Annotated in this window: 228 protein-coding genes, 5 tRNA genes, 3 pseudogenes, 1 riboswitch and 1 other annotated feature (2 of these 238 only partly in view); of the genes and pseudogenes, 141 read left to right on the top strand and 95 right to left on the bottom strand. The window is 51.5% G+C overall.

The genetic code is table 11. The annotated features are described in order from the left end of the window. The 3 genes in view from N0B36_RS08105 to poxB are tightly spaced (at most 36 nt apart) and all read right to left on the bottom strand, a layout consistent with a single transcriptional unit that may run on beyond the window. Positions 1-1,371 carry the 5' portion of an SDR family oxidoreductase gene (locus tag N0B36_RS08105; protein WP_016156947.1) on the bottom strand. It extends 63 nt beyond the left edge of the window, so 1,371 of the gene's 1,434 nt are visible here — the first part of the coding sequence; it begins with the start codon at positions 1,369-1,371; the stop codon falls past the left edge of the window. A 10-nt stretch (positions 1,372-1,381) separates the two neighbouring features. Continuing rightward, a complete protein-coding gene (ltaE, locus tag N0B36_RS08100) occupies positions 1,382-2,383 on the bottom strand; it encodes a low-specificity L-threonine aldolase (protein ID WP_137352637.1) in 1,002 nt (333 codons plus the stop codon). 36 nt (positions 2,384-2,419) lie between these two features. Beyond that, positions 2,420-4,138, bottom strand: coding sequence for a ubiquinone-dependent pyruvate dehydrogenase (poxB, locus tag N0B36_RS08095; RefSeq protein ID WP_016156946.1), 1,719 nt, complete (start codon positions 4,136-4,138; stop codon positions 2,420-2,422). Between the two features lie 152 nt (positions 4,139-4,290). Here poxB and N0B36_RS08090 point away from each other — a divergent pair, with 152 nt between their 5' ends. Next, complete coding sequence (locus N0B36_RS08090; protein ID WP_047501022.1) at positions 4,291-4,725, top strand: DoxX family protein; 435 nt, start codon at positions 4,291-4,293, stop codon at positions 4,723-4,725. A 72-nt stretch (positions 4,726-4,797) separates the two neighbouring features. Here the strand turns inward: N0B36_RS08090 and N0B36_RS08085 are convergent, their stop codons facing one another. The 5 genes from N0B36_RS08085 to aqpZ all read right to left on the bottom strand — a co-directional run bounded on the left by N0B36_RS08085 (position 4,798) and on the right by aqpZ (position 11,140). Continuing rightward, positions 4,798-6,414, bottom strand: a complete 1,617-nt coding sequence (locus tag N0B36_RS08085) for an FAD-NAD(P)-binding protein (protein WP_259687047.1) — start codon at positions 6,412-6,414, stop codon at positions 4,798-4,800. A 201-nt stretch (positions 6,415-6,615) separates the two neighbouring features. Continuing rightward, on the bottom strand, positions 6,616-7,584 hold the full coding sequence (hcr, locus tag N0B36_RS08080) for an NADH oxidoreductase (RefSeq protein WP_259687046.1): 969 nt from the start codon (positions 7,582-7,584) through the stop codon (positions 6,616-6,618). Between the two features lie 10 nt (positions 7,585-7,594). Beyond that, a complete protein-coding gene (gene hcp / locus N0B36_RS08075; RefSeq protein ID WP_016153657.1) occupies positions 7,595-9,247 on the bottom strand; it encodes a hydroxylamine reductase in 1,653 nt (550 codons plus the stop codon). A 155-nt stretch (positions 9,248-9,402) separates the two neighbouring features. After that, positions 9,403-10,302, bottom strand: coding sequence for a lysine exporter LysO family protein (locus N0B36_RS08070; RefSeq protein ID WP_016153656.1), 900 nt, complete (start codon positions 10,300-10,302; stop codon positions 9,403-9,405). 142 nt (positions 10,303-10,444) lie between these two features. Then, the gene (gene aqpZ / locus N0B36_RS08065) at positions 10,445-11,140 is read right to left on the bottom strand and encodes an aquaporin Z (protein WP_003840208.1); all 696 of its coding nucleotides are present in this window, start codon (positions 11,138-11,140) and stop codon (positions 10,445-10,447) included. Between the two features lie 372 nt (positions 11,141-11,512). On the opposite strand from aqpZ, the gene N0B36_RS08060 reads away from it, so the two are divergent. Beyond that, a complete protein-coding gene (locus N0B36_RS08060) occupies positions 11,513-13,171 on the top strand; it encodes an ATP-dependent endonuclease (RefSeq protein WP_016153655.1) in 1,659 nt (552 codons plus the stop codon). Here the strand turns inward: N0B36_RS08060 and N0B36_RS08055 are convergent. After that, on the bottom strand, positions 13,168-14,118 hold the full coding sequence (locus tag N0B36_RS08055) for a VirK/YbjX family protein (protein ID WP_016156939.1): 951 nt from the start codon (positions 14,116-14,118) through the stop codon (positions 13,168-13,170). The genes N0B36_RS08060 and N0B36_RS08055 overlap by 4 nt on opposite strands. Before the next feature lie 160 nt (positions 14,119-14,278). On the opposite strand from N0B36_RS08055, the gene macA reads away from it, so the two are divergent. Together macA and macB are read left to right on the top strand one after the other, a co-directional pair. Then, on the top strand, positions 14,279-15,394 hold the full coding sequence (gene macA, locus N0B36_RS08050; RefSeq protein ID WP_016156938.1) for a macrolide transporter subunit MacA: 1,116 nt from the start codon (positions 14,279-14,281) through the stop codon (positions 15,392-15,394). Beyond that, positions 15,391-17,337 carry a macrolide ABC transporter ATP-binding protein/permease MacB gene (gene macB / locus N0B36_RS08045; RefSeq protein ID WP_181221536.1) on the top strand — a complete coding sequence of 649 codons (1,947 nt, stop codon included), beginning with the start codon at positions 15,391-15,393 and terminating at the stop codon, positions 17,335-17,337. The genes macA and macB overlap by 4 nt, the downstream gene beginning before the upstream one ends. A 74-nt stretch (positions 17,338-17,411) precedes the next feature. Here macB and cspD read toward each other — a convergent pair whose 3' ends face one another. Next, positions 17,412-17,636 (bottom strand): cold shock-like protein CspD, encoded by a 225-nt coding sequence (gene cspD, locus N0B36_RS08040; protein WP_003036813.1) that lies wholly within the window; start codon positions 17,634-17,636, stop codon positions 17,412-17,414. A 323-nt stretch (positions 17,637-17,959) separates the two neighbouring features. On the opposite strand from cspD, the gene clpS reads away from it, so the two are divergent. Together clpS and clpA are read left to right on the top strand one after the other, a co-directional pair. After that, positions 17,960-18,280, top strand: coding sequence for an ATP-dependent Clp protease adapter ClpS (gene clpS / locus N0B36_RS08035; RefSeq protein ID WP_003036810.1), 321 nt, complete (start codon positions 17,960-17,962; stop codon positions 18,278-18,280). Between the two features lie 30 nt (positions 18,281-18,310). Beyond that, positions 18,311-20,587 (top strand): ATP-dependent Clp protease ATP-binding subunit ClpA, encoded by a 2,277-nt coding sequence (gene clpA / locus N0B36_RS08030; protein WP_016153651.1) that lies wholly within the window; start codon positions 18,311-18,313, stop codon positions 20,585-20,587. A gap of 259 nt (positions 20,588-20,846) precedes the next feature. On the opposite strand, the gene yegQ is transcribed toward clpA, so the two are convergent. From yegQ to N0B36_RS07990, 8 genes are all read right to left on the bottom strand, one after another. Next, positions 20,847-22,208, bottom strand: a complete 1,362-nt coding sequence (gene yegQ, locus N0B36_RS08025; protein ID WP_006683890.1) for a tRNA 5-hydroxyuridine modification protein YegQ — start codon at positions 22,206-22,208, stop codon at positions 20,847-20,849. Between the two features lie 159 nt (positions 22,209-22,367). After that, a complete protein-coding gene (locus N0B36_RS08020; RefSeq protein ID WP_016153608.1) occupies positions 22,368-22,700 on the bottom strand; it encodes a YegP family protein in 333 nt (110 codons plus the stop codon). 131 nt (positions 22,701-22,831) lie between these two features. Next, entirely contained in the window at positions 22,832-23,554 is a 723-nt protein-coding gene (baeR, locus tag N0B36_RS08015; RefSeq protein WP_019077149.1) for a two-component system response regulator BaeR, read from the bottom strand. Next, positions 23,551-24,954, bottom strand: coding sequence for a two-component system sensor histidine kinase BaeS (gene baeS / locus N0B36_RS08010; RefSeq protein WP_016153606.1), 1,404 nt, complete (start codon positions 24,952-24,954; stop codon positions 23,551-23,553). Before baeS ends, baeR begins: the two co-directional genes overlap by 4 nt. Beyond that, the gene (locus tag N0B36_RS08005) at positions 24,954-26,366 is read right to left on the bottom strand and encodes an MFS transporter (RefSeq protein WP_259687045.1); all 1,413 of its coding nucleotides are present in this window, start codon (positions 26,364-26,366) and stop codon (positions 24,954-24,956) included. The genes baeS and N0B36_RS08005 overlap by 1 nt, the downstream gene beginning before the upstream one ends. After that, positions 26,363-29,443 carry a multidrug efflux RND transporter permease subunit MdtC gene (gene mdtC, locus N0B36_RS08000; RefSeq protein ID WP_016153604.1) on the bottom strand — a complete coding sequence of 1,027 codons (3,081 nt, stop codon included), beginning with the start codon at positions 29,441-29,443 and terminating at the stop codon, positions 26,363-26,365. The genes N0B36_RS08005 and mdtC overlap by 4 nt, the downstream gene beginning before the upstream one ends. Continuing rightward, positions 29,444-32,566: an MdtB/MuxB family multidrug efflux RND transporter permease subunit gene (locus tag N0B36_RS07995; protein ID WP_259687044.1), complete on the bottom strand. Its 3,123-nt coding sequence runs from the start codon at positions 32,564-32,566 to the stop codon at positions 29,444-29,446. Continuing rightward, a complete protein-coding gene (locus N0B36_RS07990; RefSeq protein WP_259687043.1) occupies positions 32,566-33,813 on the bottom strand; it encodes an MdtA/MuxA family multidrug efflux RND transporter periplasmic adaptor subunit in 1,248 nt (415 codons plus the stop codon). Before N0B36_RS07990 ends, N0B36_RS07995 begins: the two co-directional genes overlap by 1 nt. 279 nt (positions 33,814-34,092) lie before the next feature. Here N0B36_RS07990 and N0B36_RS07985 point away from each other — a divergent pair, with 279 nt between their 5' ends. Next, positions 34,093-34,152, top strand: a complete 60-nt coding sequence (locus tag N0B36_RS07985) for a type I toxin-antitoxin system Ibs family toxin (protein ID WP_109017525.1) — start codon at positions 34,093-34,095, stop codon at positions 34,150-34,152. 99 nt (positions 34,153-34,251) lie between these two features. Here the strand turns inward: N0B36_RS07985 and yegD are convergent, their stop codons facing one another. Then, positions 34,252-35,604, bottom strand: a complete 1,353-nt coding sequence (gene yegD, locus N0B36_RS07980) for a molecular chaperone (RefSeq protein ID WP_259687042.1) — start codon at positions 35,602-35,604, stop codon at positions 34,252-34,254. A gap of 136 nt (positions 35,605-35,740) precedes the next feature. Between yegD and alkA the strand changes: the two genes are divergently transcribed. Then, the gene (alkA, locus tag N0B36_RS07975; protein WP_259687041.1) at positions 35,741-36,610 is read left to right on the top strand and encodes a DNA-3-methyladenine glycosylase 2; all 870 of its coding nucleotides are present in this window, start codon (positions 35,741-35,743) and stop codon (positions 36,608-36,610) included. On the opposite strand, the gene N0B36_RS07970 is transcribed toward alkA, so the two are convergent. Beyond that, positions 36,578-39,907, bottom strand: a complete 3,330-nt coding sequence (locus N0B36_RS07970) for a diguanylate cyclase (protein WP_200051508.1) — start codon at positions 39,905-39,907, stop codon at positions 36,578-36,580. The two genes, alkA and N0B36_RS07970, sit on opposite strands and share 33 nt — an antisense overlap. Before the next feature lie 315 nt (positions 39,908-40,222). On the opposite strand from N0B36_RS07970, the gene udk reads away from it, so the two are divergent. The 3 genes from udk (at position 40,223) to asmA (ending at position 43,413) form a co-directional block, all read left to right on the top strand. Further along, entirely contained in the window at positions 40,223-40,864 is a 642-nt protein-coding gene (udk, locus tag N0B36_RS07965; protein ID WP_003036776.1) for a uridine kinase, read from the top strand. Positions 40,865-40,955: 91 nt separating this feature from the next. After that, positions 40,956-41,537 (top strand): dCTP deaminase, encoded by a 582-nt coding sequence (gene dcd, locus N0B36_RS07960; protein WP_016153598.1) that lies wholly within the window; start codon positions 40,956-40,958, stop codon positions 41,535-41,537. Between the two features lie 25 nt (positions 41,538-41,562). Beyond that, entirely contained in the window at positions 41,563-43,413 is a 1,851-nt protein-coding gene (asmA, locus tag N0B36_RS07955; RefSeq protein ID WP_259687040.1) for an outer membrane assembly protein AsmA, read from the top strand. Between the two features lie 44 nt (positions 43,414-43,457). Here the strand turns inward: asmA and N0B36_RS07950 are convergent, their stop codons facing one another. Then, positions 43,458-45,041 carry a TerC family protein gene (locus N0B36_RS07950; RefSeq protein WP_259687039.1) on the bottom strand — a complete coding sequence of 528 codons (1,584 nt, stop codon included), beginning with the start codon at positions 45,039-45,041 and terminating at the stop codon, positions 43,458-43,460. A 654-nt stretch (positions 45,042-45,695) separates the two neighbouring features. Between N0B36_RS07950 and N0B36_RS07945 the strand changes: the two genes are divergently transcribed. From N0B36_RS07945 to tnpA, 39 genes are all read left to right on the top strand, one after another. Next, positions 45,696-46,835, top strand: a complete 1,140-nt coding sequence (locus N0B36_RS07945; protein WP_029139591.1) for a polysaccharide export protein — start codon at positions 45,696-45,698, stop codon at positions 46,833-46,835. 5 nt (positions 46,836-46,840) lie between these two features. Beyond that, a complete protein-coding gene (gene wzb, locus N0B36_RS07940; protein WP_016156925.1) occupies positions 46,841-47,290 on the top strand; it encodes a low molecular weight protein-tyrosine-phosphatase Wzb in 450 nt (149 codons plus the stop codon). Then, positions 47,287-49,449, top strand: a complete 2,163-nt coding sequence (gene wzc, locus N0B36_RS07935; RefSeq protein ID WP_259687038.1) for a tyrosine-protein kinase Wzc — start codon at positions 47,287-47,289, stop codon at positions 49,447-49,449. The genes wzb and wzc overlap by 4 nt, the downstream gene beginning before the upstream one ends. 120 nt (positions 49,450-49,569) lie before the next feature. Beyond that, positions 49,570-50,412 carry a colanic acid biosynthesis glycosyltransferase WcaA gene (gene wcaA / locus N0B36_RS07930; protein WP_016153592.1) on the top strand — a complete coding sequence of 281 codons (843 nt, stop codon included), beginning with the start codon at positions 49,570-49,572 and terminating at the stop codon, positions 50,410-50,412. A gap of 2 nt (positions 50,413-50,414) precedes the next feature. Beyond that, positions 50,415-50,903: a colanic acid biosynthesis acetyltransferase WcaB gene (gene wcaB / locus N0B36_RS07925; RefSeq protein ID WP_047359127.1), complete on the top strand. Its 489-nt coding sequence runs from the start codon at positions 50,415-50,417 to the stop codon at positions 50,901-50,903. Continuing rightward, the gene (wcaC, locus tag N0B36_RS07920; protein WP_259687037.1) at positions 50,900-52,117 is read left to right on the top strand and encodes a colanic acid biosynthesis glycosyltransferase WcaC; all 1,218 of its coding nucleotides are present in this window, start codon (positions 50,900-50,902) and stop codon (positions 52,115-52,117) included. Before wcaB ends, wcaC begins: the two co-directional genes overlap by 4 nt. Continuing rightward, a complete protein-coding gene (wcaD, locus tag N0B36_RS07915; protein ID WP_016153589.1) occupies positions 52,092-53,309 on the top strand; it encodes a colanic acid polymerase WcaD in 1,218 nt (405 codons plus the stop codon). The genes wcaC and wcaD overlap by 26 nt, the downstream gene beginning before the upstream one ends. 5 nt (positions 53,310-53,314) lie before the next feature. Continuing rightward, positions 53,315-54,061: a colanic acid biosynthesis glycosyltransferase WcaE gene (gene wcaE, locus N0B36_RS07910; protein ID WP_019077134.1), complete on the top strand. Its 747-nt coding sequence runs from the start codon at positions 53,315-53,317 to the stop codon at positions 54,059-54,061. Between the two features lie 9 nt (positions 54,062-54,070). Further along, complete coding sequence (gene wcaF, locus N0B36_RS07905; protein ID WP_259687036.1) at positions 54,071-54,625, top strand: colanic acid biosynthesis acetyltransferase WcaF; 555 nt, start codon at positions 54,071-54,073, stop codon at positions 54,623-54,625. Between the two features lie 24 nt (positions 54,626-54,649). Continuing rightward, complete coding sequence (gmd, locus tag N0B36_RS07900; RefSeq protein ID WP_016156920.1) at positions 54,650-55,771, top strand: GDP-mannose 4,6-dehydratase; 1,122 nt, start codon at positions 54,650-54,652, stop codon at positions 55,769-55,771. A gap of 2 nt (positions 55,772-55,773) precedes the next feature. Further along, a complete protein-coding gene (locus tag N0B36_RS07895) occupies positions 55,774-56,739 on the top strand; it encodes a GDP-L-fucose synthase (RefSeq protein WP_259687035.1) in 966 nt (321 codons plus the stop codon). 2 nt (positions 56,740-56,741) lie between these two features. Beyond that, complete coding sequence (locus N0B36_RS07890) at positions 56,742-57,221, top strand: GDP-mannose mannosyl hydrolase (protein WP_115190464.1); 480 nt, start codon at positions 56,742-56,744, stop codon at positions 57,219-57,221. Further along, positions 57,218-58,444: a colanic acid biosynthesis fucosyltransferase WcaI gene (wcaI, locus tag N0B36_RS07885; RefSeq protein WP_259687034.1), complete on the top strand. Its 1,227-nt coding sequence runs from the start codon at positions 57,218-57,220 to the stop codon at positions 58,442-58,444. The genes N0B36_RS07890 and wcaI overlap by 4 nt, the downstream gene beginning before the upstream one ends. Further along, the gene (gene cpsB / locus N0B36_RS07880; RefSeq protein WP_259687149.1) at positions 58,444-59,880 is read left to right on the top strand and encodes a mannose-1-phosphate guanyltransferase; all 1,437 of its coding nucleotides are present in this window, start codon (positions 58,444-58,446) and stop codon (positions 59,878-59,880) included. Before wcaI ends, cpsB begins: the two co-directional genes overlap by 1 nt. 127 nt (positions 59,881-60,007) lie before the next feature. Further along, a complete protein-coding gene (gene cpsG, locus N0B36_RS07875) occupies positions 60,008-61,378 on the top strand; it encodes a colanic acid biosynthesis phosphomannomutase CpsG (RefSeq protein WP_259687033.1) in 1,371 nt (456 codons plus the stop codon). A 54-nt stretch (positions 61,379-61,432) separates the two neighbouring features. Beyond that, on the top strand, positions 61,433-62,827 hold the full coding sequence (gene wcaJ, locus N0B36_RS07870) for an undecaprenyl-phosphate glucose phosphotransferase (protein WP_259687032.1): 1,395 nt from the start codon (positions 61,433-61,435) through the stop codon (positions 62,825-62,827). A 1-nt stretch (position 62,828) separates the two neighbouring features. Beyond that, complete coding sequence (wzxC, locus tag N0B36_RS07865; RefSeq protein WP_259687031.1) at positions 62,829-64,307, top strand: colanic acid undecaprenyl disphosphate flippase WzxC; 1,479 nt, start codon at positions 62,829-62,831, stop codon at positions 64,305-64,307. Positions 64,308-64,330: 23 nt separating this feature from the next. After that, positions 64,331-65,611 (top strand): colanic acid biosynthesis pyruvyl transferase WcaK, encoded by a 1,281-nt coding sequence (gene wcaK / locus N0B36_RS07860; RefSeq protein WP_213238830.1) that lies wholly within the window; start codon positions 64,331-64,333, stop codon positions 65,609-65,611. Continuing rightward, positions 65,608-66,828 carry a colanic acid biosynthesis glycosyltransferase WcaL gene (wcaL, locus tag N0B36_RS07855; protein ID WP_259687030.1) on the top strand — a complete coding sequence of 407 codons (1,221 nt, stop codon included), beginning with the start codon at positions 65,608-65,610 and terminating at the stop codon, positions 66,826-66,828. Before wcaK ends, wcaL begins: the two co-directional genes overlap by 4 nt. A gap of 11 nt (positions 66,829-66,839) precedes the next feature. Next, on the top strand, positions 66,840-68,234 hold the full coding sequence (gene wcaM / locus N0B36_RS07850) for a colanic acid biosynthesis protein WcaM (protein WP_259687029.1): 1,395 nt from the start codon (positions 66,840-66,842) through the stop codon (positions 68,232-68,234). A gap of 165 nt (positions 68,235-68,399) precedes the next feature. Then, positions 68,400-69,293: a GalU regulator GalF gene (gene galF, locus N0B36_RS07845; RefSeq protein WP_259687028.1), complete on the top strand. Its 894-nt coding sequence runs from the start codon at positions 68,400-68,402 to the stop codon at positions 69,291-69,293. A gap of 367 nt (positions 69,294-69,660) precedes the next feature. Next, complete coding sequence (locus tag N0B36_RS07840; RefSeq protein WP_259687027.1) at positions 69,661-70,950, top strand: flippase; 1,290 nt, start codon at positions 69,661-69,663, stop codon at positions 70,948-70,950. 16 nt (positions 70,951-70,966) lie between these two features. Further along, a complete protein-coding gene (locus N0B36_RS07835; protein WP_259687026.1) occupies positions 70,967-71,878 on the top strand; it encodes a hypothetical protein in 912 nt (303 codons plus the stop codon). Between the two features lies 1 nt (position 71,879). Then, a complete protein-coding gene (locus N0B36_RS24400) occupies positions 71,880-72,560 on the top strand; it encodes a CatB-related O-acetyltransferase (protein WP_279264006.1) in 681 nt (226 codons plus the stop codon). Further along, on the top strand, positions 72,561-73,721 hold the full coding sequence (locus N0B36_RS07825; protein WP_259687025.1) for a hypothetical protein: 1,161 nt from the start codon (positions 72,561-72,563) through the stop codon (positions 73,719-73,721). Continuing rightward, on the top strand, positions 73,705-74,847 hold the full coding sequence (locus tag N0B36_RS07820; protein WP_259687024.1) for a glycosyltransferase: 1,143 nt from the start codon (positions 73,705-73,707) through the stop codon (positions 74,845-74,847). Before N0B36_RS07825 ends, N0B36_RS07820 begins: the two co-directional genes overlap by 17 nt. A gap of 4 nt (positions 74,848-74,851) precedes the next feature. Continuing rightward, positions 74,852-75,511 (top strand): HAD family phosphatase, encoded by a 660-nt coding sequence (locus tag N0B36_RS07815; RefSeq protein WP_235117495.1) that lies wholly within the window; start codon positions 74,852-74,854, stop codon positions 75,509-75,511. After that, positions 75,511-76,308, top strand: a complete 798-nt coding sequence (locus N0B36_RS07810) for a hypothetical protein (RefSeq protein ID WP_235117494.1) — start codon at positions 75,511-75,513, stop codon at positions 76,306-76,308. The genes N0B36_RS07815 and N0B36_RS07810 overlap by 1 nt, the downstream gene beginning before the upstream one ends. 11 nt (positions 76,309-76,319) lie before the next feature. After that, complete coding sequence (locus tag N0B36_RS07805) at positions 76,320-77,120, top strand: alpha-1,2-fucosyltransferase (protein ID WP_259687023.1); 801 nt, start codon at positions 76,320-76,322, stop codon at positions 77,118-77,120. A 22-nt stretch (positions 77,121-77,142) separates the two neighbouring features. Next, positions 77,143-78,258: a GDP-mannose 4,6-dehydratase gene (gmd, locus tag N0B36_RS07800; RefSeq protein ID WP_042307503.1), complete on the top strand. Its 1,116-nt coding sequence runs from the start codon at positions 77,143-77,145 to the stop codon at positions 78,256-78,258. Positions 78,259-78,261: 3 nt separating this feature from the next. Continuing rightward, positions 78,262-79,227: a GDP-L-fucose synthase gene (locus tag N0B36_RS07795; RefSeq protein ID WP_235117492.1), complete on the top strand. Its 966-nt coding sequence runs from the start codon at positions 78,262-78,264 to the stop codon at positions 79,225-79,227. Between the two features lie 2 nt (positions 79,228-79,229). Continuing rightward, a complete protein-coding gene (locus tag N0B36_RS07790; RefSeq protein WP_235117491.1) occupies positions 79,230-79,730 on the top strand; it encodes a GDP-mannose mannosyl hydrolase in 501 nt (166 codons plus the stop codon). After that, a complete protein-coding gene (locus tag N0B36_RS07785; protein WP_235117490.1) occupies positions 79,723-81,171 on the top strand; it encodes a mannose-1-phosphate guanylyltransferase/mannose-6-phosphate isomerase in 1,449 nt (482 codons plus the stop codon). Before N0B36_RS07790 ends, N0B36_RS07785 begins: the two co-directional genes overlap by 8 nt. 3 nt (positions 81,172-81,174) lie before the next feature. Beyond that, positions 81,175-82,542: a colanic acid biosynthesis phosphomannomutase CpsG gene (cpsG, locus tag N0B36_RS07780; RefSeq protein WP_259687022.1), complete on the top strand. Its 1,368-nt coding sequence runs from the start codon at positions 81,175-81,177 to the stop codon at positions 82,540-82,542. 78 nt (positions 82,543-82,620) lie between these two features. Next, positions 82,621-83,433 carry a glycosyltransferase gene (locus N0B36_RS07775; RefSeq protein WP_259687021.1) on the top strand — a complete coding sequence of 271 codons (813 nt, stop codon included), beginning with the start codon at positions 82,621-82,623 and terminating at the stop codon, positions 83,431-83,433. Between the two features lie 42 nt (positions 83,434-83,475). Then, positions 83,476-84,519, top strand: coding sequence for an acyltransferase (locus tag N0B36_RS07770; RefSeq protein WP_235117102.1), 1,044 nt, complete (start codon positions 83,476-83,478; stop codon positions 84,517-84,519). A gap of 121 nt (positions 84,520-84,640) precedes the next feature. Beyond that, on the top strand, positions 84,641-86,047 hold the full coding sequence (gndA, locus tag N0B36_RS07765) for an NADP-dependent phosphogluconate dehydrogenase (protein WP_235117103.1): 1,407 nt from the start codon (positions 84,641-84,643) through the stop codon (positions 86,045-86,047). A gap of 246 nt (positions 86,048-86,293) precedes the next feature. After that, positions 86,294-87,460 carry a UDP-glucose 6-dehydrogenase gene (gene ugd, locus N0B36_RS07760; protein ID WP_235117104.1) on the top strand — a complete coding sequence of 389 codons (1,167 nt, stop codon included), beginning with the start codon at positions 86,294-86,296 and terminating at the stop codon, positions 87,458-87,460. Positions 87,461-87,646: 186 nt separating this feature from the next. After that, positions 87,647-88,105, top strand: a complete 459-nt coding sequence (gene tnpA, locus N0B36_RS07755; RefSeq protein WP_235117105.1) for an IS200/IS605 family transposase — start codon at positions 87,647-87,649, stop codon at positions 88,103-88,105. Positions 88,106-88,233: 128 nt separating this feature from the next. Here the strand turns inward: tnpA and N0B36_RS07750 are convergent. Further along, a pseudogene (locus tag N0B36_RS07750) lies at positions 88,234-89,229 on the bottom strand (NAD-dependent epimerase). Positions 89,230-89,646: 417 nt separating this feature from the next. Between N0B36_RS07750 and wzzB the strand changes: the two are divergent. Continuing rightward, positions 89,647-90,630, top strand: a complete 984-nt coding sequence (gene wzzB, locus N0B36_RS07745) for an LPS O-antigen chain length determinant protein WzzB (RefSeq protein ID WP_259687020.1) — start codon at positions 89,647-89,649, stop codon at positions 90,628-90,630. A gap of 58 nt (positions 90,631-90,688) precedes the next feature. Here the strand turns inward: wzzB and hisIE are convergent, their stop codons facing one another. The 9 genes from hisIE to hisL all read right to left on the bottom strand — a co-directional run bounded on the left by hisIE (position 90,689) and on the right by hisL (position 97,919). Next, a complete protein-coding gene (gene hisIE, locus N0B36_RS07740) occupies positions 90,689-91,300 on the bottom strand; it encodes a bifunctional phosphoribosyl-AMP cyclohydrolase/phosphoribosyl-ATP diphosphatase HisIE (RefSeq protein ID WP_200107959.1) in 612 nt (203 codons plus the stop codon). Further along, entirely contained in the window at positions 91,294-92,070 is a 777-nt protein-coding gene (gene hisF / locus N0B36_RS07735; RefSeq protein WP_019077116.1) for an imidazole glycerol phosphate synthase subunit HisF, read from the bottom strand. Before hisF ends, hisIE begins: the two co-directional genes overlap by 7 nt. Beyond that, positions 92,052-92,789 (bottom strand): 1-(5-phosphoribosyl)-5-[(5-phosphoribosylamino)methylideneamino]imidazole-4-carboxamide isomerase, encoded by a 738-nt coding sequence (gene hisA / locus N0B36_RS07730; protein ID WP_259687019.1) that lies wholly within the window; start codon positions 92,787-92,789, stop codon positions 92,052-92,054. Before hisA ends, hisF begins: the two co-directional genes overlap by 19 nt. Then, complete coding sequence (hisH, locus tag N0B36_RS07725) at positions 92,789-93,379, bottom strand: imidazole glycerol phosphate synthase subunit HisH (protein WP_003030129.1); 591 nt, start codon at positions 93,377-93,379, stop codon at positions 92,789-92,791. Before hisH ends, hisA begins: the two co-directional genes overlap by 1 nt. Then, positions 93,379-94,446 carry a bifunctional histidinol-phosphatase/imidazoleglycerol-phosphate dehydratase HisB gene (hisB, locus tag N0B36_RS07720; RefSeq protein ID WP_016153556.1) on the bottom strand — a complete coding sequence of 356 codons (1,068 nt, stop codon included), beginning with the start codon at positions 94,444-94,446 and terminating at the stop codon, positions 93,379-93,381. Before hisB ends, hisH begins: the two co-directional genes overlap by 1 nt. Next, complete coding sequence (hisC, locus tag N0B36_RS07715; protein ID WP_259687018.1) at positions 94,443-95,522, bottom strand: histidinol-phosphate transaminase; 1,080 nt, start codon at positions 95,520-95,522, stop codon at positions 94,443-94,445. Before hisC ends, hisB begins: the two co-directional genes overlap by 4 nt. Further along, positions 95,519-96,823, bottom strand: a complete 1,305-nt coding sequence (hisD, locus tag N0B36_RS07710; RefSeq protein ID WP_259687008.1) for a histidinol dehydrogenase — start codon at positions 96,821-96,823, stop codon at positions 95,519-95,521. Before hisD ends, hisC begins: the two co-directional genes overlap by 4 nt. Positions 96,824-96,828: 5 nt before the next feature. Next, a complete protein-coding gene (gene hisG / locus N0B36_RS07705; RefSeq protein ID WP_003834191.1) occupies positions 96,829-97,728 on the bottom strand; it encodes an ATP phosphoribosyltransferase in 900 nt (299 codons plus the stop codon). 45 nt (positions 97,729-97,773) lie between these two features. Further along, positions 97,774-97,896, bottom strand: a sequence feature (His leader region). Continuing rightward, positions 97,872-97,919, bottom strand: a complete 48-nt coding sequence (gene hisL / locus N0B36_RS07700; protein WP_100250077.1) for a his operon leader peptide — start codon at positions 97,917-97,919, stop codon at positions 97,872-97,874. It overlaps the preceding feature by 25 nt. 174 nt (positions 97,920-98,093) lie before the next feature. Between hisL and N0B36_RS07695 the strand changes: the two genes are divergently transcribed. The 4 genes and pseudogenes from N0B36_RS07695 (at position 98,094) to plaP (ending at position 101,519) form a co-directional block, all read left to right on the top strand. Beyond that, positions 98,094-98,918, top strand: coding sequence for an SDR family oxidoreductase (locus N0B36_RS07695; RefSeq protein ID WP_204551805.1), 825 nt, complete (start codon positions 98,094-98,096; stop codon positions 98,916-98,918). A 40-nt stretch (positions 98,919-98,958) separates the two neighbouring features. After that, positions 98,959-99,943 (top strand): annotated as a pseudogene (locus N0B36_RS07690) (LysR substrate-binding domain-containing protein). Positions 99,944-100,105: 162 nt separating this feature from the next. Beyond that, positions 100,106-100,168 carry a membrane protein YoeI gene (gene yoeI, locus N0B36_RS24435; RefSeq protein ID WP_099045591.1) on the top strand — a complete coding sequence of 21 codons (63 nt, stop codon included), beginning with the start codon at positions 100,106-100,108 and terminating at the stop codon, positions 100,166-100,168. Beyond that, positions 100,158-101,519, top strand: a complete 1,362-nt coding sequence (plaP, locus tag N0B36_RS07685; RefSeq protein WP_016153551.1) for a putrescine/proton symporter PlaP — start codon at positions 100,158-100,160, stop codon at positions 101,517-101,519. The genes yoeI and plaP overlap by 11 nt, the downstream gene beginning before the upstream one ends. A gap of 60 nt (positions 101,520-101,579) precedes the next feature. Here the strand turns inward: plaP and sbcB are convergent, their stop codons facing one another. Next, entirely contained in the window at positions 101,580-103,004 is a 1,425-nt protein-coding gene (sbcB, locus tag N0B36_RS07680) for an exodeoxyribonuclease I (protein WP_016153550.1), read from the bottom strand. A gap of 397 nt (positions 103,005-103,401) precedes the next feature. On the opposite strand from sbcB, the gene phsA reads away from it, so the two are divergent. The 7 genes from phsA to N0B36_RS07645 all read left to right on the top strand — a co-directional run bounded on the left by phsA (position 103,402) and on the right by N0B36_RS07645 (position 110,653). Beyond that, positions 103,402-105,675, top strand: a complete 2,274-nt coding sequence (gene phsA / locus N0B36_RS07675; RefSeq protein WP_047498996.1) for a thiosulfate reductase PhsA — start codon at positions 103,402-103,404, stop codon at positions 105,673-105,675. Between the two features lie 14 nt (positions 105,676-105,689). Continuing rightward, positions 105,690-106,268, top strand: a complete 579-nt coding sequence (gene phsB / locus N0B36_RS07670) for a thiosulfate reductase electron transport protein PhsB (RefSeq protein WP_016153548.1) — start codon at positions 105,690-105,692, stop codon at positions 106,266-106,268. Next, a complete protein-coding gene (phsC, locus tag N0B36_RS07665) occupies positions 106,265-107,032 on the top strand; it encodes a thiosulfate reductase cytochrome B subunit (protein ID WP_032319018.1) in 768 nt (255 codons plus the stop codon). Before phsB ends, phsC begins: the two co-directional genes overlap by 4 nt. 138 nt (positions 107,033-107,170) lie before the next feature. Then, on the top strand, positions 107,171-108,343 hold the full coding sequence (gene dacD / locus N0B36_RS07660; protein ID WP_032931656.1) for a serine-type D-Ala-D-Ala carboxypeptidase DacD: 1,173 nt from the start codon (positions 107,171-107,173) through the stop codon (positions 108,341-108,343). A gap of 123 nt (positions 108,344-108,466) precedes the next feature. Continuing rightward, positions 108,467-108,934, top strand: a complete 468-nt coding sequence (sbmC, locus tag N0B36_RS07655; RefSeq protein ID WP_259686949.1) for a DNA gyrase inhibitor SbmC — start codon at positions 108,467-108,469, stop codon at positions 108,932-108,934. 86 nt (positions 108,935-109,020) lie between these two features. Further along, positions 109,021-110,079 carry an FUSC family protein gene (locus N0B36_RS07650; RefSeq protein WP_016156885.1) on the top strand — a complete coding sequence of 353 codons (1,059 nt, stop codon included), beginning with the start codon at positions 109,021-109,023 and terminating at the stop codon, positions 110,077-110,079. A 238-nt stretch (positions 110,080-110,317) separates the two neighbouring features. After that, positions 110,318-110,653, top strand: a complete 336-nt coding sequence (locus N0B36_RS07645) for a DUF496 family protein (RefSeq protein ID WP_003834176.1) — start codon at positions 110,318-110,320, stop codon at positions 110,651-110,653. A 40-nt stretch (positions 110,654-110,693) separates the two neighbouring features. Here N0B36_RS07645 and N0B36_RS07640 read toward each other — a convergent pair whose 3' ends face one another. The 21 genes from N0B36_RS07640 to pduA form a co-directional block, all read right to left on the bottom strand. After that, the gene (locus N0B36_RS07640; protein WP_181221588.1) at positions 110,694-111,560 is read right to left on the bottom strand and encodes an L-threonine kinase; all 867 of its coding nucleotides are present in this window, start codon (positions 111,558-111,560) and stop codon (positions 110,694-110,696) included. A 92-nt stretch (positions 111,561-111,652) separates the two neighbouring features. Next, positions 111,653-112,867, bottom strand: coding sequence for an acetate/propionate family kinase (locus N0B36_RS07635; RefSeq protein WP_103766457.1), 1,215 nt, complete (start codon positions 112,865-112,867; stop codon positions 111,653-111,655). Continuing rightward, complete coding sequence (gene pduV, locus N0B36_RS07630) at positions 112,852-113,304, bottom strand: propanediol utilization protein PduV (RefSeq protein ID WP_049270742.1); 453 nt, start codon at positions 113,302-113,304, stop codon at positions 112,852-112,854. The genes N0B36_RS07635 and pduV overlap by 16 nt, the downstream gene beginning before the upstream one ends. Before the next feature lie 4 nt (positions 113,305-113,308). Continuing rightward, positions 113,309-113,659 carry a propanediol utilization microcompartment protein PduU gene (gene pduU / locus N0B36_RS07625; protein WP_016156881.1) on the bottom strand — a complete coding sequence of 117 codons (351 nt, stop codon included), beginning with the start codon at positions 113,657-113,659 and terminating at the stop codon, positions 113,309-113,311. Beyond that, positions 113,659-114,213 (bottom strand): propanediol utilization microcompartment protein PduT, encoded by a 555-nt coding sequence (gene pduT, locus N0B36_RS07620; protein WP_003030201.1) that lies wholly within the window; start codon positions 114,211-114,213, stop codon positions 113,659-113,661. The genes pduU and pduT overlap by 1 nt, the downstream gene beginning before the upstream one ends. 2 nt (positions 114,214-114,215) lie before the next feature. Beyond that, entirely contained in the window at positions 114,216-115,571 is a 1,356-nt protein-coding gene (gene pduS, locus N0B36_RS07615) for a cobalamin reductase PduS (RefSeq protein WP_259686897.1), read from the bottom strand. Further along, a complete protein-coding gene (locus N0B36_RS07610) occupies positions 115,568-116,680 on the bottom strand; it encodes a 1-propanol dehydrogenase PduQ (RefSeq protein ID WP_047499010.1) in 1,113 nt (370 codons plus the stop codon). Before N0B36_RS07610 ends, pduS begins: the two co-directional genes overlap by 4 nt. 10 nt (positions 116,681-116,690) lie before the next feature. Next, entirely contained in the window at positions 116,691-118,076 is a 1,386-nt protein-coding gene (gene pduP, locus N0B36_RS07605) for a CoA-acylating propionaldehyde dehydrogenase PduP (RefSeq protein WP_047415486.1), read from the bottom strand. Beyond that, entirely contained in the window at positions 118,073-119,080 is a 1,008-nt protein-coding gene (gene pduO, locus N0B36_RS07600) for a two-domain cob(I)yrinic acid a,c-diamide adenosyltransferase PduO (protein WP_141875387.1), read from the bottom strand. The genes pduP and pduO overlap by 4 nt, the downstream gene beginning before the upstream one ends. A gap of 8 nt (positions 119,081-119,088) precedes the next feature. Next, entirely contained in the window at positions 119,089-119,364 is a 276-nt protein-coding gene (locus N0B36_RS07595) for a EutN/CcmL family microcompartment protein (RefSeq protein WP_003030211.1), read from the bottom strand. Between the two features lie 3 nt (positions 119,365-119,367). Next, the gene (gene pduM, locus N0B36_RS07590) at positions 119,368-119,859 is read right to left on the bottom strand and encodes a microcompartment protein PduM (RefSeq protein WP_049040282.1); all 492 of its coding nucleotides are present in this window, start codon (positions 119,857-119,859) and stop codon (positions 119,368-119,370) included. Next, entirely contained in the window at positions 119,856-120,488 is a 633-nt protein-coding gene (locus N0B36_RS07585; protein WP_259686849.1) for a phosphate propanoyltransferase, read from the bottom strand. Before N0B36_RS07585 ends, pduM begins: the two co-directional genes overlap by 4 nt. Next, entirely contained in the window at positions 120,488-120,952 is a 465-nt protein-coding gene (locus N0B36_RS07580; RefSeq protein ID WP_259686847.1) for a BMC domain-containing protein, read from the bottom strand. Before N0B36_RS07580 ends, N0B36_RS07585 begins: the two co-directional genes overlap by 1 nt. A 24-nt stretch (positions 120,953-120,976) precedes the next feature. Beyond that, positions 120,977-121,252: a propanediol utilization microcompartment protein PduJ gene (gene pduJ, locus N0B36_RS07575; protein ID WP_001057752.1), complete on the bottom strand. Its 276-nt coding sequence runs from the start codon at positions 121,250-121,252 to the stop codon at positions 120,977-120,979. A gap of 19 nt (positions 121,253-121,271) precedes the next feature. After that, positions 121,272-121,622, bottom strand: coding sequence for a glycerol dehydratase reactivase beta/small subunit family protein (locus N0B36_RS07570; protein WP_259686557.1), 351 nt, complete (start codon positions 121,620-121,622; stop codon positions 121,272-121,274). Next, complete coding sequence (locus tag N0B36_RS07565) at positions 121,612-123,444, bottom strand: diol dehydratase reactivase subunit alpha (protein WP_259686555.1); 1,833 nt, start codon at positions 123,442-123,444, stop codon at positions 121,612-121,614. The genes N0B36_RS07570 and N0B36_RS07565 overlap by 11 nt, the downstream gene beginning before the upstream one ends. A 15-nt stretch (positions 123,445-123,459) precedes the next feature. Then, entirely contained in the window at positions 123,460-123,978 is a 519-nt protein-coding gene (gene pduE, locus N0B36_RS07560; RefSeq protein WP_259686547.1) for a propanediol dehydratase small subunit PduE, read from the bottom strand. 14 nt (positions 123,979-123,992) lie between these two features. After that, positions 123,993-124,667, bottom strand: coding sequence for a propanediol dehydratase medium subunit PduD (pduD, locus tag N0B36_RS07555; RefSeq protein ID WP_003844241.1), 675 nt, complete (start codon positions 124,665-124,667; stop codon positions 123,993-123,995). Positions 124,668-124,677: 10 nt separating this feature from the next. Further along, entirely contained in the window at positions 124,678-126,342 is a 1,665-nt protein-coding gene (pduC, locus tag N0B36_RS07550) for a propanediol dehydratase large subunit PduC (protein ID WP_047499019.1), read from the bottom strand. Positions 126,343-126,360: 18 nt separating this feature from the next. Beyond that, the gene (gene pduB / locus N0B36_RS07545) at positions 126,361-127,173 is read right to left on the bottom strand and encodes a propanediol utilization microcompartment protein PduB (RefSeq protein WP_016153528.1); all 813 of its coding nucleotides are present in this window, start codon (positions 127,171-127,173) and stop codon (positions 126,361-126,363) included. Further along, complete coding sequence (gene pduA, locus N0B36_RS07540; RefSeq protein ID WP_003030255.1) at positions 127,173-127,454, bottom strand: propanediol utilization microcompartment protein PduA; 282 nt, start codon at positions 127,452-127,454, stop codon at positions 127,173-127,175. Before pduA ends, pduB begins: the two co-directional genes overlap by 1 nt. A gap of 525 nt (positions 127,455-127,979) precedes the next feature. Between pduA and pduF the strand changes: the two genes are divergently transcribed. The 23 genes from pduF (at position 127,980) to ldtA (ending at position 148,040) form a co-directional block, all read left to right on the top strand. Further along, positions 127,980-128,789, top strand: coding sequence for a propanediol diffusion facilitator PduF (pduF, locus tag N0B36_RS07535; protein ID WP_259686502.1), 810 nt, complete (start codon positions 127,980-127,982; stop codon positions 128,787-128,789). A 201-nt stretch (positions 128,790-128,990) separates the two neighbouring features. Further along, on the top strand, positions 128,991-129,902 hold the full coding sequence (pocR, locus tag N0B36_RS07530; RefSeq protein WP_016153526.1) for a transcriptional regulator PocR: 912 nt from the start codon (positions 128,991-128,993) through the stop codon (positions 129,900-129,902). A gap of 332 nt (positions 129,903-130,234) precedes the next feature. Continuing rightward, a riboswitch (cobalamin riboswitch) is annotated at positions 130,235-130,410 on the top strand. An 87-nt stretch (positions 130,411-130,497) separates the two neighbouring features. Beyond that, positions 130,498-131,877: a cobyrinate a,c-diamide synthase gene (locus N0B36_RS07525; RefSeq protein ID WP_259686480.1), complete on the top strand. Its 1,380-nt coding sequence runs from the start codon at positions 130,498-130,500 to the stop codon at positions 131,875-131,877. Continuing rightward, the gene (gene cbiB / locus N0B36_RS07520; protein WP_094169449.1) at positions 131,874-132,833 is read left to right on the top strand and encodes an adenosylcobinamide-phosphate synthase CbiB; all 960 of its coding nucleotides are present in this window, start codon (positions 131,874-131,876) and stop codon (positions 132,831-132,833) included. Before N0B36_RS07525 ends, cbiB begins: the two co-directional genes overlap by 4 nt. A gap of 10 nt (positions 132,834-132,843) precedes the next feature. Then, complete coding sequence (locus tag N0B36_RS07515; protein ID WP_259686452.1) at positions 132,844-133,476, top strand: cobalt-precorrin-8 methylmutase; 633 nt, start codon at positions 132,844-132,846, stop codon at positions 133,474-133,476. Further along, entirely contained in the window at positions 133,473-134,609 is a 1,137-nt protein-coding gene (gene cbiD / locus N0B36_RS07510) for a cobalt-precorrin-5B (C(1))-methyltransferase CbiD (RefSeq protein WP_016153523.1), read from the top strand. The genes N0B36_RS07515 and cbiD overlap by 4 nt, the downstream gene beginning before the upstream one ends. Then, on the top strand, positions 134,603-135,208 hold the full coding sequence (locus N0B36_RS07505; RefSeq protein WP_019077093.1) for a cobalt-precorrin-7 (C(5))-methyltransferase: 606 nt from the start codon (positions 134,603-134,605) through the stop codon (positions 135,206-135,208). The genes cbiD and N0B36_RS07505 overlap by 7 nt, the downstream gene beginning before the upstream one ends. Next, positions 135,198-135,767, top strand: coding sequence for a decarboxylating cobalt-precorrin-6B (C(15))-methyltransferase (locus N0B36_RS07500; protein WP_016153521.1), 570 nt, complete (start codon positions 135,198-135,200; stop codon positions 135,765-135,767). The genes N0B36_RS07505 and N0B36_RS07500 overlap by 11 nt, the downstream gene beginning before the upstream one ends. Beyond that, positions 135,760-136,533, top strand: a complete 774-nt coding sequence (locus N0B36_RS07495; protein WP_259686442.1) for a cobalt-precorrin-4 methyltransferase — start codon at positions 135,760-135,762, stop codon at positions 136,531-136,533. Before N0B36_RS07500 ends, N0B36_RS07495 begins: the two co-directional genes overlap by 8 nt. Beyond that, on the top strand, positions 136,514-137,569 hold the full coding sequence (gene cbiG / locus N0B36_RS07490; RefSeq protein WP_016156866.1) for a cobalt-precorrin 5A hydrolase: 1,056 nt from the start codon (positions 136,514-136,516) through the stop codon (positions 137,567-137,569). The genes N0B36_RS07495 and cbiG overlap by 20 nt, the downstream gene beginning before the upstream one ends. Next, positions 137,569-138,294: a precorrin-3B C(17)-methyltransferase gene (locus N0B36_RS07485; RefSeq protein ID WP_003030278.1), complete on the top strand. Its 726-nt coding sequence runs from the start codon at positions 137,569-137,571 to the stop codon at positions 138,292-138,294. The genes cbiG and N0B36_RS07485 overlap by 1 nt, the downstream gene beginning before the upstream one ends. Next, entirely contained in the window at positions 138,291-139,076 is a 786-nt protein-coding gene (locus N0B36_RS07480; protein ID WP_047499027.1) for a cobalt-precorrin-6A reductase, read from the top strand. Before N0B36_RS07485 ends, N0B36_RS07480 begins: the two co-directional genes overlap by 4 nt. A 10-nt stretch (positions 139,077-139,086) precedes the next feature. Then, a complete protein-coding gene (gene cbiK, locus N0B36_RS07475; RefSeq protein ID WP_259686419.1) occupies positions 139,087-139,881 on the top strand; it encodes a sirohydrochlorin cobaltochelatase in 795 nt (264 codons plus the stop codon). Next, positions 139,878-140,591, top strand: a complete 714-nt coding sequence (locus N0B36_RS07470) for a cobalt-factor II C(20)-methyltransferase (protein ID WP_137380784.1) — start codon at positions 139,878-139,880, stop codon at positions 140,589-140,591. Before cbiK ends, N0B36_RS07470 begins: the two co-directional genes overlap by 4 nt. Continuing rightward, entirely contained in the window at positions 140,588-141,325 is a 738-nt protein-coding gene (gene cbiM / locus N0B36_RS07465) for a cobalt ECF transporter S component CbiM (RefSeq protein WP_016153516.1), read from the top strand. The genes N0B36_RS07470 and cbiM overlap by 4 nt, the downstream gene beginning before the upstream one ends. A gap of 2 nt (positions 141,326-141,327) precedes the next feature. Beyond that, the gene (locus tag N0B36_RS07460) at positions 141,328-141,609 is read left to right on the top strand and encodes an energy-coupling factor ABC transporter substrate-binding protein (protein ID WP_006683999.1); all 282 of its coding nucleotides are present in this window, start codon (positions 141,328-141,330) and stop codon (positions 141,607-141,609) included. Next, positions 141,596-142,273, top strand: a complete 678-nt coding sequence (locus N0B36_RS07455; protein ID WP_259687144.1) for an energy-coupling factor ABC transporter transmembrane protein — start codon at positions 141,596-141,598, stop codon at positions 142,271-142,273. The genes N0B36_RS07460 and N0B36_RS07455 overlap by 14 nt, the downstream gene beginning before the upstream one ends. Positions 142,274-142,281: 8 nt before the next feature. After that, positions 142,282-143,097 (top strand): energy-coupling factor ABC transporter ATP-binding protein, encoded by an 816-nt coding sequence (locus N0B36_RS07450; RefSeq protein ID WP_016153514.1) that lies wholly within the window; start codon positions 142,282-142,284, stop codon positions 143,095-143,097. Then, complete coding sequence (locus N0B36_RS07445) at positions 143,094-144,614, top strand: cobyric acid synthase (protein WP_047357945.1); 1,521 nt, start codon at positions 143,094-143,096, stop codon at positions 144,612-144,614. The genes N0B36_RS07450 and N0B36_RS07445 overlap by 4 nt, the downstream gene beginning before the upstream one ends. After that, entirely contained in the window at positions 144,611-145,156 is a 546-nt protein-coding gene (cobU, locus tag N0B36_RS07440) for a bifunctional adenosylcobinamide kinase/adenosylcobinamide-phosphate guanylyltransferase (RefSeq protein WP_016156859.1), read from the top strand. The genes N0B36_RS07445 and cobU overlap by 4 nt, the downstream gene beginning before the upstream one ends. Then, on the top strand, positions 145,153-145,896 hold the full coding sequence (cobS, locus tag N0B36_RS07435) for an adenosylcobinamide-GDP ribazoletransferase (protein WP_047415506.1): 744 nt from the start codon (positions 145,153-145,155) through the stop codon (positions 145,894-145,896). Before cobU ends, cobS begins: the two co-directional genes overlap by 4 nt. 24 nt (positions 145,897-145,920) lie before the next feature. After that, entirely contained in the window at positions 145,921-146,985 is a 1,065-nt protein-coding gene (cobT, locus tag N0B36_RS07430) for a nicotinate-nucleotide--dimethylbenzimidazole phosphoribosyltransferase (protein WP_016156857.1), read from the top strand. Positions 146,986-147,110: 125 nt separating this feature from the next. Next, a complete protein-coding gene (ldtA, locus tag N0B36_RS07425; protein WP_185654816.1) occupies positions 147,111-148,040 on the top strand; it encodes a L,D-transpeptidase in 930 nt (309 codons plus the stop codon). A 23-nt stretch (positions 148,041-148,063) separates the two neighbouring features. Here ldtA and N0B36_RS07420 read toward each other — a convergent pair whose 3' ends face one another. The 5 genes from N0B36_RS07420 to mtfA all read right to left on the bottom strand — a co-directional run bounded on the left by N0B36_RS07420 (position 148,064) and on the right by mtfA (position 152,702). Next, entirely contained in the window at positions 148,064-148,747 is a 684-nt protein-coding gene (locus N0B36_RS07420) for an ABC transporter ATP-binding protein (RefSeq protein WP_049281910.1), read from the bottom strand. A 10-nt stretch (positions 148,748-148,757) separates the two neighbouring features. Next, positions 148,758-150,446 carry an iron ABC transporter permease gene (locus N0B36_RS07415; RefSeq protein ID WP_259686347.1) on the bottom strand — a complete coding sequence of 563 codons (1,689 nt, stop codon included), beginning with the start codon at positions 150,444-150,446 and terminating at the stop codon, positions 148,758-148,760. Beyond that, positions 150,430-151,467, bottom strand: a complete 1,038-nt coding sequence (locus tag N0B36_RS07410) for an extracellular solute-binding protein (RefSeq protein ID WP_200046995.1) — start codon at positions 151,465-151,467, stop codon at positions 150,430-150,432. The genes N0B36_RS07415 and N0B36_RS07410 overlap by 17 nt, the downstream gene beginning before the upstream one ends. 262 nt (positions 151,468-151,729) lie before the next feature. Continuing rightward, positions 151,730-151,805 (bottom strand) — tRNA-Asn (locus N0B36_RS07405). Between the two features lie 99 nt (positions 151,806-151,904). Next, positions 151,905-152,702, bottom strand: coding sequence for a DgsA anti-repressor MtfA (gene mtfA, locus N0B36_RS07400; RefSeq protein WP_259686339.1), 798 nt, complete (start codon positions 152,700-152,702; stop codon positions 151,905-151,907). Between the two features lie 93 nt (positions 152,703-152,795). Between mtfA and N0B36_RS07395 the strand changes: the two genes are divergently transcribed. Continuing rightward, a tRNA-Ser gene (locus tag N0B36_RS07395) sits at positions 152,796-152,885 on the top strand. Between the two features lie 168 nt (positions 152,886-153,053). Here the strand turns inward: N0B36_RS07395 and ompC are convergent. Then, entirely contained in the window at positions 153,054-154,232 is a 1,179-nt protein-coding gene (ompC, locus tag N0B36_RS07390) for a porin OmpC (protein ID WP_259686331.1), read from the bottom strand. A 443-nt stretch (positions 154,233-154,675) separates the two neighbouring features. On the opposite strand from ompC, the gene N0B36_RS07385 reads away from it, so the two are divergent. The 3 genes from N0B36_RS07385 to N0B36_RS07375 all read left to right on the top strand — a co-directional run bounded on the left by N0B36_RS07385 (position 154,676) and on the right by N0B36_RS07375 (position 157,323). Then, positions 154,676-155,368, top strand: a complete 693-nt coding sequence (locus N0B36_RS07385; protein WP_053389322.1) for a phosphohydrolase — start codon at positions 154,676-154,678, stop codon at positions 155,366-155,368. 76 nt (positions 155,369-155,444) lie between these two features. Next, complete coding sequence (locus tag N0B36_RS07380; protein WP_103847940.1) at positions 155,445-156,875, top strand: DNA cytosine methyltransferase; 1,431 nt, start codon at positions 155,445-155,447, stop codon at positions 156,873-156,875. Then, positions 156,856-157,323 carry a very short patch repair endonuclease gene (locus N0B36_RS07375; protein WP_181221612.1) on the top strand — a complete coding sequence of 156 codons (468 nt, stop codon included), beginning with the start codon at positions 156,856-156,858 and terminating at the stop codon, positions 157,321-157,323. The genes N0B36_RS07380 and N0B36_RS07375 overlap by 20 nt, the downstream gene beginning before the upstream one ends. Here N0B36_RS07375 and yedA read toward each other — a convergent pair. After that, positions 157,315-158,235 carry a drug/metabolite exporter YedA gene (gene yedA / locus N0B36_RS07370; RefSeq protein ID WP_016156848.1) on the bottom strand — a complete coding sequence of 307 codons (921 nt, stop codon included), beginning with the start codon at positions 158,233-158,235 and terminating at the stop codon, positions 157,315-157,317. The two genes, N0B36_RS07375 and yedA, sit on opposite strands and share 9 nt — an antisense overlap. Before the next feature lie 178 nt (positions 158,236-158,413). On the opposite strand from yedA, the gene N0B36_RS07365 reads away from it, so the two are divergent. Together N0B36_RS07365 and N0B36_RS07360 are read left to right on the top strand one after the other, a co-directional pair. Beyond that, a complete protein-coding gene (locus N0B36_RS07365) occupies positions 158,414-159,325 on the top strand; it encodes a DUF808 domain-containing protein (protein WP_029139582.1) in 912 nt (303 codons plus the stop codon). Positions 159,326-159,402: 77 nt separating this feature from the next. Further along, entirely contained in the window at positions 159,403-159,585 is a 183-nt protein-coding gene (locus tag N0B36_RS07360; RefSeq protein WP_016153498.1) for a YodC family protein, read from the top strand. Positions 159,586-159,791: 206 nt separating this feature from the next. On the opposite strand, the gene yodD is transcribed toward N0B36_RS07360, so the two are convergent. After that, positions 159,792-160,019 (bottom strand): YodD family peroxide/acid resistance protein, encoded by a 228-nt coding sequence (yodD, locus tag N0B36_RS07355; RefSeq protein WP_003030417.1) that lies wholly within the window; start codon positions 160,017-160,019, stop codon positions 159,792-159,794. 163 nt (positions 160,020-160,182) lie between these two features. On the opposite strand from yodD, the gene dsrB reads away from it, so the two are divergent. After that, positions 160,183-160,371, top strand: coding sequence for a protein DsrB (gene dsrB / locus N0B36_RS07350; RefSeq protein ID WP_003030419.1), 189 nt, complete (start codon positions 160,183-160,185; stop codon positions 160,369-160,371). A 54-nt stretch (positions 160,372-160,425) separates the two neighbouring features. On the opposite strand, the gene rcsA is transcribed toward dsrB, so the two are convergent. From rcsA to fliF, 14 genes are all read right to left on the bottom strand, one after another. Continuing rightward, the gene (rcsA, locus tag N0B36_RS07345) at positions 160,426-161,049 is read right to left on the bottom strand and encodes a transcriptional regulator RcsA (protein WP_016153497.1); all 624 of its coding nucleotides are present in this window, start codon (positions 161,047-161,049) and stop codon (positions 160,426-160,428) included. A gap of 289 nt (positions 161,050-161,338) precedes the next feature. Further along, positions 161,339-162,124, bottom strand: a complete 786-nt coding sequence (fliR, locus tag N0B36_RS07340; RefSeq protein WP_019077076.1) for a flagellar biosynthetic protein FliR — start codon at positions 162,122-162,124, stop codon at positions 161,339-161,341. An 8-nt stretch (positions 162,125-162,132) separates the two neighbouring features. Continuing rightward, the gene (fliQ, locus tag N0B36_RS07335) at positions 162,133-162,402 is read right to left on the bottom strand and encodes a flagellar biosynthesis protein FliQ (RefSeq protein WP_003030425.1); all 270 of its coding nucleotides are present in this window, start codon (positions 162,400-162,402) and stop codon (positions 162,133-162,135) included. Positions 162,403-162,411: 9 nt separating this feature from the next. After that, positions 162,412-163,149, bottom strand: a complete 738-nt coding sequence (fliP, locus tag N0B36_RS07330) for a flagellar type III secretion system pore protein FliP (protein WP_006684053.1) — start codon at positions 163,147-163,149, stop codon at positions 162,412-162,414. Further along, positions 163,149-163,526 carry a flagellar biosynthetic protein FliO gene (gene fliO / locus N0B36_RS07325; protein WP_029139581.1) on the bottom strand — a complete coding sequence of 126 codons (378 nt, stop codon included), beginning with the start codon at positions 163,524-163,526 and terminating at the stop codon, positions 163,149-163,151. Before fliO ends, fliP begins: the two co-directional genes overlap by 1 nt. Further along, complete coding sequence (fliN, locus tag N0B36_RS07320; protein WP_003030433.1) at positions 163,526-163,939, bottom strand: flagellar motor switch protein FliN; 414 nt, start codon at positions 163,937-163,939, stop codon at positions 163,526-163,528. The genes fliO and fliN overlap by 1 nt, the downstream gene beginning before the upstream one ends. Beyond that, positions 163,936-164,940 carry a flagellar motor switch protein FliM gene (fliM, locus tag N0B36_RS07315; protein ID WP_003030434.1) on the bottom strand — a complete coding sequence of 335 codons (1,005 nt, stop codon included), beginning with the start codon at positions 164,938-164,940 and terminating at the stop codon, positions 163,936-163,938. Before fliM ends, fliN begins: the two co-directional genes overlap by 4 nt. Before the next feature lie 4 nt (positions 164,941-164,944). Continuing rightward, positions 164,945-165,412: a flagellar basal body-associated protein FliL gene (gene fliL, locus N0B36_RS07310; RefSeq protein ID WP_016153493.1), complete on the bottom strand. Its 468-nt coding sequence runs from the start codon at positions 165,410-165,412 to the stop codon at positions 164,945-164,947. 104 nt (positions 165,413-165,516) lie between these two features. Further along, the gene (fliK, locus tag N0B36_RS07305; protein ID WP_259686265.1) at positions 165,517-166,731 is read right to left on the bottom strand and encodes a flagellar hook length control protein FliK; all 1,215 of its coding nucleotides are present in this window, start codon (positions 166,729-166,731) and stop codon (positions 165,517-165,519) included. Next, entirely contained in the window at positions 166,728-167,171 is a 444-nt protein-coding gene (gene fliJ, locus N0B36_RS07300) for a flagellar export protein FliJ (RefSeq protein WP_016153491.1), read from the bottom strand. The genes fliK and fliJ overlap by 4 nt, the downstream gene beginning before the upstream one ends. 21 nt (positions 167,172-167,192) lie before the next feature. Further along, positions 167,193-168,563: a flagellar protein export ATPase FliI gene (fliI, locus tag N0B36_RS07295; RefSeq protein ID WP_259686264.1), complete on the bottom strand. Its 1,371-nt coding sequence runs from the start codon at positions 168,561-168,563 to the stop codon at positions 167,193-167,195. Beyond that, the gene (fliH, locus tag N0B36_RS07290; protein WP_259686263.1) at positions 168,563-169,270 is read right to left on the bottom strand and encodes a flagellar assembly protein FliH; all 708 of its coding nucleotides are present in this window, start codon (positions 169,268-169,270) and stop codon (positions 168,563-168,565) included. The genes fliI and fliH overlap by 1 nt, the downstream gene beginning before the upstream one ends. Continuing rightward, a complete protein-coding gene (gene fliG / locus N0B36_RS07285; RefSeq protein WP_016153488.1) occupies positions 169,263-170,258 on the bottom strand; it encodes a flagellar motor switch protein FliG in 996 nt (331 codons plus the stop codon). Before fliG ends, fliH begins: the two co-directional genes overlap by 8 nt. Further along, positions 170,251-171,933: a flagellar basal-body MS-ring/collar protein FliF gene (gene fliF, locus N0B36_RS07280; protein WP_016156841.1), complete on the bottom strand. Its 1,683-nt coding sequence runs from the start codon at positions 171,931-171,933 to the stop codon at positions 170,251-170,253. Before fliF ends, fliG begins: the two co-directional genes overlap by 8 nt. A 216-nt stretch (positions 171,934-172,149) precedes the next feature. Here fliF and fliE point away from each other — a divergent pair, with 216 nt between their 5' ends. Beyond that, entirely contained in the window at positions 172,150-172,464 is a 315-nt protein-coding gene (fliE, locus tag N0B36_RS07275; protein ID WP_016153486.1) for a flagellar hook-basal body complex protein FliE, read from the top strand. Positions 172,465-172,509: 45 nt separating this feature from the next. Here the strand turns inward: fliE and yedF are convergent, their stop codons facing one another. Beyond that, positions 172,510-172,743 carry a sulfurtransferase-like selenium metabolism protein YedF gene (gene yedF / locus N0B36_RS07270; RefSeq protein ID WP_000790504.1) on the bottom strand — a complete coding sequence of 78 codons (234 nt, stop codon included), beginning with the start codon at positions 172,741-172,743 and terminating at the stop codon, positions 172,510-172,512. Beyond that, positions 172,740-173,966: a selenium metabolism membrane protein YedE/FdhT gene (yedE, locus tag N0B36_RS07265; protein ID WP_225622987.1), complete on the bottom strand. Its 1,227-nt coding sequence runs from the start codon at positions 173,964-173,966 to the stop codon at positions 172,740-172,742. Before yedE ends, yedF begins: the two co-directional genes overlap by 4 nt. 164 nt (positions 173,967-174,130) lie before the next feature. Between yedE and yedD the strand changes: the two genes are divergently transcribed. After that, on the top strand, positions 174,131-174,544 hold the full coding sequence (gene yedD / locus N0B36_RS07260; RefSeq protein WP_016153484.1) for a lipoprotein YedD: 414 nt from the start codon (positions 174,131-174,133) through the stop codon (positions 174,542-174,544). Between the two features lie 40 nt (positions 174,545-174,584). On the opposite strand, the gene amyA is transcribed toward yedD, so the two are convergent. The 4 genes from amyA to fliD form a co-directional block, all read right to left on the bottom strand. Then, on the bottom strand, positions 174,585-176,072 hold the full coding sequence (amyA, locus tag N0B36_RS07255; protein WP_016156839.1) for an alpha-amylase: 1,488 nt from the start codon (positions 176,070-176,072) through the stop codon (positions 174,585-174,587). A gap of 68 nt (positions 176,073-176,140) precedes the next feature. Then, on the bottom strand, positions 176,141-176,512 hold the full coding sequence (gene fliT, locus N0B36_RS07250; protein WP_003030458.1) for a flagella biosynthesis regulatory protein FliT: 372 nt from the start codon (positions 176,510-176,512) through the stop codon (positions 176,141-176,143). Next, positions 176,512-176,919, bottom strand: a complete 408-nt coding sequence (gene fliS / locus N0B36_RS07245) for a flagellar export chaperone FliS (RefSeq protein ID WP_016156838.1) — start codon at positions 176,917-176,919, stop codon at positions 176,512-176,514. The genes fliT and fliS overlap by 1 nt, the downstream gene beginning before the upstream one ends. 15 nt (positions 176,920-176,934) lie before the next feature. Next, positions 176,935-178,338: a flagellar filament capping protein FliD gene (gene fliD / locus N0B36_RS07240; protein WP_043016777.1), complete on the bottom strand. Its 1,404-nt coding sequence runs from the start codon at positions 178,336-178,338 to the stop codon at positions 176,935-176,937. 255 nt (positions 178,339-178,593) lie between these two features. Here fliD and N0B36_RS24395 point away from each other — a divergent pair, with 255 nt between their 5' ends. The 8 genes from N0B36_RS24395 to sdiA all read left to right on the top strand — a co-directional run bounded on the left by N0B36_RS24395 (position 178,594) and on the right by sdiA (position 186,007). Beyond that, positions 178,594-180,129, top strand: coding sequence for a FliC/FljB family flagellin (locus tag N0B36_RS24395; protein ID WP_311044823.1), 1,536 nt, complete (start codon positions 178,594-178,596; stop codon positions 180,127-180,129). Positions 180,130-180,291: 162 nt separating this feature from the next. Further along, complete coding sequence (fliA, locus tag N0B36_RS07225) at positions 180,292-181,011, top strand: RNA polymerase sigma factor FliA (protein WP_016153479.1); 720 nt, start codon at positions 180,292-180,294, stop codon at positions 181,009-181,011. Positions 181,012-181,068: 57 nt separating this feature from the next. Continuing rightward, positions 181,069-181,620, top strand: a complete 552-nt coding sequence (gene fliZ / locus N0B36_RS07220; protein WP_016153478.1) for a flagella biosynthesis regulatory protein FliZ — start codon at positions 181,069-181,071, stop codon at positions 181,618-181,620. A 100-nt stretch (positions 181,621-181,720) separates the two neighbouring features. Next, a complete protein-coding gene (gene tcyJ / locus N0B36_RS07215) occupies positions 181,721-182,521 on the top strand; it encodes a cystine ABC transporter substrate-binding protein (protein WP_016156835.1) in 801 nt (266 codons plus the stop codon). A gap of 106 nt (positions 182,522-182,627) precedes the next feature. Next, positions 182,628-183,614, top strand: coding sequence for a D-cysteine desulfhydrase (dcyD, locus tag N0B36_RS07210; RefSeq protein ID WP_259686245.1), 987 nt, complete (start codon positions 182,628-182,630; stop codon positions 183,612-183,614). A 21-nt stretch (positions 183,615-183,635) separates the two neighbouring features. Beyond that, complete coding sequence (tcyL, locus tag N0B36_RS07205; RefSeq protein ID WP_259686244.1) at positions 183,636-184,304, top strand: cystine ABC transporter permease; 669 nt, start codon at positions 183,636-183,638, stop codon at positions 184,302-184,304. Further along, on the top strand, positions 184,301-185,053 hold the full coding sequence (tcyN, locus tag N0B36_RS07200) for an L-cystine ABC transporter ATP-binding protein TcyN (RefSeq protein WP_259686243.1): 753 nt from the start codon (positions 184,301-184,303) through the stop codon (positions 185,051-185,053). Before tcyL ends, tcyN begins: the two co-directional genes overlap by 4 nt. A gap of 231 nt (positions 185,054-185,284) precedes the next feature. Beyond that, a complete protein-coding gene (gene sdiA, locus N0B36_RS07195; protein WP_016156833.1) occupies positions 185,285-186,007 on the top strand; it encodes a transcriptional regulator SdiA in 723 nt (240 codons plus the stop codon). 66 nt (positions 186,008-186,073) lie between these two features. Here the strand turns inward: sdiA and N0B36_RS07190 are convergent, their stop codons facing one another. Continuing rightward, a complete protein-coding gene (locus N0B36_RS07190) occupies positions 186,074-186,298 on the bottom strand; it encodes a DUF2594 family protein (protein ID WP_016153474.1) in 225 nt (74 codons plus the stop codon). Between the two features lie 458 nt (positions 186,299-186,756). Here N0B36_RS07190 and uvrY point away from each other — a divergent pair, with 458 nt between their 5' ends. From uvrY to N0B36_RS07160, 6 genes are all read left to right on the top strand, one after another. Continuing rightward, positions 186,757-187,413: a UvrY/SirA/GacA family response regulator transcription factor gene (gene uvrY, locus N0B36_RS07185; RefSeq protein ID WP_006684079.1), complete on the top strand. Its 657-nt coding sequence runs from the start codon at positions 186,757-186,759 to the stop codon at positions 187,411-187,413. Next, positions 187,410-189,242, top strand: a complete 1,833-nt coding sequence (uvrC, locus tag N0B36_RS07180) for an excinuclease ABC subunit UvrC (protein WP_259686242.1) — start codon at positions 187,410-187,412, stop codon at positions 189,240-189,242. The genes uvrY and uvrC overlap by 4 nt, the downstream gene beginning before the upstream one ends. A gap of 55 nt (positions 189,243-189,297) precedes the next feature. Next, on the top strand, positions 189,298-189,846 hold the full coding sequence (gene pgsA / locus N0B36_RS07175; RefSeq protein ID WP_016153472.1) for a CDP-diacylglycerol--glycerol-3-phosphate 3-phosphatidyltransferase: 549 nt from the start codon (positions 189,298-189,300) through the stop codon (positions 189,844-189,846). A 151-nt stretch (positions 189,847-189,997) separates the two neighbouring features. Further along, positions 189,998-190,073, top strand: a tRNA-Gly gene (locus N0B36_RS07170). 51 nt (positions 190,074-190,124) lie between these two features. Beyond that, positions 190,125-190,198, top strand: a tRNA-Cys gene (locus N0B36_RS07165). Between the two features lie 12 nt (positions 190,199-190,210). Beyond that, a tRNA-Leu gene (locus N0B36_RS07160) sits at positions 190,211-190,297 on the top strand. 413 nt (positions 190,298-190,710) lie between these two features. Here N0B36_RS07160 and cspH read toward each other — a convergent pair. After that, positions 190,711-190,923, bottom strand: a complete 213-nt coding sequence (cspH, locus tag N0B36_RS07155) for a cold shock-like protein CspH (protein WP_049040548.1) — start codon at positions 190,921-190,923, stop codon at positions 190,711-190,713. Positions 190,924-191,220: 297 nt separating this feature from the next. Here cspH and cspA point away from each other — a divergent pair, with 297 nt between their 5' ends. Continuing rightward, complete coding sequence (cspA, locus tag N0B36_RS07150; RefSeq protein WP_016153470.1) at positions 191,221-191,436, top strand: RNA chaperone/antiterminator CspA; 216 nt, start codon at positions 191,221-191,223, stop codon at positions 191,434-191,436. A gap of 394 nt (positions 191,437-191,830) precedes the next feature. Here the strand turns inward: cspA and N0B36_RS07145 are convergent, their stop codons facing one another. Further along, a complete protein-coding gene (locus N0B36_RS07145) occupies positions 191,831-192,001 on the bottom strand; it encodes a YnfU family zinc-binding protein (protein WP_162835200.1) in 171 nt (56 codons plus the stop codon). A 131-nt stretch (positions 192,002-192,132) separates the two neighbouring features. Here N0B36_RS07145 and N0B36_RS07140 point away from each other — a divergent pair. Beyond that, a pseudogene (locus N0B36_RS07140) lies at positions 192,133-192,267 on the top strand (IS30 family transposase); the annotation flags it as partial. Between the two features lie 58 nt (positions 192,268-192,325). On the opposite strand, the gene arsH reads toward N0B36_RS07140, so the two are convergent. Further along, positions 192,326-193,024, bottom strand: a complete 699-nt coding sequence (gene arsH, locus N0B36_RS07135; RefSeq protein ID WP_181547470.1) for an arsenical resistance protein ArsH — start codon at positions 193,022-193,024, stop codon at positions 192,326-192,328. 86 nt (positions 193,025-193,110) lie between these two features. Between arsH and N0B36_RS07130 the strand changes: the two genes are divergently transcribed. From N0B36_RS07130 to N0B36_RS07115, 4 genes are all read left to right on the top strand, one after another. Continuing rightward, on the top strand, positions 193,111-193,431 hold the full coding sequence (locus N0B36_RS07130) for a transcriptional regulator (protein WP_016153468.1): 321 nt from the start codon (positions 193,111-193,113) through the stop codon (positions 193,429-193,431). A gap of 44 nt (positions 193,432-193,475) precedes the next feature. After that, the gene (locus tag N0B36_RS07125; protein WP_016156830.1) at positions 193,476-194,765 is read left to right on the top strand and encodes an arsenic transporter; all 1,290 of its coding nucleotides are present in this window, start codon (positions 193,476-193,478) and stop codon (positions 194,763-194,765) included. A gap of 12 nt (positions 194,766-194,777) precedes the next feature. After that, positions 194,778-195,203 carry a glutaredoxin-dependent arsenate reductase gene (gene arsC, locus N0B36_RS07120; protein ID WP_016153466.1) on the top strand — a complete coding sequence of 142 codons (426 nt, stop codon included), beginning with the start codon at positions 194,778-194,780 and terminating at the stop codon, positions 195,201-195,203. Between the two features lie 282 nt (positions 195,204-195,485). Beyond that, positions 195,486-196,067 carry a PhoP regulatory network YrbL family protein gene (locus N0B36_RS07115; protein WP_259686241.1) on the top strand — a complete coding sequence of 194 codons (582 nt, stop codon included), beginning with the start codon at positions 195,486-195,488 and terminating at the stop codon, positions 196,065-196,067. 333 nt (positions 196,068-196,400) lie between these two features. On the opposite strand, the gene N0B36_RS07110 is transcribed toward N0B36_RS07115, so the two are convergent. Further along, complete coding sequence (locus tag N0B36_RS07110) at positions 196,401-196,742, bottom strand: hypothetical protein (RefSeq protein ID WP_259686240.1); 342 nt, start codon at positions 196,740-196,742, stop codon at positions 196,401-196,403. 204 nt (positions 196,743-196,946) lie between these two features. On the opposite strand from N0B36_RS07110, the gene N0B36_RS07105 reads away from it, so the two are divergent. The 6 genes from N0B36_RS07105 (at position 196,947) to N0B36_RS07080 (ending at position 200,956) form a co-directional block, all read left to right on the top strand. Next, positions 196,947-197,636, top strand: a complete 690-nt coding sequence (locus tag N0B36_RS07105; protein ID WP_094761586.1) for a DUF1571 domain-containing protein — start codon at positions 196,947-196,949, stop codon at positions 197,634-197,636. Between the two features lie 13 nt (positions 197,637-197,649). Then, positions 197,650-198,120 (top strand): SRPBCC family protein, encoded by a 471-nt coding sequence (locus N0B36_RS07100; protein ID WP_259686239.1) that lies wholly within the window; start codon positions 197,650-197,652, stop codon positions 198,118-198,120. Between the two features lie 206 nt (positions 198,121-198,326). After that, a complete protein-coding gene (locus tag N0B36_RS07095; RefSeq protein ID WP_259686238.1) occupies positions 198,327-199,469 on the top strand; it encodes a transglutaminase-like domain-containing protein in 1,143 nt (380 codons plus the stop codon). Then, complete coding sequence (locus N0B36_RS07090) at positions 199,447-199,803, top strand: mercuric transporter MerT family protein (RefSeq protein ID WP_259686237.1); 357 nt, start codon at positions 199,447-199,449, stop codon at positions 199,801-199,803. The genes N0B36_RS07095 and N0B36_RS07090 overlap by 23 nt, the downstream gene beginning before the upstream one ends. Continuing rightward, a complete protein-coding gene (locus N0B36_RS07085) occupies positions 199,800-200,081 on the top strand; it encodes a heavy-metal-associated domain-containing protein (protein WP_003833910.1) in 282 nt (93 codons plus the stop codon). Before N0B36_RS07090 ends, N0B36_RS07085 begins: the two co-directional genes overlap by 4 nt. Positions 200,082-200,290: 209 nt before the next feature. Continuing rightward, on the top strand, positions 200,291-200,956 hold the full coding sequence (locus tag N0B36_RS07080) for a YecA family protein (RefSeq protein WP_016153459.1): 666 nt from the start codon (positions 200,291-200,293) through the stop codon (positions 200,954-200,956). 28 nt (positions 200,957-200,984) lie between these two features. Here the strand turns inward: N0B36_RS07080 and tyrP are convergent, their stop codons facing one another. Next, on the bottom strand, positions 200,985-202,196 hold the full coding sequence (gene tyrP / locus N0B36_RS07075) for a tyrosine transporter TyrP (RefSeq protein ID WP_016153458.1): 1,212 nt from the start codon (positions 202,194-202,196) through the stop codon (positions 200,985-200,987). A 225-nt stretch (positions 202,197-202,421) separates the two neighbouring features. Here tyrP and N0B36_RS07070 point away from each other — a divergent pair, with 225 nt between their 5' ends. Continuing rightward, a complete protein-coding gene (locus N0B36_RS07070; RefSeq protein WP_016153457.1) occupies positions 202,422-202,661 on the top strand; it encodes a YecH family metal-binding protein in 240 nt (79 codons plus the stop codon). 45 nt (positions 202,662-202,706) lie between these two features. Here the strand turns inward: N0B36_RS07070 and ftnA are convergent, their stop codons facing one another. Beyond that, the gene (ftnA, locus tag N0B36_RS07065; RefSeq protein WP_043016759.1) at positions 202,707-203,204 is read right to left on the bottom strand and encodes a non-heme ferritin; all 498 of its coding nucleotides are present in this window, start codon (positions 203,202-203,204) and stop codon (positions 202,707-202,709) included. A 194-nt stretch (positions 203,205-203,398) separates the two neighbouring features. Next, positions 203,399-203,734 (bottom strand): YecR-like lipofamily protein, encoded by a 336-nt coding sequence (locus N0B36_RS07060; RefSeq protein WP_016153455.1) that lies wholly within the window; start codon positions 203,732-203,734, stop codon positions 203,399-203,401. A gap of 268 nt (positions 203,735-204,002) precedes the next feature. Between N0B36_RS07060 and N0B36_RS07055 the strand changes: the two genes are divergently transcribed. Continuing rightward, complete coding sequence (locus N0B36_RS07055; protein WP_016153454.1) at positions 204,003-204,641, top strand: RpiB/LacA/LacB family sugar-phosphate isomerase; 639 nt, start codon at positions 204,003-204,005, stop codon at positions 204,639-204,641. Between the two features lie 33 nt (positions 204,642-204,674). Here the strand turns inward: N0B36_RS07055 and N0B36_RS07050 are convergent, their stop codons facing one another. Then, positions 204,675-206,096 (bottom strand): MFS transporter, encoded by a 1,422-nt coding sequence (locus tag N0B36_RS07050; protein WP_259686236.1) that lies wholly within the window; start codon positions 206,094-206,096, stop codon positions 204,675-204,677. A 128-nt stretch (positions 206,097-206,224) separates the two neighbouring features. Here N0B36_RS07050 and N0B36_RS07045 point away from each other — a divergent pair, with 128 nt between their 5' ends. Continuing rightward, a complete protein-coding gene (locus N0B36_RS07045) occupies positions 206,225-206,476 on the top strand; it encodes a DUF2766 family protein (protein ID WP_016153452.1) in 252 nt (83 codons plus the stop codon). Between the two features lie 138 nt (positions 206,477-206,614). On the opposite strand, the gene N0B36_RS07040 is transcribed toward N0B36_RS07045, so the two are convergent. Continuing rightward, entirely contained in the window at positions 206,615-207,118 is a 504-nt protein-coding gene (locus N0B36_RS07040; protein ID WP_016153451.1) for a non-heme ferritin-like protein, read from the bottom strand. Positions 207,119-207,671: 553 nt separating this feature from the next. Here N0B36_RS07040 and N0B36_RS07035 point away from each other — a divergent pair. From N0B36_RS07035 to otsA, 6 genes are all read left to right on the top strand, one after another. Continuing rightward, positions 207,672-208,229 carry a DJ-1/PfpI family protein gene (locus tag N0B36_RS07035; protein ID WP_259686235.1) on the top strand — a complete coding sequence of 186 codons (558 nt, stop codon included), beginning with the start codon at positions 207,672-207,674 and terminating at the stop codon, positions 208,227-208,229. 315 nt (positions 208,230-208,544) lie between these two features. Further along, positions 208,545-209,534 carry an arabinose ABC transporter substrate-binding protein gene (locus tag N0B36_RS07030; RefSeq protein ID WP_003034602.1) on the top strand — a complete coding sequence of 330 codons (990 nt, stop codon included), beginning with the start codon at positions 208,545-208,547 and terminating at the stop codon, positions 209,532-209,534. 115 nt (positions 209,535-209,649) lie between these two features. Then, entirely contained in the window at positions 209,650-211,164 is a 1,515-nt protein-coding gene (araG, locus tag N0B36_RS07025; protein WP_016156817.1) for an arabinose ABC transporter ATP-binding protein AraG, read from the top strand. Positions 211,165-211,178: 14 nt separating this feature from the next. Then, positions 211,179-212,165, top strand: coding sequence for an L-arabinose ABC transporter permease AraH (araH, locus tag N0B36_RS07020; protein WP_047502108.1), 987 nt, complete (start codon positions 211,179-211,181; stop codon positions 212,163-212,165). 175 nt (positions 212,166-212,340) lie between these two features. Further along, positions 212,341-213,144, top strand: coding sequence for a trehalose-phosphatase (gene otsB / locus N0B36_RS07015; RefSeq protein WP_259686234.1), 804 nt, complete (start codon positions 212,341-212,343; stop codon positions 213,142-213,144). Then, positions 213,119-214,540 carry an alpha,alpha-trehalose-phosphate synthase gene (gene otsA / locus N0B36_RS07010; RefSeq protein WP_259686233.1) on the top strand — a complete coding sequence of 474 codons (1,422 nt, stop codon included), beginning with the start codon at positions 213,119-213,121 and terminating at the stop codon, positions 214,538-214,540. Before otsB ends, otsA begins: the two co-directional genes overlap by 26 nt. A 17-nt stretch (positions 214,541-214,557) precedes the next feature. Here the strand turns inward: otsA and uspC are convergent, their stop codons facing one another. Next, complete coding sequence (uspC, locus tag N0B36_RS07005) at positions 214,558-214,986, bottom strand: universal stress protein UspC (protein ID WP_016153445.1); 429 nt, start codon at positions 214,984-214,986, stop codon at positions 214,558-214,560. Positions 214,987-215,779: 793 nt separating this feature from the next. Between uspC and flhD the strand changes: the two genes are divergently transcribed. The 6 genes from flhD (at position 215,780) to cheW (ending at position 221,223) form a co-directional block, all read left to right on the top strand. Further along, positions 215,780-216,121: a flagellar transcriptional regulator FlhD gene (gene flhD / locus N0B36_RS07000; protein WP_016153444.1), complete on the top strand. Its 342-nt coding sequence runs from the start codon at positions 215,780-215,782 to the stop codon at positions 216,119-216,121. Further along, positions 216,118-216,702 carry a flagellar transcriptional regulator FlhC gene (flhC, locus tag N0B36_RS06995; protein WP_085951062.1) on the top strand — a complete coding sequence of 195 codons (585 nt, stop codon included), beginning with the start codon at positions 216,118-216,120 and terminating at the stop codon, positions 216,700-216,702. The genes flhD and flhC overlap by 4 nt, the downstream gene beginning before the upstream one ends. Before the next feature lie 124 nt (positions 216,703-216,826). Continuing rightward, a complete protein-coding gene (gene motA, locus N0B36_RS06990; protein ID WP_016153442.1) occupies positions 216,827-217,714 on the top strand; it encodes a flagellar motor stator protein MotA in 888 nt (295 codons plus the stop codon). Beyond that, positions 217,711-218,640 carry a flagellar motor protein MotB gene (motB, locus tag N0B36_RS06985; protein WP_016153441.1) on the top strand — a complete coding sequence of 310 codons (930 nt, stop codon included), beginning with the start codon at positions 217,711-217,713 and terminating at the stop codon, positions 218,638-218,640. The genes motA and motB overlap by 4 nt, the downstream gene beginning before the upstream one ends. 4 nt (positions 218,641-218,644) lie before the next feature. Then, positions 218,645-220,699 (top strand): chemotaxis protein CheA, encoded by a 2,055-nt coding sequence (gene cheA, locus N0B36_RS06980; RefSeq protein ID WP_259686232.1) that lies wholly within the window; start codon positions 218,645-218,647, stop codon positions 220,697-220,699. Between the two features lie 20 nt (positions 220,700-220,719). Next, positions 220,720-221,223: a chemotaxis protein CheW gene (gene cheW, locus N0B36_RS06975; protein ID WP_003034638.1), complete on the top strand. Its 504-nt coding sequence runs from the start codon at positions 220,720-220,722 to the stop codon at positions 221,221-221,223. Between the two features lie 75 nt (positions 221,224-221,298). Here cheW and N0B36_RS06970 read toward each other — a convergent pair whose 3' ends face one another. Then, a complete protein-coding gene (locus tag N0B36_RS06970; protein ID WP_016153439.1) occupies positions 221,299-222,558 on the bottom strand; it encodes a dicarboxylate/amino acid:cation symporter in 1,260 nt (419 codons plus the stop codon). A gap of 406 nt (positions 222,559-222,964) precedes the next feature. Between N0B36_RS06970 and tar the strand changes: the two genes are divergently transcribed. The 6 genes from tar to cheZ are packed head-to-tail and all read left to right on the top strand — an operon-like array spanning position 222,965 to position 229,269. After that, positions 222,965-224,620 (top strand): methyl-accepting chemotaxis protein II, encoded by a 1,656-nt coding sequence (gene tar, locus N0B36_RS06965; RefSeq protein ID WP_049283065.1) that lies wholly within the window; start codon positions 222,965-222,967, stop codon positions 224,618-224,620. Positions 224,621-224,663: 43 nt separating this feature from the next. Next, on the top strand, positions 224,664-226,265 hold the full coding sequence (gene tap / locus N0B36_RS06960; RefSeq protein ID WP_181221643.1) for a methyl-accepting chemotaxis protein IV: 1,602 nt from the start codon (positions 224,664-224,666) through the stop codon (positions 226,263-226,265). 19 nt (positions 226,266-226,284) lie between these two features. Further along, on the top strand, positions 226,285-227,157 hold the full coding sequence (gene cheR, locus N0B36_RS06955) for a protein-glutamate O-methyltransferase CheR (RefSeq protein WP_016153436.1): 873 nt from the start codon (positions 226,285-226,287) through the stop codon (positions 227,155-227,157). Next, the gene (locus N0B36_RS06950; protein ID WP_016153435.1) at positions 227,154-228,203 is read left to right on the top strand and encodes a chemotaxis response regulator protein-glutamate methylesterase; all 1,050 of its coding nucleotides are present in this window, start codon (positions 227,154-227,156) and stop codon (positions 228,201-228,203) included. The genes cheR and N0B36_RS06950 overlap by 4 nt, the downstream gene beginning before the upstream one ends. 18 nt (positions 228,204-228,221) lie before the next feature. After that, positions 228,222-228,611 carry a chemotaxis response regulator CheY gene (gene cheY / locus N0B36_RS06945; RefSeq protein ID WP_016153434.1) on the top strand — a complete coding sequence of 130 codons (390 nt, stop codon included), beginning with the start codon at positions 228,222-228,224 and terminating at the stop codon, positions 228,609-228,611. A 13-nt stretch (positions 228,612-228,624) separates the two neighbouring features. Beyond that, positions 228,625-229,269: a protein phosphatase CheZ gene (gene cheZ / locus N0B36_RS06940; protein WP_029139578.1), complete on the top strand. Its 645-nt coding sequence runs from the start codon at positions 228,625-228,627 to the stop codon at positions 229,267-229,269. Positions 229,270-229,372: 103 nt separating this feature from the next. Here cheZ and N0B36_RS06935 read toward each other — a convergent pair whose 3' ends face one another. Both N0B36_RS06935 and N0B36_RS06930 read right to left on the bottom strand, forming a co-directional pair. Further along, a complete protein-coding gene (locus tag N0B36_RS06935) occupies positions 229,373-230,524 on the bottom strand; it encodes a fimbrial protein (RefSeq protein ID WP_047502118.1) in 1,152 nt (383 codons plus the stop codon). Then, positions 230,511-230,686, bottom strand: partial view of a fimbria/pilus outer membrane usher protein gene (locus tag N0B36_RS06930; protein WP_259686231.1) — the end only. 2,383 nt of this gene lie beyond the right edge of the window; 176 of the gene's 2,559 nt are visible here — the last part of the coding sequence; its start codon lies beyond the right edge, outside the window; its stop codon occupies positions 230,511-230,513. Before N0B36_RS06930 ends, N0B36_RS06935 begins: the two co-directional genes overlap by 14 nt.

Genomic DNA, 230,686 nt, shown 5'->3' with positions numbered 1-230,686 from the left:
CAGATGCGCCGGGATCATCAGCAGCCAATAGAAGAGGCCTGGCATGCCGTGCGGATGCCACCAGGCGCGGACATCAATGCGTCGGTGGTCGCCTTTATCTTCCAGCGTGAAGCTCAGTCGACCCAATCCTGGCGCTTTCATCCCAAACAGCAGCGTCAGCTGTTTTTCTGGCTCAACGATGATCACTTTCCAGCTATCAACGGTATCGCCAACCTGCAACAGAGAGTGTTGCGGTCTGCCTTTCGCCAGCTTATGGCCGACCAGCAGGTCCAACGCCGCGCGCGTTTTCCATAAAATATTGCCAAAGAAATAGCCTTCTTTGCCGCCGAGGCGATTCACCACTTGCCACAGCGCCTGCCGACTGGCGGAGGTTTCAACGCTAAAGCCAGCTTGTTTAGCGAAATAGCCATATTCGGGGCGCCAGCGGGCAAATGCCTGCGCGTCGTAACCCCAGTCGCTGGAATTGACCAGCTTTTCTTCTTCTTTCAACGTGCTGCGCACCGCGTCATCAAAGGCAATCAGCTTTTGCGGGATCAGGGTGCGTAATTCGGTGTCATCGGCCAGCAGGTCGTGTTTTAACCCCTGTATCAGCGCTTTTGCCGTGGTCGGCGGCACTGACGTTATGACGTTCAAAAACCAGACCGAAATCCAGCGGGTAGGAAAGGGGACAGGGATGAGCAGGCGATGTTTACCGCTGACCGCCATAAAATGCTCGAACTGCTCCTGATAGCTCAATACCTGCGGCCCGGCGGCTTCGAGTACGCGGTGTTGGCGTGTAGGATGATCCAACAACGCCACCAGGTAGTACATTAAATTCTCCAGCGCGATAGGTGTGGTACGCGAGCGCACCCAGCGCGGAGGGGTGAGTACCGGCAGGTTGTAGACCATGTCGCGCATCACTTCAAAGGCGGCAGAACCTGCCCCTACGATAATACCAGCGCGCAATTCGGTCATTGGCACGCCTGATTCGCGCAGGGTGTCCGCGGTTATCTGTCGCGCACGCAGATGATCGGATTGTTCATGCCGGGGAGCCTGTAATGAGCTCAGGAAAATAAGCTGTTTGACTGGCGTATCACGTAGCGCATCGCGCACGTTCATTGCTACCTGGCGCTCATGGGCGATAAAATCACCGCCTTCTCCCATGCCATGGACCAGGTAATAGACCGTATCAACGCCGGTCAGCAGCGGCGTTAGGTTATCTGGCCAATTCAAATCGACCTTATGGCAACTGACGTTGGCCAACTGCTGCTTTTCCAGCCGCTCGATGCGGCGTGCCGCAGCCAGCACCTGATGCCCTTGCTGACTGAGCGCCTGTACCAGATGCTGACCAATGTAGCCACTGGCGCCAAGAACCAAAATCCGTTGCGGCACGCCTATCTCCTTAGCGGGTTAAAAAAGCGCGCCAGTGGGCGACGACTTCAGCAAGCTGTTCACGCGATACGTCCAGATGCATCACCAGACGCACAATCGGCGAGGCGTTAATCAGCACGCCTTGCGCTTTCATGTACTCGCCCAGTGCCGCAGCGTGTTCTTCGCCAACGCGGACAAACAGCATGTTGGTGTCGTGGCGCATGACGTCCGCTCCTGCTTCGCGCAGTTGTTCCGCCATCCAGGCGGCGTTGTCATGGTCTTCTTGTAAACGCGACACGTTATTTTTCAGCGCATACAGTCCCGCCGCCGCCAGAATACCGGCCTGACGCATTCCGCCGCCGGTCATTTTACGCCAGCGAATGGCGCGCTTGATGTACTCGTGGCTGCCGACCAGCAGTGAGCCTACCGGCGTTCCTAAACCTTTGGAGAGACAAATGGTGAACGAATCGCAGTATTGCGTGACATCTTTTAACTCACAGCCATAGGCGACGATGGCGTTAAAAATACGCGCGCCGTCGACATGCAGCGCAAGATTGCGCTCACGGGTGAATTCCCAGGCCTCTTTCAGATACTCGCGTGGTAGCACTTTGCCGTTGTGGGTGTTTTCCAGGCTGAGCAAACGCGTGCGGGCAAAATGGATATCGTCCGCTTTGATTTTTGCCGCCACTTTGTCCAGCGGCAAAGAGCCATCCGGCATGGCGTCGATAGGTTGCGGTTGAATGCTGCCGAGCACCGCTGCGCCACCCGCTTCGTAGAGATAGTTATGTGCGCCCTGACCGGCGATATACTCTTCTCCGCGCTGACAATGGCTGAGGAGAGCCACCAGGTTCGCCTGAGTGCCTGTGGGTAAGAAAATTGCGGCTTCTTTGCCAGAAAGCTCGGCTGCGTATTGCTGGAGGGCATTAACGGTAGGGTCATCACCGTAGACGTCGTCCCCGACCGGGGCAGCCATCATCTCTTCGAGCATGGCGCGACTTGGCCGGGTGACGGTATCACTGCGTAAATCAATCACGGGCATTCCTTTTTAAGTGAGGTAATGCCCTCTGTTTTACCTGAGCCAGTTAGTTTTCGCCAGTTCGATCACTTCATCACCGCGCCCGCTGATGATTGCGCGCAGCATATACAGGCTAAAACCTTTAGCTTGTTCGAGTTTGATCTGCGGCGGGATCGCCAATTCTTCTTTCGCGACGACCACATCGACCAGCACCGGACCGTCAATCGACATCGCCCTTTGCAGCGCTTCATCAACCTCTGAGGATTTCTCCACGCGAATGCCCGTAATGCCGCAAGCCTCGGCAATCCGTGCGAAATTTGTATCGTGCAGTTCGGTGCCGTCGGTCAGATAACCGCCAGCTTTCATCTCCATCGCCACAAACCCCAACACGCTGTTGTTGAAGACAATAATCTTCACTGGCAGCTTCATTTGCACAACCGACAGAAAGTCGCCCATCAGCATGCTAAAACCGCCGTCACCGCACATTGCGACAACCTGACGTCCCGGTTCGGTCGCTTGCGCGCCGAGCGCCTGCGGCATGGCATTGGCCATCGACCCGTGGTTAAACGAACCGATCAGACGGCGTTTACCGTTCATTTTCAGATAACGTGCCGCCCACACCGTTGGCGTGCCAACGTCGCAGGTGAAGATGGCGTCGTCAGCGGCAAAATGGCTGATCTGCTGCGCCAGATACTGCGGATGAATGGCTTTATCGCTGGGTTTGGCTAAATCATCCAGCCCTTTACGCGCCTCACGATAGTGTTCCAGCGCTTTATCCAGGAACTGCCGATCGGTTTTTTCTTCCACCAGCGGCAGCAGGGTGCGGAGTGTGGATTTAATATCGCCTACCAGCGCCATATCAACTTTACTGTGCGCGCCAATGCTCGCCGGATTGATATCGATCTGAATAATCTTGGCGTCGGTGGGGTAGAACGGGCGATAGGGGAACTGGGTACCTAGCAGGATCAGCGTGTCGGCATTCATCATGGTATGGAAGCCGGATGAAAAGCCGATCAGCCCGGTCATGCCCACGTCGTAAGGGTTGTCGTACTCAACATGCTCTTTACCACGCAGGGCGTGCACAATCGGCGCTTTTATTTTAGCTGCAAACTCAACCAGTTCTTTATGCGCACCGGCGCAGCCACTGCCACACATCAGGGCGATATTACTGGAGTAGCGTAGCAGTTGCGCTAGTTTTCTGAGCTCTTCTTCTTCCGGAGTGACCACCGGGAGCGGCGCATGATACCAGTGAGTGCTGGCGCTTTCAGGTGCTGGCTTCAGCGCGACGTCGCCGGGTAATACCACCACGGAGACGCCGCGGTTGAGCACCGCTTTACGCATGGCAATTGCCAGCACCTGTGGGATCTGTTCAGGGCTGGAAACCAGCTCGCAATAGTGGCTACATTCGCGAAACAACTCTTGCGGGTGGGTCTCCTGAAAATAACCGCTGCCTATCTCACTGGATGGAATGTGTGCGGCAATTGCCAGTACCGGGACGTGGTTGCGGTGGCAATCAAACAGGCCGTTAATCAGGTGCAGGTTGCCTGGTCCACACGAGCCAGCGCAGACGGCCAGTTCTCCCGTCAACTGCGCTTCAGCGCCCGCGGCGAAGGCCGCAACCTCTTCATGACGGGTTGGCATCCAGTCAATCGTTCCCATACGATTCAGACTGTCACTAAGGCCATTTAGCGAGTCACCCGTCACACCCCAAATGCGTTTAACGCCAGCTTGTTCAAGTGTTTTAGCAATAAAAGCGGCAACCGTTTGTTTCATGGTTTTCCTTCTCCTTTAATGTGATACCGGTTACAAGTTTAGATGAAGATAATAGTTATGCTTATCATTACCTCTTATTTCCGGCAGGTTTCATTAAGCCTGTATTAAGCGTAGTTTGTTATTGGACATGGTGAAACAAGGAATAAATTCAAATGGTTATAAAACTATTAAATACAGTTAACCGGGTACTGACTCATGAAGATTTTGGCAAGTTTTTGTTACGTATTGCCGTGGGGGGATTAATGCTGTTTCATGGGCTGCATAAACTGTTCGCGGGTATTGATGGCATCGGTGGCATGCTGATAGCGAAAGGTTTCCCCGGCTTTATTGCGTATGGCGTTCTGCTGGGAGAGGTTGTGGCACCGTGTCTGATTATTCTTGGGATCCTGACGCGTCCGGCGGCGTTGGGGCTGGCGTTTACGATGGTGGTGGCATGGCTGATGGTCGGGATGGGTGAAACCTGGTCACTGGATAAAACCGGCGCATGGGCAATTGAAAGTCTGGTGTATTTCTTCATCGGCGCTCTGGCCGTGGCATTTTTGGGCGCGGGGCGATTCTCCGTTGCCGGAAACTCGGCCTGGCGATAGTTTGCCATCCGAGAATCAATACAGAGGCGGGAATGCGTTAACCTATCTCCGCCTCGCCATTAAATCTGGCCGCTAATCCATGTCGACACTGCTCCACAGTTTGTGCCGACGTCTCAGTGCACGTTGCGTCAATGCCTTTGCCATCGCGGTGCCTATTTCAGCGCTAACCACCAACCCCTGAATAAAGGGACGGTCGTGCATCAACCACGGCAGTCCGCCAAAGGCGATGCGGTTGCGGGCGTTTTCCGGCGCTTGCAGCGTGTAATCTTCGCCGATATCCGGGATCTCATCGCCACAGGCCAGCAGTTGATCGCGTAGCGTTGGGAACGGAATATCTTTGCTCTGCAATGCCCGTTGTCCTCGGGCGTCAATAAATACATCAAATTCACTGCGCTGACCGTGGTGGTAAATGACCGTCCTTTCCTGCTCATTCGTACGCTCATAATCCTTGCCGAGTGCGAGGATCTCAATCAGCCCGGCATCGTGCAGAGCCAGCAATCGGCGGATAGATTCAGACGGGATTGCCGCATAGTTATCAATAAAGACGCGCGCCAGTCCGTGCCTGAAACTTTTTTCGTCGTGAGCATCAAGATGAGGAACGATCTCTTCAATAACCTCGTGTAGGCGCAATAAGGTATAGCGCCAGGCGACGGTATGTTGTTCCTGCTTGTTGCGTTCAACCTCCACCAGGTTACGCCTCGCCCAGTCAAAAGGGTCATGCTTGAGCCTGTCGGCAAAATAGACCTCGGGGAATGTGTCGGCGTTAAGCGTTGCAAGTGCTACCTGTTGGCACCACCCTGGCGCCGCGTCTTGCAGTTGTTGCACAATAAGCCGGAAGATGCGGTCCAGTAATCCGTTTTGGCCCTCGGCAATGGCGTTTTCAATCGCTTCTTGCGTCGCGATATTCAGCGGTTCATAGGGAAGAGGGCAGTAAAAATCCGCCTCAGGCAGCACACCGCTGCGCGACATCAGGGTCAGCTTCAGGTTTTGGCTGTCGGGTTTACGCGTGAACTGCAGTGAACGGTCGGTATTGGTGGTGAAGGTACCATGCTGACTGACCACGGCCATCGCCGCGTCGATAGCGCTTAGCGAGGTGCCCAGAATACCCACCCTGCAAGCGCTAATCTGCGCCTCCATCAGGCCGGTCCACGGACTGGGGAAAAACTTGCGTGCTTGAGCATCAGTTTCTGGCCACAGATGGCCGCTGGCGATAGCGGCGAAATCCACTTCGACGGGCTGTGACGCGTGATTGATCCACAGGGAGACCCCAGTCGGGTTTGCTTGCAGGTCGGTGACTTTACTTGATTCATATACGCGAATTGTGAACCCGGATCTTTGCGCTTTATCGACAATGGCTAAAAAACGATCGCGATAATAGTCGCCGAGGATCACCCGGGGCAAAAATTGCCGCTCATGCAACGATGTACGTTCAAGCCGAAACTGCGCCAGGTATTCATCGCTTTGATTCTGTAGCCACGTCAGATAACTGATATAAATCGGCGGGATCTCAATGCTGGCTATATTGGCCAGCATGTGGTCTGCGTTGTTGTCGCTGTTATAAGGCATGCCTACGCCAGCTTCCTCAGCTTGCTCATAAAGCTGTATCTCCAGCGGTTCACCGCGCTCAACGAGGGCATGAAACGTATAAATTCCGGTGGGACCTACGCCGACGATGGCCACTTTTTTCATGGGGATCCTTTGTAGAAAGTTCGACGCGGTAGTCGGGGTTTTGCTTAACCTGTGCCAGGTAAGTGTGGTCGATAATTCGCAGGAGGAGGACGGTATTTTGCCTGGGAGGGTGAAAAAATCGGAATTTTGCAGCGTCTGACAACATAAAAAAAGGCCACCCGATATAACCGGGTAGCCTTTTGTACATCAGATATCGGCCAATTACGCCAGCACTAAATCACCCTGCGGATGACAGGAGCAAGCCAGCACATAACCTTCAGCAATTTCTGCGTCGGTCAGCGTCATGGTGCTACTGACCGTGTAGTTACCGTCAACCACTTTGGTTTTGCAGCAGCCGCAAACGCCCGCACGGCATGCGGCGACAACCGGCACTTTATTGCTTTCCAGCGCTTCCAGCAGCGTACTGCCTACCGGCGCATAAAACTCTTTTGCCGGCTGCAGTTTGGTGAACTTCAGACCGCTGGTGGCGGCTTCAGCTACCGGGGTGAAGAACTGCTCTTTAAAGAAGCGTGTCACGCCCAGCGCGTTGACTTCTTTCTCGACCAGATCCATATACGGCGCCGGGCCGCAGGTCATCACGGTGCGCGAAGCCAGGTCCGGTACGCTTTGCAGCAGTTCGGTGGTCAGTCGGCCGGAAACAAAACCGTCAGTGGCATTGTTTTCAGCAACTAAGGTCACCGGATACTCGCGCCATTCGTCGGCAAAAATGACATCTTGCGGTGAACGAACGTTAAAGATCACCTGCACATCTGCCTGTGGGCGGTATTTTGCCAACCAGCGACGCATTGACATGATTGGCGTGACGCCACAGCCAGCGGCCAGCATCAGGAACCTGTCTTCCGCTTTATCTTCACAGGTGAATTCACCCATTGCATCGGACAGCCAGATATAGTCGCCGCGCTTCACGTCGCGGGTTAACCACTGTGAGCCTGAGCCATCGTCAATGCGGCGGATGGTCAGCGTGATGAATTCGCTAACGCCCGGCGTTGAAGAGAGGGTGTAAGCACGCAGCGTGTCCGCTGAATTACGTACGCTGACCAGTGCATACTGCCCGGCGCGGTACGGATAATAGTCGTGGCACAGCAACGAAATCGTCCATACATCCGGCGTTTCCTGATGGATGTGATGAACCTGCATCCGCCATGGGCACTGATGAGTTGGCATTGTCATTCTTTACTCCTTACGCGCTCAGCAGTTGCTTCATATCTTCTTCAACGGTGGTCACGGAGCGCAGACCGAACTTCTCGTTGAGAACTGCCAGCAGGTCCGGCGTGAAGAAGCCAGGCGCAGTCGGGCCAGTGACGATGTTTTTCACACCCAGAGACAGCAGGGTCAGCAGAATGACAATCGCTTTCTGTTCGAACCAGGAGAGCACCAGAGACAGCGGCAGATCGTTCACGCCACAGCCCAGTTTCTCAGCCAGGGTTACTGCCAGGATGATGGCAGAGTATGCATCGTTACACTGACCTGCATCGACCAGACGCGGCAGACCTTCGATATCGCCGAACTCCAGTTTGTTGAAACGGTATTTACCGCACGCCAGAGTCAGGATCAGGCAGTCGTCCGGCACGCTGGTGGCGAAGTCGGTGAAGTAGTTACGTTCGCCACGCGCGCCATCACAACCGCCAACCAGGAAGATGTGACGCAGTTTTTCGCGGCTTACCAGGTCGATCAGGGTATCAGCCGCGCCCAGCAGAGTCTGACGACCGAAACCAACGGTGATCAGGTGCGGAATTTCGCTGTACGGGAAGCCCGCCATCTGCTGAGCCTGAGCAATTACCGGAGCGAAGTTGTCGCCTTCGAGGTGGCTTACACCCGGCCAACCGACGATGCTACGAGTCCAGATACGGTCATCGTAGGCGCCAACGGTTGGGTCGATGATGCAGTTAGAGGTCATTACGATTGGGCCCGGGAAGCGGGCAAATTCAACCTGCTGATTCTGCCAGCCGCTGCCGTAGTTACCGATCAGGTGTTTGAACTTACGCAGTTCCGGGTAGCCGTGCGCTGGCAGCATTTCACCGTGGGTATAGACGTTAACGCCGGTACCTTCGGTCTGCTCCAGCAGGTTGTACAGATCTTTCAGGTCGTGACCGGAGATCAGGATGCACTTACCTTCGGTTGCTTTGACGTTGACCTGAGTTGGCGTCGGGTGGCCGTATTTAGTGGTTTCGCCAGCATCCAGAATGCTCATCACTTTGAAGTTCATCTGGCCGATTTCCATTGAGCACTCCAGCAGAGCGTTCATATCGGAAGGCCAGGTTCCCAGCCATGCCATGATTTTGTGGTACTGAGCGTAGATGTCGTTGTCGTACTGACCGAGAACGTGCGCGTGCTCCATGTAAGCTGCCGCACCTTTCAGGCCGTACAGGCACAGCAGACGCAGGCCGAGAATGTTCTCGCCGATGGCTGCTTTGTCTTTGTTCGGGGTAAATTCAGCGGCCTGACGTTGCAGGTCGCCCAGATCGTCGCTGACCAGTTGCAGATCGGCCATCGGGTTAGCGACCGCTGCGTTCGCGTCGATGTTCAGGCATTGCGCTTTCAGGGCGTCGCGCATGGCGATAGCTTCACGGGCATAGCCAACAATACGCGGAGAATCGAAGTTAACGTTGGTCAGCGTGGAGAAGAATGCACGCGGCGCAAAGTTATCAACCTCATGGTCGATGATGCCGTATTCACGTGCCTTAACAGCCCATGCAGACAGACCTTGTAGGGAAGCAATCAGCAGATCCTGCAAATCGGAGGTTTCAGCCGTTTTACCGCACATACCCTGCGCGTAAGAGCAGCCGTTTCCTGCCGGAGTACGGATGGTTTGTTCACATTGCACACAAAACATGGTCACACCTTTTAAAGTTATATTTAATATACATGTTTAAGGTTATGCCTGTGCGCGAAGGGATAAAAGGGATTTCTGCTACAACTTGCAGGGAGATTGATTTAGCGCAATTTTGGCGGTAGATGACTACCGCCAGAGAGGTATTTGTCCTGACTTCAGGCGGAGAAAAACGCCATCAGCAAAGGCACTAACAGACTCAGAATAAAGCCGTGGACGATGGCTGCCGGAACCATCTCCAGACCGCCGCTGCGTTGGAGCACCGGTAAGGTGAAATCCATTGATGTCGCGCCACATAGCCCCAGCGCGGTTGAGCGGCTGCGGCCCACCATTCCAGGAATCAACATAATGGCAATCAGTTCGCGGGCCAGGTCATTAAAGAAGGCGGCGCTACCAATCACCGGCCCGAACGATTCGGTTAACAGAATACCGGACAGGGAATACCAGCCAAAACCTGATGCCATCGCCAGCGCGGTTTTCAGCGGCAGGCCGAGGATCAACGCATTGATAACCCCCGCCAGCATCGAACTGGCGACGACGACCACCGCAACAATCATCCCCCGGCGATTCAGCACAATTTGCTTTAAGGTCATACCGCTGTTGCGCAGTTGAATCCCGACCAGGAACAGTAAAAAGATTAACGTATATTCGCTGGCTTCGGTGGCGTGCTGCAGAATAGGAAGACCGGTGAGGCCGAGCAGAAAACCCACGACGACGACGCCACAAAGCTGGAGCGACTCAAGCGCCATCGCAATTCGCGAGGGTAGCTTTTCTTGCTTGTGGTTATGTCGCCAGGGCAGTGAACGCTCCAGCCAGAACAGCGCCGCGATATTACACAGCAAAATGACCGTCACGCTGACCGCAGAATAATGAAGAATGGCTAACAGGTTGCTGGCGAGATTATCCAGAAACGCCAGGCTGATACCCATAAAAAAGAGAATAAGGTAGACGATCCAGCTCAACAGGCGATTGATGAGTTTTAATGCAGCCCTGTGCCGAAGCGGAATAAGGTAGCCCACAATAAGGGGAACCAGAATGATTAACAGCCCTGAAAACATGAAAACCAGATCCTTGCTGAGAGTAAGACGAAATGCGCCAGCACACACTACTCAATGCAAAGAAGGGAGTAAAGTTGCAAATAAAAGGAAATATAGCGGGGAAAAAAAGACCTGACTTGCGCCAGGCCTTTTTTGTTATCGATTAATCGCGTTTTTCCAGCAAAGTGCGGTAAATAAGACCGCCGAGGACCCCACCGATAATCGGCATAACCCAGAAGAACCACAATTGCTGTAATGCCCAGCCGCCCTGGAAGATGGCTACAGCGGTACTACGTGCCGGGTTAACGGAGGTGTTGGTAACCGGAATACTGATCAAGTGGATCAGGGTTAACGCCAGACCAATCGCAATAGGTGCAAAACCTGCCGGAGCATGTTTATCGGTCGCACCGTGGATCACTAATAAGAAACCAGCGGTCAAAATAATTTCAATTACGACGGCAGAAAGCATTGAATAGCCGCCAGGTGAATGTTCACCAAAGCCGTTCGAGGCAAAACCACTGGCAGTTGCGTCAAAACCAGCTTTACCGCTGGCAATAAGATACAGTGCCGCTGCTGCAACAATACCGCCCACAACCTGAGCGATAACATAACCAATAACGTCTTTTGCCGGGAAGCGACCGCCCGCCCATAAACCGAAGGTCACCGCCGGGTTAAAGTGTCCGCCGGAAATATGACCTACGGCGAATGCCATGGTTAATACGGTCAAACCAAACGCCAGCGCGACACCGGCAAATCCAATACCCAACTCCGGGAATGCTGCGGCCAGAACTGCGCTACCGCACCCACCAAAGACGAGCCAAAACGTACCGAAGAATTCGGCTGCTAATTTCCTGAACATAACCACCTCAATTAAAAGTTCCGGGTTCGTGTTCCTTACCCGGTAATTCATCGCTAAAAGGGACGATGATGAAAGAGCCGGTATTTTAGAAAAAAACATCATCCCTTCGCCAGTTAAATTGATGAAAAAATTTGATTTAAGGCAATATGTTGTGATTCCTTTTTGAATATTGGATGAATGAAGCATAGTTCAATTAGCAAAACGGCGATGATTGAGTTCTGAAATAATATTCCGGGGAAAACATAAGAAGAATATTCTTATATTTTTTGATTTCTGCGACTAACCTCCTGATCATATCGGGTGTCCTGAGCGCCCGCTTGCCGTTATACTCCTGATAACTTGAAGGAAAAAGTTAGCATTTCCGGAGGCTATATGATTCTCGAACGCGTTGAGATTGTTGGATTTCGTGGTATTAACCGTCTGTCGTTGATGCTGGAGCAAAGCAACGTGCTGATTGGGGAGAATGCGTGGGGTAAGTCCAGTCTGCTGGATGCTTTAACCCTGTTGCTGTCGCCGGAAACTGATTTGTACCACTTTGACCGCGAAGATTTCTGGTTCCCGCCGGGCGATATTCAAGGCCGGGAACATCATCTGCATATCATCCTGACGTTTCGTGAGTCTCAACCGGGTCGCCACCGCGTGCGCAGGTATCGTCCTCTGGAAGCCAGCTGGACGCTGTGTCAGGATGGCTATCACCGCATTTTCTATCGACTGGAAGGTGAATGTGCGGACGACGGTAGCGTTCTGACGTTACGCAGTTTTCTGGATGGCGAGGGCCATCAGCTTCCCCTCGACGACATTAACGATCAGGCGCGGCACCTCGTGCGTTTGATGCCAGTACTGCGCCTGCGTGACGCGCGTTTTATGCGACGGATCCGTAACGGTACGGTGCCGGATTCGGCGGATGTCGAAGTGACCGCGCGGCAACTGGATTTTCTGGCACGTGAACTGGCTACCCGACCGCAAAACCTGACAGATGGGCAGATACGTCAGGGGTTATCGGCCATGGTACAGCTGTTGGAACACTATTTTTCTGAGCAGGGTTCCAGTCAGTCCCGCTATCGTCTGATGCGTCGACGTTCCAATAACGAACAACGTAGCTGGCGCTATCTGGATATTATCAACCGTATGATTGATAGACCGGGCGGACGCACGCACCGCGTGATCCTGTTGGGACTGTTTTCGACGCTGTTACAGGCCAAAGGCACGCTGAGGCTGGATAAAGACGCCCGGCCGTTACTGTTGGTAGAAGATCCTGAAACGCGTTTACATCCGATTATGCTGTCGGTTGCCTGGCACCTGCTGAATTTGCTTCCGCTGCAACGGGTGGCGACCACCAACTCAGGTGAGTTACTGTCCCTCACCCCCGTGGAACACGTTGTCCGCCTGGTGCGTGAGTCCTCCCGCGTCGCCGCCTGGCGGCTTGGGCCAGGTGGGATCAGCGCAGAAGATGGTCGGCGTATTGCCTTTCATATTCGTTTTAACCGTGCATCGTCGTTGTTTGCCCGCTGTTGGCTGCTGGTGGAAGGCGAAACGGAAACCTGGGTCATTAACGAACTGGCCCGCCAGTGTGGGCACCACTTTGATGCGGAAGGTATCAAAGTCATTGAATTTGCCCAGTCCGGCCTTAAGCCGCTGGTTAAGTTCGCCCGCCGGATGGGTATCGAGTGGCATGTGCTGGTTGATGGTGATGAAGCCGGGAAAAAGTATGCCGCTACGGTGCGGAGTTTGTTGAATAACGACAGAGAAGAAGAGCGCGATCATTTAACCATGCTTCCCGCGCTGGACATGGAACATTTTATGTATCGCCAGGGGTTCGCTGACGTATTCCACAGGGTGGCGCAAATCCCCGAAAACGTGCCCATGAATATGCGCAAAATTATCTCGAAGGCGATTCACCGGTCGTCAAAACCAGATTTAGCCATTGAGGTGGCGATGGAAGCCGGGCGGCGCGGCGTTGACGCGGTGCCAACGCTGCTGCGAAAAATGTTTTCCCGCGTGCTGTGGTTGGCACGCGGCAGAGCGGATTAGTTGCGAAACATCGACGACAGCTGCGAGTGGATGCTGTCCAGTAGCTGGTAGCGACGGCGGTATTCCGCGCGTTTTTTGCTGGCAATGTCCGCTTCGCTTTTTCGCGCCATTGTGCGTGGGATATGGTAATAGCCGTGACTGTCGCACTCACCGCCAACCGACTCCCAAAATGCGTTGTAGTCAGAAAGTATCACCTTGTTTTTATCGTGGTAACGCGGGCTGCGAAAGATATGCTGTTCATTACTGACAGCCAGAATTTGTTTGATATTCAATTGTTCTGCAAAACAGCAAATGGCTTCCATCACAATACGTTTAGGGAAAATCCCGTAGCATGATTTGGTCGCTTTTTGAATTTCTTCATGTGGCAGTAATCGACTGCCTCCCTGTAACCCGCCAATAAACAGTGTGCTGCTTCCTTGATAATTGCACAGCGTAAACGTCATTTCCGCTAAAGTCTCGCCAGCGCTATTGCGTACCAGAATGGTACTTTCACCTTCTTTATCCAGTGAGATAAATGAGCCCAGTATTACGCTAAATATTTCGCTATTTTTGCCTTCAATTTGTGCCAGTTGTAATCCATCCGCACTTAAATAAGCTTTATATTCCGTGGCTGAAAAAGAGCTGCGGATAGCATTGTAATGAAAACGCACAGCATCCAGTTTCATTTTCCGATCAAGGTTTTGTGCGAGATAGGCGCGATGTAGGCGAACCGGCAGACGAGGCTGGCGTGCCAGTACGCTATCGAGATCAGGCCATTGCGCCAGTTCAGTCATCCATTCATGCATTAATCGTGGCATAAGCGCTGAGCGCAACAAAAACTTACGACGGAAGCTACGCTGATGCCAAAATTTTCCAGGGCGCCAATGTCCGGTCATCAGGCTACAAAAGAGGCTAAAACTTGTGGCGGGTTTTGAAGAATGAAAAGTGCTGTCAGTTAGCTGGCTCATAATAACAATCCGATGGATACTCTGGTACTAATTTCAACACAGCGGATCTTAACCATTCATCAATAACTCTGTTATTCTTGCGTTTTTCAACGGCTATTTATTTAACGTTGATGTTTACCACTCCACTCTGGTGGACGTATTGGGGGAAATTGGGACATTTATGAAGCTCAAGGGAAAAATCAAAAAGCGCTATTTTCTCTTCGCCATCATCATTATTGTGGCGATAATTGCACTTTGGCGAACGCTTAATGCGCCTTTACCTCAGTATCAAACGTTAATTGTGCGTCCGGGCGATCTGCAGCAAAGCGTACTGGCAACCGGCAAACTGGATGCGTTGCGTAAAGTTGACGTCGGGGCGCAGGTAAGCGGGCAGTTAAAAACGCTGTCGGTCGCGATTGGCGACAAAGTAAAAAAAGATCAACTGCTTGGCGTTATCGATCCTGAACAGGCGCAAAACCAGATTAAAGAGGTTGAAGCGACGCTGATGGAATTACGCGCTCAGCGTTTACAGGCTGAAGCCGAGTGGAAACTGGCGCGGGTAACGCTTTCCCGTCAGCAACAGCTGGCGAAAACCCAGGCTGTCTCGCAGCAGGATCTCGACACGGCGGCTACTCAGATGGCGGTCAAACAGGCGCAAATCGGCACAATTGATGCGCAAATTAAGCGTAATCAGGCCTCTCTCGATACGGCAAAAACCAACCTTGATTACACCCGCATCGTCGCGCCAATGGCAGGCGAAGTCACGCAAATTACTACCCTTCAGGGGCAAACCGTTATTGCTGCCCAGCAGGCGCCTAACATTCTGACATTGGCAGATATGAGCACCATGCTGGTGAAAGCGCAGGTTTCCGAGGCGGATGTGATTCACCTGCATCCCGGGCAAAAGGCCTGGTTTACCGTACTGGGCGATCCTCAGACGCGCTACGAAGGTAAGCTCAAAGATGTTCTTCCGACGCCAGAGAAAGTGAATGATGCAATTTTCTACTATGCTCGCTTCGAAGTTCCCAACCCGAAAGGGATCCTGCGTCTGGATATGACCGCGCAGGTCCATATCCAGCTCACCGATGTGAAAAATGTCCTGACGATCCCGCTGTCGGCGCTGGGCGATCCTATTGGCAACAATCGTTATAACGTCAGGCTGCTGCGTAACGGCGAAACCCGTGAACGCGAAGTGGTTATCGGCGCGCGTAATGACACTGATGTGGAGATCGTGAAAGGGCTGGAAGAGGGGGATGAAGTCATCACCGGTGAGGGCAACGCTGGAGCGCCAAAATGACGGTATTGCTTGAACTGAGCAATATCCGCCGCAGCTATCCATCAGGCGAAGGCCAGGTCGAGGTATTGAAGGACGTATCCTTGAGCATTCAGGCCGGGGAAATGGTGGCGATTGTCGGGGCGTCTGGCTCGGGGAAATCGACGCTGATGAATATTCTCGGCTGTCTGGACAAACCCACCAGCGGTACGTATCGGGTTGCCGGGCGCGATGTCTCCACGCTGGATAGCGATGCGTTAGCCCAGCTGCGTCGCGAACATTTCGGTTTTATCTTCCAGCGTTATCATTTGTTGTCGCATTTAACCGCCGCGCAAAACGTTGAGGTGCCTGCAGTCTACGCTGGTACCGAACGTAAGCAGCGCCTGGCCCGTGCCCAAGAACTCCTGCAGCGACTGGGCCTGGGCGACAGAGTTGACTATCAGCCTTCCCAGCTTTCCGGTGGTCAGCAGCAGCGGGTCAGTATTGCGCGTGCGCTGATGAACGGGGGACAGGTCATCCTCGCCGACGAACCCACCGGCGCGCTGGACAGCCATTCAGGCGAAGAGGTGATGGCGATTTTGCATCAGCTGCGCGATCGCGGGCATACGGTGATTATCGTCACTCACGACAGCCAGGTCGCCGCACAGGCCGAACGCGTCATTGAAATTCGTGACGGCGAGATTGTGCGCAATCCGCCGTCGCACAAACCCTCTACCGGGCGCGATATCGCGGAGCCGACGGTGAAAACGGCGTCCGGTTGGGGGCAGTTTGCCAGCGGTTTTCGCGAAGCGCTCACTATGGCCTGGCTGGCAATGGCTGCGAATAAAATGCGAACGCTACTGACCATGCTTGGGATCATCATCGGTATTGCTTCAGTGGTGTCGATTGTGGTGGTAGGCGATGCGGCTAAACAGCTGGTGCTGGCAGATATTCGCGCTATCGGCACCAATACCATCGATATCTATCCTGGCAAAGATTTCGGCGACGACGACCCACAATATCAACAGGCGCTGAAGTATGACGATTTAACGGCGTTACAGAAGCAGCCCTGGGTCAGTTCGGTGACGCCTGCGGTGTCGAAAAACCTGCGGCTACGCTATGGCAATATCGACGTGGCAGCCAGTGCTAATGGCGTTAGCGGCGACTATTTCAACGTCTATGGCATGACGTTTAGCGAAGGGACCACTTTTAACGCTGAACAACTGGCGGGGCGCGCTCAGGTGGTGGTGCTCGACAGCAATACCCGTCGTCAATTGTTCCCCAACAAAGCGAAAGTTGTCGGCGAAGTCGTGCTGGTGGGGAATATGCCTGCCACGGTGATTGGTGTTGCAGAAGAGAAACAGTCGATGTTTGGCAGTAGCAAGATCCTGCGGGTCTGGCTGCCTTACAGCACCATGTCCGGGCGAATTATGGGGCAGTCGTGGCTGAACTCGATCACCGTGCGGGTGAAAGACGGTTTTGATAGTGCCCAGGCCGAGCAGCAGCTCACCCGACTACTGACGTTACGCCACGGTAAGAAGGATTTCTTCACCTGGAATATGGACGGTGTCTTGAAAACCGCCGAAAAGACCACACGTACATTACAACTCTTCCTGACGCTGGTGGCCGTGATTTCGCTGGTGGTCGGTGGGATTGGTGTGATGAATATTATGCTGGTTTCGGTAACCGAACGAACGCGCGAGATTGGCATTCGTATGGCGGTTGGCGCCCGCGCCAGTGACGTGCTGCAGCAGTTCTTAATTGAAGCGGTGTTGGTGTGTCTGGTTGGCGGCGCGTTGGGCATTAGCTTGTCGATGCTGATCGCCTTTACGCTTCAGCTATTCCTGCCTGGCTGGGAAATAGGTTTCTCACCCGTAGCCTTATTGACGGCGTTTCTGTGTTCGACTGCGACCGGGATTTTGTTTGGCTGGCTACCGGCGCGAAATGCGGCGCGGCTGGATCCGGTAGATGCTCTGGCGCGGGAATAATACCATCGAGATAAAAATGCCAGCCGCAAAGGCTGGCATTTTGACTGCGGGATGTACACAATGAAACAGAAGAGCTATGCGACAGCTTCTGCTTCAATGACAGGCACGATGACACTGGCATGATTGCCTTTTGGCCCCTGGTGGACATCAAACTGGACAGACTGCCCGGCTTTTAGCGTTCTGTAACCATCCATCTGAATGGTGGAGTAATGGGCGAAAATATCTTCGCCGCCGCCTTCGGGGCAGATGAAACCAAACCCTTTGGCGTTGTTGAACCACTTAACAGTACCCGTTTCCATGCTTCGACATCCTTCGTAAATCTTATATAAGTAAGATGGAATGAACCGGTGGCGGAGTGGGGGCTGTTCAAAACCTCGCCAACTCTCGAAACTACAATTTAGAGAAATCAGGCGAGGCGTCAAGCGCCAGGCTGACGGAATAGGGTAAAAATGCATCAAAATTTGAAGCAGTTAACGCTATTGTCGGTTATGTGACAGATGTCGCGGATGGCACTAATAGATGATAGTTATCTAATACTTGAGGTAGATTGATTGTGCGCATAGGCTGCTTGTCAGCGGCAAGATTTTCTGCCGGAAACCGTAACTGAAGATGACGACTGACAATGGGTAAGACTAACGACTGGCTGGATTTCGATCTGCTGGCGGAAGATAAATTGCGCGACGCGCTAAAACCGCCATCTATGTATAAAGTGATATTAGTCAATGATGATTACACTCCGATGGAGTTTGTTATTGACGTGTTACAAAAATTCTTTTCTTATGATGTAGAACGTGCAACGCAACTGATGCTTGCCGTTCACTATCAAGGTAAAGCGATTTGCGGCGTATTCACTGCCGAAGTGGCTGAAACCAAAGTTGCGATGGTGAACAAGTATGCGAGGGAGAACGAGCATCCGTTGCTGTGTACGCTAGAAAAAGCCTAAATGCAGGCATAAATATTGGGGGAGGTGCCTATGCTCAATCAAGAACTGGAGCTCAGTTTAAACATGGCTTTCGCCAGAGCGCGCGAGCACCGACATGAGTTTATGACCGTCGAGCACTTGCTACTGGCATTGCTCAGTAACCCATCGGCCCGCGAAGCGCTGGAAGCGTGTTCTGTGGATCTGGTGGCGCTGCGTCAGGAACTCGAAGCCTTCATTGAACAAACCACACCCGTATTGCCTGCCAGTGAAGAAGAGCGCGACACGCAGCCCACGTTGAGTTTTCAGCGTGTGTTGCAACGCGCGGTCTTTCATGTTCAGTCCTCCGGGCGCAATGAAGTTACCGGTGCTAATGTGCTGGTCGCCATCTTCAGCGAGCAGGAATCTCAGGCGGCTTATCTGCTGCGTAAGCATGAAGTGAGTCGCCTTGATGTGGTGAATTTTATTTCTCATGGCACGCGCAAAGACGAACCAAGTCAGTCCTCTGACTCTGGTAATCAGCCGAATAACGAAGAGCAAGCTGGCGGGGAGGACCGTATGGAGAACTTCACGACTAACCTTAACCAGCTTGCCCGTGTGGGCGGAATTGATCCGCTCATTGGCCGGGACAAAGAGCTGGAACGCGCCATTCAGGTACTGTGCCGTCGTCGAAAAAACAACCCGCTGCTGGTGGGTGAGTCTGGCGTCGGTAAAACCGCTATTGCGGAAGGCCTCGCCTGGCGTATCGTCCAGGGCGACGTGCCGGAAGTGATGGCTGATTGTACCCTTTACTCTCTGGATATCGGCTCGCTGCTGGCGGGTACCAAATACCGTGGCGATTTTGAAAAACGCTTTAAGGCGCTGCTGAAACAACTGGAACAGGATACTAACAGCATTCTGTTTATCGATGAGATCCACACCATTATCGGCGCGGGTGCGGCATCGGGCGGCCAGGTGGATGCGGCTAACCTGATCAAACCGTTGCTCTCCAGCGGTAAAATCCGTGTAATAGGCTCCACAACCTATCAGGAATTCAGCAATATCTTTGAAAAGGACCGCGCGCTAGCACGCCGTTTCCAGAAAATCGATATCACTGAGCCGTCGGTTGAAGAGACCGTGCAGATCATCAACGGTCTGAAGCCGAAATACGAAGCGCACCATGACGTTCGCTACACCGCCAAAGCGGTGCGTGCAGCGGTCGAACTGGCGGTGAAATACATTAACGATCGTCATCTGCCGGACAAAGCGATTGACGTGATCGATGAGGCGGGCGCGCGGGCGCGTCTGATGCCGGTCAGCAAGCGCAAGAAAACCGTCAACGTGGCGGATATCGAGTCCGTCGTGGCCCGCATTGCGCGGATCCCGGAGAAGAGCGTTTCTCAGAGCGATCGCGATACGCTGAAAAACCTGGGCAACCGTCTGAAAATGCTGGTATTCGGACAGGATAAAGCCATTGAGGCGCTGACTGAAGCGATCAAAATGAGCCGTGCTGGTCTGGGACACGAGCATAAACCTGTCGGTTCGTTCCTGTTTGCCGGACCGACTGGCGTTGGTAAGACCGAAGTCACGGTGCAGTTGTCCAAAGCGCTGGGTATTGAGCTGCTGCGGTTTGATATGTCCGAGTATATGGAACGTCACACCGTCAGCCGCCTGATTGGTGCGCCTCCGGGATATGTCGGTTTCGACCAGGGCGGTTTGCTGACAGATGCTGTCATTAAGCATCCGCATGCGGTACTGCTGCTGGATGAAATCGAAAAAGCGCATCCAGACGTCTTTAACCTGCTGCTGCAGGTGATGGATAACGGTACGCTGACCGACAATAACGGGCGTAAAGCGGATTTCCGCAACGTGGTGCTGGTCATGACCACCAACGCCGGCGTGCGTGAAACCGAGCGTAAATCGATTGGGCTGATTCATCAGGACAACAGTACTGATGCGATGGGCGAAATCAAAAAAGTGTTTACGCCGGAATTCCGTAACCGTCTCGACAACATTATCTGGTTCGATCATCTCTCTACTGAGGTGATTCATCAGGTTGTTGATAAGTTTATCGTCGAACTTCAGGTTCAGTTGGATCAGAAAGGTGTCTCTCTGGAAGTGAGTCAGGAAGCCCGCGACTGGCTGGCTGAGAAGGGCTACGACCGCGCAATGGGCGCACGCCCGATGACGCGCGTTGTCCAGGATAACCTGAAAAAACCATTGGCTAACGAACTGCTGTTCGGCTCGCTTGTGGATGGCGGTCAGGTGACCGTTGCGCTGGATAAAGAGAAAAATGAGCTGACCTATGGTTTCCAGAGTGCGCAAAAGCACAAGCCAGAAGCAGCACATTAATATCTAACCACCTAATGAGCCGGGCGTAATGCCCGGTTTTTTTTCGTCTGAAAGTCGTGATTTGAATAGGGGGGATTAAACGGAAGGCAAAAAATAAGCCTGCGTAAGGGAGATTACGCAGGCTAAGGAGGTGGTTCCTGGTACAGCTAGCATTTATGGGTTATGTTTTTCAGCGGATGAGATAATACCCTTAATGAACGAAGCGGTATGTGATCGATTTCTAAGAATCTTCCGAACGCTGAAAAATAACCGTAATTAACTACTTAGCATGTGGGTTGCGCGTGGACTCACCGGCAAAATTACGCATCAACAATGCATAATTCAGATCGATATCCTCCGGGACAGGCATCCACACGGTGTAACCATCGCCCGGCGCAACCGGCATCGCTTCGCCTTTCGCGTTTTCCATCTGTTCGAGGGTAAAGTTGATGTTGCCCTGTGGGGTCATCAGCTCCAGGCTGTCGCCGACGGTGAATTTATTTTTCACCAGCACAGCCGCCAGTTCACCTTTACGTTCGCCAGTGAATTCGCCGACAAACTGCTGACGCTCGGAAACAGAGAAGCCGTATTCGTAGTTCTGATAGTCGTCATGTGTATGGCGGCGCAGGAACCCCTCGGTGTAACCGCGATGCGCCAGACCTTCCAGCGTTTCCAGCAGTTGCGGGTCGAACGGTTTCCCGGCAGCGGCATCATCAATGGCCTTGCGATAAACCTGCGCGGTACGTGCACAGTAATAGTATGATTTAGTACGGCCTTCAATTTTCAGCGAATGCACGCCCATCTGAGTCAGGCGCTCAACGTGGGCAATGGCACGCAAATCCTTCGAGTTCATGATGTAAGTGCCGTGTTCGTCTTCAAACGCGGTCATGTACTCACCCGGACGCTGGGCTTCTTCGATCATAAAGACTTTGTCAGTCGGCGCGCCAATACCCAGCGTCGGCTCAACATTTTGTACCGGGATAGGCTCGTACTTATGCACGATATTGCCCACCACGTCCTCTTTGCCTTCCTGCACGTTGTATTCCCAGCGGCAGGCATTGGTACAGGTACCCTGATTTGGGTCACGTTTGTTGATGTAGCCAGAGAGCAGGCAGCGGCCGGAGTAAGCCATGCACAGCGCGCCGTGAACAAAGATCTCAATTTCCATATCCGGCACCTGGGTGCGGATCTCTTCAATTTCTTCCAACGACAGTTCGCGGGACAGGATCACTCGAGTCAATCCCATCTGCTTCCAGAATTTCACCGTCGCCCAGTTTACGGCGTTAGCCTGTACTGAAAGGTGAATGTCCATGTCAGGGAAGTTTTCGCGCACCAGCATAATCAGACCGGGGTCGGACATGATCAGTGCATCCGGCCCCATTTCCACCACCGGTTTCAGGTCACGAATGAAGGTCTTCAGCTTGGCGTTATGCGGGGCAATATTAACCACCACATAGAATTTTTTACCCAGTTCATGGGCTTCATTAATGCCTAGCTGCAGGTTTTCGTGATTGAATTCGTTGTTGCGTACGCGCAGTGAGTAACGCGGCTGGCCCGCATATACAGCGTCTGCGCCATAGGCGAAAGCGTAACGCATGTTTTTCAGCGTTCCCGCCGGGGAAAGGAGTTCCGGTTTAAACATAATTATCTCGTTCTGATGACAGGTCAGACTCGCCTCACTCAATGAGACGGTTAGGGGAGCGCCCCCATATTAAGGGCGGGCATTGTAGCGCTGTGGGGAAGACAGGTAAAGAAAAACGCCGGGCGACAGCGTGGCGTTACCCGGCTGAGCGAGTCATTATCAGGTTTTATCTTTTATCGTCTGACTTACACCATTGGTCTTAACTGAAGCAATACCGGTCTCGCGCGACTGTTCATTCGCATACAGTTGACTGCTACCAATAATCTGGTGGTTTGCTGCTTTCAGATTGAAATGCAATTTGCCATTAGCTGCCGTTTTTTTCTCATAACGCTCGGCTAGAGGGCTGTTAGCCTGGACAGATGCGATCCCTTTTTCTGCCGCGCCTTTTGTCGTGTAAAGCTCACTGGTAAGGATAGTTTCCCCGTTTCCAGCCTTAAGAACAAAGCGGTACTGATCATCGCTACTCTTGCTTAATTCAAACCAACCAGCCATATGAACTCCTTGATTAAAGTTTTATATCAAACAGTTATTGACGACAGTGTTGCCACAAAGAGTATGAGCGATATTTGGAGAGTTGCTAGTCAACAGGACTCCACGAAGCCGCGGAGTCCTGACGGGAGTGTTTACGCAATCCGACAGGCGTCGGCTTCCCAGCGATACCCTACGCCATAGACCGCGCGGATAAATGACTGCTCCGCATCCAGCGATTCCAGCTTGCGTCGCAGGTTCTTAATATGGCTGTCGATGGTTCGGTCGGTAACGACTCGGTAATCGTCATAGAGATGATTGAGCAACTGTTCACGGGAGAACACTTTTCCCGGTTCATGCGACAGCGTTTTGAGTAAGCGAAATTCAGCAGGCGTTAAGTCGAGCATTTTCCCACGCCAGGACGCCTGAAAACGACCTTCATCGACGATCAACGGGCTGTCAGCATCCATCTGTTGCAGTTCGCGCTGCGGCTTGCAACGGCGCAGAATCGTCTTCACGCGAGCAACAACTTCACGCGGGCTGTAGGGTTTGCAAATATAATCATCCGCACCGATCTCCAGCCCCAGCAGGCGATCAATTTCTTCTATCTTGGCGGTTACCATCATGATGGGGACTTCAGAGAATCGGCGGATTTCCCGGCACAGAGTCAGGCCGTCGGTACCAGGCAGCATCAGATCCAACAAGATCAGATCGGGCGGCGTCTGACGCACGTAAGGAAGAACCAGATCGCCGTGGCTGATGAGCGTAGGAGCGTAGCTTGCCGCGCGCAGATAGTCGATAAGCAGTTGCCCCAGCTTGGGCTCGTCTTCCACGATCAGAATACGCGGCGTGTTTTCATCAATGGGTAACTCAGTCATACATCTCTCTGTAAATCGCGTTCCAGCGGTAATGTTACTGTAATGCTAACCCCGCCAAAAGGCGAATGGGCGGCGCGAATCAGACCATTATGCGCCTGTACGATATTGACGCAAATTGCCAGCCCCAGCCCGGAACCACCGCTGGCACGGTTACGCGAGCCTTCGGTGCGATAAAATCGTTCAAACAGCTTCTGTAACTGGTCGTCACTTACGCCGGGAGCGGAATCAGCGAAGGTTAATAAAACCATACGCTCGCGTTGTTCGGCGCTGATGTGCAGTCCGCCGCCGCTGTCGGTGTAGCGCAGACTGTTTTCCAACAGATTGTTGAACAACTGCATCAGACGATCCCTGTCGCCAAATACCGTCATGCTGTCCGGGAGTGAAAGTTGTATCGTCAGTCCACGGCTGGCAAAGCGTTCACGAAATGCGCCACTTGCCACTTCCAACAGGGGGATGAGATCCAGCGATGTTTTCTGGTAGGCCAGCGCGCCTTCATCGGACATGGAGAGCTGATGCAGATCGTCCACCAGCTTGGTGAGCGTACCCACTTCAGCTTGCAAAGAGGCAACGGAGTCAGGGGTGAACTGGCGTACGCCATCCTGAATGGCCTCCAGTTCACCGCGCAACACCGCTAACGGCGTACGCAGTTCGTGAGAAATATCGGCCATAAAGTCACGACGCATCTGCTGGTTTTTTTCCAGCGTACTGGCAAGCTGGTTGAAGTCCTGCGCCAGCTTGCCCAGCTCATCCGTACTGGTCGGCGCAACGCGAGTGGTGAAATCGCCAGCCGCCAGTTTGTGCGTGCCTTCCACTAACCGCTTGACCGGGGCCAGCAGGCTGCGCGCCAGCGTAAACGTTGCCAGCGCCGCCAGGATCGTGGAGAGCGCGACGATGAGCCAACTGGAACGTCTTTGCTGCATGTCGAAATTGATATCCGTATTGCGCGTTAAGCGTTCCACGGGAGAGGCAATCACGGCACCGACTTCGCTACCGTTGACGCGGATCGGATGGCGCATACCGTCACGGGGGACCGGAGCACGCGGACCGACCAGCACGCGGGCATTTTGGTCGACAACCCAAAACTGCGTACGCCAGCCGTGCGGCGGCATGCCGGGGCCGGGTTTATCATCGTCGTTGTCGTGTTCAAAAGAGCGCAGGATCTGAAAAACAAACCGATCGTTATTGCGTAAGAATCGCCAGTTGCCGTGCTGTTCATACTGCTCGCTTAATGCGTCGCTGAGCATTTGCAGCCGCTGTTCGTTACCGTGCTTGATATAGTCAATAAAACCGCGTTCGAAGCTTATGCGTACGGCCCAGTGCATGCTGATCAGCAACACGATGCAGGTGGCGAAAATCGCCAGAAACAGTTTGCCGGTGATACCGGGCCGCCAGAACTTCATCAGGTGCTCCTTTTGCGCCGTGAAATCACCGCGTTGGTTTGCGTGTCGTTCGGCACGCGGGCAAAAATAATGGCAGGCAGCGCGATAATGAATGCGATGCACAGCCAGGTATACATAAAGACGGTATGCGTACTTCCGCTGTCGATGACGCTATGCTGCTGACCGAACATACCTAGCAGCAGTCCCGCGATGGTCACCCCGATACTCATCGACAGCTGCATGATCATTGACAGCAGGCTGTTACCACTGCTGGCGAGATCGTCAGGCAGGTCTTTTAACGTCAGGGTGTTCATGGATGAAAAGCGCGTTGAGTTGACCATTCCCTGTAAGAACAGTACGAAGGGCAGGGCGTAATACCAGCCGAGCAGCGCGGTGGTCATCAGCAGCAGACTGACCAGCGACAGGCCAAGCGTTGTAGCGACCAGTACGCGACGGTAGCCAAAGCGGTTAACGACCTGCACCACAATGCGCTTCATGCCCATACTGCCGAGCACCATCGGGATCATCATCAGCCCGGCATGAAAGGGGGAAAAACCGAGGCCTATTTGTAAAAACACCGGCGTCATAAACGGCAGCATACCGCTACCGATGCGTCCGGCAAAACTGCCGAAAAGACCCAGCGAGAAGGTCGGTGTGCGAAACAGACTCAGGCTGAACAGCGCGCGTGGATTACGATGGGCGTGTTTCAGATACAGCGCAATAACCAGCACTCCGCAGATAACCAACGCTGCCAGCGAGATACTGGAGATGCCGGTTCCTTTACTGCCATCAAGCGCCAGCGTCAGTACCGCCATGCCGACTGCCAGCATCGCAAATCCGGAGAGATCGAAGCGTCGGGTTTGCATGGTGTAGTTGGGCATCAGCATTAACGTCGCTATCGCGCCGACAATACCAACCGGAATGTTAATCAAAAATATCCAGTGCCAGGAGGCGTACTCAACCAGAATACCGCCTAATGCCGGTCCCAGTAGCGGGCCAATCTGACCGGGCAATGTGACAAACGTCATCGCCGCCATATATTGCTCACGCGGGACGATTTTCATCACCGTTAGCCTGCCGACCGGCACCATCATCGCACCGCCAACGCCTTGTAAGACGCGCGCCATCACCAGTTCGTTGAGTGTGCTGGACCCGGCGCAAAACAGCGAGCCAAGCGTAAACAGGATGATGGCGGTGAAGAAGATATTACGCACGCCAACTTTGTCCGCCAGCCATCCGCTGGCGGGCAGCATCACGGCAACGGTTAAAACATATGACACAATGACCATATGCATGTGTAACGGGCTTTCCCCGAGGCTTGCCGCCATCGAGGGAAGCGCAGTATTCACGATGGTGGTATCCAGCGACTGCATAAAAAAGCCGAATGCCACAATCCAAAGCTGCCAGCGGGTGCTGTCGGGAAGTTCTGTCATAACTCTGCTACCGGTTTGCTGTTTTTACGCGAAAAACGCAGACGCAGACGGTCGAAAAAGAGATAGACCACAGGCGTGGTGTACAGCGTCAGGAGTTGACTCACGACCAGCCCGCCGACAATGGTTATCCCCAAAGGTTGACGTAGTTCAGAGCCATCCCCGGCGGATAACACCAGCGGCAGCGCGCCAAACAACGCCGCCAGCGTGGTCATCATGATTGGGCGAAAGCGCAGCAGGCAGGCCTGGAAAATGGCTTCTTCTGGCTGTAGCTTGCCGTTTCTCTGCGCTTCCAGCGCAAAATCGACCATCATGATGGCATTTTTCTTCACAATGCCAATTAATAGCATTATCCCTATCAGGGCGATTAGGCTGAACGGGGCATTGAACAGCTCCAGCGCCAGCAAAGCCCCGACGCCAGCTGAAGGTAGCGTGGAGAGAATGGTCAGGGGATGAACATAGCTTTCATACAGCATCCCCAGAACGATGTAGACCGTGGCAATGGCGGCGATAATCAGGATCACCTGTGAGTTCATGGTGTCCTGAAATACCTGTGCCGTGCCGGCAAAGCTACCGCGAACCGTGGAGGGCACGCCGAGCTGGGTCATGGTTCTGTTGATAGCCTCTGTCGCCTCAGACAGTGAAGAACCTGTTGGCAGGTTAAACGACACGGTTGAGGCAGCGGACAAGCCCTGATGGTTTACCGACAGCGGGGCATTCGCCGGTTGCCATTTGGCAAAGTACGATAGCGGGATTGCCTTACCGTCATTGTTGATGACGAACATTTTATCCAGCGCACTGATATCCTGGGTGTAACGTCGATCGACCTCCATCACCACTTTGTACTGGTTCATCGGTTGATAAATAGTTGAAATTTGCCGTTGTCCAAAAGCGTTGTTCAACAGGCTGTTAGCGGCTGCAACGTCGATCCCCAGACGAGACATGGTGTCGCGATCGTAGACCAGGTTCATTTCCGCGCCATTGTCCTGCTGATCGGAGTTGACATCCGCCAGTTGGGGCAGGGCGGCAAGCGCCTTACGGATCTTCGGTTCCCACTCGCGCAGTGCCGCCAGATCGTCGGAAAGCAATGTGTATTGATAGCTGGCATTGGCCTGGCGACCGCCGACGCGAATATCCTGCACCGCCATCAGAAACAGATTCGCGCCAGGCTCTTTTGCAAGCGCGACGCGCAGGCGGTCGATCACCTGCTGAGCGGTTTCACCGCGCTCATCGCGTGGCTTGAGGGTGATAAACATCATCCCGCTGTTAACCCGGGAACCGCCGGTAAATCCGGTGACGTTATTCACCGCCGGGTCGTCGCGGATGATCTTCATAAAGTCCTGCAGTTTGCCGCGCATCGCCTGGAAAGAGATGCTCTGGTCGGCCTGAATCCCCCCCATCAACACGCCCGTATCCTGCTCCGGGAAGAAGGTTTTGGGGATGGAAATATAAAGCCAGATATTCAGCGCAATGGTGCCAAGTAACACCACGCCCACCAGTCGCGTATGGCGCAGCACCCACTTAAGCGAAGTGCCGTAACTCTGTTGCAGTGCCACCAGCACACGACCAAAACCTCGTTTACGAGACTGTTCACGCGGGGCGCTGGATTTGAGCATCCAGCCACACATCATTGGCGTTAATGTCAGCGACACCAGCAGCGAGATACCGATAGCAACTGACAGCGTGACGGCAAATTCGCGCAGCAAGCGCCCAGGCAATCCGCCCATTAACAGCAGCGGGAGGAACACCGCTACCAGCGACAGGCTCATTGAGAGCACCGTGAATCCCACTTCGCGCGTACCTTGTAGCGCCGCCTGCAGTGGCTTCATTCCCGCTTCCAGGTGGCGGGCAATATTTTCCAGCACCACGATCGCGTCATCAACGACAAATCCCGTGGCAATGGTCAACGCCATTAATGACAGGTTGTTCAGGCTGAATCCGCACAGATACATGGCGGCAAAGGTACCGATCAGCGAGACCGGAACCGCTACCGCAGGGATCAGGGTCGCGCGCCCGGAGCGCAGGAAAACAAAGACCACCAGAATAACCAGCGCAACGGAGATAATCAGCGTCTGTTCGACTTCCTCCAGCGAGGCGCGAATGGTCGGTGAACGGTCCTGGGCAATTTGCAGATCGATGGCGGCCGGGACCAGCGTTTGTAACTCCGGTAATTTGGCCCGAATGCTGTCTACCGTCTGAATAATATTGGCTTCTGGCAGCTTGCGGATCATCAGCAGGATAGCCGGTTTAGCGTTGGTCATCCCCGCGTTACGTACGTCCTGCACCGAGTCGCTCACAGACGCAACATCGCCCAGCCGCACCGCAGCGCCGTTATTGTAGTGGATGATGATCGGCTGGTACTCGGCGGCGGTTTTCAGCTCATCGTTGGTTTGTACCTGCCAGCGATGGGTATCATTCTCGATAGCTCCCTGCGGCTTACGCACATTGGCGTTAGCAATCGCGCTACGCACGTCGTCCAGCGACACGCCCTGATTAAACAGCGCTTGCGGATTAAGCCCTACGCGCACGGCAGGCAGAGAGCTGCCCCCAACGTCGACGTCACCCACGCCGTCGATTTGCGCGATGGTCTGTGCTAATTGGGTTGATGCGAAATCGTACAGTTCACCCTGCGAGTAAGTGTCCGACGTGAGCGTCAGGATCATGATTGGCGCATCGGAAGGGTTGGCTTTGCGGTACGTGGGGCGGCTTGGCATGCCGCTGGGTAGCAGGCTTTGCGCTGCGTTAATCGCGGCCTGAACATCCCGCGCCGCGCCATTGATGTCACGGTCGAATTTGAATTCAAGAATAATGCGCGTACTGCCAAGGGAACTGCTCGAGGTCATTTCGTTCACGCCCGCGATGCGCCCCAGTGAGCGCTCCAGCGGGGTGGCTACCGAAGACGCCATCGTTTCAGGGGAAGCGCCGGGTAATGATGCGCTGACCATGATCACCGGGAAATCCACCTGCGGCAGCGGAGCTACCGGCAGCAGACGAAAGCCCAGTATCCCGCACAGGGTGATGGCCACCGAAATGAGAATGGTCGCCACCGGACGATGAATGAAAAGCGCGAAAAATTTCATTTACGCTTCCTCTTCCTGACGCGGGAAGCGGCTTTTCACGTACAGCGACAGGCGGTCAAACAGCAGATAAATCACCGGGGTGGTAAACAGGGTTAATACCTGGCTTACCAGCAGACCGCCGACCATACCAATTCCTAATGGACGACGTAATTCGGCCCCCACGCCGGTACTTAACATCAGCGGCAACGCGCCGAGCAGTGCCGCCAACGTAGTCATCAGAATCGGGCGAAAACGCAGCAGACAGGCCTGGAAAATAGCGTCGTGTGGGGTCATGCCCTGTTCGCGCTCCGCGGCAAGGGCGAAGTCGATCATCATGATGGCGTTTTTCTTGACGATACCGATGAGCAAAATAATGCCGATAATCGCGATGACGTCCAGTTCACTGCCGGCAATCATTAACGCCAGGAGGGCGCCAACGCCCGCCGTGGGTAGCGTGGAGAGAATGGTAATCGGGTGAATATAGCTTTCATACAGCACGCCGAGAACGATATACATCGCGACAACCGCAGCCACAATCAACCAAATGGTATTACCCAGCGCGGCCTGGAAAGCGAGCGTACTGCCCTGGAACTGGGTGGTAATATTTGCTGGCAGATTGAGCGTTTTTTCGGCATCCAGAATTGCCTGCACCGCATCGCCCAGCGAATGACCGTCCGGTACGTTGAACGAGATGGTGGTGACCGGGAACTGATCGAGGTGGTTAATCGACAGCGGAGCGAAACGCTGTTCAATGCTGGCGATTGCGCTAAGCGGAACCACGCCGCCGTCGCTGCTGGTCAGACGGATAGTGTCCAGTGCAGCAAGCCCCGGCGTACTATTGGTGTCATGTTCCAACACGACGCGATACTGGTTGGCCTGGGTGTAGATGGTTGAAATCAGTCGCTGGCCGAAGGCGTTGTACAGGGCGTTATCGACATCCGCCATGCTGATGCCTAAACGGCTGGCGCTATCGCGATTGACGTTCACATACGCCACCAGCCCTTTGTCCTGCCAGTCGCTACTGACATCGGACAGTTGCGGTAGCTGGTGTAGTTTTTCTAACAGCTGTGGAACCCAGGTGCTGAGGGCATCAAGGGACGTTGCTTGCAGCGTAAACTGATATTGCGTCCGGCTGACCTGGGTATCAATCGTCAGGTCCTGGGTGGGCTGAAGATAGAGATCAACGCCGGGTACTCTGTCAACCGCGTCCTGTAGGCGTGCGATCACTTTCTGCACGCGATCGTCGCGATCGTCCAGCGGCTTAAGGTTGATTTGCAGACGCGCGCTGTTTAATGCCGGATTAGTACCATCCACGCCGACAAAAGCGGTCAGGCTCTCTACCGCCGGATCTCGAAGGATGACATCGGAAACCTGGCGCTGGCGCTGGGCCATGCTGGCAAATGAACTGGACTGCGGCGCCTGCAGCGTACCCTGGATGATGCCGTTGTCCTGGATCGGGAAGAATCCTTTGGGGATAAAGACCCATAACATAACGCTCAGTGCCAGCGTGCCGAGCGCCACGCCCAGCGTGAGCCACGGATGGTTCAGCACTTTTGCCAGCCAGTGACCGTACCCGGCAATGACGCGATCGAACATACGCTCCGAGGCCCGGGAGAAGCGGTTCTGCTTACGCAACGAGGCCTGATTAAGCATGCGCGCGCACATCATCGGCGTGAGGGTGAGCGAGACGACGGCGGAAATCAGAATTGCCACGGCCAGCGTAACGGCAAACTCGCGGAATAATCGGCCAACGATATCACCCATAAACAACAGCGGGATCAGCACGGCGATTAGCGAAAATGTCAGAGAGATGATGGTAAAACCAATCTCACCAGCCCCCTTCAGGGCGGCAGTCAGCGGTTTTTCGCCTTTTTCGATATAGCGAGAAATATTCTCGATAACCACGATAGCGTCATCCACTACGAATCCTGTCGCGATGGTTAGCGCCATTAGGGTCAGGTTATTGATGGAGAAATCAAGAAATACCATCACCGCGAAAGTACCGATGAGCGACAATGGAACGGCGACCGCAGGAATAATCGTCGCCGGAATATTGCGCAGGAACAGGTAGATGATCATCACCACCAGCGCAATCGCCAGCATTAGCTCAAACTGGGTGTCTGCAACGGAGGCACGAATATTGGTCGTACGATCCGAAAGCACGCTGACCTTAACTGATTTGGGCAGGCTTTCGGTGAGCTGCGGCAGCATTTGACGGATACTGTCTGCCGTGGAGATGATGTTCGCCCCAGGCTGGCGCTGAACATTCATTACAATGGCTTGTTGCTTATTGGCCCATGCGCCCAGCCAGCTATTTTCTGCCCCTTGTTCGACGGTGGCGACATCGCCCAGACGAACCGGCGCACCGTTTTTATAGGCCACGATGAGCTGGCGATATTCGTCTGCGGACTGCATCTGGTCGTTGGCGGAAAGGGTGACAGCACGCGTTGGGCCATCAAGACTCCCTTTTGCCGAATTGACGTTAGCCCCGGTAATGGCTGTACGGATGGTTTCGCTGGTCAGACCGAGTGCGGCAATAGCCTGTGCGTTAAGCTTCACGCGGACCGCCGGTCGTTGCCCGCCGGAAAGTGTTACCAGACCGACACCGGAAACCTGAGAGATTTTCTGCGCGACGCGGGTTTCGACCATATCTTCCACCTGCGTCATCGGCATGGCGCTGGACGTGACCGCCAGCGTCATGATCGGTGGATCTGCCGGGTTTACCTTGCTGTAGACCGGCGGATTGGGCAGATCGCCCGGTAATAAATTGGTGGCGGCGTTAATCGCCGCCTGAACTTCCTGCTCGGCAACATCCAGCGGGAGTGTCAGTTGAAACTGCAACGTGACGACCGATGCGCCGCCGGAACTTTGCGAGGACATCTGTTTTAAGCCGGACATCTGTCCGAACTGACGCTCAAGCGGTGCGGTTACCGCCGAGGTCATGACGTCCGGGCTGGCGCCCGGGTACAGCGTAACGACCTGAATCGTGGGGTAATCGACTTCCGGTAAGGCGGCGATCGGCAGGAAACGATAACCGATAATACCGGCAAGCAAAATCGCGACCATCAGCAGCGTGGTGGCGACAGGTCGCAGAATAAACAGGCGTGATGGCCCGCCTGTGTTGTGCGGAGGTAACACCTGCATCAGGAGTTAGCTCCTTTTTTGCCGTATCCGCGGGGCGCAGTTTTCTCGTCCTGAGCTGAGGCGTCATGCGCCTGTACAACTTCTACTTTTGCGCCTTCCGTCAGGCGGTCAATACCGTCGGTTACGACCCGATCACCTGCGGACAACCCGGCGGCGATCACTACTTTTTGGCTATCCTGAATACCTGGTTTAACCAGATGTTTGCTCACTTTATTCTCGCTGTTCAGCACCCAGACAAAATGGCCCTCATTGCCCATCTGCAGGGCGGCCGTTGGGATCACCACGGCATTTTGTTCCGTGTCGACCAGCATGCGGGCGTTAACGAACTGGTTAGGGAATAAAGCATCATCCTGATTGTTAAAACGGGCTTTAACTTTGATGGTTCCGGTCGTGGCATCAATCTGATTGTCCAGACTGAGCAGGACGCCTTCGCTCAGTTTTTGCGAATTGGTTCGGTCCCAGGCTTCAACCTTTAACGGAGTCCCCGATTTTTGCGCCCGCATCACGGTGGCAATGTCGTTTTCAGGCAAGGTGAATATCAGGTCGATAGGATGGGTTTGCGTAATGACGACGATTCCGGTGGTATCGCCGCTGGAAATTTGGTTACCGACGTCGACCTGCTTCAGACCGACACGCCCCTCTACAGGCGCGGTTATCCGGCTCCAGTCAAGCTGCAATTGGGCGCTGGCGACGCTGGCTTCATCGGCTTTGATTGTCCCTAACGTTTCATTTACCAGCGCCTGCTGGGCATCCAGCTCCTGGCGAGAGACCAGATTAGTTTTCACCAGCTGTTGATAGCGGGCAAGATCGCGACGGGCATTTGCCAGCGTGGCTTTATCTTTTGCCAGTTGGCCCTGCGCCTGAGCCAGAGCAACTTTGAACTGGCTGGGATCTATCTCTGCCAGCAGGTCGCCGGCTTTTACCTGCTGTCCTTCCTCGAAGTGTAAGGCAATGAGCTGACCATCCACCCGGCTACGTACCGTGGCGGTATTTGCGGCAGTAATGGTACCCAGTCCTGTCAGGTAACGCGGAACGGCTTCCATGGCGGCGGTGGCAGCCTGAACGGGAGCCAACGGCCCGGAGCGCATTCCACGCCGTCCCGAACCTGGCGTGTGCTGCGCTGGTTTGGTCGCGCCCGGTGCGTTTTCCTGGGCGTCGTTACGGCTTTGCCAGAACCAGATGGCGGCGACGGTGGCCACAACGATCGCGATTGCTATCACCCAGCGGGATTTTTTACTGCCTTTCATTGTTATAAGTTTCTCATCCTGAAACGATTCGCGGAATGATACTAGTTTAGCCAGCGAACAAGGGAGAAAAATGGAGGAATTATGAAACACTGTCGGGATTCGTCTGAATGCTGATGCGGCTTTGCGAAGCGTTACGCAACAATCGGTGGTGAAGATAGCGAATACGTGATTGTGCGTTAGAGTGCTGATAAGGCTAAAAGGAGGAGAGCCAGAGATTTCAGCGGGACGCTGGAACGGAAAAGCCCCTCCCGAGGAAGGGGCCAAAATAGGGAAAGGGTTATGATGAAGCAGGTCATCATCCTGGTGATACTCTTAGTGATTAGCTTACCGGCTTACTAAGACACCAGGGGGAGGAGAAGCTCTCCCTAACCCTCACTCCTGAAATTAAGCCACAGCAATGGTGATGTCAATACGCGTACTTTTCAGCATGCGAGCCGCTTAGCGGAAAACAACGTCAGCCCAGCGGGCCAGTCCGGCAGTAACGGAACCGAAATCATCGCCCCCCGCGATCGGAATCCCGGGAAGTTGCTGGGCGAGGGCTTTTTTAATCAGCGGCGAACGCGCGCTACCGCCGGTCAGGTAAATCACGTCCGGTTTTTCCTGCGCGTTTTCCAGCGCCAGTTGAACCTGCTCCAGAATGCGCGCCAGGGGCTGATTGAGCGCAGCTTCCAGCCCGTGTTGACTGATATCGGTTGCCAGCGTGTTGCTGATAAACGGTATCGCCGCCGTCACAATGGTCTGATCGGAGAGCGCGATTTTGCTCTCTTCTGCGCTGCGCACCAGGCGATAGCTCAGACGCTCGCGCCAGACTTTAAGCAGTAGGGCGACTTTATCGGCTTCTTTCGCGTCACGGACAAGATCGTTGAGCAAGCGACCGTTGGCGCTACTGTAGAAGTCACTTTGCGCGGGAACATCGTTGATCGCGACCGCGTTCCACCAGGGCAGAATAGGTAAGGCGATCCCTTTTTCCGTTTCTCCCCCCATACCGAGCAGCGGCATCAGATGTTTAAACGCCAGCGCAATATCCAGATCGTTCCCGCCAACGCGGCAGCCGCTGTGCCCCAGCAGGCTGTTTTCGCGATCGGCGCGCTGATGCCATTGCGGCCCCATCAGCAGCAGTGAACAGTCGGTTGTACCCCCGCCAATATCCACTACCAGCACGCGTTTTTCTTCCTGCAGCGTGGCTTCGTAATCCAGACCAGCCGCTACCGGCTCGTACTGGAAGACGACATCCTGAAAACCGGCGCGTTTGGCCGCACGTTCAAGAATACCCTGCGCCTGGGCGTTGGCATCATCGCCCCCTAACCCCTGGAAGTTGATGGGACGACCAATAACGGCCTGGCTGATGGCTTCCGGCAACTGATTTTGTGCCTGGTTGCGTATGTGCAGCATCATCGCGCAGACCAGATCTTCAAACAGCGCAACCTGCTGCGGCTTCAGACCGCTGGCACCCAAAAATGATTTTGGCGATTTAACGAAGTACACCTCTTCCGGGTCTTCAATATATTGACCCAGCGATGCCAGACCGAACTGCACGCTGTTGGCGTTAACGTCGATGTCTTCTTCGCGGTTATAGCGCATCGCGCGGCGAAGCAGCGCCTGCGTTTCGTCGTCCGTGGTTGGGATGTCGTGATGGCGATACAGCCACTCGCTGACCGCTTCGCGCGTTGGCGCGCACAGCATTGAAGGCAGAAGCGTGCTGTTATTTTCCATTTTGAGCAGGTGAGGCTGCCCGTCACGCATAACGGCCACTGAACAGTTTGCCGTACCGTAGTCAAAACCAATAAACACCGTAAAAATCCCCATGCCAGTGAAGAAGGGGCGTGACTTTAACGAAATGTTGACGCTCCGACAACTGGAATGTGAAAGCAAGGCGCATCGATTGAATACCGTTTATGCTGTAGGTTTGCATAAAAAGGAAAACTGAATGTTCACGCTGAGCTGGCAACCGCCTTATGACTGGCCCTGGATGCTGGGATTTCTTGCCGCCCGTGCGGTTGACGGTGTCGAAACGGTGGAGGAACTGAGTTATACCAGAAGCCTGTCCGTAGGGGAGCATCGGGGTCTGGTGCGCGTCGTACCGGATTTGCACGCCAATGTGCTACACGTGACGTTAAGTTCGGGATTACAACCCGCCGCCCCCGAGTGCCTGGCGAAAATAACCCGCTTGTTTGATCTTACCTGTTGCCCGCAGCAAATAGTCAGCGCGCTGGGAAGCCTTGGTGCGGCGCGTCCGGGACTGCGCCTGCCGGGATGTGTCGATGCTTTTGAGCAAGGGGTACGGGCGATTTTAGGGCAGTTAGTCAGCGTGGCTATGGCGGCAAAACTGACGGCGAAAGTCGCCCATGCTTATGGCGACACGCTGGAGGATGCGCCAGGTTATGTTTGTTTTCCCATGCCTGAAGCGCTTGCTGACGCCGAACCGCTGCACCTGAAAGCGTTAGGGATGCCGCTCAAACGCGCTGAAGCGTTGATTCACCTGGCGCGTGCAACGCTTGAAGGAACGCTTGCGACAGTAGCGCCTGACGATATTGAGCAAGGCGTTAAGCAACTACAAACGTTTCCCGGAATAGGGCGCTGGACCGCCAACTATTTTGCGCTGCGTGGTTGGCAGGCGAAGGATGTTTTTCTGCCGGATGATTATCTGATTAAACAGCGTTTTCCCGGCATGACGCCAGCCCAGATCCGGCGGTATGCAGAGCGTTGGAAACCCTGGCGCTCCTATGCACTCTTGCATATCTGGTACACGGATGGCTGGCAGCCGTCAGTTGATGGCGAAATTACTGGTATTCAGTAGCAGATCCAACGGTTGGGCGCTGGCAATAATGTCGCCATAAATCATGTCAATACCGATGCCAGAAAGCGCATCCATGATAAGCGGCAACTGCACCGGACCGGCGATGCTTTTAATGTCCAGGCGCTGGGCATGGCCCTGGATAATGGACACCCACATCTCGTCAATCAGGTCTCCGTGAGCGCTGGCGCTTAGCTCGCTGTCGAGCAAAAGGTAATCGACAATGTGGTATTTCAGATTGTCAAAAAGCTCTAAATCACGACCGACCTGACTTAACACAATTCGACAACCGAACTGACGTAGCCGATGCAGGGCGGATATCGCCTGCGTTGGATTCGTTTTGATGACGCTGGCCGGAACGGTCAGGTGCAGCAGCCGTGGCGGTAACGGGCTATGTTGCAATTGTTCCAGCAGCTCATCAACAAGTTCTGAATTGAGCAGCCCGGCGGCGGAAAGGGGGAGCGCAACACTGAGGCCCTTGCTGGCGACTGCCGGGGCAGCATTCTGGAAGAATTCGCTGAATACCCGACGGTCGAGCGCTTGATTCAATGTGGGATCGACCAGCCCGGTACGGAATGTTTGCTCTTCAATCACTTCGCCTTCAGCGGTCCCTAAGCGTAGCGATATAAGCCAGAAGCTAAACGTCTCAGGTATACGTGGAGAAGCCACGCCTCTGGCGATCATCAGCATCGGGCTGTGCATAATGGTATGCTTTTGTTCGTCCAATGACAGTTGGCTACGCGCGGCATGCGCCTGGCTTTGCTGGGGTTCATAGACGCAGACACGCCCACGTCCGCTGTTTTTCGCCGCGTAGCAGGCGATATCCGCCTGAGACATGACGTCAGTCGCGATATGATTTTTGTCATCAATCAGCGTAATTCCCGCACTGGCGCCAATGCGGTGCAAGCGGCCATCCCACATGAAGTGGTAATCGTTAATAGCACTGATGATGCGACCTGAGATGAAGCGGGCGCTTTCGATATTACAATCCGGCAGCAACAGACCAAACTCGTCGCCGCCAAGGCGCGCCAGCATATCGCTGGACCGCAGCATGCTTAGCATCAGTGAAGAGAGTTCGCGCAGCAGGGCATCGCCTGCAGCATGACCTGCGCTATCGTTCACCGCTTTAAAACGATCAAGATCGATAAAAACCAGCACATGACTCTGGTGCGCGTCGTGCACCGTATGCAGCAACTGTTTGAGATGGTTTTCAAAGCTGACCCGATTGGCCAACTGCGTCAGGTCGTCATGCGAAGCGCTGTAGCTAAGCTGGCGCAGCATCTTACGTGACTCGGTGACATCCTGAATGACCAGCACCGAGCCAATGCTGCCGCCATCAAGGGTGCTGAGGGGCGTGATGCTGTACTGAATGTCATAACTGTTGCCGTTGCGACAATGCAGGACGACTTCTTGTTCCATTGCCTTACGCGACATGTCGGCACTGTAGATATTTTCCATCAGCGGACCGTTATCGCCGAAAGTAATACGCAGTACTGTCAGGAGCGGAATGCCAATTGCGTTTTCCTGTTGCCAGCCGCTCATTTTCTCAGCGACCGGATTCATAAAGGTCACATTCATGTCGACATCAATACAAATCACCGCCTCGCCGATGGAGTCCAGTGTAATATGCAAACGCTCTTTTTCTTGAAACAGCGCTTCGTTGAGCTGCTTCACCTCGGTCATATCCATATTGATGCCAAGTAAGCGTTCAACTTCACCGTCTTTATTCAGTACCCGGTTGGCCAACGAGCGGATATGCCGTATGCCACCTTTTACTGCGATACGAAACTCAAGCTTAAACGGGGCTCGTGCGGCCAGCGAATCGCGAATCACATTTTCGGCGTGTTCGCGATCTTCAGGCACAACGCATTCATACCAGACTTGCCAGCTGGGCTTGATATGTGCCGGGACTTCGTAGAGATCGAACATACGCTTATCCCAGCTGATCACATCAGGCTGCAGTTCCCATTCCCAAATGCCGATCCCCCCGGCTTCATTAGCGAGCGTAATGCGCTCCATCAGCCGTTTGTTCATCCACTCGGTATGCTTCAGATCGTTAATATCCTCAATCTGCGCAATAAAGTAGAGTGGGGTGGTGTCGCTATGGCGCACCAGCGAAACGGCCAGCAAGGCCCATACCACCTCGCCTGCGCGCGTGTAATAGCGTTTCTCCATGGAATAGCTATTAATTTCCCCGCGCGCCAGCATGTTTAACTGTTCGAGGTCATTGTTCAAATCTTCCGGCCAGGTTAATTGCTGGAAGGTGAGCGAACGTAGCTCCTCCTGGCTATAGCCCAGAAACTGGCACAAGGCTTTATTGGCCTGTAGCCATTGCCCCTCAGTCCCGACCAGCGCCATGCCAATTGCGGAATATTCCATAGCATTGCGAAAGCGCGCTTCGCTTTCTGAGATGTGCTTGCGTTCTGCCCGAAACGCGTACATCACCATGGTCATCATATTGGCTGGCAACAGGATCATCAAAAACGGCAGCCACGGTATGCTGGTCATCATGTTCTGTTTGGGGGTGTAGAGCAGCGAAGGGTCAGCGGCCAACATCAGCGAAACCATCATCACGGTGCTGAGGAAAATTAAAAACGCCTCCATACGCGGCAGACGGACAGCGCTCCACATCAACAGGACAATAACGCAGGTAAACGGCCATGGAATGAACATCATCGACAGCCAACTGAACGTTAACGTCACCAGAAGCGTAATCAGGGTTTCAAGCAGTAATCGCGGATTGCGGTGGCGCAGCAGATAATGTGGCTTAAACAGTAAACCTAATGGTACCAGCGCCAGCGCGCCGATGGATTCTGACAGCACCCAAATGAGGAAGGTATTTAACGACGTTTCTTGCGGTAATAATAACCAGAGTAATACGCCGCCCAGCAGCGGAGGGACCACTGCGCTGCCGAATGCCAGGCGCGCCCAGTCGTTGAGATTTTGTAAAGGATTGTACCAGGGCAGCAGTTTGCGCAATAACATTGCCCCCACGACAGCCTCAATAATGTTGATGGCCGTGTAGGTAAAGCTAAGCGACTCTCCGGGGAAGAAGAGCAAAGAACCCGCGATGTTACCCAATGAGCACGCCAGCGCGATCCCCGGCCACATTTTTCCCGCATGACGGTAAAAAGCCACCATCATGATTGAGGTCGGAAACCACAGCGGCGCCAGCTGCGCCCCGAAACGAGACAGTTCCAGCGAGAACAGCGTAAAGATGAAAGCCACCAGACCTAAACTGGCCAGGCGCAGTAGAGGATGAGGTAAGGTAACTAAAACATGTTGGGATTGTTTACTCATTACCACTCTACCCAAATAGCCGTTGTCGCCCAGTAGAGATGCCGGACGCATCACATTTAATCTGGGTTTATGCTAGTACAAATAATTTACAATTTATACGCCAGCTGCTCATAAATTAACACTCTCAAGCTATTAATTACTAAGGCTGGCGAATAAATGTAGCGCATGCTTTAAATATGACCGTTTTAATTTGCGACAGGGAAGGCATTGGTGCAGCCTGGGCTGGCGTCGCGCCGCTGAAATCCCTATAATTGCCGCGTTTGGCGTTTCGGCGCCGCCCTTCCTAACATCCAGGTTAATCAGGTCGCTAAATTTATGACTGATCAGTCCCATCAGTGCGTCATTATCGGCATTGCCGGCGCATCGGCTTCCGGCAAGAGTCTTATTGCCAGTACTCTTTATCGCGAATTGCGTGAACAAGTCGGTGACGAACATATTGGCGTTATTCCCGAAGACAGCTATTACAAAGATCAAAGCCATCTATCGATGGAAGAGCGTGTAAAAACCAACTACGACCATCCGAACGCGATGGATCACAGCCTGCTGTTCCAACATCTGCAAACGCTGAAACGCGGTAGTGCCATTGAGCTGCCAGTGTACAGCTACGTTGAGCACACGCGCACGCAAGACACTATTCATATCGAACCCAAGAAAGTCATCATCCTGGAAGGCATTTTGCTGCTGACGGATGCGCGTTTGCGTGATGAGATGAACTTCTCTATTTTTGTTGATACCCCGCTGGATATTTGCCTGATGCGCCGTATCAAGCGCGATGTGAACGAACGTGGTCGTTCAATGGATTCAGTGATGGCGCAATATCAGAAAACCGTCCGTCCGATGTTCCTGCAATTTATTGAGCCTTCAAAACAATACGCCGACATCATTGTGCCGCGCGGGGGTAAAAACCGCATCGCCATCGATATTCTGAAGGCTAAAATCAGTCAGTTCTTTGAATAAGTTCAGCGAATTGTGTACCGTTCAGTGATAACCTGGTTCACCCTTAATGCACCTGGCATTAAGGGGTTGAAGCACGAAAGGAGAAAGTGCCATGCGTTTATGTGACCGAGATATTGAAGCCTGGTTGGATCAAGGTCGTCTGTCGATCAATCCACGCCCTCCTGTCGAGCGAATCAACGGCGCCACGGTAGATGTGCGCCTTGGCAACAAATTCCGTACGTTCCGCGGGCATACGGCGGCGTATATCGATCTGAGCGGACCGAAAGATGAAGTCAGCGCCGCGCTGGATCGCGTGATGAGTGATGAAATCGTCCTCAAAGACGGCGAGGCATTTTTCCTGCATCCGGGCGAACTGGCGCTGGCAGTGACGTTCGAATCCGTGACGCTGCCTTCCGATCTTGTGGGTTGGTTAGATGGCCGTTCTTCGCTGGCGCGTCTGGGACTGATGGTACACGTCACCGCACACCGTATCGATCCGGGCTGGTCTGGCTGCATCGTACTGGAGTTTTACAACTCCGGAAAACTACCGCTGGCCCTGCGTCCTGGCATGCCGATTGGCGCATTAAGCTTCGAACCGCTTTCCGGTCCGGCGGCGCGACCTTACAACCGTCGTCAGGATGCAAAGTATCGCGATCAGCAGGGCGCCGTTGCCAGCCGGATCGATAAAGACTGAGTATTTTCAGTCCATTGGGGATAGCATGAGACGATTTCTGACGACGCTGATGATTCTACTGGTCGTGCTGGTGGCCGGTTTTTCTGCGTTAGTACTGTTGGTTAATCCGAATGATTTCCGCGCATATATGGTCAAGCAGGTTGCTGCGCGTAGCGGATATCAGCTGCAGTTGGATGGCCCTCTGCGTTGGCACGTATGGCCTCAGCTGAGTATCCTCTCGGGGCGCATGGTGTTAACGGCTGAAGGCGCCAGCGAACCCCTGATTCGTGCCGACAATATGCGTCTTGACGTCGCGTTGTGGCCGCTGTTGAGTCACCAGCTCAGCGTGAAGCAGGTGATGCTCAAAGGCGCGGTGATTCAACTGACCCCGCAAACTGAAGCGGTGCGCGGCAAAGATGCGCCCGTTGCCCCAAAAGACAATACGTTGCCCGACCTGGCTGAAGACAGAGGATGGTCGTTTGATATTGCCCGCCTGCGTGTTGCCGATAGCGTTCTGGTATTCCAGCATGAAGACGATGAACAGGTCACGGTTCGCGATATTCGTCTGGACATGGAACAGGATAACCAGCACCGCGGCACGTTTGATTTCTCCGGGCGCGTTAACCGCGATCAGCGTGACCTCGCGTTATCCTTCAACGGCAGCGTTGATGCCTCCGACTATCCGCATAACTTATCCGCGAATATTGAGCAGCTAAGCTGGCAACTGCAGGGGGCCGATCTACCGGCGCAGGGGATCAAAGGTCAGGGACAGTTTCAGGCGCAGTGGCTGGAAGAGAAAAAACAGCTCGCGTTTAGCCAGATTCATTTGACCGCTAACGACAGCTCTCTCGCCGGGCAAGCTCATGTGACATTGTTGGATAAACCAGAATGGGCCGTCGACCTGAAGTTTGGTCAGCTCAATCTGGACAATCTGCTCGTACAACGTGAGGCTGTGACGACGAACGGTGAGGTTCAGCAAGGTCAGAGTCAGTCAACGCTGGCGCGCCCCGTTATTGCTTCTCAAGTTGATGCCGTTTCGTATCAGGGACTGAAGGGATTTTCGGCAGACATCGCGTTGCAAGCTGACAAAGTGCTGTGGCGGAAAATGGCGTTTGACAATGTCTCGGCAAAAATTGACAACCAGTTCGGCTTGTTGAACGTTACGCAGTTGCAGGGGAAAAGTGACGGCGGGCTGGTGTCGCTTCCTGGTATGCTGGATGCCAGAAAAGGACAGCCGCGAGCGGTCTTCCATCCGCGCCTGGAAGGCGTAGAAATTGGTACTATTCTGAAAGCCTTCAATTACCCCATCGCCCTCACCGGTAAGCTGTCACTAGCAGGGGATTTCTCTGGCTCAGATATTGATGCCCAGGCGTTTCGTCATAGCTGGCAAGGGCAGGCCCATGTCGAAATGAGCGATACGCGAATGGAAGGAATGAACTTCCAGCAGATGATACAACAGGCCGTCGAACGTAGCGGTGGGGATGTTAAAGCTCAGCAAAACCTGGATAACGTGACCCGGTTGGATCATTTCGTAACCGATATGACGCTGGATGACGGCGAGGTTACGCTGGATAACATGGCGGGTGAGTCGGCGATGCTGGCGCTGACCGGCAAGGGAACGCTGGATCTGGTGAAGCTGAATTGCGACACGCTGTTTAACATTCGCGTGCTGGGCGGCTGGGATGGCGAAAGTAAGCTGATTAACTTCCTGAAGGCTACCCCGGTTCCTCTCAGAGTCTACGGTCAGTGGCAGGCGCTAAACTACAGTCTGCAAGTCGACCAGATTTTGCGTAAGCATTTGCAGGATGAAGCGAAACGTCGCCTTAACGATTGGGCCGATCGCAATAAAGACTCCCGCAACGGTAAAGATGTTAAAAAGTTGCTGGATAAACTCTGATTCATATTGCCGGATGGCGGTTGATGCCGCCTCCGGCTCGTGATTTACACCTCGTAATCCATATCTTCTTCACTGTGCAGCGGTATCAGTTGGACTTTTTGCACGCGATGATTTTCCACCTGCAGGGTTTTTAGTCGATAGTCGCCAACCTGAACTTCCTCCCCGGTTTTCGGGATGCGCTGCAAATACTCCATTAACAGTCCGGCAATGGTGTGATATTCACGCTTATCATCTAACGGGATAGGCACGTACTGCACCAGATCTTCCAGCGGCATGTGTCCGTTTGCGGTCCATGAACCATCCGCGTTTTTCTGAATGTCATGGCGGGCGTCAATCTCCTCTACCTCATTTGGCAGGTTACCGGCGATGGTTTCCATCACGTCACTGAGCGTTACAATCCCTTCAACTGACCCAAATTCATCGGCCACAAAAGCGAAGTGCGTCCGGGCGTTACGGAACTGCTCAAGCGCCGGAAGCAGCGGCAGAGTTTCCGGGAACACCAACGGCTGGCGAATCAAGACGCGTAAGTCGAGCGGCTCGCCGCGAAGAGATTGCTGCAGCAGGTCGATGACATGCACCACGCCCAGCAAGTCTTCCTGCTCATCTTCGCCGGTGACCACCAGACGCGTATGCTGGTTTTTTTCCAGCAAAGCGCGGATTTCTGTTTCCGGCGCATTGAGGTCGATGTGCTCAATATCATGGCGCGAGGTCATGATGCTGCTGACCGTACGCTGATTAAGGTTCAGCACACGTTCAATCATCCGCCGTTCCTGAGGGGCAAAAATTTGGCCTTCATGATGGTCTGCCAGCATTGCCGCGGTTTCGGCATCCAGTTCGGCGTCTTCTTTTTGCCCGCTCAGCAGTCGCATTACCGCCTCGGCGGTGCGCTGGCGCAGGGTATGGTTGGCTGACAGGAAGCGACGGCGGTTAAAGATAGCCAACTGGTTCAATGCTTCTATCATGACCGAGAAGCCGATGGCGGCGTACAGGTAACCTTTCGGAATATGGAAACCAAACCCATCGGCGACCAGGCTGAAACCAATCATCAGCAAGAAGCTCAGGCACAGAATGACGATAGTGGGATGGCTGTTGACAAAGCGCGTCAGCGACTTGCTGGCAAGCACCATCAGGCTGATGGCAATAATCACCGCAGCCATCATTACCGCCAGGTGATCGACCATACCCACGGCGGTAATGACGGAATCCAGGGAGAAGATGGCGTCCAGCACGACTATTTGCGCGACGACGCCCCAGAACTTAGCGCCTTTACGCTGGGTCGGGTTCTCGCTGTCTTTGCCTTCCAGCCGTTCGTTTAGCTCCATGGTGGCTTTAAACAGCAGGAAGAAACCGCCGAACAGCATGATCAGATCGCGCGCGCTGAAGCTCAGGCCGCGAATGCTGAACAGCGGCGTGGTCAGCGTTACCAGCCATGATATTGATGCCAACAGCAGCAGGCGCATGACCATCGCCAGCAGTAGCCCGGTAATACGCGCCTTATCCCGCTGGGCAGGAGGCAGTTTCTCCGCGAGGATGGCAATAAAAACAAGATTATCAATGCCAAGAACAAGTTCGATCACGATTAGCGTGACGAGTCCGGCCCAGATTGACGGATCGGCAATCCATTCCATAGTAAATGCTATACCCATAGTTGTATGACAATTGTCACAATTCGATCATGGGTAAAACTGGCGAAAAATGCAATGGCGAGGAGGGATTTCTCTGTAGCCTATTACAACCAGGTACGGGATATTAGCCTTAATGTAACTACAGGAAATAATATTATTAATCCAAAGCTCTTTAAGAAATATCGCAGGTGGGATATTTTTATATTAATGTTGTCAATATCAATAAAATCCTAAAAATATACAAATTCAACGCTTAATATTAATCTTAAAAGCAAGTTGTCGGTAACTTGTTACCTTGCCTGATATTCGCTTAGCTGCAACAATTCCTCCGGTAATAATCAAAAGATAAATATTTCCTTATCAACCAGCGGCGCTATTCCTGATGCGTTCCCGTTGTGAATGTGATGAAAATAAAGGGGAAGATAAAAATTTAAATTAATCAGTGCATTGGTAGCTAATGAAGCCAGGGGCGGTAGCGTGTCTGGTCGCCTGAGACGAGCCTAAATTATTCTGTCAAGAGACCGCAGATGAATTCATTTTTTTTAGGACAGATGCCAGTTAAATTCTTTTTCAATTAACGGCAAGGTAAATGCGTACAGGCGAAGTCGCTATTTAGATCGCACGTGATAATTACTCTGCCAAAGTGATAAATAATCAATGATGAAATCCAAACTTAAATTGATGCCTGTATTGGTATCGGTAATCTTGATAAACGGTTGTACCGTGCTTCCGGGCAGCAATATGTCTACGATGGGCAAAGATGTGATTAAACAGCAGGACGCTGATTTTGATATCGATCGCATGGTGAATGTTTATCCACTCACCCCACGACTGGTCGAACAATTACGTCCCCGACCAAATGTTGCGCAGCCTAATATGTCTCTCGACCAGGAGATTGCCGGGTATCAGTACCGGGTCGGCCCGGGCGATGTCCTGAATGTCACCGTCTGGGATCATCCTGAACTCACCACGCCGGCCGGACAGTATCGTAGCTCAAGTGATGCCGGCAACTGGGTGCAGCCTGATGGCACCATGTTTTACCCCTACATCGGCAAAGTTAGCGTGTCAGGGAAAACGTTGGCCGAAATTCGTAGTGATATTACCGGGCGCTTAGCGAAGTACATTGCTGACCCGCAGGTGGACGTTAATATCGCCGCTTTCCGTTCGCAGAAGGCCTATGTCTCCGGGCAGGTGAACAAATCCGGCCAGCAGGCCATCACCAACGTGCCGCTTACCGTTCTCGATGCCATTAACGCCGCAGGCGGTCTCACCGAGGCGGCAGACTGGCGCAACGTTGTACTGACTCATAAAGGGCAGGAGCAACGTATTTCACTGCAAGCGCTAATGCAAAATGGCGACCTGAGCCAGAACCGTCTGCTCTATCCTGGCGACATCCTGTTTGTTCCGCGTAATGACGATTTGAAAGTCTTCGTAATGGGGGAAGTGAAAAAACAGAGCACCCTCAAAATGGACTTCAGCGGCATGACGCTCACCGAAGCGCTCGGCAACGCGGAAGGTATCGACCTGACCACCTCCAACGCCAGCGGCATTTTCGTTATTCGTCCATTGAAAGGCGAGGGCGGGAACAACGGCAAGATTGCCAATATCTATCAGCTTGATATGTCCGATGCGACATCGCTGGTGATGGCGACGTCATTCCGACTCCAGCCATACGATGTGGTGTACGTCACAACCGCGCCGGTTGCTCGCTGGAACCGTTTGATCAATCAGTTGCTGCCGACTATTAGCGGTGTTCGCTATATGACGGACACGGCCAGCGACCTTCACAACTGGTAATCGTCATGTTTAACAAAATCTTAGTTGTCTGTGTGGGGAACATTTGCCGCTCTCCGACGGCAGAGCGCTTGTTAAGGCAATTTCACCCGGCGCTGACGGTCTCTTCTGCCGGCCTCGGGGCGTTGGTAGGCAAAGGCGCGGACCCGTGCGCCATCAGCGTGGCGCAGGCGCACAACCTGTCACTGGAGAATCATTGTGCCCGGCAGATCTCGGGACGAATGTGTCGGGAGTATGACCTGATCCTGACCATGGAAAAACGCCATATCTCTGCCCTGTGTGAAATGGTGCCGGAGATGCGCGGCAAAGTGATGCTGTTTGGTCACTGGGACAGCGAGCGCGAAATTCCCGATCCGTATCGTAAAAGCCGTGATGCGTTTGACGCGGTGTACGCATTACTTGAACGGTCTGCCCGCCAATGGGCTCAGGCATTGAACGCAGAGCAGGGAAAACAATGACAGAAAAAGTAAAACAGTCTGCTGCGCCGGTAACGGGCAATGATGAAATCGATATTGGTCGTCTGGTGGCAACGGTGGTGGAAGCCCGCTGGTGGGTGCTTGGTATTACTGCGGCATTTGCATTATGCGCAGCGGTCTACACGCTGTTTGCCACTCCGATCTACAGTGCGGACGCGCTGGTGCAAATTGAGCAAAATACCGGAAATTCACTGGTGCAGGATATTGGCTCGGCGTTGTCGAACAAACCTCCGGCCTCTGAAGCGGAAATTCAGCTCATCCAGTCACGGCTGGTATTGGGGAAAACGGTAGACGATCTCAACCTGGATATCGCGGTTACCAAAGATACGTTCCCCATTTTTGGCGCGGGTTGGGATCGGTTGATGGGTCGCCAGAACGAAACGGTTAACGTTACGACTTTCACGCTGCCAAAGGCAATGAATGAACAGACCTTCACGCTAAGCGTGCTGAATGACAAACGTTATCAGCTGGTGAGTGACGGGGGTTTTAGCGCCCAGGGGCAGGTTGGGCAGGTGCTGAAACATGACGGCGTGACGATGCTGGTCGAGGCGATCCATGCCAGCCCTGAGAGCCAATTTACCGTCAGCAAATTCTCCACGCTGGGCATGATCAACACCTTGCAAAATAATCTGATGGTGACGGAAACCGGCAAAGACACTGGCGTACTGAGCCTAACCTTTACCGGCGAAGACCGCGAGCAAATCCGCCAGATCCTTGACAGTATTACCCGCAACTATCTGCAACAAAACGTGGAGCGTAAATCTGAAGAGGCCGCCAAAAGTCTGGCGTTTCTGGCAAAGCAGTTGCCCGAGGTGCGTAACCGACTGGACGTTGCCGAAAACAAGCTGAATGCCTTTCGTCAGGACAAAGACTCCGTGGATTTGCCGCTGGAAGCCAAAGCGGTGCTGGATTCCATGGTGAATATTGATGCGCAGCTTAATGAGCTGACCTTCAAAGAAGCGGAGATTTCCAAGCTGTTCACCAAAGCGCACCCTGCGTACCGCACCTTGCTGGAAAAACGCCAGGCGCTGGAAGATGAGAAAAGCAAGCTGAACGGGCGCGTAACGGCGATGCCGAAAACGCAGCAGGAAATTGTCCGTCTGACGCGTGACGTGGAGTCCGGCCAGCAGGTCTATATGCAGCTGCTGAACAAGCAACAGGAGCTGAAGATTACCGAGGCCAGTACGGTCGGAGATGTGCGCATCGTCGATCCCGCGATTGCCCAGCCAGGCGTACTGAAGCCGAAAACGACGCTGATTATTCTCGGCAGCATCATTCTTGGTTTGATGCTTTCAGTGGTGGGCGTACTGCTGCGTTCCCTGTTTAATCGCGGCATTGAAAGCCCACAGGCGCTGGAAGAGCATGGCATCAGCGTGTATGCCAGCATTCCGCTATCAGAATGGCAAAAAGCACGCGATAACGTGCAGACCATTAAAGGCGTGAAACGCTACAAGCAAAGCCAGTTGCTGGCGGTGGGGAATCCGACGGATCTTGCGATAGAAGCGGTCCGCAGCCTGCGTACCAGCCTGCACTTTGCCATGATGCAGGCGCGCAACAACGTCTTGATGCTGACCGGCGTCAGCCCGTCGATTGGTAAAACGTTTGTCTGCGCCAACCTGGCGGCGGTCGTTAGTCAGACCAACAAACGCGTGCTGTTGATCGACTGCGACATGCGCAAAGGCTATACCCACGAGCTGCTGGGGACCAATAACGTTAACGGTCTGTCTGAGATCCTCATCGGCAAGGGGGATATCTCATCCAGCGCGAAACCGACATCGATTCCACATTTTGATCTGATCCCTCGCGGACAAATTCCCCCCAACCCCTCCGAGTTGCTGATGAGTGAACGCTTTGGCGAACTGATTGCATGGGCCAGCTCGCACTATGACCTGGTGCTGATCGATACCCCGCCAATACTGGCGGTGACCGACGCGGCTATCGTGGGGCGTCACGTTGGAACCACGCTGATGGTGGCGCGTTACGCGGTCAACACGCTGAAAGAGGTGGAAACCAGCCTGAGTCGCTTCGAGCAAAACGGCATTCAGGTGAAAGGGGTGATCCTGAACTCGATCTTCCGCCGTGCCAGCGGGTATCAGGATTACGGTTATTACGAATACGAGTACACCTCGGATTCGAAATAGATTACGAACATTGCCGGATAGCGGCCCACAAAAACATATTTATACCCTAAATAATTCGGGTTGCAGGAAAGCCAACGCAGATGCAACTTGAAGTATGACGGGGATATCTGGGAAACGAAAATGACGACAGACAACCCGCTAATTTCAATTTATATGCCCACCTGGAACCGTCAGCAACTGGCCATCCGGGCGATTAAATCGGTACTGCGCCAGGACTATCCTCACTGGGAGATGATCATTGTGGATGATTGCTCTTCCTCGTATGAGCAACTGCAGCAATTTGTTGAAGAGCTCAACGATCCGCGTGTGTCGTATACGCGTAATCCCACTAACTCCGGAGCCTGTGCGGTGCGTAATCAGGCCATCATGCAGGCCAGTGGGCAATATATTACGGGTATTGATGATGATGATGAATGGACGCCGAACCGCCTGAGCGTATTTCTCAATTATCGCCATCATCTGGTGACGCGGGCGTTTCTGTATGCCAATGACTATGTCTGTGAAGGCGAAGTATATTCGCAGCCGACCAGTTTGCCGCTCTATCCGAAGGCCGTTTATTCACGCCGTAAATTTTATAAGCGCAATATTATTGGTAATCAGGTGTTTACCTGGGCCTGGCGGTTTAAAGCATGCCTGTTCGATACCACGCTGAAAGCGGCGCAGGATTATGACATTTTCCTGCGCATGGTGGTGGCGTATGGCAAACCGTGGAAGGTAAAAGAGGCAACGCAGATCCTGCATGTGAATCACGGTGAAATGCGTATTACCTCATCCCCGCATAAATTCTCCGGCTACTTTCAGTTCTACCGTAAGCACAAAGGCAAATTTGACCGGGCCAGCAAGAAATATCAGCTGTTTACCCTCTACCAGATCCGCAATAAACGGATGAACTGGCGCACGTTGCTGACGCTGCTTTCTGTTCGCAATAGTAAGCGCCTGGCCGACGGACTGCGAGGACGCTAAGTATGCTGGAAGATTTACGCGCGAACGGCTGGAGTCTGCGACCCTGCTGCATGGTGGTGGCCTATCGGATTGCCCATTTTTGCTCCGTCTGGCGTAAAAAAAATGTCTTGAACAACCTGTGGGCGGCGCCGGTGCTGGTGATGTATCGCCTTATCACTGAATGCGTGTTTGGCTATGAAATCCAGGCCGCTGCATCTATTGGTCGTCGTTTCACCATCCATCATGGCTATGGGGTGGTGATCAATAAACACGTGGTGGCGGGGGATGATTTCACCCTGCGCCATGGCGTCACCATCGGCAATCTTGGCGGCAACGATCTGTCCTGTCCGGTCATCGGTAACGGCGTTGAGCTGGGGGCCAATGTCACTCTGCTTGGCGGCGTTGCCATTGGCGATAACGTGACGATTGGCGCCGGGAGCGTCGTAGTGGATAGCATCCCGGACAATACGCTGGTCGTGGGCGAGAAGGCACGGGTGAAGGTAACAAAATGAAGATATTACAGTTTAATGTGCGGCTCGCAGAAGGCGGGGCGGCAGGCGTAGCGTTAGATTTGCATCTGAGGGCGCTGGAGAAAGGGCTATCGTCGCATTTTGTCTACGGCTATGGCAAAGGCGGTAAGAAAAGCGTCAGCCATGCGAATTACCCGCAGGTTATCAAACATACGCCACGTCTGACGTCGGCGGCGAATATTGCGCTGTTTCGTTTCGCGAACCGCGACATGTTTGGCAATCTCGACAAGTTGTACCGTACGGTAACCCGCACTTCCGGCCCGCTGGTACTGCATTTTCATGTGTTGCACAGCTACTGGTTGAATCTGGAAGAAGTGGTCACCTTTTGCCAAAAAGTGAAGGCGCATAAACCGGATATCACCTTCGTCTGGACGCTGCACGATCACTGGAGCGTGACCGGGCGCTGTGCCTTTACCGATGGCTGCGAAAGCTGGAAAACGGGCTGTCAGAAATGTCCAACGCTCAGTAACTATCCGCCGGTAAAAATCGATAAAGCCCATCAACAGTTGCCGGGTAAACGGCAGATGTTTCGCGCCATGCTGGCGCTGGGCTGCCAGTTCATCTCGCCCAGTCAGCATGTGGCCGACGCATTCAACAGTCTGTATGGCGCCGGTCGTTGCCGCATTATTAACAACGGCATCGATGTGGCAACGGAAGCCATTCTTGCCGAACTTCCCGTTAAGCATGAGGAAAGCGGCAGACCGAAAATCGCCGTGGTGGCCCATGACCTGCGCTATGACGGAAAAACCAGTCAGCAACTGGTGCGAGCGATGATTGCGCTCGGAGACAAAATTGAGCTGCATACCTTCGGCAAATTTTCTCCGTTTGTCGGGGATAACGTCATCAATCACGGGTTTGAGAGCGATAAGCGCGCGTTGATGAGCGCGCTTAACGAGATGGATGGGCTGGTGTTCAGCTCGCGCGTTGATAACTACCCGCTGATTCTGTGTGAAGCGCTTTCCATCGGCGTACCGGTTATTGCTACGCATAGCGATGCCGCGCAGGAAGTGCTGGCGAAATCGGGCGGCAAAACGTTCAGCGAATCGGACGTTTTGCACCTGGTGCAACTGAAAAGATCAGACATTGCGCAGGCGGTATTTGACACGTCGCTTGCCGCGTTCAGCCAGCGCAGCCGGGTGGCATACAGTGGACAACAGATGCTGGAGGAGTATGTCTCGTTCTATCAGAATCTGTAGCTATCTGGTGCTACCGCTGCTTTATCTGCTGGTTAACGTCAAACTCGCCCAGCTTGGCGAGAGCTTCCCGATAACTATCGTCACGTTTTTGCCCGTTCTGCTGTTGCTGTTTGTCGAGCGCATCAATATTAAAAAATTAATGATTGCGCTGGGCGTGGGGGGCGGACTGACGGCGTTTAACTATCTGTTCGGACAATCACTGGATGCCAGCAAGTACGTGACGTCCGCAATGCTGTTTGTCTATACCGTGGTGATTATCGGTATGGTGTGGAGTATTCGCTTCAAAACCATTTCGCCGCATAACTACATTAAGATCTTGCGTTTTTTCTGGCTGGTTGTGGGCCTGGTGGTGGGGTTAGCTGCGGTGGAAATGGCGCAGATAATTCTTAGTGGCGGCAGCAGTTTAATGGAAGTTATTTCGAAATATCTTATTTACAGTAATAGCTATGTTCTGAACTTTATTAAGTTTGGCGGGAAGCGCACCACTGCACTCTATTTCGAACCGGCATTCTTCGCTCTGGCGTTAATCTCAATTTGGCTCAGTATCAAACAGTTTGGTATCAAAACGCCTAAGTCCGATGCTATGATTCTGGCAGGGATAATATTATCAGGATCGTTTTCAGGGGTAATGACATTTATTTTGTTTTACCTCCTGGAGTGGGCGTTCCAGTATCTGAATAAAGATGCGATAAAAAAGAAGTTGCCGCTGGCGATAATCTCATTAAGCGTGTTCGTCGTTGGTGTGATATTTGCGTTTCCGTACATCGCGACACGGCTTGGAGATTTAGGAACTGAAGGCTCATCATCGTATTATCGTATCGTGGGACCATTAGTAATGGTCGGTTATTCGTTACTTAACGTTGATGGGGTAGTGAGATTCGGCTCACTTTATGAATATGTTGCGTCATTCGGAATTTTTAACGGTGCAGATGTTGGTAAAACGATAGACAATGGCTTGTATCTGCTGATTATTTATTTCTCATGGTTCGCGGTGATATTAGCCCTGTGGTACATGGGGAAAGTCATGAAGATGATGATCAATGCGTTTGGTGATAATCAGAATTATCGGGTGCAGCTTTATCTTTTTACGCCGCTGTCGCTGTTTTTTACAGGTTCAGTATTTAGTCCGGAATACGCATTTTTAATTGTATGTCCGTTTATTTTGCGCAAGGCGCTGAATATAGCGAGGTAGAACGCATGCTGCTCAGTATTATTACCGTCGCCTTTCGTAATCTGGAAGGGATCGTCAAAACTCACGCGTCGTTAGCTCATCTGGCGCAGGCGGGTGATATCAGTTTTGAGTGGATTGTTGTTGATGGCGGCTCCTCTGACGGTACCTCGGCCTTTCTTGAAGGGCTCAGTGGAGAGCACCGGTTACGGTTTGTCAGCGAGCCGGATAAGGGCATCTATGATGCAATGAACAAAGGTATCGCTATGGCGCGCGGGCGGTTTGCGCTGTTCCTCAACTCCGGGGATATTCTGCATGCAGATGCGGCTCATTTTATCCGCCAGCTAAAAACGCAGAGCGATAAAGCGATGGTCATTGGCGATGCGTTGCTGGATTTCGGTAATGGTAACAAAATTAAGCGGCGGGCCAAGCCGGGTTGGTATATTTATCACAGCCTTCCCGCCAGCCATCAGGCCATCTTCTTTCCTCTCTCTGGACTGAATGTCTGGCGCTATGATTTGCAATATAAGATATCGTCTGATTACGCACTGGCAGCCAAATTATACAAGTCAGGTTACGCGTTTAAAAAGCTGAGCGGGCTGGTGTCAGAGTTTTCCATGGGTGGGGTGTCAACGACGAATAATCTGGAATTGTGCCGGGATGCAAAAAAGGTACAGCGCCAGATATTACACATGCCAGGGTTTTGGACCGGGTTGTCAGAATATTTACGTCTGCGCACAACCGGTAAAACAAAAACCTTATATGGAAAAGCGTAAGGGTACATTATGCAGGATTTAAGCGGCTTCAACGTGCCGGGAGGTTTTCGCGGCGGCGGTGCCATTAAAGTGCAATTATGGTGGGCAGTGCAAGCCACATTATTTCGCTGGTCCCCACAGGTAATGTATCGCTGGCGTGCGTTTTTATTGCGAATGTTTGGCGCAAAAATAGGAAAAAACGTAGTTATTCGACCTTCAGTAAAAATTACTTATCCGTGGAAATTAACCCTGGGAGATTATTCCTGGGTGGGTGATGACGCGGTTTTATATACGCTGGGTGATATTACGATTGGTGCGCACACGGTTATTTCGCAAAAAAGTTATTTATGCACCGGGAGTCATGATTATGCCAGTCAACATTTTGATATTAACGCCACACCAATTGTAGTTGGTGATAAATGCTGGCTGGCGACAGATGTCTTTGTCGCGCCTGGCGTGACGATTGGCGATGGCACCGTCGTCGGAGCACGCAGCAGTGTATTTAAATCGCTGCCAGCCAATGTCGTTTGTCGGGGAAATCCCGCAATAGTCACACGCGAACGCGTCGAGAAAGTTACTCCCTGAGGGGATCATTTAAGAGGTAATAACATGTCAAAAGTCGCTCTCATCACTGGCGTAACCGGGCAGGATGGTTCTTACCTGGCAGAGTTCCTGCTGGAAAAAGGGTATGAAGTACACGGTATTAAGCGCCGCGCTTCATCATTCAACACCGAACGTGTGGACCACATCTATCAGGATCCGCATTCGGGCAATCCCAAATTCCATCTGCACTATGGCGATTTGACGGACTCCTCCAACCTGACCCGTATTTTACAGGAAGTGCAACCGGATGAGGTCTATAACCTCGGCGCCATGAGTCATGTCGCGGTGTCGTTTGATTCACCGGAATACACCGCGGATGTCGATGCTATCGGCACCTTGCGTTTGCTGGAAGCTATCCGCTTCCTCGGGCTGGAAAAGAAGACCCGTTTTTATCAGGCTTCCACCTCTGAACTGTACGGTCTGGTACAGGAAATCCCGCAGAAAGAGAGCACGCCGTTCTACCCGCGCTCGCCGTATGCCGTTGCTAAGCTGTACGCCTACTGGATAACCGTCAACTACCGCGAATCTTACGGTATGTATGCCTGTAACGGCATTCTGTTTAACCACGAATCTCCGCGCCGCGGCGAAACCTTTGTCACGCGCAAAATTACGCGTGCGATCGCCAACATCGCGCAGGGGCTGGAGTCTTGCCTGTACCTGGGCAATATGGATTCGCTGCGTGACTGGGGGCATGCCAAAGATTACGTCAGGATGCAGTGGATGATGCTGCAGCAGGACAAGCCGGAAGATTTCGTGATTGCCACCGGCGTGCAGTATTCCGTGCGCCAGTTTGTGGAAATGGCCGCCGCTCAGTTGGGGATTAAATTGCGCTTTGAAGGCGAGGGCGTGAATGAGAAAGGCATCGTGGTTTCCGTAACCGGACACGACGCGCCGGGTGTGAAACCTGGGGATGTCATGATTGCCGTCGATCCGCGCTATTTCCGTCCGGCAGAGGTGGAAACGCTATTGGGCGATCCGGCCAAAGCGCATGAAAAACTGGGCTGGAAGCCGGAAATCACGCTGCGCCAGATGATCTCGGAAATGGTTGCCAACGATCTTGAAGCAGCGAAGAAGCATTCCCTGCTGAAGTCGCACGGTTACGAGGTAGCCATCGCGCTGGAGTACTGAGGATGAAGACACAACGTATTTTTGTGGCGGGCCATCGCGGGATGGTGGGGTCCGCCATCGTCAGACAATTGTCGCAGCGAGATAATGTCGAGCTGGTGCTGCGTAGCCGCGACCAACTTAACCTGCTGGACGCCAGTGCGGTGCAGGCGTTCTTTGCCACTGAACGTATTGACCAGGTTTATCTGGCGGCGGCAAAAGTCGGCGGGATCGTGGCGAATACTACTTATCCTGCTGATTTTATTTATGAAAACATGATGATTGAGAGCAACATTATTCATGCTGCGCATTTGCATAACGTGAATAAACTGCTGTTCCTCGGATCATCCTGTATTTATCCAAAGCAAGCCACCCAGCCAATAGCTGAAAGCGAGCTGTTGCAGGGGCAGCTGGAACCGACCAATGAGCCGTATGCGATTGCCAAAATTGCCGGGATCAAGCTGTGCGAATCGTATAACCGCCAGTATGGCCGCGATTATCGCTCGGTGATGCCGACCAATCTGTATGGGCCGCATGACAACTTCCACCCGAGTAATTCGCATGTGATCCCGGCGCTGCTGCGCCGCTTTCATGACGCTCGCGAGCACAATACGCCGGATGTGGTGGTGTGGGGAAGCGGGACGCCAATGCGTGAATTTCTGCATGTTGACGATATGGCAGCGGCCAGTATCCACGTGATGGAACTGGCTCAGGAAGTCTTGCAGGAATATACCCAGCCGATGCTGTCGCATATCAACGTGGGCACCGGCGTGGACTGCACCATCCGCGAACTGGCGCAAACCATCGCGCAGGTCGTGGGTTACAAGGGGCGCGTGGTGTTCGACGCCAGCAAACCGGATGGAACGCCGCGCAAATTGCTCGATGTTACGCGTCTACATCAGTTGGGCTGGTATCACGAGATATCACTGGAAGCGGGGCTTGCCAGTACCTGGCAGTGGTTCCTTGAAAACCAGCAGCGCTACCGGGGGTAAGCATGTTTTTACGTCATGAGGATTTTGCCACCGTAGTACGTTCAACTCCGCTGATTTCCATCGATTTGATCGTGGAAAACACCCACGGTGAATTTCTGCTCGGTAAGCGTCTCAATCGTCCGGCGCAGGGTTACTGGTTCGTGCCCGGCGGTCGGGTGCAAAAAGATGAACCGCTGCACGTGGCCTTTGAGCGGCTTACTGAAGCGGAGCTGGGATTACGTTTACCGCTGTCCGCTGCGGAGTTTTACGGTGTCTGGCAGCACTTCTATGACGACAACTTTTCTGGGGATGATTTCTCAACGCATTACATCGTGCTGGGATTTCGTCTGCGGGTGTCGGAAAACGACTTGCAACTGCCCAATGTCCAACATGATGCGTACCGATGGATGGCGGCTACACAGATTCTGGTCAGTGACCACGTGCACGACAACAGTCGGGCTTACTTCTGTAAAACAAGTCAGGCCGGAGTACCCGGGCTATGAAGATCCTCGTGTATGGCATCAACTATTCGCCGGAGTTGACCGGTATCGGCAAATACACCGGTGAAATGGTGGAGTGGATGGCGCAGCAGGGGCATGACGTTCGGGTGATCACCGCGCCGCCTTATTATCCCCAGTGGAAGGTAAACGGCAGTTATTCATCCTGGCGCTACCGTCGCGAAGAGGGCGACGCCCTCGTCTGGCGTTGTCCGCTGTATGTGCCTGAGCAACCCTCAACGCTCAAGCGCCTGCTGCATTTAGGCAGTTTCGCCCTGAGCAGTTTTTTCCCGCTACTGGCGCAACGTCGCTGGAAGCCAGATCGCATTATCGGCGTGGTGCCGACGCTGTTTTGCACGCCAGGCATGCGCCTGCTGGCAAAGCTTTGTGGCGCACGTACGCTATTGCACGTTCAGGATTACGAAGTCGATGCCATGTTGGGGCTAGGAATGGTGGGCAAAGGCACGCGCGGTATGGTGGCAAAACTGGCCAGCGCCTTTGAGCGCAGTGGGCTGTTGAATATGGACCATATTTCGACGATTTCCCGTTCCATGATGCACAGCGCCATGGAAAAAGGCGTTGCGCCGCACAAGGTTATTTTCTTTCCGAACTGGTCAGAAGTGACGCGCTTTCGTGATGTGAGCGACGCCGATGCCCAGGCGTTGTCCCAGCAACTGGGATTGCCTGCCGATCAAAAGATCGTTCTTTACTCAGGCAATATCGGTGAAAAGCAGGGGCTGGAGAGCGTGATAGACGCAGCGGTCGAGTTGAGCGAATACCCCTGGCTGTTTGTGATTGTCGGGCAGGGCGGTGGTAAAGCGCGGCTGGAGAGCATGGCCTGCGAACGCGGCCTGAATAACGTGATGTTCTTTCCGCTGCAATCATATGACGCGCTGCCAGCGTTGCTCAAGATTGCGGATTGTCATCTGGTCGTGCAAAAGCGTGGTGCGGCTGATGCCGTACTGCCCTCCAAATTGACCAATATCCTCGCTGTTGGTGGTAACGCAGTTATTACTGCCGAACCTGAAACCGAGCTGGGTCAGCTTTGTGACGCTCACCCTGGCATTGCGGTGTGCGTGGAGCCGGAGTCGGTAAACGCGCTGGTTTGCGGTATTAAACGGGCATTGATGATGCCAAAAGTAAACACGGTGGCACGTGATTATGCCGAACGCACGCTGGATAAAGAAAACGTGCTGAGTCAATTTCTTGCAGATATACGGGGTACATGATGAGTCAAAGCAAACTCTTTCCGGTGGTGATGGCCGGTGGCTCAGGGAGCCGTTTATGGCCACTGTCCCGCGTGCTGTACCCAAAGCAGTTCCTGTGCCTGAAAGGCGATCTCACCATGCTGCAGACGACGATTTGCCGTCTGAACGGCGTGGAGTGCGAAAGCCCGGTGGTTATCTGTAATGAACAACACCGTTTTATCGTAGCGGAACAGCTACGACAACTGCACAAGCTGACTGAGAACATCATTCTCGAACCTGCCGGGCGTAACACGGCACCGGCGATAGCGCTGGCCGCGCTGGCGGCAAAACGTCAAAGTCCGGGTGAGGATCCGCTGCTGCTGGTCTTGGCGGCCGATCACATGATTGCCGACGAAGAGGCATTCCGCGAGGCGGTTCGCAATGCGATGCCCTATGCCGGAGCGGGTAAGCTGGTGACGTTCGGTATCGTGCCGGACCAGCCGGAAACCGGCTATGGCTATATCCGCCGGGTGGAAGTCTCGCCGACGAATACCGACGCTGTGGCTTTTGAAGTGGCACAGTTTGTTGAAAAGCCCAATCTGGAAACCGCGCAGGCTTACGTGACGAGCGGCGACTACTACTGGAACAGCGGCATGTTCTTGTTCCGGGCCGGACGTTACCTGGAAGAACTGAAAAAGTATCGTCCCGACATTCTTGAAGCCTGTGAGAACGCCATGAGTACGGTCGACCCCGATCTCGATTTTATCCGCGTTGATGAACAGGCGTTTCTCGCCTGCCCGGAAGAGTCTGTGGACTATGCGGTAATGGAACGTACCGCCGATGCGGTGGTGATGCCAATGAATGCAGGCTGGAGCGATGTTGGCTCCTGGTCATCGCTGTGGGAAATCAGTGCCCATACCGCTGAAGGCAATGTGCATCACGGCGATGTCATAAGCCACAAAACGGAAAACAGTTACGTGTATGCCGAATCCGGCCTGGTGACGACCGTCGGGGTGAAAGATCTGGTGGTGGTGCAGACCAAAGACGCGGTGCTGATAGCCGATCGCAACGCGGTGCAGGACGTCAAAAAAGTGGTAGAGCAAATTAAGGCTGACGGGCGTCATGAGCATCATATTCACCGCGAAGTTTATCGTCCGTGGGGCAAGTACGACTCAATTGATGCCGGAGAGCGTTACCAGGTGAAGCGAATTACCGTCAAGCCTGGTGAGGGATTGTCTGTGCAGATGCATCATCACCGGGCTGAACACTGGGTTGTGGTTGCCGGTACCGCGAAGGTGACAATCAATGATGATATCAAGCTGCTTGCTGAAAACGAGTCTGTCTATATTCCGCTGGGGGCGACCCATTGTCTGGAGAACCCTGGGAAAATCCCGCTCGATCTGATTGAAGTGCGCTCCGGATCTTACCTCGATGAGGATGATGTGGTGCGGTTTGCGGATCGCTACGGGCGCGCGTAACACAACATCATCGTTGCCGGATGGCGGCGTGAACACCTTATCCGGCCTAAAAACTAACGGCTAGTCATTTTGTGAAAAATATCTCCAGTCAGGAGAGGGCTAACTGTTGCCTGAAGAAGGGGAAATCATGACGAAATTAACCTGTTTCAAAGCCTACGATATTCGCGGCAGGCTGGGCGAAGAGCTGAATGAAGAGATCGCGTGGCGCATTGGCCGCGCTTACGGCGAGTTCCTGAAGCCAAAATCTATTGTTCTGGGCGGCGATGTGCGTCTGACCAGCGAGACGCTGAAGCTGGCGCTGGCGAAAGGGCTGCAGGATGCGGGGGTGAATGTGCTGGATATTGGCATGTCGGGCACCGAAGAGATTTACTTCGCCACCTTCCACCTTGGCATTGACGGCGGTATTGAAGTGACCGCCAGCCATAATCCGATGGATTACAACGGCATGAAGCTGGTGCGGGAAGGGGCGCGGCCCATCAGCGGTGATACCGGTCTGCGCGACGTGCAGCGCCTGGCGGAAGCCAACGACTTCCCGGCGGTTGATGTGACAAAACGTGGCCACTATCAGCGTATTACTACCCGCGATGCCTACATCGACCACCTGCTGGGTTACATCAATCCCGGCAGTCTGAAACCGATGAAGCTGGTGCTCAACTCCGGCAACGGTGCGGCAGGTCCGGTGGTTGACGTCATTGAAGCCCGTTTTAAGGCGCTGGGGGTGCCGGTCGAGTTCATCAAAATTCACAATACGCCGGATGGCAATTTTCCCAACGGTATCCCCAACCCTCTGCTGCCGGAATGCCGGGCCGACACGCGCAATGCGGTGATTGAACACGGTGCGGATATGGGGATTGCCTTCGACGGTGATTTTGACCGCTGCTTCCTGTTCGATGAAAAAGGTCAGTTCATTGAGGGCTACTACATTGTCGGCCTGCTGGCAGAAGCGTTTCTGGAGAAGAATCCGGGGGCGAAAATTATCCACGACCCGCGCCTGTCCTGGAATACCGTGGACGTGGTGACGGCGGCAGGCGGTAAACCGGTGATGTCAAAAACCGGGCACGCGTTTATCAAAGAGCGCATGCGCCATGAAGATGCCATTTATGGCGGTGAAATGAGCGCGCATCACTATTTCCGTGATTTTGCTTACTGCGACAGCGGAATGATCCCGTGGCTGCTGGTGGCGGAACTGCTGAGTCTGAAAGGACAGTCGCTGGGTGAACTGGTCCGTGACCGGATGGTGGCCTATCCGGCGAGTGGGGAAATCAACAGCACGCTGGCAGAGCCGGCGGCAGCGATTGCGCGTGTGGAGCAGCACTTTTCCAGTGAGGCGCTGACGGTGGACAGAACGGACGGTATCAGCATGGCGTTTGTCGACTGGCGCTTCAATTTACGCTCTTCCAATACCGAACCGGTGGTGCGCCTGAACGTGGAATCGCGCGGAAATATTCCGTTGATGGAAGCGCGAACGCGCACTCTTCTGGCGTTACTGAATCAGTAATGCCGGTGCTTCCTTTGCCCGCTTATGGGCAAAGGGTGACTAACAGGAACCACGATGACACATCTAAAAAAGCGCGAACGCGCCAAAACCAATGCGTCGTTAATTTCGATGGTGCAACGCTTTTCAGATATCACCATCATGTTTGGCGGGTTGTGGGTGATCTGCGAATTAAGCGGTTTGCCTTTCCTGTATATGCACCTGCTGGTGGCGCTGATCACGCTGGTCGTTTTTCAGATGCTCGGTGGCATAACGGATTTTTATCGCTCCTGGCGCGGCGTCAAAATTTCCACTGAGCTGGTGCTGTTACTACAAAACTGGACGCTGAGTCTGATTTTTAGCGCAGGTCTGATCGCCTTTAATAACGATTTCGATAACCGTCTCGCCGTCTGGCTGGCATGGTATCTGCTTTCAAGCGTCGGCCTGGTGTTGAGTCGTTCGTTTATTCGCTACGGTGCGGGGTGGTTGCGTAATCGTGGTTACAACACCCGCCGGGTGGCGGTGGCTGGCGACCTGCCCGCCGGACAAATGCTGCTGGACAGTTTTCGCCATGAACCGTGGCTGGGATTTGAAGTGGCGGGGGTCTATCACGACCCAATCCCTGGAAAAAACTCCCGCGACTGGGCCGGTAATCTGCAGCAACTGGTGGACGACGCCAAAGCTTCACGCATTCATAACGTTTATATCGCCATGTCGATGAGCGATGGCGCCAGCGTAAAAAAACTGGTGCGTGAGTTGGCCGACACTACCTGCTCGGTGATCCTCATTCCTGATGTCTTTACCTTCAATATTCTGCATTCACGGATTGAAGAGATGAACGGCGTTCCGGTTGTGCCGCTGTATGACACGCCGCTCTCGGGGATTAATCGCCTGTTAAAGCGCGCGGAAGATATCGTGCTGGCTTCACTGATCCTGCTGCTTATTTCCCCGGTGCTGTGTGGTATTGCGCTGCTGGTAAAACTGACCTCCAAAGGTCCGGTGATTTTCCGCCAGACCCGCTATGGTATGGACGGGAAGCCGATCAAAGTCTGGAAGTTTCGCTCGATGAAAGTGATGGAGAACGACGCGGTGGTGACGCAGGCGACGCAAAACGATCCGCGCGTTACCCCTGTGGGAAATTTCCTGCGCCGGACATCGCTCGATGAACTGCCGCAGTTTATTAACGTCCTGACCGGGGGGATGTCTATCGTCGGCCCACGTCCGCATGCGGTGGCGCATAACGAACAGTACCGCCAACTGATCGAGGGGTACATGTTACGCCATAAGGTGAAACCGGGCATTACCGGCTGGGCGCAAATCAACGGCTGGCGCGGTGAAACCGATACGCTGGAAAAAATGGAAAAACGTGTGGAGTTTGACCTCGAATACATTCGCGAGTGGAGCATGTGGTTCGATATCAAAATTGTTTTTCTGACGGTATTCAAAGGCTTTGTGAACAAAGCGGCGTATTAACATGAGCTTACGAGAAAAAACGCTTAATGGCGCAAAGTGGTCGGCGATTGCTACGGTGATCATTATTGGTCTGGGACTTATCCAGATGACCGTCCTGGCGCGGATTATTGATAACCACCAGTTTGGGTTGTTAACCGTGTCGCTGGTGATCATTGCGCTGGCCGATACGTTGTCGGATTTCGGTATTGCCAATTCAATTATTCAGCGCAAAGACATCGGTTATCTTGAGCTGACGACGCTGTACTGGCTCAACGTTGGGCTGGGTATGGTGGTATGTGTGGTGATGTTTCTGCTTAGCGGGACGATTGCCAGCGTGCTCAATAATCCCGAACTGGCGCCACTCATCAAAACCTTATCGCTGGCGTTTGTGGTGATACCGCACGGGCAGCAGTTTCGCGCGCTGATGCAAAAAGAGCTGGCCTTCAACAAAATTGGCATGATTGAAACCAGTTCGGTGTTGGCCGGTTTTACCTTTACCGTGGTCAGCGCCCATTTCTGGCCGCTCGCGCTGACGGCCATTCTCGGGTATCTGGTGAACAGTACGCTACGAACGCTGCTGTTCGGCTATTTTGGTCGCCGGATTTACCGTCCGGGGCTGTATTTTTCGCTGGCATCCGTTTCGTCGAACCTGCGTTTTGGTGCGTGGCTGACGGCAGACAGCATTATCAATTACCTCAATACCAACCTTTCCACGTTGGTTTTAGCCAGAACGTTGGGCGCAGGTGTGGCGGGCGGATTCAATCTCGCCTGGAACGTGGCGGTTGTTCCCCCGATCAAACTGAACCCGATTATTACCCGTGTCCTGTTTCCGGCGTTTGCCAAAATTCAGGACGACAGTGAAAAGCTACGGGTGAATTTTTACAAGCTGCTGTCGGTGGTCGGGATCATCAACTTCCCGGTACTCCTGGGATTGATGGTGGTGTCGAACAATGTGGTGCCGCTGGTATTTGGCGAGAAGTGGAACGGTATTATTCCCGTCTTGCAACTGCTGTGCATTGTTGGACTGCTGCGCTCTGTGGGGAATCCGATCGGTTCACTGCTGATGGCGAAAGCACGGGTCGACATCAGCTTCAAATTCAATGTGTTCAAAACCTTTCTGTTTATTCCCGCCATTTTCATCGGTGGTCATCAGGCCGGGGCGATTGGCGTGACGCTGGGCTTTTTGCTGGTCCAGGTGATTAACACGATCCTCAGTTACTTCGTGATGATCAAACCTGTTCTTGGCTCCAGCTACCGCCAGTACATGCTCAGTCTGTGGCTGCCGTTATATCTCTCTTTACCTACCCTTGTGGTGAGCTATGCGCTGGACGTAATGCTGCGCAGCCAACTGTCGCCAGGCGCGTTGCTGGGGATCCAGGTAGCGGCAGGAGCACTGGCGTTCGCGGCGATGATTGTGGTGTCGCGCCATCCGTTAGTGGTGGAAATAAAACGCCAGCTCTGCCGCAGTGAAAAAATGAAAACCTTGCTTCGTGCAGGATAAGAACAACGCTTTAAGAGGTCATAATGAAACTATTAATTTTAGGCAACCATACCTGTGGGAACCGTGGGGATAGCGCGATTCTGCGCGGTTTGCTGGATGCCATTAACGCGTTGCGTCCTGAGACTGAAGTGGATGTTATGAGCCGTTATCCGGTGAGTTCTTCGTGGTTGCTGAACCGCCCGGTGATGGGCGATCCGCTGTATTCGCAGATGAAGCAACACAATAACGCCGCGGGCGTTATGGGACGCGTGAAGAAAGTGCTGCGTCGTCGCTATCAGCATCAGGTGCTGCTCTCGCGTGTCACCGATTCCGGTAATCTGCGCAATATCGCGATCGCCCAGGGGTTTACCGATTTTGTTCGTCTGCTGTCGCGCTACGACGCCATTATCCAGGTCGGCGGATCGTTTTTTGTCGATTTGTATGGCGTACCGCAGTTTGAACATGCCCTGTGTACGTTTATGGCGAAAAAACCGCTGTACATGATTGGCCACAGCGTGGGGCCATTCCAGGATGAACAGTTTAATCAACTGGCGAACTACGTTTTTGGACACTGTAATGCGTTGATTTTGCGTGAATCCGTCAGTCTGGATCTGATGAAGCGCAGTGCAATAAACACGGATAAAGTCGAAACCGGGGTAGATACCGCCTGGCTGGTAAATAACCATGATGAGGATTATGAGCCTGGTTATGCCGTACAGCACTGGTTACACATGGCGGCAAAACAGAAGACTGTTGCCATTACTCTGCGTGAGCTGGCTCCTTTTGATAAGCGTCTGGGGACAACGCAGCAGGCCTATGAGCAAGCTTTTGCTGGGGTAGTGAACCGCATCCTTGATGAAGGTTACCAGGTGATAGCGCTGTCAACCTGTACCGGTATTGATAGTTACAACAAAGATGACCGCATGGTGGCGTTGAACCTGCGCCAGTATATTAACGATCCGGGCCGTTATCACGTGGTGATGGATGAACTCAACGACCTGGAGATGGGGAAAATTTTGGCTGCATGCGATCTGACGGTGGGGACTCGTTTACACTCGGCCATCATCTCGATGAATTTTATGACGCCAGCCATCGCCATTAATTATGAGCATAAATCGGCAGGGATCATGCAACAACTGGGGTTAGCAGAGATGGCCGTCGATATTCGCCATCTGCTCGATGGCAGCCTGGAAGGAAAGGTCGCCGATGCTCTCGGACAGCTACCTGAGCTGAACATACGTCTCGGCGACGCGGTTAAGCGTGAGCGTGAACGTGGGGTGAACATGGTGCAATCGGTTTTAACGCGTATTGAGGGGGAAAAATGAAGGTTGGCTTTTTCCTGCTTAAATTTCCGCTCTCCTCCGAGACCTTTGTACTCAATCAGATTACCGCATTTATCGACATGGGCTACGACGTGGAAATTGTCGCGTTGCACAAGGGCGATCTTGAAAATACCCATGCTTCATTTAATACCTACCGTCTGGGTGAAAAAACGCGCTGGTTACTGAATGAGCCGAACAGCAAACTGGCGAAGCTTAAGTATAGGGCAGTGGCGGCCCTGCGCGGTATTACCCGCTCAGCCACCTGGAAAGCGCTGAATGTTTCACGCTATGGCGATGAGGCGCGCAATCTGATTTTGGCGGCCATTTGTGGCGCGAACCCGCGGGCGTTTGAAGCGGATGTGTTTATCGCTCATTTTGGACCCGCAGGCGTAACGGCCGCCAAACTGCGTGAGCTAGGGATGATCCGCGGCAAAATCGCCACGGTATTTCACGGCATTGATGTTTCGCATCGGGATGTGCTTGCCCACTACACCCCTGAATATCAGCAACTGTTTGAACGTGGGGATTTGATGTTACCCATCAGCAACCTCTGGGCCGGACGTTTAAAAAATATGGGGTGCCCGCCGCAGAAAATCGCGGTCTCGCGCATGGGAATCGATATGACGCGCTTTACGCCACGCCAGTTGAAATCGCCAGCCGCACCGCTGGAGATTATCTCTGTCGCCCGGTTAACTGAGAAAAAAGGACTGCACGTCGCCATCGAAGCCTGTCGTCAGTTGAAAGAGCAGGGCGTTGCATTCCGTTATCGCATCCTTGGCATTGGCCCCTGGGAGCGTCGTCTTCGTACGCTAATCGAGCAATATCAACTTGATGATGTGATTGAGATGCCTGGCTTTAAACCCAGTCATCAGGTGAAGGAAATGCTTGAGCAGGCCGATGTCTTTTTGCTGCCCTCAATTACCGGAAGGGATGGCGATATGGAGGGGATCCCGGTGGCGCTGATGGAGGCGATGGCGGTGGGCATCCCGGTGATTTCCACCGTCCATAGTGGGATCCCTGAACTGGTCGAGTCGGGCAAGTCTGGTTGGCTGGCACCGGAAAACGATGCGCAGGCGCTGGCCGAGCGGTTAGCGGCATTTAGCCTGCTCGACAGTGAGCAGGTGCAGCCGATTGTGCAGTGCGCGCGAGAAAAAATTACAACTGAATTTAATCAGTTAGCGATCAATAAACAGTTAGCCAGTCTGCTGCAAACGATGTAAATCGAGGTTGTATGTCAGAGAAAAAGCTCTCACGCCGTACTTTTCTGACGGCAAGTTCTGCGCTTGTCGTGCTGCATTCTCCCGTTGTTCGGGCGTTAGAATCACCGGGCAGCGTCAACATTCAGGATTACAACCCACAGGATTGGGTGGCCTCTTTCAGGCAGGCGTTCAAAGAAGGACAAACGGTCGTCGTACCAACAGGGCTGGAATGTAAGGATCTCAATACCGCCATCGTTATCCCACCAGGCAAAACGCTATTCCTGCAAGGGCGAATAAGTGGCAATGGCCGTGGGCGCTTTGTTCTGCAGGATGGATGCAAGGTGATGGGCGAGCAGGGCGGGAGCCTGAGGAACGTTACCCTCGATGTGCGGGGGTCGGACTGTGTGATAAAAGGGATTGCCATGAGCGGTTTCGGTCCGGTGACGCAAATCTATATCGGCGGTAAAACCTCGAGGCTGATGCGTAATCTGACTATCGATGATATTACCGTCACGCGCGCTAACTATGGCATTTTGCGTCAGGGTTTTCATAATCGAATGGACGGCGTAAAGATCACGAACAGCCGTTTTAGCGATTTACAGGGTGATGCTATCGAGTGGAATGTAGCGATAAATGACAGCAACATCCTCATTTCTGACCATGTCATTGAACGTATCAACTGTACCAACGGCAACGTGAACTGGGGCATTGGCATCGGGCTGGCGGGCAGTACCTATGACAATACCTATCCCGATGAACTGGCGGTAAAAAACTTCGTGGTAGCGAACATCACCGGTAGCGACTGCCGACAGTTAGTCCATGTGGAGAACGGCAAACACTTTATTATTCGTAATATTACCGCGCGAAATATCACCCCGGATTATAGTAAGAAAGCGGGTATTGATAATGCGACAGTCGCTATTTACGGATGTGATAATTTCGTAATTGATAATATCAATATGGAGAATAGCGCAGGTATGCTCATTGGTTACGGCGTAATCAAAGGGCGTTATTTATCCATTCCACAAAACTTTAAGTTAAATAATATCCATCTGGATAATACGAAACGTGAATACAAATTGCGCGGTATTCAGATCTCCTCTGGTAATGCGACTTCATTTGTGGCGATCACCAATGTGGAGATGAAACGTGCCACGCTTGAGTTGCATAACCAACCACAGCACCTTTTTTTACGTAACATCAGGGTTATGCAGCAATCCGCGACGGGACCCGCACTTAAGATGCACTTCGATCTCCGTCAGGATGTGCGCGGCAAGTTTATGGCAAAACAGGACACATTACTCTCGCTGGCGAATGTCCATGCGGTAAACGAAACCGGGCAAAGCTCAGTTGACATCGACCGGGTAAACCATCAGGTGGTGAATGTCGAAGCGGTGAATTTTCGACTCCCGGGACGGGAGCTGTAACTTTGCGACCATTCCTGGCTAAAGTGACACCTCCATGGGATTAAGATTACTGCATTGCGAAGTTAAGCGGCGTAACATACGCTGCATCGGAGTAATGTAATTCATACTGGCTAAAACAAGCTAAAAAGCTATAATTCAGCAACAATTGAATAGGTGAATGACTTAATGATTAATTTGAAAGCAGTTATTCCGGTAGCAGGTCTGGGGATGCACATGTTGCCTGCCACGAAGGCAATCCCTAAAGAGATGCTACCGATCGTAGACAAGCCGATGATTCAATACATTGTCGACGAAATTGTAGCTGCAGGTATCAAAGAAATCGTGCTGGTGACTCATGCGTCTAAGAACGCGGTTGAGAACCACTTCGACACCTCTTACGAACTCGAATCGTTGCTTGAGCAGCGTGTTAAGCGCCAGCTATTAGCCGAGGTGCAGTCTATCTGTCCTCCAGGCGTGACTATTATGAACGTTCGTCAGGCTCAGTTACTGGGCCTGGGCCATTCAATTCTTTGTGCTCGCCCAATTGTTGGGGATAACCCTTTTGTCGTCGTATTACCTGACGTCGTTCTTGATATAGCGAGCGCGGATCCGCTGCGCTACAACCTGGCTGCCATGGTTGCTCGTTTTAATGAAACCGGGCGTAGTCAGGTGCTGGCTAAGCGTATGGAAGGCGATCTGTCTGAGTACTCTGTTATTCAGACCAAAGAGCCTTTAAATAACGAAGGTAACATTAGCCGGATCGTCGAGTTCATTGAAAAACCGGATCAGCCGCAAACGCTGGATTCCGATCTGATGGCTGTAGGACGCTACGTGCTTTCTGCTGATATCTGGGCTGAATTAGAGCATACACAACCTGGCGCCTGGGGACGTATTCAGTTGACGGATGCTATTGCTGAGCTGGCGAAAAAACAGTCTGTTGATGCCATGCTGATGACAGGCGATAGCTACGACTGCGGTAAAAAAATGGGTTATATGCAGGCATTCGTTAAGTACGGACTGCGTAACCTGAAGGAAGGGCCGAAGTTCCGTAAGAGCATAGAGAAGCTACTGAGCGAGTAGATTTACAGAGCTTTGTGACGGTACGCCAGAAAAATAGCGGCAGCTAACATCCCTGTATCTGTGCTTTATGCTGTGGGGTGTTGCTGTCGTTTTTTCATGAAAAACACCCAATAACAAAGAGTTAACCTACTAAGTTTAATCCAGGATTGGGCTGATTTTTTCTTGTTTCGGGTAGCATTTGGTAAGACAATTAGGCATAAAAATTTCAGAGCTTTGCGAGGGTGATCGAACCTCTGGAATTTAAGCAGTGCACTGGTAGCTGTTGAGCCAGGGGCGGTAGCATGTCTATTCGAATCAGAAAACTTATAAATCTATAAATATTGAGTAGGTTTATTACTTGGATTGCAAAATTTCGCAGGTGTTTTCAATGCTGTCTAAACTTACCAAAAAAATAAATATTAATTTTGAAATTAAGAAAATAATTTCAAATGCAGGTTGGCTTTTATTTGATAAATTCGTCCGATTAATGTTTGGACTGCTTGTAGGGGTATGGGTAGCTCGTTATTTGGGTCCAGAAACATATGGTCAGCTAGCATATGTAATAACGCTCATTAGTTTTTTTCAAGTAATCGCTTTACTTGGAATGGATACGATTTTAGTACGCGATATTGCTCATAATATAGATAAGGCACATCAAGATTTAGGAACCGCGCTCATTTTGCGTTTCTGTGTTGGTTTTTTATGTTTAATAGTGGCTGTGAGTGGGGTGGCTTTTTTTAATGGCGCCCATTTTGCATTACTAACATTATTGGCTGGCGGTGGATTAGTATTTCAATGCGTTGATACAATTGATATTTGGTTTCAAAGTCAAAGTCAGAGTAAAAGAACTGTTATAGCAAAATTATGCGCATACACTATTACAAATATAATGAGAATTGTTCTAATATTGTGTCACAGTCCACTATGGACTTTCGCGTTACTACTTAGCATGGATGCATTACTATCTGCGTTAGCACTGACCTTTGCGTATAGAAAATTTAGAACTAAGCATAAGTGGTCTGCAACTATAGAAAAAAGCAAATTACTACTTAGTGAATCTTGGCCTTATTTAGTTAGTGGTCTCTCGATCATATTATATATGAGAATAGATCAGGTCATGATAAAAAATTTATTAGGTGAGGCATCTTTAGGTATTTATGCGGCAGCATTACAATTTTCGACATTATGGAATTTTGTTCCGGTAACATTATCAGTGAGTTTGGCTCCATATATTGCCAGAAAGAAGAGAGAGGGGGAATATGAATATTATAAAGCTATCGGTAATGTTTTCCTGATGTTTTCCGCCATTGGCTGGGGAATAACTTTAATAATTTCAGTAATGTCACCATTTATTATAGAAATTATGCTAGGAACAAATTATACCAACGGAATTGGAGTGCTTGCTATCCATGTAGTGACCAACTTATTCATATGCTTAGGGGTAGCTCAAAGCTTATGGATTGTTAATGAAAGGAAAGGTACATTTACTCTATATAAGTCGCTTACAGGCCTTGTTGTTTGTGGAATAGCAAACTTTACTTTAATTCCATACTATGGAATTAAAGGTGCCGCGATATCTGCAGTAATGTCTCAGTTTTCAGCATCTATATTATTTAATCTGTTTTTTGCTAAAAGAATTTTCTTGATGCAACTCAAAAGTTTATTTTTTTTAAGATAATAAACAGGAACAAAAAGTGAAAAAATATTCTCCTGTAATCGCTTTTGTCTATTCACGACCTGAGCATACAAAAAAAATGTTGTCGGCATTAAGCAATAATAGTCTCGCAGAATATACTGATCTTATTATCTATTCAGATGGTGCAAAAGCCCCCAAAGATGATGCTGGAGTCCAGGCTGTTAGAGAATATATTGATACTATCACAGGATTCAATAGTGTAACTATAGTTAAGCAAGATAAAAACATTGGACTTGCTCAAAGCATAATTCAGGGCGTAACGGAAACAATAAATAAATATGGACGTGTTATTGTTCTTGAGGATGATATAGAGACATCGCCTTATTTCTTGAAATATATGAATGACGCACTAGATATGTACGCGGAAGTAAAAGACGTAGGCTCTGTTTCTGGTAGCAGCTATCCTGTCAAGATGGTCAATAACAATGAATCAACTTACCTACTAAGAATTCCTCTGTGCTGGGGATGGGCTACATGGGCAGATCGATGGCACAGCTTTAAGAAAGACATTAATGCAGTTAAATCAACTGATAAGGAAATCATAAATTACATAAATTTTGATGGGGCATTTGACTTTTTTGAACAAGCTACACTTAATGCTGATGGTAAACTTAATACATGGTTTATCTTCTGGTATATAACTCTAGCATCAAATAAGTGGTTAGCTCTTTTTCCAACAACGGTAATGGCGAAGAATATAGGTCATGATGGTTCGGGGGAAAACTGTAACGGTGATGATATTTATAAAAATACTGCTATTGCTAACAATCCACTAGAGTTGATCCGAAAGGATGCTCTAATTGAAAGTAAAGATTATTACTTGGCACATATAGACTATTTCAAAAGAAACAAAAAAAGCCTGCTAGCCAAAATTATTTCTTATATAAAAAGAAAAATAAAAGGGGCCTGAAATGGGATTTTTGAATAGATTTAAATCATACCTGATAAAGAGAGACATAAATAAAAATGGTATGGGGGTCTATATAGATCTGCTATCTTATACTGATGAGCATTCTACATTTGAAGGTTATAATAGAATAACTGGAAAATCCTCAATTTATAACTCACATATTGGGAAATACTCTTATGCCGTTGGGGCCAGTATTGGAAATGCCACGGTAGGAAGATTTTGTAGTATTGCTATGGGTTCAAAAATTGGAGGGCTTGGTGCTCACCCCACGTCTTTGATATCAACACATCCAATTTTTTATTCTACAAGAAAACAATGTGGTGCCTCGTTTACAAGCGAAGATAAATTTGTAGAAGAAAAAACAACAATATTAGGTAATGATGTATGGGTTGGCGCAAATGCCATCATTATGGATGGTGTTAAAATAGGTGATGGCGCAATCATAGCCGCAGGTGCTGTTGTAACAAAAGATGTGTTGCCTTATGCGATTGTTGCTGGTGTTCCTGCTGTTGTTAAACGATTACGCTGTTCAACACAGCATGTGGATGTGTTAAAGGATATAGAATGGTGGAATTGGCCTGAAACTGTTTTAAAAGATCATTCATATATATTCCAGGGGAAGATTGAAGATAATATAATTGAATTAATTAGAGTAAGTGAAAAACTAAAGGAACATAATTGAATGCGTTTTAAAAGTAATGATGTATATAAAAGCATGCTTTTATTAAGTTTTTTCTTCTCTGGTTTTAGCTTATATTCTGTATTTATACCTTTACTAATTTTGTCATTATTCCTATCAGGCTATAAAAATAAATCATTATACTTAGGAAGTGTTGCAACAAGTTTTAATATATTATTCATTGTTTTATTTGTGTTGTGTGTGTTTTTTATTGGATTCTCAAAGTTATATCTTGACTCACCCATAAAGTATGCAATGTATATTATCTTTATGATTGTGTGTTTAACGTTGTTATTAGTAAATAATATTGAGAATGCTAAGGGAATGTTGCTTTTTTTCATTCTCGGTATATTTATGAGGGCGGAGTTTGTTGTTATTTATAGTTTTCTTGAACCTTCCGGAGTTTATGGATACGGTAAATTGCTGGATCCATTTAGTCATGAGGAAATTAACTCACCCGGAATAAGTAACTCACTAGCTATTGTGTTTATGTATTTGGTGGTTGCGTTTAAAGCTAACACGTTTAACAAAAGGATTTTTCTGACATTATTATATCCTCTTCTTTTATTATCATCGATATTTCTTGGAGGACGTACATTTTTTATTATTGCAATTATTAGTTTGCTTTATCAATACAACAGAAATATAAATCTGAAAGCAACTATTTGGCTTTGTTTAATAAGTGTTGGTGCCTTAATTACGTTTTCTCTAATATTTAAAGACTTACCAGTTTTTGACAAATATTTCAATTTGGTGTTTGAACGATTTGGAAGTGAAGGGCTGAAATCAGCTAGATTTGAACTTATACAAGATGGAATTACAAAATTTCTGATGCAACCTATGGGCGGTTTTACACCGTACGCAAGTGAGTATTCTGGAAACTGGTATCATAATATTTATTTAGATAGCGCTAGAGTCGCCGGATTTATACCTTTAATTATGTTTCTTTTTTCTAACTTCATTCTCTTATTTAGTTATTTAAAATACAAAAAACAAAATAGGAAAGTTAAAAATCCGTATTTCTTTTTGTCGATTTTAACACTAATAGTGATGTGCCAGGATGTGGTTCTTGAGGGTAATATGATGTTACTGATCTGTTATGCTCTATTTACGACTATGCATATTCAGACAGGGAGGCATAATAAAAGTGGAAGTATATTATAGAGTAAATGATTATTATCCGTTGGGTATTGAAGGGAGTTCCGCTGCGAGTTCAGTGCGGCATAGAGTAGATAGAGTTTGCCGTTGTCTTCCACATGGAAGTGAACTTAAGATATATTCAATTGTTAAATCTGGAAATGTGCCAATCGTAAAACGGGAAAAACATAATATCTCAAATACGCAACAGTGTATAACGTATTGCGTTGCCTCTAATTTTCTAGGTGCGATATTAAAAGGGCTTATTTCGATTTTTTTAATGATCTATCTAATATTTAAACTAATGGGTAGAGGGAAATATCTCCTAATATACAATTTGTTACCTGCCAATATTCTTTTTTATATATTACCTTCATGTATTTTTCCTTGGGTATTGAAGAAAACAATATTTCAGGTTGAGGAGATATACAGTGTCTATGATTTTTCATTGTTTAAGCGATTTTTGACGCAGTTTTCGGAAAATTTTGTTTTCAAAAAAGGACTCAATTTCATTGTCGTTAATGAAAATGTCAGAAATCTCATTAAGAGAAAAGATGCAAATTCAATAGTTGACTATGGTTATAATTCTAGAAGTGGTGATGAAATTAAATCTGACTCAAAATCAGGACATATTATTTATACTGGAAGGTTAGATTTCGTTGGTGGTATAGAAGTGCTGTTACAGGCCCTGATTGATTTACCTGCGGATATAAAAAATAAATTAGTAATTACTGGCAATGGTGGCTTAAAAGAACATGTAGTTAATTGTACAAATGAGTTAGGGATTTCTTATAGAGGATTTCTTAATGAATCAGATTATCAATTATTATTGACAGATGCGAAAATAAGCATTAACCCACTTAGGTCACAATGTAAATTCTCTTTTTATTCATTTCCATCAAAAGTACTCCAGTACCTGGAATATGGATGTGTTGTTATTTCGAGTGGTATTTCTCAACCTGAATTGGAAAAATATTTCGCGGATGAATTATTCACATATGAAAATGATGATCCTGCAAAACTCAACTCTCTAATTAGAGAAGCAAATCTGCTGAATTTTGATAAAGTGACAATTATAAATAAATATAATGTATTCATGGAGATGAAGGAAAATAAACTAAGGTCCTTTTTCTCGAAAGTTTTAGGAGGGTGATATTTTGAAATTGGCTGTTTTTGATATATGCGGTACGTTATACTATGATAACACTACATATTCATTTTTGCGTTGGCTTTCTAAAAAAAACATAATAAAGTATAATAAAAATATAATGAATGCCCCATATATATTACGTGCGCTCAATGTAATATATTCATCCTTCAGCGGGAAGGATATTTATAGAATTTTACAGGTAAAACAATTATCTGATTTTTCACTCGAGGACATCAATAAATGGGCAAGCGAATTCGTTGATGAACTAGAAGAGAGTCGTATATATAGCACTAATATTTTAATGGGGGAATATAAAAAACAAGGGTATAAAATAGTTATAGCAAGTGCCACTATCGAACCTGTAGCAAGGGCAATAGCTCATAAATTAGGTGTTGAGTATTATTCTTCAAAAATTGGTTTTTTAAATAATAAGTGCACAGGAGAAATTAAGAAGGACCTGTTATTATTAAAGAAAGACACTTTATTGCCTTTATTAAAAACGGCAGAAACTACAATAGTCGTTACTGATAACTATACAGATATAGAATTAGTTTTAGTGAGCGATCACTCTCATATTATTGTACACAATGATAGAGATATAGAGAAATGGAATAGATGTCTTAAAGCAAATGCTCGCAAAGTTGATTTTATTAAGAAGGATGCTTAATGAATAAATATATTATATATTTCCCATTCGGATATACTTTCTTATCTCGCATTAAAACTATTTCTAAGTTTATTAGTTTTTTACTCACAATACCATTACCTTGTTTTTTGTTCTTTTATTTTGGATTGTTAGATGTTGAGGAAAGAACCTTATACTTAGGGATTGTTTTTATTTTTGTGTACTCCATTTTGTATATTTTTTATGAGAATGGATATATAGAAAATGATATTAAAACAGTAAAAAAAGAAATAAACCCAACATTAAGAATTGTCGGTGAATTGTATAATTATATAGACGGTAATTATAACAAAATTATCATCATCAGAATTTTGTTCTATGCATTATCACTTTACCTTTTGTCTTTTTTTACTATTGACGATGTCATCGTAAAAGTTGTTTTTTATTCTATTGCAACAAGTGTGGTTTATTTCTTTCATAACAAAACGCGAAATGCGATGAAAGTATTTACTTTCTTATTGTTATCCTCATCACGATTTATTTTTCCACTGATGATCTTTTCATCTTATATAGTTCCAGAAAAGATTGGATTTACATTGTTATCACTTTTTATATATACAATTCCAGCATTTTTTATATATTCAGCCAAGACATTTACAGTAATGCAATTCGTGATTGGGCAAGAAAATAAGTACAAAGTAATATATTACGCAGTTGCATGTATTATTATTTTGATGCTGTATTTTTTTGTGTTAAGGTTTGATGTTTTATTATTGACGAGTGCTATTCTGTTTTACATGTTATTACTTGTTTCTTTAAAAAAGATATTAAATAAATAAATGGAGTGTCAATGTCTAAAGTATGTTGCAGATTAGCGGGTGGGCTAGGCAATCAGATCTTTCAATACGGCGCTTCACTTCTTATTAGAAAAAAAAGTACGGTTCCATTGATTGCTCTCGACGATTCTGATTTGAAAAAATACAAAGCAGTAAGAAAAAATGAACTGCCAACTTATTTTAAATTGACTGGTTCAACCATAAAGAATCATAGTATACTCAAGTTGCGTTTACCCCGAATGAAAGCAATTACAAAATACAGCGATAGATTTGTCGGTGACTATAATTTTAATCGGGTGGCCAATAAAAAAATTCCCGCACAAAACTATTACTTAGATGGTTATTTTCAAAGTTGTCTTGACCAAAATCTTTTCGATGAAATGATTGAAGTTCTGAAAAAAGACTATCGGTACACCGAGCTTGAAATTAAAAAAAATATTTGTGCAGTTCATATACGTGGTGGTGATTTTTTAACTGATAAATACAGTGGGATTGCTGATGTAAATTATTATCTTGATCAGTTGGCTAAAGTCAAAGAGTTGAATGTCGCAGAGCGATTTGTTATCGTAACAGACGATAAAAAATATGCCTCTGAAATAGCGAATAAAATGGCTATAAGATATTCATTTTCCGAAGGCAATATGCTAGATGACTTTTTATTGCTAGCGCAATCTCAAACTAAGATATTATCTAATAGTACGTTTTCTATTTGGGCATCAGCTTTAGGCTATCAACCTGGGTGCATCGTTTTTGCCCCCAAGAAGTTAACAGTTCAGGACTCTAGAAATTTCATTCTTCCTGGTGAGTTAAGTTAATAATATAAGGAGTTATTTAAAAATGAAAGTTGCTTTAATTACTGGCGTGACTGGGCAGGATGGTTCATATTTGGCGGAACTTTTGCTGGAAAAAGGTTATGAAGTTCATGGCATTAAGCGTCGTGCATCTTCATTTAATACTGAACGCGTGGATCACATTTATCAAGATCCACATTCTAGCAACCCGAAATTTCATCTGCACTACGGTGATTTGACAGATTCTTCTAACCTGACTCGTATTCTGAAGGAGGTTCAGCCGGATGAAGTCTATAACCTTGGAGCAATGAGCCACGTAGCAGTTTCCTTTGAGTCCCCGGAATACACTGCTGATGTAGATGCTATGGGTACATTGCGTCTATTGGAAGCCATTCGTTTCCTTGGTCTGGAAAAGAAAACCCGTTTCTATCAAGCATCCACTTCTGAACTTTACGGGCTGGTGCAAGAAATTCCGCAAAAAGAGACCACCCCGTTCTACCCGCGTTCTCCGTATGCTGTTGCTAAACTGTACGCCTACTGGATTACAGTGAATTACCGCGAATCATATGGTATTTATGCCTGTAACGGTATTTTATTCAACCACGAGTCGCCGCGTCGTGGCGAAACCTTTGTGACCCGCAAAATTACCCGTGCTATTGCTAACATCGCACAAGGTCTAGAGTCCTGCTTGTATCTTGGCAACATGGATTCTCTGCGCGACTGGGGACATGCGAAGGACTACGTAAAGATGCAGTGGATGATGCTGCAACAGGATGAACCGGAAGACTTTGTTATTGCTACTGGTGTGCAGTACTCCGTACGTCAGTTTGTTGAAATGGCCGCTGCCCAGTTGGGAATCGAACTACGTTTTGAAGGTAAAGGTGTCGAGGAGAAGGGGATCGTGGTTTCAGTTACCGGCGATGATGCTCCCGGCGTGAAGGTGGGAGATGTAATTATTGCTGTAGATCCGCGCTATTTCCGTCCTGCAGAAGTAGAAACTCTGCTGGGTGATCCGAGCAAAGCACACGAAAAACTAGGTTGGAAACCGGAAATCACACTTTCGGAGATGGTATCTGAAATGGTTGCGAAAGATCTGGAGGCAGCGAAGAAACACTCTCTGTTAAAGTCTCACGGATTTAATGTCAGTTTATCTCAGGAATAATCGATGAACAGACAACGTATTTTTATTGCTGGTCATCGAGGAATGGTGGGTTCCGCGATTGTTCGCCAGTTAGAACAACGCGGTGATGTGGATCTGGTGCTGCGTAGCCGAGATGAACTGAATTTGCTCGACAGTAAGGCTGTTTTAGACTTTTTTGCCGCCGAGCGTATAGATCAGGTCTATCTGGCGGCGGCTAAGGTGGGAGGCATTGTTGCCAACAACACTTACCCAGCCGATTTCATTTTCGAAAATATGATGATAGAGAGCAACATTATTCATGCGGCGCATCTGCACGACGTGAACAAATTGTTATTTCTCGGCTCTTCCTGTATTTACCCTAAGATGGCGAAACAGCCAATGGCGGAGAGTGAACTGCTGCAGGGCTCGCTCGAACCAACTAATGAACCATATGCTATTGCTAAGATCGCCGGAATAAAGCTGTGTGAGTCCTATAACCGCCAATACGGTCGTGATTATCGCTCGGTGATGCCGACAAACCTATACGGGCCTCACGACAACTTCCACCCGAGTAATTCGCATGTTATCCCGGCGCTGTTGCGTCGTTTTCATGAAGCGACGATGCAAAATACATCTGAGGTGATTGTGTGGGGAAGTGGCACGCCAATGCGAGAGTTTTTGCATGTTGATGATATGGCGGCAGCCAGTATCCACGTTATGGAGTTGGATGGCGAAGTTTGGCAGGAAAACACCCAGCCAATGCTCTCTCACATTAACGTTGGTACAGGTGTGGACTGTACCATCCGTGAGCTAGCTCAAACTATCGCACGAGTGGTGGGCTACAGAGGGCAGGTGGTATTTGATGCGAGCAAACCAGACGGCACTCCGCGCAAATTACTTGACGTCTCGAGACTAAAAAAATTGGGCTGGCAGTTCGGTATTTCACTCGAAGATGGCCTGGCCAGCACATATCATTGGTTCCTTGATAATCAACATCGATTCCGGGGGTAAGTATGTTTTTATCTCAGGACGATTTTGTCACTGTTGTGCGTTCTACTCCGCTTGTCTCCATCGATTTGATTGTGGAAAACACGCAAGGCGAATTTCTTTTAGGTAAACGGCTGAACCGTCCCGCGCAAGGCTATTGGTTTGTGCCAGGTGGCCGAGTACAGAAAGATGAGCCATTGAGTGCGGCCTTTGAACGGCTAACTGAAGGCGAGTTGGGGTTGCGATTACCGTTGTCCGCTGGCGAGTTTTATGGCGTCTGGCAACACTTCTATAACGACAATTTCGCCAATGAGGCGTTCTCGACCCATTACGTGGTGCTCGGTTTTCGTCTGCGAGTACAGGAAAAAGACCTGTGTTTGCCCGACGCGCAGCACGAAGCATACCGCTGGCTGGCGCCTGCGGTATTGTTGGGTAGCGAAAACGTTCATGAAAATAGTCGTGCCTATTTTCAGAATGATGCCAATTATGTTATTGGCTTAGAAACGAAGGATGTCAAATATGTCTGATGTACCGTTAATCGCTGTCGTAATGGCTGGTGGTACGGGGAGTCGTCTTTGGCCTCTATCTAGGGAGCTTTACCCGAAACAATTTTTACAACTTTCGGGTGAACACTCTCTGTTACAGACAACCTTGCTTCGGCTGTCGAATCTTTCATGTGAAACGCCATTAGTCATCACGAATGAACAGCATCGCTTTATTGTTGCAGAGCAGCTAAGACAGATAGATCAGTTACGCGATAATATTATTCTGGAACCGTGTGGACGCAATACTGCACCAGCAATTGCGCTTTCAGCTTTTTCTGCGCTGAAGCGTAATGAGCAAGAGGATCCATTACTATTGGTACTTGCTGCTGACCACATTATCAGTAAAGAAAAAATCTTTTGTGATGCAATTCAGAAAGCAATACCAATTGCGGAAAATGGAAGTATCGTGACCTTCGGTATTGTGCCGGAATATGCTGAAACTGGTTATGGCTATATAGAAAGAGAAACTGATGCACTATCTCTTTCCAATGTTGCTGAAGGTGAGTTTTATCGTGTTAAGAATTTTGTTGAAAAACCTGATCGCCTAACCGCTGAAAAATATATTTCATCTGGAAATTTTTTTTGGAATAGCGGTATGTTTATGTTTAAAGCAACGGCTTATTTAGAAGAGTTAAAGAAGTATAGGCCAGATATCTACAGTATCTGTGAGCAGGTAGTCTCTTCCTCTTATCGTGATCTTGATTTTATACGTTTACCAGAAGAAATCTTCAAGGATTGCCCTGCCGAATCTATTGATTTTGCCGTTATGGAAAAAACGGATCGTTGTGTTGTTTGTCCTGTTGATATCGGTTGGAGTGATGTTGGCTCATGGCAATCATTATGGGATATTAGTGAAAAAACACATACTGGCGATGTTTGCAAAGGAGATGTCCTGACATATAACACCAAGAATAATTATATTTATTCAGAGTCCGCACTGGTTGCTGCTGTTGGTGTTGAGGATGTCGTTATAGTTCAGACGAAAGATGCAATACTTGTTTCTAAGAAATCTGACGTTCAGGATGTCAAAAAGATTGTTGAAATGCTCAAGTCACAAGAACGGTCAGAGTACATCGCACATCGTGAAGTATTTCGTCCCTGGGGTAAATTTGATGCGATTGATCAAGGCGAGCGATATAAAGTTAAGAAAATCATAGTGAAACCGGGTGAAGGGCTTTCTTTACGTATGCATCATCATCGGTCTGAACATTGGATTGTGCTTTCTGGTACGGCGAAAGTTACTCTCAATGATAAAACGATGTTGGTTACTGCAAATGAATCGATTTATATTCCTCTTGGGGCCACGTATAGTCTTGAGAATCCAGGGATTATCCCCCTTAATCTCATTGAAGTTAGTTCAGGAGATTATTTGGGAGAGGATGACATCGTTCGACAAAAAGAACGTTATAGAAAAGATGATTAGGGTATGAAAAAATTAACCTGTTTCAAAGCCTACGATATTCGCGGCAGGCTGGGCGAAGAGCTGAATGAAGAGATTGCGTGGCGCATTGGCCGCGCTTACGGCGAGTTCCTGAAGCCAAAATCTATTGTTCTGGGCGGCGATGTGCGTCTGACCAGCGAGACGCTGAAGCTGGCGCTGGCGAAAGGGCTGCAGGATGCGGGGGTGAATGTGCTGGATATTGGCATGTCGGGCACCGAAGAGATTTACTTCGCCACCTTCCACCTTGGCATTGACGGCGGTATTGAAGTGACCGCCAGCCATAATCCGATGGATTACAACGGCATGAAGCTGGTGCGGGAAGGGGCGCGGCCCATCAGCGGTGATACCGGTCTGCGCGACGTGCAGCGCCTGGCGGAAGCCAACGACTTCCCGGCGGTTGATGTGACAAAACGTGGCCACTATCAGCGTATTACTACCCGCGATGCCTACATCGACCACCTGCTGGGTTACATCAATCCCGGCAGTCTGAAACCGATGAAGCTGGTGCTCAACTCCGGCAACGGTGCGGCAGGTCCGGTGGTTGACGTCATTGAAGCCCGTTTTAAGGCGCTGGGGGTGCCGGTCGAGTTCATCAAAATTCACAATACGCCGGATGGCAATTTTCCCAACGGTATCCCCAACCCTCTGCTGCCGGAATGCCGGGCCGACACGCGCAATGCGGTGATTGAACACGGTGCGGATATGGGGATTGCCTTCGACGGTGATTTTGACCGCTGCTTCCTGTTCGATGAAAAAGGTCAGTTCATTGAGGGCTACTACATTGTCGGCCTGCTGGCAGAAGCGTTTCTGGAGAAGAATCCGGGGGCGAAAATTATCCACGACCCGCGCCTGTCCTGGAATACCGTGGACGTGGTGACGGCGGCAGGCGGTAAACCGGTGATGTCAAAAACCGGGCACGCGTTTATCAAAGAGCGCATGCGCCATGAAGATGCCATTTATGGCGGTGAAATGAGCGCGCATCACTATTTCCGTGATTTTGCTTACTGCGACAGCGGAATGATCCCGTGGCTGCTGGTGGCGGAACTGCTGAGTCTGAAAGGACAGTCGCTGGGTGAACTGGTCCGTGACCGGATGGTGGCCTATCCGGCGAGTGGGGAAATCAACAGCACGCTGGCAGAGCCGGCGGCAGCGATTGCGCGTGTGGAGCAGCACTTTTCCAGTGAGGCGCTGACGGTGGACAGAACGGACGGTATCAGCATGGCGTTTGTCGACTGGCGCTTCAATTTACGCTCTTCCAATACCGAACCGGTGGTGCGCCTGAACGTGGAATCGCGCGGAGATGAGCAACTTATGAGAAGTAAAACAGAAGAAATACTCAGAATTTTAAATTAATGTTTAAGTATAAGGCTGTGTCGAAAGCATAGCCTTTATTTTCTTTTTAAGGTTTCATCAGATGGATTATTTCTTAGGATGAATCATAGCATAGCAATAATTCTGAGTGTTTATAATTCAGAAAAACCAGATTATCTGCATCAAAGTCTTTCTAGCCTTTTTTCTCAAACTATGAAAGCAGATATTTACCTTTATATTGATGGGGAAATTAATAAGTCCTTGGAAAGTGTGATTGAGAGTTTTGAAGCTGAACCTAATTTCTATGTTGTGCGAGGAGAGAAAAATAAAGGTCTGGCCTTTGCTCTGAATACACTTATCGATGTGGCTTTAAGTAGAGGTTATCGATACATTGCAAGGATGGATACGGATGATGTGTCACGTTTAAACCGTATTGAAAAACAGTTTAGGTTCATGGAAGATAGACCGGAGATTGACGTACTAGGCGGATATTGCCATGAATTTGGTAGTGAGTACGCACTTGAATTAAAGAAAGTTCCGCTCGAACATGATGATCTTAAAAAATACAGTATAATCCGTTGCCCATTTATACACCCAACAGTGATGTTTAGAAGTTCAGTTTTCAAAGATGGGATTCGTTATCCTTTAGATACACAATTTACTGAGGATATGGCGTTGTGGTTCTTTCTCCTTGAAAAAGGATATCGTTTTCATAATATCCCCGAGGTCTTGCTGGACTATAGGCTTAATGATAGCACTTTTTCCAGAAGAAGGGGGATTGGAAAAGCAATAAGTGAGTTTTCAGTTCGCTTCAAGTATATGTTTAAGCTAAAAGAGGCTAGTTTTAAGAGGTGTATTATTCTGATTATTAAATTCTTTTTTCATGTGTTACCTTTGTTTTTGATTCGCTATGCTTATAAAAGACATCGCTAAATGTGCGGTGGATATGAATATTTATAAAATGAAGATTATTAAATGAAAAATATGGAACATCGGGATAACTGTTTTGACATAATTAGATTGTTTGCGGCAATAACCGTCATTATCTCCCATCAGTACTCTCTTTCTGGACTGTCTGAGCCAATTTTTCTTGGTATGAGTACTTACGGGGGGGTAGCGGTTATTGTTTTTTTTGCTATCTCGGGATTCTTGATTACTAAATCTTGCATGAGAAGTCAAGGGTTCATCTCATATATATCAAAACGTGCAAGGAGAATATTCCCTGCGTTGTTGCCATGCGCAATTTTTATGTATCTAGTGTTGGGCGTGTACTTGAGGTGGGGGGATTTATCTTCTTATATTAATATATCAATTCTGAAAAATATTATTAGCGTCGTAACCATCCAGGGCGCACCGCCTCACTCCGGGATATTTGATGGTTTTATTCACCCATACTCTCTCAATGATAGTTTATGGACGTTACCACTTGAGTTTTTATGTTATCTTCTTTTGGGTGTAGTGTTTTTTTTATTTAAAAATGCTTTAAAAGCAATGTTAATTTCTTTCGTGGTACTTTTTATTATTTCTATTTATTTACTGTTTAATAAAACATCAATAGTGTTTTTTGGAGTGGTTTTACAGGCACTTCCGGTGAGGGCTTTATCCTTTTTAACAGGAGCTGTAATGGCTCTCACGATAAGTTATTGGAATGATAAAAAAATAAAGAAATATATATTTATGATATCGTTTTTTATTCTTTTATCTGTCGCTTATAAAAATGAAATTAATGTGTTGGGTTATATTTTATTATCAATTATCACAATAGTTGTTGGCTGTTCATTTAAAGATCAGATAATATCTGGTCGATTTGATTATTCATATGGTATATATATATATTCTTTCCCGGTGCAACAGTTTATTATAAATAAACTGCAGTTTGAATTTTATTTCGGAATGTTTGTTAGTATCATTGTGTCAATTTTTTTTGGGTTCCTTTCATGGCATTTTGTTGAGTCGAAGTTTCTTAAAGTAAATAAATCATATGTGAAAAAACATGATGTGTTGGGACAGAGTACTTAATACTTACTAAGTATAGTATTTAGTTTGCTTCTATCATTTTATATCTGAGTTGAGTTAACATCTAAGTCACATTCAAGCCGCGCATATGTCGCGCGGTGACCACACCTGACAGGAGTATGTAATGTCCAAGCAACAGATCGGCGTCGTCGGTATGGCAGTGATGGGGCGCAACCTGGCGCTCAACATCGAAAGCCGCGGTTATACTGTCTCCATCTTCAACCGCTCCCGTGAAAAAACCGAAGAAGTTGTAGCCGAGAATCCAGGTAAGAAGCTGGTTCCGCACTACACGGTGAAGGAGTTCGTCGAGTCTCTTGAAACCCCACGTCGTATCCTGTTAATGGTGAAAGCAGGTGCAGGCACTGATGCTGCTATTGACTCCCTGAAGCCGTATCTGGATAAAGGCGACATCATCATTGATGGCGGTAACACCTTCTTCCAGGACACTATCCGTCGTAACCGTGAACTGTCCGCCGAAGGCTTTAACTTCATCGGTACTGGTGTTTCCGGCGGTGAAGAGGGTGCCTTGAAAGGTCCTTCTATCATGCCTGGCGGCCAGAAAGAAGCGTATGAGTTGGTTGCACCGATCCTTACTAAGATTGCTGCAGTAGCTGAAGATGGTGAACCGTGCGTAACCTATATTGGTGCTGACGGTGCAGGTCACTACGTGAAGATGGTGCACAACGGTATCGAATATGGCGATATGCAGTTGATTGCTGAAGCCTATTCTCTGCTGAAAGGCGGCCTGAACCTGTCTAACGACGAGCTAGCCACTACCTTCACCGAGTGGAACGAAGGCGAGCTGAGCAGCTACCTGATTGACATCACCAAAGATATCTTCACCAAAAAGGATGAAGAGGGTAAATACCTGGTTGATGTGATCCTGGACGAAGCGGCGAACAAAGGTACCGGTAAATGGACCAGCCAGAGCTCTCTGGATCTGGGCGAACCGCTGTCGCTGATCACCGAATCCGTATTCGCCCGCTACATCTCTTCTCTGAAAGACCAGCGTGTTGCGGCATCTAAAGTACTTTCTGGTCCGCAGGCTAAGCTGGCTGGCGATAAAGCTGAGTTCGTTGAGAAAGTGCGCCGTGCGCTGTACCTTGGCAAAATCGTCTCCTATGCACAGGGCTTCTCTCAACTGCGTGCCGCATCTGACGAATACAACTGGGAGCTGAACTACGGCGAAATCGCCAAGATCTTCCGCGCAGGCTGTATCATTCGCGCGCAGTTCCTGCAGAAAATCACCGACGCCTATGCTGAAAACAAAGGCATCGCAAACCTGCTGTTGGCACCGTACTTCAAAAATATCGCTGATGAATATCAGCAAGCGCTGCGTGATGTTGTGGCTTACGCTGTTCAGAACGGTATTCCGGTACCGACCTTCTCTGCAGCGGTAGCCTACTACGACAGCTACCGTTCTGCGGTACTGCCGGCTAACCTGATCCAGGCCCAGCGTGACTACTTTGGCGCGCATACTTATAAACGCACTGATAAAGAAGGTGTGTTCCATACCGAATGGCTGGATTAATCTGATTTAGCCTAACATGAAAATCCAGGCCCGGAGCGCTCCTCCGGGCTTTTTTTATTGAGCAAAACAGTATGCTACGGAGGAGTAAGTGCAGGGGATTGAGCGGAATAGCGATATAATATAGGTATTCCAGCTTACTGTCTCGTCTTGACAGTTCAGCGATGTCAGGGGTAAAAACCTAACAGTTGTTTCGGTTGTTGGGAAATGTATTCTCTTAAAACGTTTAACCAAAAGAAGTCAGAGCAAATGAAAATAACTATTTCAGGAACAGGTTATGTTGGTCTTTCAAACGGTATTTTGATTGCCCAAAATCACGAAGTAGTCGCGCTGGACATTGTGCAGGCTAAAGTGGATATGCTTAACATGAAGCAATCCCCCATTGTAGATAAAGAGATAGAAGAGTATCTGTTAACGAAAAATCTTAATTTTCGCGCAACAACCGACAAGCAAGATGCTTACAAAAATGCCGATTATGTTATTATAGCTACTCCGACTGATTACGATCCTAAAACCAACTATTTTAATACCTCCAGCGTTGAATCAGTCATCCGCGATGTGTTGGAAGTGAATCCACTGGCAGTGATGATTATTAAATCAACCATCCCGGTAGGTTTTACCCAGTCAATTAAAGAACGTTTAGGCACAGATAATATTATTTTCTCGCCTGAGTTTTTGCGAGAAGGAAAAGCGCTTTATGATAATCTTCATCCCTCACGTATTGTGATTGGGGAGTGTTCGCCACGTGCTACTCGATTCGCAGAGTTATTGCAGGAAGGCGCAGTAAAACAAAACATTCCAACGCTATTTACTGACTCTACTGAAGCTGAAGCGATTAAACTGTTTGCAAATACTTATCTTGCTATGCGTGTGGCATATTTTAACGAATTGGATAGCTACGCTGAAAGCTTAGGTCTAAATGCTCGACAAATTATTGAAGGTGTTTGTCTGGATCCACGTATTGGCCACCATTACAATAATCCGTCATTCGGCTACGGTGGTTATTGCTTACCAAAAGATACTAAACAGCTGCTGGCAAACTATCAGACTGTACCGAATAATCTTATTTCTGCAATTGTGGATGCCAACCGTACACGTAAAGATTTTATTGCAGATTCAATCCTGGCACGAAAACCCAAAGTCGTAGGCGTATACCGTTTGATCATGAAAAGTGGCTCTGATAATTTCAGGGCATCCTCTATACAGGGAATCATGAAGCGCATCAAAGCTAAAGGCGTACCGGTTATTATTTATGAGCCCGTAATGGAAAAGGATGAATTTTTCCACTCTCGGGTTGTCCGTGATCTGGATGCGTTTAAAAGTGAGGCGGATATTATTATTTCTAACCGTATGACTCCAGAATTAGTTGACGTTGTCGATAAGGTGTATACCCGCGATTTGTTTGGTAGCGATTAATATTCCTCTCTACAAAAAAGGCCTTTAAAAAGGCCTTTTTATTGTGCACAGAAAACCCCCAGCTAGGCTGGGGGTTCCGGAAAGCTTTCAGCTTTGGGCCAGTTATTAAAACCCCTTTTGATTTGTTAAAACACATTGCGGTCTGGCAACTGCAAATGTTTAACAAGAAATCAAAAGGGGGTCCCAATGGGGGACGAAAAGAGCTTAGCGCACACCCGATGGAACTGTAAATATCACATAGTTTTTGCGCCCAAATACCGAAGACAAGCATTCTACGGTGAGAAACGCAGGGCGATAGGCAGCATCTTAAGAAAGCTGTGTGAGTGGAAAAACGTGCGGATCCTGGAAGCGGAATGCTGTGCAGATCATATTCATATGCTTGTGGAAATCCCACCCAAAATGAGCGTATCCGGCTTTATGGGGTATCTGAAAGGGAAAAGCAGTCTGATGCTGTATGAACAGTTTGGGGATATGAAATTCAAGTACAGGAATAGAGAGTTCTGGTGCCGGGGATACTACGTAGATACGGCGGGTAAGAACACGGTGAAGATACAGGAATGCATAAAGCACCAGCTTGCAGAAGATAAAATGGGTGAGCAGTTATCGATCGCTTATCCGGGTAGCCCGTTTACGGGCCGTAAGTAACGAAGTCTGATGCAAATGTCAGATCGTATGCGCCTGTTAGGGCGCGGCTGGTAACAGAGCCTTATAGGTGCATCCGAAAAACCTCCGGCTATGCCGGAGGATATTTATTATTTTAAACAGGTCAGTAATTAAACTTTGTAGAAGTCACGGTTCCAGTCGACAAAGTTACGCACTCCATCCCTAACCGTCGTATCTGGTTTAAAACCGATTACATCTTATAGCGCTTTGGTCTCTGCGCTGGTTTCCAGCACGTCACCGGGCTGTAGCGGTAGCATATTTTTTGAAGCGTCGATGCCAAGAGCTTCTTCAAGGGCTTTGATATAGTCCATTATCTCAACCGGTGAACTATTGCCGATATTCTAGACGCGATACGGGGCGATACTGGTCACTGGTGTTCCTGTTTCAACGGTCCACTGGGCATCTGCTTGCGGAATGGCATCCTGCAGGCGAATGATTGCTTCTGCGATATTATCAATATAGGTGAAATCGCGCTTCGTTTTGCCGTAGTTATAAACATCAATACTTTTCCCTTCAAGCATCGCTTTGGTGAACTTGAACAGCGCCATATCCGGGCGACCCCATGGACCATACACGGTGAAAAAACGCAGGCCGGTTGTTGGCAATCCGTACAGATGAGAATAGGTATGGGCCATCAGTTCGTTGGCTTTTTTTGTTGCCGCATACAGTGACACGGGGTGATCAACAGAATCATCTGTTGAGAAAGGCATTTTCTGATTCAATCCGTATGCCGAACTGGAGGAGGCATAGAGCAAATGCTGAATTTTATTGTGCCGACAACCTTCCAGTATGTTCAAAAAACCGGTGAGGTTAGAGTCCGCGTAAGCATGCGGATTTTCGAGTGAATAACGAACACCCGCCTGTGCTGCAAGATGAATCACACTATCAAAATGCCCAGATACGAAGAGTTCGGAGATACTTTCGCGGTCGGCCAAATCCATTTTATGAAAATGGAAGTTGGGCTGTGCCAGTAATTCCAGACGGGCCTGCTTAAGGCTTACGTCGTAGTAATCGTTCAGGTTATCAATACCGACTACTTGATGGCCAGCCTCAAGGAGGCGTTTGCTAACGTGGAAGCCGATGAAACCAGCGGCCCCCGTAACCAGGTATTATATGTTTATTCCTCTTTTTGGCTAAATAATAGCCAGGTACCAACGAATACTGCTAAAAGTGGAATGAAACCGATAGATGGCTAAAAAGCTAATCGTTATCTCTTTTTACTCTTGTCGTTTTACTCATTAGAATGCAAGTATTCATTGCTTGAATTTAATACAATGACAATGAAAAGTAGACTATATCGACTGTCTGACATGGGACCCGTTGAGTGAAATAATTTACTCAGGAGGAGACTTGTGTATTGACACTGCTGTTTTATCTCTTCCCTTCTTCAGTAGTGATTGAAATACCAATCAAATTCCCTCAAACAATTTGATTTTTTTATCATTAATCCTATGGCATTGCCTCAAATTATAGCTAAACTAATTCGAGTTTAAGTCTTTCCTCATTCAGAGTTTAGGGTATTTATGTCTGTAGGTGATAACAAAATATCTGGACGCAGCAACGATCCGGATCAGATTGATCTTATTGATTTAGTAATGCAATTATGGCGTGGTAAAGTAACGATAATTGTCTGTGTGGTTGTCGCGATTGTGTTGGCCGTGGGATACCTGGCCGTTGCGAAAGAGAAATGGACATCGAATGCAATTATCACGCAACCGGATGTTGGGCAGATAGCCGCTTACAACAATGCCTTGAATGTATTGTATGGTGCAAGTGCGCCAGCATCGCTTCAAATGAATGTGATTGGGCGTTTTAGTACCGCTTTTTCTGCATTAGTTGAAACATTGGACAATCAAGAAAAATCGGAAAAACTGACTATTGAGCAGTCAGTAAAAGGCCAGCAATTACCATTGGTCGTCTCTTATGTAGGGGATTCCGCGGAAAGGGCGCAGCGCCAGCTTTCTGAATACATCCAACAAATTGATGACAAAGTCGCCAAAGAGATGGTTGTTGATCTGGCAGATAATATTCAATTACGAACAACAGCGCTTACAGACTCGCTGAAAACCCAAGAGGTTATTGCTCAGGAGCAAAAGGATTTGCGTATCAAGCAAATCCAGGAAGCTTTGCGTTATGCAGAACAGGCTGGGGTGGTGAAGCCACAAATTCAGCAAACTCAGGATGTCACGCAGGACAGTATGCTACTGCTGGGCAGTGATGCACTGAAATCAATGATTGAACACGAAGCGACTCGTCCCTTGATCTTCTCTGGTAATTACTACCAGACCAAGCAAAACCTACTGGACATTGAGGCGTTAAATCTTGAAAAGGCAAAACTGCACTCCTACCGCTATGTGTTGAAACCAACGTTACCGATTCGTCGTGACAGTCCGAAAAAAGCAATCACCCTGGTGCTGGCGGTTCTGCTCGGCGGGATGATTGGTGCCGGGATCGTGCTGGGGCAAAATGCGCTGCGCGGTTACAAAGCCAAAGCACAGCAATCCTAAAGCAGTTTTATTCTGACAACAAAAAACCGGGCGAGCCCGGTTTTTTTACGTCTACAGATTACTGATGTCTTTTACGTAAATTCTCAATCACCGTCGTCAGGTCGAGGTCCTGGTCCTGCAGCAGAACCAGCAGGTGATACATCAGATCAGAGGCTTCATTGGTCAGCTCGAAACGATCGTTCACGGTTGCGGCCAGCGCGGTCTCTACGCCTTCTTCACCCACTTTTTGCGCAATGCGTTTGGTGCCGCTGGCATACAGCTTCGCAGTGTAGGAGCTTGCCGGGTCAGCGGTTTTACGTTCGGCCAGTAGTTGCTCGAGTTGATACAGGAACAGCCACTGGTGGCTGGCATCGCCAAAGCAGCTTGAAGTGCCGTTATGGCAGGTCGGGCCAATCGGGTTAACCAGCACCAGCAGGGTGTCGTTGTCGCAGTCGGGCGCGATGCTCACCACGTTCAGGAAGTGACCGGAGGTTTCTCCTTTGGTCCACAGACGCTGCTTGGTCCGCGAGAAAAAGGTCACTTTGCCGCTTTCAAGCGTTTTATCCAGTGCTTCCGGGTTCATATAACCCAGCATTAGTACCTCACCGGAAACCGCATGCTGCACGATGACTGGCATCAGTCCGTCGGTTTTTTCCCAGTCCAGCTCGCGGCATTGTTGCTTCGTTAACATATCCTGATCTCCACGCCCTGTGTTGCCAGGTACGCTTTTAATTCGCCAATATTAATAATTTGCTTGTGAAAGACGGAAGCGGCAAGCGCGCCGTCAACGTCGGCGTCCCGGAATGCTTCAAGGAAGTGTTCCATGGTGCCCGCGCCGCCGGAGGCAATCAGCGGTACATGGCAAACGTCGCGCACTTTTTTCAGTTGCTCCAGGTCATAACCGTTACGCACGCCGTCCTGGTTCATCATGTTCAGGACGATTTCACCCGCGCCGCGCTTCTGTACTTCCTGCACCCAGTCCAGCGTTTCCCACTGCGTGACGCGGGTACGGCTTTCATCCCCGGTATATTGATTAACATGATATTTGCCGGTTTCAGCGTCATACCAGGTATCAATACCCACCACGATGCACTGCACGCCGAAGCGGTCCGCCAGGCGGGTGATAAGCTCCGGTTCGGCCAGCGCCGGGGAGTTGATAGAGATTTTATCCGCCCCGAAGGAGAGGATGCGCGCCGCATCGTCGATGGATTTAATGCCACCGGCAACGCAGAACGGAATATCGATCACTTCCGCCACGCGAGATACCCAGCTTTTATCCACTACGCGGCCATCGCTGGAGGCGGTGATATCGTAGAACACCAGTTCATCTGCGCCTTCATCGGCATAGCGTTTTGCCAGCGGGACAATGTCGCCAATAATCTCGTGATTGCGAAACTGGACGCCTTTTACCACCTGCCCATCACGAACGTCCAGACAAGGAATTATGCGTTTTGCCAGCATTGAATGGCCTCCTCAACGGTGAACTTACCTTCCAGCAGGGCGCGTCCGACGATCACGCCGCGTACGCCGGTTCCACGCAGGGCTGCTACGTCCTCGATCCCGCCAATGCCGCCAGATGACTGGAATGCTACCTGCGGATATTTGGCGCACACTTCTTCATAAAGCGCGACGTTTGAGCCAGCCAGCGTGCCGTCGCGGGAGATATCGGTGCACAGCACGTGCTTCAGGCCGACGGGTAAATAGGTCTCAACCAGTTCTTCCAGAGAAACCCCGGAATCTTCCTGCCAGCCGCTAACCGCTACCTGTTTATTACCGCGCTCGTCAATACGCAAGTCCAGCGCCAGTACCAGCGCGTCGGCGCCAAAACGGGCAAACCAGCTCTTGACTACCTCGGGGGATTTTACTGCCGTCGAACCTACCACCACGCGCGCCACGCCTGCGTCAAGCAGCGCCGCAACGTCCGCTTCAGTCCGCACGCCACCGCCAACCTGTACCGGAACATTGACTCCAGCGACCAGCGTTTTAATCAGCGGGATCTGCCGCTGCGCCGGGTCTTTCGCGCCGGTTAAATCAACCAGGTGCAGTACTTCGGCACCCTGAGCTGCGTAATCCTGTAAACGGGGGAGAGGATCATTGCCATAATCACGTTGCGTTGCGTAATCGCCCTGATGAAGACGCACCACCGTGCCGTCGATTAAATCTAATGCCGGAATAATCATTACATCTCCAGAAAGTTTTTCAGCAACTGCGCCCCAGCCGCGCCTGAGCGTTCAGGGTGAAACTGCACGCCAAAGAAATTGTCCTTTTGTACTGCCGCGGTAAATGGTTCGCCGTAATGGCACTGGGCGATGGTCCACGGGTTCACCGGCATAGCATAGCTGTGTACAAAGTAGAAATACGCGCCATCTTCAATGCCCTGGAACAGACGATTTCCCGCCTGCGGATAGACGCGATTCCAGCCCATATGCGGCAGCGGCAGACCGAAATCGGTCATCTTCGGAACGTCCTGCTCAATAATGCCCAGCAGAGAGACACCGTTACTCTCTTCGCTGCGGCGGCCCAACAGTTGCATGCCTAAGCAGATCCCCAGTACCGGTTGCGTACAGGCTTTAATCAGTTCAATCAGTTCACGCTCGTGCAACTGGTCCATAGCCGCCTGGGCGGTACCGACGCCCGGCAGAAACAGTTTATCGGCACGTAGCACCACGTCCGGGTCACGGCTGACAACAGGGTCGTATCCATGGCGTGCGACGGCGGATTTCACCGAGTGCAGATTGGCGCAGCCGGTATCAAGGATCACCACGTTCATTACAGCACTCCTTTTGAGGAGGGCAGCGTATCGCCTTCTACGCGAATAGCCTGACGCAGCGTACGACCAAAGGCTTTAAACAGGCTCTCCACACGGTGGTGGTCATTTTTCCCTTTGGTTTTCAGGTGCAAGGTGACACCCATGGTGTAAGAGAGTGAACGGAAGAAGTGTTCAATCATCTCTGTGCTCAGATCGCCAACGCGCTGGTAGGTAAACTCCGCGCGGTATTCCAGGTGCGGACGCCCCGAGATATCCAGCGCGCAACGTGCCAGGCACTCGTCCATCGGCAGCACAAAACCAAAACGGTTGATACCGCGTTTATCGCCTAATGCCAGCTTTAAGGCTTCACCCAGCGCCAGACCGGTATCTTCAACGGTGTGGTGATCGTCAATATACAGATCGCCTTTGACGGCTATTTCCATGCGAAAACCGCCGTGGGTGGCGATTTGATCCAGCATGTGGTCAAAGAAGCCAACGCCGGTATTGATTTTGCTACGGCCTTCGCGGTCCAGCCAGACTTTGACGTCAATCTGCGTCTCTTTGGTATTACGCTCAACGTGCGCGTAGCGGTCTCTTTTGGTCAACTGCTCGCCGATCATCGCCCAGTTCAGGGTGTCACGGTGGTAGCGTAATCCGCTAATGCCCATGTTTTCTGCGAGCTGAATATCGGTCGCCCGGTCACCAATGACGTAGCTGTTTGCCACATCCATGGCCTGTTCAACCAGATACTGCTCAACCAGTTTCACTTTTGGCTTACGGCAATCACACGCGTCCGCTGGCAGGTGCGGGCAGATCAGCACCTCATCGAATGCTACGCCCTGAGAGGTGAATATTTGCATCATCAGGTTATGCGGACCGTCAAAATCGGCCTGCGGGAAGCTCTGCGTACCGAGTCCATCCTGGTTAGTAATCATCACCAGCTTAAAGCCGGCTTTTTGCAGCTTCAGCAAAACGGGAACGACGTCCGGCTCGAAGGCGAGTTTGTCAAAGCGATCGACCTGAAAGTCACTTGGCGGTTCTGAAATCAGGGTTCCATCACGGTCAATAAAAAGATACTTCTGGCTCATACTTGCTCCGCACGTAAGGCGTCAATGACGCGCTGGCTCTCTTCGCGGGTTCCGACAGTAATTCGCAGGCAGCCGCTTAACGAAGGTTGTTTATTCTGATCTCGTAAGATAATGCCCTGATCCCACAAAGATTTAAATACGCTGCTTGATGCGGTGAAGCGCGCCAGAACATAGTTGGTTTCAGAGTCGAAAACCTGCTCTACACAGCGAATGGTTTTCAGATTCTCCACCAGATACTGACGCTCTTGCAGGATCTGCTCTACGCGTTGGCGCATGGCGGAAATCCCTTGTGGCGTCAGCGCCTGGGCGGCAATATCCGCTACCGGGGTAGAAAGCGGGTAGGGAGCAATCACCTTTAACAGCAGATTGATAACCTCTCCATTCGCCAGCGTAAATCCGCAGCGTAAACCGGCGAGAGCAAACGCTTTGGACAGCGTGCGTAATACTGCCAGATGCGGATACTCAGACAGCCAGCCTGCCAGCGTAGCCTGCGGACAAAACTCAATATAGGCCTCATCAGCGACCACGATGGCTTTACCCTGCGTCATTTCGAGCAGTGAACGTAGGTCCTGCGGATTTATCAGCTGGCCGGTTGGGTTATTGGGGCTGCATACGTAGACCACTTTCACGCCATCAAGCTTGTCCGCGATGCCTTGTAAATCCAGCTGCCAGTTATCCAGGGTCGGGACGGTGCGGCATTCAACGCCAATCGTTTCGGCGCTGACGCTGTACATGCCGTAAGTCGGCGGACAGTAGAGAATTGCATCTTTACCGGGTTCGCAAAAAGCGCGCACCAGCAGTTCGATCCCTTCATCTGCACCGCGGCTGACCAGCACCTGCTCTGGTTTGACGCCAGCATACTGCGCGTAATTCTCAATTACGGTTTTCGGCTGACACTCTGGATAGCGGTTCAGCGTCTGCTGGCGTAGCTGGAACTCAACGGCGGTTGGGTACTCATTCGCGTTGAGCCAGACGTCCCCGTTACCGCCAAGACGACGGGCAGACTGATAGGGCGTTAACTCGCGAACATTCTTACGGGCTAAATCAGTGACGCTGAGAAAGTTGTCAGTGCTCATGCTTGCTCCTTCAGGGCGTTAACGCGCAGGGTGACGGCATTTTTGTGGGCAGTCAGTCGTTCAGCCGCGGCCAGTGTTTCAATGGTGGAGGCCAGGGTAGAGAAACCTTGGGGAGTTAATTCCTGTACCGTCATCCGTTTCTGGAAATCAGCCAGCCCAAGGCTTGAGCAGGTTGCGGTATAGCCGTAGGTCGGAAGAACGTGGTTGGTGCCGGAAGCATAGTCGCCAGCCGACTCAGGAGACCAGTCACCCAGGAATACCGAACCAGCGCTGGTGATATCGTCAACCAGTTCACGCGCGTTACGGGTCTGAATAATCAGATGCTCCGGGCCGTAGGCGTTAGATATGGCCACGCATTGCTCCAGATCTCTGGCGACGATCAGTCGGCTGGCGGCGAGCGCCTGACGTGCGGTGTCGGCGCGGGAAAGCTCGGCAAGCTGGCGTTCAACGGCTTTGGCCACGCCTTCGGCAAGCGTAGCGTCTGGCGTCAGCAGGATAACCTGCGAGTCGGGGCCGTGTTCGGCCTGAGAAAGCAGGTCGGAAGCAACAAAGTCAGGCGTCGCGCCGCTGTCGGCAATAACCAGCACTTCAGACGGGCCCGCAGGCATGTCGATAGCCGCGCCGTCAAGACGTTGGCTGACCTGACGTTTGGCTTCGGTCACATACGCATTGCCTGGCCCGAAGATTTTATCGACCTTAGGAATAGATTCGGTACCCAGCGCCAGCGCGGCAATGGCCTGCGCGCCGCCCACGTTGAACACCTCTTTTACGCCACACAGTTGCGCGGCGTAGAGGATTTCATCGGCAATCGGCGGCGGTGAGCAGAGCACCACTTTTTTGCAGCCAGCGATACGCGCCGGGGTCGCCAGCATTAATACGGTCGAGAAGAGCGGTGCCGATCCTCCAGGAATATACAGCCCCACGGAGGCGATAGGGCGAGTAACCTGCTGGCAGCGCACGCCAGGCTGAGTTTCAATATCCACCGGCGGCAGGATTTGCGCGGTGTGGAACGTATCAATATTACGTACCGCCGCCCGCATGGCTTGTTTCAGCTCGTCGCTCAGGCGGCTACTGGCTTGCTGAATTTCTTCTTCGGTGACGCGCAGCGCGCCGACCTCGGTTTTGTCAAACTTCGCACTGTATTCACGCAGCGCCCGGTCGCCGTTATTTTTGACGTTCTCAAGAATCTCAGCCACCGTGCGGCTGATGCTTTCAGAGGCGGATATCGCCGGGCGCATCAGCAGTTCGCGCTGCTGCTCGGGGCTACAGCTATTCCAGTCGATCAGGGTATTGAAGCTCATGGCTATCACTCCATCATCTTCTCAATCGGCAGCACCAGAATGGAGCTGGCGCCGAGCGCTTTCAGTTTTTCCATCGTTTCCCAGAACAGGGTTTCGCTGCTGACCATGTGCATGGCTACGCGCTGCTGGTCACCCGCCAGTGGCAGAATGGTAGGGCGCTCAGCGCCTGGCAGCAGGGCGATGACTTCGTCCAGACGTTCGCTCGGCGCGTGCATCATGATGTATTTTGATTCACGAGCCTGAATAACCCCCTGAATACGGGTCAGCAGTTTGTCGATCAGTTGTTGCTTGGCTTCGGCCATTTCGCCGTCGCGCTGAATCAGGCAGGCTTTAGAGCGGTAAATCACTTCCACTTCACGCAGACCGTTGGCTTCAAGCGTGGCTCCGGTTGACACCAGATCGCAAATCGCATCAGCCAGACCTGCGCGGGGAGCGACTTCTACAGAGCCGTTTAACAGACAGGATTTAAACGACACCCCTTTTTGATCAAGATAACGTTTAAGCAGGTGTGGGTAAGAGGTAGCGATACGCTTACCGTTCAGCGCTGCCGGGCCATCCCAGGCTTCATCAACCGGGGTAGCCAGCGAAAGACGGCAACCGCCGAAGTCCAGACGACGCAGGGTAAAATAGCGTGGATCTTCACCCTGTGCCCGGCGGTTGAGCAATTCCTCTTCGAGAACGTTTTCCCCGATGATGCCGAGATCAACGACGCCGTCCATCACCAGACCCGGGATATCGTCATCACGCACGCGCAGAATATCGATCGGCATATTCTCAGCCATCGCGATCAGGCGCTGGGTGTGAAGATTAATTTTAATGCCGCAACGGGCCAGCAATTCGCGTGAATCATCGCTTAAACGACCTGATTTCTGCATAGCTATGCGTAAACGGGTGTTATCTAACATTCTTTATTCCTCGTTATCCTGTCTGAATCAGTTTGGGTCACGCACAAAAAAAAGCCCCCGGAAGAAATCTTCCGGGGGCTTTCTCATACGCTCATGCACCGCTGGAAGATTTAAATGTCTCCCAGCACACATCGCCTGAAAGACTAGTCAGGATGATGGTGATGATGGTGTTTGAATTGAGCGCGTGTCATAAATTTTCTCGATGAATGTTTATTCATTTGATGTCTTTTAACCTAAACCACTTTAGCTACGGAAAGCAAGGGCTTTTTTTGATCATTAATTCATTTCATATTGATACTATGAATTGTCAGCCACTGTGGGCTAGCGTAGCCTTGCGTTATAGGCCAAAAGTCAGGAGAGAAGGCATGAAAAAGGTCGCAATTGTCGGTTTAGGTTGGTTAGGCATGCCGTTAGCTATGTCGCTGGCGGCGAGAGGCTGGCAGGTTACCGGCAGCAAAACCACATTGGATGGGGTGGAAGCGGCCCGCATGAGTGGTATAGAGAGCTACTCGCTGCGCCTGGAGCCTGAACTGGTCTGTGAGACAGACGATCTCGACGCACTGATGGACGCCGACGCGCTGGTTATTACGCTACCTGCGCGCCGTAGCGGTCCGGGGGAGACATTTTACCTGCAGGCTATGCAGGAGCTGGTCGACAGTGCGCTGGCGTACCGTATCCCGCGGATTATTTTTACCAGTTCGACGTCGGTCTATGGCGATGCACAAGGCATCGTGAAAGAAGGGACTCCGCGTAACCCGGTTACGGCAAGTGGTCGCGTTTTGAAAGAACTTGAAGACTGGTTGCACAATTTACCCGGCACTTCGGTGGATATTTTGCGCCTGGCCGGACTTGTCGGCCCGGGAAGACATCCCGGTCGTTTTTTCGCTGGCAAGACAGCGCCAGATGGACACCATGGCGTCAATCTGGTGCATCTGGATGATGTGGTTTCCGCCATCTCTTTGCTGCTGCAAGCGCCAAAAGGGGGACACATCTATAATATATGTGCGCCTATGCATCCGGCGCGCAATGTGTTCTATCCACAGATGGCCCGCCAGTTGGGGATGGAGCCGCCGGAATTTCTTGGCAATGAGGATAACGGTAAAGGTAAAGTCATTGATGGCAACCGTATTTGTAACGAGCTTGGGTTTGAGTACCAGTATCCTGACCCGCTGGTGATGCCGATGGAGTGACAGACCAGCAGAGTGCCGCTGATACCGCCAGGAGGCGAGTATGAAACCACTGCTGGACGTTCTTATCATCCTCGATGCGTTGGAAAAAGAGGGCAGTTTCGCAGCGGCGTCGGCAAAATTGTTTAAGACGCCGTCTGCGCTTAGCTACACCGTCCATAAGCTGGAAAGCGATCTTAATATTCAGCTACTCGATCGCAGCGGCCATCGGGCTAAGTTTACCCGTACCGGACAGATGCTGCTGGAAAAGGGGCGGGAGGTGTTGCACACCGTCCGCGAACTCGAAAAGCAGGCGATTAAACTTCACGAAGGCTGGGAGAATGAACTGGTTATTGGCGTAGATGATACGTTTCCCTTTTCGCTGCTGGCCCCACTCATCGAATCTTTCTATCAACACCACAGTGTGACGCGCCTGAAATTTATCAATGGCGTGCTGGGCGGCTCCTGGGATGCTCTCACTCAGGGGCGGGCGGATATTATTGTCGGCGCCACGCATGAGCCGCCTGCCGCGAGCGAATTTGGCTTTGCGCAGCTAGGGGTTCTGGAGCAGGTGTTTGTGGTTGCGTCGCATCATCCGCTGGCGCAGGAACAGGAGCCGTTAAATCGTCGCACTATTCGGCGTTTTCGCGCGATTGTGGTGGGCGACAATGCACAGCATGCCAACGTCTCCGGCTCCCAGGTGCTTGACGATCAGGAAGCCATCACCGTTTTTGACTTCAAAACCAAGCTGGAACTGCAAATCAGTGGTCTGGGATGCGGCTATATTCCACGCTATCTGGCGCAGCGATTTCTGGAGAGCGGCGCTCTGATTGAGAAAAAGGTGGTCGCACAAATTATCTTTGAACCCGTGTGGATAGGTTGGAATGAACAGACTGCCGGGTTGGCCAGCGCCTGGTGGCGGGATGAGATTTTAGCAAATAGTGCTATTGCGGGGGTGTATGTTAAAACGGCTGCTGATAAATCAATCAGTTAAGAAAAAATATTCTTTTGTAGTAGCTTCAATCTCTTGTTATTTCTCTCCAAATTAGTGCAAAATACGCCGCTTGCAAAAAATGACATTAACCGACGTTTTAATACGCGTCGGTTATTTTTTTGCATCAAACCAATCATTCATAAAAGAGGCCGGGCTTCGTACCGGATAGATACTTACTTAAAAATCGACAGTTGTTGTCGCTGAGGATTAACAAAAAATGGGGCAATTTTTTGCTTACGCGACGGTTTTCGCCGTAATGGGGGATAACCATGTCGCATAACGCTACTCCAAACACCTCTCGCGTGGAATTACGTAAAACGCTTACGCTGGTTCCGGTTGTCATGATGGGCCTTGCCTATATGCAGCCGATGACGCTGTTCGATACATTCGGTATCGTATCAGGAATGACCGATGGTCACGTCCCGACAGCTTACGCCTTTGCACTGATCGCCATCCTCTTTACCGCACTGAGCTACGGTAAACTGGTGCGTCGCTATCCGTCTGCAGGCTCTGCCTACACTTATGCCCAGAAATCCATTAGCCCGACCGTTGGCTTTATGGTGGGTTGGTCATCACTGCTGGACTACCTGTTCGCACCGATGATCAACATTCTGTTGGCGAAAATTTATTTTGAAGCTCTGGTGCCGTCGATACCGTCATGGATATTCGTGGTGGCGCTGGTGGCCTTTATGACCGCCTTTAACCTGCGCAGCCTGAAATCTGTTGCGAATTTCAACACCGTCATCGTGTTGTTGCAGGTGGTGCTGATTGCAGTGATCCTCGGCATGGTCGTTTATGGCGTGTTCGAAGGGGAAGGTGCCGGTACGCTGGCGAGCAGCCGTCCGTTCTGGTCAGGTGATGCGCATGTGATCCCGATGATCACGGGAGCGACTATCCTGTGCTTCTCGTTCACCGGTTTTGACGGTATCAGCAACCTGTCTGAAGAAACCAAAGACGCTGAACGAGTGATCCCGCGGGCGATTTTCCTGACCGCGCTGATTGGTGGCCTGATCTTTATCGTCTCCACCTATCTGTTGCAGCTGTACTTCCCGGATATCTCACGCTTCAAGGATCCGGACGCTTCTCAGCCGGAAATCATGCTGTATGTCGCTGGTAAGTTCTTCCAGGTTGGCGCGCTGATTTTCTCTACCATTACCGTACTGGCGTCAGGTATGGCGGCGCATGCAGGCGTAGCGCGTCTGATGTATGTGATGGGACGTGACGGTGTGTTCCCGAAAAGTTTCTTCGGTTATGTCCACCCGAAATGGCGTACTCCGTCCATGAACATCATTCTGGTTGGTGCGATTGCTCTGCTGGCAATTAACTTCGACCTGGTGATGGCGACGGCGCTGATTAACTTCGGTGCGCTGGTGGCGTTTACCTTCGTTAACCTGTCGGTTATCTCCCAGTTCTGGATCCGTGAGAAGCGTAACAAGACGCTGAAAGACCACTTCCAGTATCTGTTCCTGCCAATGTGCGGTGCGCTGACCGTTGGTGCGCTGTGGGTGAACCTGGAAGAGAGCTCAATGGTTCTGGGTCTGATCTGGGCCGCTATTGGTCTGATTTACCTGGCTTGCGTGACCAAAAGCTTCCGTAACCCGGTGCCACAGTACGACGAAGATATCGCGTAATAGCTGTATTTAGATAAAAAAAACCGGAGACATGTTCTCCGGTTTTTTTATACGTGGGAGTTATACAATCTCTTGCGCATACTGCCAGAGTGACTTCAGCAGCATCAGTTTCTCTTTGTTATCTGCATATTGCTGGCTCAGCATCTGCAATTCATTGGCGTAATTTTGCAAAAACTCCGGCGTGAATATTTGACGACGATGGTCCAGCCAGCGCTGCTGTTCGGCTTCATCCAGCGTTCCGGGGAAGTTACGTGCGCGGTAGTTAAACAGCAGCTTTTCAATGCGCTTATCGACAAAGGAGATATCCAGCGCCGGTAAATTGCGCGGCTCAGTTTCCAGAACGATTTTCATCGCGGCACGGTCGGCATCGCTGAAAAAACCATTGTATAACTGTGCGTCTACGTTATCTGATGGCGTAAAGGGTTCCGCATCGGCGAAGATGGCCACCACTTTGTCGCGAACCTGCGGGTTTTCGCGCAGTATTTTGAGATTATCCAGACAATGCTGGCGGTTAATGCCAAGGCGATCGGCATCTTCCGGGCGCAAGGTATTCGCCTGTGCCAGTACCGGGCATTTGTTGATGTGCACCAGTTTGACCGGCACGGCTGGGTTATCTCCCAGATCAGCTTTAGCAGTGTAGAGCCGCTCACGCAGCGCGTCGCTGTCCAGTTCAAGCAGCGGTGAAATATCACCGGCTAAGTCGACCATAATCACCGCGTTGCGATTCTCAGGATGCCAGGCCAATGGCGCCACCCAACTGGTGTTGCCGCGCCATGCGCCGAACATCCCTGAAACATGGACCAGCGGCTTCATTTGCGGGACATCAATCAGTGCGGCCAGCTTGTGCTTATTGCGATGGCTGTAGAGATAATCAAACAGGCGCGGCTGGCGCGACTTCACTAATTGCGCCATCGCAATTGTGGCGTATACATCGGCCATCGCATCGTGGGCATTGGCATGTTCAATACCGTTGGCTTTGGTCAAATGCTCCAGGCGAAAGCTGGGTAAGCCGTCGTCGTTTTCCGGCCAGTTAATTCCTTCAGGACGCAGGGCATAGCAGGCGCGCATCACATCCAGCAGATCCCAGCGTGAATTATCGTTCTGCCAGCTCCAGGCGTAGGGATCGTAGAAATTGCGATACAGGATGTTGCGCGTCACTTCATCATCGAAGCGCACGTTGTTATAGCCCAGGATACAGGTTTTCGGCACGGTGAACAGGGCGTGGATGCGAGCAGCAAAGGCGGCTTCATTTTCTCCTTTTTCACGCGCTTCCTGCGGTGTGATACCGGTTATCAGCACCGCCTCAGGCTGCGGCAGATAGTCGTCTGCGGGTTTGCAATAAAAGACTTCAGGTTCACCGATAATGTTGAAATCGCTATCTGTGCGGATAGCCGCAAATTGCGCGGGTCTGTCCAGCGCCGGATGGGTACCAAAGGTCTCGTAATCGTGAAAGAGAAAACCAGGTTGCTGCTTGCCGTCATTCATTGTTCAGTTATGTCCGGGATCAATTTAGCGCTCGTCCAAGAATACCAAAAAATAGCGAGGTAATCAGCAAAGCGATTATCAATGCTGAATGATGTACGCAATAAAATTGAGATGAACAGGCTTAAATAGAATTGATTAATAAATTTTGCACTGTTAAGGGAAATTACTGGAATAAATTGTCTGAAATCTATGAGCTGATAAATAATATAAATGAGAACCATTATTGTTATTTGGTGCTGATTTGTTGTGTTCTGGAAATTTTAAAATTCTTTTATAAACAATGGGTTTTTATTTTGGCGGTTAGCTGCTCTATATTCTAATGAAATGTGAGTGAGGTTAAAAATTAATAATTTAAACACCATATAATAATTGGATATATCTAATAACAGGAGGTTATATGAGCATTAGTCGGCGTAATTTTTTGCGAGGAGTGGGTATCGGTTGCTCAGCCTGTGCGATAGGCAGTTTTCCGCCAGGCGCACTGGCGCGAAATTCTCCAGAGAGCATTAAGGGGAAAACATCTCTGACGCCAAGCTTGTGCGAAATGTGTTCTTATCGTTGTCCAATACAGGCACAGGTAATTAATAACAAGACGGTTTTTATTCAGGGGAACCCTAATGCGCCTCAACAAGGCACGCGTGTCTGCGCGCGCGGAGGCAGTGGTGTTAGCCTGGTCAACGACCCGCACCGTATTGTCAAACCCATGAAACGCACAGGGCCTCGCGGCAGCGGAGAATGGCAGGTTATTAGTTGGGAACAGGCTTACAAAGAAATTGCCGAAAAAATGACGGCAATAAAAGCGCAGCATGGTCCTCAGGGGGTCGTATTCTCTTCCAAATCCGGTTCGCTTTCGGGTCATTTATTTCAGCTGGCAACGGCGTTTGGATCGCCAAACACCTTTACGCATGCGTCGACATGCCCTGCCGGAAAATCGATTGCCGCCAAAGTGATGATGGGCGGCGATTTGGCTATGGATATCGCCAATACCCGTTATATGGTCTCTTTTGGCCACAATCTCTATGAAGGTATTGAGGTTGCCGAAACGCATGAACTGATGACCGCGCAGGAAAAGGGCGCAAAAATGGTCAGCTTCGATCCCCGTTTGTCAGTTTTCTCCAGCAAGGCGGATGAATGGCATGCGCTCAAGCCGGGCGGCGACTTGCCGGTGTTAATGGCCATGTGTCACGTCATGATTAATGAACATCTGTATGACGCGGACTTCGTTGCGCGCTACACCACAGGGTTTGACCAACTGGCCGAAGCGGTACAAGAGACCACGCCGGAATGGGCGCAAAATCAAGCTGATGTGCCTGCTGATGTTATTGTTCGGGTCACCCGCGAAATGGCCGCCTGTGCGCCTCATGCTATCGTCAGCCCTGGCCATCGCGCGACGTTTTCGCAAGAAGAAATTGATATGCGGCGTATGATTTTCACCCTCAATGCGCTGCTGGGAAATATTGAGCGTGAAGGGGGCTTGTACCAGAAAAAAGCCGCGGCGACCTACAATAAGCTGGCCGGAGAGAAGGTCGCTCCGGTGCTGGCAAAACCTGATGCCAAATTGCCCAAGCCAACGGCGCAGCGCATCGATTTGGTTGCCCCACAATTCAAGTACATCGCGGCGGGCGGCGGCGTGGTGCAAAGTATCATCGATGCCGTGTTAAACCAGACACCCTATCCGGTGAAGGGATGGATCATGTCCCGCCACAATCCTTTCCAAACCGTGACCTGTCGGCCTGATCTGGTCAAAACCGTCGAACAACTCGATCTGGTGGTCAGTTGCGATGTCTATTTAAGCGAAAGCGCGGCATATGCCGATTATCTGTTACCCGAATGCACCTACCTTGAACGCGATGAAGAAGTCTCTGACATGTCGGGCCTGAATCCGGCCTATGCCCTGCGCCAGCAGGTTGTAGAGCCGATTGGGGATGCGCGTCCGAGCTGGCAAATCTGGAAAGAACTGGCCGTGCAGTTAGGCCTTGGGCAGTTCTACCCCTGGCAGGATATGCAGACACGGCAGCTGTACCAGCTTAATGGCGATCATGCGCTTTCCGCTGAACTGCGTCAGAAAGGATATCGGGAGTGGGGTGTTCCGCTGCTGCTGCGGGAACCTGAAGCAGTGCGTCAGTTTGTGGCGCGTTATCCGGGCGCAGTGGCGGTTGATGGCGACGGTACCTATGGCGAGCAACTGCGCTTTAAATCCCCGTCTGGAAAAATTGAACTCTACTCTGAAGAGCTGGAAGCTCTTTTGCCTGGCTACGGTATTCCGCGCGCCCGCAATTTTGCCCTCAAAGGCGACAATGAACTCTATTTTATTCAGGGAAAAGTGGCGGTGCATACCAACGGCGCGACGCAATATGTACCACTGCTGAGTGAGCTGATGTGGGATAACGCGGTGTGGATCCACCCGCAAACGGCCCGTGAAAAAGGCATCAAAAACGGCGATGAGATTTGGCTGGAAAATGCGACCGGTAAGGAAAAAGGCAAAGCGCTGGTTACTGCCGGAATACGACCCGATACGCTGTTCGTTTATATGGGATTTGGCGCCAAGGCGGGAGCTAAAACCGCGGCGACGACGCACGGTATTCACTGCGGTAATTTGCTTCCGCATGTTACCAGTCCGGTTTCCGGTACGGTGGTGCACACCGCTGGCGTCACGCTTCGTCGGGCATGAGAAAGGAGAACATCATGAATCAATCAACAAACCCTTATGTCATGCTGCATGACGAGAAACGCTGTATTGGCTGTCAGGCGTGTACGGTTGCCTGCAAGGTACTGAATGACGTGCCGGAGGGATTTAGTCGCCTACAAGTGCAGATCCGTTCACCCGAACATGAACCCGAAGTGCTGTCCCACTTCCAGTTTGTTCGCGTTTCCTGTCAGCATTGTGAAGATGCGCCGTGCGTCAGCGTCTGTCCTACTGGCGCTTCATTTCGTGACGAAAATGGCATTGTGCAAGTGGATAAGTCTCGCTGTATTGGTTGTGACTACTGTGTTGCCGCTTGCCCGTTCCATGTCCGCTACCTCAACCCACAAACGGGGATTGCCGACAAATGTAACTTCTGCGCTGATACTCGCCTGGAGGTCGGACAATCGCCAGCCTGCGTTTCCGTTTGTCCGACGGATGCGCTGAAATTTGGTCGTCGCGATGACCCTGAAATTCAGCACTGGATTAATCAAAAAGAGGTTTATCGCCAGCAGGATACGCGTAGCGGCCCGGTAAGTGTCTATCGGCGTAAAGAGATCCATCAGGAGGGTAATGTATGAATTCTATCTGGGGAGCAGAGCTTAACTATGCGCCGGACTACTGGCCGCTGTGGCTCATTTATGCAGGCGTTATTATTGTGCTGATGATTGCGGGCCTGGTAACGCACGCGCTGTTACGTCGGATGCTGGCGCCCAAAACGGCAACCGGGGAAGAGCATCGGGACTACCTCTATTCGCTGGCGGTCCGCCGCTGGCACTGGGGTAATGCGCTGCTCTTTATCCTGCTTCTGCTGAGCGGCCTGTTTGGCCACTTTTCTGTCGGACCGGTGGCCTTAATGGTGCAGGTACATACCTGGTGTGGCTTCGCATTGCTGGCCTTCTGGATTGGCTTTGTGTTAATAAACGCAACCAGCGGCAACGGCTGCCATTATCGCGTGAAATTTAGCGGGTTGATATCACGCTGCTTGCTGCAAACACGCTTTTATCTGTATGGCATTATGAAAGGTGAGCCGCACCCGTTTGCCGCAACGGCAGAGGATAAATTTAACCCGCTGCAACAGCTGGCCTACCTGGCCATCATGTACGCACTGGTTCCACTACTGATCATCACCGGGTTGCTATGTCTCTACCCGCAGGTGGTAGGGGCGGGGCCGGTGATGCTGGTGCTGCATATGGCGTTAGCGATTGTGGGCTTACTGTTCATCTGCGCGCATATTTACCTGTGCACGCTGGGTGACACGCCAGGGCAAATTTTTCGCAGTATGATCGATGGTTATCACCGCCATCGCAGTCATCACGCAGAGACCGCGCCGCGTAAAGGGTAGTTCCGGCGAGATTTGTCTCTGAAACCCTTTCCTGATAGCAAGAAAATGTGCCTTATGTCACATTTTCTTGCAATTTATCCATGTTTCTTCGACAGAACTTCCGTAAAAAGAACGGCTATTTCTCCCTTTCCTGAGGACATGCTGTTGAAACGCCGTTTGTTTATTGCCGCTTCACTATTAACGATGAGTTTTTCGCCCGCCTGGGCGAGCGATGCCGTGAGCTTCGCCCCACAACCTCCTGCGATTACTGCCGGGGCATGGGTGTTAATGGATTACACCACGGGCCAAATCCTGACAGCCGGTAATGAACACCAGCAGCGCAATCCTGCCAGCCTGACGAAACTGATGACTGGCTATGTTGTCGATCGCGCAATTGACAGCAAGCGTATTAGTCCGACAGATATTGTGACCGTCGGGCGCGATGCATGGGCAAAAGATAATCCGGTATTTGTCGGTTCATCCTTGATGTTCCTGAAAGAAGGGGATCGCGTTTCGGTACGTGACCTCAGCCGTGGGTTAATTGTTGATTCCGGTAATGATGCCTGCGTGGCACTGGCGGATTACATCGCCGGAGGGCAGCCGCAGTTTGTCGCGATGATGAACAACTATGCGCAAAAACTGAACCTGCAGGACACCCATTTTGAAACGGTACATGGTCTGGATGCGCCGGGTCAGCATAGCTCGGCGTACGACCTGGCCGTGCTGTCCCGCGCTATCATCCACGGGGAACCGGATTTCTACCATATGTACAGTGAGAAAAGCCTTACCTGGAACGGCATCACACAGCAAAACCGTAACGGTTTGTTGTGGGATAAAACCATGAACGTAGATGGCCTGAAGACAGGGCATACGTCCGGTGCCGGGTTTAACCTGATTGCTTCCGCCGTCGATGGTCAGCGCCGCCTGATTGCGGTGGTGATGGGCGCGGAGAGTGCGAAAGGGCGCGAAGATCAGGCGCGTAAACTGCTGCAATGGGGGCAACACAACTTCGATACAGTGCAGGTTTTGCGTAGTGGTAAGCAGGTTGGCACTGAACGCATCTGGTATGGCGATAAAGAAAAAATCAGCCTCGGAACCGAGCAGGATTTCTGGATGGCCCTGCCTAAAGCAGAAGTCCCTAACATCAAAGCAAAATATGTCCTTGATAAGAAAGAGCTGGTTGCTCCCATCGCTGCGCATCAACGTGTGGGGGAAATTGAACTCTACGATCGGGATAAACTGGTGGCACATTGGCCTCTGGTTACGCTGGAATCCGTCGGCGAAGGCGGCGTTTTCTCGCGCCTGAGCGACTATTTCCACCACAAGGCGTAGTTTTTCCTGATGCGTCTGACTGGCAAGAGTGCGAATCTGCTCACATAATAATCACTATTTCCTTGTGGCCGACATAGCCTGAAATTACACTGTATATAAATACAGTGTAACAGTGGAGGTTGTATGGAGTACGAGATAAAGCTGGTCGAAAAACGCATGATTGCCGGTTTCCATATGGTTGGACCGTGGGAACAAACGGTGAAGCAGGGGTTTGAGCAATTAATGAAGTGGGTCGACGGTAAACAGATTGTGCCGTTGGAATGGATTGCTGTTTATTACGACAACCCTGATGTTGTTCCTGCGGAAAAACTGCGCTGTGATACCGTGGTTTCTGTGCCTGAAGGTTTTGAAATCCCGGAAAACAGCGAAGGGGTGATCCTCACCGAACTGGCGGGTGGCGACTATGCTGTCGCCGTTGCGCGCGTTGAGAATCACGATTTTGCGACGCCTTGGTATCAGTTCCTCGATCGCCTGTTGCAGGATACAACTTATACCATAGCCGCTAAACCCTGCTTTGAAGTTTATATGAACAATGGCATGGAGGACGGTTACTGGGACATTGAAATGTACGTGCCAGTGCAGACGAAGTAACTGTTTGGGGTGTAAATCAGGATGATCTTTTCACGCTAAAAACAGGTACAATTCGCTTCTTTGCTATTCCCTGACGGAGTGCATGAGTGCGTGCAGACAAATCGCTGAGTCCTTTTGAAATTCGTTTGTATCGTCATTATCGTGTGGTGCATGGTATTCGCATTGCGCTGGCGTTTCTCCTTACTTTTCTGTTGGTGCGCCTGTTAAACATTCCCGAAGGTACATGGCCTCTGATCACGCTGGTGGTGATCATGGGGCCAATATCTTTTTGGGGTAACGTTGTTCCCAGGGCCTTTGAACGTATAGGTGGCACGATCCTGGGCTCGGTCCTGGGACTGGTTGCCCTGCGTCTGGAACTCTTCTCGCTGCCGTTAATGCTGATATGGTGCGCGGTAGCGATGTTTCTCTGCGGCTGGCTGGCGCTGGGGAAAAGGCCGTATCAGGCGCTACTGATTGGCATAACGCTTGCCGTGGTCGTGGGTGCGCCTGCCGGAGATATGAATACCGCGTTATGGCGCGGTGGTGATGTTATTCTGGGGTCGTTACTGGCGATGCTGTTTACCGGCATCTGGCCGCAGCGAGCATTTATACACTGGCGTATCCAACTGGCGCATTGCGTCACGGGGTACAATCGGGTGTATCAGGCCGCGCTATCCCCCAATCTGCTCGAGCAACCGCGGCTGGAGAAGCATTTACAACAACTGTTGAGCGACGTTGTCAAAATGCGTGGGCTCATCGCTCCTGCCAGCAAGGAAACCCGCATTCAAAAGTCGATCTTTGAGGCTATTCAGACGGTGAATCGCAATCTGGTCTGCATGCTCGAGCTGCAAATTAATGCGCTGTGGGCCAGCCGTACCAGCCACTTTGTCATGTTGAATGCGCATACGCTGCGTGAAACTCAGCTCAGGACCCAGCAGGCACTACTGACAATAACCCACGCCTTGTATGAAGGTAATCCGCAGCCGGTGCTTGCCAATACGGAAAAGCTCAATGACACCGTGGCAGAGCTGCGTCAGCTTATTGCTGAGCATAAAGGCGATAATGTCGCAGAAACGCCCATTCACGGCTACGTTTGGTTGAACATGGAGATGGCTCGACAGCTGGAGTTACTGTCACATTTAATCTGTCGCGCACTGCGCAAATAAAGAGCAGATGAGGGGATTGGTTCTACTGCTGCTTCGATTCAGCAAAGATTAGAGGTATGATACTGAAAAAGGCTAAAACCATTGGTAACTGCAATGGCTTTACCCTCGATAACTCAGGTTTCAACCATGCATTGTCGATGCAGATGCAACTTGAAGTATGGCGGGCATGAAAGTAATGTTGACCCACTTTAGCCGTTGTTTTAACGAATCCGAATCTCACATTATCAGGGGTGTAAAAATGGAAACTACCAAGCCTTCTTTTCAGGACGTGCTGGAATTTGTTCGTCTGTTCCGTCGTAAAAACAAACTGCAACGTGAAATCCAGGACGTTGAGAAAAAGATCCGTGACAACCAGAAACGCGTTCTGCTGTTGGACAACCTGAGCGACTACATCAAGCCTGGTATGAGCGTGGAAGCGATTCAGGGCATCATTGCCAGCATGAAAAGCGATTATGAAGATCGTGTTGATGACTACATCATCAAAAACGCCGAGATCTCTAAAGAACGCCGCGATATCTCTAAAAAGCTGAAAGCCATGGGCGAAGTGAAAAACGGCGAAGCGAAAGCCGAGTAACGATTTTATGCTTGTCCGGGTCGCTGCCGTGCGGCGACCCTTATTGCAGTTCGACCCCGCCCGTCACCATGCGTAACAAATGCTGTTCTGGCCAGTGAATCGTAAGTTTTTTCTGCGTCAGCATCCATTTAATGTAATCCACATCATGACGATTTCTGTCCAGCATCAGTCCGACTACGCTGCCGCTGTGCGCGACGTTGACGCCGTATAAATCACATTCTTCCACCAGTGCTAATAGTGAATCAAAATCCGGCTTTGGTAACAGCAATTGGCTGGCGATAGCGCTAAGCGTAGCCGCTTCTCCCAACCGGTAAGGATTTTGACTAATACAGGCTTCCTGTACTTTTTCCCATGCCCGTTGGAGGGCCGCAGCTCCCGCCTGCAAGCCGGACTGACGTGGAATACGGTGATAATCCGCGGTACGCAATGTTTCAGGGCTTTCGAGAACCAGCAGATCGAGTTGAGGCTGAGCTTCACAACCAATTTGCGTGGAGGCGTTGTTATGATCGAAAAGAGTAAGCTTACGAAAAACGGTGCTGTCGGTCGGCTCCAGCGAAACACAAAGCTGTGCCAGTGTTGGCTCGTCCAGTTGATGCCCCAGATAATGCGCCGCGGCGATGGCCGTGGCGGCAATATCCGCAGTGCTGCTGGCCATTCCTTTCGCGATGGGAATGGTTGACTGAACATCTATCCGGATATCCTGACTGAGATGCGCCGGGTACTGCCAGTGCTGTAATAACCTGTCAACCATTGCCCGAGAAAGCGGACGTTCATCTGTCAGCGGTGAGCCTGAAGTGACCTCAACGGTGCTATACCATTCGACTGGGCAGGAGACCAGTTTCTCACTGCCCAGAATCCAGCCCTGGATAAGTTCTCCGCACGATGCGGGACATTGCGCAACAGCCACGTCTTCACCTTTGTGTTCAGCAATCCTCGGCGCATAGTGTCATGGCGATCGCGCTATTACCATGATTTGCCGCAATTTGCGGTGCGGCAATATCAGGCGGGAATGCCCAATGTCACAGTTTCTGATATCGCTAAACGCATAACGTCCTGGGCTATCATCAGCTCTTCATTGGTATTAATCACCGCCACTTTAACCACCGCATTTTCCGTCTGAATAAAGGTGGCGTTACGCTGATTTTTTTCTTCATCAACGGCCAGACCTAAGAAATTCAGGTTGTGGCAAATCGCGGCGCGAGCACGCGCTGAATTTTCACCAATTCCCCCGGTAAACACCAGCGCATCCAGACCGCCCATCTGCATAATATAGCTGCCAATAGTGGCGCGAATCCGCTCGGCAAAAAGCGTCAATGCCAGTGCTGCCTGGTGATTGCCCGTATCTGCGGCATGTTCAACATCCCGGTAGTCGGGTGAAACACCAGAAACTCCGAGTAATCCGGACTCATTGTTGAGCAATTGGTTGAGCTGCTGCGGGGTTTTGCCTTCACGCAGGGCAATCCACGGCAGAATGGATGGATCAATATCGCCACTTCGCGTGCCCATCATTACGCCAGACTGCGGCGTAAAGCCCATGGAGGTATTCACCGAGTGTCCGCCTTTGATAGCGCAGATGCTGCTACCGTTGCCCAGATGACAACAAACAACCCGCAGGGCACTGAGCGGCACGCCCAGCTTTTCAGCAAGCTGAGCGCTGACATACTTGTGGCTGGTACCATGAAAACCATAACGACGAATACCGAGCTCTGAGTAGTAGCGCCAGGGCAGGGGATAGATGAAAGAAGGCTCATCAAGGGTCTGATGAAAAGCCGTGTCAAAAACCGCAACGGCTGGCGTTTTCGGCAGTAGCTGGCGAAATATCGCAATCCCCAACGCATTAACCGGGTTATGAAGCGGTGCCAGTTCCGCAAGGCGTTCGATTTCCGCCAGTGTTTCATCGGTTACCAGTGCGGAATCTTTGAAGGATTCTCCACCGTGTGCGACGCGATGGCCTACGCCGTCGATCTCTTCCAGACTGCTGATAATATTGTGACTGAGCAGTTTTTCCAGTAGCAGCGTTACTGCTTCACGGTGATCGGCTACGGGCAAAGTCTCCTGCCATTTTTGCGCTGGTGTTTTTAGGGTGACCTGCGCATCAGACATACCGATACGTTCGATCAGTCCCTGGCAAATCATTTCACCCTGCGGCATCGCCAGGAGCTGAAACTTAAGCGAGGAACTACCTGCATTAATGGCCATTATTTTGTGAGACATGAAGGTTCCTTTGCATTCAGAAAAATGAACATCTCATCGACCCCGGTATTCTCCAGCGCGCTGGTGACAAATACTTTTTGCGCGCCAGCCTGAACTAACCAACTCTCCACGAGAGAAATACGCTGCGGGCTGGCTAAATCGGCTTTGGTGACGAGGCCGATAACGGGTCGGTTCATCGGGCCAGTAAAACCTGGAGAAAAAGGTGACCACGGCGCGTCAGCATTGAGAACCAGCGCGATGATGTCTGCTTCACAGGCGCTGGCCAGCAGCGCGCTGTACAGGCAGCGGTTTTCGAGATATTCACCCGGTGTGTCTATCGTTGTGGGAGACCAGACAATGGCCTGGGTCTTCTGATAGTGAAGCGCCTCTCCCCGCATGCACTGCGTGAGTGACGTTTTACCGCACTGGCTGGGGCCAATTAGCATTATGCGTTTCATGAGATTATGTCCGGGTGATGGGACAGGCGGTAAAACGCATCATTTCGCCCAGCGTCCGGGTTACCTGTTTCAGCGCGTACTCTACGGCGGAAACATCGCCCGTCAGTACCACAGCGCCGGTAAAACGGTCGAGAAAACCAATCTCTACCGCCCCGGATTTCGTGGCGATATCACAGGCGATGATTGAGGCTTCGCTGGGGGTAATCGTCAGAATACCGATTGCGGAGACCGACTCTGGTAATCCCAGTTTCTTGAACAAATCCTTACCCGGATTAGCGATAAGATGCGCCAGCGTAACCTGCTTGCCAGGAACATATTCCTGAATCATACGATCCGTGGTGGGTTGTCTTTCCATTATCCCTCCACCATCTGTCGCCACATGCTTTCATGCGGACGAGGGATGACCGAACGGTAAACCAACAGACCTTTTTCACCCGCACTTTCACTGGCAACTGTCACTGCGTTATTCACATCAGACACATCGCCAGCGACAACCATGTAGCACTTGCCACCGATACCAAATGCCATATGGACGCGTACCAGCGTGACATTGGAGGCTTTAACCGCACGGTCGGCGGCGCAGATGCAGGCCGCAACGCTCCATGTTTCAACAATGCCAACGGCCTGACGCTTATCCACGCTGTTAAGTCCACTGATCGCAGGGAGTACGCTGGCGTGAATGTTGGGTAGTACCAGACTATCAACGAGCATATCGCCAGCAAGAGAAGTTCCGGTGGCGATCGCCTGTTGTACTGCGCCTACGTCACCACCGAGCATGAGCAGAAATTTACCCGGGCAGATGGTCTTGCTGACCAGTAAATTCACATTCGCGCTTTTTAACATGGCATCGCCAGCTTCCATTCCTTTGGCAATGCTGGTGAGTTCTAAAATCCCTATAGCCTGAGACATGATTAACCTCTTATTACCGTGATGGATTGCTCAGTAATTTCGCTGACAATACCGTCAATACTGGCGTGGACAGGTGCGCCTAATGCACCGGACGGCACATCGGCAACGCATTGACCGCGAACAACGTGTTCGCCCTGCTGTACACATGGGATGGCGCTGGCACCAATATGCTGGCGTAGCAACAGCGTCGTTTTATCCGTGGGATAATCAGTCTCAGCCAGTGGCGCATCGTGATACCAGTCGCTAAGGCCCAGTTTGGTAATAAGGCGCTTCACCGGAATAAGCCGATACTTCGCCATTTCATCCTCAGGATTTAACGGCCCTTCATAACGATGGTTGAGCGCCCGTAGCTCGCGTTTAAGCATGCGGTTAATTCGCATCGGTGAAATCCCAACCGGACAGGCTACGCTTTCACATACATTGCATTCTGAACAGGTCAGGGCCGTGAGCAGTAACTGCGGTGTGGCCGCCTGCTGATAATTTACCGCGCGAACCAGCAGGTGCGGCGATAATTCATGGCCGATCAAATGTCTTGGGCACAAATCCGTACACAACCGACACTGCTCGCAAACGGTTTTTGCGACGGAAAGCACGGTGCGTTCATCCTGCATCCGCCGCTGAATCAACGCATGAGACTTTGGTAAAACCAGCAGTCCCCCGGTGGTCTTGCTGACTGGGGTATCCAGTGAGGTAATCAGGCCGCCCATCATCGGACCACCGTTAATAAAACCGGGATCGTCAACGGTAGCACCACCGGCCAGCGCCAGAACCTCACGTAAAGACATTCCGATAGGGACGGTAAGAGTGATTGGTCTGGCGACCGCGCCGTTAACGGTCAGGGTACGACGCGTAACCGGGTATTGCTGCTCAACGGCTCTGGCGATGTTGAGTACAGTCTGGACGTTATTGACCACCACGCCGACGCTGACCGGCAGCGCGGCAGGCGGAACTCTCCGGCCCGTTGCCATCCAGATGGTCAAAACCTCGTCACCAGCCGGGTAGACATCAGGCAAAATATGTAAGCGGATCCCGGCAGGCAGAAGGGGCGTTAACGCATTGATAGCCTTTTGATATTTCTCTTTGAGCGCAATAATACCGGCCCTGGCCCCGGTAGCCGTCATGGCATATTGAACGCCACGGATAAGTCGCTCAGCCTGAACGGCCATCAATTGCTGGTCAACTTTCAGCATCGGCTCACATTCTGCCGCATTGACCAGAAACGTATCGACCTGCGCCTGTAATTTTACGTGAGCAGGAAAGCCTGCGCCTCCGGCCCCGACAACACCCGCTGCGCGAACGCGTTCGCGAATTGTCTGTGCATCATAAAGCGTGGACTCTGCCGTCATGGCTGTCTTCATAATAATTCCTCAAGCAGTTCCTGCATGGCGCTGGCGTCGGCAACACGAGGATTGGTTTGCAGCGTGACATCAGCCAGCGCGGCCTGAACCATCGACGGTATACGTTGTGACCAGACTTGCTTTCCGTCTTTAAGCGCGTCAGCAAAAGAAGGTAACGCACACTGTTTTTTGAGTAGCTCTATATGACGAATTAGCGCATTCAGTGCCGCCGTATCGTTCGCGTTATCCGGGCATAGGTGGCAGGCTTTAGCGAAACGGGCATAGCGCTTCGCAGCCCGCGGATCGCGGGCATTAAAATGAATGACATGGGTCAGCAGCAGCGCATTGGCAAGTCCGTGGGGCAGATGAAACTGGCCGCCCAACTGATGGGCAATCGCATGATTGATACCCAGACCAGCCTGACTGAATGCCATTCCCGCGAGCGTTGACGCGTTGTGCATTTTTCCTCTGGTTGCCAGGCAGTCGCCTTTGCTGACGGCGACAGGCAGGTACTGGAAGACAATTTGTGCCGCTTTTTCAGCCAGCGCATCAGTGAAGTCGCTGGCTTTCGTGGATACGTAAGCCTCCAGCGCATGCGTTAATACGTCCATGCCGGTATTCGCGGTTATGGCTGGCGGAACGCTGACGACCAGCGTCGGATCAAGGATGGCCATGTCCGGATAAAGCGCATTATTAAATAATGGATACTTAATGCCTTTACCCGGATCGCTAATCACGCAGGCGCTGGTCACCTCCGAGCCCGTGCCGCTGGTGGTGGGAATTGCAACGCAGGTTTCAATCTCAATACCGAACTGTCGGCTGAACCAGACGATGGCTTTTGCGGCGTCCAGTGCAGATCCACCGCCAAAACCAATGACGACGTCCGGTCGTAGGGACTGCATTTGCGCAATCCCTTGTACTACCGTGCTAATGGTGGGATCGGGGGTGATATCGCTGAAAATGCTGATGCGGTTATCCGCTGGCAGCGCGTCGCGCAGCTTTTCAATCAGGGGAGAACGCGCGAGAAAACCATCGCAGATAATCCAGATATGCTTATTCGTGAAGCGCTTAAGCACATCCAGGCTTCCCTGGCCGCTGTACAATCGAGTTTGCAGTGAAAAGCTTTTCATAACGGCCCCATTAGCGAATAGAAAAACCGTTTGTCAGCACGCAACGACGAGAGCGTGCGAAAGTGCGCGCAGATGTCGTTCCTTCGCCGGTCGGCGTTGCGATGGTGAAGGTGGTAAAGCCTTCACCACCAACGCCAATCCCAGCATAAGAGGGGCCATTTTTCACAAAAATGGAGGTCTGAAGCGTGCGCGCGGCAAGGTTCAGACGTGACACATTTTGCGAATGCATAATGGCGGTGTGATGCAATCCCTCTTCAACCTTCAGGGCCAACGTTAACGCGCTGTCAAAATCGCTCACCGTTACGATGGGGAGCATTGGCATCAGTTGCTCGCTGGTAACCCATGGGTCGTCAGCCTTGACGATACCTATCAGTAATCGAGGAGCTTTTGCCGGAACCGGTATTCCCGCGGCTTCCAGTAAGGTTGCCGGGCTTTTCCCTACCAGTTGTTTATTGGCTATTCCTTCTGGCAGACAAACTGCGCGCAGTTTGTCTATCTCTTCGCTATTGAGTCGCATCGCGCCAAAAGACTGCATTTGTTGAACCAGTCGTTCGGCAACGGCATCAACAACAATCAGACTCTTCTCAGCAATGCAGGGGAGGTTGTAATCAAAGGATGCGCCATTGATGATATCTTCCGCCGCCTTAACCAGGTCGGCTGTTTCATCAACAATGCAGGGAGGATTGCCTGCGCCTGCGCCAATGACTTTTTTCCCGCTTTTCATGCCCATAGCAACAATGCCTGGACCACCGGTAATCGCCAGAACTGCGATTTTAGGGTGCGCCATCATCTGCTGGGTAGCCTCAAAAGTGGGTTCTGTGACCGTGACGACAAGATTCCGAATCCCGCAGCAGCGAAAAGCAATATCTTCAATCATGGTAATCAGCTTCAGTGAGACCGCTTTTGCACCTGGATGTGGGCTAAAATAAACGCTATTTCCCGCAGCCAGCATACTGATGCTGTTGTTAATAATGGTTTCCGTCGGGTTGGTACTGGGGGCGACGGAACCAATCACCCCAAAGGGTGAATACTCGAATAACACCATGCCGCCGTCGCCGGTAAGCGCCGTGGTGGTGAGATCTTCGATACCCGGGGTATTGTCCAACGCAGCTTTATTTTTAAGGAACTTATCCTCTTTGTTGCCCATTCCCGTTTCGGCAGCGCTTTCAGCAGCCAATGAAGCAAGGTGAGGCGTCAGTTCTTCTCGCAGGGCGTTAATGATGGCGCTGCGGGTTTTCAATGGACATTGCTGATAACGCAGAAAAGCCTGATGAGCGGCATCGATCGCTTCGCTAACGGACGGAAAAATTCCATTACCCTTAACTTCTGCTTTTGCCGGTGCAAGTTGCTCACTCAAAATGTTACGAATAAGGGTTTCAAGTTCTGAAGTGTTCATTGATGTGTTCTCACGTTAATTGCCGCAATGGCCGTTTCTGCAATGTCCATATCCTGCTCAACGCTTCCCCCGCTGATGCCAAGACCCCCAAGGAGTAACCCCTCACGCCATAATGCGTACCCGCCACCGAAGGTGACGACTTTTCCCTGCATATGGCTTTCCAGACCGTAAAGCGCGGCGCCTGGCTGCACTGCCGATGTCAGCTCATGCGTGGCGGTTTTCATTGCCACGGCGGTCCAGGCTTTTTTCGGTGCCAGTTCGCTACTGACGAGTAATGCGTCAGGCATGCGCCAGGTCACCGTTTGGGTCCCATTCGCATCAACAATGCTGATGACGACCGGAACCTGAAGTTCTTCTGCTCTCGTTACCGCAGCGCGAGTGAGTTGGTGGAGTTCCTGAAAAGACAGAGACATAGCCGGCTCCCTGGTAGCTGATGTACGGATGGCTGCGAGATAACGCTCCGCCACTTTCTGAATAATGTTGTTTTGATGGGCGTCATGATCTTCTGCTCGTGCAAGCGCATATAAGCAGTCGGACAGGCGATTGATATAACGCATCAGCACGTGTCTGACGGAAATCTCGGTGGAGAGTTCGACCAGTCGCCTCTCTGCGCGGCGGGCCAGCGTGCGGGCAAAGTGCAGACGGCTGGCGGCTTCGCTGCGGCCAGGTAAAATAAAGCTGCGTAGGGAGGGGACTCTTCCCATCGCGGTATCAATGGCGGCCTCCAGCGCGGCAATTTCTTCTGAGCTGATGTAGCGCTGCTCTGGCGCTGGCTGTTCGCTTTCGCTTGCCAGCTCGGCGCTGAACCAAAAAAGCTGCAGCTGAATGTTTTCGAGTAACTGGCGGTGCTGCGGGTTTTTCGCTGCGCATACACACAGGCTAAGCGCCGCATTAAGTTCGTCCAGCGTACCGTAAGCCTCGACGCGCGGGTGCGTTTTGCTCACGCGTTGCCCGGTAAAGAGGGCCGTTGTGCCGGCATCGCCAGTGCGGGTATAAATCGCCATAGTTCCTCCTAACGAGAAAGCGTGTCGACAATGCCGACGATAGCCAGATCGATGGCCTCATTAGGGCCGGAAAAAACGTGTCTGGCGCTGGAGCCACTGCTGAGTAATACCAGTTCTCCAGTTCCAGCGCCGACAGAATCAACCGCGACTTCATCTCCGCTCACAGGGGACGCGGGAAGCTCTCCGTCCGCACTCACCCGACGTACCAGCAACAGTTTCTTCCCCACCAGTGATGGGGATTTTTGCGTGGAAACCACAACGCCTGTAACCCGTGCCAGATGCATAGCTCACTCCTGCTTAATTAATTGGACATTTCGCGTACCGACGGCGTCCTGAGCCAGAGCCGTCACGACACATCGACGACGTAGCACCAGAACGCCCCCCTTCAGTTGGGCGACGTCGGCATAGCTGAGAAGTTTGTCAGGATGCAAAACGATGATTCGCCCCAGCTCGTCACTGAACTCCAGAGGCAGACGCGCAAGTTTTCTAACGGGGATAGCGGGTAACAATCGGTGTTGTAGTGAAATTTTCACGCGGACTCCGCATGCCAGCGCTTCGTGGATCGTTACCACCGACATGTTGTCCGCGCAGCCCTCGGCAATTTGCTCCAGCAATGGCAGGTCCGCCTGCAGGAGGTGGAGCGACGAGTACTGGCAGCACAATGTCCGTGGTTCGATTTCCCGTAACTGCGCGACGCTAAGCGAGAGCGTGCTTTCCGCGCGTTTTTTTAATCGGGAAACAACCTCCTCGATAATGCGTTGCAGCAGTTCGTTGTTCATCGTGGGCTCACCAGTGTGGCAAATGCCTGCGGATTATCAGCGCCCGCAGCATTGGCTTCGTCGGTATCGATATGCATCTCAAGGCGCATATCCGGCGAAACGCGTACGGCGACGTTATCGAAAATCAGTCGACGTTCATCGCCATTAATGGCAACAGAGACTTTATCGCCATGGGAAACGTGCAGGATTAGGGCATCGAGCGGCGACATATGGATATGGCGTTGGGCGACGATTACCCCGGATGCTAAGTCCAGTTCAGCAAATGGACTGATAAGGCGAACGCCTGGCGTGCCCTCGATACTGCCTGACATCCGTAGTGGAGCAGCAATTCCCAACGTACGAGCGTCGGTACGAGAAATTTCGACCTGACTGGTGCTACGCAGTGGGCCGAGTAAGCGCACATTTTTTAACTGACCTTTTGGTCCCACCAGCGTGACGGTCTGGTCTGCTGCATATTGTCCGGGCTGCAGCAGCTCTTTTTTCTCACTAATAGGGTTATTGGGAAACAAGCGGTCGTAATCTTCAGCGCATAGATGAATATGACGATTAGAGATCCCTAGCGGAATAGGGCGCTCACGCATTTCATCCAGAACTTTGGTGACCGTTGTCTCCAGTTGCTGTTTATCCATCACGCTTCACCTCGTTTGCCTGAGTGCAGACAAAGAGAGCGCGGCTCGCCTTTTTGACGGGGGCAGGCAGGGTCAAGACACAGATTGCAGCTAATCAACTCTGCATCTTGCGGCACTTCGGGCGCTGCATGGTCCTCAGTCATCTCTTCATGTAGTACGACCGGTGTCGGGGCGGGCGCTGGCTCAGACTCCGGGGTGACGCTATGTGACAGAATGCCATCCCCTGGTCTGGATATGACTTTGTGAGCCACCAGTCCATCTCGCTGGTCAGCGAAACTGACACCGGTGGAAATGGCCGCCTGGACGGAGGCCACATCCCCGATTATCTTGATCACCATCCAGCCTGAACCGTTGGTTTTTTCGAGGCCCACCAGCGTGATGGAGGCGGCTTTCGCCATGACGTCCGCGCAACTGATGGCTAATGCCAGACCACTAACTTCAAGTAATCCCAGTGATTGCTTCACGCTGTGCTCCTTGGTTGCAACGACTTATGCGGATTTAGGTAAAATGGCTTCAACGTCGCTGTGCGGACGTGGGATAACGTGGCAGGATTTCACCTCGCCAACGGCGCTTGCTGCAGCGCTTCCTGCATCTACGGCAGCTTTCACTGCGCCGACATCGCCGCGAACCATAACGGTGATAAGGCCTGAGCCGATTTTTTCGTAACCAACCAACTGCACGTTTGCGGATTTCACCATGGCATCAGCGGCTTCAATAGCGCCGACGAGCCCTTTTGTTTCAACCAGTCCCAGTGCGTTATTCATACTGCTTTTCTCCTGTGGGTTATGAGTGGCATTCCCGAAACGGAATGCCTTTAACCAGCCGCGCAGCGTTATTACCAATGCTGCGTCCGGCGTGGTTATCTTGTTGATACGTCAGCGTAAATAGTGGCGCTGATGTGGGTAAGTTTTTATAGTGCACGACCAGTTTTTCGCGACTGCAGCCAATGCCAACCAGCAGCGGCGAGTGGCAAGCCGCCAGCCATGCGTCGTGGATAACGTCAGTTGACGGGCTCTCCTGAATCACAAAGGGGATCCCTTCTTCTTCAATACCCAGCAGCACATCACTCCAGACGTCAGTGCATCCAGCAGTGGCGAAGATAACGATGGCTGGCGTGGTGAGATTACTTTCCATGAGCGAATGCCTTGTACCAGGAGAGAATCAGCCCTGTCGCGACCGCGTTGCGCGGACCTTCGGTGCCACGAATGTTGCCGCGCCCGGCAACCAGGCGATAGTGTGCCAGCGCATCGGTGACCAGTTGCGGAACTTCAAAGTCCAGGGATGAACCGCCAACCAGCACCACAAAAGGAATATCCCGAATGTTCCCGGTCGGACTCACCTGACGTAGCGCTCTGAGTGCGTTGGTGACGAAAACGCGTTCCTTAGCGCTGCGGCGAATGGCCCGGACTTTCTCCAGCGCCAGTTCGCCTGGCAGTGGCACCAGTTCATCGGGTTTTACTACGCATACGCGGGCAAAAACCGTTGGTGGGAGAGGTGTAGGGAAGAACTGGACGCTGCCATCTTCGTGGCGAAGATGGAACAAGCTCTCGACTTTCGCCAGCGGGTACTTTTTGATCTCTTCAGCGAGATAACGGTCTTCCAGCCCCAGTTCACGGGCAATAATCATCGTGACCATATCGCCCGCACCCGCCAGGTGCGTGGCAATAATTTCGCCTTTCGGGTTGATGATGGAGGCATCGGTCGATCCTGCTCCGAGGTCCAGAATAGCCAGTGGCCGCGTCGTGCCGGGGGTGGTTAAGGCCCCCAGAATGGCAGCTTCGGCTTCGGCGCCGCCAACCTGGACGTCAATGTTGAGCTTTTGCGTGATTTCCTGAGCAATCATCGCCATTTGCAGGCGGTCTGATTTCACCATGGAAGCAATGCCGACAGCTTGTTCCAGCGAGAACTCACCGGCTAGCCCGCCGGTCACGCTGACGGGAACCGAGGTATCGACTGCCAGCAGGTCCTGAATAAAAATTTCGTGGCTGGGTTTGTTAGTTAATTCAGCCATTGTCTGGCGCACATGCTCCAGCATGCCGCCAATATTGGTGCCAGCCTCTCCGGTGACGTTATCCAGTTTCGGGCATTCACCAACCGCTTTCATAATCGCTTCAGCGCCAGCTGCAACGTCGACCCGTACGGTACGACCCTGCGACTGTAGCTCCAGATTTCCGGCAGGAATGGCTCGTGCTTTCACATCACCTGATGGCGTTTTCACGACCACGGCAGAACGGTTGCCGATCAGCGCCCGCGCCATCGGGACAATGTTTTTAGTCTCGTCGGCGTTGAGGCCAAAAACGGTCGCAATCCCGTAAGGGTTAGAAAGCGTTTCAATGACTTTTCCTGGAATTGCGACCTCAATGGCAGCCAGCATACCTAGCGGGATGCGGTCGATATGAAGGACTTCATCGACGATAGGCAGGGGGTGGGTCAGACGATTACTGACCAATACGCCATCGTCCTGCTGCAAAATAACGCCAGTAAACTGGTATCCGGCGCGGACGGAGGCATTAATCATCGTGGCGACATCGGCGAAATCAAAGGCCGATGAAACCACCAGAATATAGGGCGTATCCGCCGGACGGCTGAGCAGGTCTTCCGGCGTAATAGTGACGCCAACGCCTAATCCGACGCCGCCCGGCGTTTTAGGGTTATGGCCGATCATGGTGGATTCAGTGATGATGGTTTCGGTTATCGTTTCCATCGCTACGTCGCCAATGACCGGGGTGGCTTCGTTAATACGGATTAGCGAAATATCGCTGACATTGATACCGGCATTTTTTGCTGCCAGCGAAAGTGCCTCCTGAATACCAAACACATTACGTAATGTGCCTTTAATTCCGGTGGTTTCTGCCAGCGCGCTGCCGGTGATGCTCAGTGCGCCAGACTCATCGAGGGTAGCCAGAGCGACTTCCGTTGATGAGTTGCCTATGTCAATGCCAGCTATATATCGCATGATCCTGTCCCTGAGTTAGTCGTCGCCTTTGAGTTTTTTACGCTCAACGTACAGCGCTGCCGCTTCACGAACGAAAGCTGCACAGATCTTTGCCTGATAACGATTTTCGAGATCGTCGGCGATGGCCATCAGCTCATCTTTCGTTGAGCGGTATGGGCGTAGTGCGTTGTAGATCTCAAGAATGCGATCGTCAGGTACAGCGGTTAGCTCAGCGGCGCGCTCGAAGTTCATCGCCAGTCTGTCACGTCCGGCATCTTTGGCGATTTCCGCCTGAAGGCGCAGCGTTTCAGGGGTGATGCGCATGTCCTGCGCCGTCACTTTGTTGCTCAGAACATTTTCGAGCGTGAAGTCATCCAGAGTTTTGTTGGTTGCGGTTTTTACCCACTCAGGATGTTTATTCGCGAGAGGGTAATCCGTGACTTTCGCGGTATGTGCTGATGAACTCGCCGCGGCCGGCGTCGCGGGCTCGCCTTGCAGGCTGTTCATCCGGCTCAGCACATCCCGAACCATCGATTCAATTGCTTCGGTATTCATGGAGTTATCCTTTATCAAAGCGCCACGCGCAGTTCCTGCGGGTTTTTGCCCGTCACGACGTATTTGGTCTCTTTAATGTGCAGAATGGCCGATTTCGCCTGGTACTTAGGACGAGCCATCTGGTCATTCAGAGTAGGGACCGGTTGCGGAGATTCACGCTTGGCATAACGCGCGGCGTTTTTACCGATCTGACGATAGGTTTCCAGCGTCAGAAGTGGTGCCTGAGGGAACAACTCCAGGTTAGAAAGCGGCGGTAACCCCTGCTGGTGGATTACCGTGGTGCCTTTTGACTGGATGCCGATAGAGATCCCGGAACCGCTCAGACGGTTACCTTCCACGGCGACAAATGCCACATCGGAGGATTTAAAGCAGCGGATAACGCGCGCTTTAATGCCTTCTTCTTCAATACCCGCAATCACTTCGCGCAAGATGTTCTTATGCGGGATCCCTACGATATTGACGGTTTGCGACAGTCCAAACGCGGGACCTACGGCAATAATCACTTCGTCTTGCTGCTGGCCTTGTTTGGCTTCGCCAATCTCGGTCAGAAAGCTGTCGCCCTGCGCCGCTGCAGCCTGTGGCGCGCTAGCCGCAGTCGATGCGCGGAATGAGACGGGTTTGTCGCTGGTTTGCATTTCAGACAGTACGTCTTCAATTATCTGGCGCAGCAGCTTTTCATTGATTTCCATTTTTCACCCCTTAGCCAAGTTCGTTGGGATCAAGTGCGCCAGGGATGTTTTTGATCTCTTCCCAGCGTTCGCCTTGTAGGCGATAACCTGTTGCCGGACCGGCATAGTCATTGATGTCATTTACTGCGGATAGCACCTGTCCGTCGCCAACGATAATGGCGGAGGTATGCAGATAATCCCCGGTTAACTTGGCTTTCTGGATGTTGAGCATGTCCTGAGCGACATCGGTAAACCCGCCCTGAGCAAGGGCTTTCACCACTTCCAGACCGTTACGGTTTTTATTGATGATCTCTTGCGCAAACTTGATATCTTCAACGATGTTTCGCTCCGGCATATCTTTCGAACCGTGGGCGTAAGTCGCCGCTTCCACTTCTTCATCAGTGATTGGCGGTAATCCCATCCCGGCAAAGACGGCCTGCAGTGCACGTGCCGCTTTATTACGAATGGCGATAACGTCTTCTTCACGAACCGGACGCAGACCCCCATCTACCTTGAGGTCTCGCTGGAGAACGTTGTAGTCGTCAAAATCTTCGGCATCCTCGTTCGAGCCCGCAAACATGTTGTCGTAGTTCGGTACAGCGGAATAACCGGAAGAGATGAAGTCAGTACCCGGCAGGAACTGCATCAGCAGGCGGGCAGTACGACGCATATCCGAGTGGGTAAAGGTTTGGTCGTTGCTGGAGGCACACTCCAGATCCAGGGAGGAACAGATCAGGTTTTCAGCTAACACCGCACGAATGCCTGACGGCACAGCGGAAGGCACGCCGATGCAGCTTACTGAACCATTTTGTAAACCCTGTACGCCAGCGGCTTTGGTGATGTAAATACAGCGGGCTTCAAGGTAAAGCATCGATTTACCTTCGGCGTAACCCATCTGAACTTCTGAGCCAGAGCCGGAAGTAAAGCGCATTTTCAGACCGCGTGAGGCGTAGGAAGAGGCGAGGAAGCCTTTCGACCATGGCGTGTCATCGCCGTCGGTAAAGACGGGTTCAGTACCATAGACGGAGATAGTTTCCGCGTAACAGGTGTGGCCTAACATACCGAGTTTAAGTTCGGTCGCCTCTTCCAGCGAGCACTGGGTTAATACGCCAGGGCGCCCAACCTGTGAGCCGACTAACAGCGCAATGGCGTTAAAGGGGGCATAACGCGCAACGGCAACCGTCGTTTCCTGTTCGTCAAATCCGCGCCAGGCGCCTTCAGCCGCATCAGCGGCAATCTGCACCGGATTATCTTTAACGTTAGTGACGTGTGCCTGCTGAGACGGTGTACGACGAGCACGCATTTTCTGCATGGCCATCATCATCTCAACGACGTTCATATGGGACACCACTTCGACAATTTTTGCCGGGGTCATTGCGGTAGTCAGCGGCACAATGTCTTTGCGCTTCACGTTAGGATCGCAAAGCATATTGGCAAGTTTTACTGAGTCCATCGCCATGACTTCTTCAGCGCGCGCCAGGTTAATGCCATAGCGGGCAATGAAATGGTCAATTAAGTCAAATTCACTGGCGGATTTGCCGTCCAGTTCTGTGACTGTACCGTTGACGATTTTAATCGACGGTTTAGGGTCGTTCGGGCTTTCCATCGCAATGAAGCCTTCTTCGATCCACTCCTTAACGAAGCCATCCTGATTCACAGGGCGCTTCGCCAGTGCTTCAAATCTTTTCGATCTCATGAATCAGCCTCACTGATATCAGATGTAGGACGGACGATCGTTTTTCGGTTCTGAGCCGAGGGTCCCGAGTACGGTTTTACCGATTTCGCGGGCGGAGATAACGGCCTGACGTACAGCGCCGGAATCGCCTGAAATGACCAGAATGGCTTCGTTACTGAAGCTGGTGCCATGGGCTGGGGAGCTGTAGGCCACTACTTCCACGTTGGCGGATTTCAGCGCAGTATCAGCCATCAGGACACCAACGGATGCCGGCGCGCCGACGATCACGCCACAGGCACGGCCAATCGGTGCACCAAAGGCTTTTTCCAGCGCGTAGCTGGCGCGTGCGGTGTATTGCATCTCGATGTGACCGGCTTCGTTGGCATACACATCGCCAAAGGTGCGATCCAGTTCTTTCAGCGCAACCTCAATTCCGCGTTTCACGTCGGAAACATCGTTGCCGCCGAGAATAATCAGCGAACCGTGACCCGCGCCGCCTTTGGTATCACGTGGCAACTCAATACTGACGACTTCAGTATTGGTGGCTTTTACCGCTTCATCTGCGGCCATGATGTGCGGGCCTGCACCAGTACGCGCGCCCAGGATGCCAATGGAGCGATACCGTTTTTCAAGTTTCATTGCGTCCAGTAGGGCGCTGTCCACGTTGGCGATTACCAGACCGACGGTGTCGCCAATCGCAGTACCGACAAACTCCGTTAAACTGCAGCTTTTCTCTGCCATAGCCGTTTCTCGTGTTGGAGGATTATTTTCAGGGATAGCCTGCTGTTCCGGCGTTGCCACGCGAGCAATCACCTGCGCCATGATCTGATCAACCAGCTCATTGCTGCTCATTAGCTAATTCCCTTCGGTAAGATTTTTTCTACATCGGTGTGAGGGCGTGGGATGACGTGTACGGCTTTCACTTCTCCCACATTACGTGCTGCGGCGGCACCTGCATCTGTTGCTGCTTTGACTGCGCCAACATCGCCGCGGACAATGACTGTTACCAGCCCCGAACCAATTTTTTCGTAGCCGACCAGCATTACATTGGCTGACTTCACCATTGCATCTGCGGCCTCTATGGCTGCAGTCAAGCCTTTGGTTTCTACCATTCCTAACGCTTCTTGTTGCATAAAGACCTCGCCTGGGTTGTCCCGATGTTCATGACTATAAAAAGAAGCGAGGAAAAAGAATGGCTGACTTGAAATTGAGAGTGAAAAAATAATAGAGGTAAGGTGATATAAAATTGCTATTAATCATTTTAACTTATTGTTTTTAATGGATATATTAAATTTTATTGATATGATTATTTAGTTATGTCAGTTCCACATTTACACTTTTTCTGGTGACATTATAAATATCATTTGCTATGCGAAAAAAATGAAATTGTGATGGTGGTTTGAAAACGGATTTCTGCTAATAGCAATATTTTATTGTTTTGAAAATGTCCGTGTAATACGCGTAATCCCGATTGTCTCTAATGTTTTAATAAAGTGCGTAGCAAGAATTTGCTATTGCACCACGATTTTAAAGGGCAGGCTATCCGCAGAATGCCAACAATTTGCTGATACGGCCTTTTATAGTAAGCCTCGAAGTATTCTACTTGCCAGTAAGGAGTCCGCTGGTAAAGACACGAACTCTGCTTAGAAGGTGTCACAATGAACGATTCACTAAAAGCGCAATGCATTGCTGAGTTTTTGGGTACCGGGCTGTTTTTGTTTTTTGGTATTGGCTGCCTGAGCGCTCTGAAAGTCGCAGGTGCCAGCCTGGGATTGTGGGAAATCTGCATCATTTGGGGGCTGGGGATCTCGCTTGCAGTCTACCTGACGGCCGGGATTTCTGGCGCGCATCTCAACCCTGCTATCACCATCGCACTGTGGCTGTTTGCCTGTTTTCCGGGGCGCAAAGTTTTACCTTACACTGTGGCGCAGGTCGCGGGGGCCTTTGGTGGCGCTTTGCTGGCTTATTTGCTCTACGGCAGTCTGTTTACCGAGTATGAGTCGGCCCACCAGATGGTGCGCGGCAGTCTGGAAAGCCTGCACCTTGCCAGTATTTTTAGTACCTATCCTGCGGCGGCGCTCAGCGTCTGGCAGGCAGCGTTGGTCGAAGTGGTGATTACCTCCATTCTTATGGGGATGATCATGGCGCTGACTGACGACGGTAACGGCGTACCTAAAGGTCCGTTGGCACCATTGCTGATTGGTATTCTGGTTGCTGTTATCGGCGCATCCACCGGTCCGCTCACCGGATTTGCGATGAATCCGGCGCGTGATTTTGGCCCTAAATTGTTTACCTGGATGGCCGGGTGGAGAGATGTTGCGATGACCGGTGGGCGCGATATCCCTTATTTCATTGTACCGATTGTGGCCCCTATCATCGGCGCGTGCGCGGGTGCAGCAATTTATCGTTATTTGATTGGCAAAAATTTACCCTGTAATACGTGTAAGCTGGACGAAAATGAGAGCTAGCTTCACAGAAGAAGTTTATTTTTGAAAAGTAAAAACTGTTTTCGTGATCCGGTATCCTGAACTGCCCAAAAAGTCTCCCAAGAATGGGAGACTTTTGTTATGTTCAATTACGACTTTCATCAATGCTCAGGATGGCAGGGTGAAAATGAATGTGAATAATATGTTTTATTTATAACAATAAATTAACTGAGAGGTTTTATCATGATTTCTGCGAGTGCCCTGAACTCAGAACTCATTAATAAAATCGCACAGGATTTTGCGCAGGCCACCAGTCTGGCCGTTGTGGTTGTCAATATTCACGGTGATGAAATTTCTGAGCTTTTTAATTTCACCCCTTTTTGCCAGTTGATGCGCCAGCATCCTCAGCACAGTACCCGTTGTCGTATGAGCGATCGCTGTGGAGGGCTGGAAGCCTCTAAATCCGATCAACCCTGCATCTATCGCTGTCACGCCGGACTTACCGATTTCTCAATTCCGCTGGTCATTGCGGGGCACCTGGTAGGGTTTGTGCTTTGTGGCCAGGTACGCTTAAGTAACGATGTTGGTTTGGTTGATATTCTGAATGTAGATGACCGCTGGCAAGCCGATCCCGAACTGGTCAACGAGTTTCGTAATGTACCGGAAATGGACTATTCGCGAGTCATCGCCTCAGCTGATCTGCTGAAGCTCATCGTAGAAAATTGCCTTAAGAAACAACTTAATTTTGTGGTTATCAAAGATAACCCGCAGCAGTCAGAGCCGGTACGCGCTAACCGCAGCACCAATCCTCATGACAGCAAAATGAAAAAAGCACTGCGCTATATTGATGCGCATTTATCAGACGAATTGCGTCTGGAGGATGTCGCCTCTCATGTTTACCTTAGCCCTTACTATTTCAGCAAATTGTTCAAAAAATATCATGGGATCGGTTTTAACGCATGGGTAAACCAGCAGCGAATGGCCAGTGCAAAAGAGCTGCTTTGCCACAGTGACTGGAGCATAGCCAGCATTGCGCGTAATTTAGGATTTTCGCAAACCAGTTATTTTTGCAAAGTTTTTCGTCAAACGTATCAGGTCACGCCGCAGGCATTTCGCCAGCAAATAAATGTCATTTCACGTGGCGAATCCGCTTAAATGGCAATATTTTGCTATTGCCGATTTTTGATATAGGGCGCTATGCCAGTCATTATAAAATGAAAAGTAGCGACAGCAGTCAATAAATTGTCATAGCGCAACAAAATATTAGTATTAGAGGGATAAACTGCACCAGTTTTTATTTTTGTGATGAGATACAGTGTCTCTGTGAATGACTTTCTTTATTCTTTGTTGGCACTTTCATTCAGAATGCGAGCATATGAATAAGTGGGTTTATGCCAGGTAATTGGTTGAATGAACCCGGCAAGATATTAAATTGAATTATTGTCATGAGGTCGTGAATTTACCTCATAACAGAGAGCTTAATTAATCAGGCTCTTGAACTGACAGGTTTGCCACATTTGTGGTAGGGAAGGGGGTGAGAATCCCCCGCAGCCCCCGCTGCTGTGATGCTGACGACCCCGTATTGACCACTGATCGCAAGATTGGGAAGGACGGGTGAGGATGACGCTAAGCCAGAAGACCTGCCTGTCAGTGACTACCAACAACTTCGGTGGGAAGTGGGTGGTTCAGATGCATACAGTCGAGAGACTGGGTATCTTTACACCCCTACCACCCTGAACAGGATCAGGGTATGGCGGCCAATTTTCACGCTTTTGTTCTTGCAGGTACCGGAAGCGGCTGTGGTAAAACCACGGTGACGCTGGGCTTGTTGAGCTTGTTGAAAAAACGCGGTTTACGCGTCCAGCCTTGCAAAGTAGGCCCCGATTACCTTGATACTGGCTGGCATACCGCGGTATGCGGCACTGCTTCCCGCAATCTTGATAGCTTCATGCTTCCCGTCCCCACCCTGAATGCTTTATTTCGCGAGCACATGAAACATGCGGATATCGCCGTTATTGAAGGCGTTATGGGGTTGTATGACGGATATGGCACCGACCCAAACTACTGCAGCACCGCCGCGATGGCCAAACAGTTAGGCTGTCCGGTTATCCTACTGGTTGATGGCAAAGCCGTTTCCACCTCGATCGCCGCGACGGTAATGGGGTTTCAGCATTTTGATCCAACCCTGAATATTGCCGGCGTTATTGTTAATCGGGTTAACAGCGAAACGCATTACCAGCTCCTGAAAGTGGCGATTGAGCGTTACTGCGCTGTACCCGTCTTAGGCTACGTTCCCCGTATGGAAGGCGTTGCGCTTCCTGAGCGTCATCTGGGGTTAGTTACCGCGCGTGAGTCGGTTATCAACCAGCAGCCGTGGCAGGCGTTTGCCGCGACGCTGGAGCAAACCCTTGATATTGACGCGCTGCTGAGATTAAGCCAGTTAGACACGCTTCCTGCGGGTGAATGGCCAGCGTTGCCCGCCGCAGACGCCGGGGCAGGGCTAACGCTTGCCATCGCCGATGACGAAGCGTTCAACTTCTACTACCCGGACAACATTGCGCTACTGGAGCGCACGGGGCTTAAGATTGTCCGTTTTAGCCCGTTGCACGACACCTGTTTACCCGACTGTCAGATGATCTGGCTAGGGGGTGGCTATCCTGAGTTACATGCTGCGGCGTTGGCCCGTAATATTGCGATGCTTAACCAACTGCGGGCGGCGCACCGGCAGGGTGTCGCGATTTATGCCGAGTGCGGGGGGCTGATGTATCTCGGCAGTTCGCTGGAAGACAGCCAGGGTGATACCTGGCTGATGGCGGATATCATTCCCGGTCATAGCAAAATGGGAAAACGTCTGACCCGATTTGGCTACTGCGAAGCGCAGGCCGCGCAGCAAACGTTGTTAGCTGCAGAAGGCGAAGTGCTGCGCGGACATGAATTCCACTACTCCGATTTTACCCCTGAAACCTCCGCGGTGATGAACTGTCGCAAAGTGCGCGATGGCAAAACGCTGCAAGCCTGGTCCGGCGGTTGGCAGGTGGGAAATACCTTTGCCAGCTATCTACACGTTCATTTTGCTCAACGTCCGCAGATGCTTAACCACTGGCTGGCAGCCGCGAGGAGCGCACTATGACCATCCTCGCGTGGTGTGTTGCCTGGCTGCTTGATTTTATCATCGGCGATCCGCAGAACTGGCCGCATCCGGTGCGCTGGATTGGCAATCTGATTTCTGCGGTGCAACGGGTTGTTCGGCGTTACTGCCATAGCGACCGTGCGCTACGCATCGGTGGCGGGGTGATGTGGATTGTGGTGGTGGGGCTGACCTGGGCTGTGTCCTGGGGAGTACTGGCGCTGGCGCACTCTATTCATCCCTGGCTTGGTTGGGTGGTTGAGGTCTGGATGATCTTTACCGTGCTGGCCGGGCGCTGCCTGGCAAATGCCGCGCAGGATGTCGAGCGTCCGCTACGTGCCGGTAACCTTGCTGCAAGTCGGGAAAAGCTGTCATGGATTGTAGGACGTGATACCTCGCAATTACAGCCACAGCAGATCAATCGCGGCGTAGTGGAAACCGTGGCTGAGAACACCGTTGATGGCATCATCGCGCCGCTGTTCTTCTTGCTCCTCGGCGGTGCGCCTCTGGCGATGGCCTACAAAGCGGTAAACACCCTTGACTCCATGGTGGGCTACAAACATGAAAAATACCGCGCTATCGGTATGGTCAGCGCTCGTCTGGACGATGTCGCAAATTATATTCCCGCGAGACTAAGTTGGCTGCTGCTGGGCGCAGCGGCATTTTTATGTCGCCAGGACGGCGCGCGTGCTTTGCAGATTGGCTGGCGCGATCGCTACAACCACAGCAGCCCCAACTGCGCGTGGTCAGAAGCGTCCGTTGCCGGGGCATTAGGAATTCGTCTGGGTGGTCCTAATGACTACTTTGGCGAGCGCGTTGAGAAACCGTGGATCGGTGATGCACAACGCGACATTTCGGTAGACGACATTTCCCATACGATTCGATTGATGTGGGTGGCATCGATGCTGGCACTGGCGCTGTTTATTGCGCTGCGGTGGCTGCTGGTCGGTGTAGCCTGAGGACAACACAATGCAATATATCCAGCAACCCCAGTCGATTGAGGCCAAAAGTTTCGACATTATTGGCGAGATCATCCGTGAAACCCGCCCGGACTATCAGTTTGCCAGCCCGTTACATGAAGCCATTATCAAGCGGGTTATTCACACGACAGCGGATTTCGACTGGCTGGACATTCTGTGGTTTTCCAGTGATGTGCTGGAGCAGTTCTGTGCGGCGCTTAGCCGTTCGAGCGTGATTTATACCGACACCACTATGGCCCTTTCAGGGATTAATAAAACGCTGCTGGCAAAATTCGGTGGCGAATGCCGCTGCTACATCAGCGACCCGCGGGTCGTGCGGACGGCAAAAGAGCAGGGCATTACCCGGTCAATGGCGGCCGTTGACATTGCGGTGAAGGAAGAGGGTGAAAAGCTGTTTGTTTTTGGCAACGCGCCGACAGCGCTGTTCCGCCTGCTTGAGCATGATGTGGCCGTCAGTGGCGTCGTTGGCGTACCGGTTGGGTTCGTCGGTGCAGAAGAGTCGAAAGATGCACTGACCCAAAGCAATCTACCCGCCATTGCTGCGTTAGGTCGTAAAGGGGGAAGTAACGTCGCCGCCGCGATCGTCAACGCCATGCTTTATCACATGCAGGGGGCGCGATGAGCGAGTCCTTCGATACGCCGGTGTGGCACAACGGTAAAGCGCTGCGTAAAGGATATACCACGGGATCGTGCGCGACGGCGGCGGCAAAAGTGGCGGCGCTGATGGTATTGCGCCAGCACCTGATCCATCAGGTTTCTATCGTGACGCCATCAGGTGTGACGCTGTGTCTGAACGTAGAGTCACCGCATATCGAAGGACAGCAGGCGATAGCCGCCATCCGCAAAGACGGTGGCGATGATGTGGATGCCACCCACGGCATGCTGATTTTTGCCCGCGTGACGTTAAACGATAGCAAAGAGATAACCCTTCAGGGCGGGGAAGGCGTTGGCACGGTAACCCGCAAAGGGATCGGCCTGCCGGTGGGCAGTTCGGCGATTAATCGCACACCTCGCCAGACCATTGAGTCTGCGGTTCGTGAGGCGATTGGTCCGAATCGTGGGGCGCAAATTGAAATCTTCGCGCCGGAAGGCGAAGAGCGGGCGCAAAAAACCTACAACTCTCGCCTTGGCATTCTGGGCGGCATTTCGATCATTGGTACGACTGGGATCGTCACGCCGATGTCAGAAGAAAGCTGGAAACGTTCACTGTCGCTGGAACTGGAAATTAAGCGAGCGGCGGGGCTGGAGCGTGTCGTACTGGTGCCAGGAAACCACGGCGAACGTTTTGTGCGTGAGCAGATGGGGATCGACACCCAGGTTGTGGTCACTATGAGCAATTTTGTCGGCTACATGATTGAAGAAGCCGTACGTCTGGGGTTCCGACAAATTGTGTTGGTGGGACACCCTGGTAAGCTCGTCAAAATTGCGGCGGGGATCTTTCATACCCACAGCCATATTGCCGATGCTCGCATGGAAACGCTGGTGGCCCACCTCGCGTTACTGGGTGCGCCGCTGGAACTGCTCACGCTGGTCAGCGACTGCGATACCACCGAGGCGGCGATGGAACACATAGAAGCATACGGTTTTCAGCACATTTACAACCATCTGGCTAAGCGCATCTGTATGCGCGTCCTGCAAACGTTGCGCTTTACCAAAAATCCCCCGACCTGTGACGCCATCATGTTCTCTTTTGATAATCAGGTGCTTGGAAGTAATCGCCCGGTCGCAGAGATTGCTGAGGAGATGCAATGTTAACCGTTGTAGGGATGGGACCAGCCGGTTTGCATTTGATGACGCCTGCGGCGCGTGAAGCGGTCGCAACGGCTGATGTTCTGGTCGGTGGAAAGCGGCATTTGCAGCAATTCCCGGATTTTACCGGTGAACAGTTTGTTCTCGGCGCCAATATTCTCGAACTTTTGAACTGGATTTGCGCGCACCAGGAGCAACGCGTTGTGGTGCTGGCATCTGGCGATCCGCTGTTTTACGGCATCGGGACGCGCATGGTGGCGCATTTTGGTATTGAAAATGTGCGCATTATTCCCGGTATTAGCGCGGTGCAGTACCTGTGTGCGCAGTCCGGTATTGATATGAACGATATGTGGCTGACCAGTAGCCATGGTCGCAGCGTCTGTTTCGATGAACTGGCGCGACATAACAAGGTGGCGATGGTGACAGATGCGCAGTGTGGCCCGCGTGAAATTGCGCAGCAGCTCATTGCACGAGGCAAGGGACATCGCTGGATGGTGATTGGCGAAAACCTGGCAATGGAAAACGAGCGGATCCATTTCCTGCCTGTGAACGAAGTTAACGCCGACTATGACATGAATGCAGTGGTGATCCTTGATGAAAGATGAGCTGTTTTTACGTGGAGAGAAAGTGCCGATGACCAAAGAAGCGGTACGTGCACTTGCCCTCTCAAAACTTGAATTACACCGCGCCAGTCACCTGATTGATATTGGCGCGGGAACCGGCAGCGTGTCGATAGAAGCCGCGCTGCAATACCCTGGATTGCGCGTGACGGCAATCGAGCGTAACCCGGCGGCGCTCAGGTTGCTGGATGAAAACCGCCAGCATTTTGCCTGTGCAAACATCGACATTTTTCCCGGTGTTGCGCCGATGACCATCGCTGAAAAAGCCGATGCCATTTTCATGGGCGGCAGCGGTGGCCATTTGACTGAACTGATTGACTGGTCAATGCGTCAATTGCATCCCGCAGGGCGGCTGGTGATGACATTCATCCTCCAGGAAAACCTCAACACCGCGCTGGCACATCTGGACCATCTTGGCGTACCGGGAGTGGATTGCCTGCAGCTACAGGTTTCCTCGCTTACCACGCTTGGCAGTGGTCACTATTTCAAACCGAATAACCCCGTATTTGTTATCGCCTGTCAGAAGGAAGGAAACCATGTCTGAGATTTTTGATCCCCGTAGCGTGTGGTTTGTTGGCGCAGGTCCTGGCGATCGCGAGCTGATTACCCTCAAAGGTTACCGGTTGCTACAGCAGGCGCAGGTTGTTATCTACGCCGGCTCGCTGATTAACACGGAATTGCTGGAATATTGCCCTGCTGGTGCTGAATGCCACGACAGCGCTGAACTGCATCTGGAGCAGATCCTTGATCTGATGGAAGCCGGAGTGAAAGCGGGTAAGACCGTGGTGCGTCTGCAAACCGGCGATGTTTCGCTGTACGGTTCCGTGCGCGAGCAGGGCGAGGAACTGACCAAACGCGGGATTGACTGGCAGGTGGTGCCCGGCGTCAGCGCATTCCTTGGCGCGGCGGCGGAGTTGGGCGTTGAGTATACCGTGCCTGAGGTCTCACAGAGCCTGATCATTACCCGCCTGGAAGGACGCACGCCGGTGCCGGAGCGCGAACAGCTGGAGTCATTTGCCAGTCACCAGACATCTATGGCGATTTACCTGTCCGTTCAGCGTATTCATCGTGTGGCCGAGCGTTTGATTGAAGGCGGTTATCCGGCGACCACGCCCGTGGCGGTGATCTACAAGGCAACCTGGCCGGAAAGCCAGACTGTGCGCGGTACCCTGGTGGATATTGGCGACAAGGTTCGTGATGCGGGCATCCGTAAAACGGCCCTTATTCTGGTCGGTAATTTCCTGGGCTCGGAGTATCACTACTCCAAACTCTATGCGGCGGACTTTAGCCATGAATACCGTAAAGCCTGAGTCAATTGCGCTTTTTTGCCTGACCCCGGGAGGCGTTACGCTGGCAAAACGTCTGGCGGCCATGCTGCCGGTCACCTGTTTTACCAGTGAAAAGCTGCTGGAGGAGGGATTCATTCCTTTCGAAAACGGCTTTGCGAATACCGCCCGCGAAGCGTTTGCGAATTACTCGGCGCTGATTTTTATCGGTGCGACCGGCATTGCGGTGCGCGTGCTGGCCCCGCTGGTCAACGACAAATTTTGCGATCCGGCGGTGGTGGTCATTGATGAACGCGCCCAGCATGTCATCAGCCTGCTCTCCGGTCACGCGGGCGGTGCCAATGCGCTGGCGCGGTATCTGGCGGGCATGTTGGGCGCCGATCCGGTGATCACCACTGCGACGGATGTCAACGATATGGCGGCACTGGATACGCTGGCATTTCAACTGAATGCCCGGATGTGTGATTTCCGTTCGGCGGTGAAGATCGTTAATCAGATGCTGGTCAGTAATAAGCGGGTGGGGCTGTGGTGGGATGACGAACTGACGCAGGATGTCAGTCATTGCGACCGGCGCGGATTTATCACGGTAACCGATCTCAATCAGCTTCCTGAACTGGATGCGCTGGTGTGTATCACCTTACGCACCAACTTACCCGATCTGCCTGTTCCGCACTGGAAGCTGGTGCCGCAGCGTGTTGTGGCCGGAATTGGTTGTCGTCGTGACACGCCGTTCCCGTTGCTGGCCGCGCTGCTTGCCAGGCAACTCGAAGCCCAGCAGCTCGATCCGCTGGCGCTTAAAGCGATTGGCAGTATCACGCTGAAAAAAGATGAACAGGGACTTATCCAACTGGCTTCGTGCTGTCGCGTTCCTTTCGAAACCTTTACTGCTGACGCGCTGCGTGAGCATGAACACCGTTTCCCGGCCTCATCGTTTGTTCGCAAAACGGTGGGTACAGGAAGCGTTTCCGGTCCTGCAGCCTGGCTGCTGAGCCACGGAAAACTGTTAGGCGAGACCCTGCGAGAACAGGGCGTCACTATCACTTTGGGAGTTTCACACTGATGTTAAGCGTAATTGGAATTGGCCCTGGCTCGCAGGCAATGATGACCATGGAAGCCGTTGAAGCATTGCAGGCAGCGGAAATCATTGTTGGCTATAAAACCTACACCCACCTGGTAAAAGCGTTCACTGGCGACAAGCAGGTGATCAAAACCGGGATGTGCAAAGAGATTGAACGCTGCCAGGCGGCGATCGAACTGGCGCAGGCAGGTCACAATGTGGCGCTGATCAGCAGCGGTGATGCAGGGATTTACGGTATGGCCGGGCTGGTGCTTGAGCTGGTCAGCAAGCAAAAGCTGGACGTTGAGGTCAGGCTGATCCCGGGAATGACGGCCAGCATTGCCGCCGCCTCTTTGCTGGGCGCGCCGTTGATGCACGACTTTTGCCACATCAGCTTGAGCGATCTGTTAACTCCGTGGCCAGTTATCGAAAAACGCATAGTGGCTGCCGGCGAAGCAGACTTTGTTATCTGTTTCTACAACCCGCGCAGTCGGGGTCGCGAAGGACATCTGGCGCGCGCATTTGAGCTGCTTTCTGCCAGCAAGAGCGCGCAAACGCCGGTGGGTATTGTGAAGTCAGCCGGACGTAAAAAACAGGAAAAATGGTTGACCACCCTGGGTGAAATGGACTTTGAACCGGTTGATATGACCAGCCTTGTGATCGTTGGCAACAAAACAACCTATGTTCAGGACGGCCTGATGATCACGCCACGAGGTTATGTGCTGTGAATTACGGTGATGTGTTGGTCATGGGCGGTACCAGCGATGCGCGCATGCTGTGCCAGCAACTGGACGCAGCCAATGTGGCCTACACCCTGTCAGTTGCGACCCCAACGGGGAAGCAGCTGGCGGGAGATATCAAAGGTCAGGTGCGCTGCGGGCGTCTGGAGCGCGAACAAATGATTGCCTGGCTACAGGAAAATCGGACGCGCTGGGTGATAGACGCCTCGCATCCGTATGCCGAGGTGGTGAGCCGCAACATCATGAACGCCTGCGAAGCGGCGGGGGTACTGCTGAGCCGCTATCAACGTCCTGAGCAGTTGAGCGGTTTAACTCACCCGCAGCTTCATACCGTTCAGAGTATTCAGCAAGCCTGCGAGGTTGCGCGCCGTTTCGGCGACCGCGTGCTGCTGACGACCGGCAGTAAAGATCTGGCTATCTGGCGCGAAGGGTTGCCTGAAAAAACGCTGCTGGCGCGCGTCCTGCCTGTACCCGAGGTTATTCAGCAATGCGCGGACCTGGGATTTGGCGTCGGTGAGATTTTTGCATTGTGCGGGCCGTTTAGCGCCGAGTTCAACGCTGCGTTTTATCGCCAGTGTCAGGCTGATGTGGTGATCACTAAGGCATCCGGTGCGGAAGGTGGTTATCAGGAAAAAGTTCAACCCTGTCTGGATGCTGGTATCCCCTGCATCGTGATTACACGTCCGGCACCGTTGGTGACGGGAGAAGAGTTACTGGAAAGTCAGGCCGCCTTTGGGGCGCGTTTAACGCGCTGGCTGGCCGCTGCTTAAGGAGTTAGAGATGAAAAAGGCGCTTCTGGTGGTCAGCTTTGGCACCAGCTATCACGACACCTGTGAGAAAAATATTGTGGCTTGCGAGCGCGATCTCGCAGCCAGTTGCCCTGACCGCGACCTGTTTCGGGCGTTTACCTCCGGGATGATTATCCGCAAGCTCAAGCAGCGCGACGGCATTGAGATCGACACGCCGCTGCAGGCGCTGCAAAAGCTGGCGGAGCAGGGGTATCAGGACGTGGCTATTCAGTCGCTGCACATTATCAACGGTGATGAATACGAAAAAATTGTCCGCGAAGTGCAAAGCATGCGCCCGCTTTTTTCTCGCCTGACGCTGGGGGTTCCGCTGCTGAGCAGCCATGACGATTACGCCCTGCTGATGCTGGCGCTGCAACAGCAAATGCCGGTGCTTGGCGAAAATGAAAAAGTGGTGTTTATGGGACACGGTGCCAGCCATCATGCCTTTGCCGCCTATGCCTGCCTCGACCATATGATGACGGCACAGCGCTACCCGGCGCGGGTTGGGGCGGTGGAAAGCTACCCGGAAGTCGATGTGTTAATTGAAAGTTTGTCTCAGGAAGGGGTGACGGCGGTGCATCTGATGCCGCTGATGTTAGTTGCTGGCGATCATGCCATCAATGATATGGCCTCTGACGAAGAGGATTCGTGGAAAACATTGTTCAATGCGGCCGGGATACCGGCTACGCCGTGGCTCAGTGGTCTGGGTGAGAATCCTGCGGTTCGCGCTATGTTCGTGGCGCATTTACAACAGGCGCTTAATGTGGCGCTGGAGGAAGCAGCATGAGCGGAAAACTGTACGCATTAAGCACCGGGCCAGGCGCTTCCGATCTTATCACCGTGCGGGCCGCACGCACGCTGGGTACGCTGGATATTCTCTATGCGCCTGCCGGGCGCAAAGGTGGCGACAGTCTGGCGCTGTCGATCGTACGTGAATATATCGGCGAGCAGACCGAAGTTCGCTGCTGCCATTTTCCTATGAGTGCTGACAGCGCCGAAAAAGAGGCGGTATGGGATGACGTTGCGGCCGCACTGGTTCAGGAAGTCGAAGCGGGTAAGCAAGTGGGCTTTATTACTCTCGGCGACGCCATGCTGTTCAGCACCTGGGTTTTTTTACTCCAGCGTATTGGCTGTCCTGACTGGTTAGAAATCGTCCCGGGCGTGACCTCTTTCGCTGCGATTTCCGCGCGTTCAAAAACGCCGCTCGCCATGGAGCAACAGTCACTGGCCGTGGTCTCCTGTACCGCGCCGGAAGCGGAAATCCAGCAGGCGTTAAAGCAGCATGACAGTCTGGTGCTGATGAAGGTATACGGTCGTTTTGCGCGCATCAAAGCGCTGCTGCAACAAGAGGGTTTGTTGGGCTGTGCATTGATGATGTCTGAAGCCACGCTGCCGGGTGAACAGTGCTGGCGTCATCTCGATGAGGTGAGCGACGATCAGCCGCTGCCTTATTTCTCGACCATTCTGGTCAATAAACAGTGGGAGTATGCACAATGAAGCTTGAACAACAGCTAAAACAGCTGTCTTTCAGCGGGTTGGCTGCGGCGTTATTACTGATGGTTGTTCCTGAACAAGCGTTCGCCATGCACATAATGGAAGGTTTCTTGCCACCGATGTGGGCGCTGGCCTGGTGGCTGCTGTTTTTACCGTGCCTGTGGTACGGGCTGGTGCGGCTGCGCCAAATCGTGCAGGAAGATAGTCACCAAAAAGTGTTACTGGCTCTGTGCGGCGCGTTTATTTTTGTGCTGTCGGCGCTGAAAATTCCTTCTGTTACCGGAAGTTGCTCGCACCCTACCGGGGTAGGCCTGGCGGTTATCCTGTTTGGACCGGGCGTGGTGGCAATCCTTGGGGCAATCGTCCTGCTGTTCCAGGCGCTTTTGCTGGCGCACGGTGGTTTGACAACGCTTGGCGCTAACGGCATGTCGATGGCGGTGATTGGCCCGGTGGTGGGTTACATGGTGTGGAAAATGGCCTGCCGTGCGGGGTTGCGTCGTGATGTTTGCGTCTTCCTGTGCGCGATGCTAGCGGATCTCGTCACCTATTTCGTGACCTCGGTGCAACTGGGCGTGGCGTTCCCGGACCCATCCGCCGGTGCTACGGGTTCAATCATCAAGTTCATGGGGATTTTCTGCCTGACGCAGATCCCAATTGCGATAGCGGAAGGTCTGCTCACCGTAATGATTTATGACCAGTTAACCAAACGGCAGTTGATTACCGCTCAAGGACATTAACGATGAAAAAGACGCTGATTTTGTTAGGGATGGTAGTGGCGCTGGTGATCCTGCCGTTCTTTATCAACCATGGTGGAGAGTACGGCGGCTCAGACGGTGAGGCGGAGAGTCAGATTCAGGCAATTGCCCCACATTATGAGCCGTGGTTCCAGCCGTTGTATGAACCGGCAAGCGGTGAGATTGAAAGCCTGCTGTTTACGCTTCAGGGATCGCTGGGCGCAGCCGTGATTTTCTACATTCTGGGTTACACCAAGGGCAGGCAACGCCGTGATGACCGGGCTTGACAGGCTTAGCTATCAAAGCCGCTGGTTTCATGTCTCACCCGTGCGGAAATTTCTGCTCTGGCTGATGATGATGATTCTGGCGTTTACTCTGCCCCCGTTGGGGCAGGGTATTGAGCTGTTACTGATTGCCGTGCTGAGCTGCTGGCTACTGCGCATTTCCTTCTGGCGCTGGTGTCGTTGGATGGCATTACCGTTTGGTTTTCTGACGGTCGGCGTCGTGACCATTCTGTTTAGTTTTAGCCGCGATCCGCAGACGCTGCTGGCCAGCATCCCCGTTGGAAGCTATTGGTTAGGCGTTAGCGCGCCAGGGCTTGTCACCGCCAATGAAACCTTCTGGCGCAGCCTGGCTGCGCTGGCGGCGACGTTCTGGCTGGTCCTGAATCTGCCGTTTCCGCAATTGATTATCTTACTCAAACGCGCGCACGTTCCTCGCCTGCTCACTGAGCAGATCCTGCTAACCTGGCGCTTTATTTTTATCCTGTTAGACGAGGCGCTGGCTATTCATCGCGCACAAACGCTACGTTTTGGTTATCGTAGCTTGCCGTTGGGCTATCGCTCGCTGGCGATGCTGGTGGGATTGCTGTTTACCCGCGTGTTGATCCGCTACCAGCAAATGACCACCACACTGGATATCAAACTGTATCAGGGTGATTTTCACCTGTAAGGAAAAGTATGCTTGCCACTTCAGCGCTTTGGTTTCGCTATCAGGATGACCCGATCCTCAAAGGGCTAACGCTGGACTTTTCAACGCATGCCGTCACCGGGCTGGTCGGTGCTAATGGCTGCGGGAAATCCACGCTGTTTATGAACCTGAGTGGTTTACTGCGCCCGCAGGAAGGCGCGGTGATGTGGCAAGGCAAACCGCTGGATTACAGCAAGCGCGGCCTGCTGGCGCTGCGTCAGCAGGTGGCAACCGTATTTCAGGATCCCGACCAGCAAATTTTTTATACCGATATCGACAGCGATATTGCCTTCAGCCTGCGCAACCTTGGGGTGGATGAGACTGAAATCTCCCGCCGGGTGGATGATGCGCTCACGCTGGTTGATGCCCAGCATTTTCGCCATCAGCCTATTCAGTGTTTAAGCCACGGGCAAAAAAAACGTGTGGCGATTGCAGGGGCGTTGGTGTTGCAGGCGCAGTATTTGCTACTGGATGAACCTACTGCGGGCCTTGACCCATCAGGCCGCACGCAGATGATTGAGATAATCAAACGCATCGTAGCGCAAGGAAACCACGTGGTTATCTCCAGCCATGATATCGATCTTATCTATGAAGTCAGCGATGCAGTGTACGTTTTACGCCGGGGTGAAGTGCTAACGCACGGCTCGCCGGGTGATGTGTTTGCCCGGACGGATCTTATTGAACAAGCGGGATTAACTCAGCCCTGGCTGGTGAAGCTGCATACCGAGCTGGGCTTCCCGCTGTGTAAAACAGAGGCTGAATTTTTTAGCTGTATGCGAGAGAACGCACTGAAGGAGGCGTCATGACGCAGGCAATAATGTTGCAGGGAACGGCATCTGATGTAGGTAAAAGCGTGTTGGTCGCCGGTCTGTGTCGAATTTTTTATCAGGATGGACTGCGTACCGCACCGTTCAAATCGCAGAACATGGCGCTGAACTCTGGCATTACGCCAGAGGGCAAAGAGATGGGCCGCGCGCAAATTTTTCAGGCTGAGGCCGCCGGTATTACGCCAGATGTGCGTATGAATCCGGTGCTGCTTAAGCCGACCAGCGATCGTAAAGCGCAGGTTGTGCTGATGGGCAAAGTGGCAACCGATATGGATGCGGTGAGCTACCACGAGTACAAACCGAAACTACGGGATCAAATCCTGTCTGTTTATAACAGTCTGGCGCAGGAGTTCGATGTGCTGGTACTGGAAGGGGCGGGAAGCCCGGCTGAGATTAACCTGCGCGATCGCGATATCGTCAATATGGGGATGGCTGAAATGGCACAGTGCCCTGTCGTCCTGGTGGCGGATATCGACCGCGGCGGGGTGTTTGCCTCCATTTACGGCACGCTGGCGCTACTGCACGACCATGAACGCGCCAGGGTAAAAGGGGTGATCATCAATAAGTTTCGCGGTGATGTGGCGTTGCTGTATTCCGGGATTGAGCAAATTGAAGCGCTGACCGGCGTTCCGGTCCTGGGCGTCATGCCATGGCTGGACGTTGACCTGGAAGATGAAGATGGCGTTGCGCTGCAAAAGGGCAAATATTTGCGCACAGACAAACGCGACATCGATATCGCCGTTGTTCAGATACCACACATTTCTAACTTTACTGATTTCAATGCGCTTGCCGCACAGCCGGATGTGCGCGTGCGCTATGTTCGCCAGCCTGAAGAGTTGGCGGGGGCCGATCTGGTGATTCTGCCCGGCAGCAAAAACACCCTGGGCGATCTGGTGTGGCTGCGTGAAAGCGGGATGGCGCATGGCGTGGTGCAATTACATCGTAATAACGTACCCGTGGTGGGGATTTGCGGTGGCTATCAAATGCTCGGCGAAACCATCATTGATGAAGTTGAGTCAGGACTCGGTACGTTGCCGGGTCTGGGCTTGCTCAATACCGTAACGCATTTTGCCCAGCACAAAACCACGACCCTGGTTGAGGGACAAATGTCCTCCTCGCTGCCGGACTGGCTGGCGGGTACCGCGGGATTATCCGTACGCGGTTATGAAATTCATATGGGCGAAACGGCATTAACCGAGGAATGCCGGTCGGTGATGACGCTGCGTAAAGACGGTGGCAACGTGGCTGATGGCGCGGTCACTGCCGATGGCCTGGCGTTCGGCACCTATCTTCACGGTCTGTTCGACAGCGATGAATTTACCCGTGCGCTGGTTAATGGCCTGCGAGAACGTAAAGGGTTAGCGCCGCTGGATTCCACCTTCCATTACGCGCAATATAAATCGCAGCAGTTTGATCTGCTGGCGGATGCGATGCGGCAACACATCGATATTGAGAAAATTTATACCATCATGCAGCAACACCGGGAGCCAGTATGATGATTCTGGTGACTGGCGGCGCACGAAGCGGCAAGAGTCGGCATGCGGAAGCGCTGATCGCAGACTCTCCAAACGTTTTGTATATCGCGACTTCGCAGATTTTTGATGAGGAGATGGCTGCGCGAATTCAGCATCATCGTGACGGACGTCCTGCGCACTGGCGGACAGCCGAACGCTGGCAACATCTCGATGAACTGATTACGGCAGCAAACGATCCACAAGAAGCCATTCTGCTGGAGTGCATCACCACGATGGTGACCAACCTGTTGTTTGCGCTGGGCGGTGATAGCGACCCGGATAGCTGGGATTACGCGGCGATGGAGCAATCTATTGAGGATGAAATTCGTTCGCTGATTGCGGCCTGTCAGCGTTGTCCGGCGAAGGTTGTGCTGGTCACTAACGAAGTCGGAATGGGGATTGTTCCGGAGAACCGTCTGGCACGGCATTTTCGCGATATTGCAGGACGTGTGAACCAGCGACTGGCGGCGGCGGCTGATGAGGTCTGGCTGGTGGTATCAGGAATTGGAGTCAAAATTAAATGAGTAAGTTGTTCTGGGCAATGCTCTCTTTTATTAGTCGCTTGCCCGTTCCTGCTCGCTGGTCGCAAGGACTGGATTTCGAGCACTATTCACGTGGCATTGTGATGTTCCCGCTAATTGGCGTGGTGCTGGGAGGGCTGACGGGGCTGGTCTTTATGGCGCTGCAGCCCTGGTGTGGGGTGCCGTTGGCGGCCCTGTTTGCAGTCCTCACGCTGGCGTTATTGACCGGGGGATTCCATCTCGACGGTCTGGCGGATACCTGTGACGGTATTTTTTCGGCCCGTCGACGCGAGCGGATGCTGGAAATCATGCGTGACAGCCGCCTGGGGACCCACGGTGGACTGGCGTTAATTTTCGTGTTGCTGGCGAAAGTGCTGGTGGTGAGCGAACTGGCTTTGCGGGGCACGCCGATGCTGGCGGCGCTTGCAGCCGCTTGTGTCGCCGGGCGGGGTACCGCTGTTTTACTGATGTATCGACATCGCTACGCCCGCGAAGAAGGGCTGGGCAATGTCTTTATCGGTAAAGTCACCGGGCGTCAAACCTGCGTCACGTTGGGATTTGCGGCGATCCTGGCTGCCGTGCTTCTTCCTGGCATGCGCGGCGTGGCGGCGCTGGTTATCACGATAGTGGCGATTTTTATTCTTGGGCAGTTATTAAAACGCACGTTGGGTGGGCAGACCGGCGATACGCTGGGCGCAGCCATTGAACTTGGCGAGTTGATTTTCCTGCTGGCTCTGCTCTGAGTCAGCCAACATACTGGAACCCTTATGCAGACTTTAACCTCTTTACTCCACGCAATCCCTTCACCTGATAGTGCTGCGATGCTGCGTGCACAGCAGCATGTCGATGGCTTGCTTAAACCGCCAGGAAGTCTTGGTCGACTCGAGTCGCTCGCCGTGCAACTGGCCGGAATGCCGGGTCTGAAGGGCGTACCGCATGTGAATGGCAAAGCGATGCTGGTGATGTGCGCCGATCACGGTGTATGGGATGAAGGGGTTGCCGTTTCGCCTAAAATCGTCACGGCTATTCAGGCTGCTAATATGACGCGTGGGACGACAGGCGTTTGTGTGCTGGCCGCTCAGGCGGGGGCAAAGGTACATGTGATTGATGTCGGCATCGATGCTGAGCTTATCCCTGGCGTGGTGAATATGCGTGTGGCGCGCGGCTGCGGCAATATTGCACAAGGCCCGGCAATGAGTCGTTCGCAGGCCGAGGAGCTGCTGCTGGAGGTTATCCGCTATACCCATGAGCTGGCCAAAGATGGCGTAACGCTGTTTGGCGTCGGTGAACTTGGTATGGCAAATACGACACCAGCGGCGGCAATCGTCAGCGTGCTGACCGGCAGCGATGCCGAGGATGTGGTGGGTATCGGCGCTAACCTGCCGCTTTCAAGAGTAGGCAATAAAGTCGATGTTGTGCGGCGAGCAATTGCCGTCAATCAACCGGATCGCAATGACGGTATCGATGTGCTGGCTAAGGTAGGCGGGTTTGATCTGGTCGGCATGGCGGGTGTGATGTTGGGGGCGGCCTCCTGCGGCCTGCCGGTCGTGCTGGACGGTTTTCTCTCTTATTCCGCTGCGCTGGCGGCCTGCCAGATTGCGCCGCAGATTAAACCTTACCTGATCCCGTCACATTTCTCCGCCGAGAAGGGGGCTCGCACCGCGCTGGCGCATCTTGAACTGGAGCCGTATCTCAATATGGGGATGCGTTTGGGTGAAGGCAGCGGGGCCGCGCTGGCGATGCCGATTGTTGAAGCCGCCTGTGCAATGTACAACAACATGGGGCAGCTTGCCGCCAGTAACATTGTGCTTCCGGATGGTAAGGAAGCATAGTTACGTGAGTTCCTGACCCCGCCTTATGGCGGGTTTTTTTATGCGGATTTTAGGCGTAACCCACTAAAACAGATAATAAAAGCTATAATAAACGGATATCTGCTGCGGCGAAGGAAAGGAAAAAAATGCGTCGTGTAAAACTGCTTTGTTCACTCATTATGCTGCTCGTGAGTCAGAGCGCGCAGGCGGTGAGTTATCCGCTCCCGCCTGAAGGCAGTCGCCTGGTGGGGAGCCCTTTGACCATTACGGTACCTTCAGGAAACACTCAGCCGTTGGAAGCTTTTGCCGCGCAGTACGGACAGGGGTTGAGCAATATGCTGGAGGCCAATCCCGGCGTGGATGTTTTTCTGCCTAAGTCTGGCTCTACGCTGGTTGTGCCACAGCAACTGATATTACCGGATACTGTACGCGAGGGGATCGTAATCAACGTCGCAGAAATGCGCCTTTACTATTATCCCGCTGGCAGCAATACGGTTGAGGTTTTACCCATTGGCATTGGCCAGGCGGGTAGAGAAACGCCGCGTAACTGGGTGACGGCGGTAGAACGTAAGCAGGAAGCACCAAGCTGGACGCCTACGCCGAATACCCGGCGCGAATACGCAGCTCGTGGGGAAAGCCTGCCGGCGTTTGTTCCTGCCGGGCCAGATAACCCGATGGGACTGTATGCGATTTATATCGGTAGGCTTTATGCCATTCATGGCACAAATGCGAATTTCGGTATTGGTCTGCGGGTAAGTCAGGGGTGTATCCGTTTGCGTAATGACGACATTAAATATCTGTTTGATACCGTACCGGTAGGGACGCGTGTGCAACTGATAGACCGACCGGTGAAATACAGCGTAGAGCCTGACGGTAGTCGCTGGGTGGAAGTGCATGAACCACTGTCACGAAACCGGTCGGAATACGAGTCTGACAGAAAAGTTCCCTTGCCAGTCACCCCCGCGCTGCGCACCTTCATCAGCGGGAATGACGTGGATATGAGTCGCGGAAATCAGGCACTGGAAAGACGCTCCGGCATGCCGGTGAATATCAGTCTGACTCAGACCCATTACTAATTTTCAAGGCGACCCTGTGACCCTTAGCCTGAGTGGGTCGCTTTTTTAATTTGATACTGGCCCATTTTTACCACGCCAATATGGTCTGCCATTAGCTGCGCCTCGTGTTCGCTGTGTGTAACCAGCAGTGCCGTTTGCCCGGCGGCACGCAAAATATCCCGCACCTCGTTGCCAAGACGCTCACGCGTGCGCTTATCAAGGCTGGAGAAAGGCTCATCGAGCAGCAGGATTTCCGGATGCGGCGCCAGCGCGCGCGCAAGAGCGATACGCTGCTGTTGACCGCCGGACAGTTCATGCGGATAACGGCCGGCATGACTGTGCAACTCCACCATTTTTAACAGCTCCGCCACCCGGACCTGCTGCTGCTCACGCGGCATACGTCGTAACCCAAAGGCCACGTTTTGTTGCGCGGTCAGGTGAGGGAATAACGCATATTCCTGAAAGACCATGCCGACATGCCGTTTTTCCGGCGGCAGATGAACACCGGAACCGGCAACGCGGCGCTGCGACACATAGATCTCTCCGCTTCGCAGCCGTTCAAATCCGGCAACTGCGCGTAACACGGTGGTTTTTCCGCAACCTGAAGCGCCCAGTAGACAGGCGATCTCTCCTTTACGTACCGACATTGAAAACCCGCTCAGCACCGATTGCTGGCTGTTGCCGTAGGCAACATGCACATCCTGGAGTCGTAATGCAATTTCTGACATTGTTACTCTCTTAACCACGGCGAGTCATCTGGTGACGCACCAACAAAATAACCGGTAGCGTGCCAGCTAAAACAATCATTAGCGCGGCGATAGCACCTTCTTCATAGGTTCCACGGGCGGCTTCTGCATACAGCAACGTTGCCAGCGTTTCGAAGTTTACCGGGCGCAACAGCAACGTTGTTGGCAGTTCTTTCATAGCATCGGCAAAAACCAGCAGGGCGCTACTCACTAACGCCGGGCGCAGCAATGGGAAATGAACTCGTGCAAATGTGCCGGCACCATTCTCACCCAACAGACGAGAAGCCTGCTCCAGCGAAGGCGGAATGCGGCCCAGGCCGGAATCCAGTGCGCCGATAGCAATCGCCTGGAAACGCATGGCACAACAAATTACCAGCAGGATCCCGGCGGACATCAGCGGCAGGCCGCGAACATCCAGTAAATCTGCCAGCCAGCGGTCGACTGCCATGGCGGGGGTTAAAAAACCAATCGCCAGAATTGTACCGGGAACCGCGTAGCCTAAAGAAGCCAGACGCATTACACCACGGCGAAATCCTGGCATCGCGTTATCTGCGGCGCTATGCCGCGCGCTCCAGGCCACCAACATACTGACGCAAACCACCACCAACGTGGTTCCCGCGGCCAGTGATAACGTATTTTGTAATGCAGCCAGTAACGAGGAGGATATAGGGCTCTCGTCACCTATACGTTTGGCGCTTTCCCAGATTAAAAACAGCACCGGGGCCAGAAAGCCCAGCACAACCGGCAGCGAAATAACGACACCGAGTAGCCAGCCACGCCAGCCTTGCACGCGGGTGGGTTGAATTTCCCGCAGGCTACGGCTGCTGAATCCCTGTTTTCTGCGGCCATAAAATTCCAGCGTCAGAATAAAGAATATAAACATCAGCATCATGCAGGCGATTTGCGCTGCGGCAGATAAATCAGAGCGAGAGATCCACGTGGTGTATACGGTAACGGTTAACGTTTGTACCCCGAGAAACTCCGACGCGCCAATATCGTTAAGCGTCTCCAGCAACGCCAGACTGATCCCGACGGCCATTGCCGGGCGTGCCATGGGGAGTGCAACACGAAAAAAGGTCCCGGTCGCGCTGCATCCCAGCGTACGCGCTGCTTCCAATAGATGGGCCGGCTGGCTGATAAACATGGCGCGGGTTGTCAGGTACACGTAAGGATAAAGTACTAATCCGAGCAGGATTATTGCGCCGGAAAGGGAACGTAAATCGGGCAGGCGGAACTGTCGCGGGTTGTCAAAGCCCAGTATAAAACGGATAAAGGTTTGCAACGGGCCAATCGGATGCAGCAGATCGAGCCATGCAAAGGCAACGATGTAGGTCGGCATTGCCAGCGGCAACAGCAGCGCCCAACTGAGAATTTTTCGCCCAGGGAAATCCCATGCCGTTACCGCCCATGCGCTGCCTACGCCAATGACGCCAACCATTATCGCGACACCCGCTAGCAACAGCACGGTGTTTTTTAGCGCTGAAGGCAGTACATATGTCATAAGATTATCCCAGTGGGATAAATCAGCCTGAGTGGCCTGCCAGATCAGCGCAACGATGGGGGTCAGGACGCCAAGTGCGACGCACAGCGCGCCAAGATGCAACGGCGTTAATAATGACTGCGGCCCGGAAACCAGGCCGCGTAACGTCGGAAACTGCAGAGATTTATTGATCGAATCCAACTTTATCTACCAGCAGGCTAGCTTGTTTACGATACTTCACGATTTCGGTGAGCGGCGTTTTATCGACATCGATTTCACCGATTGTGGCGCTGATAACCGGGTCAAGCGTTACGCCTTTCAGTACCGGATATTCGAAGTTCGCTTTCGCGTACTGCTGCTGGGCAGGCGCGGAAACCAGATATTCCATCAGCTTAACGGCATCGGCTTTATTCGGCGCATAGCGGGCAACGGCTGCACCGCTGATGTTGACGTGCGTACCACCATTTTCAAAGGTGGGTTTAACGACTTTTATGGCATCGCCCCACTGACGCGCATCGCTGCCTTCTTTGGCGTTCTTCATATGACCGACGTAATAGGAGTTAGCCAGACCAATATCACAAATTCCGCCGAGGATATCGCGGGCAACATCGCGGTCGCCGCCGGTGGCTTTACGCGCCAGGTTAGCCTTCACGCCGCGCAGCCATTCTTCGGTTTTAGCTTCACCATGATGGGCAATCATCGCGGCGATCAGCGCCGTGTTGTAGGGGTGCTGACCGGAACGAATACAAACTTTACCTTTGTATTCTGGGCTGGCGAGCTGTTCGTAATGCCAGTTATCGATTGGCAGCGACTTCTCGGCATACAGTACGCGGGCGCGCATAGAAAGCGCAAACCACTGATTATCCGCGCCGCGCAGATTCGCCGGAATGGCGGCTTTCAGCGCTTCTGACTCTACCGGCTGGGTGACGCCAGCTTCAACTAAATCGATGAGATTTCCGGCATCGACGGTCATCAGCAGGTCGGCAGGGGAGTTTTTGCCTTCAGCCTTAACACGCTCAAGCATACCGTCTTTGATATAGACCGTACTTACTTTGATACCGCTGGTTTTAGTCCAGCTATCAAGTAAAGGCTGGATCAGGCCCGGTTCACGGGTGGTGTAAAGCGTTAACGTTTCCTGAGCGAAAGCCGGCAGGCTGACAGAGAAGAGGAGGGCGGAGGCAAGCGTGCTACGGCGCAATCCGGTGCGAGTCAGAGCATTCATCGTTTTTATCCCAGAGTAATTGGAACATACAGTGAACCGAGTCGGGACTCGTTCTTTTGGCTCGCGTACAATAAATGATAATCACTAGCACTTACAATAATTGCAAAGTTTAAACGATTTACATTTACACAACTTTAATCAACGATGTGATGCGGCATGGAATGGGGAGTTATGGCAGACTGAGCGCTCATAGAGGCAGCTTTTACACAGACGTGAAAAGCAAAAAGCCCGCTTAAGTTTCCTTAAGCGGGCTTCTTAAATATGGCTCCTCTGACTGGACTCGAACCAGTGACATACGGATTAACAGTCCGCCGTTCTACCGACTGAACTACAGAGGAATCGTGTGAACGAGGCGCATATTACTGACCTCATCATGAGGTGTCAACAGTAAAATTAGCGCGTCATTTCAATTGGTTAATTAATCTTCAAATTCAGTGTTAATGCGTGTTTGGTGAGCGATAATCGTCGTCTCCCCGGGTATCGCGTAACCGCTCCATGGGGTTCTGGCGATAAAACTGGATGAAACGCTGCCATAAGGCAGGAAAACGCGGAGCAAATAATTCAGGAGCACTGAAAAAATACTCCGATAGCACGGCAAAGCATTCAGCAGGATCGGTCGCTGCGTAGGCATCTATACTGCACGCAGTTTCTCCAACCAGATCGATCTCATCCTGAATATTGTTCATTGCAGCATGCAGGTCGTGTTCCCAACCGGCGATATCGCGCAGGGGAATCGCCGGAATACCGCTGGCACGATCGCCATTACGCATATCAAGCTTGTGCGCCACTTCATGGATGATCAGATTAAAGCCGGAGGCATCAAAGGAATCCTGAATATCAAGCCAGTTGAGGATTATCGGGCCTTGTTGCCAACTCTGCCCGGACTGTACCACGCGTTGATTATGCACCAGCCCAATATCGTCTTCCCATTCATCGTCTACGACAAATGGGGCAGGGTAGATGAGAACTTCATGAAACCCGTCGAGCCACTCAATCCCCATTTCCAGAACAGGTAAACAGAATAGCAGAGCTATGCGCGCACTTTTTAGTGGGTCCAGCTCAAACCCCTGAAGAGCGACTAATCTTTTTTGTTGTAAAAAGCGCTCGGCCAGGGCAATAAGTCTGGCTTGTTCTTGCTCGGTGAGATTCACCAAAAGGGGAATAGCCAGGGCGTTGTCCCACGGCCAATCGTCACTCCGGGTTGCTTCTTGTTCTTTCCAGGGCCACTTAATCATCGTTTTGCTCGCAAACTCGTCACTTGAACGAAATTGACGGAACTGGGTCTGTTAAAATGCCAAATTACCTGGCATCATGGCAACCGCCAAAACGGAGAGATGCCAGAGCGGCTGAATGGACCGGTCTCGAAAACCGGAGTAGGGGTAACTCTACCGGGGGTTCAAATCCCCCTCTCTCCGCCACTATTCAAGCACTTGCACGCCTTGCTTTCAACGACAGTTCTCATGGATGTCTTTTTCTTTGAGTATCCTCACAAGTTTATCGTTGTAATGCTCGTGTGGTAAAAAATACGCTTCGTATAAAGAAAAAGCCCGCTTTATAAAAAGCGGGCTTGCCTGTTTGCGCATCAATTAGAACTGATAGACTAAACCAACGGCAACGATGTCATCTGTCGCAATACCATTGCTTTCATAGAAGTTGTCGTCTTCGTCCAGCAGGTTGATTTTATAATCAACATAGGTGGACATGTTTTTATTGAAGTAGTAAGTCATCCCCACATCAACATATTTAACTAGATCTTTGTTGGTGTAGCGTGGATTGCCATTGCCGTCGTATTCCCAGCCACCTAAATCAACGCCTTTAGACATCAGGAAAGAAACTGCTGGGCGCAGACCAAAATCAAACTGATATTGAGCGGTCGCTTCAAAGTTTTGCGTTTTGTTAGCGATACCGCCAGCAAATCCATCACCTGAACCGTAATAGGTCATATTGCGAGTTTCAGAATACATGGCTGCCAGGTAAACGTTGTAGGCATCATATTTAGCGCCAACGGTCCAGGCATCTGCTGTTTCACCGCCAGCGTAGCTATTGACATGAGTACTATCGCCACGGCCACGGGAAACCTGGTCATTGGTACGGTCAGAGCTGGAGTATGCGGCACCCAGGCTCAAACCGAAGTCGAAGTCATAGGAGGTAGACATACCGAAACCGTCGCCATTTTCTTTCGCCAGTTTTCTACCTTTACTATTACCAGAACCTTCTTGATTTGCGCTGCTACCTTCGTTGTTACCCTGGTACTGCAAGGCAAAGTTCAGACCATCAACCTGACCAAAGAAGCCTTTATTACGGTAGGTAGCAACACCGTTGGTACGACCGGTCATATAGACGTCGGTCTGGGCATAAGTATCACCCCCAAATTCCGGCAGCATATCGGTCCAGGCTTCTACGTCATAGACGACGCCATAGTTACGACCGTAATCAAAGGTACCGTTCTCACCAAATCCAAAGCCCGCGAAAGCCAGACGAGTCCATGAATCGCCTTTGTCACCATCGGTGCCGTTGGCTTGAATGTTATATTCCCACTGACCATAGCCAGTTAGGATATCGTTGATTTGCGTTTCGCCTTTGAAACCCAGACGTGCATAGGTCTGATCGCCGTCGCTGCCTGCGTCGTCAGAGAAATAACGCAGAGCAGCAACTTTACCGTACAGATCCAGTTTATTGCCGTTCTTATTATAAATTTCAGCCGCATTTGCTGCGCTTGCAGCTAATAAGGCAGGGAGAAGCAGTGCCAGTACTTTTCTTTTCATTATGTATTCCCTTTATATAATAATTAAAATGAATATGTAGCGCTATCTGAAAGACTACATTTGAATACTATCTATGAAGTTCATTTAATTTTAAATATAACATGTAACAAATGTATTTAAGATATTTCAAGATGTTTCATTGTTGCTTTTATATAATTAAAACTGCATGTCATTTGAATTAATATAATTCATATAAATGTATTTTTTATCATATAGTTATGATTTCTTTTGTTCTATCTTGTTGAATGTATATTATTGATATTTGTTATTTATTTTGCATGCGAGATTATAATTGAACTGCTTGTTTTGAATAATGGATTTATATATCCATTATAGTGATGCTTGTTAAGTGAATAATATGTATTGATGATAAAAAAGCGTCGACGGTAGTCTGACATAAGAATTGTTGCTAAGGTGGTTTTCTTTCTGCGAAGAGCGAGAGTATGGAACTACAGTACTGGCAGTCGAAATTTGAAGCCTGGTTACGTGACAATCATTCCGGGCACGACGCTGCCCATGACATCTTTCATTTTCGTCGCGTCTGGATGACATCACAAAAGTTGAGCATGGATGTGACCGTAGACTGGCTGGTGGTGCTGACGGCGTGCTACTTCCACGATCTCGTCAGTTTGCCGAAGAACCATCCCGATCGTCATCGTTCGTCGGTACTGGCAGCCCAGGAAACGCGTCGCGTTTTGAAGCGTGATTTCCCTGATTTCCCACAACAACGATTACCTGCCGTGTGCCATGCTATTGAGGCGCACAGTTTCAGCGCCAAAATCGTACCAGAAACCCTTGAAGCCAAAATCGTGCAGGATGCTGACCGGCTTGAGGCGTTGGGCGCAATTGGTTTAGCACGGGTATTTGCCGTGTCCGGCGCGTTAGGCGTGGCGCTGTTTGATGCGGAAGATCCGTTTGCCCGACAGCGTAGCCTTGATGATAAACAGTACGCACTCGATCACTTCCAGACCAAATTGTTGACGCTGCCGCTGACGATGCAAACTGAACACGGTCGGCATTTGGCGCAACATAATGCTGACTTCTTACTGACGTACATGGCGAAGCTGAGTGCGGAGTTAAAAGGAGAATATGAAATGCTGGATCTTGACGCGATTCAACCCTTTAAGCTGCGTTAGTCGCCAGTACAGCCGCAACGTCAACCGCGCTAAATTATGTTAACCTGTCAGCTATCCATTTCGGCCGGTTAAATGTATGCAGGATAATTTTTCAGTAGCAGGTTCCATGAACCCGATGACAGATGATAACGAGGCCGCCGCACAGGTGATTTTGGCTAAGTTGCTTGAAATATATGACGTGAAAACGCTGGTTGCTCATCTGAATGGTGTTGGCGAGAACCGCTGGAGTCCGGCCATCTTCAAGCGAGTGGTTGCCAATGAAACGTGGCATCGCCTCAGCGACGGTGAGTTGGCTCATCTGAACGACTTGCTGCCGAGGCCGCCTGCGCATCATCCACATTATGCTTTTCGCTTTATCGATCTTTTTGCCGGTATTGGCGGCATTCGTCGCGGCTTTGAGGCGATTGGCGGGCAGTGCGTGTTTACCAGTGAGTGGAACAAGCATGCGGTGCGCACCTACAAAGCGAATCACTACTGTGATCCTCACCAGCACCATTTTAATGAAGATATTCGCGATATCACCCTCAGTCATCATGATGGGGTGAGCGACCTGCAGGCGGCGGAACATATCCGCCAGCATGTTCCGCAGCATGACGTGCTGCTGGCGGGATTTCCTTGTCAGCCATTCTCTCTGGCCGGTGTATCAAAGAAAAACGCGTTAGGGCGGGCTCATGGCTTCGCCTGCGATACGCAAGGCACACTTTTTTTTGACGTGGTGCGCATCATCGATGCGCGTCGGCCGGCAATATTTGTGCTCGAAAACGTCAAAAACCTGAAGAGTCACGATCAGGGGAAAACGTTCCGCATCATTATGCAAACGCTGGATGAGCTGGGTTATGACGTGGCTGATGCACACGATAACGGGCCGGACGATCCGAAAATTATCGATGGGCAACATTTTTTGCCCCAGCATCGCGAACGTATTGTGCTCGTCGGCTTTCGCCGCGATCTGGATCTGAAATCAGACTTCACGCTGCGCGATATTGTCTCCCGCTATCCTCAGCGGCGTACGACGCTGGCGGAGCTACTTGAGCCGACCGTCGACGCAAAATATGTGCTCACGCCGGTGCTGTGGAAATATCTGTATCGTTATGCGAAAAAGCATCAGGCACGGGGCAATGGATTTGGCTATGGCATGGTGTATCCCGGCAATCCCGATTGCGTAACGCGCACATTATCGGCGCGTTACTATAAAGATGGGGCCGAGATCTTGATCGACCGCGGCTGGGATATGGCGCTGGGTGAAAAGGATTTTGATGATCCGCACAATCAGCGATACCGTCCGCGCAGGCTGACGCCCAGAGAGTGCGCGCGCCTGATGGGATTTGAATCACCTCAGGGCTATCAGTTCAGGATCCCGGTGTCGGACACACAGGCTTATCGTCAGTTTGGTAATTCGGTGGTCGTCCCGGCATTTGCGGCGGTAGCCAGACTGCTGGAGCCAAAAATCAAACAGGCGGTTGCTATTCGCGAGAAAGAGAAACTGCATGGCAGACGTTCACGATAAAGCGACGCGCAGTAAAAATATGCGGGCGATAGCAACCCGCGATACCGCAATTGAAAAACGCCTTGCCAGCGTACTGACAGAGCAGGGGGTAACGTTTCGCGTGCAGGATGCGACGTTACCCGGTCGTCCCGATTTCGTGGTGGATGATTATCGTTGTGTGATTTTTACCCACGGCTGTTTCTGGCATCATCACAACTGCTATCTATTCAAAGTCCCCGCCACACGAACAGCGTTCTGGCTGGAAAAAATAGGCAAGAATGTCCAGCGTGACGCGCGGGATTGTGAAAAATTGCAGGCTTTGGGCTGGCGCGTACTGATTGTCTGGGAGTGCGCCCTGCGTGGGCGCGAAAAGCTGGGGGAGGACGCGTTGTCCGAACGCGTCATCGAGTGGATCTGCGGCGGTGGCGACAGTGCGCAGATCGACCCCCTCGGTATCCATTTACTGTAACGTCTTTTCCGACGGGGTCGCAACGGCGTCCGCTTTAATGGGAAATAAGTATTTACCGAGTGTGACCAGTACCACCGCAAATACAATCACGCCAAGCGCCAGCCATTCGATGGGTGCCAGACTTTCTCCTCCCAGGCCGGTACCTAACAGTACGGCGACAACCGGATTAACGTAGGCATAGCTAGTGGCTAATGCCGGGCTGACGTTGCGGATCAAGTACATATACGCGTTGATGGCAATAATAGAACCAAACACGGCCAGATAGGCGACCGCCATAAAGCCTGAAAACGTCGGCATAGTGGTCAACTTTTCCCCGGAAATCAGCGAGGCGCACATCAGCACAATACCGGCGGCTAACATTTCAATGGCTCCGGCCATCATGCCAACGGGTAACGTTATGCGCGAGCCGTACACTGAGCCAAACGCCCAGCTTATCGAACCTATCAGGATTAAAATTGCTCCCCATGGATTACCACTCAAATTACCACCGCTGTTCAGCATGATGATCCCCGCGAGTCCAATTGCGATCCCCATCCATTCAAGTTTGCGCGTTTTGATGCCAAAAAAGTGGCTAAAACACAGCGTAAACAGCGGAACGGTGGCGACCACCACGGCGGCAATACCGGAAGGCACGTTTTGATGTTCTGCGACGGTGACCAGTCCGTTACCGACAGCCAGCAGCAGGATACCAATTAACGCGGCGTTCAGGAGCACGCGCAGAGGCGGCAGCTTATGTCCGCGGATTAGTAAGAATGCTGTTAATAAAATCCCCGCAGAGAGAAAACGAACGCCAGCCATCATCAACGGCGGCCAGCTTTCAACGCCAATGCGAATAACGAAGTACGTGGAACCCCAAATGATGTACAGCGCGAAAAGCGCACTGAAAAGCGGTAGCAATTGCCTGAAACGCATAATCCCTCACGGTGGAAATAAAAAGGTGCAACATAGTAAACGTCAAAACTATCTTGCTGGCGAGATTTATAATTACGTGGCGATGTTAAAAATTTGTTGACCAGAAAGGTCAGTTTCAGCATTGCGTGTTTTACTTCATACTTATGACTGCAAAAAAATAATATTGAGGGTAAAAATTTTGGCAGGAAGTAGCTTATTGACCTTACTCGATGATATCGCCACTTTGCTGGATGATATCTCTGTCATGGGAAAACTGGCCGCGAAAAAAACCGCGGGTGTGCTGGGAGATGATCTGTCGCTTAACGCGCAGCAGGTGTCGGGTGTGCGGGCGAACCGTGAACTCCCGGTGGTCTGGAGCGTCGCGAAAGGATCGTTTGTTAACAAAGTTATCCTTGTGCCGTTGGCGCTATTGATAAGCGCCTTCATTCCATGGGCGATCACCCCCTTATTAATGGTAGGCGGGGCGTTCCTCTGTTTTGAAGGTGTAGAAAAAGTTCTCCATACCCTGGAAGCGCGTAAGCACAAAGAAACCCCGGAAGAGCGTCAGCAGCGTCTGACATCTTTGGCAGCGCAGGATCCACTCACCTTTGAGAAAGATAAAATCAAAGGAGCGATACGTACCGACTTTATTTTATCTGCTGAGATTGTCGCGATTACGCTGGGGATCGTAGCGGATGCGCCATTGTTGAATCAGGTGTTGGTGTTATCTGGCATCGCGTTAGTGGTGACTGTGGGAGTCTACGGCCTGGTCGGGATTATCGTTAAGCTCGATGATATCGGATACTGGTTGGCAGAAAAGCGCAGTACGCTGGCCCAGTCGCTGGGTAAAGGGTTGCTGGTCGTTGCTCCCTGGCTTATGAAAACACTTTCCGTGGTCGGCACGCTGGCGATGTTTTTGGTTGGCGGCGGAATTGTGGTGCACGGAATAACACCGCTGCATCATGCGATTGAACATTTTGCCCAACAGCAAAGTGCATTGATTGCGCTGATGCTTCCGACCCTGCTGAATCTGGTGCTCGGATTTATCATTGGCGCAATAGTGGTGCTGCTGGTGAAAACCGTCGCCAGAGTGCGCGGAGTTTCGCACTAATTGTCGCAGGGTTGATTACGCAAAACCCTTCTTTGTCGTCTAAGGTGTAAAGGTTTCTCTTGATACAGGAGGCAGGTATGGTCTTTTCTGTCAGTGAGGAAGTCACCTCCAAAGAGGGTGGCCCACGCATGATCGTTACCGGGTATGCCAGCGGAATGGTGGAGTGTCGCTGGTACGACGGCTTTGGCGTCAAACGGGAAGCATTCCGTGAAGATGAACTGGTGCCGGGCGAGCGAAGAAAGCTCTGCCAGGATGCCTGAACACCTGGGGTGCGCGTAACCGGGTGATCTTTCAATCATTAGTTATATTTATCATTTTAGTGAGAATTATTTACTTGTCAGGCAAAAAAATTGCAGATAAGGTTTGTTTCACATCAGATTTCCTGGTGTAACGAATTTTCAAGTGCTTCTTGCATAAGCAAGCTTGATCCCGACCCGATAAGGGCCGGGATTTTTTTCGCCCTCAGTCAGCGATTGATCTCCGACACGCTAAAATCATGGATATCAAGCTCGAACGCGTCGGCCAGTTCATGCCACGTGTGGTAATCACGTCCGTCGACGCTGACGCGTTCAGGGTCATCCTGACTGCGATGAATTTCACTCTCGCAGATTTCGTTGATTGCCTTCAGTAGCGCGTCCACATCGACGCTGACTTCACGTTTGGCCGTATCGCTGTACTCTTTCGCGGTTTTCATCCTCATACCTCTCAACCGTTAAGGATACCGGGGGAGCGCATCCAAACATCAGATACGCACAACTTAAGTATAGACCGTCGATAAAACCCGCAATCGCGCGAGGCGGGCGCTGCCAGAAAAAGGAAATTGTTCTACACTGGCACAAAGCCACAGGAGGAAAACTATGAAGGTGAATGATCGGGTCACAGTCAAAACGGACGGCGGTCCTCGTCGACCGGGCGTGGTACTGGCTATCGAAGAGTTTAGTGAAGGCACCATGTACCTGGTTTCGCTGGAAGACTACCCGCTCGGTATCTGGTTCTTTAATGAGTCAGGTCATCAGGATGGTATCTTCGTGGAAAAAGTAGAATAAGGTGAGTTTTGCTGCATGATCCTGACTGGTGGATTCGCCACCAGTCAGAACGTGTTAGCGCGTATTCACAAAGATACCATTGGTAACGTTATCGGTGAGTCTCACAACGTGATAGATAACTTGCTTATTATGCGTCTTTATCTTTCGTTTTATATTCCCCTTATGGGATGACACGGTCTTGGCCTTGATATTCATTTGGTCGGATATCTGTATTGTTCCCTGACCCTCCATCCACATGCGTAGCATGCTGGACTCGGTACGGCTCAATGATAATGTCGGCAGATTCACATCAATGACAAAATCTACTTCTTTTTTCAGAATATCGCCAAGGAGTTCATCCAGTGAATCTGGTTTAATCGACTTAGAACTGATCAGTAAATTTTTTCTTACTAATAGATACTCATCAAAATGCACGTTGGCAATTGCCATAAACACAATAAATAATGTGCCAGGATGCTGATTAATGATTTGCTTTATTTGCTGGCTATTAGCAGGATCGTGGATAAAGCAGTCCTCATTAATAAACACCACAGCGGGCTGTTGAGAGACACAGGCGAGACTGAGCTCCTCAACGTTGGAAATGTTGTTGATTTCCCTTTTCTTCACCCCCCGACTTACCAGATATCCGGTCAACCCTAGCCGGGTGTAACTGCACAAATCCATAATAATCGTTGACATGGCATACCCTCACTCAATGCGTAACGATAATTCCCCTTACCTGATTATTTTCATCACAACTAAACGGAATAATAACGACCCAAGATGACGCTTTCGCTGTTTTTCAGGCGAAATTACTATCCCGTAAAGTTGCGTATAATTTGCCAGGAAACATCTTAAAGTAAAGTAAATGTTGCGTTATGTGAGTGAGTCAATAATAAATAAACCGCGACAGAGATATCCTGGTGGATGTTGTCGCTTTTTAAATTTAGGACAATCCTTAGTAAAACAGGATAAAAATTAAGGGTTATTATTTTCCGGGCATTTCGCTGACAATATCAGCCAACAAATTAAAAATTTCGCTGAATAATCGCTCGCAGAATGGCGCAATTAATGGCATCAGGGCCGCCATTAATGAAATACCCACGGCGAGGGTGAGTGGAAAACCGATAACGAAAATCGACAGTTGAGGAGCCATGCGATTCAACAGACCGAGTGCGAGGTTTAGGGTGAGTAGCAGCGTCATTATCGGCAGGGCCAACATTAGCCCGTTGAGGAAAATCAGGCTACCCGCCCGCGCCAGCGCGAGAAACGCATTGCTGTTCACCGGATTGCCGCCGATTGGCAAGGTATGAAATGTATCCACCAACAGCGAAATAAGCCACAAATGGCCGTTAAAAGTCAGGAATAACAGCATGGCGAGCATGTCGATCAGTCTCGCCAGTACCGGCATATTCAGACGGCTGCCGGGATCAAAGAAGGTTGCGAAGGAGAGACCCATTTGCAGACCAATTAATTCCCCGGCGGTACGTACTGCCGCGAAGGCAAACTGCATAGTGAAGCCCAGAGCGATGCCGATCAGGATTTGTTGCATTGCCTGCCATAGCGCCCCGATAGAAAAGATAGGGACGTCTACCGGGGGAATCGACGGAGCGATAACGACGGTTATCATTAACCCCAGCCCCAGTTTTACTCGTTTGGGGATCGCGCGCTCGCTGAGAATTGGAGCCGTTGAGATGAGCGCCAGGATGCGCAGCAAAGGCCAGAAGTAAAGATTCAGCCAGTGAAGCCACTCAACGCTGGTCACCTGCAGCATAATGTCATCTATCCGATGATGTAGGGGATATTGCTGAACAGCGTACGCACGTAGTCGAGCAGCAGGTTAAGCATCCACGGGCCGGCAACAATGATGGCAATAAAAACCGCGACAATTTTGGGAATGAAGGACAGCGTCATTTCGTTTATCTGGGTCGCCGCCTGCAAAATACTGATGATAAGACCTGTGACGAGGGCGACCAACAGCAAAGGCGCGGCAAGGGCCAGGGCGACTTTCATCGCCTCTGTGCCCATCATCATGACCGATTCAGGTGTCATTTCGCGCCTCTAACTGTAAAAGCTTTGTGCTAGCGAGCCGACAAGCAACTGCCAACCGTCTACCAACACAAACAGCATCAGCTTGAACGGTAGCGCGATCGTGGCCGGGGGGACCATCATCATCCCGAGCGCCATCAGCACGCTGGCGATGACCAGGTCGATAATCAGAAACGGAATAAAAATGGTAAAGCCTATCTGGAATGCCGTTTTCAGCTCGCTGGTGACATAGGCTGGAAGCAAAATCCGCATCGGTACGGCTTCTGGTCCCTGTAGGGGACCGCTGTTTGCTAAGCGCGCGAAGAGTGCCAGATCGGCTTCACGGGTCTGGCGCAACATAAACTCGCGCAGCGGCTGTGCGCCTTTCTCCATGGCTTCCTGCATAGAGATTTTCTCTTCGCTGAATGGCTGATATGCGTCAACGTAGATTTTGTCGATTACCGGCGACATGATGAAAAAGGTCAAAAATAGCGCCAGGCCCAGTAGCACCTGGTTCGGGGGGGCCGAAGGGGTTCCCAGCGCATTTCGTAACAGACCGAAAACGATGATGATGCGGGTGAAGCTGGTCATCATCAATAAAATGGCGGGCAGGAACGTCAGCGAGGTGATAAACACCAGCGTTTGCACGGGTAAAGACCAGCTTTGTCCGCCGCCAGGCAGCGGCTGGCTAACCAGACCCGGGAGCTGGGCGAGGGCTACTGGGCTGAAAAGCCATAAGCCTGCCAGCGTGATAGATAACAAACGGCGCATCAGGATCTCCCGGGACGCTTAAGCAAACTCTTCATCATGGCCTGGAAATCCGCGGGGGAGGCCGGTTTTTCTTCTGCATCAGCAGGCGCCGGGGGCAGGGTGTGCAGCACGTTAATTTGCGAGGCCGTGACGCCCAGTACCAGGCGCGCATCTTCAACCTCAACAATCACCACGCGCTCACGTGGACCCAGTGAGGTACTTGCCGCAACTTTCAGTCCGCGCGTACCGGCGCTTTTGGGGGCAAACCCCATACGCTTAATCACCCAGGCTGCAGCCAGGATCAATACGATGATCCCAAGCAGCGCGCCGCTTACCTGAACCAGCGGTGAGCCGGGTACGGCGGCTGGCTGAGAAACTGTAGCCTGGGTATTCATGATTAACGGCTCAGACGGCGCATGCGTTCAGATGGGGTAATAATGTCGGTGATACGTACGCCGTATTTGTCTGCGACAACCACCACTTCACCCTGGGCAATCAGGTAACCGTTGATCAGGATATCCAGCGGCTCGCCCGCCAGACCATCCAACGCGACGACCGAACCCTGCGTCAGACGCAGCAGCTCTTTGATGGTCATGCGGGTTCGGCCCAATTCGACGGTCAGTTTGACCGGAATGTCCATGATCAGGTCGATGTCCTGCAAGGCACCGCTGACGTCGCCGCCACCTAACTGCTGGAATACCGCATCGGCCGCACTTTTGGTGGGCGTGGTTTTTTGCTCGTTTAACGCGTCAGCCCACAGATCGTCCAATGCACCAGTGTTCTCATCGGACGGATTATTCATATCACTCATTTGGGCTGTTCCTCATTCAGCGAATTCAAAATCGGGTTTATCAGATGTTCTACGCGTAACGCATACTGACCGTTCACCGTGCCATACTGGCTGGTCAGTACAGGCACGCCGTCCACATGAGCAATAATGCGGTCGGGTTTTTCAATCGGCAGTACATCGCCGGGTTTCAGTTTTAAAATCTGGGATAGCCGCAGCGGAATGTCAGCAAAGTTTGCCACCAACTCCAGCTCAGAATGCTGAACCTGACGCACCAGATTATTGCGCCAGTTCTGATCTTCATTACGCGAGTTTTCCAGCGGCGGGTTCACCAGCAGCTCACGCAACGGTTCAATCATGCTGAATGGCAGACAGATGTTAAATTCACCGGTCAGATTGCCAATTTCAACGTGGAATGGGGTATTGACCACGATGTCGTTAGGAGACGTGGTGATATTGGTAAATTTCACCTGCATCTCGGAACGAACGTATTCCACTTCCAGCGGATTGATGGCCTTCCACGCGTCGCTGTAACTTTCCAGCGCCAGCTTCAGCATGCGGTTGATAACGCGCTGTTCGGTATGGGTAAATTCGCGGCCTTCCACTTTCGTCGGGAAGCGGCCATCACCGCCGAACAGGTTATCGACGGCGATAAATACCAGACTCGGTGAGAACACCACCAGACCCGTACCGCGCAGCGGCTTCAGGTGGATTAAGTTCAGGTTGGTCGGAACCGGTAAGTTGCGCGCAAACTCGTGGTATGGCTGGATACGGATCGCACCCACGGTAATATCCGGGCTACGGCGCAACAGGTTAAATAACCCCATACGGAACTGGCGCGCGAAGCGTTCGTTAATGATCTCCAGCGCCTGTAAACGCTCACGTACCACGCGGCGCTGGGTGTTGGGATCGTAAGGACGAATATCGCTTTCTTTTGCGATACCGGAAATGGGTTCGTCTTTAGTTTCGCTATCGCCATTAAGCAATGCGTCGATTTCAGCCTGAGAAAGAATACTGTCGCCCATGTCTTTACCGCAGAATAAAAGCTGTATAAAGAACGTCGGTGACAACCTGTTTGGGTTGCCCAACAACGAGCGGAGTCGCGAGCGTCTCTTTGATGGCGGCAATGAGCTGTTGCTTACCTTCTTCGGTGGCGAGCGTAGCCGCGTTCTGACGAGAGAACAGCAGCAGCAAGCGGCTGCGCACTTCCGGCAGATATTCGTTAAGACGTGAACGCGTTGCCTCGTCTTTCATGCGCAGCGTGATACCGATATACAGTACACGGTCCGCATCACCCAGATTGACGGTAAAGGTATCCAGCGCAAAGAATACCGGGGCTGGCGGTGGAGCCGGTTCCGCTTTGACGCTGGCGGACGGCTGCTGCTGCATGCGCCAGTAGCTATAACCCGCAGTTGCGCAGGCGGCGAGGGTAATCAATACCAGCAGAGGGATCCAAATAGCGCGTTTACTTTTTTTGTTAATCGCGGAGTCAGTCATCAGATACGGGCTTCCTGTTTCGGTACAGCTTATGGGCTGATTATCCCGTGTCCTGTCCACGACAAAGCGTGGAAAAGACGCGGATAATCATGCTACCTCTGGCGTTAGGCGAAGATGTCTACTGCTCCATCACCGCGTGCTGCGGCTTGCAGTGAGGCTGGCGCTGCCAGTACGGCGTCATCTTCAGCGGCAAAAATGTCTTGTCCCTGAGCGCGACCCGCCTGCTGTTGCTGCCCGGAAGACTGCTGATTACCGGCAAAGCTTTCACTACTGATACTGCTTTGTCCAAGCTGGATACCGCTTTCAGCCAACTGCGTACGCAGCATCGGTAATGCAGCTTCCAGCGCAGCGCGCACGTGACTGTGTGGCGATACCATTTGCAACTGCGCGAGGTTGTCATCCAGCTTGAGGGAAATGTGCACCTGGCCCAGATCCTGTGGATGCAGACGCAGTTCCGCGCTTTGCTGGCCCTGGCGAGTAAACAGAGTGACGTGCTGGCTCAGTGATTGCTGCCATTCCTGGCTACCCAATGGCGCGCTTAGCACTGGTGCGGCGGTCGGTAACGGCTGAGCGTGGGGCTGCGGGCTACTTAACGGCGCCGTCGCCATGCCAATGCTGGTCGGCGAAGGGGCGCTTTCAATTTCCGCTCTGGTCGTCGCCGCTGCCGTCAACGGGGTTAATGTCGGATTGTTTGTCTGATCTACGCTGCTGGCAGGCGTTGCAATATCCGCTTTGCCTTTTTTGGCATCACCTGGCAGCAATTCGCCAGCATTATCGGCGATAGCGCTGTGTACCGAACCTCGTGACAACGCCGAAAGCGTCGCATCAACGGGGGCTGGCGCGCTGTCGACGGCCGGCGTGGTCTGCGGTTGTCCTGGCAGCATGGCGAACAACGCGCTCAGGTTGGCGAGATCCTCATCGCTCAGTGCGGTGTTTTTTTTATCCTGCTGAGCGACTTTGCCCAGAGTCGTCAGGGCATTAACTTTCAGTGAGGGCGTGAGGGCAGACAACAGTTGCTGGGCGTCTGTCATGTCGACAAGAGAAGCATCAGTGTGCATCTCTTTTTGCGCCAGTAGTTCGGTCAACTTGAGCGACGGTGCTGAATCGCCATTTTTTTGCAATAACCCTTTTTGCAGTTTGCTACCGGCCGCCTGTAAGTCGGCAAACGACAGCGGGGCGTCTTTACCCTGCGCGTTGTCCGCACCTAATGCACCCGCCAGCAGCGCTAAAAAATCCTCGGGTGAATCAACCGCTTTGCCTGACTGAAGACCTGCGGCTACGTCGGTATCGGTGGTAATCAGTTGGGGTAAAGTAATCATTCGGGTTTCCTCATAGCTGCGCGCTGAGCAAATTCATCCATTTTTTTCTGATCCAGGCGGTTTTCGGCCAGTAACGCCGCCGAGGTTTGTCTGTCCTGCAGAGTCTGCCACGCCTGTAAACGTTGTTTTTTGTCGCGCCAACTGTTCAATGCCTGGTCTACTTTCTGCGTCCACTGATTGAGCTGTTGGCGGTGTTGCTCAATCGCTTTTTCCAGCGTCTGAATAAATTGTTGGTAATTGATCCAGCGATTACTGGTAATACCCTGACCCATGTCACTGTTCAGATTGTTGCGATACTCATGCTGATAATCGATCAGCATTTTCAACTGCTCTTCCGCCTGCTGACAGCCACGACGCATCTCTCCCAATAAGACAGCGGCGTCATCTACCTCTTTTTCAGCCAGGTCTTTCAGTGTGGCTAATGCACCATGTTGTGCCATGACCTATGCTCTCCTGCTTACTCACACACCAGGGAAAATCAGTTCTAACGCGTGCAGAGAATCTTCCCAGTCCGCTCGTTCAAAAATGCCTTGCTGTAAGAATGCTTCCAGTTGTGGCCATAGGGCGATGGCTTTATCCAGCATGGGATCGCTGCCTTTGGCATACGCCCCCACGCTGACCAGATCGCGGTTGCGCTGGAAGCTGGATAGCAGCTGTTTAAAGTTACGTACCCGCTCATAGTGTTGTTCACTAATGAGCGCGGTCATGGCGCGGCTGATCGAAGCTTCAATATCGATGGCCGGATAGTGACCCGCCTCGGCCAGATGACGGGACAGCACAATGTGGCCGTCCAGAATCGCGCGCGCGGAATCCGCAATGGGGTCCTGCTGGTCGTCACCTTCGGTCAGTACCGTGTAAAAAGCGGTAACGGAACCGCCGCCGTGAATACCGTTCCCGGCACGTTCGACCAGTGCCGGTAATTTGGCGAATACTGAGGGGGGATAACCTTTCGTTGCCGGCGGCTCTCCGATCGCCAGGGCTATTTCACGTTGCGCCATCGCATAGCGGGTGAGGGAATCCATAATCAGCAATACGTGCTGTCCACGATCGCGAAAATCTTCGGCGATACGCGTGGCATAGGCCGCGCCTTGCATACGTAACAGCGGCGAGACATCTGCGGGAGCAGCAATCACCACCGAGCGTGCACGACCGTCGGTACCGAGAATATTTTCAATAAAATCTTTAACTTCGCGACCACGTTCGCCAATCAGACCCACGACGATAACATCGGCCTGGGTATAGCGCGCCATCATGCCGAGCAGAACGCTTTTACCGACACCGGAGCCCGCGAAAAGTCCCATACGCTGACCGCGACCGACGGTTAACAACGCGTTGATGGGGCGTACGCCGGTATCCAGGACGTGTTCAATCGCGGTGCGTTGTAGCGGGTTAAACGGCGGCGTAATCAGCGCCCCGGTTTCGGTGGTATCCGGGGCGGGCAGACCGTCGAGTGGTTTGCCGCTACCGTCAAGCACCCGACCCAGCAATGCAGGGCCAAGCGGTAATTGCTTCCCGCTTTGCAGACCTTCTCCGGCAATGTTCTTCGCGTAAACGCGCGCGCCGGGCAGAACGCCTTCAACCTCTTCGAGGGGCATCAGAAACAGACGCTGACCGTTAAAGCCCACGACTTCACTTTCGACCTCCTGGGTTTCGTTGCCGTCCTGGCGTTCAATAACGCAGGTGGCACCCAGCGGCAACTGTAATCCCGTGGCCTCCAGCACCAGCCCAGTGGCGCGGGTCAGGCGACCGTAACGGCGCACCGCAGGCAGTAGCGACATTTTCTCTTCGAAGCTGTCCAGCGTGTTGAGCCAGCGAGTCAGGCGAGTGGTCATTACACGACTCCCGGCGCTGCCAGACGGCAGAGTTCTTGCCAGCGCGTAGCGACGCTGGCATCCAGATCGCCTTCATCGGCTGAGACTTTACAGCCGCCGTGATGCAGCGTCGGATCGCCGCGCAGCCGCCAGCCGTGCAGGCTGAGGGTCGCACCGAGCATCTCCTCTACACGCTGGAGATCGTCCGGATGTACGCGTAGCTGCGGTTTACCGCTAAACAGCGGTTCTTGCTGCAACAGCTGTTGGATTTGTTTAATCAGCGCAGCGTTATCCACAATAGGCGTCTGGCCAATAACCTGACGCGCAGCTTCCAGCGCCATTTGCATCAGACGCGAGGCAATTACGCTGTCCAGTGCGTCCAGCGTATTCTGAAACTCGCTCACCAGCTGCTGCATGCGGGCATGGATCGGCGCATGCTGAGCGCGCGCCTGGTTCTGGCCTTGCTCCAGCCCCTGACTCAGGCCTTCCTGATAACCTTGTTCGTGGCCTTTTTGCCGACCTTCCGCCAGACCCGCGTTATAACCTTGCTCATGGGCCTGCAGTTGCAGCTGTGCGAGCTGCTGTTCAAGCTGTTGCTCTGCGGAAAGCTCTGGTTCTGCTGTTTCTTCTGACTGCGGAGTTTCGCTGTGGTCAGCCAGTACGAACTCCGCCATCGGTGGGGCGAGGTCGTCCGGGGTCCAGACTTTCCACGGCAGTTCGTTAGACATAGGTATCCTCGCCGCTGCCTATCACCATCTCGCCGGTTTCCGCCAGACGACGCACAATAAGCAGAATGGCTTTCTGTTCGTTTTCCACCTGCGACAAACGCACCGGACCGCGGTTGGCGAGGTCGTCGCGCAGAATATCGGCAGCACGCTGCGACATGTTGCGCAGGAACTTCTCGCGCAGCGGCTGTTCGGCACCTTTCAGGGCAATCAGCAACGATTCGGAATCCACTTCCTGCAGCAGGCGCTGGATACTGCGATCGTCGACATCCACCAGGTTCTCGAACAGGAACATCTCGTCGATAATTTTCTGCGCCAGCTCGCCGTCGAATTCGCGTACGGCGGTAATAACCGCTTCTTCCTGCTGGGTTTTCATCAGGTTGATAATTTCTGCCGCCGTTCTCACGCCGCCCATTTTGCTGCGCTTGAGGTTCTGGCCATCGAGCAGGCCGTTGAGAACCTCGGTCAGTTCTGCCAGCGCGGCAGGCTGTACGCCGCCAAAGGTGGCGATACGCAGCATCACGTCGTGACGTAAACGCTCGTCGAAAAGCGCCAGTATATCGGCAGCCTGGCCCCGCTTGAGGTGCACCAGAATGGTGGCGATAATCTGCGGATGCTCGTCGCGGATAAGGTCGGCGGCGCTTTGCGGCTCCATAAAGTTAAGCGTTTCAATGCCGCTGGTGGTATCGCGGGTTTCCAGAATATCTTCCAGCAGACTGGAGGCACGTTCCTCGCCCAGCGCTTTCACCAGTACGGAGCGCAGATATTCGTTGGCGTTGATATTCAGCGCGGCAAACTGTTCGGCTTCTTGTTCAAATTCGGCCAGCACTTCCGTCAACTGCTTGTTGGAAATCTGGCGTACATTCGCCATCGCCGTACTGAGCGCCTGAACTTCGCGCGTGGAAAGGTGCTTAAACACCTCCGCCGCGCGATCTTCGCCAATGGTCATCAGCAGGATAACGCTTTTATCGGTACCGGTAAGATTACTCATGATCGTTACTCATCCACTGGCGAATGACCAGCGCCACGACGCGCGGATCGTTATCTGACATTTCACGAATACGCTGACTCATGACTTCTGCTCCCAGACGCTGATTAGTACGACGCTGCTGGGTTTGTTCGTCTTTGCTGAGGCGAACTTCTACCGCTTCTTCGGTTTCCTGACGGACACGCGTTTGTTCTTGTACGGCTTTCGCTTCTTCACTGCGACGGACCAACTGCGGACGAACGGCTTTCCGCCACAGGATCCACGCCACCAACAGAACCAGCAACCAACGACCTGCGGACATTAACTGATCAATAAAGAACGGCTGTTTCCAGAACGGTAGCTCGCCAATGGAATCGTCGGTCGCCGTGAAGGGAGAGTTCACCACGTTCAGGGTATCGCCACGCTTGTCGGAGAATCCCATCGCTTCGCGGGTCAGATCCTCAATCTGTTTCATCTGCTCGGCGGTTAACGGCAACGGTTTGCCGTCTGGTAACGTTTTGTAATTGACCACGACAGCCACCGAGAGACGCTGCACATCGCCAACGTTCATTTTGGTATGGCGAATGGTGCGGTCAACTTCATAGTTGCTGGTTTCATTGCGCTGAGTATTGCGCGGGCCGGCATTATTACTGTTATTCGCCGTCTGTGCGTTTTGCGTATTTTGCGCGTTTTGCTGATTAGCGGGTGGGTTGGCGATTGGCGCAGTATTTGCCGGAGCGGGCTGATTTGACAACGCGCCCGGGACACCGCCTGGTGCTCCGCTACCGACCTGCTCACTGACGTTCAACTGACGAGAACGCAGCACGGCCTGGGACTCATCACCGTTTGGACGGTACTGTTCTTCGGTTTGCTCTTTGTTGGCAAAATCCAGTTGCGCGGTAACCTGCGCATGTACGTTACCGTTGCCGACAATCGGCGACAGAATTGATTCGATACGGCGCTGAACGCGGCCTTCGACGTCGCTGGCGTATTTCAACTGCGCATCGTTAAGATCGCGGCTACTGGTATTTGACTGGGTTAACAGATGACCCGCCTGGTCGACCAGCGTAACGTTGCCCGGCGGCAAGCCTGCAACAGCGCTGGAAACCAGATGCGTGACCGCACTGATCTGACCTTCATCCAGCGCGCGACCCGGTTCCAGATTGACGGTGACGGAGGCTGAAGGCGCTTTTTGCTCACGCACAAACAGCGACGGTTTTGGCATAGCCAGATGCACGCGGGCGCGTTTTACCGGTCCCAACGTTTCAATTGTACGGGCTAATTCACCTTCCAGCGCGCGCTGGTAGTTGACCTGCTCGCTAAACTGGCTGATACCAAATTTTTCCTGATCCAGCAGTTCAAAACCCACCGCGCCGCCTTTGGGCAGACCTTGCTGCGCCAGACGTAAACGCAGTTCGTGGACTTTATCGGCAGGAACTTCAATGGCGCCGCTTCCCTCAGTAAAACGGTAGGGAACGTTCATCTGCGTCAGTTGGGTGACTATCGCGCCACCATCCTGATCGGAAAGATTGCTGAACAGCGTGCGGTAGTCAGGCGCTTTGGCCCACAGGACCATCGCCACGATGATCGCGACGGCAGCGGCTCCCGCCACAATCAGAGGAATTCTGGGATTCGCGCGCAGGCGGTTTAACCACTCGAGAGGTTTAAGCTGGGTTGCAGTCGATGCTGTCGCACTCATCTCGCACCTCGTGGCTTATCGTGGACGGCGTTTTTTGCAAAGTGGAACAAGACTCACTCCCGGGTCAGCAAACTCGAAAAATTGACGGTCTCATTATTTGCGGTTTCGAATTTTTCTATGCGTTAAAAACCGTGGTTTTTTATCGTTATTTAACGCCTTTATCTTATTGACTAACTGGTAATCTCAACTACGTAAAAAATTATCCAGGGGATCAGAATGTCGGCAATACAGGGGATTGAAGGGGTCATCAGCCAGCTACAGACCACGGCGATGTCAGCAAAAATGCAGGATATGCAGCCACAACCGACCGTGAGCTTTGCCGGTCAACTGCATGCGGCGTTAGACAGGATCAGCGATGTACAAACCGCGTCCCGTGTGCAGGCTGAGAAATTTACCCTCGGTGAACCGGGTATTGCGCTGAACGATGTGATGACCGATATGCAAAAAGCGTCGGTATCGATGCAGATGGGGATCCAGGTGCGCAACAAACTGGTGTCGGCGTATCAGGAAGTGATGTCGATGCAGGTGTAGCAAGCCGAACATTCTCCCGCTGCGTCGGGCAACGGGAGAATCGCATTACTTCTGAATTAAATAACGAATCGTTGGACCATCCTGCTGAATATCCAGCACCGTATAGCCGTGATTACGCGCATCCAGTGGAATATTGTTGATTGACTGCGGGCAATCGCTCACCACTTCCAGAATTTCACCTTTCTTCAATTGTGGCATCGCTTCCAGTGTGGCGACAGCCGGGTACGGACACGGCTCGCCGACCATATCGAGGCGATAATCAGGCACGATATTTTTCATACAGACTCCTTGGCAGGCGTCAGCCCAGCGCGACGGAAGAAGCGTTTTTCCCAGCCGATGATGAGCATCAGCGCGGTAAATAACAGCAGATAGGTTACCAGCAGGCCACCGAGCGGGCCGAAGGTGTTGAGCAGATTCACTTTGTCCCAATTGGTGGCAAGCGCGGGAGCAAAATCATCCCAGTAGTAGGCCAGAATGGTCGAGCCAATAACGTTGCCCAGACCCACCCACCAGTAATGCACCTGGCCTTCAACGGCGCGGTACATCCAGCCTGTTTCACACCCGCCCGCCAGAACAATGCCGAAGCCGAACAGCAAGCCGCCGATCACCGCATTCGGACCTGCCCACATGATTTTAGGCTCGACGCCCAGTTGCACGTAGCTAAAGATACCGATGGCGCTGACCGCCATCCCGAAGATGATCGCTTTCGCCATATGGGTGCGACCGGAAATCCACAGATCGCGGAAGGCGGAGGTGAAGCAGATTTGCGCCCGTTCAATCAGCAGCCCGAACCCGACGCCAAACAGCATGGCCAAACCAAGTTTGGGCTTATCCATCGCAGTGAGGAGCGCCCAGCCGATCATGGCGATAAACACCAGCATGCCGAGGCGGAAACGGCGACGGGCCTGATCCGGCTTTTGCGTTAACGGAGAAGCGGCGGAGACTTTCTGCATTTTGACCGGAATACGAAACATCGGCAGCAGGGTAAAGCGTGCGCCAAACCATGAGCCAATAGCCGTTGCCAGCGCGAAAAACCAGGCGTGTAGCGAGAACTGTGGAATACCGGTGAAGAATGCGGCCAGGTTACAGCCCATTGCCAGCCGGGCGCCGAATCCGGCAATCATTCCGCCGACTATCGCCTGCATAATGCGCACCCGACTGCGCGGCATGCGTAATTTGACGTTGTTTGCCCACAGCGCGGCAGCAAAACAGCCACCGAACATACCGAGGATCATCATGCCGTCAATGCGGGTCAGGGGTGAGCCTTCGAGATGGATCAGCTTGTAGTATCCCCATTCTTCGGCGTGAACGCCAAACAGTTGCAGGATTTGACCACCCCAGCGAGTGAATTCGCCGGTAACGGCCCAGAAGGTTCCCGTAATGCCGAAATAGTAGGTAGAGAGAATACCCGCTGCGATGACCGCAGGGGCGGGGGCCCAAAATTTAATTAACCAGGCCTGTTTGAAGTGTTGCCATGACATGCGTTGTGCCTCTGAACTCAGAAGGTATGTAACAAGAAGTGTGGATACTACACCGATCAGAATTTTTGACTATGAGTAATAAGAGGTAACACCGTCTGGATCAATCTTTCTCAACCCTGCCGAAAGGCTGGCGACATCAGGCCTTTAATGCCACAATCCCATTTTCTTCGCATGCAGGATGAATGATGAAAAAATTAGCAATCGTTGCTGTATTTCTGGCGCTTACCGGATGCGCCGAAGTAGAAAATTATAACGACGTGGTGAAAACGCCAGCGCCAGCCGGTCTGGAAGGATACTGGCAGTCAAAAGGTCCGCAACGCAGTCTGGTGAGCCCGGAAGCGATTGCCAGCCTGGTGGTAACAAAAGAGGGCGACACGCTGGATTGTCGCCAGTGGCAGCGAGTGATCGCGCTGCCGGGGAAACTGACGATGATCTCTGGCGATCTCACCAACGTGACGGTGAAACGTGAGCTGTATGAGATTGAGCGTGAAGGCAATACGCTGGAATATGATGGTATGACGCTGCAGCGGGTCGACCGCCCGACGCAGGAATGTGCTGACGCGTTAAAGAAAACGCCGCTGGCCACGCCACTGCCATAAGCTATACGCCCCGGTAGCCACCGGCCACCGGGGTTGAGTTTTATAACACGTCTTCAATCACCCACACGCTGACGCTACCGCCGTTACAATAAAACGTCGCTTCACCGTTCTCATCGGTGACTACGCTTTCTTCGCGATTTCCCAGATAGTCGCGCCAGGTTTTATTCCCGTAATTCGCACCGAGATTGATGGTCTTTTCCCCGTCATCGCCGTTAGACAAAACAACCACACAGCCGGGATCCTCGTCCGTTCCGCTGCGGCTAAAAGCGATACAGTTAGGGTGATCGAAAAAGAGCGTCTGTACCCCGTGCGCGAAGCGCTGGCGCGCGAGGATCAGTTCATCAAGCTGTTCAATGATCGGCATGTCGATAGGATAGGTTTCGCCATCTCCCCCGGTGTCTTCGTAATGCGCCCCGTAGAGGTCAGGATAAAACACTGACGGCACGCCGTTTTCGCGCAACAGGATCAGCGCATAGGCCAGCGGCTTAAACCATGGCTCGACAGGGGCTTCCAGCGCCTGCAAGGGCTGAGTGTCGTGGTTGGCCACCAGCGTGACGGCATGAAACGGGTCGGCTTCCACCAGAGTGTCGGTGAAAATCTGACTCATATCGTAATCGCGACCCTGACGAGAGGCTTCGTGGAATTTCATCTGCAAAGGGGCGTCGAATAGCATAGTTTTCCCCTCCACCTGATTAATGTAGGTTTGCAGCTTGTCGACTTCATGCGACCAGTATTCCGCGACGATAAACAGCGGCTTGGGGGCGACTTCCTGCACATGCTCAATCCACTCTTTATAAAACCATGCCGGAATATGTTTCACGGCATCTAAACGAAAGCCGTCACACTGGGTTTGCTCCATCACCCAACGCGCCCAGTATTTGATCTCCTCAGTTACGGCGTGATTGCGAAAATCGATGTTTTCGCCCATCAGATAATCAAAATTACCCAACTCATCATCAACCTGATCGTTCCAGCCTTCGCCGGTGTAGTCGTTCACGATTTTAAAAATGCCGTCTTCGGTTGGGTTTTCGATATGGTCAATACCGCTGAAGCATTTAAAGTCCCAAATGAATTGCGAGTACTGGCCTGCGCGGGCAGGGAAGGTGTAGCGCGTCCAGCCTTCGCATTCGACGATCTCATCGTCTATTTGCGTGCGATCCTCGGCGTTAACCCGCTGGACACGAATATTCTCTTTCTCATCTGCGCCCATTTTGTGGTTAACCACCACGTCGAGCAGTACGGCAATATCATTGTGTTTTAGCGCGTCTATCGCCGCCAGCAGCTGGTTTTTATCGCCATATTTGGTAGCGATGGTTCCCTTTTGGTCGAATTCGCCCAGATCAAACAGATCGTAGGAGTCGTAGCCAACGGAATAGCCGCCGGATGCGCCTTTATAAGCGGGAGGTAACCACACCATATTGATGCCGATGTCATTGAGTCCACCTGCGCGTTCGGCAAGTTCGGGCCAGAGTTGACCGCCCTCGGGGTAATACCAGTGAAAATACTGCAATAACGTGGGATTTTTCATCTTCCGTGCTCCAGAAGTCGTTTGGCCGACCTCTGGAGTATGGAAGATTATTCAGACGAGACGGGAAATTATTGTGGGGCAGTGGGGGCGTCGGGAACTAACAGCATGCCGGAAAGACGGCCATAAGCGTTATTTAGCGTCTTTTGGCGCGTCGACTGACCGATGAGATTGCTGAGTTCATCCAGACGCTGCTGCAACAATGTTTTGAGCAGTTGTTCGTTATCCAGCGTCTGTTTAATGTACCCGGCCACTAAATCCTGAATACTTCGCGTAATGCCTGGTGGAGTTTGCTCTTCCATGACCACTTCAATACTTTGCAGATAGGTAACTTCCTGTTCCAGTAAAAGGTCCCATTCACCGCGCTGCGCCAGTTCCAGCAGTGAGTGACTGAGCAGCGCGATGCGCTGCCAACGGTTGATAAACTCCACGGCTGAGGTCATTAACGAGACTCCTGGGAAGATGCTTTCGGTGAGATCTGTTTCCAGGCATCTGCAATGTTGCCGAGTAATCCTTCGACTTCTTCAATGGCCTGACAATCATTATTCAGATTAGCGTGCAGTAAGCGGCGAACCATATAGTCATACAATGAAGAGAGATGGGTGGCGAGTTCTCCCCCTTTTTCGTGGTCCAGGCCGGCTTTCAGGCCATTATCAATAATATTGATGGCTTTACTTAACGCTTCACCTTTGGCGACGATATCACCCTGCTGCATAAACAGGCGAGCGCGCACCAGGGCGCTGTTCGCACCATCAAACAACATTTCAATCAGCTGATGTGGATTGGCGCTCATTACGGCGCTTTCCACGCTGACCTGTGCATAGGCTTTGGTACCGCTCGCGGTATACATGCTTACCTCGTGTTATCAGGAATTATTCATCGCTGAAAATTGTTGACCCAAATACGTACTGGTGCTGTTCAGCTTACTCATCATGGAATCCAGTTGGGTAAACTGGGCTTTATAACGAGCAACGACTTCATCAATACTGTTGCTGACGGTCAGATACTGTTTAGTCAGCAGCTTCAGGTTGGCGTTAATATTGTCTTGCGCATTATCGATAATGCCGTCATCGGCCAGATAGCTTTTTACTTCGGTGGCAATCTTAGTGGTAATACCGGTTTCTTTGCCATCGCCAACCAGCAGTTCGCGAGTGGCAGCGGTATTATCTTTCAGTGCCTTAGCCAGCTTTTCTTCATCGATTTTTAACTTGCCGGTACCACCGTCCTGTGTAATGCCAATCTCAGACATGGTTTTAAACGGGGATTCGCTGCCGCTGTTAGCAAATGGCGCACGAATGCCGTTTTGAATGGTACGGAGAACGCTATCGCCCAGCAACGCGCCGTTATCGGCGCTGGCCGCTTCACCCGGTTCAACTTCTTTATATTTCGTCAGCGTGCCAAAGGTATCCACCAGTGAGTTATAGGCTTCTACCCAGGCCTTGATCGCCGTAGTGGCCTTTTCATCACTTTTTGTTACCGTGATAGACGCATCTTTTACTTCTTTGGTCAGCTGGAGCGTGATGCCCTGTGGAGCGTCAGTTACGGTATTGCTTTGACGTTCAATATCAATGCCGTTGACCGTCAATTGCGCATTTTGCGCCCCGACCAGCTGTTTCATTTTCCCGCTGCCGGCTTTGCTGTCATAGGACAGTAAATCGCTCAGTTTTGCGTCGTTGGACACCGAGATGGTCATTTCACTTTCAGTGCCGCTTTCTGCGGTTAACACCAACTGGTAGTCGTCTTCTTTAACCTTCACCAGACTTGCGGAAATACCGCTGTCGGCATCATTTATGGCATCGCGAATATCTTCCAGTGAAGTTTCGCCTTTGCCTAATTTGATTTCCAGTGGCTCTTTACGGCCCGGTTGCGAAATCGTAATCGTACGTTCATCGACGCTGGTATCGCCCAACTGCTCTTTAGTCGAGGTAATTTTCGCCGTAGTCGATAATGACTGTGCCTGCGCCAGTTGAGTGACGCTGACGGTGTATTTCCCTGGAGCAGCGCCCGCGGTGGTGCTGACTTTTAAATCTTCTGTGCTGCTGGTGGCAGTGGTGCTTTTAAACAGATCGGCATTGTTCAGTGCGGTATTCGCAGTCTGAAATTTTTCTAATGCACTTTTTAGCGTGCCATACGCGGTCAGACGCGAGGTGTTAGCGCTCTGCTGCTGAGTAATCGGCGTTAAACGCTTTTTCTCAGCAGTGGTTAAGTTTGTCAGCAATGTATCCAGCGGTAAGTTCGAACCAACGCCCAGTGATGTAAATGAAGGCATGCCTAATTCCTTGTGATTGCAAACAGTAGTTAACCGCTTTATCGGCAATCTGCGCGCAAAGTTTAATAATAGTTTTGCAAAAATAATGCGCGGAATAGTGGTGCATATAGAGGGTATTTCAGCGGCTAAGAAAAAAAACGACGGAAAGTAAAAATTTTCTAAAGTTCGAAATTAAGGTGCCGATACATGGGTTACGGTGAGAAACCGTGGGCAACAGCCCAATAACATCAAGTTGTAATTGATAAGGAAAAGATCATGGCACAAGTCATCAATACAAACAGCCTGTCGCTGTTGACCCAGAACAACCTGAACAAATCTCAGTCTTCCCTGAGCTCCGCTATCGAGCGTCTGTCCTCTGGTCTGCGTATCAACAGCGCGAAAGATGATGCTGCTGGTCAGGCGATTGCTAACCGCTTCACCTCTAACATCAAAGGTCTGACTCAGGCGTCCCGTAACGCCAACGATGGTATCTCCATCGCGCAGACCACTGAAGGTTCTCTGTCTGAAATCAACAACAACCTGCAGCGTGTTCGTGAGCTGGCGGTTCAGTCCTCTACTGGTACCAACTCCCAGTCTGACCTCGACTCTATCCAGGCTGAAATCACTCAGCGTCTGAACGAAATCGACCGCGTATCCGGTCAGACCCAGTTCAACGGCGTGAAAGTACTGGCGAAAGACAACACCCTGACCATCCAGGTCGGTGCGAACGATGGTGAAACCATCGATATCAACCTGAAAGAAATCAACTCCAAAACGCTGGGTCTGGATAGCCTGAGCGTGCAGGATGCTTATAAACAGGCTGATACTGCAGTAACGAAAGATGTTAAGTCCTATGGCGATGGCGGAAAAACACTTAGCAAGCAAACTAACACTGAGCTTGACGGTGCGATTACAGGTACTACAGCAGGTGATGTAACAGGTGCTGAAGTTAAATTTAAAGATGGGCAATACTATTTAGATGTTGACAGTGCAAAGGCTGGGGTCAAGGGTGTCTACAAAGCAGACTATGATGAAGCAACTGGCAAAGTAACTATTCCTGCCTCCAGCACAAAAGTGACAGATACTACGTTAGAAACTGAGATTCAGGGTCTGACTGAAGTTACTGAAAACCAAGTAGAAATGGTAACCAAAACTCCATTTACTCCAGCAGAAATGGCTGATGCGGCTGATGCCCTGAAGGCTGCCGGTATTACGGGTGCAACGAAAGACAATACTACACTGGTTAAAATGTCATTCGAAGATAAAAATGGCAAAGCGATCGACGGTGGTTATGCACTTAAAGTCGATGGCAAGTTTTATGCCGCAGAATATGATGAAAAGTCTAACACTATCACTGCGAAAACTGTTGCCTATACTGATGATAAAGGTGTGTCTAAAGAGGCCGCTGTTCAGTTTGGCGGTGTGAACGGCAAAACTGAAGTTGCAACAGTTGACGGCAAACAATACCTGGCCTCCAGCGTTAAAGGTCACGATTTCAAATCTGGGGCAGCGCTGAACGAAGTCGCTACCGCGAAAACCGATAGCCCGCTGGCGAAAATCGACGCGGCGCTGGCTCAGGTTGCTGACCTGCGTTCCGACTTGGGTGCGGTACAGAACCGTTTCAACTCTACCATCACCAACCTGGGTAACACCGTAAACAACCTGTCTGAAGCTCGTAGCCGTATCGAAGATGCTGACTACGCGACCGAAGTGTCCAACATGTCTCGTGCAAACATTCTGCAACAGGCGGGTACTTCTGTTCTGGCGCAGGCTAACCAGACCACGCAGAACGTACTGTCTCTGCTGCGTTAATTTACGCTTATCGCGCAAACCCCGCTCCGGCGGGGTTTTTTACATTCAGCTTTACCCGTAACCCCCAAATAACCCCCCATTTCACCCACTATTCACCCGATTAAAACCCCTGCAGAAACGGATAATCATGCCGATAACTCATTTAACGCAGGGCTGTTTATCGTGAATTCACTGTATACCGCTGAAGGTGTAATGGATAAACACTCGCTGTGGCAGCGTTATGTACCGTTGGTGCGTCACGAAGCATTGCGCCTTCAGGTGCGTTTGCCGGCGAGCGTAGAACTGGATGACCTGCTACAAGCGGGCGGCATCGGGTTATTGAATGCAGTCGACCGATATGACGCTTTGCAAGGAACGGCATTTACCACTTACGCAGTGCAGCGTATTCGTGGAGCGATGCTGGACGAACTACGTAGCCGGGATTGGGTGCCGCGTAGCGTTCGGCGCAATGCTCGCGAAGTGGCACAGGCGATGGGGCAACTGGAGCAGGAATTAGGGCGTAACGCGACGGAAACCGAAGTGGCGGAGCGTCTGGCTATTCCTGTGCAAGAGTATCGTCAGATGTTGCTTGATACCAATAATAGCCAACTCTTCTCCTACGACGAGTGGCGGGAAGAGCATGGCGATAGTATTGAGCTGGTGACGGAAGAGCATCAGCAGGAAAACCCGTTACAGCAGCTACTTGAGGGTAACCTCCGCCAGCGCGTGATGGACGCGATCGAAGCGTTGCCGGAACGCGAAAAGCTGGTGTTAACGCTGTACTACCAGGAAGAGCTGAATCTGAAAGAGATTGGCGCGGTACTGGAAGTGGGGGAGTCACGGGTTAGCCAGTTGCACAGTCAGGCCATCAAACGTCTACGCACCAAGCTGGGTAAGCTATAGGGGTACATCATTACCCCTGAACAATGCCGCATTACGAATTGACTACCAGGAGTTCTCATGACGGTGCAGCAATCAAAAAGACGGCCTCTAAGCCGCTACCTCAAAGATTTCAAACACAGCCAGACGCATTGCGCCCATTGCTTTAAGTTGCTCGACAGGATCACGCTGGTTCGCCGCGGGCAAATTGTGAATAAAATCGCCATCGCCCGACTGGACACGTTGCTGAATGAAGCAGAGTGGGAACAGGAGAAAAAAGAGTGGGTGGCGCTGTGTCGTTTTTGTGGTGATTTGCACTGCAAAGAGCAGAGCGACTTTTTTGACATTATCGGCTTCAAGCAATTTTTATTCGAGCAGACCGAAATGAGTCACGGCACGGTACGCGAATACGTTGTGCGCCTGCGTCGCCTCGGGAATCATCTGACCGAACAAAATATCTCTCACGATCTGCTGCAGGAAGGGTTTCTCGACGAAAACCTTGCCCCGTGGCTACCGGAAACCAGCACCAACAATTACCGCATCGCCTTGCGTAAGTATGAGCAGTTTAAAGCCCATACGCATATGGGACATATGCAGAAATCCTCCTGGACAGCCAGTTCTGATATATATTAAAAACGAATAAGGTGTAACAGAGTCGTGTTTGTGGATCACGGCAAACGCTTTACACTGTAGTCATAAATGATAGTCACTAATGACAATATTCGGGGTAACTATGAAATTAGCACTTCTGGGACGTCAGGCTCTGATGGGTGTAATGGCTGTTGCACTTGTCGCCGGAATGAGTGTGAAGACTTATGCAGATGAAGGTCTGTTAAATAAAGTTAAAGAGCGCGGCACGCTGCTGGTGGGCCTGGAAGGGACCTATCCCCCGTTTAGTTTTCAGGGCGATGACGGCAAGCTGACCGGTTTCGAAGTGGAGTTTGCCGAGGAACTGGCCAAGCATCTTGGAGTGAAAGCCACGCTGAAGCCGACCAAATGGGACGGTATGCTGGCTTCTCTTGATTCCAAACGCATTGACGTGGTCATCAACCAGGTGACTATCTCTGATGATCGTAAGAAAAAATACGATTTCTCTACCCCGTATACGGTCTCTGGTATCCAGGCGCTGGTGAAGAAAGGCAATGAAGGCGTTATTAAGACTGCTGCCGATCTGAAAGGTAAAAAAGTCGGCGTGGGTCTGGGAACCAACTATGAAGAGTGGCTGCGCCAGAACGTGCAGGGCGTGGATATTCGTACCTATGATGATGACCCGACCAAATATCAGGATCTGCGTGTAGGTCGTATCGACGCCATCCTGGTTGACCGTCTGGCCGCGCTGGATCTGGTGAAAAAAACCAAGGATACGCTGGCCGTTACCGGTGAAGCATTCTCCCGCCAGGAGTCCGGCGTTGCGCTGCGTAAAGGCAATGAAGATCTGCTGAAAGCGGTGGATGCAGCCATTGCTGAAATGCAGAAAGACGGTTCGCTGAAAGCCCTGTCTGAAAAATGGTTTGGAGCAGATGTGACGAAATAATCGTCATCTGATGAAAAAAGGCGCCTTTAACAGCGCCTTTTTTTATTTCATTGCGCCTGAACGTGCATAATAAAAGAACATCACAACAACGAATACCGGAGGCTGTATGCCGCTGCATAATTTAACGCGCTTTCCACGTCTGGAATTTATTGGCGCGCCAACGCCACTCGAATATCTTCCGCGCCTCTCAGATTACCTCGGGCGCGATATTTTCATTAAACGCGATGACGTCACGCCGATGGCTATGGGCGGCAATAAGCTGCGTAAGCTGGAGTTTCTGGCCGCAGACGCGCTGCGTGAAGGCGCGGATACGCTGATAACCGCGGGTGCTATTCAGTCTAACCATGTTCGCCAGACGGCGGCGGTCGCCGCTAAGCTAGGCCTGCACTGCGTGGCGCTGTTGGAAAATCCGATAGGCACCACTGCCGAAAACTATCTCACCAATGGCAACCGTCTGCTGTTGGACCTGTTTAATACGCAAATTGAAATGTGCGATGCGCTGACCGACCCGAATGCACAGCTGCAGGCGCTGGCGACGCGGATTGAAGCGCAAGGGTTCCGCCCGTATGTGATCCCGGTTGGGGGGTCCAATGCACTGGGTGCGCTGGGCTATGTGGAAAGCGCGCTGGAAATTGCCCAACAGTGTGAAGGGGCCGTTTCGCTCTCTTCCGTAGTGGTGGCCTCGGGCAGTGCGGGAACCCATGCCGGACTGGCCGTGGGCCTGGAGCAATTGATGCCAGACGTCGAACTCATCGGCGTGACCGTCTCACGCAGCGTGGCGGATCAAAAGCCCAAAGTTGTTGCACTGCAGCAGGATATTGCCCGGGAGCTGGAACTGACGGCCTCAGCGGAAATCCAGTTATGGGACGATTATTATGCGCCGGGCTACGGTACGCCAAACGAAGAGGGCATGGAGGCGGTAAAACTGCTGGCGCGCCTGGAAGGCATTTTGTTGGATCCGGTGTATACCGGCAAGGCGATGGCGGGTCTGATTGATGGCATTAGCCAGAAGCGCTTCAAAGATGAAGGGCCAATTCTCTTTATTCATACTGGTGGGGCGCCTGCGCTGTTTGCCTACCACCCTCACGTGTAACGACCAGGTAGAAAAACTCTAATGCATGAAAGTATCCAACTGGTGATTGATTCTCTGCCGTATCTGCTCAAGGGCGCAATGTTTACGCTGCAACTGAGTATCGGTGGGATGTTCTTTGGCCTCGTGCTGGGGTTTATCCTGGCGCTGATGCGTCTGTCGCCGCTGCTGCCTGTGCGCTGGCTGGCGCGCTTTTATATCTCTATCTTTCGCGGAACGCCGTTGATTGCCCAGCTGTTCATGATCTATTACGGTCTGCCGCAGTTTGGTATTGAGCTTGATCCTATTCCGGCGGCGATGATTGGCTTATCGCTTAATACGGCGGCCTACGCAGCGGAAACGCTGCGTGCGGCAATCTCCTCCATCGACAAAGGGCAGTGGGAAGCGGGTGCCAGTATAGGTATGACGCGGTGGCAAACCATGCGCCGGGCAATCCTGCCGCAGGCTGCGCGGGTTGCGCTCCCACCGCTGAGTAACAGCTTTATCAGCCTGGTGAAGGACACCTCTCTGGCCGCGACTATTCAGGTACCGGAACTGTTCCGTCAGGCGCAGTTGATTACCTCGCGTACGCTGGAGGTATTCACGATGTATCTGGCAGCCTCGTTGATTTATTGGGTGATGGCGACGGTGCTTTCTGCACTGCAAAACTATTTTGAAGAGCAACTGAATCGCCAGGAGAGAGAGCCGAAATGAGTGCTATCGAAGTCAGAAACCTGGTCAAAAAATTCCATGGGCAAACGGTGCTGCATGGGATCGATCTTGACGTCAAACCCGGTGAAGTTGTGGCGATTATCGGGCCGAGCGGCTCGGGCAAAACTACGCTGCTGCGCAGTATTAATTTGCTGGAGCAACCGGAGGCGGGCACCATTAAGGTGGGTGAGATTACCATTGATACCGAGCGTTCGTTAACTCAGCAGAAAGGTCTGATTCGTCAGTTGCGCCAGCACGTGGGCTTTGTGTTCCAGAACTTTAATTTGTTCCCGCATCGCACGGTGCTGGAAAACATTATTGAAGGTCCGGTGATTGTTAAAGGCGAACCGAAAGCCGAAGCGACAGCCCGAGCGCGCGAACTGCTGGCGAAAGTCGGGTTAGCTGGTAAAGAAACCAGCTATCCGCGGCGTTTGTCCGGCGGGCAGCAGCAGCGCGTGGCTATTGCCCGGGCGTTGGCGATGCGACCTGAGGTGATTCTGTTTGATGAGCCTACCTCCGCGCTTGATCCTGAACTGGTTGGTGAGGTACTTAATACCATACGTCAACTGGCGCAGGAAAAACGCACCATGGTGATTGTGACGCATGAAATGAGCTTTGCGCGCGACGTTGCCGATCGGGCGATATTTATGGATCAAGGACGGATAGTGGAGCAGGGGCCAGCTAAATCCTTATTCACGCATCCGCAGCAACCGCGAACCCGTCAGTTTCTTGAAAAGTTTCTGATGCAATAAATAGTGCATGCAGCACTCGTCGAAATTGTTTTTTGACGAGTGTTGTTCGCATAACTATTTATAATTATTGCTTTATTATTAACTCCCAATACTGTTACTTCCTGCCGTCATTGAGTAATGCTCAAGTAATTGACCATTTGTCCGATAATTTGCATATATAAAATACATTTATGTGTTAGCTTGTTTCATATGTTTGGATGATTATCAATCTCAGGGGTGTTACCACTTAGTATGCAGGGTCATGATTTCTTCACCTGGCGACGGAGTATGCTGTTACGCTTTCAGGAAATGGCGACGGCAGAGGATGTCTATAATGAATTACAACAACAGACGCAGCATTTAGAGTTCGATTTTTACGCGCTCTGTGTTCGTCATCCCGTACCTTTTACCCGACCTAAAACGTCGCTTCACACGACCTATCCCAAAGCATGGGTGGCGCATTATCAGTCCGAGAATTATTTCGCTATTGATCCGGTGCTGAAGCCTGAAAACTTCAGTCAGGGGCATTTACCCTGGAACGATACCTTATTTCGCGATGCACAGCCCCTGTGGGATGCCGCGCGCAATCACGGTTTACGTAAAGGGATGACGCAATGCTTAATGTTGCCTAATCGGGCGTTGGGTTTTTTATCGGTATCGCGTGCGAGTGTCCGTAATAGTCGCTTTGCAAACGATGAGGTAGAGCTCAGGATGCAACTGCTGGTGCGGGAAAGCTTGTCGGTACTGACGCGGCTGCAAGATGACATGGTCATGGCGCCAGAGATGCGCTTTAGCAAGCGGGAAAAAGAGATATTGAAATGGACGGCAGAGGGGAAAACCTCTTCAGAGATAGCGATAATTCTGTCGATTTCTGAAAATACCGTTAACTTTCACCAGAAAAATATGCAAAAGAAATTTAATGCACCCAACAAAACGCAGATCGCCTGTTATGCCGCGGCAACCGGGCTGATCTGAGTAAATTATCGTTCTGAGTGTCAGACGCAAACCCGGCTGAGAGCATCGCTGTCAGCCGGGTTCTTATTACTGGCGGTAGGCCTGTTTAATTTGCTTAACAGTGCTGGAAAATACCGCAGCCTGTGATTGATCTTCAATCAGCGCGATCTGTTTTTCCATTTTAAGAATCACGCGCCCTGCATCGGCTTGGCCCATTGCCTGCAGCATCAGCGTTAACATGGCTTTCAGGCAGGTGACTTCGTTGGCCAGTTCCTGGTTATTCTCAGCAGTGGAAAAGTCAGGCGTACTCATTTATTTTCCTCGTTATGTTTCAATGAAAAAGTGCGATGTCAAATCTTAAGGCGCCGGAGTATACCATAAGCGAGGCTAAAAATATCAGCGGTTGTTTTCTGCGCAAACATAAGTCGCGGACATTAAAATAAACAACATGTTGCGCTGCATATATTTTCTCCACCTGTTGTTTATTTCGAGTATTTTACTCGTTAATTATTGTTACAACTTTAGCTGCCTATTTTGCATTCAACGGACGAATATGAATTTTTTGTCACTATTCTGAAACAGCTATGCAGATATAACCGTGGCAAAAGGTTGCCATAACAGAAAGTTTCCACTCGTCGTACCTTCTAATTTCCAAAAACGAGAGCAAAATCGAAAGACGGCGATTTTTACATTTCAAAGTTGAGATAAAACCCGTTAACATAGGACCGATTAACTATCGGTAGCGTTATCCCTATTCTGGAGATATTCCTTTGATCAACGTTTTTCTTGTTGATGACCACGAACTGGTGCGCGCAGGGATACGACGCATTCTTGAAGATATAAAAGGCATTAAAGTTGTCGGCGAGGCGTGCTGCGGTGAAGATGCGGTAAAATGGTGCCGCTCAAATTCCGTTGACGTTGTGCTGATGGACATGAATATGCCCGGTATTGGTGGCCTTGAGGCAACGCGTAAAATTGCGCGTTCAACGGCTGACATTAAAGTGATCATGCTGACTGTCCATACCGAAAACCCGTTACCTGCAAAAGTCATGCAGGCGGGAGCCGCGGGCTATCTCAGTAAGGGGGCTGCGCCCCAGGAGGTCGTGAGTGCGATTCGTTCGGTTTATTCTGGCCAACGTTATATTGCCTCCGATATCGCTCAGCAGATGGCGCTTAGCCAGATTGAGCCTGAGAAAACGGAAACCCCGTTTGCCAGTTTGTCTGAACGTGAGTTGCAGATTATGCTGATGATCACCAAAGGTCAGAAGGTCAATGAGATCTCAGAGCAACTGAATCTTAGTCCTAAAACGGTGAACAGCTATCGCTATCGAATGTTCAGTAAATTAAACATTCACGGCGATGTTGAGCTGACTCACCTGGCAATTCGCCATGGCCTGTGTAATGCGGAGACATTAACAAGCCAGTGACCGATCAGTTTGATGCCAAAGCGTTCCTGAAAACCGTGACCAGTCAGCCCGGCGTTTATCGTATGTATGATGACGACGGGACGGTCATCTACGTCGGGAAAGCGAAAGACCTGAAAAAAAGGCTTTCCAGTTACTTCCGTAGCAACCTCGCATCGCGTAAGACCGAAGCACTGGTCGCGCAAATACAGCAGATTGATGTCACGGTAACGCACACCGAAACCGAAGCGTTATTGCTTGAGCACAACTACATCAAGCTGTATCAGCCGCGTTATAACGTTTTGCTGCGCGACGATAAATCCTATCCTTTTATTTTCCTCAGCGGCGATACCCATCCTCGCCTGGCAATGCATCGCGGGGCCAAGCATGCCAAAGGCGAGTACTTTGGACCGTTTCCTAACGGCTACGCCGTACGCGAAACGCTGGCGTTGCTGCAGAAGATCTTCCCTATTCGTCAGTGCGAAAATAGTGTTTATCGCAATCGCTCGCGGCCCTGTCTGCAATATCAGATTGGCCGCTGCCTCGGTCCGTGTGTGGCGGGCCTGGTGAGTGAGGAAGAGTATGCGCAGCAGGTTGATTACGTTCGTCTGTTCCTGTCCGGGAAAGACGATCAGGTATTAACGCAGCTGATCGCCCGGATGGAAAAGGCCAGCCAAAATCTCGAGTTTGAAGAGGCTGCCCGCATTCGTGACCAAATTCAGGCCGTACGCCGAGTGACCGAAAAACAGTTTGTCTCTAATACCGGAGACGATCTGGACGTCATCGGCGTGGCGTTTGACGCCGGCATGGCCTGTGTGCACGTGCTGTTTATTCGCCAGGGTAAAGTGTTAGGCAGTCGTAGCTATTTCCCGAAAGTCCCAGGTGGAACAGAACTCGGCGAGGTCGTTGAAACCTTTGTCGGACAGTTTTATCTGCAGGGAAGTCAGATGCGCACCTTACCCGGTGAGATCCTGCTCGATTTTAATCTTAGCGATAAAACCCTGCTGGCGGACTCTTTGTCTGAGCTGGCCGGGCGGAAGATCAACGTTCAGACGAAACCGCGAGGCGATCGCGCGCGGTATCTGAAGTTGGCGCGTACCAACGCGGCGGTGGCGTTAACCACAAAACTTTCCCAGCAGTCGACCATTACTCAACGCCTGACGGCGCTGGCATCAGTACTCAAGTTACCCGCAGTGAAACGAATGGAGTGCTTTGATATCAGCCACACGATGGGCGAGCAGACGGTAGCCTCCTGCGTGGTATTCGATGCCAATGGACCACTGCGCGCCGAGTATCGCCGCTATAACATCACGGGTATTACGCCGGGTGATGATTATGCGGCAATGAATCAGGTTCTCCGTCGGCGCTACGGTAAGGCGATTGAAGAAAGTAAGATTCCGGACGTCATATTGATCGACGGCGGGAAGGGTCAACTGGGGCAGGCGAAAGCCGTTTTTGCTGAGCTGGACGTTCCCTGGGACAAACAGCACCCGCTTTTGTTGGGCGTGGCAAAAGGGGCCGATCGTAAAGCTGGCCTGGAAACGCTGTTCTTTGAGCCGGAAGGTGAGGGCTTTAGCCTTCCGCCGGATTCGCCTGCATTGCACGTTATCCAGCATATCCGCGATGAATCTCACGATCATGCGATTAGCGGGCACCGTAAAAAACGGGCGAAGGTGAAAAGTACCAGCACGCTGGAGACTATTGAAGGTGTCGGGCCGAAGCGTCGGCAGATGTTGTTGAAATATATGGGCGGTTTGCAAGGCCTTCGTAACGCGAGTATTGAAGAAATTGCAAAAGTGCCGGGTATTTCGCAAGCTCTGGCAGAAAAGATCTTCTACTCGTTGAAACATTAGGCCCTCTGTAGCAACATAGGGGTAATTTTACTGACAACAGATAGTTATCCGTCATATGCAATTTAATATCCCTACGTTGCTCACGCTGTTTCGCGTCATCCTGATCCCATTCTTTGTATTGGCTTTTTATCTGCCATTCACCTGGGCTCCCTTCGTTTGTGCGCTGATCTTCTGTATTGCGGCGGTCACCGACTGGTTTGACGGCTATCTGGCGCGTCGCTGGAACCAAAGCACGCGTTTTGGCGCCTTCCTCGATCCGGTCGCTGATAAGGTACTGGTGGCTATCGCGATGGTGCTGGTGACCGAGCACTATCACAGTTGGTGGGTAACGCTTCCTGCCGCCACGATGATCGCGCGTGAAATTATTATCTCTGCGCTGCGTGAGTGGATGGCTGAACTGGGTAAACGTAGCAGTGTGGCGGTGTCCTGGATCGGCAAAGTGAAAACCACTTCGCAAATGGCCGCGCTCGCATGGCTGCTGTGGCGTCCAAATATTTGGGTAGAGTACGCCGGGATCGCACTTTTCTTCGTCGCCGCGATACTGACGTTGTGGTCAATGTTCCAGTATTTGAGCGCTGCGTGGGGAGATTTGCTTGAACAGTGATCGTTTCGGCGCAAATTTCAGCAAACGATCGTCAGTGGTGAAAAATATCGTTGACTCATTGCGTCAGGTAAGTAGAATGCAACGCATCGAACGGCAGCACTGATTGCCAGACGATAACAAAATCAAGTGATTAACAAAGTTACTTGGTGATGCGGGAATAGCTCAGTTGGTAGAGCACGACCTTGCCAAGGTCGGGGTCGCGAGTTCGAGTCTCGTTTCCCGCTCCAAATTAAAGACATCGGCAATAGCGGATGTCGGCTGAAAAGCCAGAAGATTTCGGCGCGTTAGCAAAGCGGTTATGTAGCGGATTGCAAATCCGTCTAGTCCGGTTCGACTCCGGAACGCGCCTCCAATTTCTTCCCGAGCCCGGATGGTGGAATCGGTAGACACAAGGGATTTAAAATCCCTCGGCGTTCGCGCTGTGTGGGTTCAAGTCCCACTCCGGGTACCATGGGAAAGAATAGAATAATCAAAGCAATAAGCAGTGTCGTGAAACCACCTACGGGTGGTTTTTTTGTGCCTGAAATTTCCTGCTTCTCGCTCAGCAAACCTTCAAGATCAGAAATCCCCTGGCTTTCATCCTTTGTGCATTAAAGGCATTTGGGGTGTAACGCAGCATATCACCCTGACGGGCGTAACACAGATACGCCAACGCTATTGCAACTCTTACCGGTCTATTTGCACCATCAATATGCGGTGAACTAACAGATTAGATGAAAACAAGCAGAGTCACTATCAGCGTGCAGCATGAGCTCTTAAGGCCTGTCAGCCAGTCGTTGAGATAGATTTTCTGATACATATGAAACTCTCCCTGTTTTGAAATTCTTTTTTATGATTCCAGAAGTCAGGAGGGGCGGCTACAGGTCATGAGAGATAAACGTTCGCAGCCGAGGGGCCTCGAAGACCATTTATTCGACAAAACTCAACGCGTAATCCGGGGATGAGTACTTCTGAGTCACGGAGACTTAAGGCTGAAATGTGAAGCTGTACATCTTTGCGACCATCGGAGGGGGAGATAAGGCCTTTACCGCTCTTGCAGTCAAAGGCTTTGACAATTCCTGTCATTTTACGAGACAAAAAAATTCCTTAAAGCTAATAACGTGTTGCACTATACACATACCCCTGGATAATGCCAGAAATATTTTTCAGCAATCGTGAGATCTGGATAGCTAAAATAAACATTGATTATTATATACGCCCGTGCGTTAATGGTCGCGTCGGTTTGAAGAACAGACAAAATACAAAGTAGTTTACTAAAGCAGTTCTCATTTCAGGTGTTTTATATTTATCCCTTCTTTGAGTCTCCCCACTAAGCACTAAGTAGTTTCTGTAATAAAACCATGTTCGCCGGAAGGCCAAATTAAGGAATACAAAATGTCAAAAAAGATGAATGGTTTAGTAAAATGGTTTAATGCCGATAAGGGATTCGGTTTTATTTCTCCTGTTGACGGTAGTAAAGATTTATTTGTACATTTTTCTGCTATCCAGAGCGATAATTTCCGCACCTTGTTTGAAGGGCAAAAAGTCTCTTACTCCATTGAGAATGGTACTAAAGGTCCGGTTGCTGGCAATGTAGTTATTACAGAGTAAATCCTTTTTTTGTCTGTATGCGATAACGAAGAAGGCTAAAGCCTGAGTAGACATACTGACAAAAGCAATGAATGTATTGTTGGGTCAGTAGAGATGAAATGTTACTGATCCGGCATTCAGGGCAATGGTCAGCATATTTCATCTCTCTTTTGCATGAGAAAGTATGCTGACCATTGTGATTACGTGTAGGTTCGCTGCACGAAAAGTCTAACCACTCGCTTTGCACGACAACATACGCAAGAGGATAGCTTTTCCCAGATATCACCATAATTTTTATTTTTTAAATATGAAAATACTAAACCCGCAGCCAGCGGGTTTTCTGTTATCTGTAGCTTGATAAATATTAAAATACAGAGGTGGTGATTCTGTTCCAGAAATAGAGTCTAAAACGGATTCAGGCTGCTTCTTTTTGGTTTGTCTGGAATACTTTATTGCAATGAGGACAGATTAAAAGAGAACCTTTTTGTACTCTTGAAAAACTGTGTTCAGATTGTTGGGTGCAGTTTGGGCAGGTGCATTTGACAAGATAGTTGCGGCGTGATTTAGAGTCTTTACGTTCTGACATAGGCTTTTCCTTGAGTGGATGAACTTCAACCATACCCTAATTTGTCCAAAAAATCTTAACTTTATGATGTTTTGGATATGTAAATATAAAGAAAAGGTATCGCAAAGAGCCTGATGATAAGGGCGGCTTCCCAAATTTATTTCTGTAATCCTCAATCTCCCTGGCTGCGTGGTTCTAATGAAAATACGAACAGATTGCTCAGACAGTATTTTCCAAAAGGAGCTGGCTTATCGGTTCGCAGCCAGCAAAGAATTAACATTGTTGCATCCAGCAGTTGAACGCACAGCAAAAAGCGGACGTTTTTGAGCTCAGTAAAAAAGGACGTTATATTTTCGCCTGATTGACGCGGGATGATAGCTCCTGATGGCTCTCTTTTCGTTCGCTGTAGCGATCGGCAAGGTAATCGGTTTGCCCCTTGAGCAGCAGCGTGATTTTAAACAACTCCTCGGCGACATCGACGATACGATCATACCAGGACGAAGGTTTCATTCGCCCGCTCTCATCGAATTCTTGCCAGGCTTTGGCTACTGAGGACTGGTTAGGGATCGTGAACATCCTCATCCAGCGCCCAAGGATACGCATCTGGTTCACGGCGTTAAAAGACTGCGACCCGCCGCAGACCTGCATCACCGCCAGTGTTTTTCCCTGTGAAGGGCGAACAGCCCCTTCGCTTAAGGGTATCCAGTCGATCTGTGCCTTCATCACCGCACTCATTGCCCCATGCCGCTCTGGGGAACTCCACACCATCCCATCACACCATCTGACCAGCTCACGCAGCTCGGTGACTTTTGGGTGCGTATCTGGGGCATCATCCGGCAGGGGTAAACCTGAGGGGTTAAACAGTCTTACTTCCGCTCCCATCGCCGTCAGCAGGCGTCCTGCTTCTTCTGCGGCAAAACGACTGTAAGAACGCTCTCTTACCGAGCCATACAGGATCAGTATGCGTGGCGGCTCCTGGAGCTGCAGGCGTTCAGCAATCTGCTGATCGAAGCAATCAGCATTCAGTGCAGGAAAGTGTTCCATTTTTTACTCCTCCGGGAGGTTCTGTGATTTCAAATTCAACACATATGATTTATCATATATGTATTCTAAAGGGAACGGAGTAAAAAATGCTACAGCCTGTTCAGCTTTTTAAAATCCTGTCGGATGAAACCCGTCTCGCGATTGTTATGCTTCTCCGGGAATCCGGCGAACTGTGCGTATGCGATATATGCGCGGCGACCTCTGAATCACAGCCTAAAATTTCTCGCCACATGGCTATTCTGCGTGAAGCAGAGCTGGTGCTTGACCGCCGGGAAGGCAAATGGATTCACTACCGTCTGTCTCCCCACATGCCAGCGTGGGCCGCTGAGACGATCACGACGTCCTGGCAGTGTCTGAGGAAAGATGTGGGTGAATGGCTGAAAAAATCAGCCTGCACATCCTGTTGAGAGAATTTTTCACATACACATAATCATATATAAAGGAATCTAAAATGCTTTTGGCAGGGAGTATTTTTATACTGACGCTGGTCCTGGTCATCTGGCAGCCCAGAGGTCTCAGCATTGGCTGGAGCGCAAGTATCGGAGCCTTACTGGCACTGGGGACGGGGGTCATCCACATTGATGATATTCCCGTAGTCTGGAATATCGTCTGGAACGCAACAGCGGCATTCATCGCGGTGATTATCATCAGCCTGCTGCTTGATGAGTCCGGTTTCTTTGAATGGGCCGCGCTGCATGTCTCCCGCTGGGGTAACGGGCGTGGTCGCCTGCTGTTTACCTGGATAATACTGCTTGGTGCTGCTGTTGCTGCGCTGTTTGCTAACGACGGTGCAGCACTGATACTGACGCCGATTGTGATTGCGATGTTGCTCGCCCTGGGGTTCAGCCAGGCGACGACGCTGGCCTTTGTCATGGCTGCAGGGTTTATCGCAGATACTGCCAGCCTGCCGCTGATTGTCTCTAACCTGGTCAATATTGTTTCGGCGGATTTCTTCGGCCTGGGCTTTACACAGTATGCCTCCGTGATGGTCCCTGTGAACCTGGCGGCCATTGCTGCCACGCTGGTCATGCTCCATCTCTTCTTCCGCCGCGACATCCCGGCCAGTTATGATGTTTCACTGCTCAAGATGCCTGCCAGTGCGATTAAAGATCCGGCGACGTTCAGGGCGGGCTGGATTGTTCTGCTGTTCCTGCTGGTCGGTTTCTTTGTTCTGGAGCCGCTGGGGATCCCTGTAAGCGCGATAGCAGCAGTTGGGGCTGCGGTGCTGTTCGTGGTAGCCAAGCGTGGCCACGCCATTAATACCGGGAAAGTGCTGCGCGGGGCGCCCTGGCAGATCGTGATTTTCTCGCTGGGTATGTATATGGTCGTCTACGGCCTGCGTAATGCAGGACTCACCGAGTATCTTTCTGCTGTACTCAATATGCTGGCAGACAAAGGTTTATGGGCTGCCACGTTCGGTACCGGCTTCCTGACTGCCTTCCTGTCGTCTGTGATGAACAATATGCCGACGGTGCTGATTGGTGCATTGTCCATAGACGGGAGTGCTGCGACTGGCGTCGTCAAAGAGGCGATGATTTATGCCAATGTGATTGGCTGCGATTTAGGTCCTAAAATCACCCCGATAGGCAGTCTGGCAACTCTGCTGTGGCTTCATGTGTTGGCACAGAAAAATATGACCATCACCTGGGGATATTACTTCCGCACCGGCATTATCATGACTCTGCCCGTGCTGTTCGTCACGCTGGCCGCGCTGGCGTGGCGGCTCTCTGTCACTTTGTAATGAGATACTGATATGAGCAACATTACCATCTATCACAACCCGGCCTGTGGCACCTCGCGTAACACGCTGGAGATGATCCGTAACAGCGGTAACGAACCAACTATTATTTATTATCTCGATACGCCCCCGACTCGTGATGAACTGACCAAACTGATTTCAGATATGGGCATTTCAGTACGCGCATTGCTGCGCAAGAACGTTGAACCTTATGAGCAATTGGGTCTTGATGAGGATAAGTTTTCTGATGAGCAGTTGATCGATTTTATGATTCAGCATCCGATCCTGATTAATCGACCGATTGTTGTGACGCCGCTTGGTACGCGTCTTTGTCGTCCCTCAGAAATTGTGCTGGATATTTTACCTGAAGCTCAGAAAGGCTCTTTTACCAAAGAGGATGGCGAAAAGGTCATTGACGAAACAGGGAAACGGGTTAAGTAATCTTTCCGCTTAATATTATCGGGTGCCTGTTGACTTCATACCGGTGCCTGCTCTTCGCTGATAACCCTCGTTCACGACTGGAGAAGCTGATTTGCGGGGGTATCAAAACAGGTTCATTAGCCTGCCCACTTGCCAGAAGAGGCATTTGTCTCACTCCGAATGCATTTCGTTTATCAATTATTGAAATAAATATATACATAATAGTTTTTGATTAGCAGAACTTACCGATGCAGGTCAGTTGAGGCAATTTCATTTCCCTTAGGGTAAGAGTCAAAAACTATCATGAAACAAGAGCTTGTATTGACAGATGAAGACTTACTTGCACGAGGTAACGATCGTTACGTCTTTCAGCATCCACAGGATAGTAACCTGCTGATCAAAATCGTTATTTCAGATATTGCGAACTATAAAAGCAAGTTACGGGAAGTCTTCCGGGACCTCAAAGAATGCAAGCCTGGTCATCAAACAGACTCTCTTTATATGCAAAAGATCGAAGGTCTTGTTGAAACAAATAAAGGTCTAGGGCAGATCACTGTGAAGGAGTGCGATGAGCATGGCAACCTTGCTCAAACTCTTTATCAGCTTGCTCTGAAAAAAGAACTCGATGACAGCAAATTGCAGAAGTTGAATGCTTTTTTAGCATGGTTTGTCAGCACCAGGGTCATTATTAACTCCTTGCATTGTAAAAACATTGTTTATGCCTGGGATAGAGAGCGTCAGGATTATCGCTTCAAAGTCATTGACGGTTTTGGTGACAAAACGTTTTTTCAACTCAGTAAGCTTTCGCAATCAGTTCGCGATAAGAATAAAATCAAATGTCTCAAGCGGATGCTTAACGATTTGAACGGTCTGCAACAAGCTTAACCACGCAGGTTAAAAATAATCGAATCATCAGTTTTCTGTTGCCGGACTTCCGATCCCGCATACCTGATTAACACAGGTGTTTACGCAGAAGTAAGTTACATATTAACTTCTTGAAAAATATCCTGAACTGCTCGGCGTTCGTGCTGTGCGGGGGCAAATCCCACACCGGATACTATGGGAAAGAATAGAACAATCAAAGCAATAAGCCGTGTCGTGAAACCACCTACGGGTGGTTTTTTGTGCCGGCTTTTGACGAACCATAGGTATTTTGCGTCAAGTAAGCCTGCCAGATACGTTAAGCCGCCCGCTACACACTCCCCATTGCCAATCAATCTATCGACGAATCGGTGCATTAAACATAAACCCTCCCCGGGCTGGGTTGTTGATAAAGCCATCCCGGGCGGGATTATAGTTGTGGTCCTGAAAACCATTCATCATGATGGGATCGCCTATGCCATCCTGAATTGCCAAATGTCTGGGGATTCGGTTACGTGCCCTGAATGTGAAAGCGAAATCATCCGTCCCGCCAATGATGATGACGCCATTTCCTGCAAGAAGTGCCGCGCTTAACTCTTGCTCTCTTGCGGCCTGGTTTTGTAACGCGCTGGCTGCGGCGGACGATGACGCCAGCAGCAATACGAGGACGGCGCATGACAATACCGGTGGCAGTTTCATGATTAATACCCATTAAAAGTATGGCTATTAAAGTATAGTCTTATGTCGTCATCTCATCTGAATAGAAAATGAACAGTTTAAGCCTGTTGCCTGTACGGAGTCTGAGGGGGCGGGAGAAGAGCGCCGCGCAATTAAGAACTATAATAAAAACAGTCGACAGTTGATGACTCCAGTTTGCAGATAGTACCGATACAGGGGGCGGTTATGCGCGTCTCATTTTCTCCGCGAGTTGCGTTCACCGCATTGCTCATTTTTAGCTTTGCAGTATCCCCGGCGGAAAACGGAGGGCCATTTTCGCCGTACGCCAGGAGCGCGGATCCTGTTGCATTGTCGCAGCAGTCATTCAATCACATGATCTCTTACCAGGTTATGATGCGATCCTCATCTGCGCGGGATGAAAATAAAATCATTCGCTACAGTTATCAAAAACCCGGCTACGTGCGAATGGATTTTACCCAGCCACATTCAGGCGCGGTGCTTATTTTTAATCCTGTCAGCGGGAAAGTGACGTTATGGCCATTTGGTGTGGGTACGTTGCCCGTTTTGCACCTGTCGCCCACCAATTCATTGATCCAGGATGAGCGAGGTCATCGGGTGGATCGCTCTGATATCGGCGTGTTGTTGGGCAATGTTCGCCATCTGCAACGCGAGGGAACAACTACCGTTGTTGCTAAGGAGCGCCTTGCGGGACGGGAGACGACACACATATCCGTAATGGGGCCAGGAAAACAGACCGTAGATGGCGTTCACCGCTACGACATCTGGCTGGATAACTATCATGGACTCCCTGCCAAAGTGATCAGCTATGCGCCAGATGGGCAGCGATTAGAAACTGTTCTTCTGGATGCTATGGTTATCAACACCCGTTTCCCCGTCAATTTTTTCACGCCTTGAGGGAGCCTGCACTATGGCTGACTATCAGTTTTCCACAGTCTGGCGGGTTGAGGCTTCAATTCAGGAGGTATGGGATGTTTTTTCCCATCCGGACAGGTGGCCTGAATGGTGGGGAAGTCTGGAACGCATCGTTGAGATAAGGAAAGGGGATTTACGGGGTATTGGGGCGTTGCATCGTTATACCTGGAAAGGGGCGCTTCCTTATCGCTTAACCTTTGATATCAATGTGTTGAAAATACGGCCTTGCACACTGCTTGAAGGACAAGCCAGCGGTGCGGTGGAAGGGCGAGGGGTATGGTCTTTTACTGCCAATGGTACAGCGACTATTGTCAGATATGACTGGCATGCGCGTACCACGATCCGTTGGATGAATTATCTTGCCCCGCTGGCAGCACCTGTATTTCGCTGGAATCACAATACGGTCATGCGCGAGGGGGCAAGAGGGTTAGCCCGCAAACTGGCAACGACTGTGTATATAGTCTGAACGTATCTCCGCTGCTGTACTTTTTTGGCTGTAAATGGCTTAATAGCGACCTTGCAGTTTCTCACTTCATTCACAGTTAACAGGTCTGTTATTGATGAATAATCTCCATCGACTCGCCTTTTTATGCCAGCCTCTGTCTGCTGTGATGATCGCGTACGGTTTCCCCTTTAGCCGTAGCTCAACTCTTACAACCTGGACAGACAGCAATGCAACGTCGTCAGTTTCTCAAAAATAGCGTTCTCCTTTCCGCCGCCGGATTAGTCGGCCCTGCAGTCATTAGCCAGACGGTACGTGCCGCTGAGCCATCCGTTGCGCCAATAGCTCGTCGACGCTTTGTCTTATCCCAAACGTATAAACTCAATCCTCCTAAGGGATCGAGCGGCGTGGTGAAACTGTGGATCCCGCTACCGGTGGATACCGCATTTCAACAAATGACGGCGCTTGCCTTTAGCGGAAACTATAAGCAGGCGTACGTCACCACCAATAATACCTACGGCGCGAAAACGCTGTTTGCCACCTGGGCTGACTCGCAGGGTGAATTGTTGGTTAAAGTTGATATCGACATTGAAACCGCCGACTGGGAACCGCTGAAGCAGGACGCGCTGAAAAACTGGCAGGCACCTGAGAAGATTATTTATCCGCTGGATGTAAAACCGTATCTGTTGCCGACGGCACATACCCCAGTTGATGGACTGGTCCTGGAAACCGCGCGTAAAATCACTGGTAATGAGCAGGATCCGCTGAAAAAAGCGCGCCTGATTTACGAATGGGTCAGCAGCCATATGGAGCGTGACAACGACGTTATTGGCTGCGGCACGGGGGATGTGGCGGAGATATTAAAAAGCGGTAAGCTCAAAGGAAAATGCACCGACATGAGCTCCGTTTTTGTTGCTCTGGCGCGGGCCAGCGGTATTCCGGCGCGCGAACTGTTTGGCATCCGTCTGGGCAAGGCCAATAAGCTCGAACGTTACTCGAAAAGTGCTTTTGGCACAGCCGACAGTGCAGGCGTTGCCAATGTGAGCGGCGGTCAACACTGCCGTGCTGAGTTCTATCTGGCAGGTTACGGTTGGTTACCGTGCGATCCTGCTGACGTGACCAAAATGCGTCTGGCAGAGAAAAAAACGCATCAGGATGCCGATGTCCAGGCGGTTAACGCTTACCTGTTTGGTAACTGGGAAATGAACTGGGTTGGATTCAACTACGGACGTGATTTCGAGTTGTATCCGGCAACGGAGCAGGGGGCCATGAATAACTTTGGTTATCCTTACGCTGAAGTCGATGGTGACCCGATCAATTTTTATGATCCTAAAGCGTTCTCCTACAGCTATGTCGCCACAGAACAACGCTAAAGGTGCGGGGCTTACCCTGTTGACGGCTGCTGCGGCCGCCGTCACCGCTGGCTTATGCTGTGTTGGACCGCTACTTTACCTGCTGTTTGGTATTTCGGCGGCGAGCTTCGCCGTTTTCACCCGGTTTGAGTTTTTGCGAACTCCTCTGGTACTGCTGTCCCTGGGATTATTACTGCGTGTCTTCTGGCGGCTCTATTTTTCCAAACGGTTGTGGTGCTCCGGGGGGTTAACTCTGAAGCAAGCGCGCGTTCTCTACTGGTGCGCGCAGGCATTGATTTTACCGGTGCTATTTTACCCAACGCTTGTTGCCTGGTTTTATGAGGTATTTGAATGAAGATCTTCACGTTAGTTGCATGCTTGCTGTTGCCGCTGTGGGCTCAGGCGGCCAATCAAAAAGTGGTGCTGGATATACAAAATATGACCTGCTCGTTATGCGTTATTTCGGTCAACCAGGCGCTACGTGAAACCGACGGTGTGATTAAAGCAAAATCCTCTCTCAAAACCCGGCAGGCAGAAGCCATCGTGCCAGAAGGTTTCCCAACCGATACTCTACTTAACGCAGTAGCGAAAACGGGCTATACCGCAACGCTCAACCGTATTGAACAACAGTAAACCACCTGCGGGTGGTTTTATTGTGTTTTCCCGGTATGATGCCCGGCGGCTTAGTGTTCTCTTTTGTGCGTTAACTACCGGAATTCCCCTCTTTTCCTGTTAACCTGAACAGGCGGCTGCTGTAAGCCGCATATGCCCATTTATATCTGTTATCCCTCCAGCCATGTAGGATGATCACAGGCAAGATTTTTTGACTAAGGAAAAGCGTTATGAAAACGGGACCATTAAACGAGAGCGAACTGGAATGGCTGGATGATGTACTGACTAAGTACAATACAGATAAGGCTATTCTGGATGTGTCAGAACTGGATGGTTTACTGACGGCGGTACTGAGTTCACCGTATGAAATTGAACCGGAGCAGTGGTTGGTCGCTATTTGGGGCGGCGCGCAGTATGTTCCTCGCTGGTCCTCCGAAAAAGAAATGACGCGTTTCATGAACCTGGCGTTTCAACATATGGCGGATACGGCCGATCGCCTGGATGAATATCCTGAGCAGTTTGAGCCGCTGTTTGGTTTGCGTGAAATTGACGAGCATGAACTGACCATCGTTGAAGAGTGGTGTTTTGGTTATATGCGCGGCGTCGCGCTGTCGGACTGGTCCGCGTTACCAGACTCGTTAAAACCGGCGCTCGAGGCTATTGCGCTGCACGGTACGGAAGAAAACTTTGCGGTCGTTGAGAAAATGACGCCAGAAGCGTTCGAAGAGAGCGTGGATGCCATCCGCCTGGCGGCGCTGGATCTGCATGCTTACTGGATGGCGCATCCTCAGGAAACGCCGATTAAAGTACCGGTCAAAGTGGATGCCAAGGTAGGGCGCAATGACCCTTGTCCGTGCGGTAGCGGCAAAAAATATAAGCAGTGCTGTTTGCATTAAGAAAAAGGGGCGTTAAGCCCCTTTTGTTTTAACCCACTTCCGGTAGTAATCCTGCTGCAATAGAAAACTGTACGGCTATCACCACAATGCCGCACAAAAATACCAGCGCCAGCGCCGGAGCACCCCCCGCCACGCGGTAGTTAGCCTGTGGATTCTGTTTTCTGCTCTGCCATGCCAGCATCGAGGGAATGAGCAGCGCCAGCACCGCCAGGGCAACGCCCGCATACCCCAGGGCCATGACGAAACCACGCGGATAGAACAGCGCGAATGCCAGCGGCGGCAGGAAGGTCACCACGCCGGTTTGCATTCTTCCTGCTACGGTATTGCGGCGCTGGAAGAGGTCGGCCAGGTAGTCAAATAATCCCAGTGCGACGCCGAGGAAAGAGGTTGCCAGCGCAAGGTCGGCAAACAGATGCACCGCCAGTTCGACGTGCGGCGAAGCCACGACTTCACGTAATGCTTGTAATAAACCGTTTAAACCAGCGTGGTTGGCTAACAGCCCCATGAACGTTGAGGAGTTAATACTGCCAAGCGTGGCCAGTTGCCAGAAGATATAGGCGACTAGCGGAATGGCGCTACCGGTGATAAACACCCAACGCAGTTTACGGATGTTACCGTTCATATAGCTGACGATACTGGGGACGCTGCCGTGAAAACCGAACGAAGTGAAGATAACCGGGATTGCAGAAAGTGCCAGCCCCTGCTGAAGCGGCAACGTAAGCAGGTTTACTTTATGGATATGCGGCATTAACAGGGCCAGCATCACCACCAGGAAGATTATCTTGGCACTGAACAACAGACGGTTGAACAGATCGACCAAAGATGTGCCAACGCAAACCACGCCACCGGCAACAAAGGTGAACAGCAGTACGCCTGTTGTCGGGGAGAGTGTTGTCCCGGTCCAGTCGCTGATGCTGGAAGCCAGCAACTCACCAGCGCCACTGATATACGCCGCCGTCAGCGCGTACATTAAAAACATCATGCTAAAGCCCGTTACCCATTGTCCGTAACGACCAAGATAACGTTTTGCCAGCGTACCCAACCCGGTGTCTGCCGGTACGTGTTGATACACTTCAAGCAGCAACAGCGCGGTGTAGCACATTAGCGCCCAAAGACTCACTAACAATACCAGCGTGACGCTAAACCCCACGCCTGCCGCGGCCAGCGGCATTGCCAACATACCGGCACCAATCGTGGTTCCCGCCACGATAAAAATACTACCCAGGGTTCTGTTTTTCACGCTTTCCTCTGTCCCAGAGATAATCAACGGTTATATCTGCGGCGCAGGTTAAGGCAAAACGCTATTTTCGTCAAATCACCGTTACAATGAATGTACATTAATCTTTACGATGTTTGGCGCGTTAAGATGTATCACAAATGATATTTATCTGCGGGTAAACCTGCGTTAGCGCAAAGTAAGGTCGTGCCGTTCACATTAGGCTACGGACTTTATTGAGGAGGTAGTATGGAATCTATTCACGGTCACGAAGTGCTCAACATGATGATTGAATCTGGCGAGCAGTATTCAAATGCCAGCCTTGAAGCGGCGATTACGGCACGGTTTGGCGAGCAGGCTCGTTTTCACACCTGTTCTGCAGCGGATATGTCGGCAGCTGAGCTGGTGGCGTTTTTAGCGGCGAAGGGAAAATTTATTGCAAAAGAAGACGGCTTCTCTACGCACGAAAGCAAGATCTGCCGTCACTGATTTTAGCGGGTAATGATGGCGGGTTGCCTTCATTACCCCACAACATTAATTCTGTGTATCAAGCGTAGCCAGTTCTTTATCGATGAAATAAAGACCTTCGCCACTTTTCCCTGCCAGCGATAACTTATCAATGACAGATTTAAATAATTTCTCTTCTTCATGCTGCTCGGCAACATACCATTGCAGGAAATTAAACGTCGGATAATCCTGGTGGGTCATTGCCGCGTGTGCCAGCTCATTAATTTTCTGGGTGATCAACTGCTCGTGTTCGTAAGTAACACGGAACAGTTCGTCCAGAGACGCATATTCAGCAAAGGGGGAAGAGACGGTGTTAATACACGGCAAGCTGCCGGTATCGGTCAGGTAGTCAAACAGACGCTGCATATGCGTCATCTCTTCCTGGGCGTGACGGCGCAAAAACGCGGCGGCGCCTTCAAAGCTGTGATAGCTGCACCACGCGCTCATCTGTTGGTAGAGCAGAGATGAATATAATTCAAGGTTCATTTGCTCATTCAGTTGGTCGATCATTTCTGTTTTCAGCATGGTTGTGCTCCACAAACGTTATTATATATTAGCGTGGCGTCACTATAATTTGTTATTTAATTATTTGCAAAAGGTAAAATAATAAATTTATTTATTAAAAATGCGAATGGGAATAAAACGCATTAACGCTATTAAGCGGGGAATATAAATAATGAAAAGGCAGAAGACCAGCAATAATGTGCTGGTCGAAAATATTAATAATTGAAGGCAGGCGATTGGGATACCGCAACGCCGTGACACTGCCAGGCGAGCGTGATTTTGGTATTTAAGCACAGAGAACCGGCATATACGCTACAGGTTGACACCGGCTGACCAAACGCCATTGCGTTGGCATAACCCAGGCGCTGACACTCTTTGGTGGCTGTGCCTTGGGTCACGTAATCATCGGTACGCGCCGTTTGTAGCATGGCCTGGTTGTAGGTCAGGCGAACGACGCCGGTGATGGCACTGGCTTCGCTGACCTGCGCCTGTTTAGTAATAGTGCATCCTGTCAGCACGAGCGGCAAAAGGGCAAGGATAAAGGTCTTCATGTGATCGCTCTGAAAGTTCGGAGATAGGCTATCATGGCATATGTGGTGGCGCATCAATGGCTTGAATAGCCCGAAGATCACCTGCGATTAATCGCAACGACGTCATTTTATTGAGGCTATTCTGAGCTGTCTCAGAAAAAATGTGAGCACCACATTATTTTATAAAACAAAATTTCATTAAATTTGAAGGTGAGTTTGCAAAATAGTAATGTGGCCTGAATGTTATGACTTTCAGCGGGCCTCCGCAGCGCATTCAGGAGATTACAGAATGAAAATTGCATTGATGATGGAAAACAGCCAGGCAAGCAAAAATGCCATCATTCATAACGAGCTTAAAGCCGTTGCGGATGAGAAAGGTTTTCCAGTGTATAACGTCGGGATGAGCGACGAAAATGACCATCATCTGACCTACATCCATTTAGGGATTATGGCCAGCATCCTACTCAATTCCAAAGCCGTGGATTTTGTGGTTACGGGGTGCGGTACGGGCCAGGGGGCAATGATGTCACTGAATATACATCCGGGCGTGGTGTGCGGTTACTGTCTCGATCCGGCAGACGCATTCTTGTTCTCTCAGATCAACAACGGGAATGCGCTTTCTCTGGCATTCGCCAAAGGTTTTGGCTGGGGTGCTGAGCTGAATGTACGCTATATGTTTGAAAAAGCATTCACTGGTCGTAACGGCGAAGGGTATCCACCAGAGCGTAAAGAGCCGCAGGTGCGTAACGCGGGTATTCTGAACCAGGTGAAAGCGGCGGTGGTAAAAGAAAACTATCTGGACACTCTGCGCGCTATCGATCCTGAACTGGTAAAAACCGCCGTATCTGGTCCGCGCTTCCAGCAGTGCTTCTTTGAAAACTGCCAGGACAAAGCGATCGAAGCGTTTGTACGCGAGATAGTTGGCTAAATCCTGTTGGCCCGGCGGTGTTCGTCTGCCGGGCTATTTGTTCTTGCTAGATACTGCGCTTCCAGCATCATGGGTAAGCCGCAGCGTATCAACCATACCTACCAGACAAATAATCGCAATTGCGACAAAGGCCAGCCGGAAACTGATCCCCGGAATATTGCCTAACGCCAGCCATTCACTCACCTCTTCGCCGATACGGATCCCGATAGCGGCCAATGAAATGCCCAAGCCTACCGCTAATTGTGTTGCCGTACTGAACAGCGTATTGGCGTAGCTCATTTGTGGTCCGGGGACGTCCGCAAAGGCAAGCGTGCTGATGCCGGTAAACTGAATTGAGCGGAACACGCCGCCCAGATACAACACCAACAAAATAACCCACACCGGGGTCTGCGGCGTAATTAATGCGCAGGCCAACAGCGCCAGGACGTTTAACGCACCGTTGATTAACAGCAGTTTCTTAAAGCCCAGCCAGCGTATCAACGGCGTGGTGGCAGGTTTTATCGTCAGATTGCCCACAAACACCGCCAGAACCAGCGAACCCGCGTGAAAAGCGTTCATGCCAAAACCGACCTGGAACATTAACGGCAGCAGAAATGGTACAGCGCTAATAGATGCACGAAATAGTGACCCGCCGTACAGGGTGACGCGAAAAGTAGGGGCGCTCATGGCATCAAGACGAATCATCGGCCAGGTAGTGCGACGAAAATGATGCAGGGCAAACAGAAAGGTCACGGTTCCTAGCGCCAGCAGCCCGGCGGTTAGCCAGCCCTGCGGCTGCTGGGTTCCCAGTAACTCCATGGCATACACCAGGCTAACCATCGCAACAGAGGTCGCGATAAAACCCGCTATATCAAATGGACGGCGCTCGTCGTCATGAATATCCGGGATGAAACGTAGCGCCAGCGCGATCGCCAAAATTCCCAGCGGTACGTTAATAAAGAAGATCCAACGCCAGTTAGCATAGCTGGTAATGAATCCTCCAAGCGGTGGTCCGATGATAGGCGCGACTAACGCGGGCCAGGTCAGGGTAGCTATGGCGGTGATCAACTGATGTTTAGGCGTGGTGCGCAGTACCGCGAGACGGCCAACAGGAACCATTAGCGCGCCACCCACACCCTGTAAAATTCGCATTGCTACAAAGCTCTCAAGGCTTTCGGACAAACCGCATAAAACCGAAGCGAGAGTAAAAATCGCCAGCGCCAGGGTAAACACTTTTCGGGCACCGAAGCGATCCGCAATCCAGCCGCTGGCGGGGATAAGCACCGCGAGGGTGATCAAGTAGGCGCTGATACCAATGTTCAGGTCTACCGCCTGTACGCCAAAGCTTTTGGCCATGTCGGGTAGGGCTGTGGCAATCACCGTGCCGTCAATAAATTCCATAAAGAAAGCCCCGGCAACAAGTAATGCTGCCGGGGAAAGACCGCGTTGGTTCTCAACCGCTAACTGTTCACTCATGTTGTGCTTGCCATCTCAAAAGAAACTGACTAGACCTTTTTTATTTTCAGCGCATTTGTAATGTGTGCGCGGCTATCGTTTCGATCGCTGAATAGGTACTATGACGACCTTTCTATAAGGAGCTCACTATGTCCCAAACATTGAATGCCGATCAGGAACTGCTCTCGGACGTTGTTGCCTGTCAGCTGGTTATCAAGCAAATTCTGGATGTTCTTGATGTTATTGCCCCGGTAGAAGTTCGGGAAAAAATGTCCAGCCAACTGAAAAACATCGATTTTTCCAGCCATCCTGCAGGGGCCGATCCGGTCACTATGCGCGCAATACAAAAAGCGGTTGCCTTGATCGAGTTGAAATTCACGCCGCAGAATGAATCCCACTAAAATAAACCGTTGTTTCAGATTTTAGAAAGGTTTTTTTGCGCCTCGCAGAATGGGAGGCGCGTGCCAGGGAAAATCAGAGGTTGACCGGATAAGGTGCGCTGCATCGCTATCCGGCATTAACGCGATGAAAACTGAAGATTAGTGATGCTGGTAGTTAACGACGTTGAGCAAGTGCTTATCGGTTTGCGCCATGCACAACCCCGCGCGTTTGGCGCTGCGGACTTCATCAAGAATCGTCTGTAACAGCACGCCATCCTGCTGCTGCTCTTTTTCCAGGTCGTGAAGAAAATCAATGGTTGGCGCATCGTTTAATGCTTCAGCTTCATTGGTTAAACGCGAGAGTTTACTCGAACGCTGTTGATATTCATCCAACGTTTTCTGAAACAATTCTTCAAGGGAACTCAGTTCATCACCCGGCACATCCATGGCCTTGACGATGGGATTAGCCCCGGCACTTTTCATAAAATTGAACATACGCATCATTTGAGTCACGTTACCTTGCGCCTGCGTGCGTAGAAACGTGGCTGTACCTGTCAGGCTATGCTCGTAGCACCATTCGCTGAGATGCAGGTAAAGATTCGAGGCGTAGAACTCGAGATTCATTTGTGTATTGAGTTTATGAACAATTCCAACTGCAGCCATATCAATATCCTTATTTCCAGAAAGGGGGATGTACGTTACTCACGCCAGTACAGCGGGCTGCCGCTGCACTTCACCTCTACGTACAATTAAAACTGTTAGCAGAATAAATCCGTTCCGCCGGTCCTTTAGTGATCACGAATTATATTCGCTCCGATCGAGATTCAGCATAACGCTTGCCCTGGTATAAGAAAATCCTTAAATCTGCGTATTTATGTTTTTTTACATATTGTCATAACAGTATTCATGCTTCTGCTGTTTTGGCATATAGATGACATGAATGTAAGGGGTTGAAATTTATGTCATTAAATGGTTTTCATGATAATGAAATGGTGTTTCATATCACAAAATTAAATTCCACAATAAGGTATTGTCTGGCATCTGATGATTATCTGCCCAAGTTGAAAGGCAATTTCACGATCGGGATGGATTAGTACAAATTATCTGATGGCTAATTTTTTGCGCCAGATCAGTTTTAATCAAATTGAGAAATTTAACAGTCTGCACTGGTCATCATTAATTGTTTCGTTTATGTCGATTAAGCAAGGAGTTACATATGAAGAAGGTTGCGGTGCTGCTGGCACCCGGTTTTGAAGAGGCGGAGGCGATTGTTACCCTTGATATTCTGCGTCGCCTGAATATCGAAGTCGAAACCCTGGCCTGCGCAGAGTCACGTGCGGTGGTGAGTTATCATGACGTACCGATGGTGATGGATAGCACGCTGGCCGCGCGCCAGACATATCTCTACGATGCCGTCGTATTGCCAGGCGGGCCGCAGGGCAGCGTTAATCTTGCCGCCAGTGAGGCGGTCATCCAGTTTGTATCCCGTCATGATCAGGCAGGAATGCTCATTTGCCCGGTATGTTCTGCGGCCGCGCGCGTGTTGGGCGGCAACGGTCTGCTGAAGGGGCGTCGCTATGTTTGCTCAGGAGATCTGTGGCAAAACGTCACGGACGGGGAATATATCGATGCGCCGGTTGTTGAAGATGGCAATCTGATTAGCGGCAAAGGATTAGGGCATATTTTCGATTTTGCGTTGACGCTTGCGGCGCGCCTGCTGGGAGATGACATTCCGGTTCGCGATCACGCTGACCACATTTATTACCGATGGTAATCATGTTCCCGAATGCTTCGGTATTCGGGAACAAGGATTCGTTGGCTGATGTTATGGATTAATTTGCTATCCCTCTTTTTTCCCGTCGACAAAACCGCGTTTTTTTATGTCATTTCCCGCTGAATTTATGTACGCAATTACTGTAATTCTGTGGTGTGATGCCGCTCTCTTATGGAGAATCAATTTCCCGCTAAAACTACTCTCAGCACTGGCATTGATCTTATCACTAAAAGGTAATGCCTTGTTTTACGTCCGAATTACAAAAAATCGTCTGATTTTACCCTACATAAAAGAACGTTAAAGCTGGAGTTAACCATGCACAAATTCACTAAAGCGCTGGCTGCCATCGGTCTGGCTGCCATTATGTCACAATCCGCTATCGCTGAATCCATGAAGCTCGGTTTCCTGGTCAAACAACCGGAAGAACCGTGGTTCCAGACTGAATGGAAATTTGCCGATAAAGCCGGTAAAGACCTTGGCTTTGAGGTGATTAAAATTGCCGTCCCGGATGGTGAGAAGACCCTTAACGCCATCGACAGCCTGGCTGCAAGTGGCGCAAAAGGGTTTGTGATTTGTACGCCGGACCCCAAACTCGGGCCTGCCATTATGGCCAAGGCGCGTGGCTACGATATGAAAGTCATTGCCGTCGACGACCAGTTTGCTAACGCCAAAGGTAAGCCGATGGATACCGTGCCGCTGGTGATGATGGCTGCAACCAAAATTGGTGAGCGCCAGGGCCAGGAGCTGTATAAGGAGATGCAAAAGCGCGGTTGGGATGTGAAATCCACAGCCGTAATGGCCATTACCGCGAATGAACTCGATACCGCGCGTCGCCGTACATCGGGTTCAATGGAAGCGCTTAAAGCCGCAGGCTTCCCGGAAAAACAGATCTACCAGGTCCCCACAAAATCGAATGACATCCCCGGGGCATTCGATGCCGCTAACTCCATGCTGGTTCAGCACCCTGAAGTCAAACACTGGCTGATTGTTGGCATGAACGACAACACCGTGCTGGGCGGCGTACGTGCGACCGAAGGGCAGGGCTTCAAAGCGCCGAATGTGATTGGTATCGGCATCAACGGCGTTGATGCCGTGAGCGAACTCTCCAAAGGCGAAGCGACCGGGTTCTACGGTTCACTCCTGCCAAGCCCGGACGTTCACGGCTACAAATCAAGTGAGATGCTCTACAACTGGGTAACGAAAGGTGCAGAGCCACCGGCGTTTACGGAAGTGACGGATGTGGTGCTGATTACCCGCGATAACTTTAAAGAAGAACTGGCGAAGAAAGGCTTAGGCGGTAAATAACACAAATGCCGGATGCGACGCCAACGCGTCTTATCCGGCATACGAATTGCGTACTCAGTCGGCCGGATAAGGCAAAGCCGCTATCCGGCATAAAGATCTGACTCACGGAGACGTTATGCAACAGTCTACCCCGTATCTCTCATTTCGCGGCATTGGCAAAACGTTCCCCGGCGTTAAAGCGCTCACGGATATTAGTTTCGACTGCTATGCCGGTCAGGTGCATGCGCTGATGGGCGAAAATGGCGCCGGGAAATCAACACTATTAAAAATTCTCAGCGGTAACTATGCGCCAACGACGGGGTCTTTGGCGATCCGCGGACAAGAGGTTTCGTTTGCGGACACCAATGCTGCGCTGAACGCCGGTGTTGCCATTATTTACCAGGAGCTGCATCTCGTCCCGGAAATGACCGTTGCCGAGAATATTTATTTAGGGCAGATGCCGCACAAAGGCGGAATTGTGAACCGCTCGCTGCTGAACTATGAAGCGGGGCTTCAGCTTAAGCATCTGGGCATGGATATCGATCCCGATACGCCGTTGAAATACCTCTCCATTGGTCAATGGCAGATGGTGGAGATTGCGAAAGCGCTGGCGCGCAACGCCAAAATTATCGCGTTTGATGAACCGACCAGCTCCCTTTCAGCGCGCGAGATTGAGAATCTGTTTCGCGTCATCCGTGAGCTACGCAACGAAGGGCGCATCATTCTGTACGTTTCGCACCGTATGGAGGAGATCTTTGCCCTTAGCGATGCCATCACCGTGTTTAAAGATGGTCATTACGTCAAAACGTTCACGGATATGCAGCAGGTCGATCACGACGCGCTGGTGCAGGCGATGGTCGGGCGCGACCTCGGTGATATTTATGGCTGGAAATCCAGACCTTATGGTGCAGAGCGCCTGCGTTTGCATGACGTCAAAGCCCCAGGCGTGCGTACCCCGATCAGTTTATCGGTGCGCAGTGGTGAAATTGTTGGATTGTTTGGACTGGTGGGCGCCGGACGTAGCGAATTAATGAAAGGTCTGTTTGGCGGCACGCGTATCACGGCAGGCCAGGTGTTTATCGATGAACAGCCTATTGATATCCGTAAACCGAGCCACGCCATTGAAGCGGGGATGATGCTGTGCCCGGAAGATCGCAAGGCTGAAGGGATCATTCCGGTCCATTCGGTGCGTAACAACATCAACATCAGTGCCCGTCGTAAACATGTTCTGGGCGGATGCGTGATCAACAACGGCTGGGAAGAGACCAATGCCGATCACCATATTCGCTCACTCAATATTAAAACGCCGGGCGCGGAACAACTGATTATGAACCTCTCCGGGGGTAATCAACAGAAGGCTATTCTCGGCCGTTGGTTATCGGAAGAGATGAAAGTGATTTTGCTGGACGAACCTACACGCGGTATTGATGTGGGCGCCAAGCATGAAATTTATAACGTGATTTATGCCCTCGCAGCGCGCGGCGTGGCCGTGCTGTTTGCTTCCAGCGATCTGCCTGAAGTGCTCGGTGTCGCCGACCGTATCGTGGTGATGAGAGAAGGCGAAATTGCCGGTGAGTTACTTCATGAACAGGCGGATGAGCGCCAGGCGTTAAGCCTTGCTATGCCAAAAGTTAGCCAGGCTGTAGCCTGAATAAGGAGAGAATGATGTCTTCCGTTTCAACATCGGGTTCAGGTGCTGCAAAGTCGGCGCTAAATCTTGGTCGCATTTGGGATCAATACGGGATGCTGGTCGTGTTCGCCGCGCTGTTCCTGGTTTGTTCCCTCTTTGTGCCTAACTTTGCCTCTTTCATCAACATGAAGGGGCTGGGGCTGGCGGTATCGATGTCGGGTATGGTCGCGTGTGGGATGCTGTTTTGCCTGGCATCCGGTGACTTCGACCTGTCCGTTGCCTCCGTGATTGCCTGCGCCGGGGTCACTACAGCCGTGGTCATTAATATGACCGAAAGCCTGTGGATTGGCGTGGCTGCCGGGCTACTGCTCGGTATTCTATGTGGTCTGGTGAATGGGTTCGTGATTGCGCGGCTGAAAATTAACGCCCTGATCACGACCCTTGCGACGATGCAGATTGTGCGTGGTCTGGCCTACATTATTTCCGACGGTAAGGCGGTAGGGATTGAAGACGAGCGCTTCTTCACTCTCGGCTACGCCAACTGGTTTGGTCTGCCGGCACCTATCTGGATCACGGTCGTCTGTTTCATCGTTTTTGGCTTACTGCTCAATAAAACCACGTTTGGTCGTAACACGCTGGCCATTGGGGGGAATGAAGAGGCGGCACGTCTGGCTGGGGTTCCGGTCGTTCGTACCAAAATTATTATCTTTATTCTGTCCGGGCTGGTATCCGCCATCGCCGGGATTATCCTCGCATCACGTATGACCAGCGGCCAGCCAATGACCTCAATCGGCTATGAGCTGATCGTGATTTCCGCGTGCGTGTTAGGGGGCGTTTCGCTTAAAGGCGGCATCGGAAAAATCTCATATGTGGTAGCCGGGGTGTTGATTCTGGGAACGGTTGAGAATGCAATGAACCTGCTGAACATCTCTCCGTTCGCACAGTATGTCGTACGTGGTCTGATCCTGCTGGCGGCGGTGATCTTCGACCGTTACAAGCAAAAAGCGAAGCGTACTGTTTGATGATTTTAACCCCAACTTTTTAGTCTAGCTTTAGCTCATCGCCAGCCGCTACCCGGCTGGCGATTGTTTTTCCAAATGGCGAGCATGGTCACACTGTCTATACTTATATCCGTCATACATCATATATACGGCGCGATCCGCGCGGCGTACAGACCATGATGAGGAGGATAACCGGGTGACAGCATCACTGATCTTACCCCCTGAACAATCTGCAAGCTGTGCTTATTTTTTTGATCTCGATGGGACACTGGCTGAGATCAAACCTTATCCAGACCAGGTCGTTGTCCCTCAGACAATCCTGCAGTTATTACATCAGTTGGCGACGCATAATGCGGGTGCGCTGGCATTGATTTCAGGGCGCTCGATGGCTGAGCTTGACGCGCTTACCACTCCCTTTCGTTTTCCGCTCGCCGGAGTGCATGGGGCAGAACGCCGTGACATCAATGGTCAAACTCATATAGTGCGCCTGGCTGCGGCAATAGAGCGCGAAGCAGGAGAGCTATTAAGTACCGCCTTGGCGACGATGCCGGGTACAACGCTTGAAGCAAAAGGGATGGCGTTCGCACTGCACTATCGCCAGGCCCCGGAACATGAAGCGGCGCTAATTAATCTGGCTCAGCGCATCACGCACAGATGGCCGCAGTTGGCTTTACAGCACGGAAAATGCGTTGTGGAGATAAAACCAAAGGGTACGAACAAAGGTGACGCAATTGCCGCATTTATGCAGGAAGCACCTTTTGCCGGACGGGTCCCCGTTTTTTTTGGTGACGATCTGACGGACGAAACAGGATTTGGCGTGGTTAATCGCGCAGGGGGCATTTCCGTGAAGGTGGGGAATGGAGCGACGCAGGCGACATGGCGTCTGGATGGCGTGAGTGATGTCTGGCACTGGCTGGAACAAATTAACTCTTCGCAGCAAGAATCGAAAGCAACGAATAACAGAAGAGGTGGCTATGAGTCGTTTAGTCGTAGTATCTAATCGTATCGCCTCACCCGATGACAAAGGGAGCGCAGGTGGGCTTGCCGTCGGTGTGCTGGGCGCGTTGAAGGCTGCTGGTGGCCTGTGGTTTGGCTGGAGTGGCGACACGGGTAATGAGGACAAACCATTAAAAAAAGTCACGCGTGGCAATATTACCTGGGCTTCGTTTAATTTGAGTGAACAGGATTACGAAGAGTATTACTGCCAGTTTTCTAATGCGGTTTTATGGCCTGCATTTCATTATCGCCTCGATTTGGTGCAGTTTCAGCGTCCTGCATGGGAGGGCTATCAGCGGGTGAATGCCTTGCTGGTAGATAAACTGCTGCCGCTGCTCAGCGATGACGACATAATCTGGGTTCATGATTACCATCTGTTGCCGTTTGCCAGCGAGCTGCGTAAACGCGGCGTGAATAACCGTATCGGTTTTTTCCTGCACATCCCTTTTCCGACGCCGGAAATCTTTAATGCCTTACCCCCACATCAGATGCTACTTGAGCAGATGTGTGATTTTGATTTACTCGGTTTCCAGACCGAGAACGATCGTCAGGCTTTTCTGGATTGTCTGGCAGCCCAGACTCAGGTAACCACTCAGAGCGAGCAGCACCACCGTGCATGGGGAAAAGCGTTTCGTACCCAGGTCTATCCCATCGGTATTGAGCCGGATGAGATCGCCCGCCAGGCTTCCGGACCTTTGCCGCCGAAGCTGGCGCAACTGAAAGCAGAACTCAAAAATGTGCAGAATATCTTCTCCGTTGAGCGTCTGGATTATTCTAAGGGTTTGCCGGAGCGCTTTCAGGCCTATGAGGCTCTGCTGGAACACTATCCGCAGCACCATGGTAAAATTCGCTACACCCAGATAGCGCCAACTTCGCGTGAAGAGGTGCAGGCCTACCAGGATATTCGGCACCAACTGGAGACTGAAGCGGGGAGGATTAACGGTAAATATGGGCAGTTGGGCTGGACGCCGCTCTATTATCTGAATCAGTACTTTGATCGTAAATTGCTGATGAAAATCTTCCGCTACTCTGATGTAGGGCTGGTGACGCCGCTGCGAGATGGTATGAACCTGGTCGCGAAAGAATTCGTGGCCGCGCAGGATCCTGCCAACCCCGGCGTGCTGGTGTTATCGCAATTTGCCGGGGCCGCGAATGAGCTAACTGCCGCGCTTATTGTTAATCCTTATGACCGCGACGAAGTGGCTGGCGCATTAAACCAGGCTCTGACGATGCCGCTTGCTGAGCGTATCTCCCGCCACGCTGAGATGCTCGAAACTATCATTAAAAACGATATCGACAACTGGCAGGCGAAGTTCATTTGCGATCTGGAAAAAGTCATCCCACGTCAGAGTAAACAGCCATTGCCAGACAACGTTTCTCCCTGCACTAAACTGGCGTAACGCTCAGAAAACGCAGGTCAATCTCCAGCCAGTGGAACCAGCAGAACATCCACGTGGCTGGCACCGATTACGCTTTTTGCTGAGCAGGACGCGCGCGAAAAGAAGCTGTGGTTATGGTTGCCATAAATGACCAGATCGACCGCGTGTTTACGGCATACATCCAGAATATGTTCATTCAGTGCCCCATAGGTAATAAAGGTATGCTCAATGGGGTACTGTGCTTCTTTGCTGAGCTTGTCGATAAAATCCTGAGTCTCCTCTTGCATCACTTCACGCAGGTCCTCCAGCATAGGTGCTGCAAACTGATTATACAGTTCAGGATCTGAGACCAGGGTTATCAGGCTAATACGAGCGTTGACAGGGCGAGCGATGGAAACCGCCTTGGCTAACAACTGCTGGCTTTCAGGGGTGGCGGCAACGGCCACAAGAATGTGTGTATAGCTCATAACTCGCTCCTTTTTTCAAGAATTATGAGAGGGTTTCTCAGCATTGCTCGGCTTACTCCATACTGCAACGTTTCCTTCCCGGATAGTGTGAATGTCATCATGCTTATTCATTAATTATTCTTATAAATAGAATAATTGCGTCATATAACTTGTAAATACGTTCAGCTTACTTAAGTAAAACTCACCGCTAATGAAAACAATGTGTTAATTAAAAATTAACAAAAGTTAACATTTAATGGGTTATCACTACCCGGTATTAATTAATCACCCTTAATATTTAAGTCATTGTTTATAAAGGATTTAATTGAAATGGTGTTTTACATTAAATATGTGATCAAGCTCGCTATTTCATAACGTGATATTAACGTTTGTGAACAAAATACTATTCGCTTTTATTGCAAGAATATTCGTATGTCAGGAATTGAAATGGCGAATTTGAGGTTAAAAAATAAGCAAAGTAAAAGCTGTGCTGATGGATTTATGTTAAGTGTTTAGCTAGTTTATGTGATCTATGTCACATATTCTTCAAATTCGCAGCATAGCTACGTTGTATGTGTAACGGGCGGCGGGTAGAGTTGCGTCGAATTAGGAAAAATCTTAGACATTTGTAAGAATTGATGTGAGCTTGTAAGGGGCGCGGCTTTCTGAAAAGGGAATGTTTAGACAACGCGTAAGTGCCGTCACGCTGCTATGTATTTGACCTTTTGCTTTTTTTTTACCGGGCCTTCCCGGCGACATCACGGGGTGCGGTTTCACCGCATGAAAACAATGTTGGTTATTATGGATGCAAATAATGCATACATCCGAGTTGCTGAAACACATCTATGACATCAATTTGTCATATTTATTGCTTGCACAGCGTTTGATCGTTCAGGACAAAGCATCTGCGATGTTTCGCCTTGGTATCAGCGAAGAAATGGCGGACACGTTGGCAACATTAACACTTCCACAAATGGTCAAACTGGCTGAAACAAACCAACTGGTCTGTCATTTCCGTTTCGACGATCACCAGACCGTTACTCGCCTGACGCAAGACTCCCGCGTTGACGATCTTCAGCAAATTCATACCGGTATCATGCTTTCAACGCGACTGTTAAGCGACATCGATGAAGCAGCGCGCAAGAAAAGGGCTTGATGATGAGCGAAAAAAGCATTGTTCAGGAAGCGCGTGATATCCAGCTGGCAATGGAATTAATCACATTGGGCGCCCGTTTGCAAATGCTGGAAAGCGAAACGCAATTAAGCCGTGGCCGACTTATCAAGCTGTATAAAGAATTACGCGGCAGCCCTCCGCCAAAAGGGATGCTGCCTTTCTCCACCGACTGGTTTATGACGTGGGAACAAAACATTCATGCTTCGATGTTTTGCAACGCATGGCAATTCCTGCTCAAAACTGGTTTGTGCAGCGGCGTGGATGCCGTGATCAAAGCGTATCGTTTATATCTTGAGCAGTGCCCGCAGCCAGAAGAAGGGCCACTGCTGGCGTTAACTCGCGCATGGACGTTGGTGCGTTTTGTCGACAGCGGATTGCTGGAGTTGTCCCGATGCAATTGCTGCGGTGGGAATTTTATTACCCACGCTCACCAACCCGCAGGCAGCTTTGCCTGCAGTTTATGCCAACCGCCATCACGCGCCGTAAAAAGACGTAAACTTTCCCAGAATGCTGCCGATATTATTCCACAACTGCTGGATGAACAGATCGAACAGGCTGTTTAACTGATACGGTGTGGACAAACACTCCAGCAGCGGTAAGCGATTACCGCTGCTTTTTTTTGTCCTGACCTCGAGTTAACTGCCCGACTGCGCATCCTGTCATAGTCAATTGCGAAAGGATGATGTCGTGCTTATCTTATTAGGTTACCTGGTTGTTATTGGTACAGTTTTCGGCGGTTACATGATGACCGGCGGACACCTTGGGGCACTCTATCAACCGGCTGAGCTGGTGATTATCGGTGGCGCGGGTATTGGGGCATTCATCGTCGGCAATAACGGGAAAGCCATTAAGGGGACGATGAAAGCCATCCCGATGCTTTTTCGTCGTTCAAAATACACCAAAGCGATGTATATGGATCTGCTGGCGCTGTTGTATCGCCTGATGGCCAAGTCACGTCAACAGGGCATGTTCTCGCTTGAACGCGATATCGAAAACCCCAAAGAGAGTGAAATTTTCGCCAGCTATCCGCGCATTCTTGCTGATGCCGTGATGCTTGATTTCATTGTCGATTATCTGCGTCTGATCATCAGCGGCAACATGAACACGTTTGAAATTGAAGCGCTGATGGATGAAGAGATTGAGACGCACGAAAGTGAGGCCGAAGTCCCGGCCAACAGTCTGGCGATGGTGGGGGATTCATTACCGGCGTTCGGGATCGTGGCGGCGGTCATGGGGGTTGTCCATGCGCTGGCTTCTGCCGATCGTCCGGCGGCTGAACTGGGTTCGCTGATTGCACATGCCATGGTAGGGACATTCCTCGGAATTTTACTGGCCTATGGATTTATTTCTCCGCTTGCCAGCGTTCTGCGCCAGAAAAGCGCTGAAACCACCAAAATGATGCAGTGTGTGAAGATAACTCTGCTCTCCAATCTGAATGGTTACGCGCCGCCAATTGCCGTCGAATTTGGTCGTAAGACTCTGTATTCCAGCGAACGTCCATCGTTTATCGAACTGGAAGAGCATGTTCGTGCGGTGAGAAATCCAACTGCGCAGCAGACGACCGAGGACGCATGAAAAATCAGGCCCATCCCATTATCGTTGTAAAGCGACGCAAGCATAAAGGTCACGGTGGTGGGGCGCATGGTTCGTGGAAAATCGCCTACGCCGATTTTATGACCGCGATGATGGCCTTCTTTCTGGTGATGTGGCTCATTTCCATCTCTAGCCCTAAAGAATTGATCCAGATTGCCGAATATTTCCGTACGCCGCTGGCTACTGCGGTAACCGGGGGAAATCGTATTTCGAATAGCCAAAGTCCAATTCCTGGCGGCGGGGATGATTACACCCAGCAGCAGGGAGAGGTGAACAAGCAGCCGAATATCGATGATCTGAGAAAACGCATGGAACAAAGCCGCTTGAGCAAACTTCGCGGCGATCTCGATCAGTTGATTGAATCTGACCCCAAACTGCGTGCGCTGCGCCCGCATTTGAAAATTGATTTAGTTCAGGAAGGGCTGCGGATACAGATTATCGACAGTCAGAATCGCCCAATGTTTAAAACCGGTAGCGCTGAGGTGGAACCGTATATGCGCGATATCCTGCGAGCCATAGCGCCAGTGCTTAACGGCATTCCTAATCGAATCAGCCTTTCCGGCCATACGGATGATTACCCTTACGCCAATGGTGAAAAAGGGTATAGCAACTGGGAGTTGTCCGCCGATCGCGCTAACGCGTCGCGTCGCGAACTGGTTAGCGGCGGTCTGGATGATGGAAAAGTATTACGTGTGGTAGGTATGGCCGCCACGATGCGTCTGAGCGATCGCGGTCCTGAAGACGCTATCAACCGCCGTATTAGCCTGCTGGTTCTCAATAAGCAGGCGGAAGAGGCCATTTTGCATGAAAACGCTGAAAGCCAGAATGAGCCGGTAAGTGTCTTACAACAGCCAGCGGAACTCCCGCCGGCAAGCGTTCCCACATCGCCACCAGCCAATCCGAGGTGATAGCGTGAGCATGGATATAAGCGATTTTTATCAAACATTTTTTGATGAAGCTGACGAACTGTTGGCTGACATGGAGCAACACCTGCTTGATTTGGTTCCTGAAGCCCCGGATTCCGAACAGCTGAATGCAATTTTTCGTGCTGCGCACTCGATAAAAGGCGGGGCGGGCACCTTCGGCTTTACCATTTTGCAGGAAACGACCCATCTGATGGAAAACCTGCTGGATGAAGCGCGGCGTGGCGAGATGCAGCTCAATGCCGACATTATCAACCTGTTTTTGGAAACGAAAGATATTATGCAGGAACAGCTCGACGCCTATAAAAACTCAGAGGAGCCGGATGCCGCCAGCTTTGAGTACATTTGTAATGCGTTACGACAGCTAGCGCTCGAAGCGAAAGGTGAAACCGCACCGGCAGTCGTCAACACCGCAAAACTGAGCGTTGTTGACAGCGCTGCAATGCAGGAAGAGGCGGTTGCACAGCCTGAGTCTGCAAGTGAAGAGAGCAAGAAACGCATTATTCTCACGCGCCTGAAAGCCAATGAAGTGGATTTACTGGAAGAGGAGCTGGGGAACCTGGCGACCTTAACCGATGTGGTGAAAGGGAGCGACACGTTGTCAGCAACGCTTGATGGCAACCTCGCAGAAGATGACATCATCGCGGTGCTGTGCTTTGTGATTGAAGCTGATCAGATTGAATTCGAAACCGTCAGCGCAGCGCCGGTAGCCGTTGAAACTGAAGCAGAAGCTGAAGCAGAAACGGTAGCCGTTGTCGCGAAGCCGCAGCCGGTTGCCGTTGCGCCAGCGGCGAAAGCCGCCGCCAGCGAAGCGCCAAACGGACGTGCGGAACGCGACAAACCCGCCCGTGCCAGCGAGTCAACCAGCATCCGCGTAGCGGTTGAGAAGGTCGATCAGCTCATTAACCTGGTCGGTGAGTTGGTCATCACCCAGTCTATGCTGGCACAACGTTCTAACGAACTGGATCCCGTCAATCATGGCGATCTCATCACCAGTATGGGTCAGTTACAACGTAACGCCCGCGACTTGCAAGAGTCGGTGATGTCGATTCGTATGATGCCCATGGAGTACGTGTTCAACCGTTTTCCGCGTCTGGTGCGCGACCTGGCCGGTAAGCTGGGTAAACAGGTCGAACTGACACAGGTGGGAAGCTCAACCGAACTCGACAAGAGCCTGATTGAACGCATCATCGATCCGTTGACGCACCTGGTGCGTAACAGCCTCGATCACGGTATTGAACTGCCGGAAAAACGCCTTGAAGCCGGGAAAAGCCCAATCGGGAATCTGACGCTTTCCGCGGAGCACCAGGGCGGGAATATCTGTATTGAAGTCACCGATGATGGCGCCGGTCTGAACCGTGAACGAATCCTCGCCAAAGCTATCTCCCAGGGGATGCCGATCCACGAAAACATGAGCGATGACGAAGTCGGTATGCTGATCTTCGCCCCGGGCTTCTCGACCGCTGAACAGGTGACGGATGTCTCTGGCCGCGGCGTGGGTATGGATGTGGTGAAGCGAAATATCCAGGAGATGGGGGGCCATGTTGAGATCCAGTCCAAACAGGGACAGGGGACGACTATCCGAATTCTGCTGCCGCTGACGCTGGCGATCCTCGACGGCATGTCCGTGCGCGTGGCCGACGAAGTCTTTATTCTGCCGCTGAATGCCGTTATGGAATCACTGCAACCGCGCGAAGAAGATCTCCATCCGCTGGCCGGAGGAGAGCGCGTGCTGGAAGTGCGTGGCGAATATTTACCGCTGGTTGAGCTGTGGAAAGTCTTTGAGGTTGAAGGCGCAAAAACCGAAGCGACTCAAGGTATTGTGGTGATTTTGCAAAGTGCAGGGCGTCGCTACGCGCTGCTGGTCGATCAGTTAATTGGTCAACACCAGGTGGTCGTCAAAAACCTGGAAAGCAACTACCGCAAAGTGCCAGGTATTTCTGCAGCAACGATCCTCGGCGACGGCAGCGTCGCGCTGATTGTTGATGTCTCTGCATTGCAGGGATTAAACCGCGAACAACGTGTGGCGATCACAGCCGCCTGATTGAGTGAGAAGGGAATAATATGACCGGTATGAGTAATGTAACTAAACTGGCCGGCGAACCGTCAGGTCAGGAATTCCTCGTGTTCACACTGGGGGATGAAGAGTACGGTATCGATATCCTGAAAGTGCAGGAAATCCGTGGGTACGATCAGGTGACGCGTATTGCTAACACGCCTGCGTTTATCAAAGGTGTCACCAATCTGCGCGGTGTGATTGTGCCGATTGTTGACCTGCGCGTGAAGTTTAGCCAGAGCGATGTGGACTACAACGAAAACACCGTGGTGATTGTGCTGAATCTGGGCCAGCGGGTGGTCGGAATTGTGGTCGATGGCGTCTCGGATGTGCTGTCGCTGACAACGGATCAAATCCGTCCGGCGCCAGAATTTGCCGTAACGCTGTCGACGGAATACCTGACGGGACTGGGGGCGCTGGGTGACCGGATGCTGATCCTGGTTAACATTGAGAAGCTGCTCAATAGCGAAGAAATGGCGCTGCTGGATATTGCCGCCAGTCACGTCGCGTAACCGCTATACCGTATCTGGCCTACAATGATTGCTGTTGTAGGCCGGACACGCGTAACGCATCCGGCAGATTTCCCTTTACGCTTCCCGCTCAACCAGCTCCGGTTCTTCTTCCAGTAAACCTTCATCTTGTGCCAGCATCGCCGTTGCAATCCCGTTACCTAATACGTTGATTGCTGAACGTCCCATATCCAGGAAGTGGTCAATACCCATCAGTAACAGAATCCCGGCAACCGGAATATTAAAGCTCGGAATGGTTGCTGCCAGCACCACCAGCGCAGAACGCGGCACGCCGGCAATCCCTTTTGACGCCAGCATCAGCGTCAGCATCAGGACGGTGATTTCTGCAAAGGAGAGGTGAATGTTATAGGCCTGCGCGATAAACATCGAGGCAAATGAACAGTAAACCATCGAGCCGACCAGGTTAAATGAATAACCGATAGGCAATACAAATGACACGATGTTAGGCGAGCAACCAAATTTGGTTAATTGCTCCAGCGTTTTTGGATAGGCGGCTTCCGAGCTGCTGGTAGTAAATGCGACCAGAACCGGATCTTTCAGCATGCTTACCAGACGAAAAACCTCTTTTTTCAGCATGACATAACCGACCGCCAGCAGAACCAGGCAGGTCAGCAAAATAGCCACATAGTAGCCGCCGATGAACGACGCATAGTTGAGCAGGATCCCCAAACCCTGGGTGGAGATAACGGAGGAAATGGCGGCGAAAATGGCCAGCGGCGCAACGTACATCACGTAGCCAGTCACCTTAAGCATAATGTGGGAGACCACATCCAGCGCGGCAACCAGCGGGGCATTGAACTTCTCACCAAGGGATGCGCCACCAATACCGAAGAACATCGAGAACACCACAATTTGCAGGATCTCATTGTTGGCCATCGCCTCGGCTATGCTGGTTGGGATGGTGTGAGTCAGAAAACCTTTCAGGCTCATGCCGCTCACGGCCAGGCCGGTATCAGTGGCTTCCAGCGGGATCGCCAGGTTCAGCCCGCTGCCGGGTTGCTCAAGAGAAACCACAAACAGACCGACCAGAATAGACAGTATGGAAGAGCTAATAAACCAGATCATCGCTTTGCCGCCTACGCGCCCGATGGTGGACGTTTCCCCCAGGCGCATAATACCGACGGTCAGGGTGCTGAATACTAAAGGTGCGATCACCATTTTAATCAGGCGCAAAAAGATGTCGGTGAGAAGCGTAATATTATCGGCCCAGGCGGTCACTACGCCGGGGGCGGCATAAGAGTGGATCACCGCCCCTGACAGGATCCCCGCCAGCATGAAGATCACGATAAACAACGTGAGTTTGTTTGCATTTGCCACTAAAAAGCCCTCAGTAAGGATTTAACATTTATTGTTCGGTTACTCATTTTTTATATTTATTAATTGGTAACTAAGTATTCATCATATAAATTGAATTAAAGCGCCAGCTGATACAACTTTTTTTAATTTTTTATCCATTTTGTTGTGGTGCAGAGGATATGTATTTGTGATCCTGGTCACGAAATAATGACTATTTCATCCCATATGACCGCGCCCACAGATAAATTTGAATGTTATTCACATGATAATTGTGACGTTTTTATGTGAATGATTTGTGGTTGCCGTACACCCGTCTTCCCCTCCTTCCGCGAGGCTTCACGTCCCTTCAGGATTTCCTTTTCGCAAACGTAAAGTTATCTCAGCGACTGCCGATAACGTTGATAACTCGTTTTCAGGAAGGTGCCTTATGTTTAACCGTATCCGCGTTGTCACAATGCTGATGATGGTGCTGGGGGTTTTCGCACTGCTACAGCTTGTTTCCGGTGGTCTGTTGTTTTCTTCATTGCAGCAGAATCAGCAAAGTTTTGTTATTTCTAACGATCTTCGACAGCAGCAAAGTGAACTCACCTCAACATGGGATCTGATGCTGCAAACACGTATCAATTTAAGCCGTTCTTCTGCACGCATGATGATGGACGCGTCCAACCAGCAAAGCAGCGCGAAAAACGATCTGCTGAAGAATGCGAAAGCATCGTTGGCGCAGGCCGAAACACATTACACAAAATTTAAAAACATCACACCGTTACCCGAGATGGCAGAAGCCAGCGGTAACGTTGAGGAGAAGTATCAGCAGTACCATGCGGCCTTAACAGAACTGGTTCAGTTTCTGGAGAACGGCAATATGGATGCCTATTTCGCGCAACCGACTCAGGGTATGCAAAACGCGCTCGGTGAGGCGCTGGGCAAGTACGCCAGCGTTAGCGAAAAGCTTTACGCTCAGGCATTCGATAAAAGTGCGCGGGATTACCATTTCGCCCAATGGCAGCTTGGCGTGCTGGCCGTAGTGCTGGTGCTGATTCTGGTGGTGGTGTGGTACGGCATCCGCCATACCCTGCTTAATCCTCTGTCTCGCGTCATTGCCCATATTCGGGAAATCGCCAGCGGTAACCTGACCGCGACCCTGGCCGTCAGCGGTCGTAATGAAATCGGCGAGCTGGCCAGTACGGTTGATCATATGCAGCGCTCGCTGACGGAAACCGTCACCCTGGTACGTGAAGGTTCTGATGCGATTTATTCCGGGACCAGCGAAATTGCCAGCGGGAACACCGACCTTTCATCTCGTACTGAACAGCAGGCCTCTGCGCTGGAAGAGACCGCAGCCAGCATGGAACAGTTGACCGCAACCGTGAAGCAAAATGCGGACAACGCGCGTCAGGCCTCGCAACTGGCGAAAAGCGCCTCCGATACCGCACAGCATGGCGGCAAAGTGGTTGATAGCGTGGTGAACACCATGCACGAAATCGCCGATAGCTCGAAGAAAATCGCCGACATCATCAGCGTTATTGATGGTATTGCTTTTCAGACCAACATTCTCGCACTGAACGCGGCGGTTGAAGCGGCGCGTGCCGGTGAACAAGGCCGTGGCTTTGCTGTGGTTGCGGGCGAAGTGCGTAATCTGGCAAGTCGCAGTGCGCAGGCGGCGAAAGAGATCAAAGCGTTGATTGAGGATTCGGTTTCCCGAGTGGATACCGGGTCCGTATTGGTAGAAAGCGCAGGCGAAACGATGAACGACATCGTAAATGCCGTAACGCGGGTGACCGACATTATGGGCGAGATTGCCTCGGCCTCCGACGAGCAAAGCCGGGGGATTGATCAGGTGGCGCTCGCGGTATCCGAGATGGATCGCGTTACGCAGCAGAACGCCTCGTTGGTTCAGGAATCGGCTGCCGCTGCCGCTGCTCTTGAAGAACAGGCCAGCCGCCTGACGCAGTCGGTGTCGACTTTCCGCCTTGCGTCACGTCCGGCGTCGGCTAAGCCGCGCGATACACGATTACCTGCAACGGCGGCTGCATCCTATCCGCGCCAGAACAATGAGCAAGATACGAATTGGGAAACATTTTGACTGATAGTTAAACCGCGGCCAGTGCCGCCCAATGGGAGCGTTGATGTTTAATCGTATTCGAATTTCGACCACGCTGTTTTTGATTTTAATCCTCTGCGGTGTTTTGCAGATTGGCAGTAATGGCTTGTCCTTCTGGGCATTTCGGGACGGTTTTCAGAACCTGAATCAGGTCGAACGAAGTAATCAGCAACGCGCTGCGCTGGCCCAAACCCGCGCTGTGTTATTACAGGCCAGTACGGCCCTTAATAAGGCAGGGACGCTGACCGCCCTGAGCTATCCGCCAGAGGATATCAACACGCTGATGACCCTCGCACGTGATAGCCTGGCGCAGTCTGAATTGATGTTTAAACGCTTTATGGCGACATCGGATACGACGGCACAAGGGAAGGCGCTGTTTGGCGCAACGGAGAAAAGTTACAGCCAGTGGCACAGTGCTCTCGCGCATCAGGCCACCTGGCTTGAAAACAATCAGTTGTCAGATTTTCTGACCGCGCCGGTGCAGGCTGCTCAGGATGCTTTTGATGCAAATGTGAATGCGTGGCAGAGCAACATCGATCGCGTGTTGCAAACGGCAGGAGAGCAGAGCCAGCGAAATTACCATATGTCGGGGGTGATTTTCGCCACCATGGTGGTACTGGCGGCACTGCTCACCAGCGGTGCGCTGTACTGGTCGCGCAAGATGATTGTCCAGCCGCTGGCTATCGTGGGCAGTCATTTCGACAGCATTGCCGCGGGTAATCTGGCCCGGCCGGTAGCGGTTTATGGGCGCAATGAGATCTCAGCCATTTTTGCCAGTCTGAAGAAGATGCAGCAGGCACTGCGTGAAACGGTAAGCGAAGTACGCCAGGGCAGCTCAGCCATGCATAGCGGTATTTCAGAAATCGCGATGGGTAATAACGATTTGTCTTCGCGCACTGAACAGCAGGCGGCCGCGCTGGCGCAAACGGCAGCCAGCATGGAACAACTGACCGCAACCGTAGGACAGAATGCGGATAACGCGCGCCAGGCGTCAGGAATTGCCAAAAGTGCGGCAGATACAGCGCATAAAGGCGGCGAACAGACGTCCCGGGTCGCCAGCACAATGCATGAGATTTCCGCGAGCTCGCAGAAAATTGGCGACATTATCGGCGTGATTGACAGCATTGCCTTTCAGACCAACATCCTTGCGCTGAATGCTGCGGTTGAGGCCGCTCGCGCGGGTGAGCAGGGGCGTGGTTTTGCCGTGGTTGCGGGCGAAGTGCGCAATCTGGCAAGCCGTAGCGCACAGGCGGCGAAAGAAATTAAGGGGCTCATTGAGGAGTCTGTCACCCGAGTGCATCAGGGCTCGCAGTTGGTTGATATGGCTGCGCGCACCATGACGGAAATTGTCAGCTCGGTTACCCGGGTTAACGACATCATGGGCGAGATTGCTTCTGCTTCTGATGAACAGCGCAGAGGCATCGAGCAGGTGGCGCAGGCCGTCAGCCAGATGGACTCCGTGACGCAGCAAAACGCCGGGCTGGTGGAAGAAGCCGCATCCGCCACCGGACAACTTGCCATGCAGGCCGATAATCTTTCTGCCTGTGTCGCATTTTTTAAGCTTGAAGAGCAAACCGTAGCAAAACAAGAATTGGCACAGCCGCAGGTTGTGCCCGTTGTATCCTGAATGTGATTGAGAAGGCGCTATGACATCATCTCTGCCCCCTGGGCAAACGTCATTATTGTTACAGATGACACAGCGCCTCGCGCTGTCTGACGCGCATTTTCGTCGGATATGTCAATTAATCTACCAGCGTGCGGGGATCGTACTGGCCGACCATAAGCGGGACATGGTTTATAACCGCCTGGTCCGCCGTTTGCGAACCCTGGGACTGGATGACTTTGGTCGCTATCTCAGCATGCTGGAAGCTAACCAGAACAGTGCTGAGTGGCAGGCTTTTATTAACTCCCTGACTACCAATCTGACCGCGTTTTTTCGCGAAGGGCATCATTTTCCAGTGCTGTCAGATCATGCTCGTCGGCGCAGCGGTGAATACCGTGTCTGGAGCGCGGCGGCGTCAACCGGAGAAGAGCCGTACAGCATTGCGATTACGCTCGCCGATACCTTAGGTATGGCTCCGGGCCGCTGGCGTGTTTTTGCCAGCGACATTGATACCGAAGTGCTGGAAAAAGCCAGAAGCGGCATCTACCGCCTTGACGAGCTAAAGACGCTGTCACCGCAGCAGCTACAGCGTTACTTCATGCGCGGCACCGGACCGCATGAAGGACTGGTACGCGTTCGGCAGGAACTGGCGGGGCATGTTGAATTTTCCAGCGTGAATTTACTGGATAAGCAGTACAACGTGCCAGGCCCCTTCGATGCCATATTTTGCCGTAACGTGATGATCTATTTTGATAAAACGACGCAGCAGGACATTTTGCACCGTTTTGTTCCACTTCTTAAACCAGATGGGCTGCTGTTTGCAGGTCATTCAGAAAACTTTAGCAACCTCGTGCGCGAGTTTAGCTTGCGTGGACAGACGGTGTATGCGCATGCGCCAGGTAAGGATAAAGCATGAGTAAAATCAGGGTTTTATCGGTTGATGATTCTGCACTGATGCGTCAAATCATGACCGAAATTATTAACAGCCACAGTGATATGGAAATGGTGGCGACGGCGCCGGATCCGTTGGTTGCCCGGGATTTAATCAAAAAATTCAATCCCGACGTCCTGACGCTGGATGTGGAAATGCCGCGCATGGACGGCCTCGACTTTCTTGAGAAGCTGATGCGACTGCGTCCGATGCCAGTGGTTATGGTCTCTTCGCTGACCGGTAAAGGTTCTGAGGTCACGCTGCGGGCGCTGGAGTTGGGGGCGATTGATTTTGTCACCAAACCACAGTTGGGGATCCGTGAAGGGATGTTGGCCTACAGCGAAATGATCGCTGAGAAGATCCGCACCGCGTCGCGTGCAAAACTGGCGGCCCACAAACCCATGACGGCACAGGTGACCTTGAAAGCGGGGCCGTTACTCAGTTCTGAAAAACTGCTAGCGATTGGCGCCTCAACCGGAGGAACAGAGGCAATTCGCCATGTACTCCAGCCATTGCCGCTTTCAAGTCCCGGTATTCTTATTACCCAGCATATGCCGCCAGGATTTACCCGCTCATTCGCCGAGCGTCTGAACAAACTGTGTCAGATCACCGTGAAAGAGGCTGAAGACGGGGAGCGCGTGCTCCCAGGGCATGCGTATATCGCCCCTGGTGACAAGCATATGGAACTGGCGCGCAGCGGGGCGAACTACCAGATCAAAATTCATGATGGTCCACCGGTTAACCGGCATCGGCCTTCAGTGGATGTGCTGTTCCATTCGGTGGCAAAACATGCGGGGCGTAATGCCGTGGGAGTGATCCTGACGGGTATGGGCAACGATGGCGCCGCCGGAATGTTAGCGATGAACCAGGCGGGTGCCTGGACCATTGCGCAAAACGAAGCAAGTTGTGTGGTGTTCGGCATGCCGCGTGAGGCCATCAATATGGGTGGCGTAAGCGAAGTGGTCGATCTTAGCCAGGTAAGCCAGCAAATGCTGGCGAAAATCAGTGCCGGACAGGCAATACGTATTTGAATCAGGAGTTTATTTTTTATGGCGGATAAAGAGCTTAAGTTTTTGGTTGTGGATGACTTTTCCACCATGCGTCGCATCGTGCGTAACCTGCTCAAAGAACTGGGTTTCAACAATGTTGAAGAGGCTGAAGACGGTGTGGACGCGCTGAATAAGCTGCAGGCTGGGGGATTTGGTTTTGTCATTTCCGACTGGAATATGCCGAACATGGATGGCCTGGAACTGCTGAAAACCATTCGCGCTGATGGCGGAATGTCGGCCCTGCCGGTGCTGATGGTTACGGCAGAAGCGAAGAAAGAGAATATCATTGCGGCGGCACAGGCTGGCGCCAGTGGCTATGTCGTGAAACCGTTCACGGCGGCGACGCTAGAAGAGAAACTCAATAAAATCTTTGAGAAACTGGGCATGTGAGGGTGTGATAATGATGATGCAACCACAAATTAAACCTGCTGACGAACATTCAGCCGGGGACATCATCGCGCGCATCGGCAGTTTGACCCGAATGCTGCGCGACAGCCTGCGTGAACTGGGGCTGGATCAGGCCATTGCCGAAGCGGCAGAAGCGATTCCCGATGCCCGCGATCGTCTCGATTACGTTGTGCAGATGACCGCACAGGCGGCAGAGCGCGCGCTGAACAGTGTGGAAGCTTCGCAGCCGCACCAGGACGCGATGGAAAAAGGTGCCAAAGACCTGACCAAACGCTGGGATGAATGGTTCGAAAATCCGATCGAGCTGTCTGACGCCCGTGAACTGGTCACCGATACCCGCCAGTTCCTGGGTGATGTGCCAGGGCATACCAGCTTTACTAACGCTCAACTGCTGGACATCATGATGGCGCAGGATTTCCAGGACCTCACCGGTCAGGTCATCAAGCGCATGATGGATGTTATCCAGGAGATTGAACGTCAGCTGCTGATGGTTCTGCTGGAAAACATTCCAGAGCAGGGCGCTCGTCCAAAACGTGAAAACGAAAGCTTGCTTAACGGCCCGCAGGTTGACACCTCAAAAGCCGGCGTGGTGGCAAGTCAGGATCAGGTTGATGACCTGCTGGATAGCCTCGGGTTCTGATCCGTAGCGTTTTTATTTGCTGGCCCGGCAGGCGCTCGCCGCCGGGCATTCTAACCGATAACGGCTTGCGCGTTATCCGGCCTACAGATACCTATCGTTCTCTTTACTTAATATCCATTTTTACGGTGACGTTGCCTTCATATTTACCGGCTACCGGTTTCCTCTCGGTGGTGCTCACTGGGGCGGCGGTCATTTTAATTACGCCGTTGCCCTGTTCATCCAGGGTTATCGGGAAGTCAAACGAGCCATCGAGCTTGACGGCTGTATCGTTGTCGTCATACATCCTGACGCCGATATCGTCGCGGCCTAACATTTTGGCAATGTAGCCGTCGCTGCCGCTATTCCCGTGGTCGGCGGTTAGGGTCATTTTGATTTTGTCCTGATTATCTGTGGCGGGATTGTCACAATGGTAAGAGATATCGACCGATTTAATGCCATTAGCAGGCGGAACGCCTGGCGTGGTAAATGCGCTGGTAGTGAGAACCGGAAACTCAACCTCAATCTGACTCCCCGCGTTAATGGTGCAACTGAGCGGGGCGCGGAGAACGCCGCCGAGGCGAATCTCGGACACCTTCTCAGGTACGGTACAGCCGTTAGGATTGTTGCTGGAACCGTAGTACAGGCAGGCATAGTTTTCCACGACGGTTTGTGGCTGGAAAATCTCTTCACCAAACACCGGTTTTTTAAGATAGAAAGTGGCGGCAATGACATTCCACTGAAACTGGCGTTTTACCGTGCTGGCGCCGACAGGCCGGGTTTCATCACTGCATACGGATTGCTGTGATTCCGTGGATTTTGTGTTGGCGTCGGCATATTTCTTCATGGTCCGGTTGGGGGTGTAATCGGTAATGTCGATATTGACCATGTTATTACCATCCTGGTGATTGATGGCATCAGGATATCCTGCCAGCTTAACATCCAGCTTTTCGGTGAGGAAACCAACGCCCTCTCTTGAAGTCCCTGACGGTAATGGACTACCAGCAAAAGATATGGAATAAACAGTGGCCCCGCTGTCGATTGGCATGTTTGATGGGCAGCGACAGTTGGCGGTGATAGGCCCACCCGCAGAGACAATGTGTCCCGCATTGTGTGTCATTCCGGAAAGATTGTTGGCCGCCACGACGTCTTGTTCGATATGGGTCGTATAGATGCCCGGCGAGCTAAAGCAGCTTTGTAGTGGCGTAGCTGCGCAAGATCCTGCGGCGCTGAAGAGTATCAGACCGGCGAGCCCGCGCTTTTGGTTAAGGCTGAGCATGTTTTTTCTCCTGAAGACACTGTGCGCGCGTGTTACGTATTCCAGTTGGGTTGTTGCTATCAGAATCGGTTGCCAGGGCCAGCGTTGCACGGCACTGCTGTTCTGGCCCATCGCCCCATTTCACTGTAATGGTCATGCCATCGGTGATACCTGCCAGGTAGA

Source organism: Citrobacter sp. XY323 (genome assembly GCF_025106035.1).
Classification (GTDB): domain Bacteria; phylum Pseudomonadota; class Gammaproteobacteria; order Enterobacterales; family Enterobacteriaceae; genus Citrobacter; species Citrobacter braakii.
Note: the sequence above shows the minus strand (reverse complement) of the source record. Positions and strands in the feature narration are given on the sequence as shown.

Coding starts and splice junctions, on each gene's coding strand:
- dcd (WP_016153598.1), top strand. CDS start 40,956: ATGCGTTTATGTGACCGAGATATTGAAGCCTGGTTGGATCAAGGTCGT.
- N0B36_RS06935 (WP_047502118.1), bottom strand. CDS start 230,524: ATGCTCAGCCTTAACCAAAAGCGCGGGCTCGCCGGTCTGATACTCTTC.
- pduJ (WP_001057752.1), bottom strand. CDS start 121,252: ATGAATAACGCACTGGGACTGGTTGAAACAAAAGGGCTCGTCGGCGCT.
- fliM (WP_003030434.1), bottom strand. CDS start 164,940: ATGGGCGACAGTATTCTTTCTCAGGCTGAAATCGACGCATTGCTTAAT.
- N0B36_RS07125 (WP_016156830.1), top strand. CDS start 193,476: ATGCTTTTGGCAGGGAGTATTTTTATACTGACGCTGGTCCTGGTCATC.
- hisIE (WP_200107959.1), bottom strand. CDS start 91,300: ATGTTAACGAAGCAACAATGCCGCGAGCTGGACTGGGAAAAAACCGAC.
- yodD (WP_003030417.1), bottom strand. CDS start 160,019: ATGAAAACCGCGAAAGAGTACAGCGATACGGCCAAACGTGAAGTCAGC.
- wcaE (WP_019077134.1), top strand. CDS start 53,315: ATGCTGCTCAGTATTATTACCGTCGCCTTTCGTAATCTGGAAGGGATC.
- N0B36_RS07990 (WP_259687043.1), bottom strand. CDS start 33,813: ATGAAAGGCAGTAAAAAATCCCGCTGGGTGATAGCAATCGCGATCGTT.
- gmd (WP_042307503.1), top strand. CDS start 77,143: ATGAAAGTTGCTTTAATTACTGGCGTGACTGGGCAGGATGGTTCATAT.
- N0B36_RS07810 (WP_235117494.1), top strand. CDS start 75,511: ATGAATAAATATATTATATATTTCCCATTCGGATATACTTTCTTATCT.
- pduT (WP_003030201.1), bottom strand. CDS start 114,213: ATGTCTCAGGCTATAGGGATTTTAGAACTCACCAGCATTGCCAAAGGA.
- tar (WP_049283065.1), top strand. CDS start 222,965: ATGTTTAACCGTATCCGCGTTGTCACAATGCTGATGATGGTGCTGGGG.
- aqpZ (WP_003840208.1), bottom strand. CDS start 11,140: ATGTTCAGGAAATTAGCAGCCGAATTCTTCGGTACGTTTTGGCTCGTC.
- galF (WP_259687028.1), top strand. CDS start 68,400: ATGATTAATTTGAAAGCAGTTATTCCGGTAGCAGGTCTGGGGATGCAC.
- N0B36_RS07790 (WP_235117491.1), top strand. CDS start 79,230: ATGTTTTTATCTCAGGACGATTTTGTCACTGTTGTGCGTTCTACTCCG.
- pduV (WP_049270742.1), bottom strand. CDS start 113,304: ATGAAACGCATAATGCTAATTGGCCCCAGCCAGTGCGGTAAAACGTCA.
- N0B36_RS07375 (WP_181221612.1), top strand. CDS start 156,856: ATGGCAGACGTTCACGATAAAGCGACGCGCAGTAAAAATATGCGGGCG.
- fliL (WP_016153493.1), bottom strand. CDS start 165,412: ATGACTGACTCCGCGATTAACAAAAAAAGTAAACGCGCTATTTGGATC.
- motB (WP_016153441.1), top strand. CDS start 217,711: ATGAAAAATCAGGCCCATCCCATTATCGTTGTAAAGCGACGCAAGCAT.
- clpA (WP_016153651.1), top strand. CDS start 18,311: ATGCTCAATCAAGAACTGGAGCTCAGTTTAAACATGGCTTTCGCCAGA.
- N0B36_RS07380 (WP_103847940.1), top strand. CDS start 155,445: ATGCAGGATAATTTTTCAGTAGCAGGTTCCATGAACCCGATGACAGAT.
- cspA (WP_016153470.1), top strand. CDS start 191,221: ATGTCAAAAAAGATGAATGGTTTAGTAAAATGGTTTAATGCCGATAAG.
- N0B36_RS08060 (WP_016153655.1), top strand. CDS start 11,513: ATGATTCTCGAACGCGTTGAGATTGTTGGATTTCGTGGTATTAACCGT.
- wcaJ (WP_259687032.1), top strand. CDS start 61,433: ATGACACATCTAAAAAAGCGCGAACGCGCCAAAACCAATGCGTCGTTA.
- N0B36_RS07485 (WP_003030278.1), top strand. CDS start 137,569: ATGTTAAGCGTAATTGGAATTGGCCCTGGCTCGCAGGCAATGATGACC.
- hisF (WP_019077116.1), bottom strand. CDS start 92,070: ATGCTGGCAAAACGCATAATTCCTTGTCTGGACGTTCGTGATGGGCAG.
- N0B36_RS24395 (WP_311044823.1), top strand. CDS start 178,594: ATGGCACAAGTCATCAATACAAACAGCCTGTCGCTGTTGACCCAGAAC.
- baeS (WP_016153606.1), bottom strand. CDS start 24,954: ATGAAGTTCTGGCGGCCCGGTATCACCGGCAAACTGTTTCTGGCGATT.
- fliJ (WP_016153491.1), bottom strand. CDS start 167,171: ATGGCACAACATGGTGCATTAGCCACACTGAAAGACCTGGCTGAAAAA.
- arsC (WP_016153466.1), top strand. CDS start 194,778: ATGAGCAACATTACCATCTATCACAACCCGGCCTGTGGCACCTCGCGT.
- rcsA (WP_016153497.1), bottom strand. CDS start 161,049: ATGTCAACGATTATTATGGATTTGTGCAGTTACACCCGGCTAGGGTTG.
- N0B36_RS08020 (WP_016153608.1), bottom strand. CDS start 22,700: ATGGCTGGTTGGTTTGAATTAAGCAAGAGTAGCGATGATCAGTACCGC.
- wcaB (WP_047359127.1), top strand. CDS start 50,415: ATGCTGGAAGATTTACGCGCGAACGGCTGGAGTCTGCGACCCTGCTGC.
- N0B36_RS07635 (WP_103766457.1), bottom strand. CDS start 112,867: ATGTCTCACAAAATAATGGCCATTAATGCAGGTAGTTCCTCGCTTAAG.
- N0B36_RS07040 (WP_016153451.1), bottom strand. CDS start 207,118: ATGGCTGCAGTTGGAATTGTTCATAAACTCAATACACAAATGAATCTC.
- N0B36_RS07570 (WP_259686557.1), bottom strand. CDS start 121,622: ATGGAAAGTAATCTCACCACGCCAGCCATCGTTATCTTCGCCACTGCT.
- N0B36_RS07895 (WP_259687035.1), top strand. CDS start 55,774: ATGAAGACACAACGTATTTTTGTGGCGGGCCATCGCGGGATGGTGGGG.
- wzb (WP_016156925.1), top strand. CDS start 46,841: ATGTTTAACAAAATCTTAGTTGTCTGTGTGGGGAACATTTGCCGCTCT.
- sdiA (WP_016156833.1), top strand. CDS start 185,285: ATGCAGGGTCATGATTTCTTCACCTGGCGACGGAGTATGCTGTTACGC.
- N0B36_RS07385 (WP_053389322.1), top strand. CDS start 154,676: ATGGAACTACAGTACTGGCAGTCGAAATTTGAAGCCTGGTTACGTGAC.
- N0B36_RS07455 (WP_259687144.1), top strand. CDS start 141,596: ATGACCGGGCTTGACAGGCTTAGCTATCAAAGCCGCTGGTTTCATGTC.
- hisD (WP_259687008.1), bottom strand. CDS start 96,823: ATGAGCTTCAATACCCTGATCGACTGGAATAGCTGTAGCCCCGAGCAG.
- fliI (WP_259686264.1), bottom strand. CDS start 168,563: ATGACCACTCGCCTGACTCGCTGGCTCAACACGCTGGACAGCTTCGAA.
- cobS (WP_047415506.1), top strand. CDS start 145,153: ATGAGTAAGTTGTTCTGGGCAATGCTCTCTTTTATTAGTCGCTTGCCC.
- wcaF (WP_259687036.1), top strand. CDS start 54,071: ATGCAGGATTTAAGCGGCTTCAACGTGCCGGGAGGTTTTCGCGGCGGC.
- wcaA (WP_016153592.1), top strand. CDS start 49,570: ATGACGACAGACAACCCGCTAATTTCAATTTATATGCCCACCTGGAAC.
- N0B36_RS07525 (WP_259686480.1), top strand. CDS start 130,498: ATGGCGGCCAATTTTCACGCTTTTGTTCTTGCAGGTACCGGAAGCGGC.
- cbiD (WP_016153523.1), top strand. CDS start 133,473: ATGAGCGAGTCCTTCGATACGCCGGTGTGGCACAACGGTAAAGCGCTG.
- wcaK (WP_213238830.1), top strand. CDS start 64,331: ATGAAACTATTAATTTTAGGCAACCATACCTGTGGGAACCGTGGGGAT.
- fliQ (WP_003030425.1), bottom strand. CDS start 162,402: ATGACACCTGAATCGGTCATGATGATGGGCACAGAGGCGATGAAAGTC.
- cheW (WP_003034638.1), top strand. CDS start 220,720: ATGACCGGTATGAGTAATGTAACTAAACTGGCCGGCGAACCGTCAGGT.
- N0B36_RS07095 (WP_259686238.1), top strand. CDS start 198,327: ATGCAACGTCGTCAGTTTCTCAAAAATAGCGTTCTCCTTTCCGCCGCC.
- wcaD (WP_016153589.1), top strand. CDS start 52,092: ATGTCTCGTTCTATCAGAATCTGTAGCTATCTGGTGCTACCGCTGCTT.
- N0B36_RS24400 (WP_279264006.1), top strand. CDS start 71,880: ATGGGATTTTTGAATAGATTTAAATCATACCTGATAAAGAGAGACATA.
- fliN (WP_003030433.1), bottom strand. CDS start 163,939: ATGAGTGATATGAATAATCCGTCCGATGAGAACACTGGTGCATTGGAC.
- cheY (WP_016153434.1), top strand. CDS start 228,222: ATGGCGGATAAAGAGCTTAAGTTTTTGGTTGTGGATGACTTTTCCACC.
- araG (WP_016156817.1), top strand. CDS start 209,650: ATGCAACAGTCTACCCCGTATCTCTCATTTCGCGGCATTGGCAAAACG.
- N0B36_RS07785 (WP_235117490.1), top strand. CDS start 79,723: ATGTCTGATGTACCGTTAATCGCTGTCGTAATGGCTGGTGGTACGGGG.
- fliF (WP_016156841.1), bottom strand. CDS start 171,933: ATGAGTGCGACAGCATCGACTGCAACCCAGCTTAAACCTCTCGAGTGG.
- fliT (WP_003030458.1), bottom strand. CDS start 176,512: ATGACCTCAGCCGTGGAGTTTATCAACCGTTGGCAGCGCATCGCGCTG.
- hisC (WP_259687018.1), bottom strand. CDS start 95,522: ATGAGCACTGACAACTTTCTCAGCGTCACTGATTTAGCCCGTAAGAAT.
- N0B36_RS07825 (WP_259687025.1), top strand. CDS start 72,561: ATGCGTTTTAAAAGTAATGATGTATATAAAAGCATGCTTTTATTAAGT.
- asmA (WP_259687040.1), top strand. CDS start 41,563: ATGAGACGATTTCTGACGACGCTGATGATTCTACTGGTCGTGCTGGTG.
- wcaL (WP_259687030.1), top strand. CDS start 65,608: ATGAAGGTTGGCTTTTTCCTGCTTAAATTTCCGCTCTCCTCCGAGACC.
- araH (WP_047502108.1), top strand. CDS start 211,179: ATGTCTTCCGTTTCAACATCGGGTTCAGGTGCTGCAAAGTCGGCGCTA.
- N0B36_RS07060 (WP_016153455.1), bottom strand. CDS start 203,734: ATGAAGACCTTTATCCTTGCCCTTTTGCCGCTCGTGCTGACAGGATGC.
- tap (WP_181221643.1), top strand. CDS start 224,664: ATGTTTAATCGTATTCGAATTTCGACCACGCTGTTTTTGATTTTAATC.
- hisB (WP_016153556.1), bottom strand. CDS start 94,446: ATGAGCCAGAAGTATCTTTTTATTGACCGTGATGGAACCCTGATTTCA.
- phsB (WP_016153548.1), top strand. CDS start 105,690: ATGAATCAATCAACAAACCCTTATGTCATGCTGCATGACGAGAAACGC.
- cpsB (WP_259687149.1), top strand. CDS start 58,444: ATGAGTCAAAGCAAACTCTTTCCGGTGGTGATGGCCGGTGGCTCAGGG.
- fliD (WP_043016777.1), bottom strand. CDS start 178,338: ATGCCTTCATTTACATCACTGGGCGTTGGTTCGAACTTACCGCTGGAT.
- otsA (WP_259686233.1), top strand. CDS start 213,119: ATGAGTCGTTTAGTCGTAGTATCTAATCGTATCGCCTCACCCGATGAC.
- pduD (WP_003844241.1), bottom strand. CDS start 124,667: ATGGAAATCAATGAAAAGCTGCTGCGCCAGATAATTGAAGACGTACTG.
- pduM (WP_049040282.1), bottom strand. CDS start 119,859: ATGAACAACGAACTGCTGCAACGCATTATCGAGGAGGTTGTTTCCCGA.
- N0B36_RS07805 (WP_259687023.1), top strand. CDS start 76,320: ATGTCTAAAGTATGTTGCAGATTAGCGGGTGGGCTAGGCAATCAGATC.
- yedD (WP_016153484.1), top strand. CDS start 174,131: ATGAAAAAATTAGCAATCGTTGCTGTATTTCTGGCGCTTACCGGATGC.
- N0B36_RS07085 (WP_003833910.1), top strand. CDS start 199,800: ATGAAGATCTTCACGTTAGTTGCATGCTTGCTGTTGCCGCTGTGGGCT.
- N0B36_RS07070 (WP_016153457.1), top strand. CDS start 202,422: ATGGAATCTATTCACGGTCACGAAGTGCTCAACATGATGATTGAATCT.
- cbiM (WP_016153516.1), top strand. CDS start 140,588: ATGAAGCTTGAACAACAGCTAAAACAGCTGTCTTTCAGCGGGTTGGCT.
- N0B36_RS07950 (WP_259687039.1), bottom strand. CDS start 45,041: ATGGAATGGATTGCCGATCCGTCAATCTGGGCCGGACTCGTCACGCTA.
- hisA (WP_259687019.1), bottom strand. CDS start 92,789: ATGATTATTCCGGCATTAGATTTAATCGACGGCACGGTGGTGCGTCTT.
- mdtC (WP_016153604.1), bottom strand. CDS start 29,443: ATGAAATTTTTCGCGCTTTTCATTCATCGTCCGGTGGCGACCATTCTC.
- N0B36_RS07145 (WP_162835200.1), bottom strand. CDS start 192,001: ATGTCAGAACGTAAAGACTCTAAATCACGCCGCAACTATCTTGTCAAA.
- N0B36_RS07515 (WP_259686452.1), top strand. CDS start 132,844: ATGCAATATATCCAGCAACCCCAGTCGATTGAGGCCAAAAGTTTCGAC.
- N0B36_RS07100 (WP_259686239.1), top strand. CDS start 197,650: ATGGCTGACTATCAGTTTTCCACAGTCTGGCGGGTTGAGGCTTCAATT.
- amyA (WP_016156839.1), bottom strand. CDS start 176,072: ATGAAAAATCCCACGTTATTGCAGTATTTTCACTGGTATTACCCCGAG.
- N0B36_RS07995 (WP_259687044.1), bottom strand. CDS start 32,566: ATGCAGGTGTTACCTCCGCACAACACAGGCGGGCCATCACGCCTGTTT.
- N0B36_RS07360 (WP_016153498.1), top strand. CDS start 159,403: ATGGTCTTTTCTGTCAGTGAGGAAGTCACCTCCAAAGAGGGTGGCCCA.
- N0B36_RS07080 (WP_016153459.1), top strand. CDS start 200,291: ATGAAAACGGGACCATTAAACGAGAGCGAACTGGAATGGCTGGATGAT.
- pduF (WP_259686502.1), top strand. CDS start 127,980: ATGAACGATTCACTAAAAGCGCAATGCATTGCTGAGTTTTTGGGTACC.
- phsC (WP_032319018.1), top strand. CDS start 106,265: ATGAATTCTATCTGGGGAGCAGAGCTTAACTATGCGCCGGACTACTGG.
- pduU (WP_016156881.1), bottom strand. CDS start 113,659: ATGGAAAGACAACCCACCACGGATCGTATGATTCAGGAATATGTTCCT.
- cbiK (WP_259686419.1), top strand. CDS start 139,087: ATGAAAAAGGCGCTTCTGGTGGTCAGCTTTGGCACCAGCTATCACGAC.
- uspC (WP_016153445.1), bottom strand. CDS start 214,986: ATGAGCTATACACACATTCTTGTGGCCGTTGCCGCCACCCCTGAAAGC.
- N0B36_RS07945 (WP_029139591.1), top strand. CDS start 45,696: ATGATGAAATCCAAACTTAAATTGATGCCTGTATTGGTATCGGTAATC.
- N0B36_RS07770 (WP_235117102.1), top strand. CDS start 83,476: ATGAAAAATATGGAACATCGGGATAACTGTTTTGACATAATTAGATTG.
- N0B36_RS08005 (WP_259687045.1), bottom strand. CDS start 26,366: ATGACAGAACTTCCCGACAGCACCCGCTGGCAGCTTTGGATTGTGGCA.
- hcr (WP_259687046.1), bottom strand. CDS start 7,584: ATGACAATGCCAACTCATCAGTGCCCATGGCGGATGCAGGTTCATCAC.
- flhD (WP_016153444.1), top strand. CDS start 215,780: ATGCATACATCCGAGTTGCTGAAACACATCTATGACATCAATTTGTCA.
- pduO (WP_141875387.1), bottom strand. CDS start 119,080: ATGGCGATTTATACCCGCACTGGCGATGCCGGCACAACGGCCCTCTTT.
- pgsA (WP_016153472.1), top strand. CDS start 189,298: ATGCAATTTAATATCCCTACGTTGCTCACGCTGTTTCGCGTCATCCTG.
- ompC (WP_259686331.1), bottom strand. CDS start 154,232: ATGAAAAGAAAAGTACTGGCACTGCTTCTCCCTGCCTTATTAGCTGCA.
- cpsG (WP_259687022.1), top strand. CDS start 81,175: ATGAAAAAATTAACCTGTTTCAAAGCCTACGATATTCGCGGCAGGCTG.
- gndA (WP_235117103.1), top strand. CDS start 84,641: ATGTCCAAGCAACAGATCGGCGTCGTCGGTATGGCAGTGATGGGGCGC.
- gmd (WP_016156920.1), top strand. CDS start 54,650: ATGTCAAAAGTCGCTCTCATCACTGGCGTAACCGGGCAGGATGGTTCT.
- alkA (WP_259687041.1), top strand. CDS start 35,741: ATGTTCACGCTGAGCTGGCAACCGCCTTATGACTGGCCCTGGATGCTG.
- N0B36_RS07105 (WP_094761586.1), top strand. CDS start 196,947: ATGCGCGTCTCATTTTCTCCGCGAGTTGCGTTCACCGCATTGCTCATT.
- cheZ (WP_029139578.1), top strand. CDS start 228,625: ATGATGCAACCACAAATTAAACCTGCTGACGAACATTCAGCCGGGGAC.
- hcp (WP_016153657.1), bottom strand. CDS start 9,247: ATGTTTTGTGTGCAATGTGAACAAACCATCCGTACTCCGGCAGGAAAC.
- macA (WP_016156938.1), top strand. CDS start 14,279: ATGAAGCTCAAGGGAAAAATCAAAAAGCGCTATTTTCTCTTCGCCATC.
- N0B36_RS08090 (WP_047501022.1), top strand. CDS start 4,291: ATGGTTATAAAACTATTAAATACAGTTAACCGGGTACTGACTCATGAA.
- N0B36_RS08085 (WP_259687047.1), bottom strand. CDS start 6,414: ATGAAAAAAGTGGCCATCGTCGGCGTAGGTCCCACCGGAATTTATACG.
- phsA (WP_047498996.1), top strand. CDS start 103,402: ATGAGCATTAGTCGGCGTAATTTTTTGCGAGGAGTGGGTATCGGTTGC.
- arsH (WP_181547470.1), bottom strand. CDS start 193,024: ATGGAACACTTTCCTGCACTGAATGCTGATTGCTTCGATCAGCAGATT.
- dsrB (WP_003030419.1), top strand. CDS start 160,183: ATGAAGGTGAATGATCGGGTCACAGTCAAAACGGACGGCGGTCCTCGT.
- fliH (WP_259686263.1), bottom strand. CDS start 169,270: ATGTCTAACGAACTGCCGTGGAAAGTCTGGACCCCGGACGACCTCGCC.
- yedF (WP_000790504.1), bottom strand. CDS start 172,743: ATGAAAAATATCGTGCCTGATTATCGCCTCGATATGGTCGGCGAGCCG.
- fliZ (WP_016153478.1), top strand. CDS start 181,069: ATGACGGTGCAGCAATCAAAAAGACGGCCTCTAAGCCGCTACCTCAAA.
- N0B36_RS07500 (WP_016153521.1), top strand. CDS start 135,198: ATGAAAGATGAGCTGTTTTTACGTGGAGAGAAAGTGCCGATGACCAAA.
- N0B36_RS07050 (WP_259686236.1), bottom strand. CDS start 206,096: ATGAGTGAACAGTTAGCGGTTGAGAACCAACGCGGTCTTTCCCCGGCA.
- N0B36_RS06950 (WP_016153435.1), top strand. CDS start 227,154: ATGAGTAAAATCAGGGTTTTATCGGTTGATGATTCTGCACTGATGCGT.
- wcaI (WP_259687034.1), top strand. CDS start 57,218: ATGAAGATCCTCGTGTATGGCATCAACTATTCGCCGGAGTTGACCGGT.
- N0B36_RS07045 (WP_016153452.1), top strand. CDS start 206,225: ATGTCCCAAACATTGAATGCCGATCAGGAACTGCTCTCGGACGTTGTT.
- tcyJ (WP_016156835.1), top strand. CDS start 181,721: ATGAAATTAGCACTTCTGGGACGTCAGGCTCTGATGGGTGTAATGGCT.
- N0B36_RS07775 (WP_259687021.1), top strand. CDS start 82,621: ATGAATCATAGCATAGCAATAATTCTGAGTGTTTATAATTCAGAAAAA.
- ldtA (WP_185654816.1), top strand. CDS start 147,111: ATGCGTCGTGTAAAACTGCTTTGTTCACTCATTATGCTGCTCGTGAGT.
- udk (WP_003036776.1), top strand. CDS start 40,223: ATGACTGATCAGTCCCATCAGTGCGTCATTATCGGCATTGCCGGCGCA.
- baeR (WP_019077149.1), bottom strand. CDS start 23,554: ATGACTGAGTTACCCATTGATGAAAACACGCCGCGTATTCTGATCGTG.
- wcaM (WP_259687029.1), top strand. CDS start 66,840: ATGTCAGAGAAAAAGCTCTCACGCCGTACTTTTCTGACGGCAAGTTCT.
- macB (WP_181221536.1), top strand. CDS start 15,391: ATGACGGTATTGCTTGAACTGAGCAATATCCGCCGCAGCTATCCATCA.
- sbcB (WP_016153550.1), bottom strand. CDS start 103,004: ATGAATGACGGCAAGCAGCAACCTGGTTTTCTCTTTCACGATTACGAG.
- ugd (WP_235117104.1), top strand. CDS start 86,294: ATGAAAATAACTATTTCAGGAACAGGTTATGTTGGTCTTTCAAACGGT.
- pduE (WP_259686547.1), bottom strand. CDS start 123,978: ATGAATACCGAAGCAATTGAATCGATGGTTCGGGATGTGCTGAGCCGG.
- wcaC (WP_259687037.1), top strand. CDS start 50,900: ATGAAGATATTACAGTTTAATGTGCGGCTCGCAGAAGGCGGGGCGGCA.
- pduB (WP_016153528.1), bottom strand. CDS start 127,173: ATGAGCAGCAATGAGCTGGTTGATCAGATCATGGCGCAGGTGATTGCT.
- mtfA (WP_259686339.1), bottom strand. CDS start 152,702: ATGATTAAGTGGCCCTGGAAAGAACAAGAAGCAACCCGGAGTGACGAT.
- N0B36_RS07035 (WP_259686235.1), top strand. CDS start 207,672: ATGAAGAAGGTTGCGGTGCTGCTGGCACCCGGTTTTGAAGAGGCGGAG.
- fliS (WP_016156838.1), bottom strand. CDS start 176,919: ATGTATACCGCGAGCGGTACCAAAGCCTATGCACAGGTCAGCGTGGAA.
- sbmC (WP_259686949.1), top strand. CDS start 108,467: ATGGAGTACGAGATAAAGCTGGTCGAAAAACGCATGATTGCCGGTTTC.
- N0B36_RS07595 (WP_003030211.1), bottom strand. CDS start 119,364: ATGCATCTGGCACGGGTTACAGGCGTTGTGGTTTCCACGCAAAAATCC.
- N0B36_RS07115 (WP_259686241.1), top strand. CDS start 195,486: ATGAAACAAGAGCTTGTATTGACAGATGAAGACTTACTTGCACGAGGT.
- N0B36_RS07890 (WP_115190464.1), top strand. CDS start 56,742: ATGTTTTTACGTCATGAGGATTTTGCCACCGTAGTACGTTCAACTCCG.
- N0B36_RS07090 (WP_259686237.1), top strand. CDS start 199,447: ATGTCGCCACAGAACAACGCTAAAGGTGCGGGGCTTACCCTGTTGACG.
- tcyN (WP_259686243.1), top strand. CDS start 184,301: ATGAGTGCTATCGAAGTCAGAAACCTGGTCAAAAAATTCCATGGGCAA.
- fliP (WP_006684053.1), bottom strand. CDS start 163,149: ATGCGCCGTTTGTTATCTATCACGCTGGCAGGCTTATGGCTTTTCAGC.
- fliG (WP_016153488.1), bottom strand. CDS start 170,258: ATGAGTAATCTTACCGGTACCGATAAAAGCGTTATCCTGCTGATGACC.
- cobU (WP_016156859.1), top strand. CDS start 144,611: ATGATGATTCTGGTGACTGGCGGCGCACGAAGCGGCAAGAGTCGGCAT.
- dacD (WP_032931656.1), top strand. CDS start 107,171: ATGCTGTTGAAACGCCGTTTGTTTATTGCCGCTTCACTATTAACGATG.
- fliE (WP_016153486.1), top strand. CDS start 172,150: ATGTCGGCAATACAGGGGATTGAAGGGGTCATCAGCCAGCTACAGACC.
- cheR (WP_016153436.1), top strand. CDS start 226,285: ATGACATCATCTCTGCCCCCTGGGCAAACGTCATTATTGTTACAGATG.
- ftnA (WP_043016759.1), bottom strand. CDS start 203,204: ATGCTGAAAACAGAAATGATCGACCAACTGAATGAGCAAATGAACCTT.
- dcyD (WP_259686245.1), top strand. CDS start 182,628: ATGCCGCTGCATAATTTAACGCGCTTTCCACGTCTGGAATTTATTGGC.
- cbiG (WP_016156866.1), top strand. CDS start 136,514: ATGAATACCGTAAAGCCTGAGTCAATTGCGCTTTTTTGCCTGACCCCG.
- pduP (WP_047415486.1), bottom strand. CDS start 118,076: ATGAACACTTCAGAACTTGAAACCCTTATTCGTAACATTTTGAGTGAG.
- N0B36_RS07130 (WP_016153468.1), top strand. CDS start 193,111: ATGCTACAGCCTGTTCAGCTTTTTAAAATCCTGTCGGATGAAACCCGT.
- N0B36_RS07190 (WP_016153474.1), bottom strand. CDS start 186,298: ATGAGTACGCCTGACTTTTCCACTGCTGAGAATAACCAGGAACTGGCC.
- tnpA (WP_235117105.1), top strand. CDS start 87,647: ATGGGGGACGAAAAGAGCTTAGCGCACACCCGATGGAACTGTAAATAT.
- N0B36_RS07460 (WP_006683999.1), top strand. CDS start 141,328: ATGAAAAAGACGCTGATTTTGTTAGGGATGGTAGTGGCGCTGGTGATC.
- N0B36_RS07970 (WP_200051508.1), bottom strand. CDS start 39,907: ATGAGTAAACAATCCCAACATGTTTTAGTTACCTTACCTCATCCTCTA.
- wzxC (WP_259687031.1), top strand. CDS start 62,829: ATGAGCTTACGAGAAAAAACGCTTAATGGCGCAAAGTGGTCGGCGATT.
- N0B36_RS07450 (WP_016153514.1), top strand. CDS start 142,282: ATGCTTGCCACTTCAGCGCTTTGGTTTCGCTATCAGGATGACCCGATC.
- clpS (WP_003036810.1), top strand. CDS start 17,960: ATGGGTAAGACTAACGACTGGCTGGATTTCGATCTGCTGGCGGAAGAT.
- cspD (WP_003036813.1), bottom strand. CDS start 17,636: ATGGAAACGGGTACTGTTAAGTGGTTCAACAACGCCAAAGGGTTTGGT.
- tcyL (WP_259686244.1), top strand. CDS start 183,636: ATGCATGAAAGTATCCAACTGGTGATTGATTCTCTGCCGTATCTGCTC.
- N0B36_RS07055 (WP_016153454.1), top strand. CDS start 204,003: ATGAAAATTGCATTGATGATGGAAAACAGCCAGGCAAGCAAAAATGCC.
- poxB (WP_016156946.1), bottom strand. CDS start 4,138: ATGAAACAAACGGTTGCCGCTTTTATTGCTAAAACACTTGAACAAGCT.
- N0B36_RS07565 (WP_259686555.1), bottom strand. CDS start 123,444: ATGCGATATATAGCTGGCATTGACATAGGCAACTCATCAACGGAAGTC.
- N0B36_RS07410 (WP_200046995.1), bottom strand. CDS start 151,467: ATGAATGCTCTGACTCGCACCGGATTGCGCCGTAGCACGCTTGCCTCC.
- pduS (WP_259686897.1), bottom strand. CDS start 115,571: ATGAAGACAGCCATGACGGCAGAGTCCACGCTTTATGATGCACAGACA.
- N0B36_RS07030 (WP_003034602.1), top strand. CDS start 208,545: ATGCACAAATTCACTAAAGCGCTGGCTGCCATCGGTCTGGCTGCCATT.
- N0B36_RS07505 (WP_019077093.1), top strand. CDS start 134,603: ATGTTAACCGTTGTAGGGATGGGACCAGCCGGTTTGCATTTGATGACG.
- yegQ (WP_006683890.1), bottom strand. CDS start 22,208: ATGTTTAAACCGGAACTCCTTTCCCCGGCGGGAACGCTGAAAAACATG.
- hisG (WP_003834191.1), bottom strand. CDS start 97,728: ATGTTAGATAACACCCGTTTACGCATAGCTATGCAGAAATCAGGTCGT.
- pocR (WP_016153526.1), top strand. CDS start 128,991: ATGATTTCTGCGAGTGCCCTGAACTCAGAACTCATTAATAAAATCGCA.
- wzzB (WP_259687020.1), top strand. CDS start 89,647: ATGTCTGTAGGTGATAACAAAATATCTGGACGCAGCAACGATCCGGAT.
- N0B36_RS07795 (WP_235117492.1), top strand. CDS start 78,262: ATGAACAGACAACGTATTTTTATTGCTGGTCATCGAGGAATGGTGGGT.
- N0B36_RS07695 (WP_204551805.1), top strand. CDS start 98,094: ATGAAAAAGGTCGCAATTGTCGGTTTAGGTTGGTTAGGCATGCCGTTA.
- wzc (WP_259687038.1), top strand. CDS start 47,287: ATGACAGAAAAAGTAAAACAGTCTGCTGCGCCGGTAACGGGCAATGAT.
- N0B36_RS07445 (WP_047357945.1), top strand. CDS start 143,094: ATGACGCAGGCAATAATGTTGCAGGGAACGGCATCTGATGTAGGTAAA.
- pduC (WP_047499019.1), bottom strand. CDS start 126,342: ATGAGATCGAAAAGATTTGAAGCACTGGCGAAGCGCCCTGTGAATCAG.
- N0B36_RS07840 (WP_259687027.1), top strand. CDS start 69,661: ATGCTGTCTAAACTTACCAAAAAAATAAATATTAATTTTGAAATTAAG.
- N0B36_RS07470 (WP_137380784.1), top strand. CDS start 139,878: ATGAGCGGAAAACTGTACGCATTAAGCACCGGGCCAGGCGCTTCCGAT.
- N0B36_RS07420 (WP_049281910.1), bottom strand. CDS start 148,747: ATGTCAGAAATTGCATTACGACTCCAGGATGTGCATGTTGCCTACGGC.
- N0B36_RS07610 (WP_047499010.1), bottom strand. CDS start 116,680: ATGAAAAGCTTTTCACTGCAAACTCGATTGTACAGCGGCCAGGGAAGC.
- fliR (WP_019077076.1), bottom strand. CDS start 162,124: ATGCTGCAGGTGACCAGCGTTGAGTGGCTTCACTGGCTGAATCTTTAC.
- fliK (WP_259686265.1), bottom strand. CDS start 166,731: ATGATTACTTTACCCCAACTGATTACCACCGATACCGACGTAGCCGCA.
- hisH (WP_003030129.1), bottom strand. CDS start 93,379: ATGAACGTGGTGATCCTTGATACCGGCTGCGCCAATCTGCACTCGGTG.
- cobT (WP_016156857.1), top strand. CDS start 145,921: ATGCAGACTTTAACCTCTTTACTCCACGCAATCCCTTCACCTGATAGT.
- N0B36_RS07645 (WP_003834176.1), top strand. CDS start 110,318: ATGGAAACTACCAAGCCTTCTTTTCAGGACGTGCTGGAATTTGTTCGT.
- N0B36_RS07110 (WP_259686240.1), bottom strand. CDS start 196,742: ATGAAACTGCCACCGGTATTGTCATGCGCCGTCCTCGTATTGCTGCTG.
- N0B36_RS08070 (WP_016153656.1), bottom strand. CDS start 10,302: ATGTTTTCAGGGCTGTTAATCATTCTGGTTCCCCTTATTGTGGGCTAC.
- pduA (WP_003030255.1), bottom strand. CDS start 127,454: ATGCAACAAGAAGCGTTAGGAATGGTAGAAACCAAAGGCTTGACTGCA.
- N0B36_RS07585 (WP_259686849.1), bottom strand. CDS start 120,488: ATGGATAAACAGCAACTGGAGACAACGGTCACCAAAGTTCTGGATGAA.
- cbiB (WP_094169449.1), top strand. CDS start 131,874: ATGACCATCCTCGCGTGGTGTGTTGCCTGGCTGCTTGATTTTATCATC.
- plaP (WP_016153551.1), top strand. CDS start 100,158: ATGTCGCATAACGCTACTCCAAACACCTCTCGCGTGGAATTACGTAAA.
- cpsG (WP_259687033.1), top strand. CDS start 60,008: ATGACGAAATTAACCTGTTTCAAAGCCTACGATATTCGCGGCAGGCTG.
- yedA (WP_016156848.1), bottom strand. CDS start 158,235: ATGCGTTTCAGGCAATTGCTACCGCTTTTCAGTGCGCTTTTCGCGCTG.
- N0B36_RS07495 (WP_259686442.1), top strand. CDS start 135,760: ATGTCTGAGATTTTTGATCCCCGTAGCGTGTGGTTTGTTGGCGCAGGT.
- N0B36_RS08055 (WP_016156939.1), bottom strand. CDS start 14,118: ATGAGCCAGCTAACTGACAGCACTTTTCATTCTTCAAAACCCGCCACA.